At 68.2% G+C, this 163,976-nt stretch carries 120 protein-coding genes and 4 pseudogenes; 60 read left to right on the top strand and 64 right to left on the bottom strand.

What is annotated here, in order from left to right:
* Positions 1–396, top strand: a 396-nt coding sequence (locus G401_RS0127895; RefSeq protein ID WP_027345059.1) for a non-reducing end alpha-L-arabinofuranosidase family hydrolase, incomplete at its 5' end; no start/stop codon positions are given.
* Between the two features lie 153 nt (positions 397–549).
* Here G401_RS0127895 and G401_RS0127890 read toward each other — a convergent pair.
* The 4 genes from G401_RS0127890 to G401_RS53440 all read right to left on the bottom strand — a co-directional run bounded on the left by G401_RS0127890 (position 550) and on the right by G401_RS53440 (position 14,363).
* The gene (locus G401_RS0127890; RefSeq protein WP_027345058.1) at positions 550–996 is read right to left on the bottom strand and encodes a DUF7919 family protein; all 447 of its coding nucleotides are present in this window, start codon (positions 994–996) and stop codon (positions 550–552) included.
* Positions 997–1,000: 4 nt separating this feature from the next.
* A complete protein-coding gene (locus G401_RS48945) occupies positions 1,001–7,285 on the bottom strand; it encodes an RHS repeat domain-containing protein (RefSeq protein WP_084557682.1) in 6,285 nt (2,094 codons plus the stop codon).
* 90 nt (positions 7,286–7,375) lie between these two features.
* Positions 7,376–11,113 (bottom strand): LamG-like jellyroll fold domain-containing protein, encoded by a 3,738-nt coding sequence (locus G401_RS48940; protein WP_051367247.1) that lies wholly within the window; start codon positions 11,111–11,113, stop codon positions 7,376–7,378.
* A gap of 4 nt (positions 11,114–11,117) precedes the next feature.
* Entirely contained in the window at positions 11,118–14,363 is a 3,246-nt protein-coding gene (locus G401_RS53440) for an integrin alpha (RefSeq protein ID WP_051367246.1), read from the bottom strand.
* Positions 14,364–14,587: 224 nt separating this feature from the next.
* Between G401_RS53440 and G401_RS0127870 the strand changes: the two genes are divergently transcribed.
* Positions 14,588–14,845 (top strand): helix-turn-helix domain-containing protein, encoded by a 258-nt coding sequence (locus G401_RS0127870; RefSeq protein WP_027345057.1) that lies wholly within the window; start codon positions 14,588–14,590, stop codon positions 14,843–14,845.
* 95 nt (positions 14,846–14,940) lie between these two features.
* Here G401_RS0127870 and G401_RS55080 read toward each other — a convergent pair whose 3' ends face one another.
* Both G401_RS55080 and G401_RS0127860 read right to left on the bottom strand, forming a co-directional pair.
* Complete coding sequence (locus G401_RS55080; protein ID WP_084557681.1) at positions 14,941–15,441, bottom strand: hypothetical protein; 501 nt, start codon at positions 15,439–15,441, stop codon at positions 14,941–14,943.
* 165 nt (positions 15,442–15,606) lie between these two features.
* The gene (locus G401_RS0127860; RefSeq protein ID WP_169734261.1) at positions 15,607–16,521 is read right to left on the bottom strand and encodes a DUF4231 domain-containing protein; all 915 of its coding nucleotides are present in this window, start codon (positions 16,519–16,521) and stop codon (positions 15,607–15,609) included.
* 313 nt (positions 16,522–16,834) lie between these two features.
* Between G401_RS0127860 and G401_RS58680 the strand changes: the two genes are divergently transcribed.
* From G401_RS58680 to G401_RS0127835, 5 genes are all read left to right on the top strand, one after another.
* The gene (locus G401_RS58680; RefSeq protein ID WP_084557679.1) at positions 16,835–17,224 is read left to right on the top strand and encodes an ATP-binding protein; all 390 of its coding nucleotides are present in this window, start codon (positions 16,835–16,837) and stop codon (positions 17,222–17,224) included.
* A 104-nt stretch (positions 17,225–17,328) separates the two neighbouring features.
* Positions 17,329–18,081, top strand: coding sequence for an aminoglycoside N(3)-acetyltransferase (locus tag G401_RS48930; RefSeq protein ID WP_211240859.1), 753 nt, complete (start codon positions 17,329–17,331; stop codon positions 18,079–18,081).
* 5 nt (positions 18,082–18,086) lie between these two features.
* Positions 18,087–18,260: a hypothetical protein gene (locus G401_RS56215; protein WP_157546437.1), complete on the top strand. Its 174-nt coding sequence runs from the start codon at positions 18,087–18,089 to the stop codon at positions 18,258–18,260.
* Positions 18,257–19,405, top strand: coding sequence for an FxsB family cyclophane-forming radical SAM/SPASM peptide maturase (locus G401_RS0127840; protein ID WP_034593323.1), 1,149 nt, complete (start codon positions 18,257–18,259; stop codon positions 19,403–19,405). The genes G401_RS56215 and G401_RS0127840 overlap by 4 nt, the downstream gene beginning before the upstream one ends.
* A complete protein-coding gene (locus tag G401_RS0127835) occupies positions 19,402–21,096 on the top strand; it encodes an aKG-HExxH-type peptide beta-hydroxylase (RefSeq protein ID WP_169734260.1) in 1,695 nt (564 codons plus the stop codon). Before G401_RS0127840 ends, G401_RS0127835 begins: the two co-directional genes overlap by 4 nt.
* Here G401_RS0127835 and fxsT read toward each other — a convergent pair.
* From fxsT to G401_RS0127750, 17 genes are all read right to left on the bottom strand, one after another.
* Positions 21,065–25,009: an FxSxx-COOH system tetratricopeptide repeat protein gene (gene fxsT / locus G401_RS0127830; protein ID WP_051367245.1), complete on the bottom strand. Its 3,945-nt coding sequence runs from the start codon at positions 25,007–25,009 to the stop codon at positions 21,065–21,067. The genes G401_RS0127835 and fxsT overlap by 32 nt on opposite strands.
* 14 nt (positions 25,010–25,023) lie before the next feature.
* A complete protein-coding gene (locus G401_RS0127825) occupies positions 25,024–26,247 on the bottom strand; it encodes a TIR-like protein FxsC (RefSeq protein ID WP_169734259.1) in 1,224 nt (407 codons plus the stop codon).
* 190 nt (positions 26,248–26,437) lie between these two features.
* Positions 26,438–26,860: a hypothetical protein gene (locus G401_RS0127820; RefSeq protein ID WP_027345050.1), complete on the bottom strand. Its 423-nt coding sequence runs from the start codon at positions 26,858–26,860 to the stop codon at positions 26,438–26,440.
* Positions 26,857–30,369 carry an ATP-binding protein gene (locus G401_RS0127815; RefSeq protein WP_027345049.1) on the bottom strand — a complete coding sequence of 1,171 codons (3,513 nt, stop codon included), beginning with the start codon at positions 30,367–30,369 and terminating at the stop codon, positions 26,857–26,859. The genes G401_RS0127820 and G401_RS0127815 overlap by 4 nt, the downstream gene beginning before the upstream one ends.
* A complete protein-coding gene (locus G401_RS0127810; protein ID WP_027345048.1) occupies positions 30,366–31,358 on the bottom strand; it encodes an AAA family ATPase in 993 nt (330 codons plus the stop codon). The genes G401_RS0127815 and G401_RS0127810 overlap by 4 nt, the downstream gene beginning before the upstream one ends.
* A gap of 43 nt (positions 31,359–31,401) precedes the next feature.
* On the bottom strand, positions 31,402–32,469 hold the full coding sequence (locus tag G401_RS0127805) for a trypsin-like peptidase domain-containing protein (RefSeq protein WP_027345047.1): 1,068 nt from the start codon (positions 32,467–32,469) through the stop codon (positions 31,402–31,404).
* A gap of 9 nt (positions 32,470–32,478) precedes the next feature.
* Positions 32,479–33,441: a hypothetical protein gene (locus G401_RS0127800; RefSeq protein WP_027345046.1), complete on the bottom strand. Its 963-nt coding sequence runs from the start codon at positions 33,439–33,441 to the stop codon at positions 32,479–32,481.
* A 1-nt stretch (position 33,442) separates the two neighbouring features.
* The gene (locus tag G401_RS0127795) at positions 33,443–34,717 is read right to left on the bottom strand and encodes a protein phosphatase 2C domain-containing protein (protein ID WP_027345045.1); all 1,275 of its coding nucleotides are present in this window, start codon (positions 34,715–34,717) and stop codon (positions 33,443–33,445) included.
* A 35-nt stretch (positions 34,718–34,752) separates the two neighbouring features.
* Positions 34,753–35,424, bottom strand: coding sequence for a vWA domain-containing protein (locus G401_RS0127790; protein ID WP_027345044.1), 672 nt, complete (start codon positions 35,422–35,424; stop codon positions 34,753–34,755).
* Between the two features lie 40 nt (positions 35,425–35,464).
* On the bottom strand, positions 35,465–37,309 hold the full coding sequence (locus G401_RS53435) for a vWA domain-containing protein (protein ID WP_084557675.1): 1,845 nt from the start codon (positions 37,307–37,309) through the stop codon (positions 35,465–35,467).
* Positions 37,310–37,342: 33 nt separating this feature from the next.
* Positions 37,343–39,754, bottom strand: a complete 2,412-nt coding sequence (locus tag G401_RS0127780; protein WP_157546434.1) for a hypothetical protein — start codon at positions 39,752–39,754, stop codon at positions 37,343–37,345.
* Positions 39,754–40,863 carry a hypothetical protein gene (locus G401_RS0127775; protein ID WP_157546431.1) on the bottom strand — a complete coding sequence of 370 codons (1,110 nt, stop codon included), beginning with the start codon at positions 40,861–40,863 and terminating at the stop codon, positions 39,754–39,756. The genes G401_RS0127780 and G401_RS0127775 overlap by 1 nt, the downstream gene beginning before the upstream one ends.
* Entirely contained in the window at positions 40,860–42,674 is a 1,815-nt protein-coding gene (locus G401_RS0127770) for a hypothetical protein (protein ID WP_027345040.1), read from the bottom strand. The genes G401_RS0127775 and G401_RS0127770 overlap by 4 nt, the downstream gene beginning before the upstream one ends.
* Positions 42,675–43,097: 423 nt before the next feature.
* A complete protein-coding gene (locus G401_RS0127765; protein WP_034593320.1) occupies positions 43,098–43,775 on the bottom strand; it encodes a Crp/Fnr family transcriptional regulator in 678 nt (225 codons plus the stop codon).
* Positions 43,776–43,797: 22 nt separating this feature from the next.
* Entirely contained in the window at positions 43,798–45,777 is a 1,980-nt protein-coding gene (locus G401_RS53430; RefSeq protein ID WP_027345038.1) for a vWA domain-containing protein, read from the bottom strand.
* On the bottom strand, positions 45,777–48,044 hold the full coding sequence (locus tag G401_RS0127755; protein WP_157546428.1) for a hypothetical protein: 2,268 nt from the start codon (positions 48,042–48,044) through the stop codon (positions 45,777–45,779). Before G401_RS0127755 ends, G401_RS53430 begins: the two co-directional genes overlap by 1 nt.
* Complete coding sequence (locus tag G401_RS0127750; protein WP_157546425.1) at positions 48,041–48,838, bottom strand: hypothetical protein; 798 nt, start codon at positions 48,836–48,838, stop codon at positions 48,041–48,043. Before G401_RS0127750 ends, G401_RS0127755 begins: the two co-directional genes overlap by 4 nt.
* A 24-nt stretch (positions 48,839–48,862) precedes the next feature.
* On the opposite strand from G401_RS0127750, the gene G401_RS56210 reads away from it, so the two are divergent.
* Both G401_RS56210 and G401_RS0127745 read left to right on the top strand, forming a co-directional pair.
* Positions 48,863–49,090: a hypothetical protein gene (locus G401_RS56210; RefSeq protein WP_157546422.1), complete on the top strand. Its 228-nt coding sequence runs from the start codon at positions 48,863–48,865 to the stop codon at positions 49,088–49,090.
* Between the two features lie 469 nt (positions 49,091–49,559).
* Positions 49,560–50,483 carry a GNAT family N-acetyltransferase gene (locus G401_RS0127745; RefSeq protein WP_027345035.1) on the top strand — a complete coding sequence of 308 codons (924 nt, stop codon included), beginning with the start codon at positions 49,560–49,562 and terminating at the stop codon, positions 50,481–50,483.
* Between the two features lie 3 nt (positions 50,484–50,486).
* Here the strand turns inward: G401_RS0127745 and G401_RS57265 are convergent.
* The 3 genes and pseudogenes from G401_RS57265 to G401_RS0127735 all read right to left on the bottom strand — a co-directional run.
* A pseudogene (locus G401_RS57265) lies at positions 50,487–50,576 on the bottom strand (transposase); the annotation flags it as partial.
* 30 nt (positions 50,577–50,606) lie between these two features.
* The gene (locus G401_RS0127740; protein ID WP_027345034.1) at positions 50,607–51,449 is read right to left on the bottom strand and encodes a TIGR03619 family F420-dependent LLM class oxidoreductase; all 843 of its coding nucleotides are present in this window, start codon (positions 51,447–51,449) and stop codon (positions 50,607–50,609) included.
* Entirely contained in the window at positions 51,446–52,444 is a 999-nt protein-coding gene (locus tag G401_RS0127735; RefSeq protein WP_027345033.1) for a zinc-dependent alcohol dehydrogenase family protein, read from the bottom strand. Before G401_RS0127735 ends, G401_RS0127740 begins: the two co-directional genes overlap by 4 nt.
* Before the next feature lie 770 nt (positions 52,445–53,214).
* On the opposite strand from G401_RS0127735, the gene G401_RS0127730 reads away from it, so the two are divergent.
* The 5 genes from G401_RS0127730 to G401_RS0127710 all read left to right on the top strand — a co-directional run bounded on the left by G401_RS0127730 (position 53,215) and on the right by G401_RS0127710 (position 58,567).
* A complete protein-coding gene (locus G401_RS0127730) occupies positions 53,215–54,171 on the top strand; it encodes a U32 family peptidase (protein ID WP_157546419.1) in 957 nt (318 codons plus the stop codon).
* 101 nt (positions 54,172–54,272) lie between these two features.
* On the top strand, positions 54,273–55,385 hold the full coding sequence (locus G401_RS53425; protein ID WP_027345031.1) for an acyl-CoA dehydrogenase family protein: 1,113 nt from the start codon (positions 54,273–54,275) through the stop codon (positions 55,383–55,385).
* A 10-nt stretch (positions 55,386–55,395) separates the two neighbouring features.
* A complete protein-coding gene (locus G401_RS0127720; RefSeq protein WP_027345030.1) occupies positions 55,396–56,595 on the top strand; it encodes an acyl-CoA dehydrogenase family protein in 1,200 nt (399 codons plus the stop codon).
* Positions 56,592–57,740 carry an isocitrate/isopropylmalate dehydrogenase family protein gene (locus G401_RS0127715; protein ID WP_027345029.1) on the top strand — a complete coding sequence of 383 codons (1,149 nt, stop codon included), beginning with the start codon at positions 56,592–56,594 and terminating at the stop codon, positions 57,738–57,740. Before G401_RS0127720 ends, G401_RS0127715 begins: the two co-directional genes overlap by 4 nt.
* Positions 57,740–58,567, top strand: a complete 828-nt coding sequence (locus G401_RS0127710; RefSeq protein ID WP_027345028.1) for an amidohydrolase family protein — start codon at positions 57,740–57,742, stop codon at positions 58,565–58,567. Before G401_RS0127715 ends, G401_RS0127710 begins: the two co-directional genes overlap by 1 nt.
* Positions 58,568–58,710: 143 nt before the next feature.
* Here the strand turns inward: G401_RS0127710 and G401_RS0127705 are convergent, their stop codons facing one another.
* Entirely contained in the window at positions 58,711–59,070 is a 360-nt protein-coding gene (locus tag G401_RS0127705) for a MerR family transcriptional regulator (RefSeq protein ID WP_027345027.1), read from the bottom strand.
* Positions 59,071–59,128: 58 nt separating this feature from the next.
* Between G401_RS0127705 and G401_RS0127700 the strand changes: the two genes are divergently transcribed.
* The 7 genes from G401_RS0127700 to G401_RS0127660 all read left to right on the top strand — a co-directional run bounded on the left by G401_RS0127700 (position 59,129) and on the right by G401_RS0127660 (position 66,270).
* The gene (locus G401_RS0127700) at positions 59,129–59,881 is read left to right on the top strand and encodes an SDR family oxidoreductase (RefSeq protein ID WP_034593319.1); all 753 of its coding nucleotides are present in this window, start codon (positions 59,129–59,131) and stop codon (positions 59,879–59,881) included.
* Positions 59,882–60,384: 503 nt separating this feature from the next.
* Positions 60,385–60,798, top strand: coding sequence for a cupin domain-containing protein (locus G401_RS53420; RefSeq protein WP_051367243.1), 414 nt, complete (start codon positions 60,385–60,387; stop codon positions 60,796–60,798).
* 25 nt (positions 60,799–60,823) lie between these two features.
* The gene (locus G401_RS0127680) at positions 60,824–61,852 is read left to right on the top strand and encodes a DUF4331 family protein (protein ID WP_027345025.1); all 1,029 of its coding nucleotides are present in this window, start codon (positions 60,824–60,826) and stop codon (positions 61,850–61,852) included.
* 16 nt (positions 61,853–61,868) lie between these two features.
* Complete coding sequence (locus G401_RS48905; protein WP_051367242.1) at positions 61,869–63,485, top strand: SulP family inorganic anion transporter; 1,617 nt, start codon at positions 61,869–61,871, stop codon at positions 63,483–63,485.
* Positions 63,486–63,662: 177 nt separating this feature from the next.
* Positions 63,663–64,487, top strand: a complete 825-nt coding sequence (locus G401_RS0127670; RefSeq protein ID WP_027345024.1) for an alpha/beta hydrolase — start codon at positions 63,663–63,665, stop codon at positions 64,485–64,487.
* On the top strand, positions 64,484–65,425 hold the full coding sequence (locus G401_RS0127665; RefSeq protein ID WP_211240858.1) for an NADP-dependent oxidoreductase: 942 nt from the start codon (positions 64,484–64,486) through the stop codon (positions 65,423–65,425). The genes G401_RS0127670 and G401_RS0127665 overlap by 4 nt, the downstream gene beginning before the upstream one ends.
* Before the next feature lie 56 nt (positions 65,426–65,481).
* Positions 65,482–66,270: an SDR family NAD(P)-dependent oxidoreductase gene (locus G401_RS0127660; protein WP_027345022.1), complete on the top strand. Its 789-nt coding sequence runs from the start codon at positions 65,482–65,484 to the stop codon at positions 66,268–66,270.
* Positions 66,271–66,348: 78 nt separating this feature from the next.
* Here G401_RS0127660 and G401_RS48900 read toward each other — a convergent pair whose 3' ends face one another.
* The 3 genes from G401_RS48900 to G401_RS0127645 form a co-directional block, all read right to left on the bottom strand.
* Complete coding sequence (locus G401_RS48900; protein WP_051367241.1) at positions 66,349–68,868, bottom strand: AAA family ATPase; 2,520 nt, start codon at positions 68,866–68,868, stop codon at positions 66,349–66,351.
* Entirely contained in the window at positions 68,865–71,642 is a 2,778-nt protein-coding gene (locus G401_RS0127650) for a helix-turn-helix transcriptional regulator (RefSeq protein WP_051367240.1), read from the bottom strand. Before G401_RS0127650 ends, G401_RS48900 begins: the two co-directional genes overlap by 4 nt.
* A gap of 157 nt (positions 71,643–71,799) precedes the next feature.
* Positions 71,800–72,654 (bottom strand): alpha/beta fold hydrolase, encoded by an 855-nt coding sequence (locus G401_RS0127645; protein ID WP_027345020.1) that lies wholly within the window; start codon positions 72,652–72,654, stop codon positions 71,800–71,802.
* A 217-nt stretch (positions 72,655–72,871) separates the two neighbouring features.
* Between G401_RS0127645 and G401_RS0127640 the strand changes: the two genes are divergently transcribed.
* Positions 72,872–73,621 (top strand): PP2C family protein-serine/threonine phosphatase, encoded by a 750-nt coding sequence (locus G401_RS0127640; RefSeq protein ID WP_027345019.1) that lies wholly within the window; start codon positions 72,872–72,874, stop codon positions 73,619–73,621.
* Positions 73,622–74,183: 562 nt separating this feature from the next.
* Here G401_RS0127640 and G401_RS58675 read toward each other — a convergent pair.
* From G401_RS58675 to G401_RS0127610, 6 genes are all read right to left on the bottom strand, one after another.
* Entirely contained in the window at positions 74,184–74,297 is a 114-nt protein-coding gene (locus tag G401_RS58675) for a hypothetical protein (protein ID WP_407636951.1), read from the bottom strand.
* 568 nt (positions 74,298–74,865) lie between these two features.
* A complete protein-coding gene (locus tag G401_RS0127630) occupies positions 74,866–77,022 on the bottom strand; it encodes a carbohydrate-binding protein (protein ID WP_027345017.1) in 2,157 nt (718 codons plus the stop codon).
* A 124-nt stretch (positions 77,023–77,146) separates the two neighbouring features.
* Complete coding sequence (locus tag G401_RS0127625; RefSeq protein ID WP_034593318.1) at positions 77,147–78,196, bottom strand: LacI family DNA-binding transcriptional regulator; 1,050 nt, start codon at positions 78,194–78,196, stop codon at positions 77,147–77,149.
* Between the two features lie 78 nt (positions 78,197–78,274).
* Positions 78,275–79,612 carry an ABC transporter substrate-binding protein gene (locus tag G401_RS0127620; protein ID WP_245601865.1) on the bottom strand — a complete coding sequence of 446 codons (1,338 nt, stop codon included), beginning with the start codon at positions 79,610–79,612 and terminating at the stop codon, positions 78,275–78,277.
* A 61-nt stretch (positions 79,613–79,673) separates the two neighbouring features.
* Entirely contained in the window at positions 79,674–80,585 is a 912-nt protein-coding gene (locus G401_RS0127615; protein WP_245601864.1) for a carbohydrate ABC transporter permease, read from the bottom strand.
* A gap of 15 nt (positions 80,586–80,600) precedes the next feature.
* Entirely contained in the window at positions 80,601–81,416 is an 816-nt protein-coding gene (locus G401_RS0127610; RefSeq protein ID WP_245601863.1) for a carbohydrate ABC transporter permease, read from the bottom strand.
* A 367-nt stretch (positions 81,417–81,783) separates the two neighbouring features.
* On the opposite strand from G401_RS0127610, the gene G401_RS0127605 reads away from it, so the two are divergent.
* The 3 genes from G401_RS0127605 (at position 81,784) to G401_RS0127595 (ending at position 86,270) form a co-directional block, all read left to right on the top strand.
* The gene (locus G401_RS0127605; protein ID WP_034593317.1) at positions 81,784–82,812 is read left to right on the top strand and encodes a LacI family DNA-binding transcriptional regulator; all 1,029 of its coding nucleotides are present in this window, start codon (positions 81,784–81,786) and stop codon (positions 82,810–82,812) included.
* A 275-nt stretch (positions 82,813–83,087) separates the two neighbouring features.
* Entirely contained in the window at positions 83,088–85,124 is a 2,037-nt protein-coding gene (locus tag G401_RS0127600; protein WP_051367239.1) for a glycoside hydrolase family 36 protein, read from the top strand.
* A gap of 156 nt (positions 85,125–85,280) precedes the next feature.
* Positions 85,281–86,270 carry a LacI family DNA-binding transcriptional regulator gene (locus G401_RS0127595; protein WP_027345010.1) on the top strand — a complete coding sequence of 330 codons (990 nt, stop codon included), beginning with the start codon at positions 85,281–85,283 and terminating at the stop codon, positions 86,268–86,270.
* A 290-nt stretch (positions 86,271–86,560) separates the two neighbouring features.
* Here G401_RS0127595 and G401_RS0127590 read toward each other — a convergent pair whose 3' ends face one another.
* The 8 genes from G401_RS0127590 to G401_RS0127550 form a co-directional block, all read right to left on the bottom strand.
* The gene (locus G401_RS0127590; protein ID WP_034593313.1) at positions 86,561–86,800 is read right to left on the bottom strand and encodes a hypothetical protein; all 240 of its coding nucleotides are present in this window, start codon (positions 86,798–86,800) and stop codon (positions 86,561–86,563) included.
* 201 nt (positions 86,801–87,001) lie between these two features.
* Positions 87,002–87,322 (bottom strand): hypothetical protein, encoded by a 321-nt coding sequence (locus G401_RS57260; RefSeq protein ID WP_211240857.1) that lies wholly within the window; start codon positions 87,320–87,322, stop codon positions 87,002–87,004.
* A gap of 92 nt (positions 87,323–87,414) precedes the next feature.
* Positions 87,415–88,167 carry an ABC transporter ATP-binding protein gene (locus tag G401_RS0127575; protein ID WP_051367238.1) on the bottom strand — a complete coding sequence of 251 codons (753 nt, stop codon included), beginning with the start codon at positions 88,165–88,167 and terminating at the stop codon, positions 87,415–87,417.
* Positions 88,164–90,014, bottom strand: coding sequence for a branched-chain amino acid ABC transporter ATP-binding protein/permease (locus G401_RS0127570; RefSeq protein ID WP_027345007.1), 1,851 nt, complete (start codon positions 90,012–90,014; stop codon positions 88,164–88,166). Before G401_RS0127570 ends, G401_RS0127575 begins: the two co-directional genes overlap by 4 nt.
* Entirely contained in the window at positions 90,011–90,880 is an 870-nt protein-coding gene (locus G401_RS0127565) for a branched-chain amino acid ABC transporter permease (protein WP_027345006.1), read from the bottom strand. The genes G401_RS0127570 and G401_RS0127565 overlap by 4 nt, the downstream gene beginning before the upstream one ends.
* 76 nt (positions 90,881–90,956) lie before the next feature.
* Positions 90,957–92,123, bottom strand: coding sequence for an ABC transporter substrate-binding protein (locus G401_RS0127560; protein ID WP_027345005.1), 1,167 nt, complete (start codon positions 92,121–92,123; stop codon positions 90,957–90,959).
* A 61-nt stretch (positions 92,124–92,184) separates the two neighbouring features.
* Positions 92,185–93,933: a thiamine pyrophosphate-binding protein gene (locus G401_RS0127555; protein ID WP_034593312.1), complete on the bottom strand. Its 1,749-nt coding sequence runs from the start codon at positions 93,931–93,933 to the stop codon at positions 92,185–92,187.
* A complete protein-coding gene (locus tag G401_RS0127550; RefSeq protein ID WP_051367237.1) occupies positions 93,930–95,411 on the bottom strand; it encodes an aldehyde dehydrogenase family protein in 1,482 nt (493 codons plus the stop codon). The genes G401_RS0127555 and G401_RS0127550 overlap by 4 nt, the downstream gene beginning before the upstream one ends.
* A 215-nt stretch (positions 95,412–95,626) precedes the next feature.
* On the opposite strand from G401_RS0127550, the gene G401_RS0127545 reads away from it, so the two are divergent.
* From G401_RS0127545 to G401_RS0127535, 3 genes are read left to right on the top strand one after another with little or no spacing between them, the layout of a single operon-like run.
* A complete protein-coding gene (locus G401_RS0127545; RefSeq protein ID WP_027345002.1) occupies positions 95,627–96,415 on the top strand; it encodes an IclR family transcriptional regulator in 789 nt (262 codons plus the stop codon).
* A gap of 45 nt (positions 96,416–96,460) precedes the next feature.
* Positions 96,461–97,663, top strand: a complete 1,203-nt coding sequence (locus G401_RS0127540; RefSeq protein ID WP_027345001.1) for a CaiB/BaiF CoA transferase family protein — start codon at positions 96,461–96,463, stop codon at positions 97,661–97,663.
* On the top strand, positions 97,660–98,445 hold the full coding sequence (locus G401_RS0127535; protein WP_027345000.1) for a citryl-CoA lyase: 786 nt from the start codon (positions 97,660–97,662) through the stop codon (positions 98,443–98,445). Before G401_RS0127540 ends, G401_RS0127535 begins: the two co-directional genes overlap by 4 nt.
* A 22-nt stretch (positions 98,446–98,467) precedes the next feature.
* On the opposite strand, the gene G401_RS48890 is transcribed toward G401_RS0127535, so the two are convergent.
* Complete coding sequence (locus G401_RS48890) at positions 98,468–99,346, bottom strand: shikimate dehydrogenase (protein ID WP_034593311.1); 879 nt, start codon at positions 99,344–99,346, stop codon at positions 98,468–98,470.
* Between the two features lie 134 nt (positions 99,347–99,480).
* On the opposite strand from G401_RS48890, the gene G401_RS0127525 reads away from it, so the two are divergent.
* From G401_RS0127525 to G401_RS0127515, 3 genes are all read left to right on the top strand, one after another.
* Positions 99,481–100,125, top strand: a complete 645-nt coding sequence (locus tag G401_RS0127525) for a TetR/AcrR family transcriptional regulator (protein ID WP_027344999.1) — start codon at positions 99,481–99,483, stop codon at positions 100,123–100,125.
* A 233-nt stretch (positions 100,126–100,358) separates the two neighbouring features.
* On the top strand, positions 100,359–102,476 hold the full coding sequence (locus G401_RS48885) for an outer membrane protein assembly factor BamB family protein (RefSeq protein WP_051367236.1): 2,118 nt from the start codon (positions 100,359–100,361) through the stop codon (positions 102,474–102,476).
* 17 nt (positions 102,477–102,493) lie between these two features.
* Positions 102,494–103,483 (top strand): ThuA domain-containing protein, encoded by a 990-nt coding sequence (locus G401_RS0127515; RefSeq protein ID WP_211240864.1) that lies wholly within the window; start codon positions 102,494–102,496, stop codon positions 103,481–103,483.
* A gap of 59 nt (positions 103,484–103,542) precedes the next feature.
* On the opposite strand, the gene G401_RS48880 is transcribed toward G401_RS0127515, so the two are convergent.
* The 4 genes and pseudogenes from G401_RS48880 to G401_RS58665 all read right to left on the bottom strand — a co-directional run.
* On the bottom strand, positions 103,543–106,389 hold the full coding sequence (locus tag G401_RS48880) for a TIM barrel protein (RefSeq protein WP_064741870.1): 2,847 nt from the start codon (positions 106,387–106,389) through the stop codon (positions 103,543–103,545).
* Positions 106,390–106,625: 236 nt separating this feature from the next.
* Positions 106,626–108,803 carry an MMPL family transporter gene (locus G401_RS0127505; protein ID WP_027344997.1) on the bottom strand — a complete coding sequence of 726 codons (2,178 nt, stop codon included), beginning with the start codon at positions 108,801–108,803 and terminating at the stop codon, positions 106,626–106,628.
* A gap of 417 nt (positions 108,804–109,220) precedes the next feature.
* Positions 109,221–109,604 carry a lipocalin family protein gene (locus tag G401_RS58670; RefSeq protein ID WP_407636950.1) on the bottom strand — a complete coding sequence of 128 codons (384 nt, stop codon included), beginning with the start codon at positions 109,602–109,604 and terminating at the stop codon, positions 109,221–109,223.
* A 27-nt stretch (positions 109,605–109,631) separates the two neighbouring features.
* A pseudogene (locus tag G401_RS58665) lies at positions 109,632–110,282 on the bottom strand (lipocalin-like domain-containing protein); the annotation flags it as partial.
* Positions 110,283–110,538: 256 nt separating this feature from the next.
* Between G401_RS58665 and G401_RS0127495 the strand changes: the two are divergent.
* Together G401_RS0127495 and G401_RS0127490 are read left to right on the top strand one after the other, a co-directional pair.
* On the top strand, positions 110,539–111,771 hold the full coding sequence (locus G401_RS0127495) for a sensor histidine kinase (protein WP_245601862.1): 1,233 nt from the start codon (positions 110,539–110,541) through the stop codon (positions 111,769–111,771).
* Positions 111,768–112,463, top strand: a complete 696-nt coding sequence (locus G401_RS0127490; protein WP_027344995.1) for a response regulator transcription factor — start codon at positions 111,768–111,770, stop codon at positions 112,461–112,463. Before G401_RS0127495 ends, G401_RS0127490 begins: the two co-directional genes overlap by 4 nt.
* A 378-nt stretch (positions 112,464–112,841) precedes the next feature.
* Here the strand turns inward: G401_RS0127490 and G401_RS0127480 are convergent, their stop codons facing one another.
* Together G401_RS0127480 and G401_RS48865 are read right to left on the bottom strand one after the other, a co-directional pair.
* On the bottom strand, positions 112,842–113,780 hold the full coding sequence (locus G401_RS0127480; RefSeq protein WP_027344994.1) for a VOC family protein: 939 nt from the start codon (positions 113,778–113,780) through the stop codon (positions 112,842–112,844).
* Between the two features lie 107 nt (positions 113,781–113,887).
* Entirely contained in the window at positions 113,888–114,796 is a 909-nt protein-coding gene (locus G401_RS48865; RefSeq protein ID WP_034593309.1) for a LysR family transcriptional regulator, read from the bottom strand.
* Between the two features lie 117 nt (positions 114,797–114,913).
* Between G401_RS48865 and G401_RS48860 the strand changes: the two genes are divergently transcribed.
* The 15 genes from G401_RS48860 (at position 114,914) to G401_RS56205 (ending at position 135,012) form a co-directional block, all read left to right on the top strand.
* Positions 114,914–115,915, top strand: coding sequence for a cyclase family protein (locus G401_RS48860; protein ID WP_245601861.1), 1,002 nt, complete (start codon positions 114,914–114,916; stop codon positions 115,913–115,915).
* Positions 115,903–117,036 (top strand): FAD-dependent monooxygenase, encoded by a 1,134-nt coding sequence (locus tag G401_RS0127465; RefSeq protein ID WP_027344993.1) that lies wholly within the window; start codon positions 115,903–115,905, stop codon positions 117,034–117,036. The genes G401_RS48860 and G401_RS0127465 overlap by 13 nt, the downstream gene beginning before the upstream one ends.
* Positions 117,033–118,007, top strand: coding sequence for a fumarylacetoacetate hydrolase family protein (locus G401_RS48855; RefSeq protein ID WP_051367234.1), 975 nt, complete (start codon positions 117,033–117,035; stop codon positions 118,005–118,007). Before G401_RS0127465 ends, G401_RS48855 begins: the two co-directional genes overlap by 4 nt.
* Position 118,008: 1 nt before the next feature.
* On the top strand, positions 118,009–119,172 hold the full coding sequence (locus G401_RS0127455; protein WP_027344992.1) for an alpha/beta hydrolase family protein: 1,164 nt from the start codon (positions 118,009–118,011) through the stop codon (positions 119,170–119,172).
* Positions 119,169–120,203 carry an AraC family transcriptional regulator gene (locus G401_RS48850; protein ID WP_064741869.1) on the top strand — a complete coding sequence of 345 codons (1,035 nt, stop codon included), beginning with the start codon at positions 119,169–119,171 and terminating at the stop codon, positions 120,201–120,203. The genes G401_RS0127455 and G401_RS48850 overlap by 4 nt, the downstream gene beginning before the upstream one ends.
* A gap of 183 nt (positions 120,204–120,386) precedes the next feature.
* On the top strand, positions 120,387–121,670 hold the full coding sequence (locus tag G401_RS0127445; RefSeq protein ID WP_027344991.1) for an ABC transporter substrate-binding protein: 1,284 nt from the start codon (positions 120,387–120,389) through the stop codon (positions 121,668–121,670).
* 5 nt (positions 121,671–121,675) lie between these two features.
* Positions 121,676–122,629: a carbohydrate ABC transporter permease gene (locus G401_RS0127440; protein ID WP_245601860.1), complete on the top strand. Its 954-nt coding sequence runs from the start codon at positions 121,676–121,678 to the stop codon at positions 122,627–122,629.
* Positions 122,626–123,537 carry a carbohydrate ABC transporter permease gene (locus tag G401_RS0127435; RefSeq protein WP_027344989.1) on the top strand — a complete coding sequence of 304 codons (912 nt, stop codon included), beginning with the start codon at positions 122,626–122,628 and terminating at the stop codon, positions 123,535–123,537. Before G401_RS0127440 ends, G401_RS0127435 begins: the two co-directional genes overlap by 4 nt.
* Positions 123,538–123,540: 3 nt before the next feature.
* A complete protein-coding gene (locus G401_RS48845; protein ID WP_064741868.1) occupies positions 123,541–126,153 on the top strand; it encodes an alpha-L-rhamnosidase in 2,613 nt (870 codons plus the stop codon).
* Entirely contained in the window at positions 126,150–128,609 is a 2,460-nt protein-coding gene (locus G401_RS48840) for a glycoside hydrolase family 3 protein (protein ID WP_051367233.1), read from the top strand. Before G401_RS48845 ends, G401_RS48840 begins: the two co-directional genes overlap by 4 nt.
* Positions 128,606–129,766 carry an L-rhamnose isomerase gene (gene rhaI / locus G401_RS0127420; RefSeq protein ID WP_027344988.1) on the top strand — a complete coding sequence of 387 codons (1,161 nt, stop codon included), beginning with the start codon at positions 128,606–128,608 and terminating at the stop codon, positions 129,764–129,766. The genes G401_RS48840 and rhaI overlap by 4 nt, the downstream gene beginning before the upstream one ends.
* 64 nt (positions 129,767–129,830) lie before the next feature.
* The gene (locus G401_RS0127415; RefSeq protein ID WP_027344987.1) at positions 129,831–131,861 is read left to right on the top strand and encodes a bifunctional rhamnulose-1-phosphate aldolase/short-chain dehydrogenase; all 2,031 of its coding nucleotides are present in this window, start codon (positions 129,831–129,833) and stop codon (positions 131,859–131,861) included.
* Positions 131,858–133,276 (top strand): rhamnulokinase, encoded by a 1,419-nt coding sequence (locus G401_RS0127410; protein WP_027344986.1) that lies wholly within the window; start codon positions 131,858–131,860, stop codon positions 133,274–133,276. Before G401_RS0127415 ends, G401_RS0127410 begins: the two co-directional genes overlap by 4 nt.
* A gap of 55 nt (positions 133,277–133,331) precedes the next feature.
* Positions 133,332–134,540, top strand: coding sequence for an alpha-hydroxy acid oxidase (locus G401_RS0127405; protein ID WP_281174213.1), 1,209 nt, complete (start codon positions 133,332–133,334; stop codon positions 134,538–134,540).
* Between the two features lie 208 nt (positions 134,541–134,748).
* Positions 134,749–135,012, top strand: coding sequence for a hypothetical protein (locus tag G401_RS56205; RefSeq protein ID WP_157546410.1), 264 nt, complete (start codon positions 134,749–134,751; stop codon positions 135,010–135,012).
* A gap of 130 nt (positions 135,013–135,142) precedes the next feature.
* Here the strand turns inward: G401_RS56205 and G401_RS0127395 are convergent, their stop codons facing one another.
* On the bottom strand, positions 135,143–135,832 hold the full coding sequence (locus G401_RS0127395) for a hypothetical protein (RefSeq protein ID WP_157546407.1): 690 nt from the start codon (positions 135,830–135,832) through the stop codon (positions 135,143–135,145).
* Between the two features lie 258 nt (positions 135,833–136,090).
* On the opposite strand from G401_RS0127395, the gene G401_RS57930 reads away from it, so the two are divergent.
* Positions 136,091–136,252, top strand: coding sequence for a hypothetical protein (locus G401_RS57930; protein WP_245601867.1), 162 nt, complete (start codon positions 136,091–136,093; stop codon positions 136,250–136,252).
* Positions 136,253–136,265: 13 nt separating this feature from the next.
* Here G401_RS57930 and G401_RS57925 read toward each other — a convergent pair.
* Positions 136,266–136,430 (bottom strand): annotated as a pseudogene (locus G401_RS57925) (transposase); the annotation flags it as partial.
* Positions 136,431–136,761: 331 nt separating this feature from the next.
* On the opposite strand from G401_RS57925, the gene G401_RS48835 reads away from it, so the two are divergent.
* Positions 136,762–138,252 (top strand): recombinase family protein, encoded by a 1,491-nt coding sequence (locus G401_RS48835; protein ID WP_051367232.1) that lies wholly within the window; start codon positions 136,762–136,764, stop codon positions 138,250–138,252.
* A gap of 259 nt (positions 138,253–138,511) precedes the next feature.
* Here the strand turns inward: G401_RS48835 and G401_RS0127375 are convergent, their stop codons facing one another.
* The 3 genes from G401_RS0127375 to G401_RS57255 form a co-directional block, all read right to left on the bottom strand.
* Complete coding sequence (locus G401_RS0127375; protein ID WP_211240856.1) at positions 138,512–139,042, bottom strand: hypothetical protein; 531 nt, start codon at positions 139,040–139,042, stop codon at positions 138,512–138,514.
* A 251-nt stretch (positions 139,043–139,293) separates the two neighbouring features.
* Positions 139,294–144,651, bottom strand: coding sequence for a sacsin N-terminal ATP-binding-like domain-containing protein (locus G401_RS0127370; protein ID WP_027344980.1), 5,358 nt, complete (start codon positions 144,649–144,651; stop codon positions 139,294–139,296).
* A gap of 499 nt (positions 144,652–145,150) precedes the next feature.
* On the bottom strand, positions 145,151–145,525 hold the full coding sequence (locus tag G401_RS57255) for a hypothetical protein (protein WP_157546397.1): 375 nt from the start codon (positions 145,523–145,525) through the stop codon (positions 145,151–145,153).
* Here G401_RS57255 and G401_RS0127360 point away from each other — a divergent pair.
* The 5 genes from G401_RS0127360 to G401_RS55060 all read left to right on the top strand — a co-directional run bounded on the left by G401_RS0127360 (position 145,514) and on the right by G401_RS55060 (position 149,233).
* The gene (locus tag G401_RS0127360; RefSeq protein WP_407636949.1) at positions 145,514–146,167 is read left to right on the top strand and encodes a barstar family protein; all 654 of its coding nucleotides are present in this window, start codon (positions 145,514–145,516) and stop codon (positions 146,165–146,167) included. The genes G401_RS57255 and G401_RS0127360 overlap by 12 nt on opposite strands.
* Positions 146,140–146,496, top strand: coding sequence for a hypothetical protein (locus G401_RS0127355; protein ID WP_157546394.1), 357 nt, complete (start codon positions 146,140–146,142; stop codon positions 146,494–146,496). Before G401_RS0127360 ends, G401_RS0127355 begins: the two co-directional genes overlap by 28 nt.
* Before the next feature lie 159 nt (positions 146,497–146,655).
* Positions 146,656–147,447: a nucleotidyltransferase domain-containing protein gene (locus G401_RS0127350; protein ID WP_157546391.1), complete on the top strand. Its 792-nt coding sequence runs from the start codon at positions 146,656–146,658 to the stop codon at positions 147,445–147,447.
* Positions 147,444–148,121: a metallophosphoesterase family protein gene (locus G401_RS53415; protein WP_051367231.1), complete on the top strand. Its 678-nt coding sequence runs from the start codon at positions 147,444–147,446 to the stop codon at positions 148,119–148,121. Before G401_RS0127350 ends, G401_RS53415 begins: the two co-directional genes overlap by 4 nt.
* Entirely contained in the window at positions 148,121–149,233 is a 1,113-nt protein-coding gene (locus G401_RS55060) for a PD-(D/E)XK nuclease domain-containing protein (RefSeq protein ID WP_051367230.1), read from the top strand. Before G401_RS53415 ends, G401_RS55060 begins: the two co-directional genes overlap by 1 nt.
* Before the next feature lie 551 nt (positions 149,234–149,784).
* On the opposite strand, the gene G401_RS0127335 is transcribed toward G401_RS55060, so the two are convergent.
* From G401_RS0127335 to G401_RS55050, 7 genes are all read right to left on the bottom strand, one after another.
* The gene (locus G401_RS0127335; RefSeq protein ID WP_169734256.1) at positions 149,785–153,603 is read right to left on the bottom strand and encodes a tetratricopeptide repeat protein; all 3,819 of its coding nucleotides are present in this window, start codon (positions 153,601–153,603) and stop codon (positions 149,785–149,787) included.
* 270 nt (positions 153,604–153,873) lie between these two features.
* Positions 153,874–154,149 (bottom strand): transposase family protein, encoded by a 276-nt coding sequence (locus tag G401_RS0127330; protein WP_027344974.1) that lies wholly within the window; start codon positions 154,147–154,149, stop codon positions 153,874–153,876.
* A gap of 22 nt (positions 154,150–154,171) precedes the next feature.
* A complete protein-coding gene (locus G401_RS0127325; protein ID WP_027344973.1) occupies positions 154,172–155,197 on the bottom strand; it encodes a tyrosine-type recombinase/integrase in 1,026 nt (341 codons plus the stop codon).
* Entirely contained in the window at positions 155,181–155,675 is a 495-nt protein-coding gene (locus G401_RS0127320) for a hypothetical protein (RefSeq protein WP_027344972.1), read from the bottom strand. Before G401_RS0127320 ends, G401_RS0127325 begins: the two co-directional genes overlap by 17 nt.
* A 786-nt stretch (positions 155,676–156,461) precedes the next feature.
* Positions 156,462–156,851: a hypothetical protein gene (locus tag G401_RS56190; RefSeq protein WP_157546388.1), complete on the bottom strand. Its 390-nt coding sequence runs from the start codon at positions 156,849–156,851 to the stop codon at positions 156,462–156,464.
* A 496-nt stretch (positions 156,852–157,347) separates the two neighbouring features.
* Positions 157,348–157,866: a hypothetical protein gene (locus tag G401_RS55055; RefSeq protein ID WP_051367229.1), complete on the bottom strand. Its 519-nt coding sequence runs from the start codon at positions 157,864–157,866 to the stop codon at positions 157,348–157,350.
* Between the two features lie 159 nt (positions 157,867–158,025).
* Positions 158,026–158,250 carry a hypothetical protein gene (locus G401_RS55050; RefSeq protein WP_157546385.1) on the bottom strand — a complete coding sequence of 75 codons (225 nt, stop codon included), beginning with the start codon at positions 158,248–158,250 and terminating at the stop codon, positions 158,026–158,028.
* 526 nt (positions 158,251–158,776) lie between these two features.
* Here G401_RS55050 and G401_RS53395 point away from each other — a divergent pair.
* From G401_RS53395 to G401_RS0127295, 4 genes are all read left to right on the top strand, one after another.
* The gene (locus tag G401_RS53395) at positions 158,777–159,802 is read left to right on the top strand and encodes a hypothetical protein (protein WP_027344971.1); all 1,026 of its coding nucleotides are present in this window, start codon (positions 158,777–158,779) and stop codon (positions 159,800–159,802) included.
* A 257-nt stretch (positions 159,803–160,059) separates the two neighbouring features.
* Complete coding sequence (locus G401_RS48810; RefSeq protein ID WP_051367227.1) at positions 160,060–160,383, top strand: type VII secretion target; 324 nt, start codon at positions 160,060–160,062, stop codon at positions 160,381–160,383.
* The gene (locus G401_RS48805) at positions 160,380–161,462 is read left to right on the top strand and encodes a WXG100 family type VII secretion target (RefSeq protein ID WP_051367226.1); all 1,083 of its coding nucleotides are present in this window, start codon (positions 160,380–160,382) and stop codon (positions 161,460–161,462) included. Before G401_RS48810 ends, G401_RS48805 begins: the two co-directional genes overlap by 4 nt.
* On the top strand, positions 161,459–161,773 hold the full coding sequence (locus tag G401_RS0127295) for a hypothetical protein (RefSeq protein ID WP_157546382.1): 315 nt from the start codon (positions 161,459–161,461) through the stop codon (positions 161,771–161,773). Before G401_RS48805 ends, G401_RS0127295 begins: the two co-directional genes overlap by 4 nt.
* Positions 161,774–162,222: 449 nt before the next feature.
* On the opposite strand, the gene G401_RS57250 is transcribed toward G401_RS0127295, so the two are convergent.
* The gene (locus G401_RS57250; protein ID WP_027344969.1) at positions 162,223–163,164 is read right to left on the bottom strand and encodes a cellulose binding domain-containing protein; all 942 of its coding nucleotides are present in this window, start codon (positions 163,162–163,164) and stop codon (positions 162,223–162,225) included.
* Positions 163,165–163,188: 24 nt separating this feature from the next.
* On the opposite strand from G401_RS57250, the pseudogene G401_RS56860 reads away from it, so the two are divergent.
* Positions 163,189–163,976 (top strand): annotated as a pseudogene (locus G401_RS56860) (hypothetical protein); the annotation flags it as partial.

Here is a 163,976-nt window from a genome sequence, read left to right as displayed (position 1 = left end):
GGCTCCTCCTACACCACCGTCCTGAGCGACTCGACCAACAACCTGTTCGAAGCCGTCCAGGTCTACAAAGTCCAGGGACAGAACCAATACCTCATGATCGTCGAAGCCATCGGCAGCCAAGGCCGCTACTTCCGCTCCTTCACCGCCACCAGCCTCAACGGATCCTGGACACCACAAGCCGCCAGCGAAAGCAACCCCTTCGCCGGCAAGAACAACAGCGGCGCCGGCTGGACCAACGACATCAGCCACGGTGACCTCGTCCGCAGCAACCCCGACCAGACCATGACCGTGGACCCCTGCAACCTGCAACTGCTCTACCAGGGCAAGTCCCCCAGCGCCGGCGGCCCGTACGACCAGCTGCCGTGGCGGCCGGGCCTGCTGACACTTCAGCGATAACCCTTCCACCGCCGGTGGTCGCAGCCGGCCCCAAGCAGCTGCGACCACCACACCTGCTTGTGCTCGTCGATGAACATTACGAGCGTTGCTGTGGCCGGCCGAGTCCGGCCGCGAAGAAGACGGACGCTGCTTCGAGGATTTCGTTGGCCCGCCTCAGTTCCGCGAAAGCCACGCGACCCATGCCTTCTCGTCGAACGAGCCGGCGTCCGGGCCCATGATCGCCTCCAGAAACTCATCGGGTGGCCGGTAGCCGTGCACGGTGACGTAGTGGTGGACCATGTTCGGTGCGGCGAGCGCCGTCCCATCGCGACAGGGCAACCAGATCTCGGCTCCGCCGAGAGCCCACCGCCGGCCGTCCACTACGACAGCCGCCACGACCCGGTTCTCCCGGCACGGAGAGAACCGGCACCGATAGGCACCGCGGGTCACAGCGACCGGCGAGGTGCCACACAGCTGTGCGAGCCGGTCCACCACCAGCGGATCGACCGGGCCGCTCGGGACCGGATGTCCCGGCTCCAGCCAGCCCACGTTCAGCAGGGCACTGAACGGCCCGATCGACGCGCGGTATTCATACGGAGTGAGGTCGGCGAAGTAGGTCACGGCGTCACCATTCCTCTCGGCAGGCAGCCCAGTGACACCTTCCCATACCGGGCTGGAGGATGTCCGACAGCTTCGTGGGCTGGTCGACGACATACGGGTTGCCGGTGATGACGATGGGCTGAAAGTCCGGGTCGTGCGGCGGCACCAGCTCGTAGTCGGGCATCCACTGCCCCGGGCCGTACACCTGGGCAGGTTTGATCGGCTGGTTCTGCTCGATCAGGTGACCGTCGGTATCGTCGAGCATCTCGCCGTCCCGGCAGTACATGATCACCCAGCAGCCCGCCGGGACGCGTGTTTTCTCCTTGGGCGTACCCCAGCGCCCGCCGTGACCGCTCAGAATCGAGTCGCCGTCGCGGGTCTCGACCGGCTGGCTGGGGTTGTACGGCCGGAGTCCGCCGCCCGGAGGGGTGCGCCCGCCGCCTAGCGGAAGGCCCCGGCCGCCGCTGCCGGGTGAACCGCGGCTCGCGAGCCCGGCGATACCGCCGGCGACCGTGACGGCCGTGGCCCCCGCGACACCTTCGGCCGCCAGGGTCGCGCCGGCCGCGACGGCCAGTTCGCCTCCCGCCGCCACCGCCGCACCGGCGATGGTTCCCGTGGCCGCCGCGCCCTCGGCCGCGGCCAGGGCCACCGCGCCGGCCGTACTGGCGGCCGCGCTCGTCGCCGCGTAGGCACTGGCCGCGGCCGCGATCATGGGACCGGCGACGACGACCGCCGCGACGACGACCGCCACCACGGCGACGACCGCGACGACCTTCCAGAACGTCCCCCAGGAACGGCCGGTCGGGTCGGTGAACGTCAGGGGGCTGTTGTTGGCGTAGAGGAAGCCGCCGAGACTCTGCGGATCCCCGGTGTCGATCTCCGGGTCGATGCTGAGGAACCGGCCGATCGTCGGGTCGTACTCGCGGGCGCCGAGATGCACGAGTCCGGCCAGGGCGTCGACGGTGCCGCCGACGAAGCCCTTCTGGTTCGGCCACGCCGTCGGCGGTATGCCGCGCGTACCGCCGTAGGGCGTCGTACGCCGCCACGTGATCGCGCCGGTGGCCGCGTCGACGGAGGCGAACGAGGTGCCGTGCGCGTCCGCGGACTCGAACGTCAGCCCGCCGCCCGTCCGAGTTCCGATGACGCGATCGCCGAACGAGTAGAACCTCGTCCCGGTCACCTGACGGCTGGTCAGGTCCAGCCGCAGCTCCATGCCGTCCAGGTAGAGCGTGGTGGTGTTCGGCTCCTTGCGGACGAGGCGGTTGCCCTCCGCGTCGTAGACCATCGTCGTGGTCTGGCCGCCCTGCGTGAACGTCGCCAGGTGCCCCTCGGCGTCCCAGCCGAGGTCCTGCTGCTGGCCGTTGACGTTCTTGCTGGTGGTGTTGCCGGCGGCGTCGGGCAGGTAGGTCGTGGTCGCCGTGACGGTGCCGGTGGTCTGGTCGACTTGCCGCAACGTGTGCGGCTGCGTGGCGCCCGCCGCCGGATAGTGGTAGGTCCGGTTGACGTCGTTGCCGCCGGAGGTCGAGTAGATCGTCTCGGTCTTGCGGTCGCCGGAGGCGTAGAACGTCCACGCCTCGTGATAGGCGGCCGATCCGCCGACCCCGTTGACGGCCGGGTCGCTGCCACCGCAGGGATCGGTGGCCGCGCTCGCCGTGCTCCACGCCTCTCGCAGTCGGCGCAGGTAGTCGTAGTCGAAGCACTGGACGTCACGTGAACCACCGGCCGGAGTGTCCGCTATGGACAGGACGTTGCCGGCGGCGTCGTAGGAGTAGTGCGCGTCCGCGTCGACGGTGGCCACCGTCTCGCGATCGAGTCGCGCCCCGGTCAGGCGCCCGGTCCCCCGCTCGTACGCGTAGGTCTGCCACACCTTTCGGCCGGCCACGCCCGCCGACAGCGTCGTCTGCAGCAGCTCGCCGGTGTCGGCGTAGTTGGCCGCCGTCACATAGCTGGTGGCACCCGTGAGCGTCGTGGGGCGTTGCAGCGCGTCATATCCGACCGCCACGCTCTCGGCCGGCAGGTCGCCGCCGGCCGGCATGCCGATGCCCTGCAGTGTGCCGTCGATGTTGTAGGACTGCGCGAAGTCGTAGGTCTTCGCCAGCTCGGCGCCCGCGTCGGTCGGGATGATGTAGCTGGTCTTCAGCGGCCGGTACTGCCCGTCCCGCTGGGGGTAGGTGACGAAGTAGGTCTTGCCGTTCACGATCCGGCCCGTGCCGGCCAGCTGTCCCTTGTAGAAGCTGTCCCACGTCCAGGTCGCCGTCTTGGTGCCGGTCGTGACCGCGGTCAGCCATTCTTCGGTCTTGCGGTTGAGCTTGTCGTAGACGAACGCCAGGACCGTGTTGCGCCCGTCCTTCTGGGTGAGGATGTTGCCGGCCTTGTCGTAGGTCAGGGTCGACGTGCCGGCGTCGGGATCCACCGACGTCCACTTGCGACCGTTCTGGTAGTAGGTATAGGACCAGGTGGCGCCGTCCGGCCCGGTCACCGACGCGAGCTGGCCGTCCGCGGCGTACGCGTAGTGCGTGACGTCCGCGTCGCCGGACGGTGAGGAACCCTTGTACTGGTAGAGGGCGGTCTTGTGGCCGGCGGCGTCGGTCACCGTGGTCGTCGGCGTGCCTCCCGTGGGCGGGTCGACACTTGTCCGGTCACCGAAGTACGCCGTCGTGGTGCGCCACTTCTCGTCGCCCGCCACGGCCGTGATCTCGTCGGTGACGCGGTTCGCGCCGTCGTAGGCGTACTTCGTCTGGCCGTTGACCGAGCCCTCCGCCACGACGAGGACGCTGTCGCCCGGCGTACCGGTGACGAGGTGGTTCTGGTACGTGGCCGCCTTCTGACCCGTGGCGGTGTAGAGCGTGTCCGAGACGAGCCAGGCGCCGCCCGGCCCTTCGGCCTGCGTCTGGCGGTCCCTCAGGAAGCCGTCGTAGAGCTGGTATCCGGCCTTGTAGCTGCCGTCGTTGCGGACGCTGTCGGTTTCCACCACGACCGGCTTGTCCGTACGCAGCGTGTACGCGTACTTCAGGCTGGGCGGGTACTGCAGCGACTTCGGCCGGTCCGGGATCCAGACGCCGACCAGGCGGCCCAGGCCGTCATAGGCGAAGTCCGTACGCTTGCTGTTCGCGTCCGTCGTCCCGGCCGGTGTGCCGAAGGCGGTCACCATGTCCGTGGTCGACGTGTGCGCGAGCGCGTTGGTCTTCTTGACCTGGGTGGTCAGCCCGTCGGTCTCGACGTAGACGGTGCTCGTCGCGTTGCCCCGCGGGTCGGTGACCTTGGTCGCCCGGCCGAACCCGTCCACCACGGTGTCGGTGGCCAGATAGGTGGTGGTGGTGCCGTCGTCGGTTTCGAGGTGCTCCTCACGCGTGATGCTGCCGCTGGTCGGCGCCGCGCCGTAGGCCAGCCCGTCGTAGGATGTGCGGTCGCTGGACAGCAGCTTCGTCGCCCGGCTCGGGTTCGTCACCGAGCAGTTCGCGGAGAACTTCTCGACCAGTTTCTTGGCCTGGTGAATGTAGGAGCCGGTGCTGTCGGCGTACGCGATCGTCGTGCACTGGTCGTCGGCGGGGTCCGCGACGTCCACGAGATCGCTGATCTTGGTGGGCCGTCCCCAGCCGGTGTCGTAGGACGTGACGGTCTTGGTCTCGCGCCATGTCGGCGTCCCACCGCCCGCGGCGTAGATCGCGGTCAGCGTCCGCTCCGTCTCCGGCCGGACCATCCACGCCTTGCTCGTCCCCCAGGACTCGGTCTGGGTCTGCGTCGACCACGACGTCGGCATCGTGATCTTCTTCGAGACGATCTGCGTGCCGCTGTAGGTGATCGTCTCGTATTCCTGGCCCGCGAACTGGTCGCTGTCGGTGTACAGGGCACCGGTCGAGTCGGTGGCCTTGACCGTACGCGTCGCGCCGGCGGCCGTCTCGTCGCCGTCCATGCCGCGCAGGAGGTAGTGCTCGACCTTGGTGGTCAGGGTCTGCATGTCACCCCGGCGTACGGTCACCACCGGATAGCCCCGCCAGTCCGACCAGGTGCGGTACGCGTCCTTCGTGATCCCGTCCGGCGGGGTCTTGCGCCATCCGGCGCCGTCGACCGGGTCCTGATCGGTGGCGCTGCCGCCCGAGTAGTCGTACTGCGTCACCATGTCGGGGGCGGCGCCCGTGCGGTCCACTTCGATCGTCTGCGCCACGAGGTACTTGTTGAACCAGTCCGTGTGGGGCGTGTCCGGGTCGAACGGGTTCCACTTGACCGGGAAGCAGCGCTTGGTGCTGTTGCCTTCGGTCGGCAGCGTCGTCGGCGTGCACTCCGCCGGCGTGTAGTTGACCTGGATCTCGCCGCCCGACTCGTTGTAGACGGTGTTGAGCCGGTAGCGGTTGAGCGGGGCGAGCATGTCGGTGTCGCTGTCCACGCGGTTGGGCAGCTGGATGCCGACCAGTTCGATCGCCGGCGTGGTCACCTGGCCGCCGTAGAGACCGGTGTGACCGATCTTGTTCAGCCACAGCGTCTTGGAGCCGTCGCCGTTGTCCGTGAAGGAGTGTTCGAGGCTCCACTGCTCGACCGGCGTCCACGTGCTGCCGGTGCGGACGTCCGTCGTGATCGTGGTCAGCCGCTTGCGCGTCCAGAAACTCTCCGACGACTGCGAGATCTTGCAGTGGGTGTTCGCGGCGCAGTTGCGGTCGAAGGGCGTGTCGGGCCAGTTGCCCGCCGTCGTGTCGGTCAGGTCGGCCACGGCGCAGGTGACCGCGCCGCCCGGGATGCACCGCTCGGCGGTGTCGAAGCGTACGCGGGCCGGCGCGTTCGTGGTGTAGACGGCGCCGTCGACCTGGCCGTAGTCCGCCCGCAGCAGATATCCGCCCCGGACGTACGCGCTGCCGTTGACGTCGGTCTTCGCCGCCTCGGCGTAGTAGTTGATCTCTTTGGCGTAGAAGTACGAGATGACGTTGTTGTGGGCGTCCTTGACGTAGTCGAGATTCCAGCGCCAGCCCTGATCACAGAACGAATCGGTCCAGCCCGACGTGTTGTGGCAGGGCTCGCCCGCGTCGTCGCCGGAGACGGGCGCGGTCCACGTCGAGTTGGTCTCGTCCTTGTTCGCGCTCCAGCCGGGCAGCCGGTTCAGCCCGAAGAAGTACTGCGTGCCGTCCGGCGTGGTCGCCTTCCAGTACTCGCCGTCGTCGTCGCCATTGGTCGCGCCGGTCAGCCGCTCGATGCGGGTGCCGTCGTCCGACGACAGCTTCCAGAGCCCATCGTTGATCTTGATGAGTTCGCCGGAGTGCCCGCTCAGCATGATGGTCGCGTTCTGGAACGCCCAGCACTGGTCGCCGTAGTTGTCGTGCCCGTCCTCGTCGCACGGCTTGTACCGGCGCTCGATGTACCCCGGCTCGTAGCTGAAGCCCTCGCCGATCCACGAACCCTGGTTGTTGGTCGCCGACGTCCGACCGTCGACGCTCTGCGAGGAGTAGTTCAGCTCGACCTGCGGCACCAGCCCGCCCGGGGTCGGCGGTACGCGCAGCGGGTAGTTCCAGCTGAAGTCGCCGGAGGCGAGCGACACATCCCACTTCGACGCCGGAGACAGCTGGGTGGCGGAGTAGTCGCCCTGCGAGGAGGCGTCGCCGGCCTCCAGCGCGAGGACGGTCATCGCCGTCGCGCTCGCGTCGACCGTCCCGGAGACCGTCTTGTGCGCGGTGTCGTTCGCCACCGAGCCGACCGGCGTCGTGGTCCGGCAGCCGGCCACGTCCGGTGTGGACAGTGCGCAGGCGGGCAGGCGTACCAGATGAAGGCGCGCGCCGTAGTCACCGCCGTAGGCATCGGCGAACGCGCCGTAACCCAGGTCGAGCCGGACCGAACCGGTGGACGCCGAGGCGTCGGCGCGGCGCAGGGCGACGACCGGCCCGCGTACGCCGAGTTTCGTCGAGGTGGACCGGTCGAGAACCTCGAACCTGATCTTCGACGGCAGCCCGGCGGCCGAGCGGCTCGCCTGGCCCACGGCGGCGACCGGCTGAGCGGTCACCGGCAGGCCGCCCACGGTGGCGGCGACGCGGCCGTCGGGGACGAGGTCGAGATCGCCCTGCCCGCCGACCGGCCAGGCCGACCGCGGCGCGGCGGTGAGCGCGGCGGCCCGCGTCGGATCCGCGGCCGAGCGCGGGCGGGCCTTCAGTGCCTGAGCGGCCGCGGGGGCCGGTTGGCCCGGCACGGCCGGCGGGCGGCGGGTCGACGGCGCCGCGAAGACCGGCTCCTGCACGGAACTGAGCGCCACGAGGGGTACGAGTGCCCAGGCGAGGTTGCGAGTCCAGCGACGGAATGTCGCGCGGCTGGTCCGCAGGGGCGAAGCAGACATCGAATTCTCCACCTTGATGGGAGGGCCGAGAGCGCGGAGGGTCCGGGAACGCGGGAACGGTGGGCGGGCCTCGACGGCCCGCCCACCCGGTCAGAGTTCGGGGTCGGCGACGAGCCGGTTCAGCTGGTTCGCCGTGGTGGCGTCGAGCGCGCCCGAGTAGACGCGCACCTCGTCCACGACCGCCGCGAGATAAGAACCCCAGGCCGTGTCGGTGAAAGAGCGGCCCACCTGCAGACCACCGCCGGTCGCGTTCCACGGCACGGGGACGCTCGTGGCCGTCCCCGCGAGATTGCCGTCCACATAGAGCCGCAACGTCTGGTACGCCGCGTCGTACGTCAGGGTGAGCAGCTGCCCGACGCTGGCGTTGGGGTCGGGGTGGGAGACCGCCGCATTACCGGTCAGCACCGTCGTCGCGGCGGCGTTGGCGTCGGTGCCCGTCATCACCACCCGCCAGACGGACGAGCCGGTGCCGTCGGGCGCGCAGCCCACCGAGAAGGCACTCGCGTGGGTCCCCGGCTGTGACAGCACGCTCATCGGCGCGGTCGTGCAGTCGGTGGCCATCAGCACCCGCGCCGACACGGAGAAGCTGCCGTTCGTCACCGCGATCGGCCCGGTGGTGGCGGCGTACCCGGTGAGGCCGTCGAGGACCAGGTGCCCGTCGCCCACGAGCGGGCTCGGCCCGAACGGATTGTCCGGATCGCGCGTCATGACGGACGCGCCGGTGTAGAGGCCGAGTTCCAGAGCGGGATCGATCTCGGTGGCCCCGCCGGGCACCGGCGTGCCGTAGCCGGCACTCTTGCCCACCAGCGGCGCCTGATCGGCGATCGCCGTGGCGGCGTCCAGATCCCAGTAGCCGAGGCGCTTGGTCACCGACGCGGGCAGGACGTGCACCTCGACCGGCACGAGGACGCGGTCCCACACCTGTACGTCGGCGAGATCGGCGGTCGCGGCGTCACCGTACACGCCGGTCTGGACGAAACGCCGCCCGATCTGCAGCGCCCCGTGCGCGTTCCACGGCGAGCGCCACTGGCCGGTCCCCGCCGGATCGCCGTTGACGTAGAGGGTCGTCTGGAGCGCGACGGCGTCGAACGACAGCGTCAGATGCGTCCACTTGCCCGACTGCGCGACCGGGCCGACAACGCTCCACGTGCCGAGCGTCTGCACGTCGTTGACCGCCGCCTGCGCGAGCCACTTCTGCCCGTTCGGCGTGTAGCCGAGCTGGAAGCCCGACTCGCCCGAGCCGTCCTGCGAGAGGAAGGTCTGGGCCCGGGTCAGATCGGTGAGGCGTACCCAGACACTGACCGTGAAGCTCGTACCAGTGTTCACCACCGGTCCCGCCGTACGCAGGCCGCTCGACGCGTTTCCGTCGAGCCTGACGGCCTTGTCCGCCGCGCCGCCCGGCCCGGCCACGCCGAACTGTGTCGTGGTGCCCGCCGTGGCCGGCTGCGAGCCGGTGGCGTCGAGCGCCGCCGAGGAGCCGGCGACGTCGTCCAGGCGCCAGTCCGCGACCGGTCCGCTGCCGGCCGCGACGCGGAAGGTGCAGCTGGCGATGTCGGACTGCTTACCTGCGTGGTCGACCGCGACGACGTTCACCGTGTGCGGCCCCTCGGCCAGCGGCAGCCAGGAGACGGACACCGGCCCGCCGTCCACGGCCGGATTGAGCTTGTTGGCGGCGGACGGGTTGGTGTCGAAGCCGTACCGGTACTCGTTGACGTCCGTCGCGGCGCTGTCGAACGTGAAGGTGCCGTACCGCCCGACACCGGGGAACCAGGTCTGGTCGTCCGCGCACGCCGGCGCCCCGACCGTGCCGTTGTCGGCCGCATCGGCCGGCAGGTACTGCGGCGAGTCGATGTCCGGGCCGGCCGGCTTGGTCGTGTCGAGGACGAACTCGCACAGGCTTCCGGCGCCGTCCGACGACCACGGGCCCGACACCTTGGTGTCGTTCGCCCGCACCTTCCAGGCGACGACCACGTTCTCCGGCAGGTTCGGGATCCCGGTGGCGGCGTCGGCGAGGTTGTAGGTGAACGTCGATCCGTTGGCCAGCTGCGACGAGGTCCAGGTCTTCGTCTGCAGGGTCCCGCCGGACGGCGTCCAGGTCACCTGGAACTCGGCGGTCAGCGGTTCGGCGTCAGCGGTGTCCGGATCGGACAGTACCGCCTTCAGGCTCGGCAGGGAGCTGACGTACGGCCGGGCGCCGCCGGTGACGCACGCGCCGCCGGGGTTGAGGCTCAGACCGGACAGGCTGGGCTGGTTCGGCTCGCGGTTGTAGGTGACGGCGAGAACCGCGTTGTTGCAGAAGCGCTTCAGATGCAGGTAGGAAGACTCGTTGTCGGCCCTGATCATGAAGGTCGTCTTCGACCAGCCGTGGTCGACCGCGTTGTCGAGGGCCTCCTGGGCGTCGAACTCCGTATTGCGGGTGCTGCCCGTCTGGCACGCAGTCGTGCCGGTCGGCGCGATCGTGTCCTGCTTGACGAACTTGGTCATGCTCGCGCCGCCGGGCATGTTCCCCCAGTTGGTCGCGCTGGTGATCAGCGCACCGGCGCTGCCCGCGCGGTAGAGCGAGACGTTTCGCGCCGTGCTGTCGTAGGTGTGTTCCAACGTCACCCGGAACTTGGCGCTGAGGATGGTCATACCGGCGAAGCTGGTCGGCATGACGTAGAACAGCCGCTTGATACGCGAGTCGTTGCACACCTGCCCCGACACGCCGACCGGGCAGTAACCCGCCCGCTCGTTGTCGTCGCCGTTGAACTTCCAGTACTCGTCGCTGGGATAGCCGGAGTCGACCATCGCCCAGGACTCGTTGGAGGCGCCCGAGGTGAACGGGTCGATGAAGAGCGGGAACTTCGAGCGGCCGTCGTCCAGCATCCCGGAATCCGGCGTCAGGGTCAGGGTGCCCGATCCGAGGGAGACCGCCACCGGGGCGGTACGCGCGCCATCCGGGGCGCCCGCGCTCAGGTCGCCTTCGGTCGCCGGGACGCTCGAGTCCCACATCCGGGGCGCCGGCGCGTCGAACACCGTCCCGCCGGAGCCGGCGTCGACCATCTGCAGCCCGCCGGTCGGCGTGGTACGCAACCGCAGCAGCTGCAGCTGGAGTCCGAAGGTGAGCCGGCGCACCTGGGGCGACCGCGCCGCAGCCGGGGTCTTCACGACCAGAACGTGGGTGAAGCCGCTGACGGAGGCGGTGACCACGAGGTCGACGTCCGGCAGCACGTTCGCGTAGGTCGCCGTGGACCCGCTGAGCACCGGAACGGGCAACGCCTCCGGCCAGGTCAGGGCGTACCGGCGGCCGGCCCGTTCGACGGACGCCACCAGCCGGTCGCCGCCGCCCGACAACCGCAGGTTCGTCAACGTGGCCCGCGGGGTGACAGTCCCGTCCGCGCCCCGGACGAGGGTGGCGTCGACCGGCACCCAGGCACCGTCGCGTACCACCTGGATCGGCTGCTGGTAGTCGAGCTGGGTGAAGGTGCCGTCCGCGTTGGCGAACACCTGCCGCCGTTCACCGCGCAGCAGGGTGGCCTCGGTCTTGCGGCCGGTGGCGCGGGCGGTGGACGCCGCCCAGTCCGCGGTACCCGGTGCCGCCGCGTGCCCACCCGTGCCTCCGCTGCCGACCGCGAGCGCCTCGGTCCGGCCGGCCGGCCGGTGCACCGGCAGCGCCGTCCAGGCCGTCCCCGCGACCAGTGTCGCGACCACTCCGATCAGACCGGCCCGCCGCCACCACGAGCTGCCCCGCCCGCGCTCCCCCGTAGACACCATGCGCCCCTTCGTCCGGTCCTGCCGATTCCCGTCGTGATCGTGGTGGCTGTCGCGCTCGCCGTTCGTCGTCGTCATGAGGTCACCCGGCCGTCGTCGCGAACGCGTACACAGTGGACGGCAGGCCGCCGACACCGGGGGCGTACGTGGTCACCGGCGTGCCGTTGCCGGCGGCGAGGTTCGCCCAGGGCAGCACGTACGCCGCCCGCGTGCCGTAGGGGCTGGAGACCAGGAGGTTGGTCCCGTCGCTGGCCAGCCAGCCGCCGATCAGCTCCTGTGCGACCGGCGAGCCCGGTAGCGCACCGGAGACGCGCTCGACCAGGACGCTGCCGGTCAGCACGTTCGTGCCGCCCGCGAAGACGCGTACCACGCCGCTGTCCACAGTCGACCCTCGGTCCTCGCCCGGCGCGCCTACGGCCACGAGGACGGTGGACGCCGACGCGACGGCGGCCGGATCCCGGTTGACCACGGCCACCTGCTGACCGAAGTAGTCCCCCGACTCGTCGGCCTCACCGACCCCGGGTGTCCCGCCCCCGACCGTGCCGAGATGGCTGACGCCCGTCGCCGTGATCAGGTACTCCTGCACGATGCCGGCGTCGTCGGCCGAGCCGAGATCCTCGCCGGGCACACCCACCACCAGCAGCGAGTCGGCCACGCCCGAGGCGGCTCCCACCGGCCGGTACGCCACCATGGCGATCGACTGGGCGAACTGGTCGTTGCGCTCCGGCGCCTCCGACGAGTACGTGTCGTCGCCCTGCCGCAGGCAGCGGATGACCGCCGGCGGCGTGCCGCCGCTGTTGTGGTTGAGGACGCACACGGCTCCGGAGAACTCCGACCCGGGCCCCGCGGCCTCGCCGGGCGAGCCGATCGCGACCTGGTACGGCGACGCCGCCACCGAAGCCCCGCTGCGGTCGTCGCGCTCGGCGCCCTCCGGCGAGGATCCGTCGAACTTCACGTCGACCGATCCGCGCAGGTAGTGCACCGTTCCCGCGTCGAGCACGCCGCCGACGTCCTCGCCGGGCGCGCCGATGACCAGGTAGGGCTCGTTGGCGGCGGTGACGCCACCGGCGAGCGCGGCACCGAACCAGTCACCCGCCTCGGGCGCGTCAGGAACAGCGCCGCGACCGCCGGGCAGAGCCAGTCCCTGCCCGATCGTCATCGCCGCCGGTCCCTTGCCCAGGCCGAGCGGTGAACCGTAGAGCAGGTAGACGGCACCGGAATCAGCCACGCCGTTGTAGTCCTCGAAGGGCGCGCCGATCGCCAGATCCGCGCAGCCGTCGCGGTTGGCGTCGAAGACCATGAGGGCCCGGCCGAACTGGTCGCCGGCTTCAGGCGTACCGGGGACGCCGTCGAGGCCCTCCTGCAGGGTTCGCCGCGCACCGGTCGCGCCGTCGACGAGGTAGATCGCGCCGGCCGTGGCCTGCGTCCCCACCGTCGCCTGCGGATCGCCCAGCACCCGGTCGCGTACGCCGTCGCCGTTGAAGTCGCCCGGCGCCAGCGCGGCCGGGCAGCCGGGTGCCTGCGGATCCAGGATCATGGTCGAGAACTCGCACCAGGGCGAGACGACCGGGGTGCTGCCGTCGGAGACCGTGACCCGCCACTGGTACGCCCCACCGCCCGCCAGCTGTCCCGATGGGATCTGCGCCGAGGCGGTGGTCCCCGAGGCGACGTTCGCGACCGTGGTCGAGCCGATGGCCGCCGAACCACCCACCGCCCACCACTCGAACTTCGCCGACATCGGCTGGCTCTCGGAGTCACTGACCGCGGCCGAGAGCGTGGGGATGCCGGTCGCGAGGACGGGGCGGCCGGCGCCGGTGACACAGGTGGTCGCCGGTGCGGTCGAGGTCGAGGTGATGGTGGGCTTGGCGTCATAGGTGATCGAAAGCGTGGGGCTGTTCGCGGCGTCGTTGAGATAGCGCTTCCACGACGTGTGCGCGGACTCGTCGCCCTTCAGGCCGAGCGTGAGCGTGCCGCAGCAGCCGAGCGACAGCGTCGTCAGCGAACCCGTCAGGTCGAAGACGACATCGTTGGGGCCGCAGGTGGCGCCGGTCATGTCCGTGCGATGCGCGTCGCTGTTGCTGCCGAGGAGAGTGGTCCAGCCGGTCCCGGTGGTGTTCCAGCTGGTGTTCCAGTTCGTGGCGGAGGTGATCGGCGGCGTCTGATAGAGGCCGACGGCCGAGGGACCGGGCGTATCCGTGCACTTCACACCGGACCATCGCTGGGCGAGCCGGAACGACGCCGCCGTCACCTTGCCCGCGCCGACGACGCCCGAGGTGTCCATCTCGAACACGGGCCGCATGGTGAAGACCGGCGACTGCCAGTCCGACAGGCCCACGCGAGCCAGGCCGTTCGTGGAGTCGGTCGTCCCGAAGGTGCCGTCCGGAGCGTCGAAATACGACGTGGTGGGCGAGGACTTGCTCAGCTCGGTCCAGTGGTTACGGGCACCGACGACCGTCGGGTCGATCACCACCGGGTAGACGACCGACGCGTCGTCGAGCATCGCCGCGTCCGGGGTCAGCAGGAGATCGCCCCCGTCGAGCGCGATACCCACCGAGGCGGTACGCGGCACCACGTCACCGGCCTCGTTGACCTTGCCGGCCGCGAGCAGCCGAGCCCGGGCGGGAACGTCCGAGGCGTCCCACATGAGCGGCGTACCGGCGGAAAAGACGACGTCGCCGGCAGGGTTGACGGCGTCGATGCTGCCCGACGCGTCCCGGCGTACGGCCAGACCGGATGCGGCCAGCCCGAGACGCAGCCGGCGCAGTGCCGCCGGCGCGGCGGCGGCCCGGCTCTTCACCACCACGTGCTCGGAGAAGCCGTCGACGCCGGCGACCACCCGCAGGTCGACGCCGGGCAGGATCTCCGCGTAGGTCGCGACATTGCCGTCGAGAACCGGCTTGGGCAGCGAACCCTTCCAGGACATCGACAGCTGCCCGCCCTGCCGGTCGGCCCGGATCAGGGGCGCCGACGCGCCGCCGCCGGAGAAGACCATCGGGAACGTCGCCGCCCTCGGCGAGATGGTGCCGTCGGCGTTGGCGACCAGCGTCGCGTCGGCCTTGGTCCAGGCACCGTCGGCCTTCCGGGCGAAGCGCGGGCGCACGCTCGACTCCCAGGTGAACGTGCCGTCCGCGTTGGCGAAGGTCTGCGACGTCTCGTCGATGGCCCCGGTGACCTCGACGCGACCGCCGCACAGGCGCGCCATCGCGGCGGCACCGGCCCGGTCGCCGACACCCGGCGGACAGCTCACCGCTTGCGCTGCCAGGCGCGGTGGCGCCGACGGCCCGACCGCGACCGCCGCGAGGGCACCCACGAGCAGCGCCAGGCTCAAGGCAGCCGAAAATGGGCGTGGCAAAGCGCGCGTTCTCATTGGACTCCCCCGTGAAGGCCGATTCGAGACGGTCGAAGCCTAGGTCGACCCGGCGCTCGCTGAGAAGGTCCGGCGACCAAGTTGGCGTAGCTCTGCCACTCTTGACAGCGCCGCCGTCGCGGCCAGAAGATGCGCAGACCAACGTACGGTCATGGGGCTTCGGTCCCTCACGGGAGATGACCACAATGGATGTTCAGGAGATCGACGACGAAGAGCGGGCCATGCTCTACCTCTTCATGTGTGACCTACGTGATCACGAGATCGCGTCACGGCTCTTCATCAGCGTGCGCACGGTGCAGCGACGCCTCGACCGGCTGATGACGATCGCCGACGCGCAGACCCGCTTCGGGCTGGGCGCGCGAGCCACCAAATTGGGATGGATCGATCCCGACTCGCCCGGCGGGCTGACCCAGACCGCCACCGCGCGCCGGCCCTTCTACTGACAGGGCGCGCCCGACATGCCGGTCAGCTCACCGGCATGTCGGCGCCCCTGCCAATGACCACCACCCTGACGCGACAAGTCGGTTAGACAGCAGACCTATTTGGGAACGCGCAGCGCGCCGTCAGGCCACAGCACTATCACCGGCAGGCCGCGTTCTCGTGCCTGTTCCACCACGGCGGCAGTGCCACCTTGATCAGCGGGAGAACATCCATCCCATACGGCCAAGAGAAGGTCGCACGAGGACAGCACCACCTCGTTCGCAGCCTCGTAGGCGACCGGGTTCGCCTCGGCATGCGCCGTCGTTCGGACTCGCGCTGCACGACGGATCAGGGAGTCGAACTGAACCGCATGCGCAGGCTTCACCTTGCGCTCCCGATAGTCAGCTGAGGGCAGGACCACTTCCAGCGATCCACCCAGCTCCAGAACGACCTCGGCGAAGATCGAATCTGATCCCGCAGCAATACAGCTCACGCCTTCCAATCGATGTCCGGCGTGCGGCCTCAATTGTTCTCGTATAGCCACCCTGACCAGCTCGACCGTCTCGGGAGAAAGGTTCATGTGCCCGGTGACACCAATGCGGGTCAATTCTTCTCCCATGATCAGACTGGTCCCGGAACCTCAAGGATACCGACGATCCCTTGCTGAAGCTCAGCCACTATTGGTACTCGGGAATGGTGCCGGACATTGGTAGGAATCTGACGCCAGTGACGGCCTGGCATGTGACCAGCGAAGACTCCACCTTGACCGACTGCGGCTGGAGCACTAGCGGGAAGCGCGCCACAGCGTGTGCTCCCGCGAGATCGCTTCCTCGGCGTTGGCGACGAAGTCCGCCCACTCGGATTCCTTGCTGTACGTGGGCACTTCCTCGGCGATCAACGACAGTTCATGCTGTGCCACCGAGTAGGCCGTGACGAGATTATGATGTTGCTTCAGTTGCACCCAGGAGGCTCCCGCGGCGACCAACGCAGCCGTCAATCCGAGGATGTCCAGGTGAAACACGCCGGCGGCCTTGAGAACGCCTGTGGCCAGGCCGAGGGTCGTGAGTACAGCCAGCAGAATCGACCAGAACCGTGCTCGTCGCCGGTTCCACGAAGCCTTCGCGTAGTACCAGCCGATCTGCTCATGAATGCGCTCAGTGAGGTAGATGCGTCGGCGCTCGGCCAGCGGTCGCGAACGAATGTCGCTCATCTCCGGCGTGGCCTGCCCGAGTCGCTGGTCGGGGGAACCGATCCAGGCACCCGGAGGATCGCGTAGCAACGCACCCAGGCGTAGCCGGAATCGATGAGCAACCACGTTGGCGGGTTCGCCGATGGGGAAAGGGTTGCCTCCGACCATGTATCGCCAGCTCAGCGTCTTCGCCGACTCGGCGACCGCCCGGCCGCCGTACCATGCTCGCGCCGGATCCTCCCTGAGCTGGAACACCTCGCCCACAAGGGAGACGCTGAACGCGACGGCCGCCACGATGCCGGCTACGTCGGCCTGCCCAACGGTCCAGCTGAACACCCCGAACGCCGCGGCCACTACCAACGACACCAGTTGGATCCGAACAATCCACAGGTACGCCCGCTGGCCCTGCTCAGACGCGTCGGACGCGGCGCGGTAGACCGCCGGCAGAAATACGCGATCGACGATCGGCGGTTCGGCCGGATCCACAGGTGACACATCGACAGCACTCACGCAAATAAGTCTATCGATCACAACGATGGATTGACCTCAGGCATCGGTCGGTCAAGCTTCACCGAAGGCACGGCAAATGATCAATAGAAGTCGATTGACGGGGGCGCGCCAGCGCAAACATTCGCCGAGAAATTCGGTCGATTCTCAAGTTGGCGGAGGGTTCGTTGCCGGGAAGATCGATCGGCCCGCTCAGGCCCACGTGCGGCGAAGTCGCGACATCTGCGAGCCGGACATCTCGCCGCCGCGCCGCGCCATACGGCGCCGGCCGCCCGCAATCGCCGCCGCCGAACCACGCCGTCGCCGCCAGCATTGAGTGGAGCTGCGGTCCTCTCTCCGTCGACGACATCTCGTCCCGGTCAGGGGCGGACTCGCGCAAGATCAAGGCCGCTACGAGTGCGACGAAGCTCCCAGAGCATTCCGAGCACCCTCAAGGAAATGCGAGAGAGGCTCCACTTTGGCGACCTCGAACCAGAGCCTCAGCGAATGGGATCAAGTCCTCGCCGCCGAGATCTTGGCGGACACGGGCTTCGACCGCCTGTCTCACGACTGCCTGGCGGCGGGTTTGCCAAGCCTCCGACGTCGTCTCTATCCATCCTCCGTACGGTCCATGCAATACCGGCGTCGCCGAAGGTGGGAGTGCGTTCTCGTGTCGCACGCTGGCCGCATGCAAATCGAGCACCGGTCCTTTATCTTATTCCAGTGACCAGACCGGCACCGGTGATGAGTCTACCGGTAGCAAGCTCCATAGCAACCAGGGAATCCCTGGCCAACGACCTTCGCCGCCTCGGCCTACGGCCCGGAGGCACGGTGCTCGTCCACTCCTCGCTGAGATCACTCGGCTGGGTGTGCGGCGGTGCGACGGCAGTGGTCCTCGCCCTGCGAGACGTATTGGGGTCCGCCGGAACGATAGTGGTTCCTGCCCACACAGCCGAACACCGTGACCCGAAGGTCTGGTCGCCGCCTGTTCCCGCCGAGTTCTGGCCGGTGATCCGCGAACATCTGCCCGGATTCGACCCACTGCTCAGTCCAACCTGTCTGGGCGCGATCCCCGAGCGCGTCCGGACCTGGCCCGGCGCGGTACGCAGCGACCATCCGCAGACCTCGTTCGCGGCGATCGGACCGCGTGCGGCGGACCTCATGTCAGGCCATGCGCTCGACTGCCAACTCGGCGAGCGCTCGCCGCTGGGAAGACTGTCGGGCCAGGGCGCCCAGATCCTCCTCCTCGGAGTGGACTTCTCCAGCTGTACGGCTTTCCATCTCGCCGAGTACCGGCTGCCGCATAGCGTCGACTGCGGTTGCAGGCGTGTCTTTCGCACCATAGTGGATGGTCCGGATGGTCCACAGTGGGTGACCTATGAGGACATCGATCTCGATGCCGAGGGATTCGGCGAACTCGGCAATGCGTGGGCGGCCACGAGCCCCTCGGTGACGAGCGGACGGATCGGCGGCGCCACGGCAAGACTCTTCCCGTTCGACGACGCGGTGCTAGCGGCGTTCCGCGTTCTGCAGGGCCAGCGCAACTGTCACCTTCAAGGCACGAAAGACATAGGAAGCGAGTAGCTTCGATGGAGACCACGCGGCCGGAAACCGACGGCTACATTCTCGACCTGCAAGACTTCCCGCTTGACCGGCTGCTGTGGGACAACGAATCCATACTCGCCGAGGCGGTCCGTCGCGTGACGCGGTCGGCGCAGTTGAAGCCGCATGAGGATGTGGCCGCCTTCGGCAACGCCGTATGACGACGCCGGGGTTCTCACCGATCCGACAGATCCTCCTCAAGGTACATAGCCGTTGCAACCTGGCCTGCGATCATTGCTATGTATACGAAGGGGCGGACCAGTCGTGGCGCAGCCAGCCGATGACGATGTCGCCGGCCGTGGCCGCGCTCGCGGCACGGCGCATCGCCGAACACATGCGGCGTCACGACCTGCCGTGGGCGACGGTGATACTGCACGGCGGTGAACCCCTGCTCGCGGGTCGGGACCGGCTGGGCGAGATCGTGGCGGCGGTCCGGTCCGCCGTTCCGCCCGGTCGGACGGTCGACGTCTCCGTGCAGACCAACGGCCTCCTGCTCGATGACGCGTATCTCGACTTCTTCGCGCGGCAGGGCATCCGAGTCGGTGTCAGCCTGGACGGGGGCGAGCAGGCGAACGACCGGCACCGCCGGTACGCCCACGGTGGCGGAAGCTATCGCGCGGTGGCCCAGGCGCTGGCCCTGCTGTCGGGTAGACCGGATGTCTATAGTGGACTTCTTGCCACCGTGGATCTGCGCAACGACCCCGTCGAGGTCTACGAGGAGCTCCTGAGGTTCCGGCCGCCGCGCATCGATTTCCTGCTCCCCCATGGCAACTGGACCACACCTCCGCCCGGGCGGCCGGCCGAGCAGAGCCAGACGCCCTACGGCGACTGGCTCGTGGCCGTGTTCGACCGTTGGTACGGCGCGGGCGCCCCCGAGACGCGCGTACGGCTCTTCGATTCGTTGGTGTCCCTGCTCCTCGGGGGACCGACGGGCAGCGAATCGGTCGGCCTTGCTTCCATCGACCTTCTGACGATCGAGACAGACGGATCGATCGAGCAGGGCGACGTTCTCAAGACCGCCGGGCCGGGAATGGCCGCGACCGGTCTGCATGTCGCCGACCACTCGTTCGACGACGCGCTCGCCCATCCGGCGCTGGCCGCGCGGCAGGCGGGGCTCGCCGCGCTGGCCGACGAGTGCCGGCAGTGCCCGCTGGTCAGGGTGTGCGGCGGCGGCCACTACGCCCACCGTTACCGCGCCGGATCGGGCTTCCGGCACCCGTCGGTGTTCTGCGCCGACCTGGCCCGGCTCATCGGGCACGTCCGGGGCCGGCTCTACTCCGATCTGCGCGTCGGGGCCGCATTGTGAGTTCCGCTACCTCGACGCACAGGCTGAGTGCGGCTGATTTCGAGGCCGTGGCGTCCGGCTACGGCACGCCAGAGGCGCTGGCCGGAATCCGCGACGCGCAGACGAGCCGCCGGATGCTGCTTCTGCGCGCGGCGCTCGAAGCGCAGCCGGAACTGCGGCAACCGCTGACCCTGCTGACGGCTGCCTGCGCCCGCGATCGCCGCGCCCACGCCGAGGTGTTCGCGGCCCCGATGCTCGGCGCATGGTTGCACGCGGCCATACGGAACCCGTCCGGCGCAGAACTGGCCTACGGCTACTGTGTCGCCGTCAGCGCCGCGGTTCGCGCCGCCCTCTCCTTTCAGGTGACGATCCCTACAGACACCGGGACTGTCGCCATTCCCGGGCTCGGCGCGGCTGTGGAGCTGGGCACGGGCGAGGTACGCGTCGAACTGTCGGGCTCGACCCTCTCCTTCGACGGCCCGGCCGGCTCCGTCAAGGTCGACCCGCCGTACAGCAGGCCGGTCTCCGGCTGGTGGCCTACTCGATCGGCCGGCCCTCCGGCCGATCTCCTCATCGAGGACCTCGACCCGTACCGCGGCTGTTTCGGCCTGCCGCAGACGGGCCGGCTGGCGGCGGACGACCGCACGGAATTCCAGCGGAACCTGTCCGCGGCGTGGCGCTACATCCGCCGTCATCATCCCGAGCACGCGGACGCGATGACCGGATCACTGCGAGCGGTCGTCCCCGTCCGGTCGCCCGATCCAGGGCACAGCGTCAGCGCGGCCTCCCGGCTGGCGTACGGCGCCGTCGCGGTGTCGCTGTCACCGGACCCGTTCACCGTCGCACTGGCGCTGATCCACGAGTTCCAGCACATGAAGCTCGGCGGCGTGCTCGACCTGATGGAACTGGACCGGTCCGACGGCACCGCCCGCCACCACGCCCCGTGGCGGGAAGACCCCCGTCCGGCCGGCGCGCTGTTCCAGGGCGCGTACGCCCACGTCGGCGTCACCGACTTCTGGCGCGTACGCCGCCGGACGGCCGATGACGCGACGGCTCGGGCCGCAACGGCGGAGTTCGCGTACTGGCTGGTGCAGACGCGGCGAGCCGTGCAGACGCTGATCGGCAGCGGCGAACTGACCGGCCGCGGTGAGTCCTTCCTGGCGCGTCTCGCGGCGACGCTCGATCGATGGCGGAGGGAACCGGTCCCGGCCGACGTGTGGGCTGCCACCGACGAGGCCGTCGAGCACAGCGCGGTCCGCTGGCGTCTGCGCAGCTACGTGACGGAACCAGCGGAGATCGAGACGCTCGCGGATCGATGGGCGACAGGATCACCGTGTCCGGCCGTGCGAGACCCCGGAATCCGCACCGGGCTGCCCGCCGGCCCGGCACGTCCGTCGGGGTTGGCCGAACTCGTCCTGGCGCGCTCCCGAGGTCAAAGTCATCCCCGACCGGCCGCCGCCGATGCCGCCTATGCCGATGGAGATGTGCCGGCCGCGCGCTCGGCGTACCTTCACCGGATGGCGGCAGGCGAGGACGCCGATGCCTGGGCGGGGCTGGCCCTGTGCCTGCGTCACACCGGGGAAGCCGGCGCCGACGCCCTGTCGCTGCGCCCCGACCTGGTACGCGACGTGGCCCGCCGGACCGGCGGTACGCCGGTCGGCGTGGCCGCCTGGTTGAACGTCACGGCGACGGTGGATCGATGTCGCAGTTGAGCCGCGCGCCGAGCCGGGCCGCCACCGTGTTCGGATGCTCCGATCCCAGGGTCGCGGCTGAGCGGGCGCGGACGAAGTCGGCGAGGGTGCGGGCTTCGGCCGCCCTCCCGACGGCGTCCAGGCTGGCGGCGAGGTTGTTGGCCACGGCGAGGGTGTCGGGATGCTCCTCGCCGAGGACCGTCTTGATCTGTTCATAGGTCCGCTGGTCGATCTCCCAGGCGGCCTCGATCTCCCCGGTGTCGAAGTACGCGTTCGAGAGGTTGACCGTGCAGGCCAGGGTGTAGGGATGGGTGGGCCACAGCACCGCTTCGAGATGGCCGACCACCGATGTCGACACCGTGAGAGCGTCCGCCGGCCGGCCCAGCTTGCGCAGGAAGATGGAGATGTTGTTGGCACAGGCCAGAGTGAAGGGATGGTTGTCGCCCAGGGTCTCTCGATAGCGCGACCGCGTCTGCTCGGCCAGCTCCAGCGCCCGTTCGTCGTCACCTCGGGCCGAATAGTCGCAGGCGTGGTTGCTCGCGCAGGCCAGCGTCTCGGGATGGCGGGCGCCGAGCAGTTCGGTCAGCCGGCGTAGGGTCGCCTCGGTGAGCTCGAAGGCCTCCTCGATCCGGCCGAGTTTGCGCAGAGTGATCGCCAAGGCCTTGGCTGTACGCAACGTCTCCGTACTTTGATCGCCGAGGATCACCCGATACTCGGCGAGCGTACTCTCGAGCAGTTCCCGGGACGCCTCGAACTCCCCCAGTTCGCGCAGATCGAGGGCCAGGTTGTTGGCGCTGAGCAAGGTGTAGGTGCGATTGATGGTGGTGAGCTGCTGGCGCTTCTCGTAGGTCCCTTCGTCGACGCTGCGGGCCTCCCGGAACCTGCCCATCAGCCGCAGCGACACCGCAACGTTGTTCGCGGCCAGCAGCGTTCGTTCGTGATCGTCGCCGAGGACGCGGGAAGCGCGTTCGTGCGTCTCGTTCTGCAGGCGCAGCGCTTCGTCATAGTGTCCGAGCGCTCGCTCGTCGGCGGCGAGGCTGCTGCTGAGCATGATCGCGTGGGGATGATCGTCGCCCAACAGGTTCGCCAGGCTACGATAAGCGCTCTCGTCGATCTCCTTCGCACGCTCGAATTTGGCCTGTGAGCGCAGCGAGTTCGCCAGGTGCCAACGCATGACCTCCGGCTGCGTGTAGTCGGTCCCCTCGGCCGCCGGGGTGGCCGCCCAGCGGGTCAACGCCTGCTCGGCGAGGTCCTGGCTGCTGGTGTAGTCGCTGATCTTGTATAGGTAGCGGCTCATGTCCAGGATGAGCTGACGCACGTCGGGATCGGTCGAATCCAGCGCGCCGCACGCCGTCAAATGGGGCAGGAGGTCACGGTAGACCGGCCAGGTCCGGGCCTCGTTGGGCTCGCCGGGATTGGCCGCCGCCAGGATTTCCTGCACCGTCCGCTGGTTGTTCGCCGCCTCCTCGTCGGGCAGGATGCTGCGGATCATCCCCTGCACGAGCCGGTGCAGCTGGATGCTGGGCCGCGCCGCGTCCACGCGGGCGAGGGCGTAGCGGCCGACCTCCCGGACCAGGTGCGCCTGGATGATCTTGTCCCGTAGCGTCCGGTCGTACGGCAGCAGGGCGTCGATGAACCGGCCGCTGGTGATCAACCACATCGGAATCGGTTCAGGGGCGAAGAACGCACACAGCTCCAGCAGCTTCGCCGAGGCCGGCATCCGCGCCCGCAACGTCTGCAGCGACACCAGCCACGAACTGGCTGCCGACCGCTGGTATCCGGGTGGCGGGTGCTCCTCCAGAATCCGGGGCAGTTCGGTGTTCAGCAGATCCAGGTACTCCCGGACCGGCATCGCCGTGGCGGCCAGCCAGGCGCCGGCCTGCTCGACGGCGAGCGGCAGGTCACCCAACTGCTCCGCCACCAGGTCCGCGTCGTCCAAGCCGATGCCCGGCAGCCGCTCGCGCAGCAGCGCGACGCTCTCCTGCCGCTCGAAGACATCGACCTCCAGCGGATTCGCCCGCCCCTGCTCCGCCCAGGTGTGGTCGCGCGAGGTGAGCAGGACGTGCCCCGCACCGGTCGGCAGGTAGCGGCGCAGATCTTCGGGATTGCCCGCGTTGTCGAAGATCAGCAGCCAGTGGGGATAGGGGCTGCCTTGGCGCAGTGCCTCCAGCACGGCCTCGATGTTCTCCTCGGCGTTCTCCCCGACCGGCAGGCCCAGCCGCTCGGCGAGCGCCGCGAGCCCCGACCGGACCTGGCTCGGCTGCTCCGCGGAGATCCACCACAACACGTCGTAATATGCGGAGAACCGGTAGGCGTACTCCAGGGCGGCCTGTGTCTTGCCTACGCCCCCCATCCCGTAGAGCGCCTGCACCACCACCATCACGTTGCCCGCCAGCCGCTCGTGAAGCTGGTCCAGCAACACCGACCGGCCGATGAACACCGAATTGCGCTGGGGCAGATTCGACACCGGTGGCGGCCGGCGCGGAAAGCGCGGGGCCAGCTGGGCGCCGGGCCGCATCTCACCGGCGCTGCCGACGATCGGAAGGTCTAGGGCGCTCAGAACCGCCTCCTGCGCGGTCCGCTCGTTGACGATGTCCGAGAGGTCGGTCGGCAACCGGTCGGCGAAGGGGCTCGGCGGGCGGACGTTGTCCAGGCGGATCGGCACGAGGAAACGGCTCCCCGACTGTTGCTCGCGTTCGACGACCGCGTCCCAGAACTGCTGGGCGCCCGGCAGGCGGACGTAGGCCTGCGAAAGCAGCACGACCGCGCGGCTCGCGGTCCCCAGCAGGCGCAGCAGCTCCGCCTCGAAACCGCTGCCTCCGGCGAACTCCGCCTCCTGCATGACCACCCGCACGTTGGTCTGCGTCAGCTGGGCGGCGATCCAGTCGGCCCAGGCCCGGTCCACCGACGCGTAGCTGATGGCCACGTCCGTGGGGAGGGCCTGCTTCGGCCGCTCGAACCGGGCCAGCCAGCGACGTCGCTCCCGGTCGTCCAGAAGTCGCGGCTCACCGGCCACGCCGGTGATCGCCCGCGCCAGCCGCCCGTACGCCGCCAGCAGCGTATTCTCCTGATGCGGGCGGTCGCCGAACACCGCGAGGATCTCCTCGTACGCGTAGAACGGCTTGTACGGGATCTCGACGTCCCCCCAGTAGCGGGCCATCCCGTCGCTGTCCAAGTGGGACAGAAATGGCTCGAATCGTTGGCGGGCGTAGTCGCGGCCGGCTTCGAGCTTGATCTGCTCCGCGTCCTCGACCCGCATCGGCACCGGGAAGATCTGGATGGGCTGATCCGTTCTCTGGGCTCGGATCGAGTGCGCGATCGCGGCCGCTCCATCGATGCTCTGCGTACTCAGCGTGAAGCAGTCGACGATGATGTCCGGCAGCAACACCGTGCAGATGCCGGCCGTGTCGGACAACCCGGTCCGGCTGTCGATCAGCACGTAGTCATAGTTCGAGCGCATGTCATCACGCAGCGCCCGCAGGAAGGCGCCGCCGTGCAGCCGGTCGTAGAAGCTCGGCCAGTCGAAGGTGCTGACCGCCTCCGCATATGCGGGCCCCTGCTTGCCGGCCGGCAGGAAGTCCAGGAACGCGCCGTCGGGAAAGACCCAGTGCACCGACATGGCATGGCTGAGAACCTGGGCATGGCGCAGATACCAGCCTGGATCGTCGGCGGGCTGCGGCTCGAGTGTGCCCGTGGCGTAGCCCCGAATCATGTCCAGGACGCCCGGGGACGACCGCAGCTGCGTGTCGGTGAGGAACGGGTGGAAGTAGCGGTGAAGACCCGGCGATTCCAGATCCCAGTCCACCACGAGCACACGCTTGCCCTGCCCGGCAAGGATCCAGGCGGTGTTGGCCAGCGCCATCGTGCGGCCCGTTCCGCCCTTGTAGGAGTAGAAGGTGATGATCCGCCCCTCGGGCGGTCTCGACATGGTCATGGGATCGTCCCATCTCAGCTGGGCAGGTCGGGAAGCCCGAGCCGCGGCCGGGCCGGTCCCGCATCAGGGAGGTCCTGGAGCGGGGTCCCCCGCACATACGTGTGGTTCTGCGCGATCCCCAACGCCACCTTGAGATCCGCCTCGAAGGCCGGGAAACTCAGCACGCTCGGCCGGAACAGCCGGTCGTCGCCGTCGGCGTACCGGTTGGCGAAGACGGACCGCAGATCCCGCGAGAGATCGCGCCAGTGCCGCCCGGTCTCACCGTCCCCATGGTTCACCGGGATCAGAACCGTCGGTACGCCCGGATCCTCGCTCGCCGGACTCCAGATGTCGCACGCCTCAAGAACCTGGCGGTGCTCGACTATCCGCGTCTCCCACGCGTCCAGCAGGAGCACCACGATCTGATTGTGCCGGTACGCGAAGTCCAGCCGATCCATCAGTCGGTCCAGCGTGACCGTCTCCGACCGAAAGCTCTGCTCGGCAGCGATGTCCATGGCGTAGGAGGCGATGGGGGCGGGAGAGTTCGGCCGGAAGGGCGCCCATTCCGACGAGGTTTCGCCGTAGTAGCTCATGTCCTGGCGGACACGGTGCGCGCTGAGCTCCCCGACCGTCGGCGCCGCCACCACGAAGTGCACGTACTGGGAGGTCTTCGTGGACGTCGCGACGGTCTGGAAGGCGCTGCGCAGCTGACCGAAGTCGGGCCGCTGGCGGGCCGCCGGAAGACCCGCCTCGCAGTACTCGACGATGTGCCGGGCCACGGTCGACACCGCGTCCACGTACGCGTCGTGGTTACGTTGCAGCCGCATGAGCTGACGCAGCCCGTGCCGATCGTACGCTTCGTCAAGCGTGTCGTTGGAGAACTGCCGGTGGAAGGCGATCTCGGGCATCGTCTGAGTGGGCAGCCAAATCAGCGGGACAAGGAGAGGCAACTGGTCGCCGGTGCTTTGTTCGTAGGCCTTGAGCCTCTGCTCGAAAGCCGCCCATTCCTTGCCGCAGGCTTCACTGATGAAGTACCTCGGCGAGAGTAGCGCAATGAATAGGCGACACTCGGCGAGGGCGTTGACGAGTTTGGTCGGCCACCGGGCGCCGAGTTCGATACTGTGGACATCGAGAAAACCGACCTCTTCGTGGCGCGCCTGCCCAGCCAGATCGCGGACCTCCGCGCTCAGATCTCGGAAGAACCGTTCCACGAACCCGTCATTGTCGCCGCGGGCGTAGCTAAGGAAGAAGTACAGCAAGACGGCCCCCGACCTAGCGGCTCTTCCGGACGTACCCATTTCGGAGTGTAACAACGGCGTCCACACTCATCAATGAGTCGATCAAACGCAGGCACATGCGACGCGGATTCGGTTCTGCGACTCGCTCGAATGAAGGCGAATCCCTGACCGTCGGTTCCGGCTCAGACCCCCGTATAGGCGAATGCGCGGCTCAGTCGGGCGGCAGCGGCGGCAGATTCACGATTCGGGCCGTCAACGCGAAGGCCACCACGCCGACCGTCCCCTGCCACGGCGCCCACCATGCGAACGTGGCGAACATCCCACCGGTCGCGTACGCCCACACGAGAAACGCGGCCACCGAGATCGCGAGCTGTTGCGGGCGTACGACATGCAGGATCCGGCGGCCGAAGAACCACACTGCCACCGCCGCCAGGCCGAGCAGGGCGCCGAGCATCCAGCGCAGGGCCGGACCGTGCAGAGCCGAGGCGACGACGCCGCTCGTGGCGATGTACGCGCCGACGACCTCCAGCGGTGTGAACTTGAGCAGCCGGGCGAAGAAGTCGTCGGCAGTGGGCTGCGTGCTCTCGAAGGCGCCCGGCTGGATGTCGGCCGGCGTGACGATGTTGCGGTTCATCGAGGGATCCTTCCGGTGACGGGATCGAGGGCGCGGTAGACGTCGGCGATGACGGCGATCGTCGGTGCCGCCGCCGGCAGCGACCGGATCGCGGTGGCCAGGGCGGCGGCGACGACGCCGGGAGCCGTACCACGCAGCCAGTCGGCCCAGGTACGGCCGGGCGCCTCGGTCAGACCGGCGATGGCGGAGAGCTCGTTGCGCTCGACCGCGTCCCAGGCTTCGAGCGAGGCGGCCAGTTGGTCGGCCTGGTCCGGCGACAGTGGTGGCAGGCCTTGGATCCGAAGCGCGCGGACCACGAGGTCCGGCCGGACAGGACCGAGCACGGCGGCGAGCTGGACCGCCAGCCGTGGTTCGTCCGCCAGTTGCGAGGCGTCCTGCCCGAGCAGCCGGCCGAGTTCGTCCAGCAGTTCATGCTCGGGCAACACCAGTCCGAGGTGCCGGTCGATGGCGAGCCGCAGGACGAAGGCCCGCAGTTCGTCTCGGCGGGCGCCGCGTTCGCGGGCGACGTCGGCACAGCCGTCGACCAGCCGCCGCGCCAGTTCCCAGTTCCGCTCACGCATCGCCAGCAGCGCCGCCCCGTACTCGCAGCGCAGGTGGGCATCGTGGTCGCCGTCGGCGATCGCGCGCTCGGCGGCGGCCTCCATGGCCCGGCGTGCCCCTTGCCAGTCCTCGCGGGCCGCGAGGATACCGGCCTCCAATTCGAGCAGCCGGCCGCTCGGCTCACCTGGTGGACGCCCGGCGAGCAGCTCGGTGGCGCGTACGGGATCACCGGCGGCGAGCAGCTCGCGCAACCGGGGTTCAGCCAGGGCCTCCCAGTCCGCGAGCGCCTGCCGGGCGGCGACCTCCGCCGGCACGGGCACACCGAGCCGCCGCAAGAGGTACAGCCGCGCCGGTCCGTGGAAGTCCTCGACACCGGCCGACAGCAGCCCCGCCACGCCGTCCACCCATCGCCCGTCGAGGATCTCGGCGGAGTCGCCACGGCACAGCCGGTGATAGATCTCCTCCGCGCGGTCGGCCAGGCGTATGCCGTCCGGTCCGACGGACGCCGCCGCATAGTGGTCAACGGCTGCGTCGTGCACCGCGGCGACCGTCGACGACTCCTCGGTCCGCATCATCGGCAGCATCAGGCGGCGCAGTTCGGGCTGGTACTCGACCTCGTCCTCGGCGTACCGCAGCAGCAGCGAACTCTCCTGCCGAAAGGCCGTGAACAGGTTCGCCGCGGCGGCGTCGTCGGGCACGTCGAGGCCCGTCGGTCCGGCGAGCACGTGCCGGATCACCGGAGCCGAGACCTTGCGAAGGACGAGCGCGTACCGGGCCAGCACGCGTACCCGTTCATCCGGGATGTGGTCGAGTACGCGCCGGTGGAGGTACTCCCGCTGGGCGCCTACGCGTAGCGAATCGGCCAGTTGGCGCCGCCATTCCGGCTCCTGCACGTCGGCGGCCGCGTACCGGCGGACCAGCTCGGCGGCCAGCCGGAGGCTGAGCGGCAGATCGCCGACCTGGGCGAGGACGAACTCACAGACCTCGCGCAACCGCGGATCCTCGACGGTCGACGGCCTCAGCAGATCGAGGAGCAGGTCGAGGGCATCGGCGTGGTCCAGCCCGGCGAGCCGCACAGCGGTGTGCGGCAGGCCCGTCAGCGGCCCCCGCCCGGCCACGACCAGCCGCAGGCCGGGTAGCGCTCGGTGCAAGGTCTCGGCAACCCCCCAGACCCTGCCCACCATCTCCGGTCCTAGCCGCTGTACCGCCTCGAACGTGTCGAAGACGAGGACGAACGGCACGTCGCCACCGGCTGCCGAGCGTAGGTAACCGCCGAAACGCCGGCAGAAGGCCGTCAGCCGAACCTTGTCCTCACCGAGCCAGGCATGCGCGGCGGGGCCGGCGTTCGGCCATAGCGGCCGGCTCGCCCAGTCGTCGCCGTCCCATCCGAGCCGGACGTCGGCGGCGGCCCCGGCCGCCTCGGGGAACTGGATGTCGAGTTGCCGTAGCGCCTCACCCAGCAACGCGAGCGGGTCGGCGGACAGCCGTCCCGGCCGGTCGAAGTCGATGTACGCGAACGCCACTCCCCGATCGGCCTGCTCCAGGACGAACCGGGCGACCAGAGTGGACTTTCCGGCTCCGCCGACCCCCCAGATGCCCAGCGGAGGCGCGGCGGCGAAGCCGTGCCCGGCGGGAGCCTCCTCGACGACGTAGGCCCGCAACCGCGCCAGCTCGCCGGAGCGACCCCGGAAGCCCTCTGCCAGCCGGCGGAGCGGCTCGAAGAGTTCCCGGGTCCGGACGATCGCATGAACCTCGGCTTCGGGAGGCAGGTCCGGGACGATCTCCGCGAGCCACGGCAGGAACTGTCCTATCTGGAGCAGATTCGCCGTCGGGTACGCGTCCAGGGGTCGGGGCAAGCCGGTGAGCAGGTCCGCGAAGAGCGCTTGAGCAGGGTCGGTCGACGCGTGCTGCGGCCCGGTGTTCGCGGCCAGCGCCTGACGGACCAGGCCTTCCGCGTACAGCCTGCGCAAGGCGGCCCGCCGAGCCGCCGAGGTCAACCGCCGACGGACCACGCCATCGTTGGACGGCAACGATTCGGTGCAGTGGTCCAGCAGCTCGGGCGGCACCCGGTCGCCGTGCAGCGTCCGCAGCTCCGCGGGATCGAAACTGGTCAGCACCGCGGCCGCCGCGACGGCCGGCCACGTGCTCCCGCTCTCGGCCGGGCTTGCGGACAGGGCTGCGAGCAACACCTGCATGACCCGCTCGTCGATCTCGGGCGGCCCGGCCGGCGGCCGCGCCTCCTCGACGGGATCCGCCGCCACGACGGGATCCGCCGCCACGACGGGGCCCTCCGACGGCGGGAAGACCTCGGAGACAAGGCGCACATCCAGGACTTCAGGTCCGCTGGGCCGGCGGTCCGGATCGATCGCGGGCTCCTCCCACTGCGCCGGATGCAGCCGTGCGCCGGGAACCCGCAGCCACGCCCGGCGGCGGCTCCGCTCCAGTCCGACCAGGATCGGCGCGTACGCGGAGGCGTACACACCCCGATAGCCGTAGTGGATCATCGTCTGGAACACGTCGTCGGCCACCACGACCGCGAGCGGAGCCTCGGGCAACGTGTGCATCGCCTGGCGTACCGGATGCGAGTCGAGCGTGAGTGGCGATGTGGCCGGTAGCGGCGTCGCACCGTCACGGACCACCGTGGCGCTCGAAACACCGAGCCGTACGCGCAGACGGTGGTCGTCGGCGAACTCCAGGTCTCGCTGCGAGAGCAGGAGATGAAGCCAGCGGACACCGTCGCCGAGCAGCCGCGCGACCGGTACCGTCTCGGGGACGAAGACGGTGAGCCGGTCCCCCTCCGGCGCCGGCAGGAACATGCACGCCTCGGGATCCACCGCGGACTCGGCGAGCGCCTCGCTGACGAGCACGAACAGATCGCGGGTGAGCCGCTGCGCGATGTCCAGCCGGCGATTGGCGTGGTCGGCGATCTCCAGGACGGCGACCGTGTACCGACCGACCGCGGCGTTCATCGGGCGTACTCGTGGAGGGAGGCGATGACCTGGCGGGTCCGCTCGTCGACGATCGCGAGGTCGTCGGGGCGGCCGGCGAGAATCCAGGCGACAGCCTGGTCGACCGCGGCGTCGCTGATCGCATGTCCCAGATCGTGCGCCACGCGGCGCAAGGCGTCGCCGATATCCTGCCCGGTCAACAGCCCGATCACCTCGTGCAGGACGCTGCCCATCGCGTCCCTCGGCAACTGCCGCGGATAGCCGAGCAGGACGATGCGCAGGCCGGGCACGTCGTCGTAGACAGCCATCTCGATCAGGTGGTCGATCATCTCGAGCGCGTCCGCCGACAGGATCGCGTGGTCGATGCTGTCGATGAAGAGCAGCAGCGGAGGGGCACCCGAGTTCGCGCGCTCGACGAGCCGGCCGACAAGATGGTCCCGACGACGCCTGGCCTTTGTGGACAGCGCGGCGTACGCATCACTGACCGGCCGTGGGAGGGGGAGCCGGTCGCAGATCGCGTCGGCGATGTCCGCGGCCGTCGGCGGCGCCTCGGCGGGCGCGAGGTTGATGCGAAGCGGCCGGAAGGCATGGGTCTCCGCGACGTAGCGCACGAAACGCCAGCTGTGGGTGCGACCGGAGCCGCGCGGACCCCGGACCGACAGCAATCGGCTGGGACTGGCCGAGATCAGGTCGTGCAGCTGCTCGCGAAAGACACGCCGGTTGACGAACGGCCGCTCGGCGATCATGACCCGGTCCCATCGCACCGTTCGGCTCTCGACGGTGGCGACCACCTCGTCGAGCAGTCTCGTGGCTACGTCGCAGACGTCGGGATACTCGCACTCGGACAGTCGGACCAGAAACGGGTACAGCTTCCCGCGCAGCTCGATCTCCGTCACGACGTCGAAGACGACCGTCGGCAGCCTGTCGGCGCCGGTGATCGCTTCCAGCCGCACCTCCATGAAACCCAGCAGCCGGCGAAGGTAGTCCTTGCTCAGGCGGCTCTCCAGCACCTCACAGAGCAGCGCACGCTGGTCTCCCCGGAGCCGGGGTGCCTCATTCATCGAGGAAGACCCTCCCGTCGAGGTTGTTCGCCGCGAGCCGCCGTACGATCGCGTCGATCGGCACGGCCTGGTTGAACAGCGGCACCGAGCGCGGATCGCGGGCGTGATGCAGGGCGACGAGCCTCATCCGCGCATCGAAACAGGGCGAGCCGGACGAGCCGTAGTCGGTGGCGACGCCGTGCCGCAGCCGCGTGCCGTTCGCGTTCACCTCGAACGCCTGCTGAAACGCCAGCTGCAACGGCCGATCGGCCGGATACTGAAGAATGAGCAGCGGCCCGCCGGGCCCGGGCGGCGCGGCCAGGTCCGAGCGGGTGAACCAGCCTCGCGGGACCGACTGCAGCGGTGACCGGCGCGTACCGACCGGCTCGGCGAGGCGCAGGACGGCATAGTCGAGCTGGGCCGGATCGGCCGGTGCCGTCGGCTGCCGCAGGTCGAGATCGATCGGACTCGGCGGGCTCGCGTCGAGCAGCCAGTCGGTGGCGAGGGTGTACTGGGCGCCCTTCTCCGGCCGGCCGCCACCGACTCGTTGCACCACGTCGAAGCTCACCCGGGCCCGCGACGCGTACGCCGGCCGATCCACCAGCGATTGGACGACGTGCTGGTTGGTCAGCAAGAGATCCGGCCCGACCAGGAACGCCGTGCCGGCCATCGTGCCGTTCGTTCCGGGCACCTCGATGCGCGCCACCCGGGCGGCGACCCGGCTCAAGTTCGCGTACCAGTCGCCGAAGTCGACGGTTTCGTCAGCCGTGCGGAGCATCGCCTCCAACGACGTACGCGATTCCTGGCGCACCGGCTCCACGAACAGCTCGGCCGCCACCGCCGCCAGCAGATGGTTGCCGGGGTTGACCGCCCGGGCGGCGAGAACGAGGTCGGCGAGCCGCCCGCGTCGATCCAGTTCGGTCGTCAGATCGAAGACCATGGTGGTCAGATCACCGGCCGTGGTGATGTGCTCCAGAGTGATGCCCAGACCGTAGGTGCAGATCCGACGGAGCCCGCTCAGGTTCACACTGTCCAGCAGCGCCTCATTGATCCGCTGAAGCAGCGGTCCGTCAGTTCCCATGGCCGGTCCTCATTCGCCGGCTCTCGGCAACGGCCGCAGCGTCACATAGCCGCGGGCGCCACGCTGGTCGACCTCGGCCATGGGCAGCTGCGGCAACGGCGTACGCGGCTGGGGTGGAGTCAGCTGGATCTGGCCGCGGCCGCTCAGTGCCAGCCGCCACTCCTCGATGTCCGGGCGCGCGGTCCGATCGGCCGTCGCGGCTTTGGCAAAGGTCTTGACCACCGTCGCGGCGATCTCGTCCGGAATTCCGGACAGCAGGGTGAGTTCCGCGCCGGGCCGCACATAGGCCTCCCGAGCCAGGACACGCCCGACGAAGAGGGCGGTCTTGTACCGGTCAGACTCGATGTCCGCGACGCCAGGCTTGCCGGCAGGATCGTCCCAGTCCGTCGTGTTCGCCTGCGGCAGGACGGGCGGCATGGTCAGCCGGCGAGACGAGTCGCAGTCGAGCACGAAGATGCCGGCGGGCTCGTCGCCCCCGCACCACAGGACATTGCGCATCGAGATGTCACCCAGCACCACGCCGTGCCGATGCAGGATCGCCATGAGGTCGACGAAGAGCCGTGCGATGGCTATCCGATCATCCGCATCCGCCGGCTGGATGTCGCCCCAGATCGGCTTCGGCTCGTAGAGCAGGTATTGCAGCTCCCGCAGCCGCCGGCCGCCGGTGATCGTGGCGGCCGTGAACCGTTCCGGGGCCCGCGGCATGAGAAAACCCACGACCCGGCCACCCTCGATCGTGGCGCACTCCGGCCACGCGGTCGTGTTCAGCAGCAGGCTCCGCTCGTGCTCCGGCAGCCCGCTCGGGAACCTGACCAGGTCCTCGAGCGCGGGTCCGTTGACGTTCGGCAGGAAGTACCGCTTGAACACCTGGTCGGGCGAGTTGCTCAACTCCCAGATCTCACCTTGCCCGCCGCGGTCGAGGAGATCCCCCACCACGAGCTGGTCCACCCCGACGCGGCCGTTGATCGTCATGTCACCGAACCCACACACAGACGGCCGTGCGATCGTCCCCATAGGACTGCGCACGGAAACTGAGCTGCCAGAAGTACGCGGGCAGGCCCGGTACACCGGGCTCGCCCCACCATTCGGCAAGCTGGCGACGGACGGCCGGCGTACGCATGGTGTTGCCGAGGCCGTCGGTGCACAGCAGCACCATGTCACCGGCACACAGCTCGGCCACTCGCACCGACACCCGACCGATCTGGGTCGGCAGGGCGTTGGTGCCGCTGCTGGCGATCTCCTCCTGCTCGACCGTGAAGACCGGCTGGAAATCCCGCGCCCGCAGCACGTAGGCCGGGCTGTCGCCGACGGCGAACATCACCGCTCGGCGTACCGGCGCGGCCGGGCCGAACAGGCAGCCGACGAGCGTCGTCGACAGCTGCTTCTTGTTCAGGTCACGACTGTCGGCCTCCATCGCCAGCCGGCCCGCCACCTTGTCCATGAGCTCCTGGCAGTTGTCCTGCAGCCGGTTCTCCCGCGCGGGATCGAGCATCGCCTCCGCGTAGCCGCCGATCTCCTCGGCGAGCAGGCGGCAGGCCGCGGCCGACCCGATGTGCGACCACGTCTCACTACCGACACCATCGGCCACGGCGGCCATGAAGACCGGGCCGCCCGGTACGGGCGTCATGGCGTACAGGCCGAAGGAGTCCTGCCGGGTCTCGGCATAGTGCCGGTGGTCGTCGCCCCGCAGTGACGCGGCGCGCACGATGAGCCCGTCGACCTCACCTCCATCCACAATGGAGTCAGGTACCCGCTCACCGATCTCGGGAAAGGCTCTGGGCTCGGAACGCAGTTTCGGATTGCCGATGAGCACGACGGGTTCCCCCAGTGGTGACGCCTGCGGGGGCGGCGCGGCCGCCGGCGCCGCGGGCCCCGCAGCCACCGACTGCCGCCGCGCAGCCGGTTCGGGCTCGATCTTCCCGCCGGCGGCCAGGCTCAGTACGCCCCGCGGTGCCTCGCGTTCCGGATCGCCGACCGGTTGGTGCGGCCGCGCCGGGGGTTCAGGCGAGGGCCGGGTGTCGACCAGCTGGGGAATCTGGGGCAGCCCGGGAAGCACCGGCTGCGGTGCCGTCGGGAGCGGGGGCAACTCGGGCCGGGTGTCGATCACCTGGGCCTTCAGCTGCTGTCGCACCATCGGCGATTCCCCGGCGTGCGGATTGTCCGGCGCCGGCCCCTGTTCGGCGGCGGCGGTGGGAACTCCGGACGGATCCGCCGCGGGCGGCGTGGTGCCGGTCTCGGCTTGCGGCATGCTCGGTCTCCTCAGAATCAGCCGGATCAAGCCGATCACACCTGGTCCGCCTCTATCGTGGTGAAGCCCGGCACGTTGTCCGGCATGACCAGCGTCGCGCCACCGGCCTGCTCCGCGGCCGAGGAGGTGCCGGAGTTGACGATCGATCGGATCAGCGACTTGGCGAACTCGCGGAGCGCCGCCGCCGGGCCGAGCGTTCCGTTGGCGATGAACGCCTTGGTCGTGGCGACCTGCTGGATGGTCTGCGTGTCGGCCTGTCCGAAGCCGAAGGCGAGGATGTTCGGGTGCGGCCGCCAGACCGGGTCGACCAGCGCCTGGTAGGACTGGTGCCAGTCGTCGTTGGGCAGGCCGTCGGAGAGGAAGAACACCGCCGGCCGGTACACCTGGTGGCCCTGGGACTTCAGCGCGTTCACGTCGTTGTTGATCGTCTCGCGCAGCTTGTCGAACGCCTGGCTGTAGTTCGTACCACCGGACGCCTTCAGCATGGGCATCTGGGTGACCGTGCTCAAGTCCGACAGCGGAAGCAGGATCTCCGCCTTCGACGAGAAGCCGATCAGGCAGAACCGGGTCTTGTCCGTGACCACCGGATTGCTGCCGATCTCGTAGTGAAGCTCGGGCAGCGACTGGTTGATCGCGTCGACGGGAGCGCCGGACATCGAGCCCGACTCGTCGCAGACCAGATAGAAGGGCAGGACTTGCTGGCTCACGGGGGTCCTCCTCGGTACGGGTGGCAGGCTGGGTGGTGCTTCAGTCGATCCGCGCGGCGGGCTGGTCGGCGATGGGCAGGTCCGCTCGGGGCGGCGGCTGCGGGCTGGTGAGCGGCGGCCGGGTCGCGGGAGCGGCGGGCGGCTGCGCCGGAGCCGGAGGCGGGGCAGCGGGATATGCCCGAGTACCGCTCAACAGCGGCGGTGCGGGCGTGCTGGACGACACGGTGGAGGGCTGGCTGCCCGAAACCGGCTCGACGGCGGGCACGGACGCCGACGGCGGAGGTGCCGCCGGTGCGGGCGTCGGCTGCGGGACCGGCTGGCCGGACGCGGCGGCCGGGGTGAACCGGGCCGGTGTCATGTCCACCACCGGAGCCGACCGCTGCGTCGGAATCCGGCCGTTGAACACCCACTCGTACGCCATTCCGCGTACCACTGTGCGTACGTCGGGAGGCAGCAGCCGCTCCTCGGCACCAGCCCGCAGCCGCAGCAGCCGGCTGCCGTTCCGGCGGACTATCCGGACGTGGAGGGGCTGGCGGTCATGCGTCTCCTGCGTCGGCAGGACAGCGGACCGGCCCCGACCGGCCAGCGAGACGAGCGTCGGAGCGGCGACTCCTGGCGCGTTCACCGCGAGCACCTGGCCGAGCTGCGGACGCCGGTAGTTCGCGTATGCGGCCAGCGCGGCGAGCAGGACCAGGATGAGCAGCACGATGTTGTAGAACCACGGCCGGCCGATCTCCGCGCGGGCACCGATCGACGACGACTCCCCGGTGAGCTTCGGCGCGTACGCGATCCCCAGGTCGTCCTGAAGTGTCGCCGACCACGGCGAAGCGACGGTGGCATGCAGTGTGAGCTTTGTCGACGCGTCGAAGGAGGAGTGGTAGGCCCAACCTCGCCCCGGCACCTTCCACGTGACCCGCAGCGGAAGATCGGCGCTGCCTCCTGCCGGCACGTGGAGCTCGTGGACGGCCGGGGTCACCGTGAACGTGCCGTCCGAGCTGTCGACGGCGAGGTCGGTGAGGCTGAGCGGGATCTTGCTCGTTCCCGAGTGGACGGTCGCGGTGACGGTGCTCGTGTCCCCGGTGATCGGCGAACCCGCCGGCCAGCTCACGGAGGCACCCTGGGCGAGATCGGCCGCGAGGGCGGCGCGCAACTTGTCCTTCAGAACCCGGTCCTTCGGCCCTTCCAGCAGGCGTGTCACGTCGTCGATGGAACGCGCCGGCAGGTCTATCGGATGCGGGAACACCTTGCCGAGCAGAGCGGCCCCCTTCGCCCCGGCGATCGGCAGGTCGTACGCGGACAGGGAGGTCTTGTGCAGCTGGGCCACCTCGTTGTGCAGCGTCTGCCAGGCGTACCCGCCGGTGAAGCGGTAGGCGCTGCCCGACTGCGGCTTGTGCTCCCCGTCGGTGACCAGGACCACGCTGGCGATGGCCGGAGTGCCCTTGGACTTCAGCGCGCCGACCGCTGCCTCGATCGCCTTGCCGATGTCGGTGCCCTGCCCGTCGGCCTGGGCCGGCAGCTTGGCGATCAGCGCGTCCGGGGAGCGCCCGACCTTGCCTTGATACGCGATACGGGCACTCGTGTCGAAGGTGATCAAGGTCAGCTGGTCCTCGGGGGCGAGCGCCGCGAAGAAGGCCCGGAGGCTCTCCTTGAGGCCGCCGTAGCGGTTGTCGAACCGCATCGATGTCGAGGTATCGGCCATGATGACGTACTGGGCAGGCACGTCGCCGACACCGACGGCCCCCACGATGTCGCCGAGCGTGGCCGGGTCCGCGCGGGTGACTGTAGGGGCACCCGCGCCGAGTGCGACCGGCGGACCCGTCACGCTCACCGCCGCGAAGACCGCCACTGCCGCCAGGATGTTGCCGAGCTTCATGGGATGTCTCATGGGATTCCTTCCTCGGTCCGGTGGGTCAGGGCGTCAGCCCCGCGCCCGCCGGCTTTCCTTCGCGACCTGTTCGAGCTTCTTGAGGTAAGCCCGGCGCACCTGGACGAAGTCCTTGAGCCAGGCGTCGAAGGCGGCGGCCCGGGACGCACCGGCACCGCCGCGCAACAGCCAATGCACGGCGTAGAGGGCGACCGAGTCGTCCTGCCAGGCCGGAATCGCATGTACGGCCGCGGCGTCGAGCCATTCGAAGAATTCGAGCGCTTCGACCGGGCTGGCGAATCCGGGCCAGTTCCGGATCGTGTCGAGCATCTGCGACACCGGCACGTGCCGGACGAGCGCCTCGACACAGCATGTCGTGAAGTCCTCCATCGACAGGTCGTCGGCCGCCGCCACGCGCAGCCGCACCAGGAGCATCACGTTGGCGAGTTCAGGCCGCAGCCGGATGAACTCGTCGATGGTGGCCGCGTCGCAGCCGCCGAGGATGTCCGGATCCTGCACCGCGCCCCAGGCGATCCGGCGCCGGATCGCATCGGCGGCTTCCGGGTCCGTGAGATTGCGGCACAGTTCCGTCAGGCGCGTCACCCGCTCTCGGGTCAGCGCACCGACACTGGCGTCGATGAACCCGGTCGCCAGCCGCTCCCGCAGATCGGTCAGCAGCACACGTTCGAGCTTTTGGTTGATCTCGGCGTAGTAGTCGGCCACCGCGGCGTACGCGCGCCCGTCCCAGGGCGTGCTGCCGGCCAGGCCGCCGACCGCGAAGACGAGCAGGTCGAGGGCGGCGTGGGGACGATCGTCCAGCCTGGACAGACCGAGGGCGAGCGCTTTGAACCGCGCCTTGACGGCGGCGTCGTCCGCCTTGAGCTGGTTGAGCAGCACCGACCAGGCGTTGTCGCAGGTGAGGAAGGTGCCGGGGGTACCGGCCGCATCGGCCGCGGCCAGCAGCGCGAGCATCATCCAGCGCCCGCCGTGCGCGTCCGGCAGGATCTGCTCCTTGGTCAGAACAGGTCGGCCGGCACGCATCGCCACGAACGCCTCTGCCCACTGTGGACGTTCGGTCGCCGTGTCGCCGAACAAGAGGTCCAGCCAGGGTCGCGCGTACGCTGCCCGGGTCGGCAGAAGTTCAAGGACCAGCAGAGCGGTGATCTCCGGTGCCGTCAGCAGCGCCCAGCGCAGCTCTTCACCGGGTGCGAACATGTTCATCTCGGCCAGGAACGCGGCGACATGGTGGCGCTCGTCGAGGCTGCCGACGCTCGCCCGGTCGATGAGCTCGCACAACACCGAAACGCTCTCGCCGTACGCGTCGGCGGTCCGCCAGAGCGAAACCGTCTGCCGCGGATTGGCGCAGGCCAGCATCGACTGGAGGATCGCCTCGCGGACAGCCGGGACGGGCCAGTGCCGGTCGAGCGCGCGTACCTGGTCGCCGAGGGCCTTGCCGGCGACCTCGCGGACCAGCCGGTCGACCACCTCCGGTTCGGCCCTGGCGAGGTCGGTCTCGGGGGCGTTCAGCAGGGCCACGACATCGCTGATCTTCGCGGTGCCCATCAGCATGTCCTGGTGCACCGCGAACGGCCGGTCCAACCCTTCCAGGCTCCGCAGGACCTGGCCCGGGTCAGCCCAATCGTAGGAACGCCGGTCCCGCCAGAGCGCCTCGACCACGCCCTGGGTACCGATGCTCTTGAGCAGGCGGGAACAGCGGTAGGCGTACTCGATGGCGGCCAGGCCCCGGTGCGCACCGACAGGTTCGCCGAAGCGCACCAGCTGCTGGCCCTCACTCGCCTGGGCGGCGAAGGCCAGCCGAAGCCCGTCACCGGGGTGCGCCGACCAGGTACCGGCCGACAGCCGGGCGCGCAGCCCGTACGGCAGCAGTGTGGCGACCGCGTCCAGCACCTGGAGGCGGTCCTCGGCAGTCTGCCTGCGGGCGTCCGGCACGATGCGCACCGGGCCGTCGAGGAGGGCCGCCGCCACTCCGGCGAGCCAGATCGGATCGAGGGCCTCCACTGTCGCCAGCATCCCGGCCGGGTCCGGTTCGGACAGCGTCACCTGGGCCGCGCGGGAACCGTCGGCGGGCAGGGTCGCGAGCGCGGTGTAAAGCCCTGCCAGGTCCGCTCCGGCGGCGGCGAGGTCCGGCCACGGAACGTCGAGATAGCGGGTGAACATCACCGGCCGGCCGACACCGTCGCGGTAGTCGGCGTCCGGCCAGTACACGATGGCCGCGCTGACCCGGTTCTCCGCTTCCCACGGCCCCACCAGCAGCCAGGGCAGCGCGTCCACGCGCCCCTCGGAAGCCGAGCTGGGGTCGGCCCGGACCATGTCACTGATGCGCGCCGCATAGGTCGACCGGGCCGCCGCCCCGGCGTCGCACGCCATGATCTGGTAGTCGTCGGCCGACCCTTGCGGCTTGCCGCGCAGAGCCCAGCGAACGGCGACGGTCCGCGCCTGTGACATCACCACGCCCCCGTGCTGATCTTGCTTTCCAGGGCGGCGAGCGGCTCCAGAACGTTGATCGGGCGAAGCCGTCCGCGTACGCGGGGCAACCCGTCGACGATGCGGACGTTCCAGCAGTCGTGCAGGTCGATCTCCTTGCCGGGCTCGGTGTAGAAGCCCACCGACGAGGTGCAGAAGACGCGTACGGCGTCGGGCTGAAAGGAGGCTCGCATCAGGCCGAGGAACTGAGACGGCGCCGAGTCCTGAGCGTGCCGCTCGGCGAATCCGCAGAACCACTCGAAGTACTCGTTCGTGCGATCGGCGGGCACGTGCGGCTGTCCGTCGGCGTCCACGTCGATCAGCCCCGCGTGGTACGCGTGCCCGAAGATCTTCGGGTCGTCGTACTTGGTGACGCAGACCGCCAGCTTGTGCGGCAGCCGTCCGTTCGGGGCGAGCCGGCCCAGCTGTCCGAGGCGCATGCCCAGGGTCTGCACCAGACCGCTGAAGTACTGCCAGTTGGACCGGACCTGCACGTCGCCGCGGTCGAGCTCGCGGATCGGGTCGAAGATGAAGATCAGGGCACTGGCGTCGGCGAGCCGCTTGAGGCCCTCCTCAGTGATCTTGAAGCTGGCGTCGTCGTCCATGAGGAAGGCGCTGCCGGGCCGGTCCTCCACGTCGATGACGAAGCTGATCGGCCGCGCGGTCGGCGTACGCCGGAACCGCCCGGTTCTCGCCGGCGCCGTACTCCCGTCGATCCGCCACTGGTATTGACTGGTGACCGTGGTGCTCTGCGGGAACATGCGGCCACTGATCACCTCGGCCTCGCGCTCGCGCAGGAACTTGAGCGATGCCTCGTCGCGCGCGGTCAACGTCCACTGGTCGCCACCGAGGTTGGCGTTCTGGATCGCGGTGTTCAAGGTAGCCAGGAAGGTCGTCTTGCCGCCGCCGGTGGCACCGCACAGCCCGATGCTGATGGGCGGCGGGCCGGGTGGCACGGCGGGCGCCGGCGCCGCGGACGGCCGCGCCGAGGACGGCGGTCTCGGCACCGCCGGCGCTGGACCGGCGACGACCGGAGCGGCCGAGTTGGAAGACGCCAGGCGCGACGACACGGGCGGGGGCTGGAGGCTCATGAGGTCCTCTCCGGATGGTTCCGACTGGGGGAAGTCGCGACCGCGTACGCGAACGGGGTCGACGGCGTGACATACGCGACCTGCACCGCGTGCAGGATGTCGGCGATCTCGGTGTCCTGCTGTGCGAAGGAGGCGTGCGCGCCGAGCGCCTGCCACGCCTCGTGCAGCCGTACCCAGGCGACGTCATCGGTGGTGCGCGGGGCAGGCCACTCCGGCTGACCGAGCACTCCGATCATGCGTACGCCACGCGCCGCGAGATGGTTGTACGCCGCAACCCAGTCCAGCCCTTTGCGACACGCGTTGGTGTAGGCCGGCAGCTGGTCCCGCAGGTAGGGGGGCCGAGATCCGAACGTCACGAGGAAGCGGTGCGCCTCGTCACGCCAGGCCAGCTCGGCGGCGTCCGCGAGGGCTTCCTCCACGCAGGCGGCGTAATCATCCACATTGGATCGCGTACGCCAGGCCGCCAGCGCACGCTTGGCCAGGGCCGGGGCGGTGAGTGGCTGAACATGGGTCTCCGGTTCCCGGCGTAGGTCACCATGCTGGAAGTAGCCGATCGCACCGACCCTGATCAGCTCGGGATCCCACACCTCACTCGCGATCGCGTCCACCGTCGCGCGGACCAGATCGAGCCGGGCCTCGGCGGCAGGACCGTCGACCAGCTCTACCGCGAAGACGACGTCGATCGGACCACCGACCAGGCGGCGTGGCATGCGGTGCAACAGTTCCAGCCACGTCGACGAAGGCCCGCTCACGACCGGCACACCGTCGAGCGCGAACTGGGCGCGGTCGTTGAGGGAGACCCGGATGCGGCTACGCCGTCCCCGCGGGACATCGGCCAGCATCAGCTCGACCATCTCCCAGTCCGCGGGCTCCGTCACCGCGGTCGGGCGGATGACGAACGGCAACGCCACCGGCCCTGTCGGGCCCACCGGCGCGTAGATCTCCACCTCGTTGACCGCCGTGCTCTTCTCACCGGGCCGTAGGACGGTCGCCATCTCCAGCTGGAGCACACCGTCGTCACCGGGCCGGATCAGGACCAGTTCATGGCGTACGCCGACCGGGGCCTGGCGTACCAGGCTGTCCACGAGAGCGGCCGCGCTGTCATCGGGGCCGGTCAGGGGATGCTTGAGGCACGTCGACGCCCGGTAACGGGTGACCGCCTCGGCGCGTACCCGGCTCAACGGCAGCCAGTCCGGGCAGCCGTCGACCACGACGATCGCCCGCCGGGAGGAGATCAACAGGGCGTCGAGGTCCGGCAGTTGGGAGAGGATGTCAGCCACGACGGCGACCGGGTCGGCGGGTTCGTTCGTGCCGATACCCCCCGCCAGCACGAATCGGCGCCGCAGTGGGTCGGTGGGCAGAGCGGCGGTGAGCTCCGCCCACTCCGATCTCGGTCCGGGGTCGGCCATGTGCGCCAGCCGCGAGCCGCTCGCCTCCGCTCGGTGGAGCTCGATTCCGTCGGCGGTGAGGCAGACGAACACGAGTACTTCGAGGTCGCCGGCGACAAGGGCGCTGAGCAGGTTTGCGATCGCACCGAGACTGTGGTCGTAATGCCGGTCAGGCTCCCAGCGCAGGTTCATACCGGCGGCCAGGATGTCCGCCGGCTCGACCGGGTCGTCGCTGCGTACCTCGGCGACCAGGGCCAGCAGGGCGCGCTCGTCACCGGCCGCCGCCCGGTGCGCGGCCCGCAGATCCCACGCCAGCCGAGCCCGGCGGCGGGCATCCTCGGCGCCGGCCAGCGGAGAGTGGCAGACGATGCACTCCGCCCCGGTGCCGGCCGGCCAGCCGCAGATCAGGCAGCGCGCCGTCACGGGCGATCCCGAATTCACAGTCCGGCTCCGATAGTCCACATAGGTCCGAATTTTCGGCTGAACGCCAGCTCCACTGTGTTCTCCAGTAGGTATGCCGCGCGGTGTGCGAGCAGCTGTCGAGGTCCTCGAATAACACAAGCCGCAGTGGTGGGAGCCTATATCTTGATCACGTTGACTCGCGGACTGCTTTTTCTCCACGGCGGTTGACCATCTATGCCCGTATAGACATGCCCGGTCCGCCGTACAGAGTGGCTCCTCGAGAAGCGGTGGGCCATTTTCCTTGGTCTACGATGGCTACTCCGGCAGGTAAGTCCGGCCCACTTGTTCGACACCCGGTTACCAGTGCAATGATCGCGGCCCGCGACACGTTCCTATAGGCCATCTGACGCACAACGGCGATGACACTCGCGGCGCCCGTTCGGATCAGGCGGCAATGGCGAGCAGGCGCCCTTGATCCTTGATGTGGATGGCGAGTCGGCCGGTCGCGACGATGTCGCCGCTGCGCCAGTCCTCCATGATCCGCGCGACCGTACGCCGCGACACCGACAGCAGGCCGGCCAGGTCATCCTGGGACAACGGGAGACCGATGAGAACGCTTCCGTCCGCCTGGGGACTGCCATGGTTGCGGCTGAGATCGATGAGGATGCGGGCAAGCCGCTGCGTGGTGGAGTAGGTGGCGGCGGCCGCCCGGTGCCGGTCGGCCTCGCGGAGCCGTTCGGCCAGACAGCGCTGCAGGACCGCCGCCGCCTCGCGATGTGCACGAATGAAGGTGCTGAACACCTCGGAGCGGAATGTGAGCGCGCGTACCTCGGACAGGACCAGCACCGACGCCGACCGGGTGCCGCCGTCGAGGCTCGCCATCTCGCCGACCACGTCCCCGGCCTGACGCAGGGCGAGAATCGCCTGGTAACCACTCTTGTCGAGGGCGACGACCTTGACGCAGCCGGAAAGGATGACGAAGACGAGCCCCGGCGGGGCGTCCTGTTCGATGATGACGCTCTCCACGGAGAACATCCGCCGCTGCCCGAGCGCCAAGAGCTCCCCACGGTCCTTTTCGGACAGTGAGGGCCAGAATCGGCTGGCTTGGGAGATGCCCACCATGCAGCGATCGTACTCACTGTCTTCAGGCCCGCTGGAAGCCTTCTGGATCCCTGACCGAAAGTGTCGGTGTTCCCCGAACGAGGGTCTCACCGGTCGAAATCGCGCTCTCCGTCACCGATCGCCAGAATGCGGCGAGCCCTGCGCCCAGGTCGGCGTCGGCCGACTGGAAGGCGAAGTCCGGCCGTGTGGCCATCGCCCGTACGGTGACAGGCGTCGTGCCGCCGAGACCGTACGCGACGATGTTGGGCCCGGCCGGCAGCGCCTGCCGATCGGCCAGCCGCGTACGCGGGCCGGACCAGTCCGCCGGTGGCTCGGCGCCCAGGAGGAGGAACACGACCGGCCGCTTGACCGAGTGCCCCTGGCTCTTCAACGTGGCCACGTCTCCTTGCACGCGCCGGAAGAGCTCGCCGAAGCCGGACCCGAAGGACGCCGACGCCCCCGCCACCGGCGGCCACGCCGGTACGGCAGCACCGACTGGGCCGAGCGGGACGACCTCGCGTACCGTGTCCGCGATGCCGAAGACGGCCAGCCGCAGCGTCGCCGCGACGTCGGGCCTCGCGCCGACCTCGCGCAGCAGATCGGTGAGGCCGCCCTGGGCCTGCGGAGCCCACGGCGCGAGCGCGGTCGAGGTGTCCACGAGCACGTAGATCGGCTGTACGTCAGCCGTCGGCGGGGCGGCCGGTGCGGGGACCGGCGGCGCTGCCACCGCCGCGGTGCCCTGATCCGGGGGCGCGACCGGGATCACGGGCGACGCCGCCGTGTCGGCAGTCGAGCCGGGCTGCTGGGGCAACCGCATCTGCATGGGCGCGGTCGACATCGGCGGCCGGGTAGCCGGCCGGGCCTGCGCAGCGGGACCGGCTGAGTTCGCCGGAGCAGGAGCCGCCATCGGAGCGGGAGCCGGTGCCGAGTAGGGGCTGCCGGCCGGACCGCCGGGGCCGGCCGACTGCGCCTGGGGTCCGAGTACCACCGACGGCCGGGCCGCCGGCGTGGCCTGCACACTTCCCTCGATCGTCGGGTAGGGGTCCGGTCCCGCCGGCAGCGCCGCGGGCGCCGACGCGGCGGCCACGGCCCACAGTTGCCGACCGTCGTCGAGCGCCGTGAGGTGCGGTAGCACCTGCTGCAACTGCCCGCGGGTGAGCAGCTTGTTGTCGACCAGGAACTGCAAGACTCGGAGCGAGACCTCGTTGCGGATGTCCTCGCGCTGATGCCGGGCCGCGTCCCGCTCGGCGAGCAGCTGCCACGCGGTCGCCGCGTTGGCGGGATTCTGGGCGACGAAGATCTTGAGCAGCTGCGACTCATCGATGTTCATGCCGCTGAACGTCTCGACGAGCTTGCGCTGGCTCTCCCGGGCGTGACTGTCGTGGATGCTCTGTACTTCGACGGACGCGGCCGCGCTCTGCACGTTCGCCGTATGCGCATGCTGGGCAAGGACTGCCTGCTGCTCGGCGGCGCGGACCGCCTTGGCGTGCTCGCCGTGCTGGTCGTCGACCGACAGACTGGCGACGCAGCGGTAGACGGTCACGCCCTCCATCCTCAGCTCCAAGGGCTGCTCGAAGCTGCGATTGACGGCGAGTTCGGCGTCCCCGACCCGGGTGATCGGATACTGCGCGCAGATCATCCGCATCTTCTCCATCACCCGGCTGGTGACGAGGCTGTGGGCGCCGGCCGGCTGGCCGTAGCGAACGAACGCCGCCGGGTCGGAGATCCGGAATCCTATATGGACGAATCCGCCGAAGTCGAACACCTGCTCCGAACTCTTGAGCGTTCCCGGATTGACGCGCATGTGCGCCTCACGTGGCGACACGTCCACGTCGTACCGGTACTTCAGCCCGCGCCCGACCCGGTCGGTCACACCGGCGACGCGACCGCCGCCGAGGTCGATCACGTGACCATCGACCGTGGAGTAGACGACGTAGATGTGCGGGGGCTTCTCCACCTTCGACAAAGCCAGCTGCTGTACCGGCGTACGGACGAACAGCTCCGGGGCCTGCGGATTCATCATCACCTCTGAGAGATCAACTTGTCACGGACGGCCGCCGCCGCCGCGTTCGAAGGGGTAAGAGTGCCGTCCGTGATCCAGGTCTCGACCAGAGTCAGCAGGTGCTGGTGCAGTCCCAGATCGTCGAAGCAGATCTGGGACGCGAGCGTCGCCAGCGGGCTCCAGGCCCGCTGGTCGTCGGCGACCTGCCGTAGCCACTGGGCCAGGACGAGGTCCGCCTGCTCGGGGAAGTAGCGGGTCGTCGACATCGCGTAGTGCCAGATGCGCGCTATGCCGAAGCCGAGTGCCGGCTTCTCCGCGGCCAGGTGCAACAGCATCGGCCACGAGAAGGCGTCCGCCGCGCCCTCTGCCCTGGGCACCTCGACCACGAGGCTGGTGGCCAGGATCAAGAAGGCCAGGTGGGCGGTTGCCGCGAGATCCTCGTTGTCCGCGTCCTCGTCCAGCCAGGACAGCACGTTGGCGAGAATCGGCTCGGCCCGCTCGGGCCGGTCCAGCAACAGCTCCGCGAGACTCTCCCCGACTGCGAGGGCGACGCGGATGTCGTCGATCTCGGCCAGCCGGCGCAACGCGCTCAGCGACTCGTCAGGCTCGTCACGCCCGAGTGTGACGCCGTAGATGCGGGCGGCGGTCGCCTGGGCGAGCCGATCGACCTCGAAGTCGTCATCGGTCAGGTCGGTCGCCTCGGTCATGGCCGCCGCATCGGCCCAGGTAGCGGCCAATTTGCGGACGTGCGGGCGCAACCGGGGATCACTCGCCGGCACATGCAGGGCGTGCGCGACAGCCGAGCGGGCATACATCGATTTACTGAGTGCCCACGTCTCCAGCGCCGTCTCGCAGAGGTAGTCGAAGGACTCCGCGGTCAGGATGCCGATCGCCGTCGCCGCCCATACGCGTACCGGCTCGGCCGGGTGGACCGCGAGCTCCCGCAGCCAGTCCAGCAACTGCGCCTGGGCCGCGTACTGGGACCACGCCCGCTGAATGATCTGCGGCGCGTAGGCCGGATTCCGGTAGCGGATCACGTCGGCCGGCGCCATGCCGTACTCGCCGCGTACGTCCTTGCGTTCGACGATCGCGTGCAACCGGGTCAGCCGCTCGCGCCGCGAGATCTGGAAGGTGTCGGCCGGGGCCCGGACCGCGATCTCATTGCCTTCCGAGCCCGCGTTGAGCACCGTGATCGGCGGCATGACCCGCCGCCGCAACGACCGCGCCGCGTCGACCACGTACTCGTAAGGCAGGTCGTTGAGGACCGCCAAGGCGATGGCGAATACCTGCGACTCACGATCGAGCTGGTCGAACCAGATCTCGAAGGCGGTACGCGTACGTTCGTCGACCCGGGCGCGTACCGATTCATAGTCGTAGCCATTGTCCGAACGAGCCTCGAAGATCCATTGGGCGAGATCGGCCGCATGTCGCAGCGGTGCGTCGTCGGCGACGAAGTCGGCCATCATCGACTGCACGACGGTGGTGGCGGCGGCGGACTCCTCGGCGAGGCGCCACGACAGGTGACGCCTGAGTACGTCCATCGCGCTCGGCCCGGGCGGCAGCTGAATCTGGATCTCCAGCAGCTCGACCGTGATGCGCTCGGGCGGAAGGATCAGAATCAACCGGGCCCCCGCGTGGCTCAACTGCACACCCAGCGAATCCAGTTCACGCATGTCCACCACGCCGCTGTCCGCCGGCATGTAGATGTAGCCCGTGCCCTCGACGACGTTGTCCTTGAGATCCTTCACCGCGCGTACGACGCGGATCGTGGCGTGTTCCATCAGCTGGAGTACGCGCACCGCGCGAGCCAGCCGCCCACGGCCCGGTTGGTCGCAGACGACCAGGGTGGGCACGGCGCCCAGCTGTTCCACCGCGGTGATGAGGTCTTTCTCGTCGCCGACGAACGCCTCCTTGACCGAGAGGTAGACGGCGTCGGGCAAGCGGCCGGGCAGCAGGGTCTGCTCCGTCGCCATGTTGACTTGGAGGCCGATCAGATCGCCCTCGGCGTGCACTCCGGCGGCGGCGTAGATGCCGAGGCGGTCGACGCTCAGGCTGCGCTGTGCCGCCTGGCTCATCTGCTGCCGCGCGGAGACGCTGCCCGTGTCGTGCAGCGTCTTGGCGACGTACGTCGTCTTCCCGGCCCGGCTCGGCCCCGCATCAGCCTGCGCACCGGTCTGCGGCGCGCCCGTCGCCTGCGGGTTGTCCGGAGTCGCAGGTGGCCCTGCCTGGTCCCCGCCACCAGGCGAGGGGGGCGGCTGCGCGCCTGGAACGTCGGCGGGCTGTGTCACCCTCCCATCCCTCCTTCGACGATGCCGATGAGGTTGTGCTGCACGCTCAGCGGACCGGTGACCACGTTGCCGATGCGCTCGGCGTGAATTTCCGTGCTGGTTCGCGGCGCGACGCCCGTCGCACCGGCGGCGTTCTCACCACCGGCTCCCGTGTCTGTGCCCGGAGCTTCCGGAGCATTCGCCCCCGGCGGACTTCCCGGATCGAGACGCTGGGCCGAAGCCGGGCCGGGCGGAGTCCAGACCCAGGCCGGCTGGTCCGTCTTCTTGGCGACGGCACGGGCCGGCCGATAGTCGGCCGCCGGTATGGAGGGGTGGCCCTGCATGATGACATCTCGATGAAGTTCGTCGCCGACAATGACCACCAGCTTGGACTCCGGATGGGTCTCAAGGGCATTCCGTGCGGCATCCGAATCACAGAGCCGGGTGGCGGCGTTGATCGCCGATCCGACCCAGCCCCGGCTGTCCTGCCAGATGTATCCATGGTGGACCGCGAGGCGCAGCCGCATGGCATGACTCTCGTTACGCGACTCGGCGTACGCGTTCAGTCCGAGGCTGAGCTGGTAGACGAAGTCGCCAAGGATCTCCACCGGACCCGGCTTGCGCGCGAAGATCAGAACCGCGTCACCGCGGTCCTCGTGGGTCCAGCCGGCCCAATCGACATGCGCGTTGTCAGCGGCCTCGCGTAGCACCTCCACCAGCGCATCCCGCAGCTTGGCCTGCACCACGTCCAGTCTGCTGCTGTAGTCCTCGATGTCCGCGAGAAGCACGAGAGCGCACTCGGGCTTGGGTGCCATATGGGAAGCCTTTCGCATGAGGCCATGCGCCTGTCGCAGGCCGATACCCCGGTTTACCTGTCGCCCGGCCAGGCTGTGAAGGACAGATGGCGTACAACGCCGACCCGACACGCCCGCATGCCCGACGAGCAATTCACGATCGGCCGCCATCGTATCGACGAGGCTACGCTGGGCAATATCGTTGAATGGGTCGGTGCGACGGTCGCGTTTGGACCGGGCAGTACGCCGTACGGCTGCCGAATGCGACGTTGATACGTCAGCAATGAGCCTGTCGAGGACACCGCCCGCGATTCAAAGGTACGATCCGGGCAGAGGGAATCCGTTCGGCTGATTCCTCGGGAAGATCGTCGACCACTCGCGTACGACTGGACATCGACCGGCCGGCAATAGGCATCAGTCGATACATCGACGTCTCATTGATGTGGTGCCGCAAATCGCGACGGTCCAACGACCGCCACCCGAAGTGACACCCTCCTGCGAGGTTGCTACACGCGCTGCGCGAAGCGCTCTCCGGCTGGTTCGGCACGCCCTGAACCGAAGATCCGACCCCCCTGCCGGGTGACCGAACAGAACTGGCCCCGCCTAGGTTCAGGTAGGCGTTCGTCGAGGAAGGCGAGTGGCATCGCCCCATCGAGACCGCCAGGAAACTCGCTGAGCAAGGACCTGAAAGACGACGACCCCGGATCGCACTGCCCACCATCGACGAAGAAAGAACCCGACTGTGCTGAGAATTCGTACCGCCCGTCCCGACGAGCTACCCGCGCTGACGACCTGTCCGGACGACGACGAACGCAACGCGGCGACCGCTGCGTACCTGTCCCGACTGCTGGAGAACGGCTGCACAAGACCCGAGTGGTGCCTGGTCGCCGAGCGCGACGGCCGGTTGACCGGCAACGTCGTGCTGTGGACGATGCCCGGCCGCACGGTGCCGATGGACATCGTGCTGGTGGAACCCGGCACCCCGGACACCGGCGAGGCGCTGCTGGCGTACGCCGCCGAGCTTGCCCGCGAGTTGGGCGCACAGACCCAGGGACACGTCCTGGACGGCCCCGCCCAGGCTCCCCAGTTCCAACGGGATCCACAGCTACGCGAGAAGCTGCTCGCCGACGCCGGGTTCACCCTCGCTCGCGACGGCCGCAGGTTCCTATGGACCGCAGGCGACCCGATGCCGGTACAGGACGAGCGACTGCACTGGCGGTCCTTGGCAGACGTGGGTGAGACGCCGTTCGTGGAGCTGTTCGCCGACGCCCTCACCGACACTCAGGACTCGATCTTCCAGGCGGAGATCGCCCAGCACGGCCTGCGCGGCGCGGCCGAACGCAACATCGCCGACATGCTCGAGATGGACCACCAGCCCGGCTGGTACGAGATCGGCTACGACGCGGCGGACACGCCCGTGGCGATCAGCATGCCGGCGCGTACACCCGCCTCGGCGGTCATCGGCCTCGTCGCCGTCGCGAGGATCGGCCGCGGTCAGGGCTACGCCACCAGCGTGGTCGCCCGAGGCACCCAGGTACTCGTCGACGCTGGGGCCGAGGAGATCCGCGGCGACTGCGACGCCGGCAACATCGGCATGTTCAAAGCGTTCCAGCGCGCGGAATACCACAACTTCGCCCACCGGAAGATGTTCACCCGCTCGCTGTGAGCAGATCGGGTTGATCTCTTCCAGGGGCCGGGTCTGCCACGCCTTGACCCCATCCAGCACGGCGTCAGTGATGTTGGAGATCGTTTTGTGCGACCGTAGCACCGGCCTCCGACCCGGACGCCCCTACACGTGGTCGGCGGTCAGCCGACCACCCAAAAGCAGCGCGATGCGGTCGACCAGCGCGGTGGTGTCGGTCGTGTTCATCGGGCGCGGCCAGAACAGGCAGCGGTCCACGCCGGCGCGCTCGTACGCCGCCACGTCCTCGGGGAGACCGCCGAACAGCGTCACCGGAATCGGCTCGTCCGAACCCGGTTTCCGGACGGTCCGACGGAATTCGGCGATGTCGTCCAGCACACCCGGCCGGAGCATCGGAATCCACTCGTCTCCGTAGGAGATCACTCGCTTGGCCACGTTCGGGCCGTTCCCGGCCACCAGGATCGGTGGATGCGGGCGCCGTATCGGTTTCGGCCACGACGTGACATGTGAGAAGTTCACGAATTTACCGTGGTAGTGCGCGATGTCGTTGGTCCAGATCGCACGCATCGCCTCCACTCGCTCCTGCTGGACCGCCCACCGGTCCTCGGGCGCCACGCCGTGGTTGCGCAGTTCCTGGAAGATCCAGCCGGGGCCGACGCCGAAGTGCATCCGGCCGTCGGATAGCACGTCCAGGGATGCCACGGCCTTGGCCGTGACGAGCGGGTCTCGCTCCGTTACCAGCGCCACGGCGGTGCCGATGTTGAGCGTCGTCGTGGTCTGCGCGGCCGCCGCGAGCGCCACGAACGGATCGAGGCCGTTGCGGAACTCCGGAGCCAGGCCCAGCACGTCGTACCGTTCCGGTGTGATCGCCGGGATGTGGGTGTGGTCGGGGTAGAAAAGCGACTCGAACCCGCGTGACTCGAGCAGCGTGGCGAACTCACCGGGTCGGATCGACTCGCGGGTGGGGAACGCGATGAATCCGAACTTCACGAGTGCCCCCGGACGGTGACCACGACCTTGCCGGTCTGCGCTTCCGACTCCAGATAGCTGTGCGCTTGCACGATTTCGGTCAGGTCGAAGGTACGGTCCACGACCGGGCGCAGCGCTCCGGAGGCCAGGCCCGTGCTGATGAATCGCTCCGCCCGGCGCAGCCGGTGCTGCACGTAGGTGAACTCGAACAGCGTGTAGCTGCGCATCACGAGGGCGCGCATGCCGTCGGTGCCGGGGAATGGGGTGGGCTCGCCGCTGAGCGTGCCGTGGACGATCAGCTGACCGCCGGTGGCCGTGGCCCGCGCCAGTTCGTGGACGCCGGGGCCGGCCACGGCGTCGAACACGAAGTCGGCGCCACGTCCGTCGGTGACCTCGCGCACCGTCTCGACCAGGTCCTCGCCGACGGTCACGACCCGCTCCGCGCCTGCGGCGAGTACGGCGTCGGCCTTGTCCGCCGACCGCACGACGGCGATGGGCACCGCGCCCACCAGGCGGGCGAGCTGGATCGTGGCCAGGCCGACGCTGCTGGTCGCGGCAGTCACCACGACCACGTCGCCCGCGCGGATCCCGCCGATGTCGACCAGCGCGCCGTACGGCGTGAGGTACTGCATCCAGGCGGCGGCGCTGGTCACGGGGTCGACTGAGGCGGGCAGCCGGACGACGGCCGAGGCGGGCACCACGATCTCCTCGCCGTAGGTGCCGTAGTCGTTCTGCGAGAACGCGGGTACAACGCTCACCGGCTGACCGGCGCGGAATCCGGTCACACCCGGTCCGACGCGCACCACCGTTCCCGCCGCTTCATATCCGAGCCCGCACGGTAAATCGCGCGGTTTGTCGATGTAGTGACCACGACGGAAGTTCACCTCCGCCCGATTCAGCCCGATGGCATGCACCCGGAGATGCAGTTCTCCTGGTCGTGGCTCCCGAATCGGTATGTCGTCGAGTTGCAGCACCTCGGGACCGCCGAGTTGGTGGAACCGGACATTGACTGCCATGTGCCAGAGCTTTCCACTTGAATGCTTCGTGCAGGACAAATGAAAGTATGACTTAAATCACTTCCGTGCTGTTGCGGCGCGACCGACGCGCTGACCTGCCACTTTGCACCGCAAGTTGCCTGCGAATGACTGCTCAGCTGGTGCGGGCATAGGTGTTTGCATGATCGCGAATCTTGTGGCGTGATAGTGAGTGCGATCGGCCGTGGCCGATGTCCCTTATGGACGAACGCGACACGGTGCAGAAAGCCCTGCTCCAACGCCTCACATTATGATCATGGGGGGAAGAGCGGGTCGAGCAACCCACCCGGTAGTTGAGGTCGCTGCCCTCAATTGTCAGGTCAGAAGGTCTGTCCAATCAGGAAGAAAGGTGAATATTCGACGACCACACCACGGCACCCACCCACACCGCTTCGCCTGGACCACAACGTCCGACATGACGTGGCCAAAGGCGTGGCACCTCCGGTGACCGCCCCGAACGGCCAACGGCCGCGCGGGTCGCGAGGGAGCACCGCACCGATCCACCTGGCGGCACGTCGGATTCCCGAAGCTGCGTAACGACGCTGCCCCATGCGCGGTATCCGTTCATACCCGCAGCCGCGACATCGACGCAATCGATGAATTCATCCAGCTTCGCCGGGGAATCCCGGCCGCCACAGCCGGCTGACCATCTTCTTAGATCGATGTTTGTCAGTATCGTTCGACACCTGCGCGTCGATGGACTTGTGCACTACCCACCCTTGACCCATGTCTTCGTAATCTAGGGGGATTCGATGACCGGTACTTTGCAGATTGACGTCACGCGCGGCGCTTCACGTGCCCGCACGTGGCTGCGCGACAACGGGCTTCCCTACAGCGACGAGATCCCGCTGGAGGCGTCCGGGATCGAGTTCGCGGACGGCGGCCACTACGGCGTGGAGATCCCCGTCGTCAACAACTTCCGCGTGCTGGAGGCCACCCTGGGCATGCTCCAGGCCGAAGGCCTGCCGGTCACCCGGTTCAACGAGACGCTGGGCGCGATGCTGCTGTCGGACGCCGAGGTGCTCGACATGCTCGCGCTGTGCCGGGAGAACGGCGTCGGCATGGTGTTCGCGCTGGGCCCGCGCCCGGAATACGACCGCAAAGCGGCCTTCTACCGGGGCGGTTTCGGCGCCTCGCAGGGCCGCCGCATCAACAACAACGACGCGCTCGCGCAGACGGCCGAGGAGGCGCTGCGACTGACCGAGATGGGGTGCCGCGGCCTGATCGCCTACGACCTCGGCGTCATCCGGATGCTCAAGGAGATGCGCGACGCCGGTGTGCTGCCCGCCGATTTGATGATCAAGTCGTCGTCGCACTGCATCGTGTCCAACCCGATGACGGCAAAGGTCTACAAGGAGAACGGCGCGGACAGTGTCACCACCATGCATGACCTGGGCCTCGCGGTCCTGCAGGACATGCGCAAGGCGGCCCCGGACCTGACCATCGATCTGCCGACCGACGTCTACGGCAGCAAAGGCGGCTTCATCCGGTTCTACGAGGTCCCCGAACTTGTTCAGATCTGCTCGCCGATGATGCTCAAGATCGGTGCCAGCGCTCAGTCCCACCCGCACGACCCGGTGAACGAGAACACCATCCGCCAGCGCGTACAGCGCGTCGGGCTGTGCCTGGAGTACCTGCGGAAGTCCGGCGTCGAGGCGGAGTACATCAGCGACAAGTCGCCGCACCGCTGTGTGCCGGTCAAGGTCTGAGTGCCGGCGGCACTGGGACACGTCTCGTAACGGTGTGGTCCGTCCGATCGCCACCAGGCCGGACCACACCCCTCTCATCGCACTGAAGGGTAACGCGAAGTATGAATCTCACCTTCGATGGTGAGCTGCCTGAACTCCACAACAGGGGCAGGCGCGCGGGCCGCGTTCTCGTCGAGGAAAGCACAGCCGCCCGGGACCGGCACGCCGAGTGGGACCCCGTGCTGTTCACCGAACTCGCCAAACACGGCGTGCTGGCCATCGCGCTCCCGGCCGTTCACGGCGGCGGCGGCGCCACACCGTTGGAGGCCGTTGCCCTGCTGGAGGGCTTCGGCGAGGGCTCCGGCGACCCCGGACTGGCGCTGTCGGTGACCGCTCACAGCGCGCTGTGCGGCGTACCGATCTCGTTCCTGGGATCGGTCCACCAGCGCGAACGGCTCCTACCCGCGATCGCCTCCGGCGAGCGGGTCGCGGCCGTAGCCCTGGCCGAGACCACCGGCGGCGCACCAGGCGTCCACGCCGTCCGCACCCCGAACGGCTGGCGGCTGGACGGCGCCCTGCACAACACGATCAACGCGCCGGTCGCGGGCACGTTCCTGCTGACCGCCGTGACCGACCACGGTCGACGCACCGCGTTCCTCCTCGATCGTGAGACACCCGGCCTGTCCGTACGCAGCACCGAACCCGCCGTGCTGCGGACCTGCCCCATCGGCGAGGTGGAGCTGGTCGGCTGCGAGGTCGGCCACGACGCGGTGCTCGGCGCGCCCGGCGCGGCGGCACAGCAACTCGTGCCGCTACTCGCCGCCCTGGACCGGACGCTGGTCGCCGCTCCATGGCTGGGGCTGCTGCGCCTCCTGGCCCGGCGTGCAACGGAACTGGCCGCCACGTCCGACCTCGCCCGCTCGCAGTCGGTACGGCTGGCGGTGGTCGATGTGCACACCTCCGCCGAACTCGCCAGCGGCCTGCTCCACCGCGCTGCCTGGGAGTTGGGAACGCTGGCCGAGGTCCCCCGGCAGAACCCGGCCGCCGCCAAGCTGTTCCTCGCCGGTGCCTTGCCCGGCGCGACCCGCCTGGCCGCTGAGCTCGCGGGCGAAGACCCCGACCCGGTGGTGGCCCGGCTGCACCGCGATTGGCCCGCGTTCACCGCAGCCGCCGGCGGGACCGAGGTCCTACGCGCGGCCGTCGCCCACCCACTGCTCGCTCTCACCGCGAACTGAGGAGCACTCCATGGACTACTCGATCGACGCCGACGCGCAGAAACTGCTCACCCACCTCCAGGAGCGGTTCACCGGCATCGCCGAGCGCGCGCAGGCCGCGGACGAGACCGGCGTGCTACCGGTGGAGAACTGGCGCGACGTCGTCGACAGCGGCTACCTGCGGGTATTCCACCCCAAAGAGCTGGGCGGGTTCGGTCTTGACGGACCAGCGCAGGCAATGGCGATGGAAACGCTGGCCCGTGCGTGCCCGAGCACGTTCTGGTCGGCGACCATGTCCGCGCTCGTCTGTGTGAAGCTCATCAGCGCCTACGGCAACCTGGACGACCACCGGAGCCTGATCGATTCCCTGGTCAGCGGCGAGCGGATCGCGTGCTTCCCGGTCGTGGAGACCACCTCCGGCAGCGACGCGGGCACATACACCACGACGGTGCGCCGATCCGGCGACCACTACACGATCAGCGGCGAGAAAGCCCGTATCACCAATGCCACCAACGCCGACCTCGGCGTCGTTTTCGCTCGCCTGCCCGACCACGAGGACGGCTGGTGCTACGCGCTCGTCGACCTGCGGCAGGAGCGCGTACGCACCTACAGCATGCCCCACATCGGACTGCGCGCGATGCCATGGGGCGGCCTCGTGTTCGACAACGCTCACGTGGACGCCAGGAACGTCCTGCCCCTGCGGCTCGAACAGTTCCCCGAAGGCATGGCGTGGGGCTGGCTGTTCATCTCCATCGCCGCCATCGCGATCGCCGAGTCCGCGCTGGAGGCCGCCGTGGACCAGGCGCGCTCGCAGTTCGCGTTCGGCCGCGTCCTCGGGCACATGGAGGCTGTGCAGTCCGCCCTGGCGCAGACGCGTACCGAGATCGACGCCGCCCGCCTGCTCGCGTACCGCTGCGCGTGGCACCGCACCGAGGGACGGCTCGTGCAGGACCTCGTCGGCATGCTCAAGCCGTACGCCACGGAGATGGCCGTACACGCCACCAACCGCGCCGTTCAGGTGCTCGGTTCGCGCGGCCTCACACCGGGCAACACCGTGGAACGGTTGTATCGCGACGCGCCCATGAACGTCATCGGCGGCTTCGCGTCCAACCGGCTCCGCGAACTCGTCGCCCAACAGATCGGCCTACCACCGGTCTACCAGCCGTTCGACCGGCTGGACGGAACCGGGCTCGACCTCGATCCGCACGGACTGACGGGAGCGAACACATGACCTACACCATTGCGCTACTGCCCGGCGACGGCGTGGGCGCCGAGGTCGTCGGGCAGGCCCGGCGGGTGCTCGACGCCGCCGCGGCCGTCCACGGGCTGGACCTCGCCTACGACGAGATCCCCTGCGGGGCCCGGTATTTCCTCGAACACGGCCAGGACTGGCCGGACGGCTCGGCGCAGCGCTGCGCCGACGCCGACGCCCTGCTACTCGGTGCGATCGGCTGGCCCGCCGAGGACGGCTCCGGCACACTCCTGCGCCCGGACGGGAAGATGGCGGGCTGGTCGGCCATCGTCGGCAACCGCCTCAACCTCGACCTGTACGCCAACATGCGCCCGGTGAAACTGCTACCCGGCGTGCGGCACCTGATCTCCGGCCGGCACCGTCAGGTGTGGGAGCCCGAGGACGTCGACATGCTGTTCTTCCGGGAGAACACCGAGGACCTGTATTCCGGCATCGGTGGAAAGATGATGGCCGCCGGCGAGATGGACGTCGCCATCGACACCCGCGTCGTCACCCGTCCCGCCACCGAACGCATCATCCGTCGCGCGTTCGAGGCCGCCATCCGCCCCGACCGGGTCCGGCCCGACGGCGTACGGCGGGTCACCTGCGTGGTCAAGGACAACATCCTGCACGGCTGCAGGCTGTTCGTGCGCGTCCTGCACGAGATCGGCGCGGAATACCCCATCGTGGAGCGCGAGGTCGTGCTGGTCGACGCGTTCACCCAGTGGCTCGTACGGCAGCCGGAGCACTACGACGTCGTGGTCGCGCCCAACATGTTCGGCGACATCATCACCGAACTGGCCGCAGCGCTCCAAGGCGGCATGGGCATGTCCGTAGGCTGCAACATCGGCGACCGGCACGCCATGTTCGAACCCATCCACGGCTCCGCGCCCAAGCACGTGGGCGAGGACCGAGTCAATCCCATGGCGACCATCCTCGCCGCCGCCGAGATGCTGACCTGGCTCGGCGAGCAGCGCGACGACAAAACGCTGCTCGCCGCCGCCGACAACATCCAGTCGGCCGTACGCGCCGTCCTCAGCAAGGGCGAGGTGCTCACCTACGACCTCGTCGGCGCACACCGCGCGTCGCCCGCGTCCGCGGTCACCACCGCGATCATCACCGAACTCGCCCCGGCAGGCGGCTGATGCTCGTCGACGCCCAGGTGCACGTGTGGGGCGTACACTCCGAGGCCCGGCCGTGGCCCGCCCACGCGCGCCACACCGCGCACCGCCCTGTGCCGCCCGACAGCACCGAGGTGCTCGCGGTGCTCGACGCGGCGGGCGTGGGCCGGGCTGTGCTGGTGCCGCCGTCGTGGGAAGGCGACCGTAACGACGTCGCGCTCGCCGCGGCGCGGGCCCACCCCGACAGGTTCGCAGTGATGGGGCGCGTACCGCTGACCGAACCAGGCCACGCGCGGCTGCTGCCCGGCTGGCGCGATGCGCCCGGCTTGCTCGGGGTTCGCGTCACCCTCCATCGCGAGCCGCTGCGCGGCGCGTTCCTCGACGGCGCGACGGAGTGGTTCTGGGCCGCGGCGGGCGACGCGGGCCTGCCGGTCATGGTCTACCCGCCTGGTCTGGTACGGGATCTGGGCCGGGTCGCCCAGCGCCACCCCGGTCTGCGGCTGGTGGTCGACCACCTCGCCATTCCGGTGGAGAAGACCGGCGCCGAGGCGTACGCCGACCTGCCCGACCTGCTCGCTCTGGCGCGGCTGCCCAACGTGGCGGTCAAGGCCTCCGCGCTACCCTGCCACTCGCGGGAGCCTTACCCGTTCGCCGATGTCCACGATCCGCTCCGGCGTGTCGTGGACGCCTTCGGACCGGACCGCGTGTTCTGGGGCAGCGACTGGACCCGGCTACCCTGCTCCTATGAGGACAACCTGCGGTTCTTCGGCACGGCGCTGGCCCACCTGAGCGGCGAGGAGATGGACCTGGTGCTGGGTGGAGCGCTGCTGCGCTGGGTCGACTGGCAGTGAGGGCGGTGTCGCCCTAGCCGCTCGAATCCCTGGATGATTCCGCAGCGCCTGCCGTCATCGCTCACAACCGGAGCGCCTCTCCGCAGAACCGACCGCAGAGGGAACCCCCGGCCCGCGACTTCTGGCGGGTCACCGGGCGTGGATCACTCGGACGTCGCCGAGCCGATCGCCTCGTCGAGGACATCGCGGGACAGCAGCAAGTCGGCGATGAGGCGGTCGATGCGCCGGCGTTCGGCGGTCAGCTCAGCGACGAGCTTGGGCGTGGCGCGCTCGTTCGGGGTGCCGTCGGCGTCCTTCATGCAGGGCAGCAGTTGGGCGATTTTCTGGCTGTGCAGGCCCGCCGCGAACAGCATTTGGATCCGTACCACGCGGTCGATGGCCCACTCGCCGTAGTCGCGGTGCCCGCCGGGCGTACGCGGCGCGGTCAGTAATCCCTGTGCCTCGTAGTAGCGAAGGGAGCGTTGGCTAACTCCGCTGCGCTGGGCAAGTTCTCCGATCCGCATGTGCTTCCCGTCACTGGCGATAGAAGTTGACACTGATGTCAACTTCTAGCATGCCTGCATGAACAACACACACCAGGATCTGGCAGGCAAAGTTGCCCTTGTCACCGGCGGCAGCCGCGGCATCGGCGCCGCGATCGCCGGCCGCTTGGCCGCCGCGGGTGCGACGGTGGCGTTGACGTACGTCCGGGCGCGGGAACAGGCCGATGCGGTTGCTCGACGGATCGAGGTTGATGGCGGCCGGGCGATGGTTCTCCGGGCGGACCTGTCAGAGCCGGACGCCGCGGCCAGTGCCGTCGAGGAGACGGTTCGCAGCCTGGGCCGGCTCGATATTCTTGTCAACAACGCCGGCGAGCTCGCCTACGGGTGCATCGAGGAAGTGTCCCAACCGGAGTTGGACCGGGTGATCGCCATCGACATCCGGTCGGTGTTTCTAGCCGCGCAGGCCGCCGCCCGACACCTGGGCGACGGCGGGCGGATCATCAGCATCGGTTCGTGCTTCAACGGCCGCGTGCCCGGGGCGAACTTCGTCCTGCAGGCGATGGCCAAGTCGGCACTTGTCGGGCTCACCAAGAGTCTGGCCCGCGAGTTGGGGCCACGCGGCATCACGGTCACGACCGTGGATCCGGGCCCGATCGACACCGACATGAACCCCGCCGACGGCGAAACCGCAGAATTCCAGCGGTCGCTGACGGCACTGGGCCGTTACGGGGAGGTCGAGGACATCGCCGAGGCGGTGGCCTTCCTGGCGGGTCCCGGCGGACGGTACCTCACCGGCACCGGAATCGCGGTCGACGGCGGGTACACGATCTAATTCGGCAGGTAGGTCCGCCGACATTGATTCTCGACCAATGGCTGACCTCGGTCTTCGCGCCGGCCCGGCGCGACGAGACGAGCGCCACGCTCTCAGCGCTCGTCGCTGAACTCGGCGACATCGCCACAGTACTCGATGAGGCTCCACCCGAGCTGGAGTTCAGCGATATCAAGCGGTTGTCTCATCAGAACAACGGCGCAGCTCGAAGCGCTCGGACTCAGGTCGTGGCGGCGGCGGCCGTGCCGTTGTCCGGATGCGCCCTGCCACGACGATGGCTATAGACCGCACCGGATCAGCGGGCAGTCGATGGTCTCGAACGTGAGTTCCAGGGCGCCGATCACGATCAACCTCGCAGCGTTCTCAAAACATGCCCTGGTCATGGCGTTCCCGGGTGCAGTACGCCAGGCAGTCGATTGACGCAAGCGTCGCAGACCGTACATGGCGAAATCTGGAAGGCGACACCGGCGGGGGTGGCCCGCCGGACCGGCCTTCCAGGAGGAGCCATGGATACCTTCGCCAGTACCGGCGACGCCAAGGGCGAACCGGTACCCGAGCCGCTGCGTACGCTGTTCAACCATCCCGACGACGTCCGCGTCCAGCATCTGCCGAGCGCCCTGCCGGGGCTGGACTCGCTGGCGGTGCACTTCGGCGCCGGTACGCGCACCGTGCCGCACAAGCACGAGGGCGGCCAGCATCTGGTGATCGTCGACGGCGTCGGCGTGGTGGCCGACGACGAGGGCGTGCACGTCGTGCGTACGGGCGACGTCGTCTCGAACCCGCCCGGCACCTGGCACTGGCACGGCGCCGCACCCGGTACGCCGATGACGCACGTGACGTTCGAGTCGCCGGGCGACTTCAACCTCGACGTCGAGCGCCGCGACTGGGACGACGCCTACGGACCCGAACTCGGCCGCTGATCCCATTCCACAAAGGAGTTTCGTCATGTCGCATCACCTCGATTCGCCGCTGGCCCGTCAGGATCCCCGGCTGAACATCACCGACCAGTACGTGTTCGACGCCGACGGCGCCACCGTGTTCGTCATGGACACGCGTACGTCGCTGGCCGCCGACCAGCATCCGGACGCGTTCCATCCCGAAGCCCGCTACGAATTCAAGATCCACCTCGACGGCGCCGAGCGGGAGGCGATCACCTACCGCTTCGCGTTCGACGCCACCCAGGACGGCGCTCAGGCGTACACGGTCTGGCGGCTCGACGGGCCCGCGGCGCAGGACGACGCGGCGACCGGCACCGTCGTCGCCACGGGGCGTACCGGCGATGCACTGTCCACTGACGACGGTGGCCGGATCTGGGCGGGCACCGCCGTCGAACCGTTCTACCTCGACCTGTCGCAGCTCGACGCCGTCGACCAGACCGTCCTGCACGGCGGCGACGCCGACCTCACTCACTGGGTCGCAGGCGTCGCCCGCGACACGTTCACCGGCTCCACCGTCAACGCCATCGTCCTGGCGATCCCGGTCGGCACCGGCGGCCTCACCGCGGGACGGCGCATCTCCGCCTGGAGCACCACCAAGCTCGCCACCGACGCGGGCGGCTGGCGGCAGGCCGGGCGCACCGGCCTGCCGATGATCTGGCCGATCTTCCGCGACGCCGACAGCGACCTCGCCAGCGAGTCCAACACCACGCACCCGGCCGACGACGTCACGAACTACCGGCAGGACGTCATCGAGCTGATCGCGTCCGTCGTGCGCCGTCGCGGCACATCCGACCGCCCCGACGAGTACGCGAAGATGCTCGCCGACCGGATCGTTCCCGACCTGATGGCGTACGAGGTGGGCTCGGCGGCGCTGTTCGGGTTCGCCGGGTTCAACGGCCGTCGCCTGGCCGACAACGCGCCCGAGATCATGTTCTCGCTCGCGACGAACTCCGCCATCCCCGGCGGCCTGAAGGCGGGCGACGTCAAGCGCAGCCAGGAGACGTTCCCGTACGTCCTGCCGGCCGGCGAGAAGTAAGCGGGGCGGGTGCGACATGTCCCTGTCCGGCGTCCTTCGCTCCGACGGCGTCGCCGCGTTGACCGCCGTGGCGCTGCTCGCACCCGAAACCGTCGCCTTCGCTCAGCTGGCCGGGATCGCACCGGCACAGGGACTGGCCGCGGCACCGCTGTGCGTGATCGCGTACGCGGTGCTCGGCCGGTCCCGGCAGCTCATCGTCGGCGCCACGGCGGCCACGGCCGTCCTCACCTCGGCGGCGGTCGCGGGCCTGGCGTCCGATCCCGTGCACCGCAGCGCGTACGCCGTCGCCCTGGCTCTGCTCACCGGGGCGATCCTGGTCGTCACCGGCCTGCTGCGGTGCGGCTTCATCGCCCGGTTCCTCGCCCCGGAAGCCTTGCGGGGCTTCCTGTTCGGTCTCGCCGTCGTCATCGTCGTGCGGCAGGCCGCCGTCATGGTCGACGTGCACACCCGCGACGGCAACGTGTTCGTCCGCGGCCACGACATCCTGCGCGCCCACTCCGGCTGGAGTCTCGTCTCGCTGGCCGTCGGCGTCGTCGCCCTGGCGGCGCTGTACCTCCTGGAACGGCGGCTGCCGCGCGTACCGTCGAGTCTGATCGTCCTCGTGGCCGCCGCAGCCGCCGCGTACGCCCTGGGCCTGCACCGCTACGGCCTGCACCACGTGCCGCAGGTGCCCGCGGGCCTGCCCCTGGTACGCCTTCCGCACCTGACCGCCGGCGCCTGGCTGCACCTGCTGCCGGCGGCGGCCGGCCTGGCCCTGATCACGTTCGTGCTCGGCCACGGCGTCGCCGACCGGCTGCGCGACGACGACCAGCCCGCCCTGGACGCCAACCGGGAGATGACCGGTCTCGGCGTGGCCAACCTGCTCGCCGGCCTGGTCGGCGGGGCCGCGGTGACCGGCAGCCCGTCGGCGAGCACGGCGGCGGCCGGCGCGGGAGCCCGCACCCGCTGGCTGCCGATCATGAGTGCGGGTCTGCTTCTCGTGGTCGCCGTCTGGCTCACACCGCTGTTCACGTACCTGCCCGAACCCGTACTGGCGGCCGTCGTCATCATGGCCGTGCGGCCGTTCCTGTCGCTCGCACCGCTGCGCACCTACTACCGCCGCGACCGGCGCGCCTTCGCCGTCGCGATGGCGGCGGTGCTCGGCGTCGTCACACTGACCCTGTTGCCGGGCCTGCTCCTCGCGGTCGCCCTGTCCCTGCTGATCTTCATCGCCGACGCCGGGCACCTGCGCGTCTCCGAACTCGGCCGGTCCGCCGACGGTGCCTACCTGGCGCTGGACGCGCATCCCGATCTGCGTACGTTCGCCGGACAGGTGATCCTGCGCCCCGACGGACCGCTGTTCTTCGCCACCACCGGGCAGCTTCGCGCCGCCGTGGACGCCGCTGTGGCAGGCGTACCCCGGCGGGTGGTGATCCTCGATCTGACCGCGAGTTTCAGCCTGCGCCTCAGCGTCGTCGACGCCCTGATCGCCCTGCATCGCCGCCTGGCCGCCGACGGCCGCGACCTGTATTTCGTGCACCTGTACCGCAACGCGAACGTGGCGGTCTCGGCCAGCGACCTCGCGGCCGTGCCCGCGTTCACCACCATCGACGCCGCCGTTCAGGCGGCGATCACCCCAACCGAACGGCGCTGATTCTGAGTGTGAAGCGGTGACCGTGTCGGCGGTGAATTCCAGTTCCGCGGTCTGCCGAGGCTCTCTCCTCCCTCGGCCTCATCGAGCAGAGGCGGTAGCCCGTTCAGTCGCCTGACTCAAGCCGCCCGCCGCCCCGTTCAGCAGGATCAAGGGAGAGTTTTCACCTTAGGAGGAATCATGGCAGGCGGAATCCCCGTGGTCTTCATCCACGGACTGTGGCTGCACGCGACGTCCTGGCAGCCGTGGGTACGGCTGTTCGAACAGGCCGGGTACGCGCCGATCGCGCCGGGCTGGCCGGGCATCGCCGCCACGGTCGAGCAGGCCCGGGACAACCCCGACGCGATCGCCGATCACGGCATCGACGACGTCGCTCAGCACTACGCGCGCATCATCGAAGCACTCCCGCAGCGGCCGATTCTCGTCGGACACTCGTTCGGCGGGATGATCGCCGAGAAGCTGCTCGGCGAGGACCTGGCGGCCGCCGCGGTCGCCATCGACGCCGCCCAGATCAAGGGCGTACTCCCGCTGCCGCTGTCGTCGCTGCGGTCCACGCTGCCGGTGTTCCGCAACCCGGCGAACCGGCACCGGGCCGTCTCGCTGACGGCCGGGCAGTTCCGGTACAGCTTCGGCAACGCGGTGAGCGAGGAGGAGTCCGACGACCTGTACGCCCGCTGGGCCATTCCCGCACCGGGCAAGCCGTTGTTCGAGGCGGCCGCAGCGAACTTCGCGCCGCACTCGCCGGCGAAGGTCGACACCGGCAACGCGGACCGCGGCCCGCTGCTGCTGGTGATGGGCGGCCAGGACCACACGGTCCCGGAGGCGATCACGAAGGCGACGGCGAAGCTGTACCGGGACTCGGCCGCGGTCACCGATCTGATCGAGTTCCCCGATCGCGGGCACTCGCTGACCATCGACAGCGGCTGGCGGGCGGTGGCCGAGGCCAGCCTGGAATGGCTCGACAAGCAGCAGCTCGACCGGTCCTCCGACGGTGCGCGGTCATGACCGCGACCATGAAGGCGCTGCGCGCCCACCGGCGGGGCGGTCCGGAGCAGCTGGTCTACGAGGACGCTCCGGTGCCCTACCCCGGCCCCGGCGAGGTGCTGGTGGCGGTGCACGCCGCCGCGATCACCTTCGCCGAGCTGTCGTGGGACCTGTCCTGGACGCACAGCGACGGCACGGACCGCACACCCGTCATCCCGTCGCACGAAGTGTCCGGAACGGTCGCGGCGGTGGGCGCGGGCGTGACCCGGCCCACCGTCGGCGAGGAGGTCTACGGCCTGGTCGCGTTCGACCGGGACGGCGCCGCGGCCGAGTACGTCACCGTGCCCGCCGAGGCCCTCGCCGGCAAGCCCCGGTCCGTGCCGCACGCACTGGCCGCCGCGCTGCCGCTCGCCGCCCTGACCGCCTTTCAAGCTCTGCACGAGTACGCCGAGATCAAGCCGGGCGAGACCGTGCTGGTCCACGGCGGAGCGGGCGGCGTCGGGGTGTACGGCGTACAGCTGGCTGTGATCGCGGGAGCCACCGTCATCGCGACCGACGTCGGGACGCAGGCGCCCTTCGTCCGGAACCTGGGTGCCGGGCGGTTCGTCGACGTCACCCGCGAGCAGTTCGACGACGTCGTGCGGGATGTCGACGTCGTCCTGGACACCGTCGGCGGGGCCACCCTCGAACGGTCGTTCGCGGCGCTGAGGCCGGGTGGAAGGCTCGTCACGCTGAGCGCTCCGCCGCCGGCGGGGCTGGCCGAGCGGTACGGCGTACGGGCGTCGTTCTTCGTCGTGCGACCGGACTCGGCGCAGCTGGGCGAGCTCGCCTATCTCGTCGACGCCGGACGGCTGCGGCCCATCGTCAGCCGGACCTTCCCGGTCAGCGAGGGCCGGCAGGCGTACGAGTCCGGGGCACTTCCCAGGCCGCCGGGCAAGACGGTACTGATCGTTCGCTGACGGACACTGCCGGGCAGGGCGCATCCGTGCCCTGCCCGGCGGATGGGAGATATGTCATGGATCTACACCTGTCCGGAAAGGTCGCCGTGGTCACGGGGGCCAGCCGCGGTATCGGGCTGGCCGTCGTTCAGGCGCTGGCGGCCGAGGGCGCGACCGTCGTGGCCGGCGCGCGGCACGTCGGCGACGAACTGGCTGCCCTGGCCCATACCGCCCCGGTACGCGCGACGGAGCTTGATCTATCCACCGCGGACGGACCCGCGCGTTTGGTGGCCGAGGCGGTGGCCGCGTTCGGCGGCATCGACATCCTGGTGAACAACGTCGGCGCTGTGCGTCCGCGTACCGGTGGCTTCCTGTCGGTCAGTGACGAGGACTGGCTGACCATGTGGACCGTCAACCTGATGGCGGCCGTACGCACGACCCGGGCCGCCCTGCCGCACCTGCTGCGCCGGGGCGCGGGCAGCATCGTCACGGTGGCGTCGGCGAACGCGAGGCTGCCCGACCCGATGGTCATCGACTACGGCGCGGCCAAGGCCGGACTGCTCAACTTCAGCAAGGCGCTGTCCAAAGAGGTCGGTGGCCGGGGCATCCGGATGAACACGGTCAGCCCCGGCCCGGTCAGTACCGCGCTGTGGCTCGCCGAGGGCGGAGTCGCCACGACGATCGCCGAGGCCGCCGGCTCGACCGCGGCCGACGTCGCAGCCGGTGCGGCGGGAGCTTCCGTCACCGGCCGGTTCTCCCGACCGGACGAGGTGGCCGCCCTGGTGGTCTACCTGGCGGGTGACCGCAGCGGCAATGTCACCGGCGCCGATTTCGTCGTTGACGGCGGTCTCATCGCGACACTCTGACCGACGACCGGAGATGCCACACCGGCAGCATCACTACGGGGAATCACCCGAGGCCCGCTGGATGGTCCAGCGGGCCTTTCAGCGCATCCTCGCCGTACTCGCCCCATCGATCGCACGGCGGGCCCGCTCAGTCCACGGCACGGCACCGATCTCCTCGAGCGTCTTGTCCGCCGAACGCAACCGGCCGAACGCCTCGACGGTGCGCCCTTGCCGCAGCAGCCACTCCCCGTACGCGAGGTCAAGGCGGCCGCGGACGAACGGCCATCGGGTCAGCGGCATCGACAGCGCATCCCGGTAGCGGCACTCGGCATCGGCGTCGTCGGCGAGGACGGCGCGCGCATATCCAAGATGGACACGCAGCAGCGGTGCCGGAGTGATCCCGGCGACCTCCTCCAGCCGGGCCAGGATCACACGGGCCTCGGCGACGCGATCGGCACCGACGGCCGACTCGGCGAGCGTGCCGACGCCGGCGAACGCCTCCCGCCAGTGGTACGCCGGATCGGTGGGCTCGAACAGCCGCGCATGGGCGTGGAAAGCCTCCTCGTACCGGCCGGCCGCCAGATGTGCCGCGCCGATGGCGAGCACGGCCACACACAGCTGGTCGTTGATCCGACCGGCCAGCTTCATGGCCTGCTCCGCCATCTCCGCGGCCCGCCTCGGACGGCCCTGGAACGCGAGGAGTCGGCCTCCGGTCGACAACGTTCCCGCCGTCCACACCGGCTGGTGGGTCTCGGCCGCCAACCGGCTCGCCTCGGTGACGACCGCCTCGGCCTTGGCCAGCTCACCGAGTTCGACCAGCAGGTGGTTGTAGATGCCCAGCACGTGAGGCAGCAGGCCGAGGCGGCCCGTGTCCCGCAGCGCCGTCTGCGCACCGTCCATCAGGTCGGCGGCCCGCTCGGTGTCCCCGATCGCGTGCGCGGCGATGCCGAGCAACCGCAGCCGGTCGCCGTCGGTCTCGCCCGTCCAGTCCGACCGGTCGAGGACGGCGCTCACGGCGGCGGCTTCCAAAACCGGTTCGGCGCACGCGAGAGCGGCCACCCAACGCGGATCGTCCGACGCGTCGAGCTGTTTGATCGCTGCCGCGCAGCGGGCTCGGGCGGCCGGACCGGTATCGGCCCACCAGCATCGCAAGCCCGCCCCCAGAAGGAGGTTGAGGGCCAGGTCGGTGTCGGCGGCCGCGTACGCCTTGTGCGCGACGTTGCACAGCTCGAGGACGCGTATGGCGTCGCCGGGAGTGCCGTCGTGGAAGATCTCGCGCAGCCACTCGACCCGCGCCCAATCGAGTTCATCGAGGTCGCCGCGCGTCGCCTCTTGAACAAGCCGGGACACGGTGTCGACCTGGCCGAGGGTGAACGCGTTCTGGGCCGCGAGCAGGAGTCGGTGGCCGCGCCGGGCCGGATCGGTGGTCAGCTGCGCGGCGCGTTCGAGCTCGGCCACGGCCCGTCCGGCCGCGCCCCGGGCGACGGAGATGTCGGCGTTGGCGGACAGCTCGTCGGCGATGCCGTCGTCCGGCCCGACGATCGACATCGCCCGGTGCCACGCCCGCCGATAGGAGTCGTCGACCAGGATCTCGGCCAGCGCCGCGTGTGCGGCCTGCCGGCGGGTCAGGCTCTCGGACTGGATGATGCCGGAGCGAACCAGCGGGTGATGGAAGCTGATCGTCGCGGCGTCGCTGAGCGGGTCGTTCGCCACCAGCCGGGCGGCGGTGGCTTCGGCGAGCGCACCGTCGCCGACCGGCCGGCCCGTCAGAGCCGTCGCCGCGGCGAGCAGCTCGGCCCGGTCGCCGCTATGCGCGACCGCCATGACCAGCAGCAGATTCCGGGCCGGGGTCGCCAGCTGGGCGACCCGCCCTGCGAAGGCTCGTTCCAGCCGAGCGGTCAGTGGCAGATCCCCGGTGGACTGATCGCGCTGCGGCCAGGCCGCCGGCAGCTCGACCAGGGCCAGCGGGTTGCCGAGCGACTCGGCGAGGATCTCGCGTACCGCGGCCGTGTCCAGGTCCGCGGCGTGCGCGTGCAGCAGCTGCCGGGCCACATCCTCAGCGAGCCCGCGCACATGCAGGGTCGGCAGGCCGGCCTCCAGCAGCGGACCGGGATATCCCTGGCGAGCGGCGCCGACGAGGGAGACCGGAAGGTCTTCCAGATGCCGGGCGATGAACGCGAGCGCCTCATGGGTGGGCTGGTCGAGCCAGTGCACGTCGTCGAGGACCACGCAGATGGGCCGGTCGGCCGCGGCCGTCGCGAGCAGGTTCAGCGCCGCCAGCGCGATGAGGTACGCGTCGGGTGCGGTCGCCTCGTCTGAGCCGAACGCGGCCCGCAACGCGTGCTGCTGACCGTCCGGCAGCCGCCGCAGGGTTCGCTGGATCGGCCGCAGGAGCTGGTGCAGCCCGGCGAACGGCAGGTCGGCCTCGGCCTCGACGCCGGAGATGGTCAGCACCCGGTGTCCCCGGTCATGGGCGTGATCCGCGGTCGCGCCCAGCAGGCTCGACTTGCCGATGCCGGGCTCGCCGAAGACCAGCAGGCGATCGGCGGTGTCGACGGCGTACGCCAGCCGGGCCAGCTCCACGTCCCGGCCCAGCAGCGCGCTCTTCGGCCGGGTCATGACGAGAGGTCCAGCCGGGCGGCCAGCTGCGCGCGGGCGGTGATATTGAGCTTCGGGAATATGCGATACAAGTGGGATCCTACGGTTCGGGGGGAGAGGTACAGCTGCTCGCCGATCTCCCGGTTGGACAGGCCCTGCGCGGCGAGCCGGGCGATGTGCAGCTCCTGCGGGGACAGCAGATTCTGGGCGCTTGTGCCCGCCTGCGCTGTCCGCTCACCGGCGGCGCGCAGTTCGACGCGGGCCTGCTCGACCCAGCAGTGCGCCCCGATGAGTTCGAGGCTGACCAGTGCTGCGCGCAGATGAACCCGGGACTCCGCGATCCGCCGCTGCCGGCGCAGCCACGTGCCGTAGGCCAGTTCGTAGCGCGCCCGGTACCACGGAGATCGGTTCAGGTTCGCGGCCAGCGCGGCCTGGTACAGGTCCTCGGCTTCGTCGTCGTCGGCCAGCACGGCTCGCGCGTACGCCAGGTTGAGCTGCAGATCGGGGGCCGGCGTGATCCGGGCGAGCTGCTCGAAGGCGGCCAGCACCGATCGGGCCTCGTCCCGCCGGTCGGTATGCACGGCGGCGTCGACGAAGAACATGATGCCCGGATAGCTCTCCCGGACGTGGTACGCCGGATCGGTCGGGTCGAACAACCGGCGCAGCTCCCGGTACGCCTCCTCGTAACGGCCGGCGGCGGCCCAGGCGTACCCCCGGGTCAGCTGGACGCAGCACAAGAGGTTGGTGAGGCGCCGACCGTGGGCGTCGTGCTCGGCTTGCGCGGCCAGCCGCAGGGCCTCCTCGAGTTCGCCCCGCAGGGCCGCGGACCGCGACTCGCCGACGAGATTGTTCCAGATCGACTGCCCGGTGTCGCTGCCCAGGCGGCGGCCCTCCTCGGCCGCAGCGAACGCCCGGTCCCAGGCGCCCAGGGTGAGCCGGATGCCGACCTGCATCACCAGTACGTGCGTCAGCAGGCCGAGCCGCCCTTGGCTGCGCAGCTTGGCCTCGGCCCGGTCGAGGAAGTCGGACGCAAGGGCCGAGTTGCCGATCGCATGCGCGGCCATGCCGAACAGGCGCAGCGCGTCCGGATCGGAGATCTCCTCGATCGGGATCTCCGTCAGCGCCTGGTGCACCGCGGCCGCCTCCAGGACCGGCTCCGCGACCGCGAGGGCGGCCAGGTAGCGGGCATCTGTCTGCAGGCCCGCCAGGCGACGGACGGAGCGGGCGACCGCCGCGCGCGCCCTCGGTCCGGTGTCTGCCCACCAGCATCGCAACGCCGCCCCGTTCAGCAGGTTGAGCGCCAGATCGCGGTCCTCGGCCTGATCCGCGGCATCGGCGACCCGGCAGAGTTCCATGATGCGCCCGGCGTCGCCCGGTACGCCGTCGTGGAAAATTTCGCGCAGCCACTGGGTCCGCGCCTCGTCCAGCGGCGCCAGCGGGTACGCCGACGCCTCCTGCACGAGCCGGTTCACCAACTCGGCCCGGCCGAGCCCGAACGCGTGCTCGGCGGCCAGCAGCAACCGGTGGCCGCGCAGGCCCGGGTCGGCGGTCAGCAGGGCGGCGCGTTCGAGGCAGCGGATCGCGGAAATCGCCGCGCCCCGGGCCATCGAGTAGGTCGCGCTCTCGACGAGGTCGTCGGCGACCGTGTCATCGAGCCCGGTGGTGGCTTCGGCACGATGCCACGCCCGCCGGTAGGGGGCGTCGGTGAGCACCGCGGCGAGGGCGGCATTCGCGGCCAACCGGCGTTGGACGGACTCCGACTGCACGACCGCGGAGCGGACGAGTGGATGCCGGAACCGGACCCGCCCGCCGTCCAGCCGGGCAAGCCCGGCACGGACCACGGGGTCGAAGGAGTCCACGGTGACGGGTGAGCCGGTCAAGACCGCGCCGGCCGCCAGGATCTCCGGCAGTTCGTCTCCATGGTTGACTGCGGCGATCAGGAGCACGTCGCGGGCGTCCGCCGGCAGGCCGGTCATCCGCCCGGTGAAGGAACGTTCCAGTCGCGACGTGACCGGCATCAGGTCGGGCGGCAGTTCCCGGCCGTCGTCGGTGTCCCGCCAAGCCTTAGGCAGTTCGATCAACGCCAGCGGATTGCCGGCCGCCTCGCGCAGGATCCGCTGCCGGCGCCACTCGCTCAGCCGCGCGTCCTGCGTCCGCAGCAGCACTTCGGCCGTCGCCTCGGTCAACCGGCCGATCTCGATCTCCGGCAGGCCGGCGGACACCAGCGGTCCCGGGTAGCCGCTGCGGATCGCTCCGACGATGACGATCGGATCCATCGTCACCCGGCGTGCCAGGAAGGCCAGCGTGTCGTGCGTCTGCGGATCGAGCCACTGCACGTCGTCGGCCAGGATCGCGACCGGGCGGTCCGCGGCCGCCTCCACCAGTAGGTTCAGCGCTGCCAGCGACACCAGGAATGGTTCGAAGTCCGCGTCGCCGTCCCCGCCGAACGCACAGCGCAGCGCGTTCACCTGCCGCTGCGGCAGCCGGTCGGCGTAGCTCATCAGCGGTCGGAGCAGTTGTTGCAGCCCCGAATAGGGCAGTTGCGCCTCGGCTTCGATACCCACCGTGGTCAACGTGCGAAACCCCGCCGACCGGCTGAGGTCTCGGGCCGCTTCCAGCAACGCCGACTTGCCGATACCGGGGTCACCCGTCACGACGGCTGCCGCGCCGACCGCGTCATCCTCGTCGTCCGAGCCGGAGCGTGCGAACAGCGCGGCGAGGCGAGCCACCTCGTCGTCCCGTCCGCACAGCGCGGTACTCCACTGCGGGGCCTGATCGGCGGAAACGTCTGCCATGGCCCCAGACACTAGATCAACCTCCTGGGCTAGCGGTGCGAATGGAACGGTTACCCCCTCATTGACCTACGACCGCCGGCGCTCGCGCTTGGGTCAGATGACTTAAATGCGCCCATGGCACGGCCGGCGGGCTTGTGACCCGCCGGCCGGACCGGGTTCAGTCGGTGCCCGCGATCGCCGCCAGCACGATCCTGGTGACCGCGTCGGGGTGCGACACCATGACCGCGTGCGAGGAATGCACGGTCTGCACGCGCGCGTGGGCGCGCTCGGCCATGAACCGCTGGCCGGCCGGGTTGATCGCCTGGTCGTCGAGGGTGATCAGATCCCAGGTCGGCAGCGCCCGCCAGCTCGGTGCGCCCGAGGTTTCCGTGTACGCCGTCAACGCCAGCGGGCGCTGCTCGATCGCCATCAACTCGGCGGTGGGCGCCGGGACGTCCCCGGCGAACACCGACCGAAAGTCCTCCGGCTTGATGGTGAGATCCAGGTCGGTGCCACCCACCGCGGCCGCGTTCGGCACCGGGCGTACCTGGGTCGTGCCGGGGCCGAGCAGCGACGGGTAAGTCGCCGGGTCCGGAGTGGTCGCGATGCTCTCACCCTGATCGGGCAAAAATGCTCCAATGTAGACCAACGCGCGCACGTTCGGCACCCCCCGGGCCGCGTTGGTGATGACCGCGCCGCCGTAAGAGTGGCCCACCAGGACGATCGGGCCGCTGATCGACTGGAGCAACGCCCGCACGTAGTCGGCGTCACTGGTCAGCCCCCGCAGCGGGTTCGCGGCGGCGACGACCGGGTAGCCGAGCCGCCGCAGCGTACCGATCTCGGCATTCCAGCCGCTGGCATCCGCGAACGCGCCATGCACCAGCACGACCGTCGGCTTGATCTTGCTCGGCTTGCTGTACGCGCCGAAGGCCGAGGACATCCCCGCGAACGTCAACGCCAGAGCGGTCACCCCGGCGATCGCGGTCAGCGTGAGGCGCTGCCGGCGCGGCAGTCTCCGTCGATGAGCAGACATGGCTGATCCCTTTCCCTGATGGTTGTTGGACAGCTCCCATCGTCGGCAGCCCGGCCGGTGACGATCTTCGGTCTGCCGACTGCGCCCTCCCCCGTCAACCGACTGCGCATCGACACGATGATCACCGACGGTCGCCGGACCAGTCATCCGACTCATGCCGCCGGATGACGCGGCTTCCTAGCGTCAGCGGCAACCCCATCCGCCGAAGGAGCCATCCATGACCGCCATCCCCATGACCACAGGCCGCGACCCACGCGCGCTCCGCCGGCGGCTGGCCCGCCAGCGCCACATCAACCACGTGCTGCAGCGGGCGATCCAACCCGCCGCGGGACTCATGACCGAGGTGGGCGGCCTGCGGATCGCCGCCCGCTGCCGAAGTGCCGATCCGGAGGTACGCGTCGGCGGCGACTGGTATCTCGTCACTCCCCTGCCCGACGGCGACATCGTCCTGGCGGTCGGCGACGTCGAGGGCCACGGCCTGCGCGCCGTCGAGTCCATGGTGGGACTCCGGTACGCCATGGCCGCATACGCCGCCGCCGGCGAGCCGCCCGCGTTGATCCTCTCCCGGCTGAACACCCTGCTGGCCCAGACCGCCGGGGCCGTCACCGCCACCGCCGTGATCGCGAAGTACCGGCCGAGCCTCGGCCGACTGGTGTGGGCACGGGCCGGTCACCCGCCGATCCTGCTATCCGACCGCCGGCGCACGATCCAGCTGCCCAACCCACGCGGACCGCTGCTCGGCCTGTTCCGCCTCCCCCCGTACGAACAGGAAGCGCGGCACCTGCGCCCCGGCCAGTCGGTCGTCCTCTACTCCGACGGCATGATCCCGCGCGACGCCGACGACGGCATCGGCGTACTCGCCCACCGGGCCACCGGCATCCAGGAACCGGATTCGATCCTGCGCCGGCTCGACATCGCCCCGGCCGGCGACGATGCGTGCGCCCTCGTCGCCCAACGCGCTATCTGACGACGGGCATGTACAACGCGCCCAGCAACCGGGCATCCGTCGGGTGCTGCGCCGAGACGAGGGGAGATCGGCCGCCTCCCGAGTGTCGGCGGTCAGCATCGCACCCGGTGAGCCTGCCGATCTTGTCCCCGAGGTGCTGAGTGCTGCCGGTCGGGAGATATCCGCGGCCGCCATCGTGGTGGTTCCAGCCAGCCTGGAAGAGTATGCGAGCAGCAGATTAGACGGCCTGCCCGGCGTGACTGAGTTCCGTGACGTCCTACTGGCAGCAAGCTTTCCGCCGGTGCCTGCCGCCCCACCGTCTGCATCGACACTCGGCTGCGCATCCCGCTCGACCCACGAGGCCAGCCAACTAGCTGCCACTATGCACCGCAGTCGATGACGAAAGCTCCTGGATTTTGGTGTCTGAGGGGGGATTGAACCCCCACAACCGGGATGCACGCCCAGTGGGCGTGTTCATGTGGTGCAGTTTATCGGTTGAGCTGCAACGCTTTCAAGCCACTGTCGATAGTGGAGACTTGGGCGCGGGCCACGCGTGGCTCCTCTCCTACTTGAACACCTCCATCTACTTGAACACCGTCCGGTACGAGTCGCGGTACAGGTTGATCACCACGTACAGGCCCTCGGCCAGCGCCCAGTCCACCGTCTGGTGGACTTTGGCGAGCCACGCCTCATCAATGACCTAGCCCGGTGCCGCGCCCTGGCACCCCTCCCAGGTGACCGGAATCCGAATGCCCCGGAAGCCCGCGGACTTGACCTTTCTGATGAGCGCGCGAGTCACGGGCGGGTTACCCCACGCGGTCTCGTCAGCGCCGATCGCGTCGTAGGTGTTACCCATGCCCCAACCCGGCTGCACGGCAGCCCCGACGCTGCGAGCGGCCGGCGCACTGGGGGCACGCCCGGATCCATGCCGGCCGCGTACACCGGATTTGGTGTCCATGCCGCCGCGGTGGCCCGAATCATCAGCGCCATGAGTCTGGGCAGAAGTCGACGAGGTCCCTGACGCCGTGCCAGATGGGCTTTCAACGCAGCATCCCGTCGGTAGAATCGTTGCTAGAAACTTTCCATCCAAAGATGCGCAATGTTTCCGACGAACGCCATTGGCCGACCTCGATGTCAGCAAGAGTGGTCGCGGAACACCGTCGGCACGGCCCGCGCGACGCTCGACGACCTGGCTGGCAAGCGGGCGTGGAACGGCGGTGCCACCCGCAGACCAGTGAGTGCGGCCTACGGGTGGCATCCGGATGTCAACCGATCACGGCGGCGATCTGGATCCGGTCGATGTCGGGCGCGTACCCGGTGCTGCTGTTGCCGAAGGAGATGGTGTTCGTCCCGGCGTTGAGGGTGATGTCGGCGGTGGTTGTCCACCAGTTGGACCACCCGAGCGTGTTGCGGAAGTAAAGACGGCTGCCGGCGGCGCCGTTGACGCTGATGTCGGCGTACCGGTTGACGATGTTGGAGTTGTAGTTCGCGGCGCCGGGGCCGAGCTCGCCGTTGGCGTAGCTGATGACGAGCCGGTAGCGGCCGGCGGTGGCGGCGGAGATGCCGTTGAAGCGCAGGGTGTTCGCGGAGCCGTTGCCGATCCAGCCGACGTAGGACCCGCCGGATGCGCTGGAGTTGGCGGAGACCGCGGCCGCGCCGGACCGGGTGTTGGCGCTGCTTTCGGCCTCGTAGGACGTGACGGTCCCGGTCGTCGCGGCGACGTCGATGTAGTCGACATTGATGGCGTCGCTGTCATCGGCGGTGTAGGCGGCCACGTCGATCCGGTTGATGCCCGCGTTGAGGAATACCTTGGTGGTGACGGTGTTCCAGGTGTTCCAGTTGGCCGTACCCGGCAGGCTGAGGTTGGTCACGGTGCTGCCGTTGAGGCCCAGTCGCGTCGTGCGGTTGGTCGGCGCGCCGGTGAACGGTCCGGCCGAGTAACGCAGGCCGATGTTGTAGTAGCCGTTGTTCGGGGCGGTGACGACGAATTTGGTGGTGGCCGTGCTGCTGGCTCCGTAGCCTTCGACGAAGTAGGTGCCGGAGTAGCCGGTGTTGGATCCGTAGGTGATGGCGGCGGTGCCGGCCGTCTGTGCGTATTCGGCTTCGTAGCGGGTGGTGTTCGCGGCGCTCGTGTCGGTGTTGGGCGTCACCAGCACCTCGTACGCCGCCGAGCCCTTGAGCCCGGACAAGGGAACGGTGACCTGACCGCCGCTTGCGGTGTAGTCGCCTTCCGCCACGATGTAGGGGCCGGGCGAGGCGTTCTGCCCGGTGCCGTCGACGCCGAGCACTGTGGCGTGGACGCTGCTGCCGAGATACGGCGCGGAAGCCAGGCCCTTGACCACGATGTCGGCGGAGAAGATGTCGTTGACGGACGGCGACCCGCCGAAGATGACGCGGGCTTGCCGCTTGGCGGAGTCGAGCGCCGCCAAGCCCTGCAGGGATCCGGTCGGCGTGGGCGGTGTGACGGTGACGGTGTTGCCGGTCAGGTCCCCGTACCACTTGTAGAGCCACCATGCGCCGGTGGCCTGGTTGTTGTGGGTCACCAGGTCGTTGAGGGCGCCGGAGGTGGTCCAGTAGCCGAGGCTGGCGTCGACCTTGCTGTTTTCGAAGCGGGTGACGAATTGCACGAGGTTGCCGGGTACGGCCAGATCCTGGGGGCGCCCGTATTCGTTGATGGAGATCGGCCGGGGGCTGATGCCGAGGCTGGTCTCGATCGAGCGGTAGTCGTTGTAGTGGGTGTACCAGCCGGAGAAGAACGAGTCGCCGAGTTCGTGCCATGTGGTGACGTCGGGCAGTACGTTGTTGTTCTTGGCGTAGGTCATGAACGACCGGTAGTCGGCGGAGTTGTACGCCGAGTAGTTGGGTCCGGCGATGCGGGCGGTGGGGTCGATCGACCGGATCTTCTGGTAGACCAGCTTCCAGTCGTTTTCGAAGCCGGCGAGGTTGCCGCTGTACCAGATCCAGTCGGGCTCGTTGATCGGTACGTAGACGTACGAACTCCGGCTCGGGTCGGCGATCACCTTGCGTACCATCGTGTCGACCTTGGCAAGGTAATCGTTGATGCCGAGGTTGTCGTAGGGCCACGCCTGGTAGATGTCCTGCATGTAGATCTGGATGTCCCGGCCGCCGGTGCGCTTCCACTCGGGGGCAACCTGGAGCGCGTCTCCGTCGGGGTGCTGCAGTCCGCCGGGTGCCTTCTGTGCCAGGACCTGGGGCCGCAGGGCGGCCAGCATCGTGTCGCTGGGGATTCCGTCGTTGGCGAGTCCGTACAGGAAGCCGGTGGCGCCGTAGCGAAGCGATCCGGTGTTAGTGGACAGGTCCACGACGACCTGCGGGTTGGCCGAGTAGCCGGGCGACGGGGCAATGGTGGTCGTCGCCACCAGCGCGAGGGCTGCAACGAGCCACGCACTTCGAGTGCGCATCGAGTGCCTCCTCGGAGAGGGGTGAGGGATTTGTGATTCACGATTGTCCATGTGATCGATCACATGGACTACCCGGAAGTGTGAACGTTAACATCGGCCGGAACTAGTGGGTGTTACCAGACTGTTACACGCGAGCGGGGCGGTGGCGGGCCGTTGTCTCACGGATGATCAGCTCAGGCACGGGAAGCATGACGTCTGGCTGAAAGGCGCCGACGAGAACGGCTTGAGCCGCATCGACGCATGCTTTGCCGAGTGCTGCGAAGTCCATGCGAACGGTGGTCAACGCTGGGGTCATATACGCCGAACCGGGGGCGTCGTCGAAGCCGACGAGGCTGACGTCGGTCGGGACTTGCCGGCCGGCGTCGTAGAGTGCCCGGCGAACGGCGAGGGCAAGGTCGTCGTTGCCGGCGAAGATGGCCGTGACCTGAGGGTCCGCGGCCAGCTGCAGGCCGGCCTGATAGGCCGCACGCATGTCCCAGCCGGCTCGCAACACCGGTGGCGGTACGACGCCTGCGGCTGTGAGCGCGTCGCTCCAGCCGGCCTGGCGGTCGTTGCCACGTTCCTTGAACGGGATGGCTATGTGGTGGACGGTGGCGTGGCCGAGCTCGAGCAGGTGGGCGGTCGCTGTCGCGGCGCCGGTCCGCTCATCTATCCGCAAGGCCGGGATGCCGGCCCGTACGACGGCGGCTGGTTCGACGGCCGCGACCGTGGGCACGTCCGGGTTGAGGTGGTCCAGGACCGTGATGCCGACGCGGTCGAATCCCAGGACGATGACCGCACCCGCGCTTGGGTCGGCGAGTTCGTCGGTGGCGCGCTGGACGTCCTCGGTTCGTTCGGATTCCACGACGCGGATACCCACGGACAGTCCCGCGGCTCTAGCGGCTTCTTCGATGCCTCGCAGAGTGGCGGCGTATCCGTAGAGCATCGTGTCGGGAGTCACCACCGCCACGGAGCGAGCACGTCCCGAGCGCAGCGTCCGGGCCGAGCGGTTCGGGCGGAACCCGGTTCGCTCGATGGCTTCGACTACCTTGCGGTGGGTCTCTGGAAGGACGCGGGGCGATCCGTTGAGGACACGGGAGACCGTTTGGTATGACACCCCGGCTTCAGCCGCGACATCTCTGATCCGCGGCGCGCCGCGGGGTTCGTTGGACGGCACGTCCACATCATCCCGCATCGGGTCCGAACGTACCCAGCTCGGTGCGCAGGCCCGGGGCCGTGCGGTCGCGGCCGCGGGCCTGCGCACCGGTGTCTGCTACTTGAACAGGGCGTTGACCTGATCGTTGGCCTGCTTCAAATCGCTGGCCGCCTTCTTGCCCGACAGGATGGCGTCCATCTCAGTCGTCATGATCGTGTTGACGTCTGCCGCGTTGTCGGTGATCGGGAAAAGGAAGGTGGTGTGGTCCTTGACGTGGACGAGGAACGCGTCGACGTCAACGCCCTTGGCCTGGAAGGCGGCCTGTGCCTTGTCGGTCGCCTGCGGGATGGCGGGGAAGACCACGCCCGTCTGCCCGACGACGTTCTGGCAGTCCGCAGAGGCCAGGTACTTGACCCACTTCCACGCGGCATCCTTGTGCGATGTCGAGGCGTTGATCGCGTCCGACAGACCGTTGTACATGCTGGCGCGCTTGCCTGACGGGCCGACGGGCGTGGGGGCGATGTCGACCTTCACGTCTTTGAGGCCGAAGTACGCCTCGGTGTTCCAGTCACCGTCCATCGCCATCGCGAACTTGCCGGCGCCGAAGTTGGCGACGGGGTCCGATCCCGTGGTGGTCTCCAGGGGGTTCATGTACCCCTTGTCCATCAGGCTGTGGTACCAGGCGACGGTGTCCTGGAAGCGCTGGTCGTCGTAGTTGTAGTGGGTACCCCACGGGTTCTTGTCGGTGAAGGTCCAGCCGGTGCTGGCAGCGTACGCGCTCCAGTACTGCTGGCCGTAGGGGCCGCCCGAGCCTTCGCCGGCCGACAGCCCGTAGGTCTTGACCTTGCTCTTGTCGAAGCCCGGTTCGTCGCCGCGCTTGCCGTTCTTGTCGACGGTCAGGTGCGCGATCGCCTTCTCCAGCGAGCCGCCGTCCTGAGGATTCCAGGTCCAGGCGGCGGCCTGATCCTTGGTGATGCCCGCGTCCTGGAACATCTTCGTGTTGTAGAAGTAGGCGACGGTGTCGAAGTCCTTGGGCAGGCCGTAGCGGTGGCCGTCCTTGTGCACCCACAGATCGGCGAGCCCTGGCTGGTAGATGTCGGTCGGTACGCTGTCGGTCTTGACCATGTCATCGATGGGCAGGATCTGCTGCTTGGCGACAAAATCGGCGTACTTGGCCAGGTGATCGGTGAAGACGTCGGGACCGCTGCCCGAGGCCAGGGACGTGGTCAGCTTGTCCCAGTAGTCGCCCCATGCGTACTGCTCGATCGTCACTTTGATGTTGGGGTTCGCGGTGTGGAACTTGTCCGCGCACGACTGGTAGGCCGGCTGCTGGTTGGACTGCCACAGCCAGTAGGTCAGGTCGGCCGAGCCGTCGTTGTTGGAGCCGGCGGTGGAGCTGCAGCCGCTGGCGACGAGTCCTGCCGCCAGGATGGCTGCGGCCGCACCGCTTCTCAACTTAAGGTACATAACAGACCTCTCTTGACATGAATTCAGGAATTGATCGCTATGCGTTGATTTACTTCAGGCCGGAGAAGCCGATCGAGTTCACGACCTTCCGTCCGAAGATCAGGAAGAGCAGGAGGATCGGGGCGGCGGCGACCAGCGATGCCGCCATGAGTCCTGCCCAGTCGGGTGCGATGCCGGGCGTTGATTGGCGGAAGGACGCCAGGGCGACGGTGAGGACGCGGCTTTCCTCCTTCGACCCGGCGATCAGCGGCCAGAAGTATTCGTTCCAGGCGGTGATGTAGGTCAGCAGGGCTAGCGTCGTGATGGGAGCCCAGCTCATCGGCAGGATGATGCTGAAGAACCGGCGCGCCGGTCCCGCCCCGTCGAGCCGGGCGGCCTCCTCGACTTCCTTGCTGATGCCGAGGAAGAACTGCCGCATGAAGAACACGGCGAACGGCGTCATGAAGAAGTACGGCAGCACGATGGCGGCGTAGGTGTTGAGCAGGCCGAGGTCCTTCATGAGCAGGAAGTTCGGCAGCACGGTGAAGACGGGCGGAACCATCAGCGCCGTGAGGAAGGCGAAGAACACCTTGTCGCGGCCGCGCCAGCGCAGCCGGGCGAACGCGTAGGCCGCCATCGAGCAGAACCAGACCTGGCCCGCGGTGATCGTTGTCGCAACGATGACCGTGTTGAGCAGGTACCGCCAGAAGTGCAGTTCGGCTCCGGATCCGCCTTCGGCTTGTGCCTGCTGCAGGGTGGACAGGCCGAGGACCCGCTTGAACGGCCCCCAGGTGAAGTCCACGGGCAGGAGCGAGCCGGGATCGCTGGGCAGTGACCGGTTGTTGGACAGCGCGGTACGCAGCATCCAGTAGAACGGGAACAGGGTCACGGCCATGAGCAGCATCAGGGTGATCCACGCCCCGACGCGCCGCCGGCGGGTCCGGTCCGTGGTTCGCCGAGCGGTCGCTGTGTGCAGGTTCATTGGGGCCTTCATCGGTCAGCCTCCGCTCAGATCGGAATCGCCGGCCCGCAGGACCTTCAGCTGGAAAGCCGCCAGCGCGGCGAGGATGACGAACACCACCACGGAGATGGCCGCCGCGTAGCCGTAGTGCGATCGGACGAACGCCTGCTCGTAGACGTAGTACTGCAGTACGCGGGTGGAGTTGACCGGGCCGCCTTTCGTCGTGACGGCCACGGTGTCGAAGATCTGGAACGAGCCGATGATGGAAAGGATCATGACCATCGCGAACACGGGCCGGATCATCGGCATGGTGATCCCCCAGAACGTGCGCCATTCGCTGGCACCGTCGAGGTCGGCGACTTCGTAGAGGTTCTTGGGAACGGTCTGCATGCCGGCGAACAGCAGCAGGGCGGTGTAACCGACGAACCGCCAGACGTTGATCAGCGCGATGGAGGGGATCGCCCAAGTGTCGCTGCCGAGCCACGCCGTCGGCTCGGCGCCGAACCAGCCGAGCACGTGGTTGACGATGCCGAGGTTGTAGTCGAGCATCCACATCCACACGATGGCCACCACGACGTTCGCCACGAGGAATGGCATCAGCAGGATGCTGCGCACGGCCAATGACTGGGTGACCCGGAAAATCAGGTACGCGATGCCGATGGCGGCGGCGGTCTGCACCCCGATGTTGATGATCACGTATTCGACCGTGACCTTGATCGAGTTCCAGAACACGTCGTCGTGAATCAGGTTGTCGTAGTTGTCGAGTCCGACCCACTGCGGAGTGCCGGCCAGGTTGTACTTGGTGAAGCTCAGGTACAGCTCGCGCAGGGCGGGCCAGAGGAAGAACACCACGAACCCCAGTGCTGCGGGCGAGACGAACACCCAGGCGGTCGCGCTTTCGCGCAGCGAGTACCGCTCGCGTGGTCGCGGCGGAGGGGTGTCCGCCAGGGCTGCGCGTTTCGTGGCGCACCTCCGATGTTGTACGTTCCGCTGCAGGCTGGACGCAGATTGATCACGCAGCCGGTCGGCTACGCGGGCCAGTGCGCTATGGCTTGGGACCGTGACACGCGCTAACATGGTCGAAATGAAACCGCTATCAGAGCGGCCCGTCAAGCCCTGGCGTCAAATTCGATACATCCCCCTGACGGCGTGAGGGTCGAACCAGCGAGTCGGCGGTGAACGCAGTAACCTCCACTCGCCCGATGGAAGGACGAGACTGGTGTCAACCACCGACAGCCGTAGGCCGCCGACGATCGCCGACGTGGCGGCAGCAGCTGGTGTCTCCGTACCGACCGTCTCCCGCGTACTGACCGGCTCGGTTCCGGTCAGCGCGAAGCGCCGCGCGCTGGTGATGCAGGCGATCGACGAACTCGGCTTCCGGCCGAACGCGGCGGCGCGGGCGCTGGCCAAGGGCCGGCCGTCGATGATCGCGGTTCTCGCCGCGAACACGTCGCGATACGGCTACATGATGACGCTTGAGGGCATCGAGCAGGCAGCTCGGACGGCGGGCTACCTTACGATGATCACGGTCATCGAGTCCACCGATCCCATGGCCGCCAAGGCCGCGGTCGGCATCGCGTTGTCGCAGCCGGTCGCCGGCGTCATCGTGCTGTGCTTCGACGAGCACGGCCAGGCCGCGCTGGAGGCGTTGCCCGCGGATCTGCCCGCTACCGCCGCCGGCAACGCGCTGTCGCGACGGTCGGGTATCCCCCGGCTGGAGATCGCCGAGCGGCAGGCAGCCGAGGTGGCGGTCACGTACCTGCTGGGGCTGGGCCACAAGACCGTGCACCACGTCGCACTGCCCAGCGGCAGCACCGCGTGGGGCCGCACGTCCGGCTGGCTCGCCGCGCTGCATGCCGCGAACGCCCCCGTACCGTCGCATGCCGTCGCGACCTGGCATCACTTGTCGGGCTACGAGATCGGGCGCAGCCTGGCCGCTGATCCGGACGTGACCGCCGTCTTCTGCGGCAACGACATGGTCGCCATCGGCGTGCTGCGCGCGATGCACGAGGCCCAGCGCAAGGTGCCGCAGGACGTGAGCGTGATCGGCTTCGACGACGAGCCGCTGGCGGCCATGTGGCTGCCTGCGCTGACCTCGGTACGGCAGGACTTCGCGGAGCTGGGGCGCGAGGCCTTCCGGCTGCTGGAAGCGTGCATGGACGAGGCGGAGACGCTGACGGCCCGGCCCTTGACCGCGTCCTTGGTGGTGCGGGACACCACCGGTCCGGCGCCGACGCGCCGCAGCTAGTCGGATCCCGACCTACGCTCTCCCCCCGAGGGAGTCGGATCCGTGTCTCCGCGTCCGATTTTTGATGTGCGCTATCACAATTTTGTCCGATATCTGGGCCCGCTAGCGCTCTTTTATCGTTGCTTAACAGGCATATCGAACTTAATCCGGCGGGTTTCCGGCGAACTCTTGCCCCAGTTTTTGATATGCGCTATCACTGAGCCTCGTAGTTTCCTGTCGAGAGCGGAGCGCCTCCCTTGATCGAACACCTCACTTCCACGCTTCGGCTGAGGGTCATGACCGACCCGGATCAGCCGGCCCGCTGGAGTGCCGCACCGATTCACCGCGAGCTCGACGACAGCGCTACGCAGGTCGGCATGGCCGACGTCCTGATCGCAGGCGAGAGCCGGGCATGGTCGGGCACCCTGTACACGACCTCCACGGTGGGGCGCCGGCTCCGTTACGTCTCACATCAGGTCACCCGCGACGATAACTGGCATACGCTGGCCATCCGGCAGCAAGACTCCGAAACCGGTCTGATTACGATTTCAGAGCTGCGCCTCCATGACACGGTCGCAGCAGTCAGCTGCCACACCATCGTCTGCAACGACGGACCCGCGGCCGTTACGCTCCACGCCGTCAGTTCGATGGTCTTCTCCGGATTCGGCTGCCGCACCGGCGACGCCATCGGCGCCTACACGCTGACCCGCGGCCAGAACACCTGGCTCGCCGAGGGCCGCTGGCACGACGAGCCGTTGAACACCGTCGTGCCGACGCTGGCAACGGACGGCCGGCCGGTCCAAACCCGCAGCGCCGTACGCGCCGTCAGCACCGGCAGCGCCTCTACCGCCGACGAGTTGCCGGCGGCCTTCCTCACCCATGAGGACGGCGCGGCCTGGGGCTGGCAGGTCGAACACAACGGTGCGTGGACCTGGCAACTGCAGGGCAGCCACGATGGGCTGCATCTGGCCCTACTCGGGCCCACCGACGAAGAACACCAGTTCTCATGCACACTGGCTCCCGGCGAGACTTTCGCGTCGGTGCCAGCCACACTCGCCTTCGGCGACCACGGATTCGCATCGGCGGTCGCGGCGCTGACCGCGTGGCGCCGGGTGAGCCGGCTGACCGTCGACACCGACCTGCCGCTCGTCTTCAACGACTACATGAACACGCTGATGGCCGACCCCACCACCGACCGCCTCCTGCCGCTGATCGATGCGGCCGCCGAAGCCGGCGCGGAGTACTTCTGCATCGACGCGGGATGGTATGACGACACCAGCACATGGTGGGACGCGGTCGGCGAATGGATGCCCTCGTCGCGCCGGTTCCCGGGCGGCCTCGACGAGCTCCTCGACCGGATCCGCGACCGCGGCATGGTTCCCGGGCTGTGGCTGGAACCCGAAGTCATCGGGGTCAACAGCCTCATGTTCGACCGGCTTCCCGCCGAGGCCTTCATGCAGCGAAACGGCCGGCCGACCGTGGAGCATGGCCGCTATCACCTCGACTTCGCCCATCCAGCCGCTCGTGCACACGTCGACGGCGTCGTCGACCGGCTGGTGGCACAGCACGGCATCGGTTACCTCAAGCTCGACTACAACATTCGCACCGGTGCCGGGACGGACACCGCCGGCCGGGCGGCCGGCGCTGGGCTGCTCGGGCATAACCGCGCGATGTTGGACTGGCTGGACGGCATCCGGATCCGCCACCCGCAGCTGGTCATCGAAAACTGCGCGTCGGGTGCCATGCGCTCGGATCACGCGATGCTGTCGCGGACCCATCTTCAGTCGACGTCCGACCAGGAAGACGCGGTGCTGTATGCGCCCATCGCCGTATCGGCGCCGCTGATGATGCTGCCCGAGCAGTCGGGCAACTGGGCGTACCCGGCGGACTGGATGTCGCGGGAGCTGACGGTTCTGACCTTGGTCAACGGTCTCGCCGGGCGGCTGTACTTGTCGGGATTCCTGTACCGCTTGCCCGAGCACCATCGGACGCTGGTCGCCGATGCCGCGGCGGCGTACAAGGTAACGCGTGCGACGTTGGCGCGGGCATTGCCGTTCTGGCCGCTGGGCCTGCCGAGATGGAGTGATGCGTGGCTCGCGTTGGGGCTACGGGCGGCTGACGGCTCGCATGCCTTGCTGTACGTATGGCACCGCCCCGGGCAGGGCGCGGCGAACATCAAACTGACGCTGCCCGGCGATGTGCGCTGGAAGAGCCTTGAGGCCCTGTTCCCCGGCGACATCGGTGGATGGACCGCGGAACTGACCGGGTCCGAGCTCGCGCTCAGCGCACCGATCACGGAGGCCAGCGCACGTGTCTTCCGTCTGACGGCGTAGATCCAGCGTGTCCCCCACCACGGGCGGGGCCTGTTCCTGGTGGTCAGCGTTCGAGTCGACGGTGCGCTGCCGTTGCGTCCGCCGCGATCGGCACTTGCGGCAGGCAGCTCAAGACAAGGAGCAACCGCTGTGACCAAGGGCACCGGCGATCCGTCCATCGTCGATGTGGCGCAGCTCGCCGGAGTGTCCCATCAGACTGTGTCACGAGTACTCAACGGCCACCCCAGCGTCACCGGGCGCACGCGTGTACGGGTGACTGCCGCGATCGCCGAGCTAGGCTACCGGCGTAACCACGCGGCAAGGGCGCTTGTCACTGGTCGTACGCAGGTCATTGGCGTGATCGCGCAGAGTTCGACACTCTACGGTCCGGCGGCGACGCTGACCGCCTTCGCTCATGCGGCGGTCGACGCCGGGTTCACCGTCAGCGTCGAAAGCGTACGCGCTCTCGAGCACGAACCGATGCGGGCAGCCGTCGATCGCCAGTTGGAACAGCGGCCGGCAGGCTTGGTCGTCCTGGCACCCGTCCAGTCGGCCACCGAGGTGCTGGCCCGGGTGCCGCCGGACACTCCCATGGTGTGTATCGATGGGGATCCCGAGGGTACGAGCGACCTGGTGACGGTGGATCAGGAAGGTGGCGGCTACACCGCGACAACATGTCTGTTGAATGCCGGTCATCGCACCGTCTGGCATGTGGCCGGGCCCCATGGTTGGTTCGACAGCCGCGGCCGCCTTGCCGGCTGGCGGCGTGCCCTCACCGATGCCGGCGCGGAGGTTCCGCCGGTCATGGCTGCGGATTGGTCGGCGCAGTCCGGCTACCAAGCCGGTCAGCTCCTTGCTCGGGTCAGCGACGTGACGGCGGTCTTCGCGGCCAACGATCATCTCGCACTCGGCATCATGCGGGCATTGCGGGAACGTGGGCTGTCCGTACCGGGGGACGTGAGCATAGTGGGCTTCGATGACGTTCCCGAGGCCGGGTACTATCCTCCCCCGCTGACAACGTTGCGACCCGACTTCGATGCGGTCGCGGTTTCGACACTGGAGCTGCTGCTGGAACAGGTCGCGGGTCGGCCAGGCGGCAATCGGCGGGTGATCCCTCCAGCGTTGGTGCGGCGCGAGAGCGTCGCAGCACCTACCCACGGACGGTGAGCTTCCCCGATCGTCCGGAACGATACTGGCGCAGCGGGTCGCCAGATCCGACCAACCACGATCAAGAAGTTTGCAGGAAGTGGGCGCCAGGTCAGCGAAGCCAGCCGGGTGTCACGGTGCTTGCCAGCGGCCAAGCCGATCTCGGAGGCGACCAGCGTCCAATGTTCGACCAGCTCGCCGAGATCTATCGACGGGTGATTCACACATCGCCGAACGCGAGGTTCAGGGTCGACAGGAGCGCGGCACCTAGCGTCGCTGGCCGACGCACAGCATCGGCACGTTACGGGTCCTCAAGCAGCGAGCCACGAGACTGCTTGCGCAGCCGCTTGTTTCACCTCGGCCTGGCTCAGATAGATCGCGCTGGAGAAGTAGGCTACCGGCGTCCACGCTCCCATGTCTTCGGGATCGCGACGGAACTCCTCGAACCCGAACGACCCGTCAGGCCGGATGAAGACGTCAACGCAGCGGAAGTGATCCGGGGACTCCCAGCTGGTCAGGACGCGCCAGCTGGGATCAAGGCGGGCGGACATGTAGGCGACGTTACCGCCGTCCGGCCGGATCTCGTGATGGCATCTCGACCTCTGAGCCAACCTTGGCGGCAGTAGAGCTTGGTGATCGCTCTGTCTTCGCTCACGGCCGGTTCGCTGTCTGGTAGTCGTCGTCGGGCAACGGTTCCAGCCAGGTGGTCGGATCGCCACCGTCGGGCTTGGCTTCGAGCATGGCTAGATGGCTCATGAAGGTGTCAGCACCGGCGCCGTGCCAGTGCTCCTCTCCGGGTGGGCACACGACGGTGTCACCTGCGCGTACGCGTACGACTTTACCGTCGCGGGTGCCGACCAGGGCCTCAGGTTGCGGATCGTCTTCTCGGTTCTGATTTCCAGAAGAGTCTGGTCGGTTTGCCAGTTGAGGTCGGGCCGGTAATGGATCATCCCAATGACCGTCCTGATCTTGGCATCGACTCCCACCGCGTTGCGAGAACCTTTGCCGTAGATGAAGCCGTTGGCGGCCACTGACAGCCACTGCAGGTTGACCGCCGTTCGGGTGAGCCCCATCGCGGTCGTACGCGAGGCATCTGGGTTGAGCGAGGTGTTGGGTGGTGCCCGGCATCTGTCGTTGTTGGACGCCGGGCGGTGTTTTGTTGTTCTTAGAGTCCGAGGTAGATCTGGCGTACGCGGCTGTCGTGGCTGAGCTCGGTGGACGTCCCGGTCATCGCTACCTTGCCGTTCTCCATGACGAGGCAGGTGGATGTCACGTCGAAGGTGAGTTTGGCGTTCTGCTCGACCAGCAGCATGGTCAGCCCTTGGGCGCTGAGGCGTTGCAGGACGCGGGCGATCTCGCCGACGAGTTTCGGCGAGAGTCCCATGGACGGTTCGTCGAGGAGCAGGACGCTGGGCTGGGCCATGAGAGCCCGGCCGATGGCGAGCATCTGCTGTTGGCCGCCCGACAGTGCCCCGGCGAGGCGGTGGCGCATCTCGCCGAGGACGGGGAATAGCTCGTAGACCTCGTCGACTGCTGTCCGTGTGTGGGCGTTCCATGGTTTGGCGTACGCGCCGAGAAGCAGGTTCTTCTCGACGGGCAGTCCAGCGAAGACGTGTCGTCCTTCGGGGACGTAGCCGATGCCGTGGCGGACCATGTCGCGGGCTTTGACCCGGCTGAGGTCCTTGTCGCCGAGTTGGAGGCTGGTGAGTTTGCGTGGGATGAGACCCATGAGTGCCTTGAGCGTGGACGTCTTCCCGGCGCCGTTGGATCCGATGACACCTACCGCTTGACCGGCTTCGACGGTGAAGTCGATCCCGTCGACCGCGCGTACGCCCCCGTATTGGACGGTCAGTCCAGTGACCGTCAGTGCCTGGCCCTGGGTGGTCAGGTCAGCGGTGGTGGCGGCTGTGGTGGTCATGAGGCGATCTCCGTCGGTACGGGCGCGGGGACGTCGTGGGACAGGTCGGAGTCGCCGAGGTATGCCTCGATGACCTGCGGGGCCTGGGCGACTTCGGCGGGGGTTCCTTCGGCGATGACGGTGCCGCCGGCGAGGACGGTGATGCGTTCGCAGAGGGACATGACGAGGCTCATGTTGTGTTCGATGACGATGACCGTGACGCCGGTGGCGCGGATGGAGCGCACGATCTCGCTGAGTTGGCGGGTTTCCTCGCCGTTGAGGCCGGCGGCGGGTTCGTCGAGTAGCAGCAGGCGGGGGCGGCGGGCCATGGCGCGGGCGATTTCGGCACGGCGCTGGATGCCGTAGGGCAACGCGCCCGGTAGTGCGTCGCCGAACGCGGCCAGGCCGTAGCGGGTGAGGATTTCGTCGGCGGCCGTGCGGAGGTTGCGGTCGTGGCGCCAGATGCCGAATGGCCAGAGCAGGTAGCGCCAGGCTTGGTAGGTGCGGGTGTCGTCGAGCGCGACGAGGATGTTGTCGCGGACGGTGAGTTGGCCGAATAGGCGCAGGTTTTGGAAGGTACGGGCGATGCCGACGCGGGCCAGGCGGTGGGAGCTCGCGCCGGTCAGGTTGCGCCCGCTGACGTGGACGGTGCCGCCGGTCGGTTTGTAGAGGCCGCTGATCACGTTGAACAGGGTGGTTTTGCCGGATCCGTTGGGGCCGACGATGCCGCGGATTTCGCCGGGTGCGACGGTGAGTTGGACGCCGCGGAGTGCTTGCAGGCCGCGGAAGGACATGTCGATGTTGTCGATCGCGAGGATCGGTTCGGTGCGCCGCGTGTCACTGTCGACGGGCTGGGCTGCGGTGTAGGGCTCGAAGGGGCCGAGGGCCGCGGTGCCGGCAGCGGCGGGCTGTCGCGTCCAGCCGAGGCGGCTGGCGGTGGATCGAAGCCGTGCCGGTATGCCGGCGAGGCCGGTCGGGGCGAACACGACGGTGAGGACGACGACGGTCCCGTACGCGATCTGCGCGTAGGTCGGGTAGTCGGCGAGTAGTTCGCGGACGAGGGTCAGTCCGGCGGCGCCGACGACGCACCCGACGAGGCTTTGGCGGCCGCCGATGATGACCATGGCGAGCAGGAAGAACATGTTGGCGATGCTGAACGTCTCGGGGGCGACGTAGCGGATGAGGCCGGCGTACAGGACGCCGGCGAGTCCGCCGTAGACGCTGGCGAGCAGGAACGCGGTCATGCGCAGGGCCGGGACTTCGGCGCCGATCGCTCCGGCGGCGAGGGCGTCGTCGCGCATGGCGCGCATCCGCCGGCCGAGCGGGGTGTGGACGACGAACAGGCCGAACGCGAGCGCGATCGCGAAGACGATGAGTTCGAGGTAGTAGTAGAGGTATTCGCTGGACAAGTCGATGCCGGGCAGGATAGGCCCGGCGATGCCGGAGATGCCTTCGGCGCCACCGGTGATGGTGGCGTTGGTGGCCCAGTTGGTGAAGGCCAGCGCCAGGCCGAGGGTGACGATGCCCAGGTAGTGCGACTGGATCCGCAGTGCGGGCAGGCCGACGACGAGTCCGAAGGCGGCCGCGGCGGCAAGAGCGAGGATGGCGGAGGTCCAGAAGCCGTAGCCGGCTTTCGTGGTGAGGATCGCGGTGGCGTACGCGGCGACGCCGAAGAAGGCGACCTGGGCGAGGTTGATCTGCCCGGCGATGCCCATGGCCAGGCCCAGTCCGATGGCCAGCAACGCGAAGACGATCATGACGTCGACGACGTGGATGGAGTACGAGTCCAACTGGTAGGGCAGCAGCCAGCCGATGACCGCCAAGATGAGCAGGCCGCCGGCGCGCAGGGCGGTAGCACGAGTTCTCATGCGCGGTTGACCGTCCTTTCGCCGAAGATCCCGGTCGGGCGGATCACGATCAGGATGGTGAAGACGAGGAACGTGACCAGTTCGGAGTAGCCCTGGAAGTGCCCGGCGGCGAACGAGTCGAGGACGCCGATGGCGATGCCGCCGGCGATGGCTCCGGGGATGCTGCCGAAGCCGCCGAGGATCGCCCCGGCGAAGCCCTTGATTCCCAGGGTGCCGCCCATGGTCGGGCTGACGTAGAGCAGCGGGCCGACGAGGCTGCCGGCCAATGCGGCGAGGGCGGCGCCGAGGACGAAGGCGATGGCGTTGCTGCGCCCGACGTGAATACCGACGGCGGTGGCCGCTTCGTGGTCCATCGCGACGGCTTGCATGGCGGCGCCGCGTTTGGTCCGCTGGAGGAACAGCATGAGCAGTGCCGTGGCGGCGGCGGCGATGGCGAGGACGACCAGGTCGTAGGTGCGGACCTTGATGCCGAACAGGTCCAGTGGGGCGGCGGGCACGGGCGAGGGAACCGCGCGGCCGGTCGCGCCCCAGACCAGGGTGGCCAGGGCCTCCAGGACGATGCCGAACCCGATGGTGCCGATTAGCATCAGGTCGAAGTCTTTGTTCTCCAACGGTCGCAGCACCCGTTCGATAATGACGCCGATCAGGCCGGTGACGGCCATGGCGATCACGGTGGCCAGCGCGAAGGGCAGTTTCGCCGTGAGGTAGAACGTGGAGGCCATGTACGCGCCGATCATCACCACGTTGCCGTGGGAGAAGTTGACCAGGCCCATGGTGCGGTAGACCAGCGAGAAGCCGAGCGCCACCAGTGCGTAGACGGCGCCCAGGCTGACGCCGCCGATGAGGGTTTGAAAGAAGATCTGCATCGCTCTCCTCCGAGCGCCGGGGTGGCGCGTGGTCCCGCCGCGGGGTCGTGGGTTGCCCCGCGGCGGGTGTACGGGGTCAGCTGGCCGGGACCAGCTTGCCGCCGGTGATCGTTCCGATGGTGGTGGCGAAGATACCGACGCCGGTGCCGTCGTAGGCGAAGCTGCCCAGCAGCCCGTCGCGCTTGGTGGCGCGGATGGCGTCCGCGAGGGCCTTGCCGGTCGCCACGTTGCTGCTCTTCAGCGCGTTGAGCAGGATCTGGGCACCGTCGTACGCTTTCGCGCCGTGCAGTTCGGCGTCCTCGTTGTAGGCCGCCTTGTACGCTGCCGCGAACGCCTTGGTCTTGTCGTTGAGGTCGTTGCTCATGTACGGCGTGCTGACCAGGGTGCCCTCGACGGCGGTGACGCCGGCGGTGTCGCGGAAGACCGGGGTGCCCTGCGGGGCGGCGCCGGCGAAGGTGGCGGTGATGCCAAGGTCGCGGGCCTGCTTGACGATCAGACCGGATTCGACCTCTTCAGCGCCGAGGAAGATGATCTGCGGGTTCTTCTGCCGGATCGTGGTGAGCGCGGCGCTGAAGTCCTTCTGGTCGGTGGTGACGACCTGGTCGGCGACCGGGGTGATGCTGCGGGCGGCGAGGGCCTTGGTGAACGCGTCGTGTTCGCCCTTGCCGTAGGAGCCGTTGTTGGTGATCATCGCGATGTTCTTGACGCCCTTGGTTTCCACGATGTACTTGGCCAGGGTCTCGTCGTAGGTGGTGCTGGTCGGCCCGTTGAGGAACAGGAACGGGCTCTTGAGCGCGACCATGCCCGGCGACTGGCCGGAGGCGATGTTGGGGATCTGGTTCTGCTGCAGGATCGGCGCCATCGCGATCGTGACCGCGCTTTCGGCGGTGCCGATCATCGCGATGTAGCCCTCGCTGGCGATCTTGCGGGCGAGGTTGGTGCCCACGGTCGGGTCGCCCTGGTCGTCGAAGACGTCGAGCTGGATCTGGCGGCCGCTGATGCCGCCGGCCTTGTTCCATTCTTCGACGGCGAGCTTGGCGCCTTTGAGTTCCCAGGCACCCAGGGAGCTGAGCTGGCCGCTCTGGGCGTCGATGATGGCGATCTTTATCGGGCCACTGGAGTTCTTGCCGGTGGAGTCCTTGTCGGCGCCGGGGGCCGAGCAGCCGGCGACGGCGAGCAGCGCCGCGGCGGCGGTGACCGCGAACCGTGACCACAGTGTGCGGGACAGCGATGTGCGGGACATGGGGTTCACCTCGTTCTCGGGAAGGGCATGAGGTGCTGGGGAATGTGCTGTGCGGGAGCGATCACTCGAAGACACCGTGGTAGATGTCTTTGATGTTCCAGTGCCCGGGTGTGGGCACAGGCTCGTTAGTCATCGGCACGTCCAGGACCGCGGGGCGGCGCCGCTCGATCGCGGTACGCAGCGCCTCGGCGAGGCCGTCGGGGGTGTCGATGAGGTAGCCGTCAGCGCCGCATGATTGGCCGAGCGCGGCGAAGTCGGGGCTGTAGGGGCGGCCTTGCGGGTCGCGGAACTCGCAGCCGTAGCTGCGGCCGAAGTTCGCGGCCTGCAGGTCGGCGATGGTGCCGTGGGCGCGGTTGTTCATCACGAGGAAGATGACCGGCAGGCCCTGCTCGACGGCCATCGGCACGGCGGGCAGCTGCGCGCTCATGCCACCGTCGCCGATCAGCGCGACGACGACCCGGTCGGGTTGGGCGATCTGGACACCGAGCGCGGCCGCGGGTCCGAAGCCCATGGTCGAGGCCCCGCCGGGGGTGATGAAGCGGCCGTCGGCGGGCAGCGGGTAGCACTGGGCGACGCCGTTCTTGTTCCAGCCGACGTCGGTGACGAGGATCGCGTCGGTGGGTAGCTGCCGGCGGACGTCGGCGAGGATGCGTTCGGGGCGTAGCGGGAACTGGTCGCTGCGGCCGCGTTCGGCGCTGTCGTCGAACAAGGTGGTGCGGGCGGCCCGGATCTCCTCGCGCAGTTCGGGTCGTGTCACCGGCCGCGGTACGCGCCGGTGCAGTGCCGCGTCGATCGCGGCGACGGCGAGGGAGGCGTCGGCGACGACGCCGATCTCGACCGGGTAGTTGCGGCCGATCTCGGCCGGGTCGATGTCGACCTGGATCAGCTTCGACGGCGGGAACCGCCAGGTGTAGTCGGGGTTCCAGGAGCTGGCGTCGGTTTCAGCGAACCGGGTGCCGAGGGCGAGGACGACGTCGGCGTGCAGGGCGTAGTCGTTGGTGGTCTTCAGGCCCCAGAAGCCGGGCATGCCGAGCACGAGCGGGTGTTCGTCGGGGATGGTGCCTTTGGCCATCAGCGAGTGCACGATCGGGATGTCGAGGTGTTCGGCGAGGCGGATCAGCGCGGGGCGGCCGAGGTCGCGCGACAGGCCGCCGCCGACGTAGATCAGCGGCTGGTGGGCGTCGGCGAGCACAGCGGCGATCCGGTCGGCGTCAGCGGCGGCCAGGTCCGGGACAGTGGTGCTGGCGGGCAGCGGGAAGTCGGCGGTCGTGGTCTGTGGCCGTGACAGCAGGTCCATCGGGATGTTGAGCAGGACGGCGCCGGGCCGGCCGGAGGTCGCGGTCCAGAACGCCCGCTCGGTGAACCTGGGCAGGTCTTCGACGCGGTGGGCGTGCCAGGCCCGTTTGACGAACGGCCGGTAGATCGCGGTCTGGTCGGCGTCGGCGTGCAGGTTGACTTCCTGGTGCGGGTGCCGCCCATACATGTAGGACGGCACGTCACCGGCCAGCACGATCATCGGGACGGAGTCGAGAGCGGCGGTCGCGACGCCGGTGACGGCGTTCATCATGCCGGGACCGACGTGCACGAGCAGGACTCCGGGTTTGCCGGAGGCGCGGGCGTAGCCGTCGGCGGCGTGCGCGGCGGCCTGTTCGTGGCGGGCGATGACGAACTGGATGCTGGTGCGCCCGATGGCGTCGAGCAGGGCGATGTTGGTGTGCCCGCAGGTGCCGAAGACGTACTCGACGCCGTAGGCCTCCAGTTGCGCGGCCAGGGCCTCAGCGCCGGTGGAAGTGGTGGGTTGGCTGGTCATCGGGTCTGCCCCCAGATGGACATGTCGCGCAGCAGCAGGGTCTTGATAACGGTGTAGTCCTCGATCATCTGGCGGGGGGCTTCCCGGCCGAAGCCGGAGTCTTTGACACCGCCGAACGGGACGTGGTCGAGGCGGAAGTTGGAGGAGCCGTTGACGACCAGGCCGCCGACCTCCAGTTCGCGCCAGGCGGTGATGATGCGGCCGATGTCGCGGGTGAACAGGCCCGCCTGCAGGCCGAAGCGGCTGGTGTTGCAGGTGGCCAGGACATCGTCGAAGTCGTCGTAGGCCAGGACCGCGACGAGGGCGCCGAAGACTTCGCGGATGACGATGTCGGCGTCGGGGGCCGGCCCGGCGACGATGGTCGGCTGCAGGGTGGCGCCGTCGAGCGCCCCGCCGAGCGTGAGGACCGCTCCCCCGGCGACGGCCTGCTGGGCCCAGCCGGCGACCCGCTGGGCGGCGGCGTCATCGACCATGGAGCCGACGTCGGTGTCCGGGTCGAGCGGGTCGCCGACCTTCAAACCCTTGACCTCGGTGCTCAGGACGTCGAGGAATTCGTCGTAGCGGCTGCGGTGGACGTAGATGCGCTGGACCGAGATGCAGCTCTGCCCGGAGTTGGAGTATCCAGTCCGGGCGCAGACCCGGGCGGCGGCGGGTATGTCGGCATCTTCGCAGACGATCGTCGCGGCGTTGCCGCCGAGTTCGAGGACCAGCCGCTTGGCGCCGGCAGCGCGGGCGACGGCCGTACCGGTCTCGGCGCTGCCGGTGAAGCTGATGACCGCGACCGGGTCGGCGGCGCACAGGGCTGCCCCGACATCTCCGCCGCCGTGCAGCAGTTGTACCGCTTCGGCGGGAGCGCCGGCGGCCAGCAGCAGCGCGACGATCGCCGCGGAGGTCGCCGGGGCCTGCGGCGGGGCCTTGACGATGGTGGTGTTGCCGGCCGCGAACGATGCGCCGAGCTTGTGCGCCAGCAGGTTGGCCGGCGCGTTGAAGGGCGTGATCGCCAGGGCGACGCCGGCCGGGGCGCGGTAGGTCAGCGCGGTGTTGCCCACGCCGCGGGCGAAGCCGGCCACCGGCAGGACTTCGCCGCCGATCTGGCGGGCTTCGGCCGCGCAGACCAGGAACGTGTCGGCGACCCGGTCGAGTTCACCGCGGCCGTCTTTGAGTGGCTTGCCCAGTTCCAGGGCGATCAGCCGGGCAATGTCGTCGCGGCGTACCGATGCGGCGAGGGCGGCGGCCTCCAGGACCTCCGCCCGCCGGGCCGGCGAGAGCCGGGCCATGGTCTTCGCTGCGGCTGGTGCGTATGCGACCGCGGCCGCGATGTCCTGTTCGGAGGCGGCCACCGATCGGCTGACCGTCCGGCGGAGGTAGGGGCCCTGCCTGTCGTGCCATGTCCCGTCGGTGACCCAACGGCCGGCGATGTAGGACGGCGCTTCGACCACCGCGTCGGCGGTGCGCGTCGCCAGGATCGTTTCGAGCATCCTCAGGCCCTCTCGATCTCTGAACCACTGTGCGGTACCACTGGACCGCTATACGGACTAGGTGTAAGGTACGGTCGTCCCGACGGTCTGGCAAGAGGGCGATTCGAGAACGTTACGGATGCGTGAAAAGACCGGCCGGGCGCGAGAATCGGTCGACAGTCAGGTCCCAATGCGCCTCCCACCGGGACCGTGCGGAGGCCAGGAAGCGAGGAACCGTGAAGTCGGCACCCAACCGCGAGCCGGATCAGCAGGGCGATCCGCAGGGCGTACGCAGTGTCCAGCGGGCACTGGACATCCTGTCGCTGCTGACCGAGGACAGGTCGACCATCTCGATCCGCGACGTCGTCGAGGCGACCGGCCTGCCCAAGACCACCGTCATCCGGTTGCTGTCCACGCTGGAGCAAAGCGGCCTGGTCTGGGCGACGGCCGGCGGCTATATGGCCGGCCCGGGCCTGTGGCGTTGGGCGCACCTGGCCCGCAGCAGCTGGGAGATGCCGCCGGAGACCAAGCGGATGATGCGGGAGCTGGCCGCCCGCCAGCGTGAAACGGTCAACCTGTATGTCGCCCGCGACATCTACCGGGTCTGCATCGCGCAGCAGGAAAGCCCGCAGCCGCTGCGGCACGTGGTCCACGTGGGCGACGAGCTGCCGATGTGGGCCGGTGCCGCGGCGAAAGTCCTGTTGCGCGACGCGAACGCGACCCTGCTGTCCCGGGTCGCGCGCAGTTCCCCCTACGGCGAGCAGCACGTACGCCGCTTGCAGGAGTGGATCGACGAGGCGGCGGTACAGGGCTTCGCGTTCAGCCACGGCGAGCGCGAAGACGGCCTGTCGGCGGTGGCTGTCCCGGTCGTCGGGCATTCCGGCTCGGTGGTCGCCGCGTTGTCGCTGAGCGGTCCCACGCTGCGGTTCACCGATCAGCGGATCGCCGAGTTCGTCGCCGATCTCAAGGAAATGGCCAAGCGCATGTCGGATCGGGGCTTCGAGCCGGTGGGCTCGGCGACCTGACCCGATGCGCCGCGGCCCGTCCAGCGCTTCCCGAGGAGTACGCGCATGCGCCAAGGACCGCTTTCCGGCGTCCGGCTGCTCGACCTGACCAATGTTTTGGCCGGGCCTTACTGCACCTATCAGCTGATGCTGCTGGGCGCCGAGGTGGTGAAGATCGAGGTTCCCGGTCAGGGCGACCTGGCCCGCCGGCTCGGCGCCGACCCCGACCTCAACGACCTCGGCCTGGGCGCGTCCTTCCTGGCCCAGAACGCGGGCAAGAAGTCGATCGAGCTCAACCTGAAGGAGGAGTCCGGGCGCGACTCCTTCACCGAACTGGTCCGGCACGCCGACGTGCTGGTGGAGAACTTCCGGCCCGGGGTCCTGGCCCGGCTCGGATTCGACTGGGACCGGCTGCGTGAGCTCAATCCGCGGCTGGTCTACTGCGCCATCAGCGGGTTCGGGCAGACCGGGCCGCTGAGCCAGGCGCCCGCCTACGACCAGATCATTCAGGGCATGTCGGGAATGATGAGCATCACCGGGACCGCGGACACCGCTCCTCAGCGGGTCGGGTTCCCGGTCTGCGACACGATCGGCGGGCTGACTGCCGCGCTGGCTGTCGCGGCCGCGATCGCCGGGCGGGAACGCACCGGCGAAGGCTGCTTCATCGACGTGTCCATGCTGGAGGCGAGTCTGTCCACGATGGGCTGGCCGCTGTCGAACTACCTGGTCGCCGGGGTCGCTCCGCTGCCCATGGGCGACCAGAACGCCACCGCCGCCCCGTCGGGCACGTTCGAGACGGCTGACGGGCCGCTCAACATCGCCGCCAATCAGCAACGCCAGTTCGAGAGCCTGTGTCATGTCGTCGGCCGCCCCGACCTGATCACCGATCCACGGTTCGAACGAGCCCTGGGGCGCAAGAACAACCGCGACGAGCTCAACCGGGAACTCAACAAGGCGCTCAGCGCCCACGGCGCCCTGCACTGGGAGCAGGCGTTGACCGCGGCCGGTGTGCCCGCGGCGCGGATCCTGACCGTCGCCGAAGCCGTCGAGCTACCCCATCTGACCGACCGTGAGTTCTTTCTCGACCTGCCGTTCCCGGAGCCGGCCGAGTCGGGTGTCGCCGCGCGCCTGGTGCGGGTCAGCGGCAGCGGGATTCTCATCGACGGACACCGCGGCCACCCGGCAGGCCCGCCGCCGCTGCTCGGTGAACACAACGAACAGGTCAGCGACCTGATCTCGGCGTGGACCGCGGAACAGGAGAACCGATGACCAGCGTCGAGGACGTGGCCGCCTGGTGGGCCACCGGAGTGTCGCGGATGGAGCCCGGCGTCGTTGAACTGCGGGGCCGCCCGGTCCAAGACCTCATCGGCACGACCGGGTTCGCCGACATGGTGTGGCTGATGCTGCGCGGCGAAATTCCGGACCCGGCGGCCGCCCGGCTGCTGGAAGCCGCGCTGGTCGCCGGTGTCGACCACGGCCCGCACGCACCGTCGATCGCGGCCGCCCGGATGGCGGCCACCTGCGGCGTCGGCCTCAACAACGCCATCGCCACCGGCGTCAACATGCTCGGCGACTCGCACGGCGGCGCCGGCCAGCAATGTGTGGAACTGCTGACCGACATCTGCCGGCGCCAGGACGGCGGCGCGGACGTCGCCACCGCAACCGCCGAAACGATGGCCGCGTGGCGGCAGCAGACCCGCTACCTGCCCGGCTTCGGTCACCGCTTCCATCCGCGCGACCCCCGCCGGGATCCGCTGCTGGCCCTGGTCGAGCAGGCGGTCGCCGACGGGCTGGTCGAGGGCCGGTTCCTGGCCGCCGGGCTGGCCGTCGAGGCCGCACTCGACCGGCCGGGCCGCCGCCCCGTCCCGATGAACATCGACGGCGCCACCGCGATCATCTACGCCGAACTCGGGTTCGCCGCGCCGCTGGCGCGTGGCCTGTTCGTGCTCAGCCGCAGCGTCGGCATCCTCGCCCACGCCTGGGAAGAAAGCCAGCAGGGCCGGCGCAACAAGGGGCCCATCCCGCCCGGGATCCTGCCCGCACAGTTGTGACCCGCCCGCCGGCGCACGACCCTCAGTCATCGGAGCGGCCGCCGATGAGGCGCTGCATGTGCTGAAGCATCCGCTCGGCGTCCGGGTCGCGTCCGGTGAACAGGCGCAACGCGTCCACCGCTTGGTAGACGGTCATGCCGCTGCCGTCGAGGGTGCGGCAGCCGACCGCCCGCGCGTCGGCCAGCAGCGGCGTCTGCAACGGCCGGTAGACGATGTCGGTCACCCACAGCTTCGGGTGCAGCAGCTCAGCTGGGACCGGCGTGCGGGTGTCGGGGGTCATGCCGACCGCGGTGGCGTTGACGAGCCCGTCGGCGTCCGCCAGCCGAGCGCCCAGGCCCGCCGGCCGGGCGGCGACGACCACCTGACCCGGCGCGGCGGCGGCGCTGAGCACGTCCCGCAGCCGCTCGGCCCGACCGTCGGCGACGTCGACGATCGTCAGCCGCTGCGCGCCCTTCTTGAGCAGCGCGTATCCGACGGCCGTGCCCGCGCCGCCCGCGCCCAGCAACACCACGTCGGACATCCGGGCATCCGGCAGCCCTCGGGTCATCGACGCCGCGAACCCCGACCAGTCGGTGTTGTGGCCGATCCGGCGCCCGTCACGAAAGACGATCGTGTTGACCGCCCCCAGGACCTGGGCGTCGGGCGACAGTTCGTCGAGGTGACCGACCGCCAGTTGCTTGCACGGATGGGTCACGTTCAACCCGGTGAAGCCGAGCCGCTGCGCCTGGGAGATCAGGTCGCCGATCGCTTCGGGGCGCAACCCCAGGTCGTGCAGGTCCATCAGCTGGTACAGGTAGCGCACGCCCAGCCGGTCCGCCTCGCGTTCATGCAGCAGCGGTGTGAGGGAGCCGGCGATACCCGCGCCGATGAGCCCCACCAGGTAGCGTTCCGCCCTCACCATGCCTCCAGTAATGTACGAACTAGTACGTTAGTTATCTGCTCCCGGTCGCTCCCTGTCAAGACCTCGTGAGACGCTTGAGACATCGACGCCGGCGGTCCGACGGCACCAGGCGGTAGCCCAGGAAGGGGTGCGGCATGACCTCGACGGCGCAGGCGTCGACGGAACCACAGCGCGACCGGGAGCGTACGCGCGCCGAAATCCTCGACGTCGCCACCGCCGAGTTCGCCGCCGCCGGGTACGCCGGGGCGCGGGTCGACGAGATCGCCGCGGCGACCCGGACCACCAAGCGGATGATCTACTACTACTTCGAGAACAAGAAGCAGCTGTACATGGCCGTGCTGCAACGTGCGTACATGCGCATCCGCGACGCCGAACAGGACGTCGACGTGGCCCACCTGGACCCGGTCACGGCGGTGCGCCGGATCGCGGAGACCACCTTCGACCACCACGAGGCGCACCCGGACTTCATTCGCCTGGTCTGCGTGGAGAACATCCACCGGGCCGAGCATCTGGCCGAACTGGTACAGACGGTGGATCTGCGTACGCCGGTGGTCCACCAGCTCGACGTCCTGCTGCGCCGGGGCCGTGAGCAGGGCGTGTTCCGGCCCGGCTGCGACGCGATCGACCTGCACATGATGATCAGCTCGTACTGCTTCTTCCGGGTGGCCAACCGGCACACCTTCGGCGCGATCTTCGATCGCGACCTGGTGGATCCGGCCGAACGCGGGCATTACCGGACCATGCTCGGCGACATGGTGGTCCGCTTCTTGGCCGCCTGACGGCCACGTTTCTCGCGCTGCGGTGAGCCGTCGGTCCCTTCAGGACCGGCGGCTCTTGTTCGATCCCTTCATCCGCCGCCCCAAGATTGCTTGCGCCACGCAGTGGCGTCGTCCTATATTGACGCGGTACCTCTAGGCGGTACATCTGGTCCATCTAGTGGACCAACGCAGCTCCGGGCGTTGTACCGCCGGCATCCCATCGGTCCTCGGCATCAGACAACGAGGTGACCAGCATGGCCCAGCTCCCCCGACGTACCGTCCTGACCGGCGCGGCCGCGACCGCGGTCGGCGCCACCCTCCTGCCCGGCACGGCCGGCGCCGCACCGGCCGACGATCGGTCCTGCGCCCCCGCAGTGCCCGATCCGGTCGCCGCGGCGACCCGCGACTTCCCGAAAGTCGGCGGCAACTACGGCAACCAGAACTACACCGCCCTGCGCGACGTCCACCACGGCAACATCCACCGCCTCGGCGGCGCGTGGCTCAACCGGATCGAGGGCGGCATCACCACCGGCACCAACCAGAGCACCGCCGTGGCCGTCGACGGCGTGCTCTACATCGAATCGGCGTACGGCAACGTGTTCGCCGTCGACGGCAAGACCGGCGTCACCAAATGGGTCTACCGCCAGACCCGCGGCACCCTGACCCGCCGCGGTGTCGCCGTCGGCGACGGCCTGGTCTTCACCCACGGCAAGGGCAGCTGGATCATCGCCCTGGACCAGCAGACCGGCGCCGTGGCCTGGGAGAAGCAGATCACCGGCTACGGCGGGATGGAGAAGGTCGCCGTCACCCACTACGACGGCCTGCTCTACGTCGGCACCCACGACAGCGACCGCAACGCCGCCCTCGCCCTGGACGCCCATACCGGCGACGTCGTCTGGCACTTCTGGGGCGCGCCCGGCCCCGGCGAGATCGGCAACGACACCTGGGAGGGCACCTCCTGGCAGACCGGCGGCGCCGCGCCCTGGATGCATCCGGCCGTCGACCCCGAACTCGGCCTGGTCTACTGGGCCTTCGGCAACGCCCGCGGCAGCAAGTCCTCACAGGACGGATCGCAGCGCGGCGGGCAGAACCTGTTCTCCAGCGCACTGGTGGCCATGGACCTCAAGACCGGCCAGTACCGGTGGCATTTCCAGTCCATCCACCACGGCATCTGGGACATGGACAACACCATGGCCCCCGTCCTGGTCGACACGAAGATCCACGGCCGCACGCGCAAGCTGGTCGTCTACGGCTCCAAGTCCGGGATGTACTTCATCCTCGACCGCACCGACGGCACCGCGCCGCTGGGCATCGACGAAGTCCCCGTGCCGCAGGAACCACGGCAGAAGACGTGGCCCACCCAGCCGTTCCCCCGGCAGGGACCATGGACCGAGAACCGGGTCGTCGACCAGCCGCTGGGCACCGACGTTCCGGGTGACCCCAACCGGGCCGTGCCCAACTACGTCCAGGGCGCCCTGTACGACCCGCACTGGGACATCCCGATCCTGACCATCCCCGGCCACGGCGGCGGCGCGGACTGGGCCCACCAGTCCTTCAGCCACAGCACCGGCTTCATGTACACCGGCTACGGCTACGTCGCCGCCGCCCACTCCCTCACCGAAGCCAGCAACGGCCTGCGGCCGCCCGGCGAATATCAGACCGGCGGCGTGGTCGCCGTCGACGCGTCCACCAACAAGGTCGCCTGGAAACGCCGCCTGCCCTACTCCGTCGCCCACGGCAACGGCGTCCTGACCACCGCCGGGGACCTGCTGTTCATCGGCCAGCCCGACGGCTATCTGCTCGCGCTGGACGCCCGCCACGGCCACGAACTGTGGCGCTTCCAATGTGGAGCGTCGATCAGCAGCAGCCCGATCAGCTACGAGATCGACGGCGAACAGTACATCGCCGTATACGCCGGCGGCACCGGCATCCCCTACGGCGACTCCGCCCCGCGCGGGGACTTCCTGTGGGCGTTCAAGCTCGGCGGCACCGTCGCGCCGGCCGCGGTGCCCACCCCGCCGGTCGTCCGCCGGCCGGTATCCGGCGGCCCGGTCGAGGGCAGCGTCGTGAACAACACGGTCATCCTGGCCCGCACCTACAACGCCGCCACCAACACCGTCGGCACCGTCGAGTCGACCGCGGTCAACGCCATGGCACCGACCCACCTGCGCGTACCGGTAGGAACGACCGTCACGTTCACCAACCCGGCCGACAACGCCAACGTCCACGGTGCCACCCAGTTCTTCGAAGGCCTGTTCGACGTCCGCCTGCAGCCCGGCGAGTCGTTCACCTACACCTTCACCACCAAGGGCGAGTACTTCTTCAACGACTCCTTCAGCCCCCGGCCGACCGGCAAGGTCGAGGTCTACTAGCTCCCAGGAGACACATCGTGCGCCGTTTCATCACCAAGACCAGACTCAGCGTCGCGCTGACCGCGCTCGTCAGCGTCGCCGCGACCCTCACCCTCGCCGCCGCGACCGGCCTGCCCTCCGCCGCTCACGACGACCACGGCCGCGACCAGGGCGCCCAGCAGCTCGGCGACCCCGACTACGGCGTCTGCCGCGGCACCGACGAACGCTGCTACCACGACTGGGGCAACTTCGACCCGGCGACCAACGGCTACAAGGTTCTGCTGTACACGCGTACCGCCGGTCCTCGGCACGCCAACCTCGGCCCGGCCCTGGCCGCCGGCCTCAATCCGCCGCTGACCGCCGCGAACGTCGTGCAGAACGCCATCATCAAACTCGGCCAGGACAACGGTTTCAGCGTCGACTACACCGAGGACGTGGCACAGCTGGCGTCGCCCAACCAGCTGTTCCGCTACAACGCGGTCATCTTCTACTCCACCTCCCGCGACACCCTCGACGACGGCGCCCAGACGTCGCTGCGCCAGTACATCCGTGGCGGCGGCGGCTTCGTCGGCATCCACAACGCCTTCGGCACCGAGTACAACTGGCCCTGGTACGAGGGCCTGCTCGGCGGGACGAACTACTACGACCACGGGCCCGCCCAGGCCGGCACGGTCGAAACCCTCGACCGCCGCGATGTGTCCACCGCCGAGCTGCCGACCCGGTGGAACTTCACCGACGAGTGGTACAACCTGGTGCCGTTCCCGTCCAAGGTCCGGTTCCTGGCCTCCGTCGACGAGGACACGATGCTGCGCGGCACCGAAGGCTCCATGGGCCACCCCGGGCACGGCGACTTCCACCCCGTCGCCTGGTGCCAGTACTACGACGGCGGCCGGGCGTTCCTGACCACCCTCGGCCACGACGCCAAGGACTTCGTCACCGACGGCTCGTACGCCGGTGCGGCCGAGTTCCAGAAACTCATCATCGGCGGCATCGAATCGGCGATGGGCAAGACGCCGTTCTGCAAGTAGCCCTCATACAAGTACGCCCGCCGGCAGCGTGGCCGGCGGGCGTACCGCATGTTCGGCGGTTAGCCGGCCGCTGCCGCCAGCCGAGCCTCGGCCTGCCGGTGCAGATGGTCCCGGGTGGCCGCGATCGCCATCCGCGCGTACTCCTTGCCACCCACCTGGGCGACCGTTGTGGCACGCGGGATCTCCAGCGCGTACGGGATTCCCCGCGGCAGCGCGGCGAGGATGCCGGGGACGTCGATGCCGCCTTCGCCGGGAAACAGCCGCTCGAACCGGGCCGTGTAGATGATCCCCTCCACCGTGTCCGGGACGACCGCCGGCGCGTCGCAGACGTGAGCGAAATGGAACCACTCCCGAGGCAGCTCCGCCAGGTCCGCCAAACTCGACCCGGACCGCGCGAAATGCAACAAGTCGACCAACATGCCGGCGTTCGGCTGCCCGGCGGCGCGCAGCACCCGCGTCGCCTCACCCAGATCTGGAGTCTCCGTCCACGACGGAAACTCCAGATCCACCGTGAGCCCGAGCGGCCGGGCGAGCTCGCACAGCTGCGCGAACCGGTCGATCTTGCGTGATCGGTCGGGATCGGGTAGCTGCGTAATGACGTGCCGCGCGCCCAACTCCGCGCCTGCCTCCAAGAAACGCAACAGGTCGCGTGGTTCGACGTCCGGCCCGATCCGCGCCAGCTCCACGTCGAGCACCTCGACCCCGGTGGCCGCCAGGCGTACCTTCGTCGTGCGCATCAACGCCGAATCTGTGGCCAGCGGATAGTGCGGCTCCTGCGGTGTGACCCGGGTCAGCCGTAGCCCCACGTACCGGTAGCCGGCCTCAGCGGCTGCGTCCACCAGCTCCGGCGGGGACAGGCTCAATGCGGTCAGGTGCGCCAGCGAGTACTCCTGCACCGGTGTACGTGCGTGGTCGTCCCCCTCCCGCAGACTGATCAGCCGCCGCTCACGGTGGGCGGCCATGCGTACCGCGACCGTGTTGGCGGCCCCATAGCCGCGGTATCCGCCGATCCGCTGGACCACCTCGAAGAAGATCCGCGAACCCAACAGTTCCGTGTAGAAGTGCAGGTACTCGCCGTATTCGTCGCGGTCATAGAGGATCGAGTTCTCCCGCAGGGTCGCCAGCGTCGTCGTTGGCAGCTCCAGGCGGGCATCGAGGTCGTCGTAGTAGTTGTCCGGGATCCTCAGCAACACGGCGCCCGCCGCTCGCATCGCCTGCGCGGCGGCGATCGCGTCTTCGGTCGCAAATGCGATGTGCTGGGGGTTGGGTACGCCGGGCGACCAGGCCCCGCGTCGAAGCGCGGCAGTGTTCAGCGTGATCCGGACGCGATGCTCGGGGTCGGCCGCCGACCGGCTACGGATCAGTCCGAACGGCGCGGACAGCTCGACCGGGGCAGCCGAGCGCAGCCCGAGCACGGAACGGTAGAAGAACGCGACCTGGTCGAAGTCGTCGACCGACTCGGTCAGCGAAATGTGATCAGTCGCCGTCACCCACCGGTCGCTACGCGGAACCTGGCCCGTGGTAACGAAATCGTGCAGCCAGCCATCGCCACAGGCTTGCGGTTCCACTGCGATCCCTGCGGTCTGCCGCGGGCCACCCGCGCCGGGAGCCGGACCGTCATGGGTGGCGCGGCAGAAGAAGATGGCCGTGCCGTCCGGCGACGCCACGGAAGCCAGGTCTTCCTCGTCGGGCCGGCGTACGCGGGGCAGCACCGGGGCCATCAGCCGCTGAGCCCGCAGCGCCGACGCGACCGGATCTCGGCTCTCGACCGCGACCGCACAGATGGCGGCGGTCCCGGGGAGCACCCGATTCGGTGCGGACGAGTTCACCAGAACCCGCGCGGCCCCCTGCTGCCATAGCTGCACCGGCTTGGATCTGTGCTGACCACAGTGGACGAAGCCGAGCGCGGTCAGCGTTCGCGCGACGGCCGGGCCGGAAACTTCGTCTACCGCCAACTCGGTGAACACCATCCCGTCCAGGCCCGGCGCGGCCGGAAGGCCAGTCAGCCGGACGCTTTCGCGCGCCCTTTCGGGTCGGCGATGCTCCACGGACTCCTGCAGCACAAGTAGCGATCGCATCCCGTCCATTGCCACCTGACGCGGATCGGCCTGCCGGTAGACGTCGTTGGACACCTCCAACGACAGCGGGCCGGCGTACCCGGTCGACTGGATGTGCTCGATGAAGGCAGGCAGGTCGAATGCCCCCAGCCCCGGCAACAACCGGTAATGCCGACTCCACTCCGTCGGATCGATCGCCAGCCGAGGCGCGTCCGCCACCTGCACATGGAAAATCTTGGAACCCGGGATCACACGGATACCCGAGGGATCGTCGCCCTGGCACAACACGTGGAAGCTGTCCAGGCCCAGACCGAGCGCCGGATGATCGGCTCGGCGCACGATCCGCCACGCATGCGCGTAGGCCCGCACGAACCGGCCCCACGCCAGCGGCTTGTACGCAACCCGCAGCCCGGACGCGGCCGCGTGATCGGCGAACATGTGCAGTTGCTCGGCGGCAAGCTCATCGTCGTCGACCGCGTCCGCAGACTCCGACGAGTGAACGAGCAGCGTGCCCGCACCCAGCCGATGCATCAGGTCGAACTTGCGATCCGCGCGATGCAACCCCGCCCGGAAGACGTCCGGCGCCACGGCTTCGCAGTCCCGGAATGGCTGATACACATCAATCGTCAGCCCGCGCCGGTCGCATTCTTCCCGCACCCGCTCGGGCGACCATGCCGAGGCGATCAAATCCTCCTCCACCAGCTCGATGCCTGCGAATCCGGCCGCGCTGACAGCAGCCAGTTTGTCCTCCAACGTTCCCGACAGGCACGCCGTAGCGATGCTGAGCCGCGGTCCAGTCGGGATGGCATCCGTGGGCAGCGTCTCCGCGTCCCGCACGCCGTGCGCCATCGCTCGTACCTCCATCTCGCAAGCTAATGTACGAACTAGTACGTTAGTTATACGCGGCGGAGCTCATCGTCGGAAAGACCCGGTGCGGCGTATCCCGGGGGACGCAGCGTGGACGCGATGCCGGGCCTGGATAAATCGAACTACGTTTCCCCGTCACCGATGATCTCGGCATGCCGCAGGAGCGACATGAGTGGAGAATCCGGCTGAGGGTTCCCCGCTCTGGGTCTCGGGGCTGATCAGACTGTGGCCTGTTCTCCGACCCGGACCAGCGAAGTCGAGGTGGCTTTCGGTGGCCGGCGTCCGGGCATCCACCAGTTGGCTTTGCCGCAGAGTTCCATCACTGCGGGGACGAGGATCATCCGGATGATGGTGGCGTCGATGAGAACGGCGGCAGCCATGCCCAGGCCGATCTGTTTGACCGAAACGTCGGAGCCAAGTAGGGCGGTCGTGAAGATGGCGATCATGATGGCGGCTGCGGCTGTGATGACCTTGGCGGTGCTGGCCAGTCCGCGGGTGACGGCGGTGCGGGTGTCGCCGGTGCGCTGGTATTCCTCATGGATCCGCGAGATCAGGAAGACCTCGTAGTCCATGGACAGGCCGAACAGGAGTGGAAACATCATCATCGGTACCCAGGTCGTGATCGGCATGTGGGTGGGGAATCCGAGGGCTGAGCCCAGCCATCCCCATTGCACGACCGCGACGAGTACGCCGTAGGCAGCGCCGATCGACAGGATGTTCATCACGGCGGCTTGCAGTGCGATCGTGGCGGACCGGACCAGTGCGATCAGCAGGATCAGGGACATCATGATGACGGCGGCGATCATCAGGGGCACGTGTGAGCGGGTGTCCTCGGCGAAGTCGATCGCGCCGGCGTTCGGGCCGCCGATGTAGACGTGTTCACCGCCGGGGGCCTGGGGCAGTACGTTGTCGCGCAGTTCGTGTACCAGGGCTGTGGTCGCCTCGTCTTGGTATCCGGTCGTGGGGAAAGCCATGAAGATGGCGGCCTGCCCGTCGTTGCTGATCCGGGGTTGGGTGGCGGAGGCGATGCCGTCGGTCTTTGTGACCGCTTCGATGAGGGGTCGCAGATCGGCGTCCTGGGCGTCGACGTTGGTGGCGAAGATCAGGGGTGCGCCGTAGCCGGGGCCGAAGCCCTCGGAGAGGATCTCGTATGAGGTGTAGCTGCTTCGGTCGTGGGGCTGAACGCTGGCATCGGGCAGGCTCAGCCGCATCGACAGCGCGGGGGCGGCCAGCACCAGCAGGCTCGCGCCGGCCAGGATCGCTGCGATCAGTGGTTTGCGCTGCACCACGCCGGCCCAGCGTTCAGCGGGGGTAGGGCGTTCCCGGGGAGGGACACTGTCGTGCCCGTGGCGGCGGGACGTGCGCCGGGGCAGACGCAGCGAGTGGATCTTGTGGCCGGTGAAGCCCAGTAACGCCGGCAGCAGAGTGACCGCGGCGATCATCGTCACCAGCACGGTCACTGACGCGCCGATTGCCACGCCGGTCATCATCTTCTGCCCCATGGCGATCAGGCCGAGCAGCGCGATCACCACGGTCGTTCCGGCGAACAGGACCGCGTGGCCTGCGGTGGTGATGGCCTTGACCGTGGCGCTCTCGGGATCGCCTTGGTCCTGCAGGCTGTCTTTGTAGCGGGTCAGGATGAACAAGGCGTAGTCGATTCCCACGCCGAGACCGATCATCACGGCGACGAGCACGGTGAAGTCCGGCGACGGGACGAGGTGCCCTACGAGTTTCATCAGGGCGATGCCGCCGACGACTCCCATCAGTCCGGTCATGATCGGCAGGCCCATCGCTACGAGTGACCCGAAGGCGATGAACAAGACCACCGCTGCGGCCAGGATGCCCACGCTTTCGGCCGAGCCCGGCGCGGGGGTCTCGGCCTTTTCCGCCTTGTCCCCGCCCAACCCCAGGGTCACACCGTCACCCGAGGCTTCCTTGACTGTGTCCACTAGGGGCTTGACCTCGGCCTTGGTGACATCTTTGCCGGTCAGCGGTATGGTCATCCGGGCGATACGACGATCCTTGGTGACCAGGCTTTCGTCGTGATAGGGGGAGGTCACCGGTCCGGTTATGGGCGAGGCGTCCAGATCGGCGATGACCTTCTCGATCTCTTGCCGGGCGGCGGGGTCGTCGATCCCTTTCTCTGCCTTGATCGCGAGCGTCAGCGTGTCTCCCTGCTGTTGAGGGAAGTGTTTGTCGATCAGAAGCTGCGCTTGGGCGGAGTCGGAGGCACCGCCGGAGTAGTCGTTGTCGGAAGGCGTGCCGTAGCCGAAGCCGACGAACGCTGTGGCGATGACGCCGACGATCCAGGTCAACAGGACCAGGCGGCGGCGCCGGTAGCAGAATCGGGCTAGCCCCGCCAGAACTCCGTCCGTACGGGGAGTCTCGGTTGTCACGTCTTTCTCCTCAGATCCCTTGTGTGTCGCGGTTCCTGCTCCCTGATCTTTGATGTCGAAAGCCAAGGACTGGGAAGTCGGGGACATCCAGGACGGTTACCGCGACTTCGCTACGTGGTTTGCTGCATCGGTTTCGGTCCAGCGCCGGCAACGTGTCAGCGGAGGCGTCGTGTCCGTTGGTGCGTTCCCGCGGCGGCGAGGATTGCCGGCGCGGCGCGCGGGCGGCACTGTGGTGATGGCGTCGAGGTCGGTGGGCACAGGGGTGGGGCTCGACGGGTCAGCCGACGCGGTTCAGCGTTGATCGTGGCCGTCCTGGGCCAGGGCTAAGCGATTCCGACTGGGATCGTCCGCGCGCCCGACGGGTGGACGTGTGGGCGCGTGGTCAGGCCCGCAGCCGGGTCCGGTTCGACGGTTGGCCTACCGCCAGTTGCCGAGCTGTTCGACGTATATCTGCCCGGATATCGGCTTGCCCCGGTACCGTCCGGTGACACTGCCTGCGCCTTCGTAGACGCCGCCGAACGCCTGGACCTCCTGTCCCTGCGGCTCGACGACGATGGTGAGGCTGGCCTGCAGCCCGGGAATATTCACAGTCCACCGGGTGCCGTACCGCTTGCCGGTCGTGGGGCTGGTCCAGAAGGCGGAGGTGGTGTCGGCCAGCGGCTTCACCGCGACAATTTCGTGGGTTCCGTCCGGGTGCAGCACAGTCGCGTAGGAGGATTCGCTGCCTTGGGCGAACAGATCCCACAGGTTGATCCGCTCGCCGTTAGACAGCTGCAACGCCATCCAGGTCCACTTCTGCATGGTGCTCCAGTCCCAGGTACCCCATTGGCGATCTAGCCACGACTCGCCGGTCACCGGGTAGGTATGGCTGTTCACGGTGAGCGTTCCCTGGGACGTCAGGCTGGGCAGCGAATAGTAGTAACTCGTCCCGCCAAGGAACGGGATCAGCCCGGTCCCATTGTTGTACAGGGCAGGTCCCCGCGCGCCGAGGGTCAGGTCGATGTCACCAGCCGGCAGGATCGCGTGCAGGTGCATCGCATCCATCGGCCCGGACAGCGTCGCCGTGGGCGTGCGTACGTCGAGCGTGGTGGTGGAGAAGCTGGCCTGGTCAGATGAGAAGCACTGACTCTGCGTGTAGTACTCGCCGGTGGTCTTGTCGGTGATCGCGATGAAACTCTGCGGCGCCTGGCCGGCGCCGATCGTGACCTCGTAGCCGAACCGGTGACCATGGGCGTTGAGGTGGCCGACCACATACCACCATTCCTGGGCTGCGTTCGGATGCGCTGCCTGATCGGCCGGCAGATGCACGAATGTCGGAAAGGCGGATGCGGTCGTAGCGGTCGCCGGATGTGCGGTATCCGCCGGGAGGAAGACAGGGCCGGCTGTTGCGGGGATCGCCGACAACGCCGCGTCGGCCAGTACCGCGCCGAACGTCAGTGCGGCGATCACAGCGGTAGGTCGACGTCGCTGAATATGCATGGTGTTCCTCTTCATCTCTTGCCAGCGGACGGCATCCCGTCGGGGACGGGGGTGCACGGAGGTCACGGCAGCGATCGTCGCCCAGCCGACCCGGGCACGTCCTCGGGCAGGAGATGGCTTCCCGACACCGGTTGTGCGTAGCCGCCGGTGCCAGTGGTACGCAGTTTTGCGTAGACGCTGCGCTCCCGGTCGCGCTCCTCGTCGTAGCCGCTGCCCGGCGCACGGCCACTATGCTCGCGACATGAAACGCCGAGCAGTGTCGTTGCGCCTGCCCGTCTGGGCACAGGACGTCCTGCTCGGACTGTTCATTGCGGTGATGCAGGTTCAGGGCACGATCGTGAAACCCGCGGACGTAGGGTCACGGCCGCTGGACGACGTCGGCCACCTCGGCTATATCCTGCTGATCCTGAGTGGCGTCGTGCTGGCCGTACGCCGCCGGTGGCCGGTGGCGGTGTTCATCACGGCCGCTCTGGCGAGCCTGGTGTACTACACCGTCGGCTTCACCGACGGGCCCGGCTCGATCGGGCTGTTCGTCGCCCTCTACACGGTGACCGCCTACGGCGACGGGCGCAAGGCCCCGGTGATCGCCGGTGTGGGTATCACCGTGCTGGCCGCCGCCTGGCTCGCCGCCGCAGCCGACATCGAGCCGCGGGCCGCCATCGGCTGGGTGTTCTTCCGTATCGCGGCGTCGGTCATGGCCGCCGCACTCGGCGAAACGGCCCGGTCGCGGCATGTCATCGCGGCCGAAGCAGTGGAGCGGGCCCGGCAGGCGGAACGGACCCGGGAAGAGGAGGCACGTTCGCGGGTCGACGCCGAGCGGCTGCGGATCGCCCGCGAGGTCCACGACACCGTCGCCCACGCCATCGCCATCATCAACGTGCAGGCCGGCGTCACCGCATACCTGCTCGACAAACACCCAGAACGGGTACGCGAAACGCTGGTGACCATTCAGGAAACCAGCGCCCAGGCGTTGCACGAGATGCGAACGGTCCTGAGCGTACTGCGGGATTCGCGCAACGGACGAGCGCCGCACCCCGGCCTGGGACAGGTCGACGCGCTCACCGCGATGGCGCGCGCGGCCGGACTGGACATCAAACTCGAAGTGACCTCGCCCAGCGTTGCATTACCGAGCGCGGTGGACCACACCGCCTACCGGATCCTGCAAGAGTCGATCACCAACGTGATCCGCCACGTCGGCCCGACCCGAGTGACCGTCGCGCTCGACTACGGACCCGAGATCCTGGAAGTCCGGGTGGCCGATGACGGCGGCCGGGATGCCCCTGGGGACGACGGCTCAGGTTCGCACGCGTTGGCCAGCGTGGCCGGCACCCCTAACAGCGGCCGGGCCGATCCGGGCCGGGGAATCGTCGGCATGCGCGAACGCTGCGGTCTGCTGGGCGGTGAGCTGACCGCCGGGCCGACGACGTCCGGAGGGTTTGAAGTCAAGGCACGGCTGCCGTTGTCTCCGGCCGCAACGGCGTCGCTGTGAGCACGGCAGCCGCAGCTTCGACGTCCGGCGGCAACCCGATCAAGGTCGTGCTCGCCGATGATCAGGTCCTCGTGCGGTCCGGATTCAAGGCGTTGCTCGACGCCGAAGACGACCTCACCGTCGTGGGCGAGGCCGCCAACGGGGCCGAGGCGGTGGAGCAAGCCCGGACCACCCGGCCCGACGTCATCCTCATGGACATCCGCATGCCGCAGATGGACGGGATCAAAGCCACCCGCCAGATCACCGACACGCACGGCCTCGAACACATCCGGATCCTGATCCTGACCACATACGACACCGACGCATACGTCTTCGAAGCCCTCCAAGCCGGCGCCAGCGGCTTCCTACTCAAAGACGCCGGACCAGCTGAACTGTTGCACGCCATCCGAGTGGTCGCCGCCGGAGACGCGTTACTCGCACCGCGGATCACTCGACGCCTCATCGCCCAGTTCACCGCACAACGCATCGCCACCCAGGTCGCCGAAGACCGGCTGGCAGTGCTGACCCAACGCGAACGCGAGGTACTGACCCTGGTAGGACAAGGACTGAGTAACGACGAGATCGGCGCCCAACTGTTCCTCAGCCCAGCCACCGCCCGCACACACGTCAGCCACGCAATGACAAAACTCGGCGCGCGCGACCGCGCGCAGCTGGTCGTCACCGCCTACCAAACAGGACTGGTCCAACCCTGACGGTCAATACCGTCCCTGCCGGGTCGCCGCTGCCTGGATGGCTTCCACCGCAGATCAGGCGCGGTCACCGGAACTCGACCCCACGCGCAGCCCACGCCCGCCGGCTGGGACCATCTCGCTAACGGCTCTGTCGCTCTTACGGCTCTGTTGCTCTTTCGGTGGTGACGCTGGGTGATGTCAGTTGAGCAGGATGCGGTGGCGGAGGAGCGGGAAGCTGGCTCAGCCGTGCATCTGGCGCATGATCCGTTTCGTTTTGGTGTTCACGCCTTCGGTTCCGCCGTTGTGGTAGGACAGGGTGATCGCGGCGTGGACGGTCGAAGTCGAGTCCGCGGGTGAACGCCTGTAGGTGCCGGCGCGTTCCGGCACCCACAGGGCGCGTCAGCAGGGCGGCGCGATAAAGACACCCCGATCAGGGTCGTTGAAGGACTGCCGGGCGACGAACTCGTTCATGGGGTTGGCGGTGCCCCATTGGTCGGCGACGGACGGGTCGCTGAAGTCGTAGATGTGCGGGTGCCAGGTGTCCTCGTAGAGCTGTTCGAGTTCGGTGGTGTATTCGACCGTGTTGCCGTGAGGGTCGAGGAAGTAGCTGAAGGTGTTGTCGCCCGCGGTGTGGCGGCCGGGGCCCCAGACCTTCTCGACGCCGGCGCGCAGGAGGCGGCCCGATCCGCGCATGAACTCGTCGATTCCCCGCAGTTCGAATGACGCGTGGTGCAGCGCCACGTGGGGGCCGCGGGCGATGGCCAGGCTGTGGTGCCACTGGTTGCAGCGCATGAACCACATGACGTCGCCCATGTGCGGATGGGTGAGCGTGTCGGAGAGGGCAAAGCTCAGGTGCTTGTTGTAAAAGGCGACGGTCGCGGTCGGGTCGGGTGAGTTGATCACGACATGGGACAGCCGGACCGGGATGGACTCCCGCTGCTCGACGCGGCGATGCGTGCGCGTCTCGACCTCTGCGGAGACCTCTACCGTGCGCCCGTCGACGTCGAAGAAACGGAAGCCGTATCCACCGCCGGGCGTGTCGAGGGCGCTGGGCTCGGTGATGAGGGTGACGCCGTCCTGGCCGAGCCGCTGGGCGAGGGTGTCGACGTCGGTCGGGGTGGCTGCGCCGAAGGCGATCAGGTCGAGGCGCTTGTCCTGGGCCTGCCGGATGCGGACGACGTACTGCTCCGGAGATCCTTCGGCGGCCAGGAACGAGATGCCGGTGTCAGAGGCGACCTGGGTCAGGCCCCACATGTCGGTGTAGAAGGCGAGCTGGCGGTCGATGTCGGGTACGGCGAGATCGACATGGCGTAGATGCGTGATCAAAGGGCGAGTCATGGTGGCTCCTCGGGCATGGCGGGCGGAGTCCCACTGTCGGGTTGTGCCCTGGCGCCCGGGAAGGCGATTTTGCCGATATCAGGTATCTGCGCTGTGGATGGGTGCTGTTAGCGCTGGACGATGCGGGCGGCTTCAGTGAAACGCTCGCGCAGCCATTGGTGCCCGGCGTCGGTGTCGTTCATCGGGTGCCACCACATGGCTTCGATCAGCGGTGCGGCCTCGAAGGGGCACGGTAGCGCACGGACCCGACCGCCGGCGCTGAGCTGTAGCCCGAGCTGGCGCTGGATGAGCGCGACGCGCCGCGTGCCGATGATCATGGCTGGGAGCAGCGCGTAGCTCTCGGCGACCATTCGTACGTCGAGTTCGACGCCGAGTTGGCGCAGTTCGTGGGCGGCCGTGGTGAAGGCGGTGCCGCGGTGGTAGGTCAGCACCCAGGGCATGGCGGCGAGCTGCTTGAGGGTGAGGGTGGGTCCGACGTCGGGGTTGTCGGCGCTGACCAGGCACATCCATTCGTCGGAGTAGAGGTCCTGGTGGGGCAGGTCGGTGAGGAACCCGTGGGGCAGGACGAGCAGGTCGGCGGTGCGCAGCGTCTCGTGGGCGGCGTCGACGTTTTCGCGGGTGGTGGGCTGCACGTAGAGGCGTAGCCGTGGCGCCTGGGCGTCGAGGAGCCCGGAGATGGCGGGGCCGAGCGTGGACAGGGCGTAGTCGGACATTAGGACGGTGAACTGCCGGTCGGAAGTGGTGGGGTCGAAATCGGGTTCGCTGGCGAACACGCGTTCGGAGGCCGCCACGGCGATGGCGACCCGTTCGTACAGCTGTGTGGCCAGCGGCGTGAGCTGGTAGCTGTTGCTGACGCGTACCAGCAGATCGTCGCCGAAGTGGCGGCGGAGTTTGGCCAGCGCAGCGCTGGTGGCTGGCTGACTGAGCCCGAGGCGCTCGGCGGCGCGGGTCACGCTGCGTTCGGCCAGCAGCGCCTGGAGGGGCAGCAGCAGGTTGAAGTCCGCATTGCGGGGCACGCTGCCAACTCCTTATCCGTGTCGCGAATATCGACCATAGGCAAAATCGTCTTCACGGATAGTGCGACGGCCCGCAGAGTGTGTCAAGTCACACCGCCGTCATCAGTAGGGAACCTTATGGAAACCGCATCGCAACCCACTCCCGGTCGTGACGACCCAGCCGGCGCTATCGCCGCCGCGGCAGCCGCGTACTCCAACCGCGGCCGGTGGGGTGGCGACGACGTGCTCGGCACCATGAACTTCCTGACCGACTCCAAGCGCCGAGAAGGCGCTGCTCTGGTGCGCCGGGGCGTGTCGTTCTCCCTAGCGCAGCGCTTCGACACCGACGGGCCCCAGCGTGGCTGGCGGCGTCGGACCAACCCCGTGCACACGATGCTGGACACCGGTCTGGACGCCGAGCGCGGCCAGGGGTTCCCGCATGGTCTAGGCGGCGCCGACGACGTGGTGTTCATGCCGTTGCAGTGCTCGACCCAGTGGGACGGGCTCGGGCACATCTTCGACCACGGCATGGCCTACAACGGCCGCCGGGCCGCCGACGTCGTCACCTCCGCCGGTGACCAGGTCACCGGCATCGAGACCGTCGCCGGGATCATCGCCGGCCGGGCGGTGCTGCTGGATGTCGGCCGCGCGGCCGGCGACGGCGAACTGCCCGACGGTTTCGCGATCACCGCCGAGCACCTGGACGCCACCATCGCCGCTCAGGGACCGACCTCACGGGTGAGCAGCGGCGACATCGTTGTCGTGCGTACCGGACAGCTGACTCGGGTGCGACGCGAAGGCTGGGGCACCTACGCCGGTGGCGAGGCTCCCGGGTTGTCGTTCACGACCGCGGGATGGCTGCACAAGCGCGAGATCGCCGCGATCGCGACCGACACCTGGGGGTTCGAGGTACGGCCCAACGAGTTCGACGACGCGTTTCAACCCTTGCACCAGGTCGCCATCCCGCACATCGGGCTGTTCATCGGCGAGATGTGGGACCTGGACGCCCTCGCCGCCGATTGCGCTGGCGACGGTGTGTACGACTTCTGGCTCACTGCAGCCCCCATCCCCGTCACCGGTGCTGTGGGTGCCCCCCGTCAATCCCATCGCCGTGAAATGAGGCATCCATGCCCGCAGTGAACAACGTCCTGGTCGTCGGCGGCGGCCTGGCCGGCACCGCCACAGCGATCCTGCTCGCGGACAGCGGCGTCACCGTCGACCTGGTCGAACTCAAACCTGACGCTGCCGCGCTGGGCTCCGGCATCACCCTCCAGGGAAACGCGCTGCGCGTGCTACGCCAGGTCGGTGTCTGGCCGCAGGTCAGCCAGCTCGGATACGCGTTCGACACCCTCGGGCTGCGCGCCCCTGACCCGGCCGGAACCCTGCTCGCCGAGCTGCCCGACCACCGCACCGGCGGCGCCGACCTGCCAGCGACGGTCGGCATGTACCGTCCAGACCTGGCCCGCGTCATACACGACCGCGCCCGTCAGGTCGGCGTCCGCGTCCTGCTGGCGACGAGCGTCGAGAAGCTGACCAGCGACGACAGCGGAGTCGACGTTGTGCTGACCGGCGGAGTCAGCAGCCGGTACGACCTGGTCGTCGGCGCGGACGGGCTGCGTTCGCACACCCGCCAGCTCATCGGCATCGACCTGCAGACCCAGCCCACCGGTATGGGGATCTGGCGAGCTTTCACACCTCGCCCGGCACAGATCACCCGCACGGACCTGTACTACGGGGGGCCGAGCTTCATCGCCGGATACTGCCCGACCGGTCCCGACAGTCTCTACGCCTACATCGTCGAAAAGGCCCAAGACCGCAGCGCGCTCACCGCGCAGCAGCGCCTAGACACGATGCGCGAACTCGCCGCCGCCTACCACGGGCCGTTCGACGCGATCCGCGACAGCCTGACCGATCCCGCGACGGTCAACTACACCTGGTTCGAGGCACACCTGCTGGACCGGTCGTGGCACCGCGGCCGGGTCGTGCTGATCGGCGACGCCGCCCACGCCTGCCCACCGACCCTGGCCCAGGGCGCGGCCATGGCCCTGGAAGACGCGGCGGTACTCGCCGAACTGCTGCTGGCCGCAGACGCGGTCGACGACGGGTTGTGGGAGGCGTTCATGGATCGCCGCCACGACCGGGCGGGGCAGGTGGTCTCCGCGTCGGTGCAGCTGGGGCAATGGCTGCTGGAGGGTCACCGCGGCGCCGACGTACCCGGACTGATGGGCCGCATCGCGGCCCTGGTGAGCACGCCGGCATGAAGCTCGCGACCTACCTCCACCACGGCGGCGCGCACGCCGGAGTCGTCGTCGATCAGCGCATCGAGCCGCTGGCCGACGGCGCCACCGTCGCCGACGTGGTCTCCGGCCGTGCTCCGGTCACCGCCGGGCCGTCAGTCGCTGTCGCCGATGTGCGCCTGCTGCCCCCGTTGCACCCACCGACGGTCCGTGACTTCGTTGCCTTCGAGGAGCACGTCGAAGGGGTCGTGCGCAGTGTCGGCGACACCGCCACCGTGCCAGCCCAGTGGTACGCGGCGCCGACGTTCTATTTCACCAACCCCTACGCCATGATCGGCGCCCACGACGACGTCGCTATCCCACCCGGGTGCCGCGTGCTGGACTTCGAACTCGAAGTCGCGGCGGTCGTCGGAACAGCCGGGGCGGACCTTACCGTCGAGCAGGCCCGGGATCACATCTTCGGTTACACGATCTTCAACGATTGGTCGGCCCGCGACTTGCAGCGCGCCGAGATGCAGGTGCAGCTCGGCCCGGCGAAAGGCAAAGACTTCGCCACCACCCTCGGCCCGTGGCTGGTCACCGCCGACGAGTTGGAACCCTGGCGCGACGCCGACGGCTTTCTGGCCCTGCCGATGAGCGTGGCTGTCAACGGCCGCACGGTCGGCAGCGACCTGCTGTCGAACATGGGCTGGCCGTTCGAGGCCCTGGTCGCCTACGCCTCGCGCGGCACCCAGGTCCGTCCCGGTGACGTACTGGGTTCGGGAACCTGCGGTAACGGCGGCTGCCTCGCCGAACTATGGGGCCGCTCCGGCACCGCCGATCCTCCTGCGCTGCAGGCCGGCGACGTGGTGGAAATGACTGTCGGCGGCATCGGCACCATCTCCAACCGTGTCGTCGCCGGACGCGCCCCCCAGCCGATACCCGCCGCCCGACCCGCGCCGCGGCGCAGACCGAGCGCGCTAGTGCACCACCACCCGGTTGATCAAGGAGCCTGACGTGTTCGAGTACTTTCCCGGCAACTACGTGTGGAATCTCGCCGTCATCGGCGCACTCAACAGTGGGGCGCTGATCGACGAAGTCGACCGGGCCTGCCGCCCGCTGCGCGATACCGCCGCTCTCGGCGCCGACGTCGGCACCGAGGAGTTCTTCGCCTCCTGGACCGCAGTAGCCGACCGGCTGGAGGAGTTGGCCGCCGCCGATGAGGCCCGCGGCTGGTGGCGCAGCGCCGGACAGAAACTGCACCGCGCCGCACTCTATGTACAGGTCGCCGAGCGGCTGCAAAGCCGCCACTGGGAGCCCCGCCAGCGGGCATACGAGCGAGCGCTCGACCTGTTCGCCCGAGCGACAGCCGTCGGTCGCGACAACTGCATCCGCGTGGAGATCCCCTACGGCGACGGGTCCCTGCCCGCCTATTACATGAAAGCCGAGGCCGTCGACGGTCCAGCTCCGTGCATCGTGCTGTGGAACGGCCTGGACAGCACCAAGGAGATGATGTCCCAGTCCGGGTTCGGTCATGAACTGGCCGCCCGCGGCATCTCAACCCTCATGGTCGACGGCCCCGGCACCGGCGAGACTCTGCGGCTGCGCGGCGTCACGGCCGTCGCCGACACCGAACGGCCGGCCGGCGCCTGCGTGGACTGGCTCCTGGCCACCGGCGAGGTCGACCCGGGCCGGATCGGGATCGCAGGCTGGTCCTTGGGCGGCTATTACGCACCTCGCGCGGCGGCGTTCGAACCCCGCTTCAGCCTGTGCGTCGCCTGGGGCGCCAATCACAACTGGGGCCAGATGCAGAAGCGGCGCCTGCAGCGCGAAGGCGAGCACCCGGTTCCGCACTACTGGGACCACGTCATGTGGGTTTGGGGCAAAGACACGATCGACGAGTTCATCGCCGCCGCCGAACAGGTCACCCTGGAAGGCATCCTGGACCGGATCACCGTGCCGTTCCTGGTCGTGCACGGCGAGAACGACCGGCAGATCCCTCTGGAATACGCCCAGCTGAGCTACGACCAAGCAGTCAACAGCCCGCTGCGCGAGCTGACGGTGTTCACCGCCCGAGACGGCGGCAACGAGCACATCGGCCTGGACAACCTGCCGCTGGTCAGCACATACGTCGCCGATTGGATCTCCGACAGGTTCACCGCGGCCAAGGCACACACATGATCACCGCTACGGTCGATCGCGGTGCGGCTGACCGTCTGCGCGCGGCGGTACCCGACCGGATAGAAGGTCACCCCGTCGGCAATACCGACAACCGGATGTACTTCGCCGACGGGTCGCTGATCTACGCGGGCGGCTACCGCCACGACGGGAACTTCGGTGTGCACACCCACAGCTTCATGGAGATCGCTTTCGCGGTCGCCGGGCGCGGTACGCACCACGCCTCCGTCGGCAGGCAGGACATGCGCCGGGGAGACGTGGTGCTGCTGCGGCCCGGGGTGTGGCATGGATACGAGGCCTGCAGCCAGCTTGATCTGATCAACTGCTGCATCAGCATGGAGATCTTGCGCAGCGAGCTGAGCTGGATGCGCCACGATCCGATCCTGAGTTACCTGCTGTGGACCGGTCCGCATGCCCAGCAGCGCCGCGGCATGCTGACCGTCACGCTGCCGCCGCCGGTTCTCGATGAGTGCCTCGGCCATCTACAAGCCCTCGACGAGCTGCGGTCACGGCCGGCCACACGGTACCGGGCCGACACGCTGGCCCGGTTGTCGCTCGTACTGGCCGCGCTCGCTCGGGCGGTCGTTGACGCCGACGACGCCGGATACGAACCGACCGGGCCGACACACCCGTCGGTGGTCGAGGCGATGAAGCTGCTCGAACGCGACGTCGCCCGCCGCTGGACTCTCGACGAACTCGCCGAGGTGTTACATCTGGCGCCCGGCTACCTGGTGCGGTTGTTCAAGGCCGCCACCGGGCTGCCGCCGATAGCGTATCTGTCGCGCCAGCGGATGGAGACCGCTGCGGCGATGCTGCTCTACACCGACGAACCGATCAGCCACATCGCCGACGCGATCGGCTGGCCGGATCAGAACTACTTCGCCCGCCGATTCAAAGCCCATTTCGGCCTGCCAGCCAGCGTCTACCGCGACCGGTTCCGGCACGACGGCGGTCAGCTGCGCACGCACAGACAGCTGACCGCACCGCGCCCTCACGGGCATCCAGCGCTGCGGGAACTGACCGCACTCAGCTGAACCAGCACAGGTCAATTTTGTGCTACAGGCGGTTCATCGAGGGCTACGTCGCAGCTCACACGGGCCGACATCATTTCGGACACAGCCGAAACCGGCTGGAGACGCGAACGCAACAAATGCCAATCCATTGCCGGGCCCTACCGGCGACATCACCAACCTTCACCCGCACCCGAGGAGAACAGCGTGAAGCTTCGCAGCGTCGCGATCGCCGCGGCGGCCATGCTCGCCCTGGCCGCGTGCAGTTCCGGCACCGACGACACGGCCGCATCCGGACCGTTGCAGGTCAAGTACTACTCCGTGCAGCAGCCCACGGAGGGCTGGCCGCTGGTCTTCGGCAAACTGACCGATGACTACGCCAAGACCAAGCCCGGCACCACCCTGAAGGTCGAGGTCGCCCCGCAGGCCGATCTGGACCAGAAGCTGCAGCTGCTGGCAAGCCAGAACAACCTGCCCACCATCTTCAACGCACCCAACAGCAACGAGCTGCTGCAGCAGATGTACAACTCGGGGCAGATCCTCGACCTGGAGGCCACCCTCAAGGAGCTCGGCGTCTTCGACAAGCTCAACCCGGCCGCGGTGGAGCTGGTGAAGAAGACCCAGGGCGGGAAGCTGCTCGGCCTGCCGCTGGAGCTCAACATCGAAGGCGTTTGGTACAACAAGAAGCTGTTCGCTGACAACGGCATCACGGCACCCACGACCTGGGAAGAGCTGTCGGCGGCAGCTGCCGCTCTGCAGGCCAAGGGCGTGCAGCCGTTCGCGGCATCCGGACAGCAGGGCTGGCCGCTGACCCGCCTGCTCGGCAACTACTTGTTCCGCACCGTCGGGCCCAACGCGCTGCAGGACGTCAAGGACGGCAAGGCCAAGCTCACCGACCCGCAGTACGTCGCCGCCGCGCAGGCCGTGGCCGACCTGGGCACCAAGGGCTACTTCGGCAAGGGTGTCGGCACCCTGGACTACGCCACCGCCCAGGACCTGTTCCTGCAGGGCAAGGCCGCGATGTTCTACATGGGCAGCTGGGCTGTGCGTGACTTCGGCAACCAGCAGACCAACAAGATCGGCGCCGACAACATCGGATTCCTGCCGTTCCCGACGGTTGCCGGCGGCACCGGCACCGCGGACCAGACCCCGATGAACGCCGGCCTGACCACCGTGGTGTCGAAGAAGGGCTACAACGCCGAGGTCGGCGCGTGGCTGAAGTACATCGTCGAGCACTACGGCGACCGCGCGCTGTCCGAGATCGGCCTGGTCAGCGGCTTCACCGCCAACCCGCCCGCGGACGCCAGCGCTCTGACCAAGGGTGTTGTCACGCAGATCGGCGCCACCAAGCAGCCGCTGCTGTGGTTCGAGGCGCTGTTCCCGACCAAGGCGACCGACACCGCGACCAAGAACGTGACGCGGCTGGTCACCGGCGACATGTCGCCCGCTGACTACATGAACACCCTGCAAAAGGCCATCGATCAGGGCTGACCTGCATGACGGGCCGCCGCCATCGTGGCGGCGGCCCGTACCCCGACCGTCTCATCACCTACGAGGAGGAACCCGTGCGATCAATGCTCGGGGACAAGCGGGCCATCGCTGTGTTCATCGGACCCGCCCTGATCGTCTACACCCTTGTCATGATCGTCCCGCTCATCTGGTCGGCGGGCTACACCTTCTTCGACGGCAGCGTCATCGGCGGGTTCAACTTCACCGGCCTGGACAACTACAAGCAGCTGCTCGGCGACGACGCGTTCTGGGCCTCGACCTGGTTCACCGTCAAATACGGCATCGCCGTAACCGTCGGGCAGGTCGGGTTCGGGCTGCTGCTGGCCCTGCTGTACACGTTCTACCTCAAGCGCGCCTCCGCGCTGGTGCGCACCCTGGTGTTCTTCCCGGTGGTGCTGCCCACGGTCGCGGTCGCGGCGATGTTCACCAAGCTGTTCGCGGTCGCCCCCCAGCCAGGCTTGATCAACTCGATCGCCTCGGTGCTGGGCATGTCCGGCGACCGGGACTGGTTCGGCGATTCCGGTAGCGCTTTCATCGTCTTGGTCGTCATGGACGTCTGGCGGTCTATGGGCTTCTACGCCGTGCTGCTCTACGCCGGCCTCGTCGACATCCCCGACGACATCATCGAAGGCGCCCGCCTCGACGGCGCGCGGGGCTGGCGGCTGGTACGCCACATCATCCTGCCGATGCTCACCCCGATCCTGCTCTCGTCGGTGATCTTCAGCATCAACGGCACTCTCAAAGTCTTCGACTCGATCATGGCTTTGACCGGCGGCGGTCCAGGCGACACCACCAGCCCGCTCACGCTGTACATGTACAAGACCGCGTTCAGCTTCGGCGACTACGGCTACGGCTCCACCATCGCGATGCAGCTGACCCTGCTGAGTCTTCTCGTCACCCTCGTGATCTTCCGCTTCTCGCGCAAGGACCAGACCCGATGAGCACCCCCACCGCCGTTCGGCACGCCCACGAGACCGCGCCCGTCACGCCCACGCTGCGCCACCGCCCGAAGAACCGCCTCGGCCGGCAACTGCGGCGGATGCCGCTGCGCGCGGCGGTAGCGCTGCTGCTGCTCATCGAGATCTACCCGCTGGTCTGGCTGATCCTGTCGTCGCTCAAGCAGGAAGACGAGTTCTCCCTCAAGCCGGTCTGGGCGCTGCCGGAAGGGTTCGACTGGGCCAACTACTCCGAGGCGTGGACCACCGGCCACATGTCCACCTACCTGCGTAACAGCCTGCTGGCCACCGTGCCGTCACTGGCGGCCATCATCGTTTTCGGCGTCGCCGCCGGATTCGCCCTGCAGGTCATGGTGTGGCGAGGCCGCGGCGCCGTCCTGTTGGTGTTCCTCGCCGGAGTCATGGTCCCGCTGCAGATGGTGCTGCTGCCGCTGTTCACCATCTACTTCAAAGCCCAACTCATCAACTCGCTGTGGTCACTGATCATCACCTACACGGCGTTCGGGCTTCCCCTGACCGTGTTCCTCATGGCTGGCTACTTCCGCGCCATCCCACCGGAGGTCCTGGAGGCTTCGTTCCTCGACGGCGCCGGGATCTTCCGCACCTTCGCCGTCGTCGTGCTGCCGATGGTGCGAAACGCCATCCTCACCATCGCCCTGGTGCAGTTCTTCTTCATCTGGAATGACCTGCTGCTGTCACTCACCTTCATCAGCGACGACAACCTGCGCACCGTGCAGACCGGCTTGCTCAACTTCGTCGGACAGTACGGCCAGCGCCAATGGGGACCCACGTTCGCCTCCATCTGCCTGACCGTCGTACCGACCCTGCTGCTGTACCTGGCCCTCAACCAGAAGGTCATGAAGGGCCTCACGGCCGGATCGGTGAAGGGCTAACCCATGCACACGCACCATCTGCGCTTCGAGCACATCGGCGAAGCGCTCGGGGCAGGCTGCCCTCGTCCGCGCCTGTCCTGGCACACCAGCACAGATCAGGTCGCCTACGAGGTCGCCGTCGACGGCGGCCCGCAGCCCTACACAAGCGGGCGCATCAGCGACACCGACAGCAACCTGCGGCCCTGGCCTGCAGCGCCGCTGGCCTCCCGGGAACGCCGCCTCGTACGGGTCCGCGCCTGGGCTGACGGCTGCACGGAACCATCGCCGTGGAGCGCACCGGCCATCGTCGAAGCTGGCCTGCTGCACCGTGACGACTGGCAGGCTAATGCGATCAGCCCGCAGCCCGACACGGCAACGGACCTGCCCCGCCCGGCGATGTTGCTGCGCCGCGACTTCACGGTCACCGCACCGGTAGCCTCCGCCCGCTTGTACGCCACCGCCCACGGCCTGTACGAACTGGAGATCAACGGCTGTCGGGTCGGTGACCACGTTCTGGCACCGGGGTGGACCAGCTACCCCGAACGGCTGCGATACCAGACGTTCGACGTCACCGAACTGCTGAGCGACGGCGCCAACACGATCGGCGGATGGCTGGCCGACGGCTGGTTCCGCGGGCTGATCGGCTTCAACGGCGGCACCCACAACCTCTACGGCACCCGCACAGCACTGCTGGCACAGTTGGAACTGCGCCACCCCGACGGCACCATCACCACGATCGGCACCGACCGGCACTGGCGCACGGCACCAAGCCCCATCACCGCTACCGGCCTGTACGAAGGCGAACACCACGACGCCCGCCTCATTTCGCACGGCTGGTCGTCACCCGGGTTCGACGACCGAGACTGGCTACCGGCCACAGTGAGCGACATCGACCTGTCTTGCCTCACCGCACCGACGGGTCCACCGGTCCGGCGTGTCGAAACCCTCACCCCGGTAGCTGTCTTCACGTCCCCGGCGGGCAAGCAGATCCTCGACTTCGGGCAGAACATCTCCGGCCGGCTCCGTATCCAGGTCCACGGTCCGGCCGGGCAGGTGGTGCGACTGCACCACGCTGAGGTCCTCGAACACGGGGAGCTGTGCACCCGGCCGCTACGCAACGCCCCGTCCATCGACACCTTTATCTTGGGCGACAGCGACACCGTCCAGGAATGGGAGCCGCGGTTCACCATCCACGGGTTCCGCTACGCACAGATCGACGCCGACGTGCCGGTAGACGCAACAGCGGTGGTCATTCACACCGACATGACCCATGCCGGACGGTTCGGCTGCTCCGACCCGTTGCTGACCCGGTTGCACGACAACGTCGTGTGGAGCATGCGCGGCAACTTCGTCGACCTGCCCACCGACTGCCCTCAGCGCGACGAGCGTCTCGGCTGGACCGGCGACATCGCCGCGTTTGCGCCGACCGCATCCTACCTGTATGACTGCACCGGGCTGCTCACCTCGTGGCTGACCGACCTGGCCGCCGAACAACGCAGGTTCGGTACCGTCCCGCACTACGTGCCATGGGTACCAGTGCTGTTCGACCTGACCCCAGCCGCCGCCTGGGGCGACGCCGCTGTCCTCGTGCCGTGGACGCTCTACCAACGCACCGGCGACCTGCAGATCCTCGCTGACCAGTACCCGAGCATGACCGCCTGGGTCGACCAGATCGCCGCGATCGCCGGCCCCGGGCACCTGTGGAACAGCGGCTTCCAGTTCGGTGACTGGCTCGACCCCGCCGCCCCGCCACGGCGCCCCGACCAGGCCCGCACTGACCCGTACCTGGTCGCTTCGGCCTACCACGCCTACACTGCCGGGCTGCTTGCCGAAACCGCCGCGCTGCTGGGCAACACCGAAGACCAGCGCCGCTACAGCGGTCTCGCTGCAGCAACCCGCACTGCTTTCCGCGCCGAGTTTGTCACCGCGTCCGGCCGGATGGCATCAGACGCACCCACCGCCTACGCCCTAGCGATCATGTTCGACCTGCTGCCCGCCGACCTGCGCGACCGGGCCGGACGGCGCCTCGCCGAACTCGTCGCCGACAACGGCCATCTCATCGCCACCGGATTCGTCGGCACACCGCTGATCTGCGACGCGCTCACCGTGACCGGTCACCTGGACACTGCCTACCACCTGCTGACCCAGACCAGCTGCCCATCCTGGCTCTACCCGGTGACGATGGGCGCCACCACCACCTGGGAACGCTGGGACAGCATGCTGCCCGACGGCAGCGTCAACCCCGGCGAGATGACCTCCTTCAATCACTACGCGCTCGGCGCGGTCGCCGACTGGATGCACCGCACCCTGGCAGGTCTATCCGCCGACGCGCCCGGCTACCGGCGCCTGCGCGTAGCGCCGCGGCCCGGCGGTGGTCTCACCCACGCCCACACCGAACACCTGACCCCCTACGGCACCGCCGCCGTGTCCTGGCAGCGAGACGGCGCCACCCTGCACGTGCAGGCCACCATCCCCGCCGGCACGACCGCCGTCATCGACCTCCTCGGTCAGGAACCCACTGCCGTTGGTGCGGGCAACCACACCTTCACCGTGGCGTACCGCCCCGCCGACGCCGACCCCGCCCGCCCCACCCAGGTCAACATCCACGACCGTGAAGCAGCAGGAACACCCGCATGAGCACCCAACCCTGGCACGACCAGACGCTGCCGCTGCCCGACCGGGTCGCCGCCGCCGTTGCTGCCCTCACCCCGGGACAGCTCACCGCGCTGGCGTTGGCCGACTACACCGTCCTGGACAGCCTCGGCCTGCCGCCGCTGTCCTACCGTGACGGACCCAGCGGCGTACGCGACATCCCGTCCGGCACAGCGCTGCCAGTCGCGATGGCTCTGGCCGCGACAATGGACACCGACCTCGCCCACGCCTACGGGGCGGCGATCGGCGCCGAAGTAGCCGCGAGCGGTCACACCGTCCTGCTCGGCCCCAGCCTGGACCTGGTGCGCACAGCGCTGGCCGGGCGCATCCCGGAAACCTTCGGTGAAGACCCTTGGCTGGCCGGTCACATCGGCCTGGCCCACATACGGGGTGTCCAGAGCCGCCACGTCATCGCCGTCGCCAAACACCTGGTCGCCAACACCCACGAGCGAGGCCGCACCGGCGACGGACACCTCTTCGCTCGCGGCGACGCCGTCGACATGCGCATCGACGAACGGACCCTGCACGAGCTGTACCTGGCCCCGTTTCGGCGGGTTCTCGCCGACGGCGGCGCGTGGGCGGTCATGGCCTCCTACAACCGGCTCAACGGCCGGTACCCGAGCCAGGACCCCGACCTGTGGCACCTGGTCAAAGACGAATGGCGCTGGCCCGGGTTCACAGTCCCGGACTTCATCTTCGCCGTCCGCGACCCCGCCCAGGCACTCGCGGCAGGCCTGGATGTGCCCGGCCTGGACGGGCCGTCCGGGCGCACCGCCGAGATGCTCGCCGACAGTGGCCGCTGCCGCGATATCGCCACCCGGATCCTGACCGCCGTCCTCGGCTGCGACCTGGCCAGCACCGCAGGCCAGCCGCAGCCAGACAGCAACGCCCACGACCTGCTCGCCGCCACCGTCGCCGCCGACGCCAGCGTCCTACTGACCAACAACGGTGTCCTGCCGCTACGCAACATCACCGAGATCGCCGTCATCGGCTGCGCCGGCACCGACGCCCTGTACACCGTAGGTGGCTCCGGCGGCGTCGACGCCGATCCCACCCGGATCGTCACTCCGCTCGCGGGTCTCCGTGCCCGCGCCGCCGGGCGCATCAGCGTCACCCACGCCCAGGGAACACTCGGCGACACCGCCCTACCAGCGGTCCCGGCGCAAGTCCTCACCCAACCCGACGGCAGGCCCGGTGTGCTCGCCGAGTATCACGACACCGACGGTGTGCTGATCCTGCAGACGACCGAGCAGGCACTGGGCCGGCACGGACCACCTGACGGCGTCGACGGCGCCTTCACCGCCCGGTACACGACTCGGCTGACCCCGCGCAGCAGCGGCCGGCACCGGTTCAGCCTCACCGGCGGCGGCCACGCCACGCTCTATATCGACGGCCGCGCCGCCACCACCGGCACCCACGAAGCCGACCGGATGTTCGCCGGCCCCGGCTACAGCCGACATGCCGTCGTCGACCTTGTCGCCGGGCAACCGATCGACGTCGAGGTCACCTACGCCTACGGGCCAGCTCTGGACCTGCCGTTCCTCGGCATCCGGCCCGGAGTCCGGCTCGGCTGGCAGGAACCCGACGACCTGATCGCAGACGCCGCCGCTGCCGCCGCCCATGCCGACGTCGCGGTAGTCGTCGTGCAGGCTGCTAGCGGCGAGGCGATGGACCGGACCGGTCTGGATCTTCCCGGCGACCAGGACGAGCTCATCGCCGCAGTCGCCGCCGCCAACCAGAACACGGTTGTCGTGCTCAACACGCCCGGCCCGGTCCTCATGCCATGGCTGGAACACGTCGCCGCCGTCGTCCAAGTGTGGTACCCGGGCCAGCGTTTCGGTCAGGCGCTCGCTGCGGTGTTGTTCGGTGACGCTGATCCTGCCGGCCGGCTGCCGATCACGTTCCCCGCCGACGCCGGCCAGGGTCCGGTGACGACACCAGCGCAGATGCCGGGCGTCGATGGCAGTGCCGTGCACCCCGAAGGGCCACTGATCGGATACCGGCACTTCAGGCATCACGGCCGACGGCCACTGTTCGCGTTCGGCCACGGACTGTCCTATGCCAGCTACACCTATGGCCCGCTTGCCGTGTCCGCCAGTCAGCAGGCCCTGACGGTGACCATCCCGGTCACCAACACCGCTGACCGTCCGGGGACCGAGACGGTGCAGCTCTACATCACCGCACCCGAGGGCGCGCTGCAGCCCTACCCGCAGTTCAAGGGCGTCGCGAAGCTGCGTATCAGCGCTGGGGCCACCGCCACGGCGACGATCTCGGTAGCGCTACGGGACCTGGCCGCCTACCAGCCTGGCATCGGCTGGCAGGTCCACCCGGGCACCTACTGCATCGAGGTCGGGACCTCCAGTGCCGATCTGCAGTTCCACGCCCGATTCCAGCTCACCGCCGACCTCGTCGCCGACGTCTTGAAAGGCCAGAACCCATGACCCACACCGCCGCCGCGGTACTACGCCGCCAGCACATCGAGACCCCGTCATGGGCATACGGCAACTCCGGCACCCGGTTCAAGGTATTCGCCCAGCAGGGCGTGCCCCGCAACGCCTACGAGAAGATCGCCGACGCGGCCACCGTGCACCGGTTCACCGGCGTGGCCCCCACGGTGGCCCTGCACATCCCCTGGGACCGCGTGGACGACTATCACCACCTGTCCCGCTACGCAGCTGAACAGGGAATCCAGCTCGGAACTATCAACGCCAACGTCTTCCAGGACGACGACTACCGGCTCGGGTCGGTGACCAACCCTGACCCGGCCGTACGCCGCAAAGCCATCGAGCACCTGCTCGAATGTGTCGACATCATGGACGCCACCGGCTCCGCGGACCTGAAACTGTGGTTCTCCGACGGCACCAACTATCCCGGCCAAGACGACCTTCGATCCCGCCAGGACCGACTCGCCGAGGCACTGCAACAGGCCAACAGCAGGCTTACGGGCAGCCAGCGGCTACTGCTGGAGTACAAACTGTTCGAGCCCGCGTTCTACGCCACAGATGTCCCCGACTGGGGAACCGCCTACGCCCACTGCGTCGAACTTGGCCCGCGGGCGCAGGTCGTCATCGACACCGGCCACCACGCCCCAGGCACGAACATCGAGTTCATCGTCGCGTTCCTCCTGCGGCAGAACAAGCTCGGCGCGTTCGACTTCAACTCCCGCTTCTACGCCGACGACGACCTGATGGCCGGCGCTGCCGACCCGTTCCAACTGTTCCGGATCATGAACGAGATCGCCGCCGCCGACGCTGTCACCCCCGATGGGGGTATCGCATTCATGCTCGACCAGTGCCACAACATCGAACCGAAGATCCAGGCGGTGATCCGGTCGGTGTTGAACGTGCAGGAAGCCACCGCGAAAGCGCTCCTCGTCGACCGCACGGCGCTGGCCGCAGCGCAGAAGGCCGGCGAGGTGCTCGGCGCCAACGACATCCTCATGGACGCCTACCACACCGATGTCCGCCCGATGCTGCGCCAGCTACGCGAAGACATGGGCCTGGACCCCGACCCCATCACCGCCTACCGCCGGTCCGGCTACCTCGAGCGCGTGACCGCTGAACGGGTCGGTGGCACCGCCGCCGGCTGGGGCGCCTGACCTATCCCTCACCCACGTCATCTGATCAACACGGGGCGGCCCTGATGCCGCCAAGGGAGAGCACATGAGCACCGTCGACGACCTCATCGCCCGCAGCAACCGGCTCGGCGCTGACCCGGCCAACACCAACTACGCCGGCGGCAACACCTCCGCCAAAGGCACCGGCACCGACCCAGTCACCGGCGACCCCGTCGAACTCGTCTGGGTCAAAGGCTCCGGCGGCGACCTCGGCACGCTGAAAGCCTCGGGGCTGGCCGTGCTGCGCCGCGACCGCCTCGACGCCCTGGCCCGCACCTACCCCGGTATCGAGCACGAAGACGCCATGGTCGCCGCATTCGACTACTGCCTGCACGGCCGCGGCGGCGCCGCCCCCAGCATCGACACCGCCATGCACGGCCTTCTCGACGCCGCTCACGTCGACCACCTGCACCCCGACAGCGGCATCGCGATCGCCACCGCCGCCGACGGCGATGAACTCACCTCGAAGATCTTCGGCGACAAGGTCGTATGGGTGCCATGGCGGCGGCCCGGTTTCCAGCTCGGCCTCGACATCGCCGCGATCAAGCAGGCCAACCCGCAGGCCGTCGGCACTATCCTCGGCGGGCACGGCATCACCGCATGGGGTGACACCAGCGCCGAATGCGAAACCAACTCGCTGTGGATCATCCAGACGGCTCAGCGATACATCGCCGAGCACGGCACACCGCAGCCGTTCGGCCCGGCACGGCCCGGCTACGAAGCGCTGCCCGAACCCGAGCGCCGAGCTAAAGCCGCCGCCCTGGCCGCCACCATCCGCGGCCTGGCCTCGACCGAGAAACCGATGGTCGGTCATTTCACCGACACCGACGTCGTGCTCGACTTCCTCGCCACCACGAAAGCACCTCACCTGGCGGGACTGGGGACCAGCTGCCCCGATCACTTCCTGCGGACCAAGGTCAAGCCATTGCTGGTCGACGTGCCCGCCACCGCCAGCGTCGAGGAGACCATCGCGGGGCTGAAGCAGCAGCATGTCGAGTACCGCGCCGACTACGCCGCCTACTACCAGCGCTACGCGACCGCCGACTCGCCAGCCATGCGCGGCGCCGACCCGCTCATCGTGCTCGTACCGGGCGTGGGCATGTTCAGCTACGGCGCCAACAAGCAGACCGCCCGCGTAGCTGGCGAGTTCTACGTCAACGCGATCAACGTCATGCGCGGTGCCGAAGCCCTATCGAAGTACACCCCAATCGCCGAATCAGAGAAGTTCAACATCGAGTACTGGGCCTTGGAGGAAGCCAAACTCCAGCGGATGCCCAAGCCCAAGAGCCACCAGGGCCGCATTGCGTTCATCACCGGCGCTGCCTCTGGCATCGGCAAAGCCATCGCCACCCGTCTGGCAGCCGAAGGCGCGTGTGTCGTCGTCGCCGACCTCGACCTCGCCAAAGCCGAATCAGCCGCCGCTGAAATCGGCACCAGCGACGTCGCGGTCGGGGTCAGCGTCGACGTTTCCGACTCCAGCGCCGTCCAAGCCGCCATCGACGCCACCCTGCTCGCATTCGGTGGCATCGACCTCGTCGTCAACAACGCTGGCCTGTCGCTGTCCAAGCCGCTGCTGCAGACCAGCGAAGCCGACTGGGACCTGCAGCACGACGTCATGGCCAAGGGCTCGTTCCTGGTCTCCAAAGCCGCTGCCGCAGCGTTGATCGAGCAGGGCATGGGCGGCGACATCATCTACATCTCGTCCAAGAACTCCGTGTTCGCCGGCCCCAACAACGTCGCGTACTCAGCAACTAAAGCCGACCAGGCGCACCAGGTCCGGCTGCTCGCCGTCGAACTCGGCCAGCACGGCGTACGGGTCAACGGCATCAACCCCGACGGCGTCGTGCGCGGGTCAGGCATCTTCGCCGGTGGATGGGGCGCGCAGCGCGCCGCCACCTACGGCGTCAAAGAAGAAGACCTCGGCCAGTTCTACGCCGACCGCACCATCCTCAAGCGCGAAGTCCTGCCCGACCACGTCGCCGACGCGGTCTACGTGCTCACCGGACCCGAACTCAGGCGCACCACCGGCCTGCACGTCCCGGTCGACTCCGGCGTCGCCGCAGCCTTCCTGCGATGAACACAACCATCGCCGCCGTCGACCTGGGAGCGACCAGCGGCCGAGTGATCCTCGGCCGCTTGGTCGACGGCGTCCTGCACACCGAACACATCACCCGCTTCGGCAACGAGCCGGTGCACACCCTCGACGGCATGCACTGGAACCTGCTCAACCTGCACCGCCGTGTACTGGCCGGGCTGGCCGCGGCCGAACGCTCCGCACCGGGCGAAATCGCCAGTGTCGGTATCGACTCGTGGGCCGTGGACTACGCGCTGCTGCACGACGGTCGCGTCCTGGGCAACCCATACCACTACCGCGACGCCCGCAACGACGCTGGCGTGCGCGCCGTCCACGACCGTATCGGCGCCGCCGAGCTCTACCAGCGCAACGGACTGCAGCACCTGCCGTTCAACACCGTGTTCCAGCTGAGCACCGAGGGTGCCCTGCTCGAATTCGCCGACCAGATGCTGCTCATCCCGGACCTGTTCACCTTCTGGCTGACCGGCCGGGCGATCGCCGAACGCACGAACGCCTCCACCACAGGGCTGCTCGACCCACGCAGCCTCGCCTGGGACCTCGACCTCGCCGACACCCTGGGCATCCCGAGCCGGATCCTGCCACCCCTGGTGGACCCAGGAACACCGGTAGGCGTGCTGACACCGCAGGCCGCTGCAGCAGTCGGCCGGGCATTGCCGATCGTCACCGTCGGCTCGCACGACACCGCATCAGCGGTCGCAGCAATCCCCAACACCGGACGAGACTTCGCCTACATCTCCTGCGGCACATGGGGCCTGGTCGGACTCGAACTCGACGGACCAGTGCTCACCGAGCACGCCCGCCAGGCGAACTTCACCAACGAAGGCGGCCTCGACGAAACCAACCGTTTCCTCCATAACGTGATGGGGCTGTGGCTGCTGTCAGAGTCCCTGCGCCACTGGGAACCGGCCGCCACCGACGCCCGCCGCGCCAGCGCCCTGGCCGAACTGCTCGACGCCGCCGCAAAGGTCGACGAACCGCTGGCAATCTTCGACGTCAACGACCCAATCTTCCTGCCCCCGGGCGACATCCCGCACCGCGTCGAGACCTGGTGCCGCGACCACGACCAACCGGTCCCGCGCAGCCGCCCCGTGCTCATCCGCGCCATTATCGAAAGCCTCGCCGAAGCGTTCGCCCACGCGGTCCACGACGCCGCGCGGCTGGCCGACCATGAGGTCACCACCATTCACATCGTCGGCGGCGGGTCACAGAACACCCTGCTGTGCCAGGCGACCGCGAACCGATCGGGCCTGCCCGTCGTGGCCGGGCCTGTCGAAGCGACCGCCATGGGAAACATGCTGGTCCAGGCGCGGGCGCTCGGTGCGCTCGGACCTGATCTTCGCGACATCCGCGCTGTCGCCGCCGCGTCCAGCAACCTCACCCGCTACCTGCCTCGATAGGTCAACGACAATGGTGAAACGACAACTCCCCAAGCCAGCAGAGCTTCTGGAGCTCATGAAGTTCCGCACCCCTGAACTCAACGGCCGCAGACGCCGCCTTGCCCGAGCGCTGACCATCTATGACCTACGTGCTATCGCCCAGCGGCGCACCCCGGCCGCAGCTTTCGACTACACCGACGGCGCCGCTGAGATGGAACTATCCCTAGCCCGCGCACGGCAGGCGTTCGAAGACGTCGAATTCCATCCATCGATCCTGCGCGACGTCTCCACCGTCGATACTGCTGCCACGATTTTTGGCGGACGCTCCGCGATGCCGTTCGGAATCGCACCGACCGGCTTCACCCGGCTCATGCACACCGAAGGCGAAACGGCCGGAGCCAGCGCCGCCGGGGCTGCCGGGATCCCTTTCGCCCTGTCCACCCTAGGCACCACCTCGATCGAGGACGTCCAGGCGGCCAACCCCCACGGCCGCAACTGGTTCCAGCTCTACGTCATGCGTCAGCGGGAGATCTCCTACAGCCTCGTCGAACGGGCCGCTGCCGCCGGGTTCGACACCCTCATGCTCACCGTCGACACCCCCGTCGCTGGTGCCCGCCTACGCGACAAACGCAATGGGTTCTCCATCCCGCCGCAGCTGACGCTCCGCACGGTCCTGAACGCCATCCCGCGGCCCTGGTGGTGGTGGGACTTCCTGACCACTCCCAAACTCGAGTTCGCGTCGCTGTCATCGACCGGAGGTACCGTCGGTCAGCTCCTCGACGCTGCCATGGACCCCACGATTTCCTACGACGACCTAGCTACGATCCGCAACATGTGGCCCGGCACGCTCGTCATCAAAGGCGTGCAGGCGGTCGACGACGCTAAGAAGCTAGTCGACGCAGGTGTGGACGGCATCGTCTTGTCCAACCACGGCGGCCGGCAGCTCGACCGGGCACCGGTCCCATTCCACCTGTTGCCCGACGTCGTCCGCGAGGTCGGTAGCCACACGGACATCGCCGTCGACACCGGCATCATGAACGGCGCCGACATTGTCGCCTGCATCGCGCTGGGCGCGAAATTCTCCTTGATCGGCCGCGCCTACCTCTACGGGCTGATGGCAGGCGGTCGCCCTGGCGTCGACCGCGCCATCGAGATCCTCTCTGAGCAGGTGGTGCGGACTATGAAACTGCTCGGCGTCGCATCGCTGGACGAACTCACCCCCCGACACGCAACCCAGTTGCAGCGTCTCGCGCCACGACGGCCAGACGGTGACCAGAATCTGTAGCGCCGGCAGCCGGTAATGAACTTGGCAGGCTGGCCCTGCGTCCCCGGCCGTTCGGCGCGGCTAGAGTCAGTGCTCGGCCTCTCACGCGACGTAGCAGTCGACGAGGTCTACGAGCTATTCCCCGTCCTCGGCGAGATGCGCCACCGCCTCGCCGGGGCATTGTCGGACGGCCAACAGCCTGCAACGCCTCAGCGCCCAAGGGCTCACCATGCTGTTGGTCGAGCAGAGCGCCAAACTCACCTTCGACGTGCCATCCACCTGCCTCGTCATGGAGAGCGGCAAGGTAGCGATGACCGGGACATCGCGGGCGATCTCGCCGACGAGTTTCGGCGAGAGCCCCATGGTGTCGGCGTACGGGTTGCAGTACAGAGCCGCGAACACCAGCGAGTACAGAGCAGATAGCAAGATCGGTAAGTGCCTACCGGTGCATGCAGATGCGAGTCCGGCGTTCAATGACTACGCACTGTTATAATGGGCAGCACCGAACAGGTCGTGCCGATGAGCGGGCGCGGACTGTACTGGGGGATGCCGACGAATCATTACCCACGAGATCATCACCGTGCCGGATGGCCTTGGTGCTGTGGCTATTCGGCACGGTGCCGTCAAAACTCGGCGCGCCGCCAGGACGGCCCGGCGTATGCCGGCGGGTCCTCGCGGTCCGCCTTGATGCTGTGCCACCGCGCGGGCCAGGCAGCAGCGGGCCCGGCGAGCACCGAGCGCACCATGGCGGCACTGTCGTCGGGTCGCTGCGCATCCCAGGGGGCGTGCACAAAGATCTGGTACTCGTCCGGCTCCTCAAGCCACACCTCGAGCTCCCCGGCGCCAATCATGGTGACCCGCACGCCCTCAACCCCTGAGGGCAGGTCAACACCGGCGAGGATGAGCCGCCCGGCCCGGTGCATCGCCGTCTGCCAGCTGCGGTCGGCCTCAATACGGGCGACTTCGGCGTCGTAGGCAGCCGCATCGAACAGGATCGTGCGTCGCTCGCCCACCCAACGAACACCGCGCCGGTCACCTACTTCCCAGCGCACGACGTCGCCCTCGCGGCGGACACACGCTTCGATCGCGCAGCATTCCGGGCCACAGCTCTTGCAGCAGGCAATCGTCGCGGTCGTGAAGTCGTCGGTCGCCACGAAGCGGTTCACCGGCACCAGTGCGTTCCACGGATCTGGGCCGTCGTCGCCGTCAGCATGGCTGACGTCAACACCATCGATACGCACGATCACGCGCACATGCTCGGCAGACCGTGCATGCAACGCCCTCTCGATCGACAACGACAGCAACGACAGCACGACCACACGCTACCGCTGTTCGCGCACCTGCCGCGATCCTGTGCCGGCCGGATTGCGTCGGTAACTCAGTGGAAAGAATGAAAGAAGATCACCGAGTCGGGGTCAACGCGAAATCGCATCGTCAGATGTTCCCGAACTGTGTACGCCTGGCGTACGCGGCTCTGCATCAGAACCCGTACGCCGACACATGGACGGCTCGTCGAGGAGCAGGACGCTGGGCTGAGCCATGAGCGCCCGGCCGATCGCGAGCATCTGTCGTTGGTGGTCGGGGAGGTCGTCACCTTCGCGACGTTCGCCTCCGGCACGATGGCCACGGCCGGCGGGGTTCCGCGCCCGTCCTTCGCCGACCCAGGTGTACTGCGAGCGGTCGTGCTGTCCGGCGTGTACCTGGCGATGGTGGGCCTGATCGGGGTCCGGTGACCGTCAGTGCCTGGCTGTCGACCTTCCCGAGAGTGCCGGTGTACTGGTCCTGAACACCGACGGTCTTGATCCCCTTTTTGATAAACCCGGTTTCGTCGATGACAAGGATGCCGTCGGCGTCGCCGAGATGCTCGCCGACGTAGTCGTACAGATCGTCGCGGACCGCGTCTGCATCCCACACGGCATCATGCCGCTGAGCTATGCGTCCAATCAGATCCACTGCTGTTGGTCTGGCTTGCCGGCCGCCGCGGTCCGGTTGGCGGTCCGAACAGCTTCGATCGGCATGTCGTAGCGACTTCGCCGCTCTTCATCCCCGTTGTATGCGACTGCCAGCCCGTCCATCGTGCCAGCAGTATTACCTCATTACCTCCAGACCCGACACCGACGGTCAAGCGATCGAGCGCTTTTGACGTTCTTGCGGGTGGATCGCACCATCGCACCTTTTCATCGTTCTACCCGGACGAACATGCTGAGGTCGCTAGCAGCATGCGAATGGGCGGTGAACGGCGATGACTACACCCCACGACCCTCTCCATGCCGATCGGCTCCAGGTCTGGGCACAACTCGACGACCCCAAGACAGCTTGGCGGCTGCGCCACCCCGTTGGTGTCGGCATCGCCACGACCAGGTTCGCGTTCTACGGCCGGATGTCGACCGACCGCTTCCAGCACTTTCAATCCTCTGCCGGGTGGCAGCGGTTCGTGGTCGACGACTTGATCGCCGGGCACGGCACGATCGTGGTCGAGTACATCGATCAGGGAGTGACACGCAGCCGCGGATGGGCTCGCCGACCGGAAGCCGCGAAACTCCTCACCGCGCTGGCCGACCCGAATCGGGAGTTCGACGCTGTCGTCGTGGGCGAGTTCGAGCGCGCCTTCTGCGGTAACCAAATCGAGCAGCTCGGTCCCATCTTTGAAAGCCACCATGTGCAGCTGTGGCTACCCGAGCTCGGTGGCCCGGTCGATCTCCACAACCCGGAGCACCAGTCACTACTCAAACTGCTGGGCGTGCACGCCAAACGCGAGGTGCAGCGAACCCGGTTCCGGGTGAAGGCTGCGATGCAAAGCCAGGTCCTCGAACAGGGACGGATGATCGGTGGCCGCCCACCGTACGGGTACATGATCGTGGATGCCGGACCGCATCCGAACAAGGCCCACGCCCAGTGGGGACGCCGCCTGCACCGCTATGGCCCCGACCCGGAGACCGCTCGGTGGGTGTCCTGGATGTTTGCCCAACGACTGGCCGGCTGGAGTGTCGCCGCGATCACCGTCTCCCTCAACGAGCAGAACGTCGCCTGTCCCTCCGCACACGACCCGCAACGCAATCCACACCGTAGCGGCGAGGGATGGACGTTGCGCACCGTGGCATCGATTCTGGCCAACCCCCGCTACACCGGTCGCCAGGTGTGGAACCGCCAGCACACCGATCACGGCAGCCTCGACCAGGCAGACGACGCCCTCGGGCATGCCGAGATGTATCGATGGAGCAGGGTGCAGGAGTGGACGATCTCCAAGGACACCGTCCACGAGCCGCTGGTCAGTGAAGCGGACTTCATCGCAGCGCAGGCCATCCATAGCACCGCCCACAATGACGCCCACGAGTTCACGATGACCGGCCTGTTCTCCTGCGAACCGTGCGGCCGACGGTTGGAACCGCATTGGAGTCACGGCCGGGCTTCGCACCGGTGCCGACACGGCCGCACGAGCTCACGATTGCGCTGGAGCCGACCGTCCAAGAACATCTACGCCCGGGAGGATCAGGCGATCCTCTTTCTCGCTGGTGGCGACATCACCATCGCGGACCTGCCCACGATTCTAGAGGGCCACCGATTGATCATCTGGTGTGATCATGCGGAGTGGCGGCTCGACATCGACGGCGAGACCGTGTTCCAGCAGACTCCCCCACGAATGACACCGATCCCGAAGCAGCGAACGCCTCGCTCCACGGAATCGGCGTCACCCGAAGATCGAGTGACGCCGATGGAAGCCGTGGGGAAATAACGTGTCCGAGACTCGGCCCCCCACAACCGGGACGCACGCCCCAATGGGCGTGTTCATGTGGTGCAGTCTATCGCTTGACCTGCAAAGCTTTCAAGCGCCTGTCGACAGTGGATTTAGGGGTCGCCGACGCAGGGTGGCTACTCTCCTACTTGAACACCGCCGCTGCGGGGATCGCGTCCGGCCAGGTGAGGACATCGGACAGTGACCGCGGCAGACCCGGGTCTGCGAAAACTGACTTGAGGGCACCGATATCGGTGCTCTATCGCCCCGCCGACGCGCCGGGCGTCGGCCACGTAGTTGGAGACGGGCCGAATGCGCGATGGCTTGCCCCCACCGTGAGAGCGGCGAGGGCTGCGTTGGCTCCACCGCCGATCACTAGACCGACCCCGAAAGGCACCATCCGGCCGAGGACGATGATCCCCTGCTTGGTTCCGTACTTCGTGACAAAGTGCTTCCCCAGTATCCCGTTGATCTGACGCAGCGTCTCGACAGGCACCTTCGCGACGATCTGACGTCCCCAGTGTTGACCCGTACGCTCGGCGACCCTGGCAATGGTGGCAGAGCCGGACCTGCCGAGCAGGATTCCCATCACGATCGTCCGGCGGCGCTCGAGCTCATCGAGCGGGATTCCGTGGATCTCGGCGACGGAGAGTGCGAAGAGCGTGCTTAGCTCAAGAGATGAGAGTGCCTCGCCCGCCGACAGTGCGAGTGAGACTCCCGTGCCGACGCCGGGCGCCGCTGCGGCTCCTCCGACCGCAGCGCCCGTTCCGGCCAAGGCGCTGACGTACATCCGCTCCAGAGTGCGGATTACTTGGGCTGGGGTCGCCTCGGGGTTTCGCTGACGGGCTCGGGCGATGTTCTTGCGTACCAGCGGACTCTGAAGGTCAATTGCCCCGTTGAGCAGGCCGGTGACTCGCTGCCTACGCACGGTGGTTGCCGGCACCGGTCCGTTGAGGGCACCCGTTCTCATACGTAGCTCCTGTAGCCGTGGCGATTTGTCGGTGCTGTCGGTCGGCGAACGCCGTAGGACATTGTTGGGGGTCAGACGTTGGGCAAGGCGTATCGGAAGCGCAGTCCTCGGCCCACGAGTTGGAATCTTTGCTGACCACGCCGGCTGAAGGGGTTGGGCAGGACTTCTAGGCGTCGCAGGCTGGTGTCCAGGGCGTTGCTGATGACGATGAGTCGCCACCGGTCTTCGTGTGTGTGGCGTTGCGCCTCTCGCACTTGGCTCTCGCCTAGTTCGAATTCTCCGAGTTCGCCTTGGGTTGTCTTCACTTCGAAGTACAGATCTTTAGCCGCTGGGATGCGGAAGTCGAAGCCGAGCCCGTCGTCGCCTGGCACGCCAGGAAAGACGTGGCGCCGGTAGGTGGAGACCCAGCATTCGGGGGAGGCTGTCGGGTAGCGATGCTGCAACCATTGGTATGCGAGCCACTCGCCGATGAATCCGACCGCCTGCCGCTGATCGTCGGACATCGCGTTCGCCGACGGCGTCCGCCCACCGCCGGTGTATCCAGCACCTGAGGTTGACGATCGGGGGTTGCGTGCTGGGAGCGTCGGGGTTGCGAACCGAGTACTTCTGCCGGGGAAGGGATCTTGATCGCCGACCTTGGCGCGTAGGGCTTCACATAGATATTCGAAGTCGTTTCCGCCGACGTCGATGTCCTGATCGTCGAGTTGGATGACTCGGCGTTGTCTGGCGCGCTCGAGTCGGGCTTGGCCTGCCGCTGCGGCGTTGACGTCTTCGGGCCGGACTCCTAGGGCGTCTGTGTCCAGGCTGGGCGGCATGTCGGCTGGCCAGTGGCCCAGAACCGTGAGCCAGTTGATCAGCAGGGAATCGTCGAGGCAGCGGAAGTCCAGCGCGGCGGCGCGGTCGAGTTCGTCGACGGCCGCAGCGGTCGTCTCGGGTTGGTCGCGGTGGACCCACCAAGTCGGTACTGCTCGATCGTAGGTCTGTGCCCAAGCCCGGACGGTTGCGGTCGCGACGGGCAGCCGAGCGACGATGAAGGTGCGGTTGGCTTGCTGTACGGATTCCAGGGCAGGTAGGTGCGCATCAGCATGATCGCTGGTGCCGTGACGGGCGAGCCACGTCTCGACCTGCGTACGCATGAGTTCTTCCGACGGCAGCCGGTAAAGCATGAGCCAGGCTTCGTCAGACTCGAGGCCCGCGAGGGCACGTAGTTCGCGCCAGTCTGATTGCGGTCGACCTTCGTCGAAGTCCGCGAGGCGGGCGGTCCGCAGCCGGTCGATGATCTCGCGGCGTTGTTGGGCCACGAAGTACTTGAAGGCGTCGCCGTGCTGCTCGCGGGGCAGGTCGGGTGCGTATGCCGGTGAGAGCGCATGCAGCACGTGGTTGAACTGGGCGAAGTCGATTCCTAGCCGGTCGCGCAAGCTGTAGACGGTTTGAGCGTCGATTGCTTCGCGTAGCAGTGTGTCGGCCGTGAGCCCGTCGCCCAGGGGCAGCCTGCGGAGCGCGGTGGCGAGCATGTGTTCGTCGGAGATCATTGAGTTGCCCGGATCCAGACCGGCGGCTGCGTCAGGTCCGCACAGGTGCACGACGATCGGGTATAGACGATGAAGAATGGTCGTTATCTGGCGGTTGACTCGGCGGCGGGTGTCGCCGACCTGCTCGGCCGTGATGCCGAAGACCGTCGCTAGTTCGTCGTTGTCGGGGCCGTCTGCGAAGTCGGCGCCGAGTTCGTCGAGCTCCATGATCGATAGGCGTAGCGCTTCGACGAGTTGTGGCCGCCCGATGAGCTCGCAGATCGCACCGGCGGCTCTTCTCAGCTCAGCTGCATCGAGGTTTGTTGTTTGCTGGCGCAGCACCAAGGTCGGCCACGTAGGGTCAGGAATTGCGAATGCGTCATGCATGCGGTCGGGGATCGTGAACTCGTTCCGGTCGACGGTAACGGTGATCTCGGTTGCGTTCACGACACGGAGGCGCCGGAGCCGATCAATGGTTCCCCGGAAACCTGTTTCGGCCAGGCGCAGAAATGTTGTGCGGTATTCGATCGCCAGGCCGATCAGGGTGGGCAGCCAGGGCAACAGGTCGTCGACCAGCGCAGGGCTTGCCGATGCCGGGGTATATGTGTGGCCGTCCAGAATGACGCTGGCGGCCGCGGCGGCGACAGCGCGGACCTCAAGCGCCGTGTCTTCGGCAAGCAGGCGCGCGGCGGTGTCGGAGTGTTCGCGAAGCGGCAGCAGGCTGAGCCCTAGCTCGCGGGCGATGCGGTAACTCGACGCTGCGGCGTTGTCGGTCACGTAGACCGATCCAGGTTCGTCGACGGGCACGACGGTGAGCCGCTCACGTTGTTCGACCACCAGATACCGCGGTGTGGGAGCGGCAGGTAGACCCGCATTGCTGGAGCCCGTCAGACGTGCCCAGGCCGCCTGATAGCTGCGGCGGAACGTCCCGGATTCCAGGTCGGGCACGAGCGTGTCGGCGAGCAGCTGCCCGTGATGCCAGATCAGGCGGCCAGCATGATCCGGATCGGACCATACGCCGATTCCGGCGTGCCTCAGCCGTTGCAGCGTCTGCTTCGAACCGAAGATCAGACGCCGCAGCGGCATGGAGACCAAGGGAGCGAACCGGCGTGCGTTGTCGTCGTCCTCGTCATTGGTCATCCACGCGTCGGCCGGCTGGACGAACTGGCCGCCGGAGTGCCCGGGTGCGCGCGTTTCCAGCCATGCCGCGCGCACCAGGAAGGCCGCCGCCAGCGTCGGGACCGTCTTGACATCCGGATCACCGGACCGGTCACGGTGGAACGAGGTCCGAAGGCACTCATCGGACCACTTGTCCAGACCGAGAACTAACAGTTCGGCGTAGGCGCTTTTCGCCTTGCTCGACAAGTGTTCATGGTCGTCCTGGCCCGGCAGCCCGTAGCCCGGCGTCGCCGCGACATACGGTGTCTGCGGGTACCTTGCCGGCCGCTCCAGCCGATCGAAGTGAGCTCGCCACAGCTGCTGTGCTTCCTCGGTCAATCCCATGAACGCGGCCAAGGGGCGGTGGGTCAATTCCGCGCCGTACAGACTTTTGCCCGTAGACGGCATCGCCACGGGATCGAGCCAGTCCCGCACACCCGCGCGACGCAGGAACGCCACCCAATCGCTTATGTCGTCGTCGGCCGAGGTGACGTCGGCCGGACGGGCGAGCAGCCGTGCCTGCATCCGCGTCAGATCATCGCTGACACCGGTCGCTTCGCGGATAAGCGTCTCGATCTGGCCTCCGGCGGTCCGCGGCCACGCGCTGGAGAACAACGCCTGTCCGGCAGGTAGCCAGCCACCGCCGAGAATCGGCACCTTCAGCCCGACTTCCTCCAACGACAACTGGCTGCCGGGCCGGGCGAGGTGCACCCGGAAAGCGAAGCCAAGTGCGGCCAGGGCCAGCTCATCATCCGTGTCACGGCGCAGGGCGTCGCGGACGTGATCAAGCAGACTGCGTGCGTCAAAGCGGCGCACCAGCCGATGGCGTTCTAGCCATCGCCGTGCGCGTGTCTGCTGGGCGGGCCGCGAGTTTGTGGTCCACCGCAGCCCGGGATGCAGGTAGAACATGCGGTCGACGAGCTCTGCCGGAATACGCAGATCGGCGTCGGCTGCGATGTCGTCCTCGCCCTCGACCCGACCGCGCACGGCGGGAAAGAACGCGCTGGAGACACGGGGCCGGCGGCGGCTCGAATCGGGCGCAACGTTGCACCGGCGAAGCCGGTTGGACTCGTCGAGGAGGACACGTCTTCCCTGCAGCGCGTCTGGATCACGATCGAACATCGTGGCCAGTTCGTCGTAGGCCAGGTCCCAGCCGGACAGGTCGTCGCCGACGGGCATCACCCGCAGCATTTGCTCCACCCACACCGCCAGCTGGTCGGCCTTCGGCGCAAGCGACAAGTTGAGCGCTGCGACGAGTTTGTCCAGGCGCTTGACCCGCCGGTCTTGCAGGTCGTCGTCGAGCAGCGGTACACCGATCAGCGGCAGCGCGGCGCTGCGGCTGAGCACCTGCCACGTGCCCGCAGGCCATCGTCGTGCTTGCACAGGGCTCGCCCACGCCGCCCCGGACGCCGTCTGGACGGGCAGCTTCAGGCGCGTCGCGAGAGGCTGCGAGAACAGCCGCTGGCATGCGTCCTCAAGAGCCTGCAGATGGTCGGTCGACCAGCACGCGAGGTCGACGGCGGCAGCTCGCGCGCCGGGCAGGTCACAATGGGTGAGCGCGTCGATGGTCAGAAGACAGGTCTCGGCGGCCACGTCGATGAACAGTCGGTTGAGGTGTTCGTCCTCCGATAAGTCCGTTCGATTGAGGAACGTGCGGAACGGTGCGTTCATGTGGCCGGCGAACGGTGACCTGGCCCTCCTGCCCAGTGGCAAGAACGCGTATGTCCGGAAGTCGGTCGCCTCGTGTTCCAACGGCACGGCAACCGAGACCACCGCAGGCTTGCTCCACTCCCGCCAGGTCGGTTCAAGTTCTTCATCCCCGACGCCAGCCTCGATCGCTGCTGCGAGACGCTCAACCGGAACAGTCCGGTTCGCCACAAGGAACCGGCCACGATCCCCTAGATCAATGATTTCGGTGGAGATGGTTTGGTCGGAGGCTGCCGTGACGGGAGTCGCCAGCCGAGTCAGTTCACGGCGGACGGTCTCACCGTCACGATCACGATGCTCGAAAACCAGCCGGCGCAGCTGAGGCAGGAACAACAAGACAGGCACATCACTATCTCGCAGTTCGGTGAGAGCCTGCCAGGCCTGACTACGGGCCGTCGCGCTTCGCAACGCCAGCCTGACTACAGTCACATGGCCGTCCGCAGCAAGCTCGGCGGCGGTCGGCGGCACGTGGACACGCGGAACCGTCAAAGCAAACCGCGGCAGCTCCGTCCACACCAGTTTCGCCACGTCAGCGTCAAGACCAAGCAGCGTCTCCAGGTCAGAGGGCTCCGCCGGGCCGAAGCAGAAGCCATCCAGCCGCCCGCCGAACGGCCGGGAGGGGTCGGCACTGTACACCTCAGGCCGTTCCGAAACCTGCAGCACGCTTTTGAAACCGACGCCCTTGTGCCCGATCGACTCCCCTGGCGCCTTGTCACTCATACCCAAGCGCCGGATCGCCAGATAGTTGCTCGAGACGAACGGCGCCCCAGCGTTCGCTACATACAGCGTGCCGAACTCACCTTCACCATCGTCGAGCACAATAGACATCTGACCGTCTACAGCGTCGTCAGGATGCGCGTCGTATCCGTTCTGAATCAGCTCAAGGAGAAACCGGCCGCCGTAGTCGTGTACAGCGTGTCGCGTCATGCTCGCCAGTTCCTCGGCCGCATTCCACCGATCACGCACCTGGAGGTGAGCACCGATCACGTCACGTGTTGGCCGAAGGACCTGCTCCGCGAAGCCTGACACGATCGTTCCCATCTCGTTCTCCAACGGCGCATCGCCACGCCCCACAGTGGAGCCGCGCAGCGTCCAGCCTTCAGGCGGCCCGGACCAACCTCACCGTAGACAGTTGTCCATCCCACGGGAAACAGCTGAACGAACGCTAGCGATGTCCAACTCGTGGTGAAAGATCGTGCGGGAAGCTGATGATGTGCTCCGGGTTGCTTGGATTCGTCGTAGTTGACTCTTGCCACAAGCTGCGGTTCAGTGCAGCAGACCCGCCCTCGCGGGCCTACCACTCGCAAGCCGTGTACCCAACCTCCCGGGACGGAACAGTTAGCGGCCATGCCCTCTGAGCCGGGGACCCCAGACGCCGTTAGGTTGCGCGTTGTCGGATCCAGCGACGCCGGGCGTCGGTGGCACCACCTCGACCTCGGCAAAGGTCTCGACGATCTCCACAGCCGAGGTCGCTCGGATCCACCACCATAGAGCGCCCATGCCGTAGTCATGGCAGACGAGGAACAGTCCTTCCTCACAAGCCGGTACGGTCTCACCAGATCCACATTCGGCGGACCGGCATCTCGGTCGCAGGGTCGGGTACGTGCAGGTGGGCGGCCTCCGGGCCAACGCGTGCGTTGTCGTCCAGCGGAATCGCGAAACGATGCTCGCCGAAGTCGAGGGCGAGCAGCCGATCCGGGGACAGCTCGAACCCGTCGACCGTCTTGCCGATGTAGTAGCGCATGACTGTGGGCGAGTCTCCGTCGGGGAACCGCCAACCGCGGCACCCATACAGTCCGAAGGGAGCGCTCAACGCACGCAGGACCGGCCCGTCGAAGTGCAATTCGACATAGTCCCGGACAAAACAGACGGCACTGACCTCGAGTCCTACCAGCAGCGCGAGCCCATCCCGCTGATGATCAGTCACGGCGTCATCCTGCCAGAACTCGCCCCTGCCACGGAGCCGTCGAACCAGGTCGCCCGGCGCCTTATGTGCTGGGCAGCCCCGCGCATGCCCGTTAACCTCGGCGGTTATGGCAGCGTTCGACCCCAGAAGGACCACGGACACGATCTGGCGCTTCTGCTGATGATCAATACCTTCGTGACGCTGTTCTGGCGCTCCCATCTCCTTGACCAGACCACCGCCCAGTTGGCTGAAGCCGGCTACCAGGTCACTCGCCTGGACGCCTCCGGCTGGGCAACTGAGGGCGACCTGCACCGCGAGATCGCCCAGGCGCTCGACTTTCCGGACTATTACAGATGTAACCTCGACGCGCTCAACGACTGTATGCGCGACGTCGTCGACGGCCAATACGGCTGGGCTGCCGCCGAGACCGCCGGCCTGGTTCTCGTCTTCACCGGCTACGACCAGTTCACCCGCCACTGCCCGCGCGCGGCGCAGATCGTGCTCGACATCATGGCCGACCAGGCCAGAAGTGCACTGCTGTTCGGCCGGCGCGTGATGTGCCTGTTGCAGTCCGACGACCCGCAGATTCGATTCGAGCCCGTCGGCGCTACGCCGGTGATGTGGAACGACGCCGAATGGCTCGACGCAAGGCGGCAGCCATGACGGCAAGTCGCGGTCGGCTCGACCACGTGGTCGACGCGGCTCGCAACCAGTTCGGCCCGCAGGCCGACGTCGAACAGATCCTCGGCTACCTGCGATCCGAAGGACTGGCGATCATCGACGCGATCAAGACCGTGATGCAGCTTCGCGGCGACGACCACGATGCCGCGGTCGCGCTGGCTCGGTTCGAACGCCACCACGACTTGGAGATCATCTGCGATCGGCGCACGCGGTGGCTTGAGGTCGATGGGGAGCTTGTGGTTGACGTTTTGCCTCCGCGACCTACTCGGGCACCGTTCGCCCGCCGGCCACCGTCGTCCATAGCCAGCTGAGCGGGCCAAGGCTGCGAGGCTGTCCGAAGGTGCGCCGCTGCCCCTACCCCCCACCGACATTTGTGAGGAAGCTTCACGCGACTGGATCCCACGGGCTCGTTCTGACTTGGGCGACGCGGGGCTCATTGCAGATTTGTTCGAGTTGCCTAAGCTTCACGTGTGCAGGCCAAAGAAACTCCCAGTGCTCAGGGGAGCCACGCCCAGCGCATGCCGCAGCCGGAGGTGGTTGCCCGTGCGCTGGACGCTGTTCGTGGTCCGTATGTGGCGATCCTGCTGTATGGAAGTCAAGCGCGTCGATCGGAACGAGAAGACAGCGACATCGATGTACTCCAGGTCGTTACAGCAGTCCCAGGTAAATACTCGGTCGGCGACGTCAACGTGACTGCCTATAGCGTCGAGACTCTGCGTGAGATGGCCTCGCAAGGCAGTCTGTTCATGCTGCATTTGCAGACCGACGGGTACATGATCGCCGACCCGGAGGGCGTGCTGACACAAATCCTTTCTGAGTATCGCCGGCCCGCGACGTTCGATGCGGCCATCTCGGAACTGGCTGCGGCTGCTCGAGCGCTGACTGTCGACGACGCCGCTGAGCACTGGGACGCCCTTCGAAAGCTCGGAATCTATGTTGCTCGTACCGCCTGCTATGCGGTCGTTGCCAATGACGGCGAACCCGAGTTCGATCCCGACCTAGTTGCCGAGCGTCTCGGGGTGTCGTCTGTAACGCGTGCGCTGCGGATGCGACTTGCGCCTCCGCAGGCCGACGACCTGGAAGTTCTATTCAATGCGGTTCGCGACGTCGTCGGTGACATTCCCCGCGCGGAGACCACACTGGACTCTCTGGCGGTATCGCTGCTGAGCAGCTCGCCGTACGCGGCCACGCTGATGGTCCAGGCATTGATCGGACCCGTCGAGGGGTTCGAGTACACGGCGTTGGCGACGCCTCCGATATGACCCAACCGATCATGATCGTTGGCGATATCCATGGCCAGTACGATCAGGCGGCGCAGCTCCTGGACTCGCCCGAGTCGCAGGGGCGCCACCTTTACTTCGTCGGCGACCTCATCGATCGCGGGTCGCAAAGCGCACATGTGCTCGATCTTGCCTGCCAGCTCATCGAGAGCTGGCCGGACGGCGCGACGATCGTCCGCGGCAACCACGAGCAGGCGTTGCTGGACTTCCTTGACACCGGAAATCCGAGCACTTTTCTGAAGAACGGTGGACTCGCGACGGTCGCCAGCTACTACCGATCCGTGCCAGCGCACGTTTTGAAGGATTTTCGCAGTAGGTTCCCTGAGAATCACCGCGAGCTGCTGGTGCGCAGCGAGCTGTACTTCGAGACCAGCGAGTTGCTGATCAGCCATATGGGCTTCGACCCGCGTCGACCGACCGCGAGGGACCTTGAGACCATGGTTCTGCGTCCACACCCTGAACTCTTCGACGATCCAACAGTCGCGCGGAAGCTGACGGTCTGTGGGCATTATGCGCAGCGTTCTCGTCGTCCGTTTGAAGATGGTCTGCTGGTTTGCGTCGACACTGGATGCGGGACGTATCCTGGTGGGCCGTTGTCGGCATACCTGATTCCAGAGCGAAAATTCGTGACCATTCCGGCCCAAGGCGGTGAGTAGTGGAGTCCTCCAAGCTACGCGAACTTCGCAAGGCACATAGAGAGGGCAGGGAGATCATCTCCGTGCACTACGCATGCGAAAGTCTTGCGGACGCACAAGACCATCCACCAGCCATTGCCTGCATTGCCGTCGCCAATCTCAAGAACGGCACGCGGCAGGCGTTCTCGCTCGCTGACCTTCCAGCGGACACCGCCATACAGGAGCGCGAGGAAGCCCTGTTCGAACGGTTCTACGAGCACCTGGTCGAACATCGCGACTCATTGATCGTACACTGGAACATGAACAGCTCGACCTACGGATTCTCCGCGCTAGCCAACCGTTACCGATACATCACGGCGAAAGAACCAAAGCACACTCCCGCAGAGCACCTGCTGTATGACCTTGACGACATCGTCGGGGAAGCCTACGGCGAGAACTACGTCATCCATCCAAAGTTCTACAACCTCGCAACTCTCAACGAGCTTGGTCTGTTCTCATACCTCTCGGGCAAGGATGAAGCAGCCAAGTACAAGGCCGGGGACTTCGGCGCGATCGCATCGTCAGTTTCCACGAAGGCAAGGGCGATCCTCGACATCCTCAACGCCCTGGTGGCTGGCACCTTGCGGACGCAACGCAGCGCTGGAACGACTGACTTCGCTGGGGAGAAGATCGACGCCGTGAAGGTCTTGCTCACGGTAGGCGAGCGCCTGCGGTACGTCGAACGTGAACTTAGTAGACGCCATGGCGGCCGTCCGACGTTGACGATCAGCGACGAATACGACTACCAAGACCTCCTGCGGACGGTCTTCGCGCTCTTCTTCGACGACGTGCGCGACGAAGCTTGGACGCCGCCTTATGCCGGCGGTGCGGCGCGAATTGACTTCCTCATCCCCGCGCTCGAACTGGCAATCGAGATCAAACGCAGCCGAGCCAGCATGACGGCCAGGGACCTCGGCGACGAACTCATCGTCGACCGCGATCGCTACAAAGCAGAGAATCGGGCGAAGCACCTTGTCTGCCTCGTCTTCGACTACGACGGCCGGCTTCAGGGGCCCCGAGGGATCGAGGCGGACCTCACCCGCAGCTCCACGACTGAAGGGCTAGCTGTCACGGTCAGGATCTTCGACCGCTAACTGCGGCCCCTGGTTCGCACAGGGAACTGCATTGCCAGCTGGGCTGGCGTCAATCGCTGCGCATTGTCACGCCCCAGGGTGAGGTTGCGCAGTTACTCGTGGTCGGTGGGCGTGATGAGCAGGGCGTTGAGTGTGCCGGCGAGGGTGTGGTGCACGACCTCCAGCCATAGCTAAGGTGCGGGATCCGAAAGCGACCAAGGTAGATGGAAGCCCCAGCCGTGCCAGCCCAGCCCGACGCGATGTGTCGGTCGAATTCGGATCGGCCGCTGATCGCGATCATGCGCGCGAGTACTCCGGTCGATTCGAGGTAGGCGACCGCGGCGTGGGCGGCGCGGCGGCGAGGATTGCCATGGGTTGACCTGCACCGCTTTCAAGCGACTGTCGATAATGGATTCAGTAGCTTCCCGACATGTGATGGCTACACTCCTGAGGACTCCACCAGTCTCGGGGCGTTTCACTGTGAGCCTCTTTGTCAAGCGGTGGCGTGTTGTTGCAGGTGGCGGTAGAGCTGTCGGGCGAGGTAGTCCCCGGACCGTCCGCGCATGGTCCGGTCACACGCAGCTCATGTGATTTCCCGCTAGGAGTGTTTCGCGAAGTAGGGAGCTGCCGCCAAAGCTGTCCGGTGTGGTGTCGGTGGATACGACGATCAACCCGAATCCGGCCGTCGAGCCATGATGCGTGATCCGTTCGACAATCGGAACGATGTCCGGCGCGGTTCGAAAGAGTTGATCGGCGTCGTCAATGGTGATCAGAATAGCCTTGTTTGTTGAAGTGGGATCGGTCTGTTTGCCATGGCTCAGATTTTCGGTGAGGCGTTGATTCAACGTCTGCAGTAGGCGCCGGACCGCGTCAGGTCCTTCGGCCTGGAACGAAGCCACCTTCCAGGTGTCACGATCGGTGTCGGACCAGGTGGGAGCCATGGGGCTTATGAGGAACCGCTGGGAGTGCATCGCGTTGATCAGGATGCGGTTGAGTGCGTTGGTCCGGCCGCTTCCGGGCGGGCCGGTAATTACGCCGTGCCGGACGCCAACGCCGGGTTCGTGCAGGCGCCAGGTGCTCGCCGATCCGTAGGGGCCTACACCGATCTGGATCCGCCCACTCATGGGTTCGTAGCGAGGACCCGGAAAGTCTGCTATGTCGGGCCAGGGCTTTCCGCTGGGGCTCGCGGTGCCGCTGGTGGACGGTTCGACAGAAGTATGGTTGGCATGACGCGTCCTGCGGGGTGGAGCGTAAAGCTGGCGCTGCCGTGCAACAGCGTCCGACGTGGTGTTGCGGATCGTGATGTCTGTGAGCGTCTCCGGATGCTCAGGTCCGAAAAGGGCCGTATCGATCTGGATGGCCTCGTCGAAGGCTGCGTAGGCCGCGTCGGCGTCGCCCAGGAACATGGCGGCCTGGCCGAGGTGTACCAAGATGACGGCGAGTCCCGCCTGCTCAGCCTCTCCAGCTTGGCGAACCACCGAGGCCGCTGCCGCCAGGTCAATCTCGGCGTCCTGCCAGTGATGACGCCCAACGTTGAGCCGGCCGCGAACAGCCAGGTACTTGGCATACTCGAGGCTGTCAACACCAAAGGTTGATCGGGCAAGTTCCTCAGCCTCGGTGAGCAGACGGACCGCGAGCTCGAAATCGAGGGCGCCGATGGCGCCGTCGGCACTGTCGATCAACGCGGTAACCGTCTGCCAGCCGATGCGTTTGCTTGGCACGGCCCGTCGAATGTCAAGCACGGCAAGGTCGTGGCGAAGCGAGGTGAGGCTGTCACCTCGGTCCCGGGCGAGAACTGACGCCCTCGTGTGCAGGTCGGCGAGCAGCCGAGGCGAGGCGGTGGTGGTCGATGCCGCTTGCAAGGCGGCCGCGTTGACTTCGGCGGCTTCCTCGGTACGTCCAAGCAAGCGGAGCAACGAGGCACGGATGTGCCCGATTGACGCTTGGACGTCCGGTGGCTCTTCGGCGAGATCGACGAGGTATGGTGTCAGCCCCTCAAGTATCTCCAGGGCGAGATCCCGACGAGTGGCGTGTGCGGCTATCGCTCCGAGGTCCAGCAGAGCCATGAGAATGACTTCGCCGGCTTCGTCGCGTGTCTGGGGGAGCTGTTCCGCGAGCCGGAAAAGCGTTTGGAGAAGTTCGATCGCTTCGTTGATTCGGCCAGCCCGTAGCAGTACCGCGGCTGCTACGCGATGGTGCCGAATAGGGGCGATTATAGGAATCAAGCGCTGAGTGTTGAGATGCTCCGTGAGGGCCAGTGTGCGCAGCGCAAACTCGGCCGCGCGGTCGGCAGTGTCAAGTGCAGGGATGCTGCCGCGGGAGTAGAGATATTGGCACACCACGATCGAAGCACCTATCACGCCGTATCCGGAATGGCCGTGGTCCAGCGCGAGAAGTGTGAGGGCAGCGATGTGGTCGATGTCAGGGTCGACGGCTACCGTGACGTCGTCTTGGTCTGCCAGCCCCAGCGACTCGGCATAAAGACCGAGTCCAATCTCGATCCACGGGACGGGATCGGGCTCGTGCTGGCGAATCACCGTTGCGATCAGTGGGTGCAGCAGCAGCCCGTGGCTGCGACGCTGCACCAACGACTGTCGGACGAGCGTGTCTACGGCATCCTCACGAGTGGCATCGTCAGACAGCGCGGCAGCGATGGCCGGGGCGCGAGCGGACTGAGGGATCACGATATGTGCGTCCGGTAGCGGTTGTCGAGTTACGGCGGCCTTCAGACGGGCCCATCGGGAGATCGTGGGCCGCCAGACGTAGGGAGTCTTTACATAGAGGTATCCGTGGAGACGACCGAAGTGCTCCACATCAAACGGCTCGGCACTCACATGGGCTAGCAGGATGAGTAGGTCGCAGGCAGTTGGATGCTGCTCTCGTAGTAGCCGCACATTCAGGTCGATGGTCGCTACCAGGCCCTTTGAGTGCCCAGCGGCGATTCCGCGCTGTAGGGCTACTGCCGGTTGCGCAGCAAGACGGGTCAGGAAGTCCGAGATCGAGCGGTTCGACGCGAGGCAGTAGTTGACGGCTTGCGTCACCGCCAACGGATGGTGTCCGAGTGCGGTGCCCAACGACCGGCGGTCGTCGTCGGACGACTCTGGGAGTGCTGCTTGGATGAACGTGGATGACTCAGTCGTAGTCCATACTGGCAGTTCGATCGATGCAAAGCCTTGATCGAGATGCCGTACGGTGCTGGTGATCACCACCCGACACAGCCCGTGGCGAGGAATCAGCCCGGCTAGCGCGCCAGGGTCGGTGACGCCGTCAATGACCAGTAGCGTCGCCGAGTTTTGTGGCAGGCGGACTGTGACCGGCGCCCCTAGGTCTTGGAGGTCGGTCTGAGCCACGGATACAGCGTTACGCGGCTGCAGCTTGGCGAGGGCACGCTGCAAGGCGACTCGGGAGGTGCCGCTGATGAACACCGCCTGCAGCTTGCCAGCATTTAGCGCAGCGAACTGGGTAGCCAGGCTTGTTTTGCCGGCACCGGGCATGCCATGGACGACTACAGGCGGGACCTCGTGCGGGTCACCCGGTTTGAGGAGTTCCGCGAGCGTCCGCAGCTCGGCGTTGCGCCCAACAAAGTGGGGATCAGACTGCCATCCTGCTTCATCGAGAACCTCTGTGTGCTGCGTTGAAAGTCGGTCGTGGACGCGTAGGAGAAGATCAACGATATCTGCTCGGCTTACGTACTCGTGCCGGATACGGAGCTCGTCGCGTATCGAGGCGGCCTGCGCGAGGGTTGCGGTGTGTGCTGCCCGTTCCGTGGTGCGAGCCGCGGTGTCGGTCGCTGCGTCACGCAGTCGGGCTCGTAGCTCGTCGAAGCATTCCTGCGCCGTACGGTCGGGATGGGTTCGCATTGGTCGCAGGAGATCTGCGGTGCGCCGGACCGCAACATCTCCGATCTCTTTGCGGCGGGGCAGCGGCTCCTCTGGGAGGTGGAGCACGTCGAGAAACTCGCGAGCATCGGTTTCGGAGATCTTTAGGTGCCGCGCGAGCTGACGGACCAGGTCGGGGGACGGCTTCTCGCCCTTCGCGCACGTTCGCCACAAGGCGTAAGTGTGGTCGGCGAAGCCCGCGCTGGACCAGAACGCCACAGTCGCCTGCTTGTCGTACATCAGCCATTTGGAGTGCAAGTCCATTAGCACCCGATCTTTGGCGAGGGCCGACCACGACCATGCCGCGGCGCCGCTGCGGTTCGCCTCACGGTGCTTGATTGACACAAGCTCCAAGCCACCGTCCAACCTCACCAAGATCAGATCAGTGGCCCGCTCGACGATCACGCCATCAAGGTCGTCTGCGCCTAGGTGGCCGAGGAGGACCAGCGCTGCGCAGTCGTCCTGATATTGAAAGTTGGCGCGAACCTGCGGTGCCGGATTTCCATGGTCCACGGGTAGCCGGGCTAGATCCTCCTGTCGGTGCATACTCTCAGCAACCCCTCAACTACGATTTCGACCCATCGAGACGGACTGTAGATGATGGCGCGTCAGTTTTCGAGGCCTCAGAGGGTTATGCAGCCGATGAGCATCGATTGACTCGTGTGAGTTGGGCTGCGCACCGTTAAGGGTGCTGGTCGGCACCGAGGGGGCGTGTTCGGCGCTGGGCTGGCGTTTCTGTACCGGGTGCCTGTCGTGGCTGTTAGAGGGCTATGCAATCGATGGTCATGAGATTCGGTAGATCTCCAGCTTCGTGATCGTGTCGAGGAAGGCGTCGAAGCGGTCGAGCAGGCCGCGGTAGCCGGTTGCGAGCAGGCGCCAGTTCTGCAGGTGGGCGATGACGCGTTCGACGCTGGCACGGCGTGAGGCGATCATTCGGTTGTGGTCGCGGGCCGATTGGGTGAGGGTCTGGTCGGCTGGTCTGCGGTCGGGCACCTGCAGACCGCTGCCGGTCATGGGATGCCGGCGGTACAACGCCCGGAGCTGCGGCCGCTCGGACATCTTGCATTCCGCAGCGATCGAGTCATGGGCGAATCTCGGACCGGGCGAGTGGGTGAGGTTGTCCGGTCATCGCCGATAGCGCGGCGGCGACCTCGGCTAGCTGGCCCTTGATGTAGGTGGTGGTGGCAGGTCCGGTGGAATCGGTGTGGCCGGCGTACGCGCGGGCGATGCCGTATCCGAAGTGGCGTTCGACCCACGTCAAAGTGGTGTGCCGCAGCCAGTGAGTGGACACTCCAAGCATTGCCACCCACGGCAACTGGTCGCCGATGCGTTTCCACAGGTGGTCGTAGCGGCGGCTGGTCAACGCGCGTCCGTCGCGGTAGCGAAGCAGCGTGTCGGCGGGCAGGATGGCGCCGCGGGCGCGGGCATGTTCGGCCAGCCGCCCGGCGAGGTCGACGGTAACCGGCTGCCAGCGCTGCGTACCGCCCTTCTCCGTCAGACGCACCTGCCCGTAGTGGACATCGAGGTCGGCCAGGCGGAGCCCGAGGGCGCCACCGCGGCGGCACGCGGTCTCGGTGTGCAGACGCAGGATCAGCGCGTCCAGGACGACGTCGTTGCCCCCGCCGCGGACAACCTCGTTAACCTGCACGAGTTCATCGGCGGTCAGCGCCCGGCGAGTGTTGGGCAGCCGACGCGGCTTGGCCACCTGATGTGCGGGGCTGGCGCCGACTTCGATAAGCCCGTCGGCGATCGCCCTGTTGTAGAAGGCGCGGGCGGCGGCGATCACGTGCTCACCGGCGTGCCGGCCACTACGGCTGTTGCTTCGGAACCGCACCGAACCCGCCGCCTCGTGCTTCAGCCCTTCAATGTCGGTTGCGGTGACCTCATCCAACCGCCGGTCCGCCCACACCACGCTCATTCGTGCCCAGTAGCTGCCATACGTACGCCGCGCGGCGGGGCCGGCGGCCGCAGCGACCTGCGGCAGGTACTCGCCAACGGTGGGCATCGGGTTGCGGGCACGCAGGTCGTCTCGCAGGTCGGTGATGGTCACGCCGAGGCCTGCGAGCATGCGCCACGCGGCCTCGACGCGGTCAGGTCGGGTGGCCATCACGGCTCCTCACGATCTGACCATGGCGGCGCGCCAACTGCCGGGCGATCACCCCGATCGAATGGACCACAAGAACACCGGCGTCGGGAAGGGCGGCCACCAGCACCTGCGAACCGGAAGGGAACGCGCACATTCGCCGGGCAGCGACCGGTAGCACCAGCAGCCCGCCGGTACCCAGTGCTCGGCCGCGGTGGTCGGTCGCAGCTACCACGATGCAGCGGCGCTCGACGGTGAAGGCGATGCGCTCACCGGGTGTCCAGCCAAGGGCCGGCAGCAGGGTCCGAACGCTGATCTGGCCGGACGGGTTGAGACGCGCGATCACGAGTACCGCCACATCCGCTCCATCGACAGTCACCGGCGGCAGGTCGCCGACCGGAGCCGGTTCGGGTCGCGGGCGCGGCAGAGCCATCGGGATCAGCGCGCTGATCGGCAGCTCGGGCGGGCAGTCAGGTGGTGGCACGCGCTTCATGGTCGCCACCAGCCTGGAGGCTGGGCGAGGCGATTTTCGAGCGGGTGACATTCGTTGGGGGTACGGCGGCGCGCATCCCGGTGGCCCCGCGAATCTAGGCCGTGACCAGCCGATACCTTGCTGGAGTCGACGACTAAATTTCGTGGATCGTGGTGTCCGAGGGGGGATGAACCCCCACAACCGGGATGCACGCCCCGATAGGCGTGTTAATGTGGTGCAGTCTATCGCTTGACCTGCAACGCTTTCAAGCAACTGTCGATAGTGGATCCGGGACGCTGATACACAGCTATTGCCTCTTCCCCGGGGCATGCAGCCTTCGCGCCGTGGAGGTGGCTGCTGCCTAAGCCCGACCGAGAGCGGCGCCCTCACTGCTTGGGCGTCCTCGCGCGTAGATACGCCGCAACGAGTTCGCGGTTGCTGCTCACCCCAAGGAGCGCACGGAGTTCGGCGACACGCCGATTGGCTGTGCGCAGAGACATCCACTCGGCGGCGGCCGCAGCAGCGATGGTCTGACCGTCTGCCAGCCGTTCAAGCAACGCGACGTGATCCGGGCTCAGGCGCTCAGCCCAGTCTGTATCTGGTCGGACGGCGCGACCTGCTCGGCGAGGGCGACCGGGAACCGTCGGTTCATGCTCTTGGACGCTCGGGTCCTCATCGCCGTCGCCGGCTGACGGTGGGCTGGACGGATATGGGCGTGCGGCAAGTGCCCATACAAGGCGCCGCATGAAGGAGGTCGGCTGGGCGACTGGGGCACCGCCGGTGTCGGCGAGGGCATGAAGAAGGCGTAGAGCCAGGTCAGTGCGAGGCATCGCTAGCCTTCTCGCTGCCGGACCGTGTCCGTTGCACTCCGAACGGACTGGCTGGCTCTGCCTTAAGTTCCTCGGTCGAGCGGGTCATTGGCTCGACGACCTGGAAAATCTTGGCGACCAGAAGGGGCGCGGCCAGACCGGCAACGAACGCTGGGCCCACGTCGCAGATCTGGCCGGCAGCTACGCCCGCGGCGGCGAGCCCGCAGCCGGCCAAGGCTCGCAACAGGAACGCCAGACCGTCAGCAGCCAGATCTGCACCTGTTCGCCATGGCAACCTGGCCCCAGCGTTGCCAGCCCGAATTCGGCCGAGGTGCAGGAAAGCCTCGGCAACGACCGCGCCGACAAGCGCCCACCCTGCCGCCGTAGCAACGTTCATGGCAGCACAGTAGGACCTGAACGCAAAGGCGAACGTCGATAGCCGTTGGCAAACGGCTCCGATCCCCGGAAACATTGCCGATGTGTCGACTCGCTCGGCCCCTACAGCAGCCCAGGACAATGACTCCCCGCGCGTCGCACGAAGCGCCGTGGACACGCGGCGGCCAACGGCTTCCGATCGCCCACTTCCCCGGGGATCGGCTCAAGCGTGTCACCGCCGGCTTCCCCATCGACTTCTCCTCGGGCGGCGCCGGGGCCGGACCATGATGCTCCGACATCCTCGCCGCCCTCGACAACTCCAAATGCCGGTGACTGCGCCCGCCGGCACGTGACCCGCATCCGGCGCGAGTTCGCCCTAGGGGCAGCCCCAGCCCAGTCTCGGACTACCAACGGTTCTGCGCCGAGTTGCGGAGAGACCCGTATCAGCCTGCGGCTGGAAAATAGGGCGCCGCCACCAGCGCATGGCCGGAGGACGACCAAACGCTCGCCGGCACCTGTCAGGCCGAGCGATCCGGGATGAGCAGGCCGGGCAGGACACGATCGATCTCCTCCTCCCACTCCGTAAGCACCTTGGGCCGATGCCCGGTGTAGCTGGCCAGCAAGGCCAGCGCGCTGTAGAAGGACGCGATCGCGAGCCGTACGAGCTTGTCCACCCCCTCCATCGTGATGATGCGTACGCCCTCGCGGTCGAAACGCAGGCCGAATGTGGCCGCAAAGCCCTGCGGGTGCCCCAGCACCGACATCAAATTGTACAGTGCGCCGCCGTTTACGCCTGTGTCGTGGGCTTGTGCCCACGACGCGGTGATGGCCGTCCAGCTTGGGTAGCCGTGTCCTTCGATGCTCCACCGGCTGGGGTCGTCGGTGAGGATCACGTCGGAAAAACGGGCCGCCGTTTCCATCTTCATCTGCCGTAAGGCAGCCTTGGCCTCGGCCTTCTGCTGGGTCAGCTCCGGGTTGGCCGGCATGTCCTTAGCGGCTTCCCGGGCGTAGTGCATGCTGACCAGTTCGAACAGCATGGCCCGCGCGCACCGGCCGCGGTGGTCGACGGCGAGGTCTGGGTCGAGGAGCCAGTATCCGCGGGCGCCGTACTCGACGACCGAGCGAACGAGCGTGGACGCCGGGTCGCCGGTCTCACCGGCACCGATTGCCAGCCCAAGTACGCCGCAGTAGTCGGCTTACTGGCGCAGAAGCTTTGCCGCGGCCGCGAACGGCTGTCGGTTGAGATTCATTGGCCACAGAGCCCCATCCGGGCCCTTCATGATCATCATGAAGTCTTCCCCCGCGGCCGACGGGTTCTCGGTGGACGGCTTGTACAAGCCCAGGTCCTCCATGGCCAGAAGGGTCGAGCGGCAGGACCGCAGCAGCGCGGAGAGCTCGTCAAGACGCTCCTGATAATCCAACTTAGTAGACTTAGTCACCTTGGACACAGTACGGGCCGTCACGCAAGATCGCCACTGGGTTTTTCGTCCGGAATGCCGGACGACTCTCGCAGACTGGCCGATCCCGACGAGATCGAGGCCGCGTACGCGCCCCACTCGGCAGGTCGCGTACGCGAGGGGCGCGAAGGCTTGGTGCGCACTGGGGTCTACTGACGGAAGAGATGCGCCGACAGCTCGGTCGACAGGTCGGCCACGCCCCAGGGATGCTCGCACCCATGCTCGCCACAACCGGCACAGAACCAGCCACCGCTTGTGGTCCCTCGCCGCCGCTTGTTCCAGGCGCAACGGCAGTGCCCGCCTTAAACCGCGGCGACAACGCGCTCGCAGGCTCGGGTGTCCTCTTTGCCGCGATCTTGACGGTGGCAGAGAAGCTCAGCTACACCCGGAAACTCCTCAGCACATCAGGGTGCCATTCTTGATCTTTGAAGGCACAGTTGGCACAAGCATTCTTGGCATTGTGCCGATTGTGCCATCTACAATCATGAACATGACACCCAAGCCGCTATCCGAGTGGGCCGATCAGCAAGGCATCCCCCGGCGCACCGCCTACAACTGGGCCAACCAGGGCAAGCTCCCGGTTCCGTTCCGGCGCACCCTGACCGGCCGAATCGTGGTCCTCGACGACGACGAGTCCACCATCGACGCCCACCCGTTCGTCGCCGCGTACGCCGAGATGCTCGGCGGCCCAGGTCGACACGCGATCGACAACCGGGCCGACTGGCTGCACCACTCGCCGATCCTGGAGGCCTGGGGCGTCAGCCTCTACGATGCCGTCGTCGCCGACTTGCGACCCCTCGTTCTGCAGCTGGCGATCCCCGCCGCAGTCAGCCGAACCAAAGCCGACGTGCCGGCCCGACTGTCGGACTGGCTCAACCGAATCGAGCTGACCGCCTGGCTGCACGACACCGGCTTCGCCGACGTCGCCGCCCTCGTCGCGCAGCTGCCTGAGATCACCGGCCCAGACGACTTCTTCGACGCCTGGCTCACCCTGCCCCGCCAATTCGACCGACACGGACAGGTCATGGAACTGACCACTGCCACCGCGAAAGCCCGCGGCGCGGACTGGGAAGCCGGCGCCGGCGCTGCCGCGGGCCTGGCCGAGATGGGCGTCGGCGCGTTGGAGAGCATCCCGATCGCCGGCCGCCGAGAGTCGCTGCGCTTCGCCCTGGCCTCCCTCGCCCACCCCGACGGCGACGTCAACGGCCGCCACGCCCTACCTCTACCCGATCAGTCCGAACTGTGGGGCCTACGCGGTGTCTACGGCGACGCCGCCTGGCCGATCGGACGCCCCGAGGCATACCGCACCGCCGTGACCGCCTGCCACCTCGCCGGCTGGGACCCCGACGCCGCACCCCCGCCCGACAGCCACCGCCTCTACGAAATCGGCTACCCCGCCACCCAGCGCGCCGCCCGCGTCGCGATCGCCCCCTACGTCCACCGCGCGTTGCTCCGCGAAATCGACGCTTTCCGTCGCATCGCCCTGGGTCTCCCCTTCATCCCCGACCACCCGTAGCCACGGCCAGCCCACCCCGCCCTCCGATGCACTGCCACGGATGCATAGTTCACGAGGCGGACGCCGATGGGCCGGCGACGACTCAGCTGACCGGCTTGCAACTCCGTCCCTGATAGACACAGCAGCCAGTTGCCGGCAGGTCATCGTGTTTGTGTGGACCAACCTGGCCAACGCGAGCCGGTCGCCGCGCGGCGAAGGGCAGCGACGGTGGCGGATCTGTCCTATGGTGACAGTGCGGCTACCGAGGGGAGGCGGGCGTGGGCCAGCCGGGTGGGCAGATCGCGGTGAGTCCGGGCGCGTTGCTGACGCATGCGAACCGGATCGAGGCAGTCGGCGGGGAGCTGGGCACGGCGAAGGCGGCCGGTGACAGCGTGCGGGTGGGTGTCGACGCCTACGGGAAGCTGTGCACGTTCGTACCCGCGCTGCTGGATACGTTGCAGGACACGCTGATCGACGCGATCGACGCCGGCGCGCAGTCGTTGCATGACACCGGTGAGCGGCTGCGGACCGTCGCCCAGTCCTACACCGGCTCCGATCAGGCCAGTGCCGCCGCGACCGGCGTGCTGCAAGGCCAGCTGTGACGATCAATCCGCTCGTCGCCGGGCGGATCGACGGCCCGAAGGACGCGTGGGCCGGGGTGTGGCTGGCCGAGGACATCGAGCTGATCAAGCAGGGCATCGACAATCACTCGTGGGTCGACGGCACCCTCGGCGTCGTCGGCGCCGGCCTGGACGCCCTCGCCCTCGTCTCCGACCCGGTCGGTGTTCTGCTCCAGTACGGCATCTCGTGGATCATCGAGCACGTCAAACCGCTGACCGAGGCCCTCGATTGGCTGGCCGGCGACCCGGGCCAGATCGCCGGGCACGCCCAGACCTGGCGCAACGTCGCCAAGAGCCTGCACGAGTCGGCCACCCATCTCGCCGACGGCGCCACCGACGTGACCGGCTGGCAGGGGTCGGCGGCAGACGCGTACAAGGCCTGGACCAAGCAGCAGCAGGACGCGATCGAAGGCCTGGCCAAAGGCGCCGAGACCATGGCGTCGATCACCGAAGGCGCGGGCTACCTCATCGCCGCGGTGCGCATCCTCGTCCGCGACGCGATCGCCACCTGCGTCTCCCGCCTCATCGTCTACGCCGCCGAAGAGCTGGCCTCGTTCGGCATCGGCACTCCCCTGGTCGTCGAGCAGGTCACCACCCTGATCGCCTCCTGGGCGGCGAAGATCGCCCGCTGGCTCAAAGCGCTCATCGGCAGCCTGCGGAAACTGATGCCGATCGTGCGCCGGCTCGGCGAGATCATCGAGGACCTGAAGAAGATCCTCAACAAGCTACGCGGCCGCAAACCCGAAGAGCCGCCGAAACCTAAGGAACCGCCGAAGAAGATCGCCGGGCCGAAGGAGTTCGATCCGCACGAACTCGACGGCCTGACCCCCGACGAAGTCCGGGCGAAGATACCCGACGACTGGAACCACGACCCGTCGGCTCGCGGCGGTGGCGAGGTGTTCCGCGACCCGGTCAACAAGGGCCGCCAAGTTAGAATCATGCCCGGCTATCCGCCCGGTTCCCGACCCGACCCCGTCACCTGGGGCCCCTACGCGGTCGTGTCCCAGAACGGCCAGCCGCCCGTCAAGATCCCCCTAGCCGGAAACCCGACGCTGCCATGACCAGTCCAGACACCGTGACGTGGCTTGTCCAGGAGATCACCGACCTCCTGGACGTCTCCCCCGTCGGCCTCTACGAGTTCCTCGACCAGCTCAACGCGCCGGACCAGACGCTGAGCATCGACGAACGCCGACAGGTCGTCCGGCAGGCCCTCGACCGGATCCTCGCCGACGACCCGCAGGCGGCCCTCGTCGAGCTGAAATGGCCGGACTCCGCGCCCCTGCGGCACGTCGACGCCGCCGAACTGCCCGCCGACGCCTGGAATCCACCCGGCGACAGCGGCACCTTCATCGCCGTCGACCGCATCGACTAGTGTCCGGTCGCTGAGGTGAGCGACGACGGTCAGTGAGAGTGGCCTTGGGAGGGCATATGTATTTTGTTTTCCGCCGAGACGATGGCTATGTGGATGTGGTCAACGCCGCAGATCGGAACACGTACGAACGACGCGTCGCGGCTCCAAGAAGGTTCGATCTGCTCCTGGAAACCGCTGAGTGGAACGAAGCACGAGCCAAGGTCGAGTCTGTTCGGTGGGGAACGCCGGAGCCGCAGTTGGCACGGTCTGCCGGTTGATGGTGTCCTAATCTTGCTGAGCTGTAGGGGTTTTGGCGGGGTTCGGTAGCGTCCTCGGGGCGGCGTACGGCGGGGCGTAGGTGCAAGCAGCCGTAGGCTCAAATCCGACCAAGTCTTCTGTTGGGCGTTCTCTCGATGGGAACGTGGGGTCTCGGCTCCGGTAGGCGCCGAGACCCCATGCCTGTATTCAGATCACGTCGTGCTGCAGGTGAGTGTCGGGGCGTTGTTGGTACTGCCGGAGATCTTGCCGATGAATCCGAATGTTGTGCTGGTTCCGGCGGCCAGGTTGCCGTTGTAGCTTTCGTTCTTCGCGGTGGTGACCGTGCCGTTGGTGGTCACGATGGCGTTCCAGGCGCTGTTGACTTGCTGGCCGTTGGCCCAGGTCATGGTGACCGTCCAGCGGGTGATCGCAGCCGTACCTGCGGTGATCCTTACTTCGGCTTGGAACTCGCCGGGCCAGCCACCTTGCAGGGTGTAGGTCGCGGTGCAGCCGGTGGGTGTCGCTGTGGGTGAGGCGGACGGGGACGTCGATGGGGTCGGCGATGCCGACGGTGAGGCGGAGGCCGACGGGCTCACCCACGGTGAGGGGCTTGTCGAGGGAAGCTGGTTGGTGAAGGTGAGGTTGGCGGAGGCGACCAGCGGGAGTTGTCGGGAGGAGGAGCCGGCGCTGACGAGGTATCCGCCGCTGACGTTGATCCATCGATGGTTGGTGGTGTCCCACATGCCGAAGGGGTGGTCTGGGGAGGCAGCGTCGATTGTGGTTGAGACCTGGGTCTGGGCGCCGGCGGCGAGGGTGATCCGGTTGAAGCAGACGAGGCGCTTGGACTCCCCTGCGCTGGTGGGCAGGTTGAGGTAGACCTGTGGGACTTCGCTGCCTGCGCGGATGCCGGTGTTGGTGACGGTGAAGGTTGCGGTGATCTTGGTGGTGGCGTCAGTGCCGGTGGTGGTGAGTGACAGGTTGGAGTAGCTGAAGGTGGTGTAGGACAGGCCGTAGCCGAACTCGAACTGTGGGGCGATGTTGTGGCTGTCGTACCACTTGTAGCCGACGGAGAGGCCCTCGCTGTAGTTGACCTGGCGGATGCCGCTGGTGATCAGGCGTGAGCGCCAAGCGGGGTCCGGTCCTCCGTTCAGCACCAGTCGCCTGGTCCCTCGTTCGAGATGTTCGCCTGGTTCGGTTCCGAGCCCGTGTCGATCGCCCTGATGAAGTCCGGCGTACGCGGTGAGGTGTCGGCCGCGCTGCTGCGCGTACTGCGGGATCCGGTGCAGTTCCCGAAGACGCTGGCCGACATCAGCCGCTACGGTCTGGCCCGGTTGAACTCGAACACGCAACGCGTCGAGGTCCAGCCCTTCGTACGCCTGACCCTGCGCGACATCCTCTCCCCGGAGGCCCGGGAGCGGGCGCGGCAGAACGTGCACGAGATCCTGATGGCCGCCGACCCCGGCTGGCCGGACGACTTGACGTATTTGGGCATGCACCGGGAGCTGGCCCCGCACGTGCTGCCGTCGGAGCTGATCAGCTCCCGCAAGGAGGCCGCCCAGCAGACGGTCGTCAACCAGATCCGCTACCGCTACCTCGTCGGGGACCACGAGAACGCCGCCCGGCTGGCCGAGGAGGCCGTCACCACCTGGAAGCAGCCCGGGTTCCTCGGGCCCGATCACGCGTACGTGCTGCAGGCGACCCGGGAGTGGGCGAACGCGCTGCGGGCGATCGGCCGCTACCGCGAGGCCCGCGACCTGACCGCCGACGCCATGGAACGCCTGCACGGCCGTGCCGAGTTCGGCGAGCACCATCCGCACACTCTCGCCCAGGCCATGGGGTACGCGGCGGATCTGCGCATCGTCGGGCGGTACCGGGAGGCGCTGGAGGTCGACAACGACAACCACCGCCGGCATGTGCTCGTCTACGGCGAGGAGCACGGCCGGACCGCGACGAGCCGGCACAACGT

The organism is Hamadaea tsunoensis DSM 44101 (genome assembly GCF_000428945.1).
GTDB classification, from domain to species: Bacteria; Actinomycetota; Actinomycetes; order Mycobacteriales; family Micromonosporaceae; genus Hamadaea; species Hamadaea tsunoensis.
Note: the sequence above shows the minus strand (reverse complement) of the source record. Positions and strands in the feature narration are given on the sequence as shown.

Excerpts from the sequence above, each read along its gene's own strand:
- G401_RS0127535 (WP_027345000.1), top strand. The coding sequence starts at position 97,660 with ATGACCAGCGTCGAGGACGTGGCCGCCTGGTGGGCCACCGGAGTGTCG.
- G401_RS56190 (WP_157546388.1), bottom strand. The coding sequence starts at position 156,851 with ATGAACGTTGCTACGGCGGCAGGGTGGGCGCTTGTCGGCGCGGTCGTT.
- G401_RS0127555 (WP_034593312.1), bottom strand. The coding sequence starts at position 93,933 with ATGACCAGCCAACCCACCACTTCCACCGGCGCTGAGGCCCTGGCCGCG.
- G401_RS48850 (WP_064741869.1), top strand. The coding sequence starts at position 119,169 with ATGATCACCGCTACGGTCGATCGCGGTGCGGCTGACCGTCTGCGCGCG.
- G401_RS57260 (WP_211240857.1), bottom strand. The coding sequence starts at position 87,322 with ATGGGGCTCACCCGAACGGCGGTCAACCTGCAGTGGCTGTCAGTGGCC.
- G401_RS0127600 (WP_051367239.1), top strand. The coding sequence starts at position 83,088 with ATGACCGACCCGGATCAGCCGGCCCGCTGGAGTGCCGCACCGATTCAC.
- G401_RS0127795 (WP_027345045.1), bottom strand. The coding sequence starts at position 34,717 with ATGCCGCAAGCCGAGACCGGCACCACGCCGCCCGCGGCGGATCCGTCC.
- G401_RS0127525 (WP_027344999.1), top strand. The coding sequence starts at position 99,481 with ATGACCTCGACGGCGCAGGCGTCGACGGAACCACAGCGCGACCGGGAG.
- G401_RS0127815 (WP_027345049.1), bottom strand. The coding sequence starts at position 30,369 with ATGAACGCCGCGGTCGGTCGGTACACGGTCGCCGTCCTGGAGATCGCC.
- G401_RS48940 (WP_051367247.1), bottom strand. The coding sequence starts at position 11,113 with ATGACGACGACGAACGGCGAGCGCGACAGCCACCACGATCACGACGGG.
- G401_RS0127565 (WP_027345006.1), bottom strand. The coding sequence starts at position 90,880 with ATGCAGATCTTCTTTCAAACCCTCATCGGCGGCGTCAGCCTGGGCGCC.
- G401_RS0127435 (WP_027344989.1), top strand. The coding sequence starts at position 122,626 with ATGAGCACCCCCACCGCCGTTCGGCACGCCCACGAGACCGCGCCCGTC.
- G401_RS0127645 (WP_027345020.1), bottom strand. The coding sequence starts at position 72,654 with ATGTCTGCTCATCGACGGAGACTGCCGCGCCGGCAGCGCCTCACGCTG.
- G401_RS48945 (WP_084557682.1), bottom strand. The coding sequence starts at position 7,285 with ATGTCTGCTTCGCCCCTGCGGACCAGCCGCGCGACATTCCGTCGCTGG.
- G401_RS56210 (WP_157546422.1), top strand. The coding sequence starts at position 48,863 with ATGCGCCTGTCGCAGGCCGATACCCCGGTTTACCTGTCGCCCGGCCAG.
- G401_RS0127550 (WP_051367237.1), bottom strand. The coding sequence starts at position 95,411 with ATGCTCGAAACGATCCTGGCGACGCGCACCGCCGACGCGGTGGTCGAA.
- G401_RS0127665 (WP_211240858.1), top strand. The coding sequence starts at position 64,484 with ATGACCGCGACCATGAAGGCGCTGCGCGCCCACCGGCGGGGCGGTCCG.
- G401_RS48880 (WP_064741870.1), bottom strand. The coding sequence starts at position 106,389 with ATGGCGCACGGCGTGCGGGACGCGGAGACGCTGCCCACGGATGCCATC.
- G401_RS48840 (WP_051367233.1), top strand. The coding sequence starts at position 126,150 with ATGAGCACCCAACCCTGGCACGACCAGACGCTGCCGCTGCCCGACCGG.
- G401_RS0127780 (WP_157546434.1), bottom strand. The coding sequence starts at position 39,754 with ATGTCACAGGCGCGGACCGTCGCCGTTCGCTGGGCTCTGCGCGGCAAG.
- G401_RS0127410 (WP_027344986.1), top strand. The coding sequence starts at position 131,858 with ATGAACACAACCATCGCCGCCGTCGACCTGGGAGCGACCAGCGGCCGA.
- G401_RS48905 (WP_051367242.1), top strand. The coding sequence starts at position 61,869 with ATGTCCCTGTCCGGCGTCCTTCGCTCCGACGGCGTCGCCGCGTTGACC.
- G401_RS53395 (WP_027344971.1), top strand. The coding sequence starts at position 158,777 with ATGACACCCAAGCCGCTATCCGAGTGGGCCGATCAGCAAGGCATCCCC.
- fxsT (WP_051367245.1), bottom strand. The coding sequence starts at position 25,009 with ATGACCATGTCGAGACCGCCCGAGGGGCGGATCATCACCTTCTACTCC.
- G401_RS48900 (WP_051367241.1), bottom strand. The coding sequence starts at position 68,868 with ATGACCCGGCCGAAGAGCGCGCTGCTGGGCCGGGACGTGGAGCTGGCC.
- G401_RS0127705 (WP_027345027.1), bottom strand. The coding sequence starts at position 59,070 with ATGCGGATCGGAGAACTTGCCCAGCGCAGCGGAGTTAGCCAACGCTCC.
- G401_RS0127720 (WP_027345030.1), top strand. The coding sequence starts at position 55,396 with ATGGACTACTCGATCGACGCCGACGCGCAGAAACTGCTCACCCACCTC.
- G401_RS0127730 (WP_157546419.1), top strand. The coding sequence starts at position 53,215 with ATGACCGGTACTTTGCAGATTGACGTCACGCGCGGCGCTTCACGTGCC.
- G401_RS0127820 (WP_027345050.1), bottom strand. The coding sequence starts at position 26,860 with ATGAACCGCAACATCGTCACGCCGGCCGACATCCAGCCGGGCGCCTTC.
- G401_RS55080 (WP_084557681.1), bottom strand. The coding sequence starts at position 15,441 with ATGGGAGAAGAATTGACCCGCATTGGTGTCACCGGGCACATGAACCTT.
- G401_RS58670 (WP_407636950.1), bottom strand. The coding sequence starts at position 109,604 with ATGCAGAAGTGGACCTGGATGGCGTTGCAGCTGTCTAACGGCGAGCGG.
- G401_RS0127710 (WP_027345028.1), top strand. The coding sequence starts at position 57,740 with ATGCTCGTCGACGCCCAGGTGCACGTGTGGGGCGTACACTCCGAGGCC.
- G401_RS0127640 (WP_027345019.1), top strand. The coding sequence starts at position 72,872 with ATGACCGCCATCCCCATGACCACAGGCCGCGACCCACGCGCGCTCCGC.
- G401_RS53425 (WP_027345031.1), top strand. The coding sequence starts at position 54,273 with ATGAATCTCACCTTCGATGGTGAGCTGCCTGAACTCCACAACAGGGGC.
- G401_RS0127775 (WP_157546431.1), bottom strand. The coding sequence starts at position 40,863 with ATGAGCCTCCAGCCCCCGCCCGTGTCGTCGCGCCTGGCGTCTTCCAAC.
- G401_RS0127715 (WP_027345029.1), top strand. The coding sequence starts at position 56,592 with ATGACCTACACCATTGCGCTACTGCCCGGCGACGGCGTGGGCGCCGAG.
- G401_RS0127625 (WP_034593318.1), bottom strand. The coding sequence starts at position 78,196 with ATGCGGGATGATGTGGACGTGCCGTCCAACGAACCCCGCGGCGCGCCG.
- G401_RS0127570 (WP_027345007.1), bottom strand. The coding sequence starts at position 90,014 with ATGAGAACTCGTGCTACCGCCCTGCGCGCCGGCGGCCTGCTCATCTTG.
- rhaI (WP_027344988.1), top strand. The coding sequence starts at position 128,606 with ATGACCCACACCGCCGCCGCGGTACTACGCCGCCAGCACATCGAGACC.
- G401_RS55055 (WP_051367229.1), bottom strand. The coding sequence starts at position 157,866 with ATGCTGTTCGAACTGGTCAGCATGCACTACGCCCGGGAAGCCGCTAAG.
- G401_RS0127355 (WP_157546394.1), top strand. The coding sequence starts at position 146,140 with ATGGCTCGACGCAAGGCGGCAGCCATGACGGCAAGTCGCGGTCGGCTC.
- G401_RS0127700 (WP_034593319.1), top strand. The coding sequence starts at position 59,129 with ATGAACAACACACACCAGGATCTGGCAGGCAAAGTTGCCCTTGTCACC.
- G401_RS56215 (WP_157546437.1), top strand. The coding sequence starts at position 18,087 with ATGGAGACCACGCGGCCGGAAACCGACGGCTACATTCTCGACCTGCAA.
- G401_RS48860 (WP_245601861.1), top strand. The coding sequence starts at position 114,914 with ATGGAAACCGCATCGCAACCCACTCCCGGTCGTGACGACCCAGCCGGC.
- G401_RS0127590 (WP_034593313.1), bottom strand. The coding sequence starts at position 86,800 with ATGTCCGCCCGCCTTGATCCCAGCTGGCGCGTCCTGACCAGCTGGGAG.
- G401_RS0127870 (WP_027345057.1), top strand. The coding sequence starts at position 14,588 with ATGGATGTTCAGGAGATCGACGACGAAGAGCGGGCCATGCTCTACCTC.
- G401_RS0127805 (WP_027345047.1), bottom strand. The coding sequence starts at position 32,469 with ATGGGAACTGACGGACCGCTGCTTCAGCGGATCAATGAGGCGCTGCTG.
- G401_RS0127330 (WP_027344974.1), bottom strand. The coding sequence starts at position 154,149 with ATGTCCGAGCGGCCGCAGCTCCGGGCGTTGTACCGCCGGCATCCCATG.
- G401_RS56205 (WP_157546410.1), top strand. The coding sequence starts at position 134,749 with ATGCTGTTGGTCGAGCAGAGCGCCAAACTCACCTTCGACGTGCCATCC.
- G401_RS0127670 (WP_027345024.1), top strand. The coding sequence starts at position 63,663 with ATGGCAGGCGGAATCCCCGTGGTCTTCATCCACGGACTGTGGCTGCAC.
- G401_RS48885 (WP_051367236.1), top strand. The coding sequence starts at position 100,359 with ATGGCCCAGCTCCCCCGACGTACCGTCCTGACCGGCGCGGCCGCGACC.
- G401_RS0127650 (WP_051367240.1), bottom strand. The coding sequence starts at position 71,642 with ATGGCAGACGTTTCCGCCGATCAGGCCCCGCAGTGGAGTACCGCGCTG.
- G401_RS0127295 (WP_157546382.1), top strand. The coding sequence starts at position 161,459 with ATGACCAGTCCAGACACCGTGACGTGGCTTGTCCAGGAGATCACCGAC.
- G401_RS0127575 (WP_051367238.1), bottom strand. The coding sequence starts at position 88,167 with ATGACCACCACAGCCGCCACCACCGCTGACCTGACCACCCAGGGCCAG.
- G401_RS0127660 (WP_027345022.1), top strand. The coding sequence starts at position 65,482 with ATGGATCTACACCTGTCCGGAAAGGTCGCCGTGGTCACGGGGGCCAGC.
- G401_RS0127840 (WP_034593323.1), top strand. The coding sequence starts at position 18,257 with ATGACGACGCCGGGGTTCTCACCGATCCGACAGATCCTCCTCAAGGTA.
- G401_RS0127415 (WP_027344987.1), top strand. The coding sequence starts at position 129,831 with ATGAGCACCGTCGACGACCTCATCGCCCGCAGCAACCGGCTCGGCGCT.
- G401_RS48835 (WP_051367232.1), top strand. The coding sequence starts at position 136,762 with ATGACTACACCCCACGACCCTCTCCATGCCGATCGGCTCCAGGTCTGG.
- G401_RS0127540 (WP_027345001.1), top strand. The coding sequence starts at position 96,461 with ATGCGCCAAGGACCGCTTTCCGGCGTCCGGCTGCTCGACCTGACCAAT.
- G401_RS53430 (WP_027345038.1), bottom strand. The coding sequence starts at position 45,777 with ATGATGAATCCGCAGGCCCCGGAGCTGTTCGTCCGTACGCCGGTACAG.
- G401_RS48890 (WP_034593311.1), bottom strand. The coding sequence starts at position 99,346 with ATGGTGAGGGCGGAACGCTACCTGGTGGGGCTCATCGGCGCGGGTATC.
- G401_RS0127750 (WP_157546425.1), bottom strand. The coding sequence starts at position 48,838 with ATGGCACCCAAGCCCGAGTGCGCTCTCGTGCTTCTCGCGGACATCGAG.
- G401_RS0127360 (WP_407636949.1), top strand. The coding sequence starts at position 145,514 with ATGATCAGTCACGGCGTCATCCTGCCAGAACTCGCCCCTGCCACGGAG.
- G401_RS53415 (WP_051367231.1), top strand. The coding sequence starts at position 147,444 with ATGACCCAACCGATCATGATCGTTGGCGATATCCATGGCCAGTACGAT.
- G401_RS0127615 (WP_245601864.1), bottom strand. The coding sequence starts at position 80,585 with ATGAACCTGCACACAGCGACCGCTCGGCGAACCACGGACCGGACCCGC.
- G401_RS0127405 (WP_281174213.1), top strand. The coding sequence starts at position 133,332 with ATGAAGTTCCGCACCCCTGAACTCAACGGCCGCAGACGCCGCCTTGCC.
- G401_RS0127630 (WP_027345017.1), bottom strand. The coding sequence starts at position 77,022 with ATGCGCACTCGAAGTGCGTGGCTCGTTGCAGCCCTCGCGCTGGTGGCG.
- G401_RS0127560 (WP_027345005.1), bottom strand. The coding sequence starts at position 92,123 with ATGTCCCGCACATCGCTGTCCCGCACACTGTGGTCACGGTTCGCGGTC.
- G401_RS48855 (WP_051367234.1), top strand. The coding sequence starts at position 117,033 with ATGAAGCTCGCGACCTACCTCCACCACGGCGGCGCGCACGCCGGAGTC.
- G401_RS0127680 (WP_027345025.1), top strand. The coding sequence starts at position 60,824 with ATGTCGCATCACCTCGATTCGCCGCTGGCCCGTCAGGATCCCCGGCTG.
- G401_RS53435 (WP_084557675.1), bottom strand. The coding sequence starts at position 37,309 with ATGAGACATCCCATGAAGCTCGGCAACATCCTGGCGGCAGTGGCGGTC.
- G401_RS0127325 (WP_027344973.1), bottom strand. The coding sequence starts at position 155,197 with ATGGCCACCCGACCTGACCGCGTCGAGGCCGCGTGGCGCATGCTCGCA.
- G401_RS0127765 (WP_034593320.1), bottom strand. The coding sequence starts at position 43,775 with ATGGTGGGCATCTCCCAAGCCAGCCGATTCTGGCCCTCACTGTCCGAA.
- G401_RS53420 (WP_051367243.1), top strand. The coding sequence starts at position 60,385 with ATGGATACCTTCGCCAGTACCGGCGACGCCAAGGGCGAACCGGTACCC.
- G401_RS0127800 (WP_027345046.1), bottom strand. The coding sequence starts at position 33,441 with ATGACGATCAACGGCCGCGTCGGGGTGGACCAGCTCGTGGTGGGGGAT.
- G401_RS48845 (WP_064741868.1), top strand. The coding sequence starts at position 123,541 with ATGCACACGCACCATCTGCGCTTCGAGCACATCGGCGAAGCGCTCGGG.
- G401_RS0127480 (WP_027344994.1), bottom strand. The coding sequence starts at position 113,780 with ATGACTCGCCCTTTGATCACGCATCTACGCCATGTCGATCTCGCCGTA.
- G401_RS0127440 (WP_245601860.1), top strand. The coding sequence starts at position 121,676 with ATGACGGGCCGCCGCCATCGTGGCGGCGGCCCGTACCCCGACCGTCTC.
- G401_RS0127375 (WP_211240856.1), bottom strand. The coding sequence starts at position 139,042 with ATGTACGTCAGCGCCTTGGCCGGAACGGGCGCTGCGGTCGGAGGAGCC.
- G401_RS0127465 (WP_027344993.1), top strand. The coding sequence starts at position 115,903 with ATGCCCGCAGTGAACAACGTCCTGGTCGTCGGCGGCGGCCTGGCCGGC.
- G401_RS0127735 (WP_027345033.1), bottom strand. The coding sequence starts at position 52,444 with ATGGCAGTCAATGTCCGGTTCCACCAACTCGGCGGTCCCGAGGTGCTG.